Origin of the sequence: Kitasatospora sp. NPDC097691 (assembly GCF_040302665.1) — a bacterium.
In the GTDB taxonomy this organism is placed as follows: Bacteria; Actinomycetota; Actinomycetes; order Streptomycetales; family Streptomycetaceae; genus Kitasatospora.
In genome coordinates this window covers 1-230,686 of sequence record NZ_JBEORY010000004.1, presented here as the reverse complement: position 1 = coordinate 230,686, position 230,686 = coordinate 1, and the positions used below count along the sequence as shown (strand labels likewise).

General features: G+C 73.2%; 189 protein-coding genes, 1 tRNA gene, 1 rRNA gene, 3 pseudogenes and 3 riboswitches (1 of these 197 cut by a window edge). Of the genes and pseudogenes, 115 read left to right on the top strand and 79 right to left on the bottom strand.

The features are described from left to right. The 7 genes from ABTY56_RS04985 to ABTY56_RS04955 form a co-directional block, all read right to left on the bottom strand. Positions 1-1,154 carry the 5' portion of an 8-oxoguanine deaminase gene (locus tag ABTY56_RS04985; protein ID WP_350626637.1) on the bottom strand. Its footprint begins 232 nt before the window's first position, so the window shows 1,154 of its 1,386 coding nt (coding positions 1-1,154); it begins with the start codon at positions 1,152-1,154; its stop codon lies off the left edge, out of view. Positions 1,155-1,232: 78 nt separating this feature from the next. Further along, on the bottom strand, positions 1,233-2,696 hold the full coding sequence (locus ABTY56_RS04980; protein WP_350626635.1) for a nucleobase:cation symporter-2 family protein: 1,464 nt from the start codon (positions 2,694-2,696) through the stop codon (positions 1,233-1,235). Between the two features lie 263 nt (positions 2,697-2,959). Then, complete coding sequence (gene pucL / locus ABTY56_RS04975) at positions 2,960-3,880, bottom strand: factor-independent urate hydroxylase (protein WP_350626633.1); 921 nt, start codon at positions 3,878-3,880, stop codon at positions 2,960-2,962. 32 nt (positions 3,881-3,912) lie between these two features. Next, positions 3,913-4,248 (bottom strand): hydroxyisourate hydrolase, encoded by a 336-nt coding sequence (uraH, locus tag ABTY56_RS04970; RefSeq protein WP_350626631.1) that lies wholly within the window; start codon positions 4,246-4,248, stop codon positions 3,913-3,915. A gap of 170 nt (positions 4,249-4,418) precedes the next feature. Continuing rightward, on the bottom strand, positions 4,419-4,922 hold the full coding sequence (gene uraD / locus ABTY56_RS04965) for a 2-oxo-4-hydroxy-4-carboxy-5-ureidoimidazoline decarboxylase (RefSeq protein ID WP_350626629.1): 504 nt from the start codon (positions 4,920-4,922) through the stop codon (positions 4,419-4,421). A gap of 227 nt (positions 4,923-5,149) precedes the next feature. Beyond that, positions 5,150-5,530, bottom strand: a complete 381-nt coding sequence (locus ABTY56_RS04960; protein WP_350626627.1) for a helix-turn-helix domain-containing protein — start codon at positions 5,528-5,530, stop codon at positions 5,150-5,152. Continuing rightward, positions 5,527-5,772, bottom strand: a complete 246-nt coding sequence (locus ABTY56_RS04955; RefSeq protein WP_502893026.1) for a thiamine-binding protein — start codon at positions 5,770-5,772, stop codon at positions 5,527-5,529. Before ABTY56_RS04955 ends, ABTY56_RS04960 begins: the two co-directional genes overlap by 4 nt. 215 nt (positions 5,773-5,987) lie before the next feature. On the opposite strand from ABTY56_RS04955, the gene ABTY56_RS04950 reads away from it, so the two are divergent. The 14 genes and pseudogenes from ABTY56_RS04950 (at position 5,988) to ABTY56_RS04885 (ending at position 21,561) form a co-directional block, all read left to right on the top strand. Then, complete coding sequence (locus tag ABTY56_RS04950) at positions 5,988-6,851, top strand: TIM barrel protein (protein WP_350626623.1); 864 nt, start codon at positions 5,988-5,990, stop codon at positions 6,849-6,851. A 98-nt stretch (positions 6,852-6,949) separates the two neighbouring features. Next, positions 6,950-7,837: a 2-hydroxy-3-oxopropionate reductase gene (locus tag ABTY56_RS04945; RefSeq protein WP_350626621.1), complete on the top strand. Its 888-nt coding sequence runs from the start codon at positions 6,950-6,952 to the stop codon at positions 7,835-7,837. A 395-nt stretch (positions 7,838-8,232) separates the two neighbouring features. Continuing rightward, positions 8,233-9,375, top strand: a complete 1,143-nt coding sequence (locus tag ABTY56_RS04940; protein WP_350626619.1) for a glycerate kinase — start codon at positions 8,233-8,235, stop codon at positions 9,373-9,375. 184 nt (positions 9,376-9,559) lie between these two features. Next, positions 9,560-10,969, top strand: a complete 1,410-nt coding sequence (allB, locus tag ABTY56_RS04935) for an allantoinase AllB (protein WP_350626617.1) — start codon at positions 9,560-9,562, stop codon at positions 10,967-10,969. Beyond that, a pseudogene (alc, locus tag ABTY56_RS04930) lies at positions 10,959-12,026 on the top strand (allantoicase); the annotation flags it as partial. The gene allB and the pseudogene alc, both read left to right, overlap by 11 nt. A 288-nt stretch (positions 12,027-12,314) precedes the next feature. Continuing rightward, entirely contained in the window at positions 12,315-13,775 is a 1,461-nt protein-coding gene (locus ABTY56_RS04925) for a catalase (RefSeq protein ID WP_350626614.1), read from the top strand. Between the two features lie 430 nt (positions 13,776-14,205). Beyond that, on the top strand, positions 14,206-14,985 hold the full coding sequence (locus ABTY56_RS04920; protein ID WP_350626612.1) for an IclR family transcriptional regulator: 780 nt from the start codon (positions 14,206-14,208) through the stop codon (positions 14,983-14,985). Between the two features lie 276 nt (positions 14,986-15,261). After that, positions 15,262-16,179 carry a metal-dependent hydrolase gene (locus ABTY56_RS04915; RefSeq protein WP_350626610.1) on the top strand — a complete coding sequence of 306 codons (918 nt, stop codon included), beginning with the start codon at positions 15,262-15,264 and terminating at the stop codon, positions 16,177-16,179. A gap of 196 nt (positions 16,180-16,375) precedes the next feature. Continuing rightward, a complete protein-coding gene (locus ABTY56_RS04910) occupies positions 16,376-17,482 on the top strand; it encodes a PDR/VanB family oxidoreductase (protein ID WP_350626608.1) in 1,107 nt (368 codons plus the stop codon). A 16-nt stretch (positions 17,483-17,498) separates the two neighbouring features. Beyond that, positions 17,499-18,452, top strand: coding sequence for a M24 family metallopeptidase (locus tag ABTY56_RS04905; protein WP_350626606.1), 954 nt, complete (start codon positions 17,499-17,501; stop codon positions 18,450-18,452). Beyond that, entirely contained in the window at positions 18,449-20,191 is a 1,743-nt protein-coding gene (locus ABTY56_RS04900) for an SDR family oxidoreductase (RefSeq protein ID WP_350626604.1), read from the top strand. The genes ABTY56_RS04905 and ABTY56_RS04900 overlap by 4 nt, the downstream gene beginning before the upstream one ends. A 97-nt stretch (positions 20,192-20,288) precedes the next feature. Then, a complete protein-coding gene (locus ABTY56_RS04895) occupies positions 20,289-20,486 on the top strand; it encodes a type II toxin-antitoxin system VapB family antitoxin (protein WP_350626602.1) in 198 nt (65 codons plus the stop codon). Continuing rightward, complete coding sequence (locus ABTY56_RS04890) at positions 20,479-20,895, top strand: PIN domain nuclease (RefSeq protein ID WP_350626600.1); 417 nt, start codon at positions 20,479-20,481, stop codon at positions 20,893-20,895. The genes ABTY56_RS04895 and ABTY56_RS04890 overlap by 8 nt, the downstream gene beginning before the upstream one ends. Before the next feature lie 45 nt (positions 20,896-20,940). Beyond that, positions 20,941-21,561 carry a LysE family translocator gene (locus ABTY56_RS04885; RefSeq protein WP_350626598.1) on the top strand — a complete coding sequence of 207 codons (621 nt, stop codon included), beginning with the start codon at positions 20,941-20,943 and terminating at the stop codon, positions 21,559-21,561. Positions 21,562-21,629: 68 nt separating this feature from the next. On the opposite strand, the gene ABTY56_RS04880 is transcribed toward ABTY56_RS04885, so the two are convergent. The 6 genes from ABTY56_RS04880 to ABTY56_RS04855 form a co-directional block, all read right to left on the bottom strand. Next, entirely contained in the window at positions 21,630-21,923 is a 294-nt protein-coding gene (locus ABTY56_RS04880) for a hypothetical protein (RefSeq protein ID WP_350626596.1), read from the bottom strand. A gap of 80 nt (positions 21,924-22,003) precedes the next feature. Further along, entirely contained in the window at positions 22,004-23,215 is a 1,212-nt protein-coding gene (locus tag ABTY56_RS04875; RefSeq protein WP_350626594.1) for an XdhC family protein, read from the bottom strand. Between the two features lie 160 nt (positions 23,216-23,375). Then, on the bottom strand, positions 23,376-24,857 hold the full coding sequence (locus tag ABTY56_RS04870; protein WP_350626592.1) for an NCS2 family permease: 1,482 nt from the start codon (positions 24,855-24,857) through the stop codon (positions 23,376-23,378). Between the two features lie 245 nt (positions 24,858-25,102). Beyond that, entirely contained in the window at positions 25,103-27,469 is a 2,367-nt protein-coding gene (gene pucD / locus ABTY56_RS04865; protein WP_350626590.1) for a xanthine dehydrogenase subunit D, read from the bottom strand. Next, positions 27,466-27,951: a (2Fe-2S)-binding protein gene (locus tag ABTY56_RS04860; protein WP_350525513.1), complete on the bottom strand. Its 486-nt coding sequence runs from the start codon at positions 27,949-27,951 to the stop codon at positions 27,466-27,468. The genes pucD and ABTY56_RS04860 overlap by 4 nt, the downstream gene beginning before the upstream one ends. Next, on the bottom strand, positions 27,948-28,835 hold the full coding sequence (locus ABTY56_RS04855; protein WP_350626588.1) for an FAD binding domain-containing protein: 888 nt from the start codon (positions 28,833-28,835) through the stop codon (positions 27,948-27,950). Before ABTY56_RS04855 ends, ABTY56_RS04860 begins: the two co-directional genes overlap by 4 nt. 383 nt (positions 28,836-29,218) lie before the next feature. On the opposite strand from ABTY56_RS04855, the gene ABTY56_RS04850 reads away from it, so the two are divergent. Then, entirely contained in the window at positions 29,219-30,811 is a 1,593-nt protein-coding gene (locus ABTY56_RS04850; protein WP_350626586.1) for a PucR family transcriptional regulator, read from the top strand. Positions 30,812-30,933: 122 nt separating this feature from the next. Here ABTY56_RS04850 and ABTY56_RS04845 read toward each other — a convergent pair whose 3' ends face one another. Then, complete coding sequence (locus tag ABTY56_RS04845; protein ID WP_350626584.1) at positions 30,934-32,004, bottom strand: alpha/beta hydrolase; 1,071 nt, start codon at positions 32,002-32,004, stop codon at positions 30,934-30,936. A 368-nt stretch (positions 32,005-32,372) separates the two neighbouring features. On the opposite strand from ABTY56_RS04845, the gene ABTY56_RS04840 reads away from it, so the two are divergent. From ABTY56_RS04840 to ABTY56_RS04810, 7 genes are all read left to right on the top strand, one after another. After that, positions 32,373-33,386: a sugar ABC transporter substrate-binding protein gene (locus tag ABTY56_RS04840; protein ID WP_502893025.1), complete on the top strand. Its 1,014-nt coding sequence runs from the start codon at positions 32,373-32,375 to the stop codon at positions 33,384-33,386. Then, entirely contained in the window at positions 33,383-34,429 is a 1,047-nt protein-coding gene (locus tag ABTY56_RS04835) for an ABC transporter permease (protein WP_350626580.1), read from the top strand. The genes ABTY56_RS04840 and ABTY56_RS04835 overlap by 4 nt, the downstream gene beginning before the upstream one ends. Then, entirely contained in the window at positions 34,426-35,271 is an 846-nt protein-coding gene (locus ABTY56_RS04830) for an ATP-binding cassette domain-containing protein (protein ID WP_350626578.1), read from the top strand. The genes ABTY56_RS04835 and ABTY56_RS04830 overlap by 4 nt, the downstream gene beginning before the upstream one ends. Further along, complete coding sequence (locus tag ABTY56_RS04825) at positions 35,268-36,374, top strand: ROK family glucokinase (protein WP_350626576.1); 1,107 nt, start codon at positions 35,268-35,270, stop codon at positions 36,372-36,374. Before ABTY56_RS04830 ends, ABTY56_RS04825 begins: the two co-directional genes overlap by 4 nt. Positions 36,375-36,687: 313 nt before the next feature. After that, on the top strand, positions 36,688-38,481 hold the full coding sequence (gene ggt / locus ABTY56_RS04820) for a gamma-glutamyltransferase (protein ID WP_350626574.1): 1,794 nt from the start codon (positions 36,688-36,690) through the stop codon (positions 38,479-38,481). 267 nt (positions 38,482-38,748) lie between these two features. Continuing rightward, the gene (locus ABTY56_RS04815; protein WP_350626572.1) at positions 38,749-39,552 is read left to right on the top strand and encodes an exodeoxyribonuclease III; all 804 of its coding nucleotides are present in this window, start codon (positions 38,749-38,751) and stop codon (positions 39,550-39,552) included. A 192-nt stretch (positions 39,553-39,744) separates the two neighbouring features. Continuing rightward, complete coding sequence (locus ABTY56_RS04810) at positions 39,745-40,350, top strand: hypothetical protein (RefSeq protein ID WP_350626570.1); 606 nt, start codon at positions 39,745-39,747, stop codon at positions 40,348-40,350. Between the two features lie 187 nt (positions 40,351-40,537). Here the strand turns inward: ABTY56_RS04810 and ABTY56_RS04805 are convergent, their stop codons facing one another. Next, positions 40,538-41,305: a lysoplasmalogenase gene (locus ABTY56_RS04805; protein WP_350626568.1), complete on the bottom strand. Its 768-nt coding sequence runs from the start codon at positions 41,303-41,305 to the stop codon at positions 40,538-40,540. Positions 41,306-41,589: 284 nt separating this feature from the next. Here ABTY56_RS04805 and ABTY56_RS04800 point away from each other — a divergent pair, with 284 nt between their 5' ends. Beyond that, complete coding sequence (locus ABTY56_RS04800; RefSeq protein ID WP_350626567.1) at positions 41,590-43,491, top strand: DUF2398 family protein; 1,902 nt, start codon at positions 41,590-41,592, stop codon at positions 43,489-43,491. Between the two features lie 232 nt (positions 43,492-43,723). Here the strand turns inward: ABTY56_RS04800 and ABTY56_RS04795 are convergent, their stop codons facing one another. From ABTY56_RS04795 to ABTY56_RS04785, 3 genes are all read right to left on the bottom strand, one after another. Beyond that, a complete protein-coding gene (locus ABTY56_RS04795; RefSeq protein WP_350626565.1) occupies positions 43,724-43,909 on the bottom strand; it encodes a hypothetical protein in 186 nt (61 codons plus the stop codon). 187 nt (positions 43,910-44,096) lie between these two features. Next, positions 44,097-44,468 carry a MerR family transcriptional regulator gene (locus tag ABTY56_RS04790; RefSeq protein WP_350626563.1) on the bottom strand — a complete coding sequence of 124 codons (372 nt, stop codon included), beginning with the start codon at positions 44,466-44,468 and terminating at the stop codon, positions 44,097-44,099. An 83-nt stretch (positions 44,469-44,551) separates the two neighbouring features. Further along, positions 44,552-45,334: an alpha/beta fold hydrolase gene (locus ABTY56_RS04785; RefSeq protein WP_350626561.1), complete on the bottom strand. Its 783-nt coding sequence runs from the start codon at positions 45,332-45,334 to the stop codon at positions 44,552-44,554. A 313-nt stretch (positions 45,335-45,647) separates the two neighbouring features. Between ABTY56_RS04785 and ABTY56_RS04780 the strand changes: the two genes are divergently transcribed. Beyond that, positions 45,648-46,895, top strand: a complete 1,248-nt coding sequence (locus ABTY56_RS04780; protein ID WP_350626559.1) for a sulfite oxidase — start codon at positions 45,648-45,650, stop codon at positions 46,893-46,895. Between the two features lie 88 nt (positions 46,896-46,983). Here the strand turns inward: ABTY56_RS04780 and ABTY56_RS04775 are convergent, their stop codons facing one another. Further along, positions 46,984-47,634: a TetR/AcrR family transcriptional regulator gene (locus ABTY56_RS04775; protein ID WP_350626557.1), complete on the bottom strand. Its 651-nt coding sequence runs from the start codon at positions 47,632-47,634 to the stop codon at positions 46,984-46,986. A gap of 90 nt (positions 47,635-47,724) precedes the next feature. After that, positions 47,725-48,630 (bottom strand): acyl-CoA thioesterase, encoded by a 906-nt coding sequence (locus ABTY56_RS04770; protein WP_350626555.1) that lies wholly within the window; start codon positions 48,628-48,630, stop codon positions 47,725-47,727. Positions 48,631-48,766: 136 nt separating this feature from the next. Here ABTY56_RS04770 and ABTY56_RS04765 point away from each other — a divergent pair, with 136 nt between their 5' ends. Both ABTY56_RS04765 and ABTY56_RS04760 read left to right on the top strand, forming a co-directional pair. Then, complete coding sequence (locus tag ABTY56_RS04765) at positions 48,767-50,122, top strand: SWIM zinc finger family protein (protein ID WP_350626553.1); 1,356 nt, start codon at positions 48,767-48,769, stop codon at positions 50,120-50,122. Further along, positions 50,119-52,878, top strand: coding sequence for a DUF7824 domain-containing protein (locus ABTY56_RS04760; RefSeq protein WP_350626551.1), 2,760 nt, complete (start codon positions 50,119-50,121; stop codon positions 52,876-52,878). Before ABTY56_RS04765 ends, ABTY56_RS04760 begins: the two co-directional genes overlap by 4 nt. Positions 52,879-53,019: 141 nt before the next feature. Here the strand turns inward: ABTY56_RS04760 and ABTY56_RS04755 are convergent, their stop codons facing one another. The 3 genes from ABTY56_RS04755 to ABTY56_RS04745 form a co-directional block, all read right to left on the bottom strand. Beyond that, positions 53,020-54,231, bottom strand: coding sequence for an MBL fold metallo-hydrolase (locus ABTY56_RS04755; protein ID WP_350626657.1), 1,212 nt, complete (start codon positions 54,229-54,231; stop codon positions 53,020-53,022). 407 nt (positions 54,232-54,638) lie between these two features. Next, the gene (locus ABTY56_RS04750) at positions 54,639-55,091 is read right to left on the bottom strand and encodes a MaoC family dehydratase (protein WP_350626549.1); all 453 of its coding nucleotides are present in this window, start codon (positions 55,089-55,091) and stop codon (positions 54,639-54,641) included. A 148-nt stretch (positions 55,092-55,239) separates the two neighbouring features. Continuing rightward, a complete protein-coding gene (locus ABTY56_RS04745) occupies positions 55,240-55,683 on the bottom strand; it encodes a pyridoxamine 5'-phosphate oxidase family protein (protein WP_350626547.1) in 444 nt (147 codons plus the stop codon). 230 nt (positions 55,684-55,913) lie between these two features. On the opposite strand from ABTY56_RS04745, the gene ABTY56_RS04740 reads away from it, so the two are divergent. The 14 genes from ABTY56_RS04740 to kilB all read left to right on the top strand — a co-directional run bounded on the left by ABTY56_RS04740 (position 55,914) and on the right by kilB (position 70,657). Next, positions 55,914-56,765, top strand: a complete 852-nt coding sequence (locus ABTY56_RS04740; protein ID WP_350626545.1) for a hypothetical protein — start codon at positions 55,914-55,916, stop codon at positions 56,763-56,765. 137 nt (positions 56,766-56,902) lie between these two features. Further along, positions 56,903-57,526 (top strand): hypothetical protein, encoded by a 624-nt coding sequence (locus ABTY56_RS04735; RefSeq protein ID WP_350626543.1) that lies wholly within the window; start codon positions 56,903-56,905, stop codon positions 57,524-57,526. Further along, a complete protein-coding gene (locus tag ABTY56_RS04730; protein ID WP_350626541.1) occupies positions 57,520-58,476 on the top strand; it encodes a hypothetical protein in 957 nt (318 codons plus the stop codon). Before ABTY56_RS04735 ends, ABTY56_RS04730 begins: the two co-directional genes overlap by 7 nt. Before the next feature lie 64 nt (positions 58,477-58,540). Beyond that, entirely contained in the window at positions 58,541-59,434 is an 894-nt protein-coding gene (locus tag ABTY56_RS04725) for an SAF domain-containing protein (protein WP_350626539.1), read from the top strand. Continuing rightward, complete coding sequence (locus ABTY56_RS04720; protein WP_350626537.1) at positions 59,434-60,810, top strand: CpaE-like family protein; 1,377 nt, start codon at positions 59,434-59,436, stop codon at positions 60,808-60,810. The genes ABTY56_RS04725 and ABTY56_RS04720 overlap by 1 nt, the downstream gene beginning before the upstream one ends. Next, entirely contained in the window at positions 60,800-62,419 is a 1,620-nt protein-coding gene (locus ABTY56_RS04715) for a TadA family conjugal transfer-associated ATPase (protein WP_350626535.1), read from the top strand. Before ABTY56_RS04720 ends, ABTY56_RS04715 begins: the two co-directional genes overlap by 11 nt. Next, on the top strand, positions 62,419-63,381 hold the full coding sequence (locus ABTY56_RS04710; protein ID WP_350626533.1) for a type II secretion system F family protein: 963 nt from the start codon (positions 62,419-62,421) through the stop codon (positions 63,379-63,381). The genes ABTY56_RS04715 and ABTY56_RS04710 overlap by 1 nt, the downstream gene beginning before the upstream one ends. Continuing rightward, complete coding sequence (locus ABTY56_RS04705; RefSeq protein ID WP_350626531.1) at positions 63,378-64,256, top strand: hypothetical protein; 879 nt, start codon at positions 63,378-63,380, stop codon at positions 64,254-64,256. The genes ABTY56_RS04710 and ABTY56_RS04705 overlap by 4 nt, the downstream gene beginning before the upstream one ends. 47 nt (positions 64,257-64,303) lie before the next feature. Beyond that, a complete protein-coding gene (locus ABTY56_RS04700) occupies positions 64,304-64,600 on the top strand; it encodes a hypothetical protein (protein WP_350626529.1) in 297 nt (98 codons plus the stop codon). Positions 64,601-64,632: 32 nt separating this feature from the next. Beyond that, positions 64,633-65,007: a TadE/TadG family type IV pilus assembly protein gene (locus ABTY56_RS04695; RefSeq protein WP_350626527.1), complete on the top strand. Its 375-nt coding sequence runs from the start codon at positions 64,633-64,635 to the stop codon at positions 65,005-65,007. Beyond that, entirely contained in the window at positions 65,004-65,465 is a 462-nt protein-coding gene (locus tag ABTY56_RS04690; protein ID WP_350626525.1) for a TadE/TadG family type IV pilus assembly protein, read from the top strand. The genes ABTY56_RS04695 and ABTY56_RS04690 overlap by 4 nt, the downstream gene beginning before the upstream one ends. Positions 65,466-65,679: 214 nt before the next feature. Then, entirely contained in the window at positions 65,680-66,075 is a 396-nt protein-coding gene (locus tag ABTY56_RS04685; protein ID WP_350626523.1) for a hypothetical protein, read from the top strand. Next, positions 66,075-70,079, top strand: coding sequence for a LysM peptidoglycan-binding domain-containing protein (locus tag ABTY56_RS04680; protein ID WP_350626521.1), 4,005 nt, complete (start codon positions 66,075-66,077; stop codon positions 70,077-70,079). The genes ABTY56_RS04685 and ABTY56_RS04680 overlap by 1 nt, the downstream gene beginning before the upstream one ends. Before the next feature lie 92 nt (positions 70,080-70,171). Next, positions 70,172-70,657 (top strand): plasmid transfer protein KilB, encoded by a 486-nt coding sequence (gene kilB / locus ABTY56_RS04675; RefSeq protein ID WP_350626519.1) that lies wholly within the window; start codon positions 70,172-70,174, stop codon positions 70,655-70,657. Between the two features lie 48 nt (positions 70,658-70,705). Here the strand turns inward: kilB and ABTY56_RS04670 are convergent, their stop codons facing one another. Continuing rightward, positions 70,706-71,215: an HAD domain-containing protein gene (locus ABTY56_RS04670; protein WP_350626517.1), complete on the bottom strand. Its 510-nt coding sequence runs from the start codon at positions 71,213-71,215 to the stop codon at positions 70,706-70,708. A 374-nt stretch (positions 71,216-71,589) separates the two neighbouring features. On the opposite strand from ABTY56_RS04670, the gene ABTY56_RS04665 reads away from it, so the two are divergent. Next, a complete protein-coding gene (locus tag ABTY56_RS04665) occupies positions 71,590-73,842 on the top strand; it encodes a hypothetical protein (protein WP_350626515.1) in 2,253 nt (750 codons plus the stop codon). 183 nt (positions 73,843-74,025) lie between these two features. Here the strand turns inward: ABTY56_RS04665 and ABTY56_RS04660 are convergent, their stop codons facing one another. From ABTY56_RS04660 to ABTY56_RS04645, 4 genes are all read right to left on the bottom strand, one after another. Next, entirely contained in the window at positions 74,026-75,396 is a 1,371-nt protein-coding gene (locus ABTY56_RS04660; RefSeq protein ID WP_350626513.1) for a S53 family peptidase, read from the bottom strand. 285 nt (positions 75,397-75,681) lie between these two features. Beyond that, a complete protein-coding gene (locus ABTY56_RS04655) occupies positions 75,682-76,440 on the bottom strand; it encodes a beta-ketoacyl-ACP reductase (RefSeq protein WP_350626511.1) in 759 nt (252 codons plus the stop codon). Positions 76,441-76,630: 190 nt separating this feature from the next. Further along, positions 76,631-77,830, bottom strand: coding sequence for a thiolase family protein (locus tag ABTY56_RS04650; RefSeq protein ID WP_350626509.1), 1,200 nt, complete (start codon positions 77,828-77,830; stop codon positions 76,631-76,633). 44 nt (positions 77,831-77,874) lie between these two features. Next, positions 77,875-79,041, bottom strand: a complete 1,167-nt coding sequence (locus tag ABTY56_RS04645; RefSeq protein WP_350626507.1) for an acyl-CoA dehydrogenase family protein — start codon at positions 79,039-79,041, stop codon at positions 77,875-77,877. 171 nt (positions 79,042-79,212) lie between these two features. On the opposite strand from ABTY56_RS04645, the gene ABTY56_RS04640 reads away from it, so the two are divergent. Further along, positions 79,213-79,947, top strand: coding sequence for a TetR/AcrR family transcriptional regulator (locus ABTY56_RS04640; RefSeq protein WP_350626506.1), 735 nt, complete (start codon positions 79,213-79,215; stop codon positions 79,945-79,947). Positions 79,948-80,067: 120 nt separating this feature from the next. Here the strand turns inward: ABTY56_RS04640 and ABTY56_RS04635 are convergent, their stop codons facing one another. From ABTY56_RS04635 to ABTY56_RS04605, 7 genes are all read right to left on the bottom strand, one after another. Next, complete coding sequence (locus ABTY56_RS04635; RefSeq protein ID WP_350626655.1) at positions 80,068-81,180, bottom strand: nitric oxide synthase oxygenase; 1,113 nt, start codon at positions 81,178-81,180, stop codon at positions 80,068-80,070. Between the two features lie 402 nt (positions 81,181-81,582). Beyond that, positions 81,583-83,010 (bottom strand): sugar porter family MFS transporter, encoded by a 1,428-nt coding sequence (locus ABTY56_RS04630; RefSeq protein ID WP_502893024.1) that lies wholly within the window; start codon positions 83,008-83,010, stop codon positions 81,583-81,585. A gap of 258 nt (positions 83,011-83,268) precedes the next feature. Further along, positions 83,269-84,240: an L-histidine N(alpha)-methyltransferase gene (egtD, locus tag ABTY56_RS04625; protein ID WP_350626502.1), complete on the bottom strand. Its 972-nt coding sequence runs from the start codon at positions 84,238-84,240 to the stop codon at positions 83,269-83,271. A gap of 45 nt (positions 84,241-84,285) precedes the next feature. After that, positions 84,286-85,035, bottom strand: a complete 750-nt coding sequence (gene egtC, locus ABTY56_RS04620) for an ergothioneine biosynthesis protein EgtC (protein WP_350626500.1) — start codon at positions 85,033-85,035, stop codon at positions 84,286-84,288. Continuing rightward, positions 85,035-86,477, bottom strand: a complete 1,443-nt coding sequence (gene egtB / locus ABTY56_RS04615; protein WP_350626498.1) for an ergothioneine biosynthesis protein EgtB — start codon at positions 86,475-86,477, stop codon at positions 85,035-85,037. The genes egtC and egtB overlap by 1 nt, the downstream gene beginning before the upstream one ends. Continuing rightward, positions 86,474-87,706: an ergothioneine biosynthesis glutamate--cysteine ligase EgtA gene (egtA, locus tag ABTY56_RS04610; RefSeq protein WP_502893020.1), complete on the bottom strand. Its 1,233-nt coding sequence runs from the start codon at positions 87,704-87,706 to the stop codon at positions 86,474-86,476. The genes egtB and egtA overlap by 4 nt, the downstream gene beginning before the upstream one ends. A 402-nt stretch (positions 87,707-88,108) precedes the next feature. Further along, a complete protein-coding gene (locus ABTY56_RS04605) occupies positions 88,109-89,323 on the bottom strand; it encodes an aminotransferase class I/II-fold pyridoxal phosphate-dependent enzyme (RefSeq protein WP_350626496.1) in 1,215 nt (404 codons plus the stop codon). 180 nt (positions 89,324-89,503) lie between these two features. Here ABTY56_RS04605 and ABTY56_RS04600 point away from each other — a divergent pair, with 180 nt between their 5' ends. Beyond that, positions 89,504-90,094: an antibiotic biosynthesis monooxygenase gene (locus tag ABTY56_RS04600; RefSeq protein WP_350626494.1), complete on the top strand. Its 591-nt coding sequence runs from the start codon at positions 89,504-89,506 to the stop codon at positions 90,092-90,094. A 155-nt stretch (positions 90,095-90,249) separates the two neighbouring features. On the opposite strand, the gene ABTY56_RS04595 is transcribed toward ABTY56_RS04600, so the two are convergent. Beyond that, positions 90,250-90,771, bottom strand: coding sequence for an SRPBCC family protein (locus ABTY56_RS04595; RefSeq protein ID WP_350626492.1), 522 nt, complete (start codon positions 90,769-90,771; stop codon positions 90,250-90,252). Positions 90,772-90,896: 125 nt separating this feature from the next. Beyond that, positions 90,897-92,678, bottom strand: a complete 1,782-nt coding sequence (locus ABTY56_RS04590; RefSeq protein ID WP_350626490.1) for a glycoside hydrolase family 15 protein — start codon at positions 92,676-92,678, stop codon at positions 90,897-90,899. Between the two features lie 334 nt (positions 92,679-93,012). Here ABTY56_RS04590 and ABTY56_RS04585 point away from each other — a divergent pair, with 334 nt between their 5' ends. The 14 genes from ABTY56_RS04585 (at position 93,013) to ABTY56_RS04520 (ending at position 114,590) form a co-directional block, all read left to right on the top strand. Next, positions 93,013-93,819: an SAM-dependent methyltransferase gene (locus ABTY56_RS04585; protein ID WP_350626488.1), complete on the top strand. Its 807-nt coding sequence runs from the start codon at positions 93,013-93,015 to the stop codon at positions 93,817-93,819. A gap of 181 nt (positions 93,820-94,000) precedes the next feature. Next, the gene (locus ABTY56_RS04580; RefSeq protein WP_350626486.1) at positions 94,001-96,112 is read left to right on the top strand and encodes a putative bifunctional diguanylate cyclase/phosphodiesterase; all 2,112 of its coding nucleotides are present in this window, start codon (positions 94,001-94,003) and stop codon (positions 96,110-96,112) included. 436 nt (positions 96,113-96,548) lie between these two features. Next, a complete protein-coding gene (locus ABTY56_RS04575; RefSeq protein ID WP_350626484.1) occupies positions 96,549-97,403 on the top strand; it encodes a glycosyltransferase family 2 protein in 855 nt (284 codons plus the stop codon). After that, entirely contained in the window at positions 97,403-98,749 is a 1,347-nt protein-coding gene (locus ABTY56_RS04570; protein WP_350626482.1) for a glycosyltransferase family 2 protein, read from the top strand. Before ABTY56_RS04575 ends, ABTY56_RS04570 begins: the two co-directional genes overlap by 1 nt. Then, the gene (locus tag ABTY56_RS04565; protein WP_350626480.1) at positions 98,746-100,011 is read left to right on the top strand and encodes a glycosyltransferase family 2 protein; all 1,266 of its coding nucleotides are present in this window, start codon (positions 98,746-98,748) and stop codon (positions 100,009-100,011) included. Before ABTY56_RS04570 ends, ABTY56_RS04565 begins: the two co-directional genes overlap by 4 nt. After that, positions 100,011-101,414 carry a lipopolysaccharide biosynthesis protein gene (locus tag ABTY56_RS04560; protein ID WP_350626478.1) on the top strand — a complete coding sequence of 468 codons (1,404 nt, stop codon included), beginning with the start codon at positions 100,011-100,013 and terminating at the stop codon, positions 101,412-101,414. The genes ABTY56_RS04565 and ABTY56_RS04560 overlap by 1 nt, the downstream gene beginning before the upstream one ends. Next, positions 101,404-102,489: a glycosyltransferase family 2 protein gene (locus ABTY56_RS04555; protein WP_350626476.1), complete on the top strand. Its 1,086-nt coding sequence runs from the start codon at positions 101,404-101,406 to the stop codon at positions 102,487-102,489. Before ABTY56_RS04560 ends, ABTY56_RS04555 begins: the two co-directional genes overlap by 11 nt. Continuing rightward, positions 102,486-103,310 carry a polysaccharide deacetylase family protein gene (locus ABTY56_RS04550; RefSeq protein ID WP_350626474.1) on the top strand — a complete coding sequence of 275 codons (825 nt, stop codon included), beginning with the start codon at positions 102,486-102,488 and terminating at the stop codon, positions 103,308-103,310. The genes ABTY56_RS04555 and ABTY56_RS04550 overlap by 4 nt, the downstream gene beginning before the upstream one ends. Positions 103,311-103,315: 5 nt before the next feature. Next, complete coding sequence (locus ABTY56_RS04545; RefSeq protein ID WP_350626472.1) at positions 103,316-105,415, top strand: glycosyltransferase; 2,100 nt, start codon at positions 103,316-103,318, stop codon at positions 105,413-105,415. Further along, positions 105,412-106,938 carry a glycoside hydrolase family 16 protein gene (locus tag ABTY56_RS04540; RefSeq protein WP_350626470.1) on the top strand — a complete coding sequence of 509 codons (1,527 nt, stop codon included), beginning with the start codon at positions 105,412-105,414 and terminating at the stop codon, positions 106,936-106,938. Before ABTY56_RS04545 ends, ABTY56_RS04540 begins: the two co-directional genes overlap by 4 nt. 24 nt (positions 106,939-106,962) lie before the next feature. Further along, the gene (locus ABTY56_RS04535; protein ID WP_350626468.1) at positions 106,963-108,234 is read left to right on the top strand and encodes a carboxylate--amine ligase; all 1,272 of its coding nucleotides are present in this window, start codon (positions 106,963-106,965) and stop codon (positions 108,232-108,234) included. Beyond that, the gene (locus ABTY56_RS04530) at positions 108,231-109,445 is read left to right on the top strand and encodes an NAD(P)-binding domain-containing protein (RefSeq protein ID WP_350626466.1); all 1,215 of its coding nucleotides are present in this window, start codon (positions 108,231-108,233) and stop codon (positions 109,443-109,445) included. The genes ABTY56_RS04535 and ABTY56_RS04530 overlap by 4 nt, the downstream gene beginning before the upstream one ends. A gap of 232 nt (positions 109,446-109,677) precedes the next feature. Beyond that, the gene (locus ABTY56_RS04525; protein ID WP_350626464.1) at positions 109,678-111,000 is read left to right on the top strand and encodes a glycoside hydrolase family 16 protein; all 1,323 of its coding nucleotides are present in this window, start codon (positions 109,678-109,680) and stop codon (positions 110,998-111,000) included. 347 nt (positions 111,001-111,347) lie between these two features. Next, positions 111,348-114,590 carry a protein kinase domain-containing protein gene (locus ABTY56_RS04520; RefSeq protein ID WP_350626462.1) on the top strand — a complete coding sequence of 1,081 codons (3,243 nt, stop codon included), beginning with the start codon at positions 111,348-111,350 and terminating at the stop codon, positions 114,588-114,590. 148 nt (positions 114,591-114,738) lie between these two features. On the opposite strand, the gene ABTY56_RS04515 is transcribed toward ABTY56_RS04520, so the two are convergent. Beyond that, entirely contained in the window at positions 114,739-115,368 is a 630-nt protein-coding gene (locus ABTY56_RS04515) for a GTP cyclohydrolase II (protein WP_350626460.1), read from the bottom strand. Positions 115,369-115,709: 341 nt separating this feature from the next. Here ABTY56_RS04515 and gdhA point away from each other — a divergent pair, with 341 nt between their 5' ends. The 3 genes from gdhA to ABTY56_RS04500 all read left to right on the top strand — a co-directional run bounded on the left by gdhA (position 115,710) and on the right by ABTY56_RS04500 (position 119,129). Then, positions 115,710-117,116 (top strand): NADP-specific glutamate dehydrogenase, encoded by a 1,407-nt coding sequence (gene gdhA / locus ABTY56_RS04510; RefSeq protein WP_350626458.1) that lies wholly within the window; start codon positions 115,710-115,712, stop codon positions 117,114-117,116. Between the two features lie 118 nt (positions 117,117-117,234). Continuing rightward, positions 117,235-118,110 (top strand): AraC family transcriptional regulator, encoded by an 876-nt coding sequence (locus ABTY56_RS04505; protein ID WP_350626456.1) that lies wholly within the window; start codon positions 117,235-117,237, stop codon positions 118,108-118,110. Between the two features lie 254 nt (positions 118,111-118,364). Then, positions 118,365-119,129, top strand: coding sequence for a VOC family protein (locus ABTY56_RS04500; RefSeq protein ID WP_350626454.1), 765 nt, complete (start codon positions 118,365-118,367; stop codon positions 119,127-119,129). Here ABTY56_RS04500 and lnt read toward each other — a convergent pair. Together lnt and cobN are read right to left on the bottom strand one after the other, a co-directional pair. Further along, positions 119,105-120,721, bottom strand: a complete 1,617-nt coding sequence (gene lnt / locus ABTY56_RS04495; protein ID WP_350626452.1) for an apolipoprotein N-acyltransferase — start codon at positions 120,719-120,721, stop codon at positions 119,105-119,107. The genes ABTY56_RS04500 and lnt overlap by 25 nt on opposite strands. Positions 120,722-120,890: 169 nt before the next feature. After that, positions 120,891-124,517, bottom strand: coding sequence for a cobaltochelatase subunit CobN (cobN, locus tag ABTY56_RS04490; RefSeq protein WP_350626450.1), 3,627 nt, complete (start codon positions 124,515-124,517; stop codon positions 120,891-120,893). A gap of 241 nt (positions 124,518-124,758) precedes the next feature. Beyond that, positions 124,759-124,844, bottom strand: a riboswitch (cobalamin riboswitch). A gap of 228 nt (positions 124,845-125,072) precedes the next feature. Here cobN and ABTY56_RS04485 point away from each other — a divergent pair. Genes ABTY56_RS04485 through ABTY56_RS04475 form a run of 3 tightly spaced genes read left to right on the top strand, consistent with a single transcriptional unit; the run spans position 125,073 to position 128,604 of the window. Then, positions 125,073-126,464, top strand: a complete 1,392-nt coding sequence (locus tag ABTY56_RS04485) for a ferredoxin-like domain-containing protein (RefSeq protein ID WP_350626448.1) — start codon at positions 125,073-125,075, stop codon at positions 126,462-126,464. Further along, on the top strand, positions 126,461-127,087 hold the full coding sequence (locus ABTY56_RS04480; protein ID WP_350626446.1) for a precorrin-8X methylmutase: 627 nt from the start codon (positions 126,461-126,463) through the stop codon (positions 127,085-127,087). Before ABTY56_RS04485 ends, ABTY56_RS04480 begins: the two co-directional genes overlap by 4 nt. Next, positions 127,084-128,604 carry a precorrin-2 C(20)-methyltransferase gene (locus tag ABTY56_RS04475; protein WP_350626444.1) on the top strand — a complete coding sequence of 507 codons (1,521 nt, stop codon included), beginning with the start codon at positions 127,084-127,086 and terminating at the stop codon, positions 128,602-128,604. The genes ABTY56_RS04480 and ABTY56_RS04475 overlap by 4 nt, the downstream gene beginning before the upstream one ends. A gap of 170 nt (positions 128,605-128,774) precedes the next feature. Here ABTY56_RS04475 and ABTY56_RS04470 read toward each other — a convergent pair whose 3' ends face one another. Further along, positions 128,775-130,514: a TIGR03767 family metallophosphoesterase gene (locus tag ABTY56_RS04470; RefSeq protein ID WP_350626442.1), complete on the bottom strand. Its 1,740-nt coding sequence runs from the start codon at positions 130,512-130,514 to the stop codon at positions 128,775-128,777. A gap of 452 nt (positions 130,515-130,966) precedes the next feature. On the opposite strand from ABTY56_RS04470, the gene ABTY56_RS04465 reads away from it, so the two are divergent. Both ABTY56_RS04465 and ABTY56_RS04460 read left to right on the top strand, forming a co-directional pair. Then, entirely contained in the window at positions 130,967-132,130 is a 1,164-nt protein-coding gene (locus ABTY56_RS04465) for a cobalt-precorrin-5B (C(1))-methyltransferase (protein WP_350626440.1), read from the top strand. 146 nt (positions 132,131-132,276) lie between these two features. Further along, complete coding sequence (locus ABTY56_RS04460; RefSeq protein WP_350626438.1) at positions 132,277-133,806, top strand: UDP-N-acetylglucosamine 1-carboxyvinyltransferase; 1,530 nt, start codon at positions 132,277-132,279, stop codon at positions 133,804-133,806. A 25-nt stretch (positions 133,807-133,831) separates the two neighbouring features. Here the strand turns inward: ABTY56_RS04460 and ABTY56_RS04455 are convergent, their stop codons facing one another. The 6 genes and pseudogenes from ABTY56_RS04455 to ABTY56_RS04430 form a co-directional block, all read right to left on the bottom strand. Next, a complete protein-coding gene (locus ABTY56_RS04455) occupies positions 133,832-134,338 on the bottom strand; it encodes a protein-tyrosine phosphatase family protein (protein ID WP_350626436.1) in 507 nt (168 codons plus the stop codon). 31 nt (positions 134,339-134,369) lie between these two features. After that, a pseudogene (locus ABTY56_RS04450) lies at positions 134,370-134,873 on the bottom strand (DinB family protein). A gap of 55 nt (positions 134,874-134,928) precedes the next feature. Further along, on the bottom strand, positions 134,929-135,675 hold the full coding sequence (locus ABTY56_RS04445) for a cobalt-precorrin-6A reductase (RefSeq protein WP_502893023.1): 747 nt from the start codon (positions 135,673-135,675) through the stop codon (positions 134,929-134,931). Further along, a complete protein-coding gene (cobM, locus tag ABTY56_RS04440) occupies positions 135,675-136,436 on the bottom strand; it encodes a precorrin-4 C(11)-methyltransferase (RefSeq protein WP_350626432.1) in 762 nt (253 codons plus the stop codon). Before cobM ends, ABTY56_RS04445 begins: the two co-directional genes overlap by 1 nt. Then, complete coding sequence (cbiE, locus tag ABTY56_RS04435; protein WP_350626430.1) at positions 136,433-137,701, bottom strand: precorrin-6y C5,15-methyltransferase (decarboxylating) subunit CbiE; 1,269 nt, start codon at positions 137,699-137,701, stop codon at positions 136,433-136,435. The genes cobM and cbiE overlap by 4 nt, the downstream gene beginning before the upstream one ends. Before the next feature lie 272 nt (positions 137,702-137,973). Continuing rightward, the gene (locus tag ABTY56_RS04430) at positions 137,974-138,399 is read right to left on the bottom strand and encodes a gamma-glutamylcyclotransferase family protein (RefSeq protein WP_350626428.1); all 426 of its coding nucleotides are present in this window, start codon (positions 138,397-138,399) and stop codon (positions 137,974-137,976) included. 132 nt (positions 138,400-138,531) lie between these two features. On the opposite strand from ABTY56_RS04430, the gene ABTY56_RS04425 reads away from it, so the two are divergent. Then, positions 138,532-139,563, top strand: coding sequence for an EamA family transporter (locus ABTY56_RS04425; protein WP_350626426.1), 1,032 nt, complete (start codon positions 138,532-138,534; stop codon positions 139,561-139,563). 257 nt (positions 139,564-139,820) lie between these two features. Here ABTY56_RS04425 and ABTY56_RS04420 read toward each other — a convergent pair whose 3' ends face one another. Both ABTY56_RS04420 and ABTY56_RS04415 read right to left on the bottom strand, forming a co-directional pair. After that, entirely contained in the window at positions 139,821-140,384 is a 564-nt protein-coding gene (locus ABTY56_RS04420) for an EF-hand domain-containing protein (protein ID WP_350626424.1), read from the bottom strand. Positions 140,385-140,514: 130 nt separating this feature from the next. After that, positions 140,515-140,931 carry a cytidine deaminase family protein gene (locus tag ABTY56_RS04415; protein ID WP_502893019.1) on the bottom strand — a complete coding sequence of 139 codons (417 nt, stop codon included), beginning with the start codon at positions 140,929-140,931 and terminating at the stop codon, positions 140,515-140,517. A 35-nt stretch (positions 140,932-140,966) separates the two neighbouring features. Between ABTY56_RS04415 and ABTY56_RS04410 the strand changes: the two genes are divergently transcribed. Continuing rightward, positions 140,967-141,170: a hypothetical protein gene (locus tag ABTY56_RS04410; RefSeq protein ID WP_350626420.1), complete on the top strand. Its 204-nt coding sequence runs from the start codon at positions 140,967-140,969 to the stop codon at positions 141,168-141,170. An 81-nt stretch (positions 141,171-141,251) separates the two neighbouring features. Here the strand turns inward: ABTY56_RS04410 and ABTY56_RS04405 are convergent, their stop codons facing one another. From ABTY56_RS04405 to ABTY56_RS04390, 4 genes are all read right to left on the bottom strand, one after another. Beyond that, the gene (locus ABTY56_RS04405) at positions 141,252-143,063 is read right to left on the bottom strand and encodes a dipeptide ABC transporter ATP-binding protein (RefSeq protein WP_350626418.1); all 1,812 of its coding nucleotides are present in this window, start codon (positions 143,061-143,063) and stop codon (positions 141,252-141,254) included. Between the two features lie 13 nt (positions 143,064-143,076). Further along, complete coding sequence (locus ABTY56_RS04400) at positions 143,077-144,069, bottom strand: ABC transporter permease (RefSeq protein ID WP_350626416.1); 993 nt, start codon at positions 144,067-144,069, stop codon at positions 143,077-143,079. A 140-nt stretch (positions 144,070-144,209) separates the two neighbouring features. Then, entirely contained in the window at positions 144,210-145,964 is a 1,755-nt protein-coding gene (locus ABTY56_RS04395) for an ABC transporter substrate-binding protein (RefSeq protein ID WP_350626414.1), read from the bottom strand. Between the two features lie 147 nt (positions 145,965-146,111). Further along, positions 146,112-147,089, bottom strand: a complete 978-nt coding sequence (locus ABTY56_RS04390; RefSeq protein ID WP_350626412.1) for an ABC transporter permease — start codon at positions 147,087-147,089, stop codon at positions 146,112-146,114. Between the two features lie 304 nt (positions 147,090-147,393). Then, a riboswitch (ZMP/ZTP riboswitch) is annotated at positions 147,394-147,490 on the top strand. 21 nt (positions 147,491-147,511) lie between these two features. Here ABTY56_RS04390 and ABTY56_RS04385 point away from each other — a divergent pair. Then, positions 147,512-148,969, top strand: coding sequence for a glycine hydroxymethyltransferase (locus ABTY56_RS04385; protein WP_350626410.1), 1,458 nt, complete (start codon positions 147,512-147,514; stop codon positions 148,967-148,969). Between the two features lie 199 nt (positions 148,970-149,168). Here the strand turns inward: ABTY56_RS04385 and ABTY56_RS04380 are convergent, their stop codons facing one another. Continuing rightward, positions 149,169-150,596: an aldehyde dehydrogenase family protein gene (locus ABTY56_RS04380; RefSeq protein WP_350626408.1), complete on the bottom strand. Its 1,428-nt coding sequence runs from the start codon at positions 150,594-150,596 to the stop codon at positions 149,169-149,171. A 573-nt stretch (positions 150,597-151,169) separates the two neighbouring features. Here ABTY56_RS04380 and ABTY56_RS04375 point away from each other — a divergent pair. Continuing rightward, complete coding sequence (locus ABTY56_RS04375) at positions 151,170-152,171, top strand: class I SAM-dependent methyltransferase (RefSeq protein ID WP_350626406.1); 1,002 nt, start codon at positions 151,170-151,172, stop codon at positions 152,169-152,171. A 147-nt stretch (positions 152,172-152,318) separates the two neighbouring features. Here ABTY56_RS04375 and ABTY56_RS04370 read toward each other — a convergent pair whose 3' ends face one another. Together ABTY56_RS04370 and ABTY56_RS04365 are read right to left on the bottom strand one after the other, a co-directional pair. Further along, positions 152,319-153,968: an APC family permease gene (locus tag ABTY56_RS04370; RefSeq protein ID WP_350626404.1), complete on the bottom strand. Its 1,650-nt coding sequence runs from the start codon at positions 153,966-153,968 to the stop codon at positions 152,319-152,321. A 296-nt stretch (positions 153,969-154,264) separates the two neighbouring features. Beyond that, positions 154,265-154,349: transfer RNA gene (locus tag ABTY56_RS04365), tRNA-Leu, on the bottom strand. A 333-nt stretch (positions 154,350-154,682) separates the two neighbouring features. On the opposite strand from ABTY56_RS04365, the gene ABTY56_RS04360 reads away from it, so the two are divergent. Beyond that, complete coding sequence (locus ABTY56_RS04360) at positions 154,683-155,276, top strand: ATP-binding protein (protein ID WP_350626402.1); 594 nt, start codon at positions 154,683-154,685, stop codon at positions 155,274-155,276. 35 nt (positions 155,277-155,311) lie between these two features. Here the strand turns inward: ABTY56_RS04360 and idi are convergent, their stop codons facing one another. Then, positions 155,312-155,959, bottom strand: coding sequence for an isopentenyl-diphosphate Delta-isomerase (gene idi / locus ABTY56_RS04355; protein WP_350626400.1), 648 nt, complete (start codon positions 155,957-155,959; stop codon positions 155,312-155,314). A gap of 533 nt (positions 155,960-156,492) precedes the next feature. On the opposite strand from idi, the gene ABTY56_RS04350 reads away from it, so the two are divergent. The 15 genes from ABTY56_RS04350 to ABTY56_RS04280 all read left to right on the top strand — a co-directional run bounded on the left by ABTY56_RS04350 (position 156,493) and on the right by ABTY56_RS04280 (position 174,175). Then, positions 156,493-157,248: a phosphocholine cytidylyltransferase family protein gene (locus ABTY56_RS04350; RefSeq protein WP_350626398.1), complete on the top strand. Its 756-nt coding sequence runs from the start codon at positions 156,493-156,495 to the stop codon at positions 157,246-157,248. Continuing rightward, positions 157,236-158,297: an iron-containing alcohol dehydrogenase family protein gene (locus ABTY56_RS04345; protein ID WP_350626396.1), complete on the top strand. Its 1,062-nt coding sequence runs from the start codon at positions 157,236-157,238 to the stop codon at positions 158,295-158,297. The genes ABTY56_RS04350 and ABTY56_RS04345 overlap by 13 nt, the downstream gene beginning before the upstream one ends. 91 nt (positions 158,298-158,388) lie before the next feature. After that, positions 158,389-159,126 carry a CDP-alcohol phosphatidyltransferase family protein gene (locus ABTY56_RS04340; RefSeq protein ID WP_350626651.1) on the top strand — a complete coding sequence of 246 codons (738 nt, stop codon included), beginning with the start codon at positions 158,389-158,391 and terminating at the stop codon, positions 159,124-159,126. After that, positions 159,123-160,022 carry a glycosyltransferase family 2 protein gene (locus ABTY56_RS04335; protein WP_350626394.1) on the top strand — a complete coding sequence of 300 codons (900 nt, stop codon included), beginning with the start codon at positions 159,123-159,125 and terminating at the stop codon, positions 160,020-160,022. The genes ABTY56_RS04340 and ABTY56_RS04335 overlap by 4 nt, the downstream gene beginning before the upstream one ends. Before the next feature lie 140 nt (positions 160,023-160,162). After that, positions 160,163-161,104: an ABC transporter permease gene (locus tag ABTY56_RS04330; protein WP_350626392.1), complete on the top strand. Its 942-nt coding sequence runs from the start codon at positions 160,163-160,165 to the stop codon at positions 161,102-161,104. Continuing rightward, entirely contained in the window at positions 161,097-161,906 is an 810-nt protein-coding gene (locus ABTY56_RS04325) for an ABC transporter ATP-binding protein (protein ID WP_350626390.1), read from the top strand. The genes ABTY56_RS04330 and ABTY56_RS04325 overlap by 8 nt, the downstream gene beginning before the upstream one ends. 325 nt (positions 161,907-162,231) lie before the next feature. After that, positions 162,232-163,179 carry a squalene synthase HpnC gene (gene hpnC, locus ABTY56_RS04320; RefSeq protein ID WP_350626388.1) on the top strand — a complete coding sequence of 316 codons (948 nt, stop codon included), beginning with the start codon at positions 162,232-162,234 and terminating at the stop codon, positions 163,177-163,179. Between the two features lie 41 nt (positions 163,180-163,220). Next, positions 163,221-164,078, top strand: a complete 858-nt coding sequence (gene hpnD, locus ABTY56_RS04315; RefSeq protein WP_350626649.1) for a presqualene diphosphate synthase HpnD — start codon at positions 163,221-163,223, stop codon at positions 164,076-164,078. 127 nt (positions 164,079-164,205) lie between these two features. Then, on the top strand, positions 164,206-165,636 hold the full coding sequence (hpnE, locus tag ABTY56_RS04310) for a hydroxysqualene dehydroxylase HpnE (protein ID WP_350626386.1): 1,431 nt from the start codon (positions 164,206-164,208) through the stop codon (positions 165,634-165,636). Between the two features lie 221 nt (positions 165,637-165,857). After that, positions 165,858-166,946, top strand: a complete 1,089-nt coding sequence (locus ABTY56_RS04305; RefSeq protein WP_502893018.1) for a polyprenyl synthetase family protein — start codon at positions 165,858-165,860, stop codon at positions 166,944-166,946. Positions 166,947-166,953: 7 nt separating this feature from the next. After that, positions 166,954-169,035: a squalene--hopene cyclase gene (shc, locus tag ABTY56_RS04300; RefSeq protein ID WP_502893017.1), complete on the top strand. Its 2,082-nt coding sequence runs from the start codon at positions 166,954-166,956 to the stop codon at positions 169,033-169,035. Then, positions 169,032-169,730 carry a 5'-methylthioadenosine/S-adenosylhomocysteine nucleosidase family protein gene (locus tag ABTY56_RS04295; protein WP_350626384.1) on the top strand — a complete coding sequence of 233 codons (699 nt, stop codon included), beginning with the start codon at positions 169,032-169,034 and terminating at the stop codon, positions 169,728-169,730. The genes shc and ABTY56_RS04295 overlap by 4 nt, the downstream gene beginning before the upstream one ends. Before the next feature lie 2 nt (positions 169,731-169,732). Further along, positions 169,733-170,761, top strand: a complete 1,029-nt coding sequence (gene hpnH, locus ABTY56_RS04290) for an adenosyl-hopene transferase HpnH (RefSeq protein WP_350626382.1) — start codon at positions 169,733-169,735, stop codon at positions 170,759-170,761. Positions 170,762-170,874: 113 nt separating this feature from the next. Beyond that, positions 170,875-172,785 (top strand): 1-deoxy-D-xylulose-5-phosphate synthase, encoded by a 1,911-nt coding sequence (dxs, locus tag ABTY56_RS04285; protein ID WP_350626380.1) that lies wholly within the window; start codon positions 170,875-170,877, stop codon positions 172,783-172,785. Continuing rightward, on the top strand, positions 172,775-174,175 hold the full coding sequence (locus ABTY56_RS04280) for an aspartate aminotransferase family protein (RefSeq protein WP_350626378.1): 1,401 nt from the start codon (positions 172,775-172,777) through the stop codon (positions 174,173-174,175). The genes dxs and ABTY56_RS04280 overlap by 11 nt, the downstream gene beginning before the upstream one ends. Positions 174,176-174,338: 163 nt before the next feature. On the opposite strand, the gene ABTY56_RS04275 is transcribed toward ABTY56_RS04280, so the two are convergent. Continuing rightward, on the bottom strand, positions 174,339-174,611 hold the full coding sequence (locus tag ABTY56_RS04275) for a DUF6343 family protein (RefSeq protein ID WP_350626376.1): 273 nt from the start codon (positions 174,609-174,611) through the stop codon (positions 174,339-174,341). 77 nt (positions 174,612-174,688) lie between these two features. Here ABTY56_RS04275 and ABTY56_RS04270 point away from each other — a divergent pair, with 77 nt between their 5' ends. After that, a complete protein-coding gene (locus ABTY56_RS04270; protein ID WP_350524232.1) occupies positions 174,689-174,907 on the top strand; it encodes an I78 family peptidase inhibitor in 219 nt (72 codons plus the stop codon). A 47-nt stretch (positions 174,908-174,954) separates the two neighbouring features. On the opposite strand, the gene ABTY56_RS04265 is transcribed toward ABTY56_RS04270, so the two are convergent. Further along, a complete protein-coding gene (locus ABTY56_RS04265; RefSeq protein WP_350626374.1) occupies positions 174,955-175,839 on the bottom strand; it encodes a phosphatase PAP2 family protein in 885 nt (294 codons plus the stop codon). Positions 175,840-176,070: 231 nt separating this feature from the next. Then, positions 176,071-176,838 carry a 3-oxoacyl-ACP reductase FabG gene (fabG, locus tag ABTY56_RS04260; RefSeq protein WP_350626372.1) on the bottom strand — a complete coding sequence of 256 codons (768 nt, stop codon included), beginning with the start codon at positions 176,836-176,838 and terminating at the stop codon, positions 176,071-176,073. A 372-nt stretch (positions 176,839-177,210) separates the two neighbouring features. Here fabG and ABTY56_RS04255 point away from each other — a divergent pair, with 372 nt between their 5' ends. Further along, positions 177,211-178,107 (top strand): MarR family winged helix-turn-helix transcriptional regulator, encoded by an 897-nt coding sequence (locus tag ABTY56_RS04255; protein WP_350626370.1) that lies wholly within the window; start codon positions 177,211-177,213, stop codon positions 178,105-178,107. 195 nt (positions 178,108-178,302) lie between these two features. Here the strand turns inward: ABTY56_RS04255 and ABTY56_RS04250 are convergent, their stop codons facing one another. After that, positions 178,303-179,166, bottom strand: a complete 864-nt coding sequence (locus tag ABTY56_RS04250) for an aldo/keto reductase (RefSeq protein WP_350626368.1) — start codon at positions 179,164-179,166, stop codon at positions 178,303-178,305. Positions 179,167-179,772: 606 nt separating this feature from the next. Here ABTY56_RS04250 and ABTY56_RS04245 point away from each other — a divergent pair. The 13 genes and pseudogenes from ABTY56_RS04245 to ABTY56_RS38805 all read left to right on the top strand — a co-directional run bounded on the left by ABTY56_RS04245 (position 179,773) and on the right by ABTY56_RS38805 (position 191,969). Further along, on the top strand, positions 179,773-181,548 hold the full coding sequence (locus ABTY56_RS04245) for an ABC transporter transmembrane domain-containing protein (protein WP_350626366.1): 1,776 nt from the start codon (positions 179,773-179,775) through the stop codon (positions 181,546-181,548). A 55-nt stretch (positions 181,549-181,603) separates the two neighbouring features. Next, the gene (locus tag ABTY56_RS04240; RefSeq protein WP_350626364.1) at positions 181,604-183,376 is read left to right on the top strand and encodes an ABC transporter ATP-binding protein; all 1,773 of its coding nucleotides are present in this window, start codon (positions 181,604-181,606) and stop codon (positions 183,374-183,376) included. A gap of 135 nt (positions 183,377-183,511) precedes the next feature. Continuing rightward, positions 183,512-183,757, top strand: a complete 246-nt coding sequence (locus ABTY56_RS04235; protein ID WP_350626362.1) for a LapA family protein — start codon at positions 183,512-183,514, stop codon at positions 183,755-183,757. Further along, positions 183,754-184,533 (top strand): amino acid ABC transporter ATP-binding protein, encoded by a 780-nt coding sequence (locus ABTY56_RS04230; RefSeq protein WP_350626360.1) that lies wholly within the window; start codon positions 183,754-183,756, stop codon positions 184,531-184,533. The genes ABTY56_RS04235 and ABTY56_RS04230 overlap by 4 nt, the downstream gene beginning before the upstream one ends. Positions 184,534-184,605: 72 nt before the next feature. After that, a complete protein-coding gene (locus ABTY56_RS04225) occupies positions 184,606-185,487 on the top strand; it encodes a glutamate ABC transporter substrate-binding protein (RefSeq protein ID WP_350626358.1) in 882 nt (293 codons plus the stop codon). A gap of 13 nt (positions 185,488-185,500) precedes the next feature. Then, positions 185,501-186,145, top strand: a complete 645-nt coding sequence (locus ABTY56_RS04220; protein ID WP_350626356.1) for an amino acid ABC transporter permease — start codon at positions 185,501-185,503, stop codon at positions 186,143-186,145. Beyond that, on the top strand, positions 186,142-187,011 hold the full coding sequence (locus ABTY56_RS04215) for an amino acid ABC transporter permease (RefSeq protein WP_350626354.1): 870 nt from the start codon (positions 186,142-186,144) through the stop codon (positions 187,009-187,011). Before ABTY56_RS04220 ends, ABTY56_RS04215 begins: the two co-directional genes overlap by 4 nt. Positions 187,012-187,159: 148 nt before the next feature. Next, complete coding sequence (locus ABTY56_RS04210) at positions 187,160-188,065, top strand: LysR family transcriptional regulator (protein WP_350626643.1); 906 nt, start codon at positions 187,160-187,162, stop codon at positions 188,063-188,065. A 76-nt stretch (positions 188,066-188,141) separates the two neighbouring features. After that, the gene (locus ABTY56_RS04205; RefSeq protein WP_350626352.1) at positions 188,142-188,723 is read left to right on the top strand and encodes a cysteine dioxygenase family protein; all 582 of its coding nucleotides are present in this window, start codon (positions 188,142-188,144) and stop codon (positions 188,721-188,723) included. Positions 188,724-188,782: 59 nt separating this feature from the next. Beyond that, positions 188,783-189,874 (top strand): YeiH family protein, encoded by a 1,092-nt coding sequence (locus ABTY56_RS04200; protein WP_350626641.1) that lies wholly within the window; start codon positions 188,783-188,785, stop codon positions 189,872-189,874. Between the two features lie 147 nt (positions 189,875-190,021). Continuing rightward, positions 190,022-190,732: a spermidine synthase family protein gene (locus ABTY56_RS04195; RefSeq protein ID WP_350626350.1), complete on the top strand. Its 711-nt coding sequence runs from the start codon at positions 190,022-190,024 to the stop codon at positions 190,730-190,732. A 106-nt stretch (positions 190,733-190,838) separates the two neighbouring features. Then, positions 190,839-191,039 (top strand): annotated as a pseudogene (locus ABTY56_RS38810) (GntR family transcriptional regulator); the annotation flags it as partial. Between the two features lie 225 nt (positions 191,040-191,264). Beyond that, the gene (locus ABTY56_RS38805; RefSeq protein WP_502893022.1) at positions 191,265-191,969 is read left to right on the top strand and encodes a TetR/AcrR family transcriptional regulator; all 705 of its coding nucleotides are present in this window, start codon (positions 191,265-191,267) and stop codon (positions 191,967-191,969) included. A gap of 73 nt (positions 191,970-192,042) precedes the next feature. Here ABTY56_RS38805 and ABTY56_RS04185 read toward each other — a convergent pair whose 3' ends face one another. From ABTY56_RS04185 to ABTY56_RS04175, 3 genes are all read right to left on the bottom strand, one after another. Next, complete coding sequence (locus ABTY56_RS04185; RefSeq protein WP_350626346.1) at positions 192,043-193,932, bottom strand: hypothetical protein; 1,890 nt, start codon at positions 193,930-193,932, stop codon at positions 192,043-192,045. A 175-nt stretch (positions 193,933-194,107) separates the two neighbouring features. Continuing rightward, a complete protein-coding gene (locus tag ABTY56_RS04180; protein ID WP_350626344.1) occupies positions 194,108-195,034 on the bottom strand; it encodes a TetR/AcrR family transcriptional regulator in 927 nt (308 codons plus the stop codon). 110 nt (positions 195,035-195,144) lie between these two features. Beyond that, positions 195,145-195,663 (bottom strand): NUDIX hydrolase, encoded by a 519-nt coding sequence (locus tag ABTY56_RS04175; RefSeq protein ID WP_350626342.1) that lies wholly within the window; start codon positions 195,661-195,663, stop codon positions 195,145-195,147. A gap of 102 nt (positions 195,664-195,765) precedes the next feature. Here ABTY56_RS04175 and ABTY56_RS04170 point away from each other — a divergent pair, with 102 nt between their 5' ends. Further along, positions 195,766-196,986, top strand: a complete 1,221-nt coding sequence (locus tag ABTY56_RS04170; protein ID WP_350626340.1) for a serine hydrolase domain-containing protein — start codon at positions 195,766-195,768, stop codon at positions 196,984-196,986. Positions 196,987-197,033: 47 nt separating this feature from the next. Here ABTY56_RS04170 and ABTY56_RS04165 read toward each other — a convergent pair whose 3' ends face one another. From ABTY56_RS04165 to ABTY56_RS04155, 3 genes are all read right to left on the bottom strand, one after another. Continuing rightward, the gene (locus tag ABTY56_RS04165; RefSeq protein ID WP_350626338.1) at positions 197,034-197,357 is read right to left on the bottom strand and encodes a nuclear transport factor 2-like protein; all 324 of its coding nucleotides are present in this window, start codon (positions 197,355-197,357) and stop codon (positions 197,034-197,036) included. Positions 197,358-197,570: 213 nt separating this feature from the next. Further along, complete coding sequence (gene exaC / locus ABTY56_RS04160) at positions 197,571-199,094, bottom strand: acetaldehyde dehydrogenase ExaC (protein ID WP_350626336.1); 1,524 nt, start codon at positions 199,092-199,094, stop codon at positions 197,571-197,573. Positions 199,095-199,437: 343 nt separating this feature from the next. Then, positions 199,438-200,385, bottom strand: coding sequence for a terpene synthase family protein (locus ABTY56_RS04155; protein ID WP_350626334.1), 948 nt, complete (start codon positions 200,383-200,385; stop codon positions 199,438-199,440). 308 nt (positions 200,386-200,693) lie between these two features. On the opposite strand from ABTY56_RS04155, the gene ABTY56_RS04150 reads away from it, so the two are divergent. Together ABTY56_RS04150 and ABTY56_RS04145 are read left to right on the top strand one after the other, a co-directional pair. After that, complete coding sequence (locus tag ABTY56_RS04150) at positions 200,694-203,705, top strand: ATP-binding protein (protein WP_350626332.1); 3,012 nt, start codon at positions 200,694-200,696, stop codon at positions 203,703-203,705. Positions 203,706-203,994: 289 nt separating this feature from the next. Next, positions 203,995-205,059, top strand: a complete 1,065-nt coding sequence (locus tag ABTY56_RS04145; protein WP_350626330.1) for an aldose epimerase family protein — start codon at positions 203,995-203,997, stop codon at positions 205,057-205,059. Positions 205,060-205,111: 52 nt separating this feature from the next. Here ABTY56_RS04145 and ABTY56_RS04140 read toward each other — a convergent pair whose 3' ends face one another. Continuing rightward, the gene (locus ABTY56_RS04140; RefSeq protein WP_350626328.1) at positions 205,112-205,615 is read right to left on the bottom strand and encodes a GNAT family N-acetyltransferase; all 504 of its coding nucleotides are present in this window, start codon (positions 205,613-205,615) and stop codon (positions 205,112-205,114) included. Positions 205,616-205,925: 310 nt separating this feature from the next. Here ABTY56_RS04140 and ABTY56_RS04135 point away from each other — a divergent pair, with 310 nt between their 5' ends. From ABTY56_RS04135 to ABTY56_RS04115, 5 genes are all read left to right on the top strand, one after another. Continuing rightward, positions 205,926-207,203 (top strand): extracellular solute-binding protein, encoded by a 1,278-nt coding sequence (locus tag ABTY56_RS04135; RefSeq protein ID WP_350626326.1) that lies wholly within the window; start codon positions 205,926-205,928, stop codon positions 207,201-207,203. 158 nt (positions 207,204-207,361) lie between these two features. Continuing rightward, a complete protein-coding gene (locus ABTY56_RS04130) occupies positions 207,362-208,363 on the top strand; it encodes a carbohydrate ABC transporter permease (RefSeq protein ID WP_350626324.1) in 1,002 nt (333 codons plus the stop codon). A 40-nt stretch (positions 208,364-208,403) separates the two neighbouring features. After that, positions 208,404-209,309, top strand: coding sequence for a sugar ABC transporter permease (locus tag ABTY56_RS04125; RefSeq protein WP_350626322.1), 906 nt, complete (start codon positions 208,404-208,406; stop codon positions 209,307-209,309). A gap of 65 nt (positions 209,310-209,374) precedes the next feature. Next, entirely contained in the window at positions 209,375-211,090 is a 1,716-nt protein-coding gene (locus ABTY56_RS04120; protein WP_350626320.1) for a glycoside hydrolase family 13 protein, read from the top strand. 25 nt (positions 211,091-211,115) lie between these two features. Then, a complete protein-coding gene (locus ABTY56_RS04115; protein ID WP_350626318.1) occupies positions 211,116-212,135 on the top strand; it encodes a LacI family DNA-binding transcriptional regulator in 1,020 nt (339 codons plus the stop codon). 126 nt (positions 212,136-212,261) lie between these two features. Here ABTY56_RS04115 and ABTY56_RS04110 read toward each other — a convergent pair whose 3' ends face one another. From ABTY56_RS04110 to ABTY56_RS04100, 3 genes are all read right to left on the bottom strand, one after another. Next, complete coding sequence (locus ABTY56_RS04110; protein WP_350626316.1) at positions 212,262-212,465, bottom strand: hypothetical protein; 204 nt, start codon at positions 212,463-212,465, stop codon at positions 212,262-212,264. A 250-nt stretch (positions 212,466-212,715) separates the two neighbouring features. Next, positions 212,716-213,963 carry a transglycosylase family protein gene (locus tag ABTY56_RS04105; protein WP_502893021.1) on the bottom strand — a complete coding sequence of 416 codons (1,248 nt, stop codon included), beginning with the start codon at positions 213,961-213,963 and terminating at the stop codon, positions 212,716-212,718. Positions 213,964-213,970: 7 nt separating this feature from the next. Continuing rightward, positions 213,971-214,132, bottom strand: a riboswitch (cyclic di-AMP (ydaO/yuaA leader). Between the two features lie 469 nt (positions 214,133-214,601). Next, complete coding sequence (locus tag ABTY56_RS04100; RefSeq protein ID WP_350626312.1) at positions 214,602-215,561, bottom strand: sirohydrochlorin chelatase family protein; 960 nt, start codon at positions 215,559-215,561, stop codon at positions 214,602-214,604. Positions 215,562-216,120: 559 nt separating this feature from the next. On the opposite strand from ABTY56_RS04100, the gene ABTY56_RS04095 reads away from it, so the two are divergent. Further along, positions 216,121-216,384: a DUF397 domain-containing protein gene (locus ABTY56_RS04095; RefSeq protein ID WP_350626310.1), complete on the top strand. Its 264-nt coding sequence runs from the start codon at positions 216,121-216,123 to the stop codon at positions 216,382-216,384. A gap of 385 nt (positions 216,385-216,769) precedes the next feature. Here ABTY56_RS04095 and ABTY56_RS04090 read toward each other — a convergent pair whose 3' ends face one another. After that, on the bottom strand, positions 216,770-217,351 hold the full coding sequence (locus ABTY56_RS04090) for an ATP-binding protein (protein ID WP_350626308.1): 582 nt from the start codon (positions 217,349-217,351) through the stop codon (positions 216,770-216,772). 418 nt (positions 217,352-217,769) lie between these two features. Here ABTY56_RS04090 and ABTY56_RS04085 point away from each other — a divergent pair, with 418 nt between their 5' ends. Beyond that, complete coding sequence (locus ABTY56_RS04085; RefSeq protein WP_350626306.1) at positions 217,770-218,636, top strand: Sco1979 family transcriptional regulator; 867 nt, start codon at positions 217,770-217,772, stop codon at positions 218,634-218,636. 193 nt (positions 218,637-218,829) lie between these two features. On the opposite strand, the gene ABTY56_RS04080 is transcribed toward ABTY56_RS04085, so the two are convergent. Together ABTY56_RS04080 and ABTY56_RS04075 are read right to left on the bottom strand one after the other, a co-directional pair. After that, positions 218,830-219,435 (bottom strand): TetR/AcrR family transcriptional regulator, encoded by a 606-nt coding sequence (locus ABTY56_RS04080; protein WP_350626303.1) that lies wholly within the window; start codon positions 219,433-219,435, stop codon positions 218,830-218,832. A 229-nt stretch (positions 219,436-219,664) separates the two neighbouring features. Further along, a complete protein-coding gene (locus ABTY56_RS04075; protein ID WP_350626301.1) occupies positions 219,665-221,179 on the bottom strand; it encodes an MFS transporter in 1,515 nt (504 codons plus the stop codon). Between the two features lie 87 nt (positions 221,180-221,266). Between ABTY56_RS04075 and ABTY56_RS04070 the strand changes: the two genes are divergently transcribed. Beyond that, complete coding sequence (locus tag ABTY56_RS04070; protein ID WP_350626299.1) at positions 221,267-221,704, top strand: MarR family winged helix-turn-helix transcriptional regulator; 438 nt, start codon at positions 221,267-221,269, stop codon at positions 221,702-221,704. Between the two features lie 115 nt (positions 221,705-221,819). Here ABTY56_RS04070 and ABTY56_RS04065 read toward each other — a convergent pair whose 3' ends face one another. The 5 genes from ABTY56_RS04065 to ABTY56_RS04045 all read right to left on the bottom strand — a co-directional run bounded on the left by ABTY56_RS04065 (position 221,820) and on the right by ABTY56_RS04045 (position 226,338). Then, on the bottom strand, positions 221,820-222,767 hold the full coding sequence (locus ABTY56_RS04065) for a M56 family metallopeptidase (RefSeq protein WP_350626297.1): 948 nt from the start codon (positions 222,765-222,767) through the stop codon (positions 221,820-221,822). Positions 222,768-222,914: 147 nt separating this feature from the next. Then, positions 222,915-223,469, bottom strand: coding sequence for a DUF5134 domain-containing protein (locus ABTY56_RS04060; RefSeq protein ID WP_350626296.1), 555 nt, complete (start codon positions 223,467-223,469; stop codon positions 222,915-222,917). A 300-nt stretch (positions 223,470-223,769) separates the two neighbouring features. Continuing rightward, complete coding sequence (locus ABTY56_RS04055; RefSeq protein WP_350626294.1) at positions 223,770-224,525, bottom strand: amino acid ABC transporter ATP-binding protein; 756 nt, start codon at positions 224,523-224,525, stop codon at positions 223,770-223,772. Beyond that, complete coding sequence (locus ABTY56_RS04050; RefSeq protein ID WP_350626292.1) at positions 224,522-225,454, bottom strand: amino acid ABC transporter permease; 933 nt, start codon at positions 225,452-225,454, stop codon at positions 224,522-224,524. Before ABTY56_RS04050 ends, ABTY56_RS04055 begins: the two co-directional genes overlap by 4 nt. Next, positions 225,451-226,338 carry an ABC transporter substrate-binding protein gene (locus tag ABTY56_RS04045; RefSeq protein ID WP_350626290.1) on the bottom strand — a complete coding sequence of 296 codons (888 nt, stop codon included), beginning with the start codon at positions 226,336-226,338 and terminating at the stop codon, positions 225,451-225,453. The genes ABTY56_RS04050 and ABTY56_RS04045 overlap by 4 nt, the downstream gene beginning before the upstream one ends. A 586-nt stretch (positions 226,339-226,924) precedes the next feature. Here ABTY56_RS04045 and ABTY56_RS04040 point away from each other — a divergent pair. The 4 genes from ABTY56_RS04040 to ABTY56_RS04025 all read left to right on the top strand — a co-directional run. Continuing rightward, positions 226,925-228,325 carry a DUF6421 family protein gene (locus tag ABTY56_RS04040; RefSeq protein WP_350626288.1) on the top strand — a complete coding sequence of 467 codons (1,401 nt, stop codon included), beginning with the start codon at positions 226,925-226,927 and terminating at the stop codon, positions 228,323-228,325. Then, positions 228,322-229,080 (top strand): SDR family NAD(P)-dependent oxidoreductase, encoded by a 759-nt coding sequence (locus tag ABTY56_RS04035; protein WP_350626286.1) that lies wholly within the window; start codon positions 228,322-228,324, stop codon positions 229,078-229,080. The genes ABTY56_RS04040 and ABTY56_RS04035 overlap by 4 nt, the downstream gene beginning before the upstream one ends. Continuing rightward, positions 229,077-230,153, top strand: coding sequence for a threonine aldolase family protein (locus ABTY56_RS04030; protein ID WP_350626639.1), 1,077 nt, complete (start codon positions 229,077-229,079; stop codon positions 230,151-230,153). Before ABTY56_RS04035 ends, ABTY56_RS04030 begins: the two co-directional genes overlap by 4 nt. A 440-nt stretch (positions 230,154-230,593) precedes the next feature. Further along, a 16S ribosomal RNA gene (locus ABTY56_RS04025) occupies positions 230,594-230,686 on the top strand; the annotation flags it as partial.

Here is a 230,686-nt window from a genome sequence, read left to right as displayed (position 1 = left end):
ATCGAGCCGATCTCGTCCTGGCGGCCGAGCACCCGGGCGCCGCCCATGGTGCCGAGGCGCAGCGCCTGCCGGCCGGTGAGGGCGGTGGGGGAGCCGTGCAGCCGGTTGATGAGCAGGGCGTTGCGCAGCTCGGTGCCGAGTTCGCCGGACTCGTTGGAGGCGGTGCCGTCCACGCCGAGGCCGACCGGGACGCCGGCCCGGAGCATGTCGGGCACCCGGGCGATGCCGGCGGCGAGGCGGGCGTTGGAGGACGGGCAGTGGGCGACGCCGGTGCCGGTCTCGGCGAACTTGGCGATGTCGGAGTCGTTCATGTGGACGCAGTGCGCCATCCAGACGTCCTCGCCGAGCCAGCCGACCGACTCGAAGTAGTCGGTCGGGCCCATCCCGAACAGCTCCTTGCAGAACTGCTCCTCCTCGGCGGTCTCCGAGCCGTGGGTGTGCAGCCGGACGCCCTTGCGGCGGGCGAGTTCGGCGGACTGGCGGAGCAGGTCGGTGGAGACCGAGAAGGGCGAGCAGGGCGCGATGGCGACGTGCAGCATCGAGCCGAAGGAGGAGTCGTGGTAGCGGTCGACGGCGGCCTCGGAGGCGGCCAGGATGTCGTCCAGCGCCTCGACGGCGTGGTCCGGCGGCAGGCCGCCGTCCTTCTTGCTGCGGTCCATCGAGCCGCGCAGCGCGGTGAACCGCAGGCCGAGCTCCTGGACGGCCTCGATCGAGGCGCCGAGGATGTCGCCGCCGTCCTCGGGGAACACGTAGTGGTGGTCCGAGGCGGTGGTGCAGCCGGACTTGAGCAGTGCGGCGGCGGAGCCCTGGCTGGCGGCGTGGACGAGCTTGTCGTCGATCCGGGCCCAGGTCGGGTAGAGGGCGACCAGCCAGTCGAACAGGATGTGGTCCTGGGCGAGGCCGCGGGTGATCCACTGGTAGAAGTGGTGGTGGGTGTTGACCAGGCCCGGGGTGATCAGGTGGCCCTCGCCGTTGATCCGGCGCACGACGTTGTCCAGCCACGCCGGGGCGGGGCCGTCGCCGACCGCCTCGATCGTGTTGCCGAGGATGACCACGTGCCCGCGGGCGTACTCGGTGTCGTTCGCGTCCACGGTGGCGATCGCGACGTTCTCGATCACGATCCGCTGGTCGGCGGGTGGGGGCTGGACTGCCATGGTGTCACTCCTAGGGGGGAGGGCCGGGAGGGGCGCGTGTCGGGCGTGTGCGGGTGGCACGCGCCCCTCCCGGGCCGGTCAGGACGGTGTCGCCGTCGGCACCGTCGCGCCGGAGGCCTGGCCGGATCTGGACCGGCGGGCGGTTCCGACGTGGTGGAAGAGCAGGTTGAGCAGGACGGCCATCACGCAGCCGGCCGAGATCCCCGAGTGCATCAGGGTCCGGACGGCCTCCGGGAAGGAGTCGTAGAACGTCGGCACGGCGATCGGGATGATGCCGACACCGAGCGAGACCGACACCAGGATGGTGTGGGAGCTGGACTCCATGCCGGCCTCCGCGAGGGTGCGGATGCCGCTCGCCGCGACCGTGCCGAAGAGCACGATCCCGGCGCCGCCGAGGACGGGCTGCGGCACCAGGGAGACGACCGAGCCCAGCACGGGGAACAGCCCCAGCAGGACCAGGATCCCCCCGCCGGCCGCGACCACGAAGCGGCTGCGGATCCTCGTCAGCGCCACCAGCCCGATGTTCTGGGCGAAGGCGCTGGCGGCGAAGCCGTTGAAGACGGGGCTGAGCGCGGTGGCCAGGCCGTCGGCCCGCAGGCCGGCGGCGAGCGTGGGCTCGTCGGCCTCGCGCTCGACGATCTTGCCGAGCGCGAGCATGTCGGCGGTGGACTCGGTCATCGAGACCACCATGACGATGCAGAGCGAGACGATCGCGGCAGCGTCGAACATCGGCGCGCCGAAGTGGAACGGGGAGGGGAGCGCGAAGACCTTCGCGTCCCGGACCGCGCCGAAGTCGGCCAGTCCCAGCGGGAAGGCGATCAGGGTGCCGAACGCCAGGCCGACGAGCAGGGACAGCTGCTGCCAGAAGCCGCGCAGCAGTCGGTTGCAGAGCACCACCGCGGCGAGGGTGATCGCGGCGAGGCCGATGGCCCGCATGGAGCCGTACCCGGGGGCGCTCGGCGAGCCGCCGCGCGCCCAGTTGACCGCCACCGGGAGCAGGGACACCCCGATGAGGGTGATCACGGTGCCCTGGACGACCGGGGGGAAGAACCGGATGAGCTTGCAGAAGTACGGCGCCGCGAGGAAGCACAGGACCCCCGCGACGATCACCGCTCCGAAGATCACCGGGAGGGCGTCCTTCGGTCCGTGCTCCTTGGCTATGGCGATCATGGGCGCGACCCCCGCGAAGGAGACGCCGTTCACGAACGGCAGTCGCGCGCCGATCTTCCAGACGCCGAGGGTCTGGAGGAGGGTGGCCAGCCCGGCGGTGAACAGGCTGGCCGAGATGAGCAGGGCGAGTTCGGCGGGGGAGAGCCCGACGCCGGCGCCGACGATGAGCGGGGGTGCGACGACTCCCGCGTACATCGCGGCGACGTGCTGGAGTCCGGTGGAGATCAGCTTCACCGGGGGCAGCAACTCGTCCACGGGGTGGGGCCCGCGGCCGGACGGCTCACCGGGGAGGTGGGCCGGTGCGCCGTCCGGGCCGTGGGTTCTTGCAGGGGTGGAACCGCCGTCTGTACTGCTGGTGTTGCTGGGTGCCATGTCGAGCCCCTCTTGTGCCCGTGGCTCCCGGCGCGCCCGCGGCGCTGGAGACCCCCCGAGGACGGGACGGCGGAGCAAGGATTCCTCGGGGTGCTTCTCCAGTGCCCCGGGCCGGCCGCCGCGAGGCAGACACGAACTCCGGTGGGTGGGGGTGGAGAAACTGGTGGTGCGGGTGGTGCGGGTGGATCTGCCCGCCCGGACTCGACCGGCCTGCGAGGGCCGGAGGGTGCGGCGATTCCGGGCGGTGTTCACGGGTGGGGAGGTCAGACGACCGGGATGACCGGGATGACGCCCTCGCGGTGCACGGTGCCCTCGATCAGGCCGTACATGCGGTCCGCGGCGTAGTAGACCTCGTTCTCGTTCTTGAGGCCGAAGGGCTCCAGGTCGACGAGGAAGTGGTGCTTGTTGGGCAGTTCGAGGCGTACCTCGTCCACCTCGGCGCGGTTGTTGAGGACCCGGGTGCCCATCGCGTGCAGGGTCTGCTGCAGCGAGTAGGAGTAGGTCTCGGCGAACGCCTCCAGCATGTGGCGCCTCACGTGGGCGTAGGAGCGGTTCCAGTTGGGCTGGGCCTCGCCGTCCCGGCCGCTGTAGCCGTACTTCCAGCGGGCGGTGACCTGGGTGGCGAGGATGCGGTCGTACGCCTCCTGCAGGGTGGTGTACTTGTCCTTGATGTAGCCCCAGAACTCCGAGTTGGTGGAGTTCATCACCACGAGGTCCTTGAGGCCGGAGATGACCCGGACGGTCTCGCCGTCGTAGGAGATCTCGGTGGTGCGGACCTCCTGGCCGCTGCGGACGAAGGAGTGGCCGACCTCCTCCGAGCCGATGAAGCGGGCCGAGCTGTCCGGCGTCCGGATCCGGTCCCAGGAGTACTCCTCGATCCGGATCCGGGCGCCGTGGACGACGCCGCGCTCGGTGTTGTCGACGAAGTGGCGCGCCAGGACGATGCCGAAGGCCTCGGCCGACTCGATGCCGTACTCCTTGGCGAAGGCGTAGACGGTGTTCTTGGTGGTGTCGGTGGGGAGGCAGTTGGCGTTGGAGCCGGTGAGGTGGACGTCCTCGAACTCACCCTGGAGGGAGACCGAGACGTTCAGGTCCTTGATCTCGTGCCGGGTGGAGTCGCGGGAGATCCGGACGATGCGGTTCTCCGCCTTGCCGTACTGGTTCTGACCGAGCACGTGGGCCATGACGTGGCTCCTAGAGCTTCCAGGTCGGTCTACTAGCTTCCGCGGTAGACCGAGTATCCGAACGGGTTGAGCAGCAGCGGCACGTGGTAGTGGTGCTGTTCGGGCGCGACCGTGAAGACGATCGAGACCTCGGGGAAGAACGGCGGCTCCGTCGACTCGAGCGCGTAGTAGGCGCCGGTGTCGAAGAGCAGCCGGACGACCGAGCCCGCCTCCACGGCCGGCAGGTCCTTGACCCGGCCGTCGGAGTCCGTGGCGGAGGTGCCGAGCACCTGCCAGCCACCCTCGGTGTGCAGTGCGAGCTCGACCGGGACACCCTCGGCCGGGCGGCCGAGGCTGGTGTCGAGCACGTGGGTGGAGATGCCAGTCATGGGTGAAGTGACCTTACTGATGGCAGATGTGATGATGCGTCAGTTTCCTTGCGACATGTCGGCGTGTCGGCGTGTCGATGTTTCGACGTTCGACGTTCGACGCGCGAGAGCGACATGACCTGACGGTACGTCGGAAATCGTGTCGGGCGGTGCCTGTCGGGCGGTGTCCGTCAGGCGGCGTCGATCAGGCGGTTGAGCCGGATGTCGTTGATCTTGCGCAGCTCCCCGCGGACGATCTCCGCCTCGGTGGCGGCGTCGTTGGGGTGGCGCTCGCGCAGGGCGGCGAGCATGCCGGTCGCGGTGCGGCCGGTCGCGCAGATCAGGAAAACGTGGCCGAACTTCGCCTCGTAGGCGGCGTTGGCCTCGCGCAGTTCGTCGAGGACCGCTTGGTCCACGCCCTCGATCCCGGCCTGTTCGCGCTCGGAGGTGGCGTCGCCCGGCTTGGGCGTGCCGATCCGGGCGTGGCCGGCCATCGCGTCGCGCAGGTCCTCGACCGTCAGCGACGCCATGGCCGCCGCGTTGGCGGCGAGCAGGGCCTCGCGGTCGGACCAGGGTTCGGCCTCCGCTATCGCGGCGGCCCAGCGGGGGCTGGAGCATACCTCCAGCAGGATCGCTTCCAGCTCCGCGGCATCGGCCGCGGCCAGGGCGTCAAGGGCGTGGGGGTGGTTGGTCACGGGTGGACCTCCTGAAGAGTGGTGCCACCCGGAAAAGCTAGATCGACCCCACCCGGTCGTCAACACTTTGTTGAACGGTTGGTGGTTACGTTTTGAACCGGCCCGCCGTGCCGGGCCCTTTCGTGTGCGATTCGCCAAGTGTGCCCCGCCGCGGGCCGATCCAGACTGGCCGTGCCGACGGGGTCACCCGTTCGGAAGCCCCCGACGAGGGGGCTTCGGGAAGCTCGTCAGGAGGACTTCGAGCCGTCCTGGCGGTTCAGGTAGTTGTACACCGTGAAGCGGCTGACGCCCAGGGCCGAGGCGACCGTCTCGACGCCGTGGCGGACGGTGAAGGCGCCGCGCTCCTCCAGCAGGGCGACGACCCGCTGCTTCTCCAGCCGGTCCAGCTCGGCCAGCGGGCGGCCGTCGAACTGGCGGGTCATCTCGGCCAGCAGCCGGTCCAGCGCGCTGCTCAGGTGGGGCAGCCGGACGGCCAGCGCCGGCGTTCCCTCCCACTCCAGGACGACGTCCTCGGCCTTGGCCTCGTCCAGTGGGACGGGTGTCGCGCCGACCGCGTCCAGCAGTGGCTTTATCGCCGCGGCGAGCGGGTGTTCCACGTGCTCGGTCACGGTGCACCGCCCTCCTCGTTCAGGACGCTGACCTGGACCGAGATGCGGGTCGCCCCGGCGTCCAGGGTCTCCCGGAGCAGCTTGGTCACCGCGGTGAGGACCTGGTCGGCCTCGCCCTCGGCGCCGGTCCCGAAGGGGCCGACCGACACGGCCAGGCCCGCCTCGTCGACGACCTTGCGGGCCGCCGCGGCGTGCTCCGGGAACGTGTCCAGTTCGAACGGTTCTGTCGTGAACTCCACCATCAATCGCACGGGATCACTGTATCGAGCGGGGGTGCGGGCGGGCAGGGGCTGGGTGATCGAACAGCCGGGTCCGGGGTGGCGGAGTGCGCTCCGAGCGTCTTCAACAAAATGTTGCGACGCCCTTGACACTCGCTTCGCCGGCCGGAGATGCTTCCACCACACAGAATCCCTCTTCCGGATCGTGGAAGTTGCGGATGACGGAAGAGAGATGAGAGGTGATTGACGTGACGGCCGCTGCCAAGCACCACTACACGGTCAACCTGTCGATCCTGTTCGGCGAGCTGCCCCTCCTGGAGCGCCCCGCCGCGGCCGCCGCGGCCGGCTTCACCGCCGCCGAGCTCTGGTGGCCATTCGGTGAGGAGCACGACCCCTCGGAAGCCGGGATCGACGCGCTCCGCAAGGCGTTCACCGACGCCGGGGTGCGGCTCACCGGTCTCAACTTCCTGGACGACCTCAGCAAGGGCGCCCGCGGTACCGTCTCGGTGCCGTCCGAGCGGGACCGCTTCCGGGCCAACGTCCCGGTCGCCGCCGGGATCGCCGGCTCGCTCGGCACCAAGGCGCTCAACGCGCTGTACGGCAACCGGGTGGAGGGCGTCGAGGCGGCCGAGCAGGACGCGCTCGCGCTGGAGAACCTGGTGCTCGCCGCCGAAGCCGCGCACGAGATCGGCGCGATCCTGCTGATCGAGGCCCTGAACAAGGCCGAGTCCCCGGACTACCCGCTGGTCTCCGCCGCCGCGGCGGTCGAGGTCGTGGACAAGGTCAATGCCGCCACCGGCCTGGGCAACGCCCGGTTCCTGTGCGACCTCTACCACCTGGCCAAGAACGGCGAGGACCTGGCACAGGTCATCGACACGTACGCCGACCGCATCGGCCACGTGCAGATCGCCGACAACCCGGGCCGCAACGAGCCCGGCACCGGCGGGCTGGACTTCGAGGACCTGTTCGCCCGGCTCACCGCCGCCGGCTACACAGGCCCGATCGGCCTGGAGTACCGCCCCTCCACCGGCGTCAGCGCCGACAGCTTCGAGTGGCTGCCGCGCGAGCTGCGCGCCGCCGAGCAGCAGCACGCGGCCGGGTGACGCCGAGCCGCGCAGCGCCCAGCCGCGCAGCGTGGCCGCACGGCGCGCCGCCGACCCACCCGACCTCCCACCCCGCACACGTAAGGAAACTCGACGCGATGAGCCGCAAGATCGCCTTCATCGGCCTCGGCATCATGGGCAGCCCGATGGCCGCCAACCTCGTCAAGGCCGGCCACCACGTCACCGGCTTCAACCTCACCCAGCCGCAGATCGACGCCCTGGTCGCGGCCGGCGGCCACGGCGCCACCTCCATCGCGGACGCGGTGAAGGACGCCGAGGTCGTCATCACCATGGTCCCGGCCGACCCGCAGGTCGAGCAGGTCATCCTGGGCGAGGGCGGCGTGCTGGAGAACGCCGGGCCCGGCACCCTGCTGATCGACATGTCCTCGATCACCCCGCAGACCTCGATCAAGGTCGAGGCGGCCGCCAAGGAGAAGGGCGTCCGCACGCTGGACGCCCCGGTCTCCGGCGGCGAGGCCGGTGCCGTCGAGGCCGTCCTGTCGATCATGGTCGGCGGCGCCGCCGAGGACTTCGCCGAGGCCAAGCCGCTGTTCGACGCGCTGGGCACCACCGTGATCCACGTCGGCCCGGCCGGCGCCGGCCAGACCGTCAAGGCCGCCAACCAGCTGATCGTCGCCGTCAACATCCAGGTGCTGGCCGAGGCCGTGGTCTTCCTGGAGAACGCCGGCGTCGACCTGCAGGCCGCGCTGGACGTGCTCGGCGGCGGCCTGGCCGGCTCGACCGTGCTCAACCGCAAGAAGGCGAACATGCTGAACCGCGAGTTCGCCCCGGGCTTCCGGATCGACCTGCACCACAAGGACATGGGCATCGTCACCGACGCCGCCCGCGCCGTGGGCGCCGCGCTGCCGGTCGGCGCCGTGGTGGCCCAGCTGGTCGCCTCCGCCAGGGCCAACGGCGACGGCTCGCTCGACCACTCGGCGCTGCTGCGCGGCGTCGAGCGGCTCTCCGGCCGCGAGGTCAAGTAACACCCCCGGGGGCTCCCACGCGGAGCCCCCGGCCCAAGCTCCTCCTGGCGGCGTGTACCCATCCGGTCGTGCCCGCGCCGCCAGGAGGTCGAACCCGACCGGCGTGCGGGCAGGGGCTCATCCGCCCGCCCGCCGGTCGATCCAGCCGGTGATGCGCAACTCCCACCAGGGGGCACTTCGGTCGTGCCTGCGCGTCGCCCGGCCCCCTCCCCGCCGAGGGGAGCCCCCCGTACGTCGGAAGCGGGACGGGGGGAACGGCGGGGAGGGGGTCGCACCCCACCCAGGACCCGACCGCACCGGACCTGCCGGGGGCTCGCACCCCCGGACCTCCGGGCACATGCTTGACGCACGTCGCAGAACCACCGCCACATCCGTACGGAAGCGAGGACCACTCCATGCCCCCCACCCCCCGCCAGGGCCATGTGGTCGTCGCCCCCGACAAGTTCAAGGGCAGCCTGGAGGGCGCCGAGGTGGCCGCCCGGATCGCCGCCGGCATCCGCCGCGCCGCGCCCGGCACCGAGGTGCGCGAGCTGCCCGTCGCCGACGGCGGCGAGGGCACCCTGGCCGCCGCGCTCGCCGCCGGCTTCGACCGGGTCCCGGCCAAGGTGGCCGGTCCGACCGGTCTGCCGGTGGACGCCGCGCTCGCCGTCCGGGGCGACACCGCCGTCGTCGAGCTGGCGCAGGCCTCCGGCCTCGCCCGGCTGCCCGGCGGCCGGACCGCCCCGCTCGCGGCCGGGTCCTTCGGGGTCGGCCAGCTGATCGCCCGGGCCGTCTCGCTCGGCGTCAAGCGGATCGTGCTGGGCCTCGGCGGCAGCGCCTGTACGGACGGCGGCGCGGGCATGGCGCAGGCGCTCGGGGTGCGCCTGCGGGACTCCGACGGCGCCGAACTCCCGCCCGGCGGAGCCGCGTTGCGCAGGCTCGCGGAGATCGAGCTCGGCCCGCTGGCCGACGCGCTGGGCGGTGTCGAGATCGTGGTGGCCTGCGACGTGGACAACCCGCTGCTCGGGCCGCGCGGCGCCACCGCCGTCTACGGCCCGCAGAAGGGCGCGGACGGCGACGACCTGGTGGTCCTGGAGGAAGGACTGACCCGGTTCGCCGACCTCGTCGCCGAAGCCACCGGACGGGACGTCCGGGAGGCCCCCGGCGCCGGCGCCGCGGGCGGGGTGGGCTTCGCCGCCCTCGCCCTGCTCGGCGCCACCATGCGACCCGGCATCGAGCTGCTGCTCGACCTGCTGGGCTTCGACGAGGCCGTGCGTGGGGCACGCCTCGTCGTGACCGGCGAGGGTTGCCTGGACGCGCAGACGCTCCATGGCAAGGCCCCCGCCGGGGTTGCCGCGGCGGCCGCCCGGGCGGGGGTTCGGGTGGCTGCCGTGGCGGGCCGGCTGGAACTCGCCGAGCCCCAGTGGCGGGCGGCAGGGTTCGCCGCCGCGATCGCGCTGACCGACCTGGCCGAACAGCCGGGGGACAGCATGACCAAGGCCGCCGAGCTCGCCGAGGTCGCGGGGGAGCGGTTGGCCGGCGCGCTGCTGCCGCGCTGAACCCTCGTAGGTTCATCCATTGACGTTTTGTTGAAGGCGGGCCTAGGCTCCCCGCAATCCCTCGGCTCCTCCTTCGCCTCCCCTTCGCCTCCTTCCGCGGAAACCCCGCCGCGAACCCTGCCGCGAACCCTTGCGAAGCACCCCCCAACCACCACCCCCGACTCCCAGGTTCCGGAGGTCTCCCATGCCTTTCAGTCAGCCGACGGTGATCCGCTCCCGACGGGTGGTCCTGCCCGACGGCGAGCGCCCCGCGGACGTGCTGATCCGGGACGGGAAGATCGAGCAGGTCGTCGCACACGGCTCGCTCACGGCCGGCGACCGCGAACTCGCCGACCTCGGCGACACCGCCCTGCTGCCCGGACTGGTCGACACCCACGTGCACGTCAACGAGCCCGGCCGCACCGAGTGGGAGGGATTCGCCACCGCCACCCGGGCCGCCGCGGCCGGCGGCGTCACCACGATCATCGACATGCCGCTCAACTCGATCCCGCCCACCACCACGGTGGAGGGACTGCTGGTCAAGCGGAAGACCGCCGAGGGCCAGGCCTGGGTCGACCTGGGCTTCTGGGGCGGAGCCGTCCCCGGCAACGTCGCCGACCTCGAACCCCTGCACCGCGAGGGCGTGTTCGGCTTCAAGAGCTTCCTCGCCCCCTCAGGGGTGGACGAGTTCCCGCACGTCGAGGCCGCCGACCTGGAAGCCGCGCTGACCGAGCAGGCCCGGATCGGGGCACTGGCGATCATCCACGCCGAGGACCCGACCGTCCTCGCCGCCGCCCCGCAGCAACCCGGCGTCCACTACCGGGACTTCCTGGCCTCCCGCCCCGCCGACGCGGAGACCGCGGCCGTCGCCCACCTGCTCGACACCGCCCGGCGTACCGGCGCCCGGGTGCACATCCTGCACGTCTCCTCCGCCGCCGTGCTGCCGCTGCTGCGCCGCGCGCGGGAGGACGGCGTCCGGGTGACCGCCGAGACCTGCCCGCACTACCTGACCCTCGCGGCCGAGCAGGTGCCCGACGGTGACACCGCCTTCAAGTGCTGCCCGCCGATCCGCGACGAGTCCAACCGGGACGCCCTCTGGGAGGCCCTGGCGAACGGCGAGTTCATCGCCGTCGTCTCCGACCACTCGCCGTCCACCCCCGACCTCAAGCTGCTGCCCGAGTACGGCGGCAGCGGGGACTTCGCGGCCGCCTGGGGCGGCATCGCCTCGCTGCAGCTCGGCCTGCCGGCCGTCTGGACCGAGGCCCGCCGCCGCGGCCACACCCTGGCCGACGTCGTGCGCTGGATGTCCGCCGGCCCGGCCGAACTGGTCGGCCTCACCGGCGCCAAGGGCGCCATCGCGCCCGGCCACGACGCCGACCTGGTCGCCTTCGACCCCGACGGCGAGTTCGCCGTCCGGGCAACCGGGTTGCACCACCGCAACCCGGTGACCCCGTACGCGGGGCGGACCCTCACCGGCGCGGTGCGCACCACCTGGCTGCGCGGCCGCGAGGTGGACACCGCGGCCCGCCCCTTCGGCCGGCAGCTGGCCCGGCCAGCAGGCCCCACCGCCGACCGTACCGCCGCGCGTACCGCCACCCCGTCCGATCGCTCCTGAAGGAGAGTCAGTGACCACTGCCGACACCCCGAGCGCTCCGTTCACCGAGCTGGTCAACCTGGCCTCCCGACTGCTCGGCGCGGGCGTCGTCGCCACCAACGAGGACACCTTCGCGGACGCCGAGAACCTGCTGGTCGCCAAGCCGGCCGAGTTCCGCCCGCACACCTTCGGCCACAAGGGCCAGATCATGGACGGCTGGGAGTCCAAGCGCCGCCGCGGCGTCTCCGCCGAGCAGCCGCACCCCACCGACCAGGACCACGACTGGGCGATCGTCCGGCTCGGCGTCGGCGGTGTGATCCGCGGCGTGATCGTCGACACCGCCCACTTCACCGGCAACTACCCGGAATCCGGCTCGGTCGAGGCCGCGTCCGTGCCCGGCCACCCCTCGCCGGAGGAACTGCAGGCCGCCCGGTGGACCACGATCGTGCCGCGCACCCCGCTGCGGGGGAGCACCGCGCACGAGTTCGCCGTCGAGGACGCCACCCGCTACACCCACGTACGGCTGAACATCTTCCCGGACGGCGGTGTCGCCCGGCTGCGCGTGCACGGCGAGGTGCTGCCCGACCCGCGCGAGCTGGACGGCCTCACCTTCGACCTGGCCGCCCAGGAGTACGGCGGCGTGGCCGAGGCGGCGTCCGACCGCTACTTCTCCTCCCCGCACAACCTGAACGCTCCCGGCCGCGCCTCCGTCATGGGCGAGGGCTGGGAGACCCGGCGTCGGCGCGACAAGGCCAACGACTGGGTACAGATCGCCCTGGCCGGGGGCGGCGAGGTCCTGGCTGCCGAGGTGGACACGTCCCACTTCGTCGCCAACGCCCCCGGCTGGGCCGACCTGATCGGCTTCGACGCCTCGACCGGGGCCGACCCGGCCGACGGCGAGTGGTTCGAGCTGCTGCCGCGCACCCGGCTGCAGCCCGACACCCGGCACCGCTTCCGGCTCGACGCCGGCCGCCCGGTGACCCACGTGCGCATCAACGTCTACCCGGACGGCGGGCTCGCCCGCCTCCGGCTCACCGGCCGCCTCACCGAGGCCGGCCGCGCGGCCCTCGCGCTGCGCTGGTTCAACGCCGTCCCGGGCGCCGAGGCCGCCACCGCCCTCACCGAGGCCGGGCTGACCGCCGACGAGGCCGCCGAGCTGACCGCCGCCCGCCCGCTGGCGGACCCGGCCGCGGTCGCCGCCGCCGTCGCGGCACTCCAGCCGACCGACGGCCCCGACGGCGAGCACTCCTCCCGTCGCCGCGCGGCCGCCTGGCGACTGCTCGGGGCCTGACGCCTCCGCTCTCGCCTGACGGATCGTCAGCCCACCCTCCACGCACCGCCCTTATCGACACCTGAAGGACCCTCCATGTCCAAGATCCTGACCACGGAGTCCGGCGCCCCGATCGCCGACAACCAGAACTCGGCCTCGGCCGGCGAGTACGGCCCGCTGCTGATCCAGGACCAGCAACTGCTGGAGAAGCTGGCCCGGTTCAACCGCGAGCGCATCCCGGAGCGCGTCGTGCACGCCCGCGGCTCCGGCGCCTACGGCTACTTCGAGGTCACCGACGAGGTGTCGCGGTACACCCGGGCGGGTTTCCTCTCCGAGGTCGGCAAGCGCACCGAGGTCTTCCTGCGCTTCTCCACCGTGGCTGGCAACCTGGGTGCCAGCGACGCGGTGCGCGACCCGCGCGGCTTCGCGCTGAAGTTCTACACCGAGGAGGGCAACTACGACCTCGTCGGCAACAACACCCCGGTGTTCTTCATCAAGGACCCGGTCAAGTTCCCCGACTTCATCCACTCGCAGAAGCGCGACCCGTACACCGGCGTGCAGGAGGCGGACAACGTCTGGGACTTCTGGGCCCACTCGCCCGCCTCGACCCACCAGATCACCTGGCTGTTCGGCGACCGCGGCATCCCGGCCTCGTACCGCCACATGAACGGCTACGGCTCGCACACCTACCAGTGGGTCAACGCAGACGGCGACGCCTACTGGGTGAAGTACCACTTCAAGACCAACCAGGGCGTCCGCTCCCTGGACGGCGACCAGGCCGCCGAGGTGGTCGGCGCCGACGCCGACTCGCACCAGCGCGACCTCCACCAGGCCATCGAGCGCGGCGTGTTCCCGTCCTGGACCCTCTACGTCCAGCTGATGCCGGTCGCCGAGGCCGCGGACTACCGCTTCAACCCCTTCGACCTGACCAAGGTGTGGCCGCACGCCGACTACCCGCTGGTCAAGGTCGGCCGCCTGGTGCTCAACAAGAACCCGGAGAACGTCTTCGCCGAGGTCGAGCAGTCCGCGTTCTCGCCGAACAACTTCGTGCCCGGCATCGGCCCGTCCCCGGACAAGATGCTCCAGGGCCGGCTGTTCGCCTACGCCGACGCCCAGCGCTACCGCCTCGGCGTCAACCACACCCAGCTGCCGGTGAACGCCCCGCGCGCCACCGAGGCCGCCAACTACGGCCGGGACGGTCTCATGGCGGCCAACACCGCGGGCCGCGGCAAGAACTACGAGCCCAACTCGTACGACGGCCCGGCCCAGACCGACAACGCGCTCGCCGCGCCGGTCAAGGTCGACGGCCACACCGGCACCTACACCACGCCGACCCACAGCAAGGACGACGACTTCTTCCAGGCCGGTGAGCTCTACCGGCTGATGTCGGCCGGGGAGCAGACCCGCCTGATCGACAACATCGCCGGCTTCCTGGCGCAGGTGACCCGCGACGACATCGTCGAGAAGAACCTCGCCCACTTCCACGCCGCGGACGAGGAGTACGGCTCCCGTCTGGCCGCCGCCGTCGCCAAGCTGCGCGCGGGCGACGAGGGCTGACGGCCGCCGCGGCCGACCGACCCACCCTCCCCGGCCACCGGGCCCGCACCCGGCGGCCGCACGACGGGCCTCTCCCCCCTGGGCAGTGGGGGAGGGGCCCGTCGCGGCTTCCGGGCCGCCCGGGGCGTTGTCGCGGAGGCGTGACCGCCGGGCCGTCACGGCCGGCTCGGTGCTGCCGGGTCGTCACGGTCTGGTCTGTGCTGCCGGGTTGACACGGTCGGTCGGTGCTATCGGGTCGTCACTGCCGGTTGTTACTACCGATCCGTAACCGTCGATCCGTGACCTCCGGGGCGCGTTTCCCCAGGTCGACCGGAGGTTGCTCCACGGAATGTTCACGGATATTCACGGACGGCAGTCGTCGGGCCCGCCGGGTCGATAGGCTGGTGCGTGCCCGCGGTCGCTCCGTGGGGGGACATCGGAAGGGGACGACATGTCGACACCAGCCCCGGGTCGTCACGCCGCGCTGGACCAGGGCCTGACCGGCCCGTTCACCTCCCTGCAGCACGCCCTCAGACTGCTGGAGGCGGTCGACCGCCACCCCGACGGCGCCACCCTGGTGGGCCTCGCGCGGGAGACCTCGCTCGGGCTGCCCACCGTGCGGCGGCTCGCGGAGATCCTGGAGATCGAAGGCTATCTCCAGTGCCAGGACGGCGGTTGGGTGCTCGGCGGCACCTTCGCCCTGCTCGGGCAGAACAACCGAGAGCAGTTGATCAAGGCTCGACTGAACCGCAAACTGGCCGAACTCCGGGACGAGTTGGGCGCTGCGGTGTACTTCAGCCGTTACCACGACGGCGAGTTGTCGGTGGAGGCGGTCTCGGCGGCCGACTACGCGCCGGCCGTGCAGGAGTGGGTGGACTTCCGGGCCACCGCGCACGCCAGTGCGATCGGCAAGTGCCTGCTCAGCCAGCTGGACTCGGACGGCCGGCGCGACCACCTCTCCCGGCACCCGGTCGCCCGGCTCACCTCCCGTACGGTGACCGACGCCGACCAGCTGATGCACCGTCTGGAGCGGCAGCCGGCCACCGTGCCGGTGCTGGACATCCAGGAGTACGCGCTGGGCACGGTGTGCGCGGCCGTGCCGATCACGGCGGGCAGCACGGTCGGCTGCCTGGCCACCTCGATGCCGGCGGGCAACATCCACAAGCTGAAGGCCGCCGCCGAACTGCTGGCGGCCCGGGCGGCGCCGCTGATGCTGGCGATCGCGGTCTGAGCCGCCCGCCCGAAGGGCCCCGCCGGACGTGTCGCGTCCGGCGGGGCCCGCGCGTTTTCCGAGGTGCGTCCCGGCGTGCTTCCCGGGTGGTGTTCTGGGCTGTTTCCCGAGAGGTTTCCCGGGCTGATTCCCGGGAGGTTTTCCGGAGCGTCCCGCAGTGCACATCACTTATTAGACTCGATGTCGATAAGAGTCACCGAAACCCTTGTCCCGACCGCTACCCGCGAGTACGTTTCCCTGAGCCGAGCCGCCGCTCTCAGGTCAGGAGGGCCTGCCATGCCCCGATCCACCCCCGTCCCCGCCCTCGCCGCCCCCGCCGCACGCGTGCACGACAGCCTCGTCCTGGAGCCCCGGGACGTCCGCTTCGACTGGGCCCAGCTGCCGCTGCACTGGATCCCGGACGAGCCGATGGCCACCCACGTCATCAACGTGCTGCACCTGCTGCTGCCCGAGGGCGAGCGCTGGTTCGTCAAGGTGTTCAAGGAGGCGCTGCCGCTCATCCGGGACGAGCAACTGCGCGAGGAGGTCCTCGGGTTCATCGGACAGGAGGCCATCCACGCCGAGGCGCACCAGGAGGTCCTGGACCACCTGCTCGGCCAGGGGCTCGACCCCCGCCCGTACGTCCGGCAGGTCTCCTGGCTGTTCCGCCGGGTCCTGGGCGACAAGCCGGGGCTCACGGCGGCGCGGCGGCGGGAGAACATCATCGAGCGGGTCGCGTTCATCGCGGCCATCGAGCACTTCACCGCCTTCCTCGGCAACTGGGCCCTCAACTCCCCGGGCCTGGACCGGGCCAAGGCCGACCCGACGATGCTCGACCTGCTGCGCTGGCACGGTGCGGAGGAGGTCGAGCACCGGAGCGTCGCCTACGACCTGATGGTCCACCTGGATCCCGGCTACCTCCGGCGGATCCGCGGGATGGCGGTGTCCGGGCCGCTGCTGGTCCACCTCTGGGTGCGCGGCGCCCGCTTCCTGCTCGCCGCCGACCCGACCCTGGCCGGGCGGCTCAAGCCCAGCTGGCGCGAGGTCGGGCGGATCGCCAAGCGCGGCCTGCTGCCGGACCCGATCAAGTCGGTCCGCTCCGGACTGCGGTACCTGCGGCCGGGCTACCACCCGACCCAGGAGGGCTCCTCCAGTCAGGCGCTCGGCTACCTCGCCACCTCACCGGCGGCCCGCGCGGCCGCCGCGAGCGGCTGACGGCCGACAGGGTTCAGCGAACGGACGACAGGTGACAGCGAACAGATTTCAGAAAACGTCGGCTGTCATCTGTGATCTGTCGTCTGTCGTCTGTCGTCCCTCGCCGGTCAGCCGTCATCCGTCGGCTGTGACCCGCCACCCGCTCCTCTCCCGACGCCTCTCCCGACGCCTTCCCCGACGCCAAGGACCCCGCCGGATGGACCTGCTCAACCCGCCCCCCGACCTCTACGGCCGCCCGCGCGCCGACGCCTTCATGCGCCGGCTCACGGCCTTCGGCGACCGCTACTCCCCGGCCCTCGGCGGCCCCCTGCTGCGGCGCAATCCCCGCCGCCCGTTCAGCCGCCCCACCCCGCCGCTGCAGCTGGTCGTCACCGCCCGCCGCGAACCGGCCGCCGACGTCGTCGAGTTGCAGCTCGCCGACCCCTCCGGCGGCCCGTTGCCGGCCTGGCAGCCCGGCGCCCACCTACGCCTCGCCCTGCCCTCCGGCCGCGAGCGCCACTACTCCCTCAGCGGTGACCCGGCCGACCGCGCCGCCTACCGCATCGCCGTCCGGCGGCTGCCCGACGGCGGCGGCGGGTCCGTCGAGATCCACGACACCCTGCACCCCGGCGCCCGCCTCACCGCCCGCCGCCCGCGTAACGGCTTCGCCTTCTGTGCCGAGCCCGCCGTCCTCCTGCTGGCCGGCGGCATCGGCATCACCCCGCTGCTCCCGATGGCCCGCGAGGCGCAGCGCCACGGCCTGGACTGGCGCCTGGTGCACGTCGGCCGCAGCGCCGACTCCCTCCCGTACGCGGACGAGCTGCGGGCCCTCGACCCGCACCGGGTGGTGCTGCGCACCGACGACGAGCACGGTGGCGTGCCCACGGGTGCCGAACTGCTGGCCCACGCCCCGCGCGGCGCCGCCGTCTACTGCTGCGGCCCGGCCCCGATGCTCGCCGCCGTGCAGCGTGCCCTGGACGCCGGCCCGGAGGGGTCCGACGGGCCGACCGGCGCCCTGCACTTCGAGCGCTTCGGTGCCGCCCCGATCGCCGACGGCGCGCCCTTCGCCGTCCGTCTCGGCACCGACGGCCCGATCCTCGACGTGCCCGCCGACCGGTCCGCCCTGGACGTGCTGCGCGAGGCCCGCCCGGATCTCCCGTACTCGTGCCACCAGGGCTTCTGCGGCACCTGCGAGGTCCGCCTGCTGGCTGGCTCGCCCGACCACCGGGACCGCCGCCTGACCCCAGAGCAGCGCGCCGCCGGTGCCCTGTTGCCCTGCGTCTCCCGGGCCGCCGAGGGTGAGACCCTCGTGCTCGACCTCTAGAAGGAGCAGCCCCGCCATGGCGAAAGCGACCCCAGCCTTCCGCTACACCGAGCGCGATCTCGCCCGCTTCCGCGAGACCCAGCAGCTCGCCTACCACTGCGCCGAGCAGGTCGCCGGCTGGATCGAACCCGGCGTCACCGAGCGGCAGGCCACCGCCGAGCTGCGCCGCCGCCTGGTCGCCGCCGGGGTGCAGGACTTCTTCCACGTCCCGTTCGCCTGGTTCGGGGACCGCACGGCGTTCCGGCACTTCCACACCCCGCTGCAGTTCTTCGCCGGCAACCGCCGCCTGGAGGAGGGCATGCCGTACGTCCTGGACTGCGCGCCGGTCGTGGACGGCTACACCGCCGACATCGGCTACGGCGGCAAGGTCGGCGAGAACCGGGTCTGGGACCGGCTCGCCGCCGACCTGCGGGTCTACCGCGAGCTGATCCTCGACGAGGTGCGGGCCCGCAAGCCCCTCGACGAGGTGTACGCGGCGGTGGACGCGCAGCTCGCCGCGCACGGCTACGACAACCGCCACCAGGTCTACCCGGGCCGGGTGATCGGTCACCAGGTCACCCGCACCGTGGCCCGCGGCCCGGCCGGGGTGAACGTCTTCGGCTTCGGCGTGCGCACCCTGCAGACGCTCGGTCGCGAGCTCATCTCCGAGCGGCTGCACGGACGTTCACCGCTCTGGGCGGACGGGCGGTTGTCCCGGCACGCGCCCACCCCGGGCCTGTGGGCGGTCGAGCCGCACATCGGCTTCCGCGGCGTGGGCATCAAGTTCGAGGAACTGCTGGTGGTCACCGAGGACGACGCCTTCTGGCTGGACGACGACCTGCCCCACGTCCGCCGCTGGACCGCGAACGCGAACACGACGTCCGCGACCGCGACCGCCGCACCCGATGCGGCCGCCGCACCCGCCGCACCCGCCGCACCCGCAGCCGCCGCTACGACTGCCGAGCCGAGCACCCTGGAGGGCACCCGATGACGACCCCGACCCGCCGCCGGACCGTCCACTCCGGCGGTCTGCCGCTCGCCGTCTTCGAGCAGGGCGACCCGGCCGCCCCCACCGTCCTCCTCGTCCACGGCTACCCCGACACCCACGCCGTCTGGGACGACATCGCCGCCGACCTCGCCCGCGACCACCACGTGGTCCGCTACGACGTGCGCGGCGCCGGCGAGTCCGGCGTCCCCGCGGACCGCGACGGCTACCGGCTGGAGCGCCTGGCCGACGACCTGTTCGCCGTCGCCGACGCGGTCAGCCCGGACCGCCCGGTCCACCTGGTCGCCCACGACTGGGGCTCGATCCAGTCCTGGGAGGCCGTCACCGCGCCCGACGCCGAGCGCCGGATCGCCTCGTACACCACCATGTCCGGCCCCAGCCTGGACCACATGGGGTACTGGCTGCGCCACCGGCTGCGCCGCCCGACCCCGCGGCACCTGGGGCAACTGCTCCACCAGGGCCTGCACTCCTGGTACATCACCGCCTTCCACCTGCCCTACCTGGCCCCCGGCGTCTGGCGCCTCGGCCTCGCCCGGGCCTGGCCGCGGGTGCTGCGCGACCTGGAGCACGTCACGCCGCGCGCCGACCACCCGCAGCGCAGCCTGCGCCGCGACGCCGTGCGCGGCATCGAGCTGTACCGGGCCAACTTCCGCCCCACCATGGGCAGTCCGCGAGAGCGGCCGACCCTCGTGCCGGTCCAGCTGATCACCCTCACCCGGGACCGCTACGTCGGCACCTACCTCTCCGAGGGCCTGGAGCGCTGGGTGCCCGACCTCACCCGCAGGACGCTGCACGCCGGCCACTGGTCGGCGCTGCTGGAGAAGGGAGCAACCGTGGCCGGCATGGTCCGCGAGTTCACCGCCCGCACGGAGGCCGGCCGCGCCGGCGAAGCCGCAGGGGAGCGACCGGCCCTGGACGACGGCCGGCTGGTGGTCGTCACGGGCGGCGGCAGCGGCATCGGCCGGGCCACCGCGCTCGCCTTCGCCGAGGAGGGCGCCCGGGTGGTGGTCTGCGACCTGGACCTCGCGTCCGCCGAGCGCACCGCCGAACTCGCCTCGCTGATCGGCCCCGCGGCGCACGCCTACCGGGTGGACGTCTCCGACGGCGCGGCGGTGGACGCCTTCGCGCAGACCGTCGCCGCCGAGCACGGGGTGCCCGACGTGGTGGTCAACAACGCGGGCATCGGCCACTCCGGGACCTTCCTGCAGACCACCGAGAAGGAATGGCAGCGCGTCCTGGACGTCAACCTCTGGGGCGTGATCCACGGCTGCCGCGCGTTCGGCACGCTGATGGCCGACCGCGGCCAGGGCGGCCACATCGTCAACGTCTCCTCGGCCGCCGCCTACCTGCCCTCCAAGGCGCTCACCGCCTACGCCACCAGCAAGGCCGCGGTGTTCATGCTCTCCGACTGCCTGCGCGCCGAGTTCGTCGAGCACGGCATCGGCGTCTCCACCATCTGCCCCGGCATCGTCAACACCAACATCACCCGCACCTCCACGTTCTCCGCCACCACCGCCGCCGAGCAGGCCGCCAAGCAGGCCCGTGCCGCCAAGCTCTACGCCCGCCGCGGCTTCCCCCCGGAGAAGGTCGCCACCGCCGTCCTCGCCGCCGTCCGCACCGGCAAGCCCGTCGTCCCCGTCACCCCCGAGGCCAAGGCCGCCCGCTTCCTCTCCCGCCTCAGCCCCGGCCTGCTGCGCCTCGCCGCCCGCCTCAACGTCACCTGACCGGGTGAAGGTCACCGGAACGGGCCATCGGTGGCCTGCGGTATCAATACGCTCGAAATCGATATCGCAGGCTCGCTCCGCCCCCAGGAGGTCGACCATGGCCCGTACGGTGATAGACGTCAACGACGATTTGCTGGCCCAGGCGGCCGAGATTCTCGGTACGACGACCAAGGTCGCCACCGTCAACGGGGCCCTCGCGGACCTTGTGAAGCGCCGTAAGGGTCAGGACTTCCTCGACTGGCTCGCCGAGGGTGGTCTGCCCGATCTCACCGGGCCGGTGGAAAAGGGTGAGTGAGCGCTTCCTGATCGACAAGTCGGTCTTCGCCCGCCACACGGAGCCGGCGGTTCGGGTCCTGATCGACCGGCTGTTCCGCGCGGGGCGGCTCGCGATCTGTCGGGCTGTCGAGTTGGAGATCGTGCACAGCGCCCGCTCCAGGGCTGACGCCGACCGGATCCGGGAGGGCCTTCAGGGCTTCGACCGGCTGCCCACGCCCGACGAGGTCTGGGACCGCGCCATCGAGGTGCAGGCGCTCCTCAGCGCCGCCGGAAACCGGCGGGCCCTGTCGGTACCGGACCTCGTCGTCGCGGCCACCGCCGAGCGGCACGGTGCCACCGTGCTCCACTACGACGGCGACTACGACATGATCGCCGCCGTCACCGGCCAGCCGACCCGGTGGGTCGCCCCGCCCGGCTCCGTGGACTGACACCTCGCGAGGCGCTGTCCGGGTCCTGTGAGAGCATCCAGGGCCATGGAGATGACAACCGCGCTGTGGTCCTTCGCCCTCGTCGTGGGGTTGCTCACGCTGACGCCCGGGATCGACACCGCGCTGGTCCTGCGGACGTCCGCGCTGGGCAGGAAGGGCCAGGCGTGGGGCGTCGTGCTCGGGATCCAGACCGGGACGCTGATCTGGGGGACGCTGACCTCGGCGGGGGTGACGGCGCTGCTGACCGCCTCGCAGCTGGCGTACGACGTGCTGCGCTGGGCGGGCGCCGCGTACCTGGTGTGGATGGGCGTCGGGATGCTGCGCAACCGGGGTGCCCGGGCGGCGGCCGAGGACGAGCCGACGGAGGGCGGGTTCGGGCACGGCTGGCGGCGGGGCACGCTGACCAATCTGCTGAACCCCAAGGTCGGGGTCTTCTACGTGGCCGTGCTGCCGCAGTTCATCCCCGCCGGGGCTCCGCACTTCGCCGCCGGTGTGGCGCTGACCTGCGTCCACGTAGTGGAGGGCGTGCTCTGGTCGACGGTGCTGGTGGGCTTCGCCCGGGTGCTGCGGGGTTGGCTGCGCCGGCCGGCCACCCGCAGGCTGATGGACCGGGTGACCGGTGCGGTCGTGGTGGGCTTCGGCGTGAAGCTGGCGCTGGGCGACTGACCGGGGCGACTGACCGGGGCGACTGGCCGGGGCGACTGCCGGCGGGCCTGTCGGCGGGCCGGCGGGCGTCAGGAGCCGAGCCGCTTCAGGCCTTCCATGAGCTCGTCGGCGTTCATGCAGATGTGCAGGTCGACCTTGGCGTTCGTGCGAAGCCAGAACGGCTCGGCGATGGACGGGACCGCGGCCTCGTCCGGGACGTCGACCACGAGGATCATGGCGCGGTTCCCGTTGCGGGCGAAGAAGTAGGCCGCCTCCGGTTTGAGTTGGGCGAGTGCTTCCCGGATGCCGTCCGCCATCGCGCCGTCGGCGACCGCCTGGTTGGCGGTGGCGGTGTCGAGTTCGATCTCCAGCAGGGCGCGCATGACCCACGCTCCTTCCCCGGGCTCGGGGCGAGTCCGCAACTCCAGCGTCCCGCCACCCCGGTGGGCACGCAACGCGGTGCTCAGGCGGCGTGGGTCCGCGGCGGCCGCGCCGCTTCCGTACCGGTACGGGCGCCGTCGTCCGCCGCCGCCGCCGTGGTCACGTCGTGGTGGATCGGCCCGTCGCCGGCGCTCAGCGGCAGGCAGCTGCCGCCGCGCCGGTGGGCGATGATCTCGGCGGCGACCGAGACCGCCGTCTCCTCGGGGGTGCGCGAGCCCAGGTCGAGGCCGATGGGGGAGCGCAGTCGGGCCAGTTCGGCCTCGGTGAGTCCGGCCTCGCGCAGCTTCGCCTCGCGGTCCCGGTGGGTGCGGCGCGAGCCCATCGCGCCGACGTAGCCGACCGGCAGCCGCAGGGCGCGTTCGAGCAGCGGGACGTCGAACTTGGCGTCGTGGGTGAGCACGCAGAGCACGGTGCGTCCGTCGATCCGGCCGAGCTGGGAGTCCAGGTACCGGTGCGGCCAGTCGACCACGACCTCGTCGGCGTCCGGGAAGCGGCGGGCGGTGGCGAAGACGGGCCGGGCGTCGCAGACGGTGACGTGGTAGCCGAGGAACCTGCCGATGCGCACCACCGCGGCCGCGAAGTCGATCGCCCCGAACACCAGCATCCGCGGCGCGGGCACGTAGGACTCGACGAAGCAGGTGACGGTGCCCTGCTCGTGGTCGTCGCAGGGGCGTCCGTCGAGGCCGAGGACGAGCCGGCCGGTGCGCCCGGCCTCCAGCATCGCCCGGGCCTGCGCGACGATCGCCCGCTCCAGGCCGCCGACGGTGGAGGGCCCGACGGAGAGCGCCCCGCTGAGGCCGTCGGCGGTGACCGCGAGGGTGGCGCCGAGCAGCCCGGCCGGTCCGGCGATCACCCGCACCAGCGCCACCGGCGTCCCGGCGGCGATGTGGGCGATCCCCGCGTCCAGTCCGGCGTCGGCCCCCGGCACGACCGGCTGGACGAACACGTCCAGGACTCCGCCGCAGGTCAGCCCGACCGCGAAGGCGTCCTCGTCGCTGAACCCGAAGCGCTCCAGCACCGGCTCGCCGCTCTCGATCGCGGTCTGACACAGCTCGTACACCGCGCCCTCGACGCAGCCGCCGGAGACGCTGCCGACCGCCTCGCCGTCCGCGTCCACGGCCAGCGCCGCCCCGGGGTCGCGCGGTGCGCTGCCGGAGACGCCGACCACGGTGGCCACGGCGAACGTACGCCCGGCCGCGTGCCAGGCCTGCAGCTGCTCGGCGATGTCCTGCATGGCGGAGGCTCCTTACACGGTTCGACAGTAGCGGTGGACGCCGCCGTACGGGAAACGATCCCGTACGGCGGCGGTGTTGCGCGGGGCCGGCCGGGCGCCGGCCGTCAGGGCCGGCTGTGCCCCCGGGGCCGGCGGGTGCGCCCGGAGCAGGCGGGGCCGGCTAGTGCACGCCGAGCCAGGACTTGATCGGCGTGAGCGCGAAGTACAGCACGAACACCCCGGTGAGGATCCACATCAGCACCCCGGGCTCGCGCCAGCGTCCGACCCCGGCCTTGATGACCGTGTACGAGATGACGCCGGCCGCGACGCCCGCGGTGATGCTGTACGTGAACGGCATCAGCGCGCAGGTCAGGAAGGCCGGGATGGCCACCTCGCGGTCGGACCAGTCGATGTGCCTGGCCTGGCTCATCATCATCGAGCCGATCACGACCAGGGCGGCGGAGGCCACCTCGACCGGGACGATGCCGGCGATCGGCGAGAAGAACAGCATCAGCGCGAACAGCCCGCCGGTGACGGTGGACGCGAGACCGGTCCGGGCGCCGTCGCCGACGCCGGTCGCCGACTCGACGAAGACGGTCTGGCCGGAGGCGCCCGCCAGGCCGCCGACCGCGCCGCCGGCGCCGTCGATGAACAGTGCCTTGGACAGCCCGGGCATCCGGCCCTGCTTGTCGGCCAGTCCGGCCTCGGTGCCGACGCCGATGATGGTGGCCATCGCGTCGAAGAAGCCGGCCAGCACCAGGGTGAACACCGCGACCGAGGCGCTGATCGCGCCCATGCCCTTGCCGCCGAAGGCGCCGAACAGGTCGACGTGGCCGAACAGGCTGAAGTCGGGCGCGGAGACGGGGCTGCCGGGCCACACCGGCACGGAGTTCTTCCAGGCCGAGGCCGGTACGTCGGCGGCCTTGTTGACGATCACCGCGAGCACGGTGCCGCCGGCGATGCCGATCAGGATCGCGCCGCGGACGCCGCGCGCCATCAGCACGAAGACGGACAGCAGCGTGACGCAGAAGATCAGGACCGGCCAGCCGGCGAGTTCACCGGCCGGGCCGAGGGACAGCGGGGTGGGGCCGCCGGTGTGCATGAACCCGGCCTTGTAGAGGCCGATCACGGTGACGAACAGGCCGATGCCGATGGTGATGGCGTGCTTGAGCGGCAGTGGGATGCCGTTCATGATCTTCTCGCGCAGTCCGGAGACCACGAGCAGCACGATCAGCAGGCCGTAGATCACGCACAGGCCCATGGCCTGCGCCCAGGTGGTGTGCGGGACGACCAGGGCGGAGACCGCGCCGGAGACCGAGAGGCCGGCGGCGAGGGCGAGCGGCACGTTGCCGACCACGCCCATCAGGATGGTGGTGACGGCCGCCGCCAGCGCGGTGGCGGTGGTCAGCGCGGCGTGGTCGAGCTTGACGCCGGTGACGTCCGCGCCGCTCAGGATGAGCGGGTTGAGCAGGATGATGTACGCCATCGCCATGAAGGTGGTGAGACCACCGCGGAGTTCGTTGGCGAGTGTCGAGCCCCGGGCCGAGATCTTGAAGTAGGCGTCCAGTGCGCTCGACGGGCGGGGGGCCGGGGACGACGGGTGGGTGTCGTCCCCGGCGGGTCTGTCTTCGGTGGTGCCGGGCTCCGTGGGGATCCTGGTCATGTCCACTCCCAAGTGTCAAAGGGGGTTGGGGTGGGCGAGCCGACCTGACTGCCGGTCAACGAAGCGGCGTAGGGGGACGCATCGACTCACTGGGGGCACTCGAAAAGAGGGGGAGTGCCGGCGGTGCTTGGAGGGTGGTGCGCACCGCTGCTGACCCCGGCGTGGGCAGGGCAGCGGGTGGGGATGGTGCCCCCGGGGCGGCGGGGAAGACTGTCGCCGCCCCGGGGAAGCGTGAACTGCCGGGATCAGCCGGGCTGTTCGGTGGTCAGGTGCTCGGGGCGGACCGGGATCCGGTTGAGCGCGAGACCGGTGGCGTTGCGGATGGCGGCCACGATGGACGGCGTCGCCGAGACGGTCGGCGCCTCACCGACCCCGCGCAGCCCGTACGGCGCGTGGGGGTCGGGAAGTTCGAGGACCTCCACCGGAATCGGCGGGGTGTCCAGGATGGTGGGGATCAGGTAGTCGGTGAAGGAGGCGTTGCGGACCTTGCCGTCCCGCACGATGATCTCCTCCATCACCGCGAGGCCGAGCGCCTGGGTGCAGCCGCCCTGGATCTGACCGACCACGGAGAGCGGGTTGAGTGCCTTGCCGACGTCCTGGACGGCGGTGAGCTCGACCACCTTGACCAGGCCCAGCTCCACGTCCACGTCCACCACGGCGCGGTTGGCGCAGAAGGTGTACTGGACGTGGCCGAAGCCCTGGCCGGTCTCCTTGTCGAAGGGCTGGGTGGGTCGGTGGTGGTGTTCGCGGGTGAGGTCGATGGCCTCGTCGCCGAGCAGGTCCACCATGGAGACCAGGATGCCGGCGCTCTCCGAGACGACCTTGCCGCCGGCCAGCACGATGTCCTTGTGGGTCCAGCCGTAGCGCCGGCGGCCCTTGTCGATCAGCTCCCGCCGGACCGCCTCGGCGGCCAGCTTCACCGCGCCACCGGTCATGTACGTCTGGCGCGAGGCCGAGGTCGAACCGGCCGATCCCACCTCGGTGTTGGCCGGGTGGATGGTGACCTGCTCGACGCCCAGCTCGGTGCGGGCGATCTGGGCGTGCACGGTGACGCCGCCCTGGCCGACCTCGGCCATCGCGGTGTGCACCATCGCGACCGGCTCGCCGCCGATGACCTCCAGCCGCACCCGGGCCGTGGAGTAGTCGTCGAAGCCCTCGGAGAAGCCGACGTTCTTGATGCCGACCGAGTAGCCGACGCCGCGCACGATCCCCTCGCCGTGCGAGGTGTTGGACAGCGCGCCGGGCAGCGCCCGCACGTCCAGGTGATCGGTGTCCAGCGGCGGCGGCAGCGGCATCTCCTTCGCCCGGCGCAGCAGGTCGGCCACCGGCGCGGGCGAGTCGATCTGCTGGCCGGTGGGCATGAAGTCGCCCTCCGACATCGCGTTCAGCTGCCGCAACTCCACCGGATCCATGCCCAGTTCGACCGCCAGCTTGTCCATCTGCGACTCGTAGCCGAACGCCGCCTGGACGGCGCCGAAGCCGCGCATCGCCCCGCAGGACGGGTTGTTGCTGTAGAGCGCGATGGCGTGCATCCGGACGTTCGGGATGACGTACGGGCCGTGCCCGAGCGAGGCCGCGTTGCCGACCACGGCCGGCGAGGCGGAGGCGTAGGCGCCGCCGTCCAGCACGATCCGGCAGTCGGCGAAGACCAGCTTGCCGTCGCGGGTGGCGCCGTGCTCGTAGTGCATCTTCGCCGGGTGGCGGTGCACGTGGCCGTAGAAGGACTCGTCCCGGGAGTAGACGATCTTGACCGGCTTGCCGGTGTGCTGGGCCAGCAGACAGGCGTGGATCTGCATCGAGATGTCCTCGCGGCCGCCGAAGGCGCCGCCGACGCCGGCCAGGGTGAGCCGGACCTTCTCCTCGGGCAGGTCCAGCACCGGGGCCATCTGCTCGCGGTCCACGTGCAGCCACTGGGTGGCGATGTAGAGGTCGATGCCGCCGTCCTCGGCGGGCACCGCCAGGCCGGACTCGGGCCCGAGGAAGGCCTGGTCCTGCATGCCGACCTCGTAGTCGCCGCTGACGATGACGTCCGCCAGCGCCCGTACCTCGTCGGTCACGCCGCGGCCGGAGACCAGCTTCTGTTCGTGGCAGATGTTGCCGTACGCGTGCGACTTGTACTCGTGCGGCTCGTGGACGTAGCCGTGCGTCTCCGGGTCGAGGCACTGCTCCTCGGTGACGATCGGGGTGAGCACCTCGTACTCGACCTTGATCTTCTTCACCGCGCGGCGGGCCGTCTCCGGGTGGTCGGCGGCGACCAGCGCGATCGCCTCGCCGTGGTACCGGATCTTGTCGATGGCCAGGGCCGGCTGGTCCTGGATCTCCAGGCCGTAGTACTTCGCGCCGGGGATGTCCTCGTGGGTCAGCACCGCGTACACGCCGGGCACCTTGAGCGCCTCGGAGATGTCCACCGAGAGGATGTCGGCGCGGGGGTGCGGCGAGCGCAGCGCCATACCCCACAGCATGTCCTCGTGCCACATGTCCGAGGAGTAGGCGAACTCGCCCCTGACCTTCAGGTTGCCGTCCGGGCGCAGCGGCGAGCCGCCGATGCCGTCCTTGGACGCCTGGTTGATGTTCTGCAGGTTCTTCTGGCCCTGGATGGTCCTCGTGGTCATGCCGAACCCTTCCCGGCGCACTTGCGGGCCGAGGCGAGCCGCACCGCGTCCATGATCTTCTCGTAGCCGGTGCAGCGGCACAGGTTGCCGGACAGCGCCTCGCGGATGTCGTTGTCGCTCGGCTGGGCGTCGTGCTCCAGCAGGGCGTCGGTCTGCACCAGCAGCCCGGGGGTGCAGAAGCCGCACTGGACGGCGCCGGCGTCGATGAACGCCTGCTGGACCAGGCCCAGTTCGCCGTTCTCCTCGCTCAGCCCCTCGACCGTGCGGACCTCGCGGTCCTGCACCTGGCCGGCCGCGACCAGGCAGGAGCAGACCGGGACGCCGTCCAGGTAGACCGTGCAGGAGCCGCACTCGCCCTGCTCACAGGCGTTCTTCGAGCCCGGCAGGCCGACCCGCTCGCGCAGCACGTAGAGCAGGCTCTCGCCCTCCCACACGTCGTCGGCCTCGACCGGCTTGCCGTTGGCGGTGAAAGTGACCCTCATGCCGCACTCCTGATCTGCTTGCCGTAGTCGTTCCAACACCAGGTGAGGGTGCGGCGGGCCATCACGGCCAGGGAGTGGCGCCGGTAGTCGGCGGTGCCCCGGACGTCGTCGATCGGCGAGGCCGCGGCCTTCACCAGCTCGCCGAACCGCTGGATCACCTCGGCGCCCAGCAGCTCGCCGGACTCCCAGAGCCCGCGCTCGGCGAGCACGCCCTGCAGGTACTCCTCGGCCTCGACGGCGCGGCGCGGCGTGGGGGCAGCCGAACCGATACCGGTGCCGACGGTGCCGTTCTTCGGGTGGAGGGCGAAGCCGAAGGCGCAGACCGCGATCACCATCGCGTTGCGGGTGCCGATCTTCGAGAACTGCTGCGGGCCGTCCGCCACCGGGATGTGCACCGCCCGGATCAGCTCGTCGGCCTCCAGGCTGTTGCGCTTCACGCCGACGTAGAACTCGTCGATCGGGATCATCCGGGTGCCGCGCACCGAAGCCGCCTCGACGAACACGTCCCGCCCGGCCGCCAGCAGCGCGGGGTGCGCGTCACCCGCCGGCGAGGCGCCGCCGAGGTTGCCGCCGACGCCGCCGCGGTTGCGGATCTGCGGCGAGCCGACGGTGTGGGCCGCCAGGGCGAGACCGGGCAGCGGCCCGGACAGCTCGTCGATGATCCGGGTGTAGGGGACCGAGGCGCCGAGCTTGACGACGCTGCCGTCGTTGGACCATTCGGTGAGCTCGGTGATGCGGTTCAGATCGAGAATCGCGGATGGCCGGTGCACGTCGAAGTTCATCTCGACCATGACGTCCGTCCCGCCCGAGATGGGCAGTGCGGTCGGGTACTCAGCCTTCGCCGCGAGTGCCTCGTCCCAGGTGGCGGGCCGAAGGAACTCCATGCGGGTGTCTCCTCAAGTCGTCGCCCGCCGGGTGTCCGGCGGCGTGTCGCCCAGTGAACTCCTGTGACGCGGCCCACTGGCAGTCACCGATGGCATGAAGCCCCGGCTGTGGTCCCGCCCGGCATCCTGTACGTTCCTCTAAGGAGCAGAATCTCGCAGCCCAGGTGTTCGCCGGGTGCTACCTACGACCGTAATCCGGCCGTGACGGACGGGCTACGGGCCCGTGATCCGGGCACCCGCTGGTGCGTAACGCCGAGCACGGATGTTCGGGCACACTGTGACCCCCGGACCGAAGGCCCGGTGCCCCTTCCCCCCGATCCCCCGCCCGAACCCCCGCCCGAATCCCCCCGATCCCCTCGATCCAGCCCCAAAGGAGTCCGCGGATGCGTGTCCGTGACCTGCTCGCCCCCGGCGCCCCGCGCTTGCGCCTGCTCGCGGCCGAGGAAGAGCTGGACCGGCAGGTCAGCGGCGTGATGACGACGGACCTGCAGGACCCCGGCCGCTACCTGCACGGCGGCGAACTGGTGCTCACCGGCATGCTCTGGCGCACCGTCCCGGCCGACTCCGAGCGCTTCGTGCGGACCCTCGCGGCCGGCGGCGCGGTCGCCCTCGCGGCCGGCGAGGCCGAGGTCGGCCCGGTTCCCGAGGACCTGGTCGAGGCCTGCCGCCGCCACCGGATGCCGCTGCTGGCCGTCCCCGACGACATCGCCTTCGGCACCGTCACCGAGTTCATCGGCCGTCAGGTCTCCGCCGACCGCGCCGCCGATCTCGCCGCCCTGGTCGACCGGCACCGCCTGCTCGTCTCGGCGGCCGGCGGCGGCGGGCTGGACGCGGTGCTCGACCTGCTCGGCGGCGACCTCGACCTGGACTGCTGGGTGCTCGCCCCCACCGGCGCGGTGATCGCCGGCCCCGCCGACCGGCTCTCCGCCGAGGACCGCGACCAGCTGGTGCGCGCCCACCTCGCCGCCCAGCGCCAGCGCCGTCGCCCCCCGCACCGGGTCCGTCTGGCCGCCGGCTCCTACTCGCTGCTGCCCGCCGTGGCCTCCGCCGAGCACGAGGTGTCGCTGGCCGACTGGATGCTCGCGGTCGCCGGCGACATCACCGAGTGGACCACCAAGCGCCAGCAGCTCGCCGAGAACCTGGCCCGACTGGTCGCCGCCGAGCGCCACCGCCGCGACGAGGGCCGCCGACTGCGCCGCCGCCTCGCCGACGAGGTGCTCGCCCTGCTGCGCCGCGACGCCGACCCGGCCGAGATCAGCCGCACCCTGTACGCCTCCTCGGCGATGGCCGCCCGCTACGAGGGCACCGAGTCCAAGTCCCAGACGGAGGACGGCTCCTGGCTGGTACTCAGCGCCGAGGGCACCGGCCTGCCCGAGGGCACCGTCCGGGCCGTCCTGGAGGAGGCGCTCGGCGCCGCCTCCGACCGCGCCCTGGTCGCCGGGACGGGCGCCGGCGCCGTCGTGGTGCTGCCCGCCCCGGACAGCCCGGTGCCCGCCGACACCCTGCGCGACCTGCTCGCCCCGCTGGAGGCCGGGCTCGGCTCCGAGGGCCGGATCACCCTCGGGGTCTCCGCCCCCGCCTCCGAGGCCGGCGGCCTGCGCGGCGCCCTGGAGGAGGCCCGGCACGCCCGCCGGATCGCCGCCTCCCGGGTCGGCCGGGTCTGCGTCGCGGGCCCGGAGGAACTCGCCTCGCACGTCCTGCTGCTGGCCGCCGTCCCGGACGAGGTCCGCCGTGCCTTCCGCAGCCGCCTGCTGGACAAGGTGATCGCGTACGACATCGAGCACCAGGCGGACCTCGTCCGGACCCTGGAGGCGTTCCTGCGCTCGGACGGCTCCTGGACCCGCTGCGCCGCGCAGCTGCACGTCCACGTGAACACCCTGCGGTACCGGATAGGCCGGATCGAGGAGCTGACCGGGCGTGACCTCTCCCGGCTGGAGGACCGGGTGGACTTCTACCTGGCGCTCGAACTGGCCTGACGGGGCTTCGGCACGCGCGAGGGCCCGCCGCGATCGATCTCGCGGCGGGCCCTCGTCGTCAGGTTCGTGCAGTCGGCCGGTCGTCGGCCGGTCGGACCGTCAGACCGTCGTGCGGTCGGCCGCTACTGGGCCGGGATGATCGAGGTCAGCCACTGGAAGGCGCCCGGGACCATCTTCTTCCACATCTCGGTGGTGTGCGGGCCGGTGCCCTCCTCGACCTGGACGGTGGTCGGGGCCTTGGCGGCGGCGCGGATCGCCTCGCCGTCCTCGTAGCCGTCGCCCTTGGCGCCGCTGATCAGCATGGCGACCTTCGGCGGCTGCTGGGCGGCCTTCAGGATGGTGACCGGGTTGTTGGCCTCGCGCAGCTTGGGGTCCTTGCCGACCAGCGAGTCCTTCTCGGTCGCCGGGTCGTTGTAGCCGGACATCGCGATGGCGGCGCGGTACCGGTTGGGGTGGGCCAGCGAGAGCTTGGCCGCGCAGTGCGCACCGGCCGAGTAGCCGGCGATCGCCCAGCGGTCCGCGGACGGGTCGGCGCGGAAGTTGTCCAGCACCATCTGCGGGACGTCCCGGGTGATCCAGGCATCGGCGTTGATCTTGCCGGGGATGTCGGTGCAGCCGGCGTCCTGGTTGCTGCCGAGCAGCAGGGTGCGCGGCGAGACCAGGATGAACGGGGCGACCTTGCCCTGCTGCATCAGCGGCTTGAGCTGCTCGGAGACCTTGAGCGTGCCGTACCAGGTGGAGGAGGAGCCGGGGAAGCCCGGGATCAGCTCGACCACGGGGAACTTCTTGTCCTTGAACGCCGGGTCGTTGTACTGCGGCGGCAGCCAGACCAGCACCTCGCCGTCGACGCCGGAGACCTGGCCCTTGAGGCTGGTCTTCTGCACGTCGTTGGGTACCGCCGGGTCGTTCACGCCGCCGAAGCTCTGCTTCACCTTCGGGGGCTCCTTGGCGGCGTCACCGCTCCCGCCGGCCGCGTCCGCCGGCGGCACCGGGGGCACGGCGCGGACGTGGTTGCCGGTGCCGAGCAGGTCGTCCCAGCTCCCGTAGATCAGGTTGGCGTTGTTGACCATCACGAAGACCATCAGCACGGCCGTGACCTGGCAGAACATGATCATGACGATCCGGGTGAGGGCCTTCACCGGCTGAGGACCGCCGACCTTCCCCCAGAACAGCAACGCCACTGTGATGGACACCGGCACAAGAATGACGGTGAGGATGAGGAATGGCGTACCTGTCAGTTCCATCGCGTTCTCGTATCCGGGTCGCTCGCCGCCCGGGCCCCAGTCGCCCGAACGCACGTCAATGTCATCAGACGGATGAGAACCGAAGATCGGTTGCCGTCCGAATCTGTGCGGAACCTGAGAGGAACATCACGTTCTCGTGATGAACCCCCTTCGGATCGGCGCCTAGTCTGTCATCCGGACGAAGGTCGTCCGGACCAGATGTTCAGCGAACTTCCAGGAAAGGTCCCCCGGGGCACCTTACCTCCCAGGGCGTTCCGGCCGCCGGGCGAGGCGGTGCGATCGCGCGCGGGCGGGCCAGGGAGACTATGGGGATGAGCATCACCCGCTTTCGCCCGTCCCGACGCTTCTGGCCCGTGTGCGCCGTCCTGGCCCTCGCGATCACCGCGGCCGGCTGCAGCAGTACCGGAGGCAGACGCGCCGAGGAGGCCCGCGCCAAGGCCGCGGCCGCCGGCGGCAGCGCCGTCACCACCCCGCGCTGGAAGGTCGCCATGGTGACCCACTCCGGCGCCGGCGACGCCTTCTGGGACACCGTGCGCAAGGGGGCCGAGCAGGCCGCCGCCAAGGACAACATCACCTTCCTGTACTCCAACGACGCGCAGACCCAGAACCAGGTCCAGCTCGTCCAGGCGGCCATCGACCAGAAGGTCGACGGCCTGCTGGTCACCCTCGCCAAGGGCGACGCCATGGCCGACGTCCTCGCCAAGGCCAAGGCGGCCGGCATTCCCGTGATCACCATCAACTCCGGGCAGGAGTACTCCCAGAAGTTCGGCGCCCTCACCCACATCGGCCAGGACGAGTCCACGGCCGGCCAGGCGGCCGGCGCCGAGCTGGCCGCGCGCGGCCGCAAGAACGTGCTCTGCGTCATCCACGAGCAGGGCAACGTCGGCCAGGAGCAGCGCTGCTCCGGCGCCCAGTCCAAGGCCGGCGGATCCTTCCAGGTGCTCTACGTCAACGGCGTCGACATGCCCGACGCCCGCGCCGCGGTCTCCGCCAAGCTCCAGGCGGACCCGACCATCGACACCGTGCTCACCCTCTCCGGCCCGATGGCGGCCACCGGTCTGCAGGCCATCCAGGACGCCCGCCGCCCCGTCGAGCTGGACACCTTCGACCTGGGACAGCAGGTGGTGGCCGGGCTCAAGTCCGGCAGCGTCGGCTTCGCCGTCGACCAGCAGCCCTACCTCCAGGGCTACGAGGGCGTCGACCTGCTCTGGCTCTACAAGTCCAACCTGGACATGCTCGGCGGGGGCAAGCCGGTCGAGACCGGCCCGCAGATCCTCACCAAGGAGAACGCCGACGCGCTCGCCGAGTACGTCGCGAGGGGGACCCGGTGAGCAGCCCGGACCTCCTCGCCCAGGACGGCCTGACCCAGGACCGCCCGGCGGCCCTGCGGCGGCTCCTCGCCCGCCCGGAGCTGGGTTCGCTGATCGCCGCCGTCGCGGTCTTCCTGGTCTTCGCCGTCGTCGCCGAGCCCTTCCTGCGGCTCTCCTCGCTGGGCACCGTGCTCTATGCGGCGTCCACCATCGGGATCATGGCGGTGCCGGTCTCGCTGCTGATGATCGGCGGCGAGTTCGACCTCTCGGCCGGCGTACTGGTCACCACCGCCGCGCTGACCTCCTCGATGGTCTCGTACCAGCTCACCGCGGTGACCTGGGTCGGCGTGCTGGTCTCGCTCGCGACCACGCTGGCGATCGGCTGGTTCAACGGCTGGATGCTCGGCCGCACCAAGCTGCCCAGCTTCATCGTCACCCTCGGCACCTTCCTGATGCTGACCGGTGCCAACCTGGGCCTCACCAAGGCGATCTCGGGCACCGTCTCCACCAAGTCGATCGCCGACATGCAGGGCTTCGAGTCCTGCCGGTGGCTGTTCGCCTCCGAGGTCACCATCGGCGGACTGACCGTCAAGGCCACCGTGTGGTGGTGGCTGGGCCTGCTCGTGGTCGGCAGCTGGGTGCTGCTGCGCACCCGCTTCGGCAACTGGATCTTCGCCGTCGGCGGTGACGCGGACGCCGCCCGCGCGGTCGGCGTGCCGGTCGCCCGGACGAAGACCGTGCTCTACCTGGGCGTCGGCTTCGGCGCCTGGGTGCTGGGCCAGCACCTGCTGTTCTCCTTCGACACGGTGCAGTCCGGCGAGGGTGTCGGCAACGAGCTGATCTACATCGTCGCGGCCGTCATCGGCGGTTGCCTGATCACCGGCGGCTACGGCTCGGTGGTCGGCTCCGCGCTCGGCGCGCTGATCTTCGGCATGGCCAGCAAGGGGATCATCTACGCCGAGTGGAACCCGGACTGGTTCAAGTTCTTCCTCGGCGCGATGCTGCTGCTGGCCGCGCTGCTGAACGCCTACGTCAAGCGCCGGGCCGAGCGGGGGCCGCGATGAACACCGAACACACGACGAGTACCGGACAGGCGGGCACCGAACTGCTCTCCCTCGACGGCGTCGGCAAGAGCTACGGCACCGTCCGGGCGCTGCAGGACGTCTCGCTGACCCTGCGGGCCGGCGAGATCAGCTGCGTGCTCGGCGACAACGGGGCCGGCAAGTCCACCCTGATCAAGATCATCTCGGGACTGCACGGGCACGACGAGGGCAGCTACACCGTGGGCGGCGAGGAAGTCCGCTTCGACTCCCCGCGCCGGGCCCTGGACCGCGGCATCGCCACCGTCTACCAGGACCTCGCCGTCGTCCCGCTGATGCCGGTCTGGCGCAACTTCTTCCTCGGCTCCGAGCGGGGCACGCGCCGCTGGGGCGGCCTGCGCCTGGACGCCGACGGCATGCGCGCCACCACCCGCGAGGCCCTCGCGAAGATGGGCATCGACCTGCACGACGTCGACCGGCCGATCGGCACCCTGTCCGGCGGCCAGCGCCAGTGCGTGGCGATCGCCCGCGCCGTGCACTTCGGTGCCAAGGTGCTGATCCTGGACGAGCCCACCGCGGCGCTCGGCGTCAAGCAGTCCGGGGTGGTGCTCAAGTACGTCACCGCCGCGCGCGACGCCGGGCTCGGGGTCGTGCTGATCACCCACAACCCGCACCACGCGTACCTGGTCGGCGACCACTTCACCCTGCTCAAGCGCGGCCGGATGGCGGGCAGCCACCCGCGCGCCGAGATCAGCCTGGAACAGCTCACCACCGAGATGGCCGGCGGCTCCGACCTCGCCGAGCTGTCGCACGAGCTGGCCCGTCCCTCCGTCCCCGACTCCCGTGAGGAGCGTCCGCAGCCGTGACCAGCCCTCAAGGCAGCACCCGGCCGCCCGTCCTGCCCACCCTGCTCGGCCTCGGCCCGCGCGCCGAGCGCCGCCGCCGCGCCCTGCCCGCGGGGATACTGCGACTGCCCACCATCGGCATCGACATCGGCGGCACCAAGGTGGTCGCCGGGGTGGTGGACGGCGAGGGCAAGGTGCTGGAGAAGCTGCGCACCGACACGCCGGACAAGAGCAAGAGCCCCAAGGTGGTCGAGGACGTCATCGTCGAGCTGGTGCTGCAGCTCGCCGACCGCTACGACGTCCACGCCGTCGGCATCGGCGCGGCCGGCTGGGTCGACGCCGACCGCTCCCGGGTGCTGTTCGCCCCGCACCTCAACTGGCGCAACGAGCCGCTGCAGCAGGCGCTCAGCGAGCGGCTGCGGTTCCCGGTGATCGTGGAGAACGACGCCAACGCCGCCGCCTGGGCCGAGTGGCGCTTCGGCGCCGGGCGCGGCGAGGACCACATGGTGATGCTCACCCTGGGCACCGGTATCGGCGGCGCGGTGGTCCGGGACGGCTACGTCGACCGCGGCAAGTACGGGCTGGCGGGCGAGTTCGGGCACATGCAGGTGCTGCCCGGCGGCCACCGCTGCCCGTGCGGCAACCGCGGCTGCTGGGAGCAGTACTCCTCCGGCAACGCGCTGGTGCGCGACGCGCGCGAGCTGGTCGCCGAGGAGTCCCCGGTGGTGCAGCCGCTGCTGGCCCGGGCGGGCGGGACGGTCGAGGGCATCACCGGCCCGCTGGTCACCGAGGCCGCGCAGGACGGCGACCCGACCGCGATCGAGCTGCTGTACGAGGTCGGCACCTGGCTGGGCGTCGGCATCGCCAACCTGGCCGCCGGGCTGGACCCGGGCCGCTTCGTCATCGGCGGCGGCGTCTCGGAGGCCGGAGACCTGCTGCTCGGGCCGGCCCGCGACACCTTCCGCCGCACCCTCACCGGCCGCGGCTTCCGCCCCGAGGCCGCCATCGTGCACGCCGCCCTCGGTAACGACGCCGGCCTGGTCGGCGCCGCCGACCTCGCCCGCCAGGTGGCCCGGCGCTTCCGAACCATCAAGCGGCGGCGGGTGGAGCGCAGCGCGCTGTAGGCGGGTTGCGGGCGCGTGGTGGGGGCGCTGTAGGGGATGCCGCCGGGTGCTGCCCGGGGGAGTGGCGGACGACTTTCAGCGGACAGAGTTCAGCGAACAGATGATGAAATCTGTTCGCTGAACTCTGTCTGCTGTCTGCTGTCTGCTGTCCGGCGTCGGCTGTCTGATGCCGGCCGTCGATCGTCGGCTGTCCGCCCCGTCGGTGCCCGTTTGCTTCCGTCTCGTCAACTACCCACCGGTAGTGGCGCCGTGTGGTTGTCGGATCATCCCTCCTGTGGAACAACTGAGTTGACGTCGACTCAGGAGGACTCGGATGAGGGCTCTGGCCCGTCTGGCACCACCACTGCTGCTCACCACCGCGCTGATCTGGTCCACCGCGCTGCCGGCCGGAGCCGCGGCCCCGCCGCCGAAGGCGCCCGAGGCGGTGGGCCGGGGCGGAGCGGTGGCCACCGTCGACGCCGACGCCACCGCCGCCGGGATCGAGGTGCTGCGCAACGGCGGAAACGCCGTCGACGCGGCGGTCGCCGCCGCAGCCGCCCTCGGGGTCACCGAGCCGTACTCCTCCGGCATCGGCGGCGGCGGGTACTTCGTCTACTACGACCACGCCACCGGCCGGGTGCACACCATCGACGGCCGGGAGACCGCCGGCCGCACCGCCGACACCGGGCTGTTCCTGGAGGACGGCAAGCCGCTGGCCTTCGCCGACGCCGTCACCAGCGGCCTCTCCGTCGGTGTCCCCGGCACCCCGGCCACCTGGGACGCCGCACTCCGCCAGTGGGGCACCCGCTCGCTCGCCCAGGCCCTCGAACCCGCCGAGCGGATCGCCGACAACGGCTTCGTCGTGGACGAGACCTTCCGTGGCCAGACCGCCGACAACCAGGCCAGGTTCAAGGACTTCCCGGCCACCGCCGCGCTCTACCTGCCCGGCGGCAAGCCCCCCGAGGTCGGCAGCGTCCTGCGCAATCCGGACCTCGCCGCCACCTACCGGCTGCTCGCCAAGGACGGCGTGAAGGCCTTCTACCGGGGGAAGTTGGCCGAGGACATCGTCAACACCCTGCAGCACCCGCCGGTCGACCCGGCCTCCGGCCGCAACGCCCGCCCCGGCAAGGTGGACACCGCCGACCTCGCCGCCTACCGGGTCCGCGCCGACCAGGCCCCCACCCACGTCGCCCACGGTGCCTACGACGTCTACTCGATGGCCCCCTCCAGCTCCGGCGGCACCACCGTCGGCGAGGCGTTGAACATCCTGGAGGACGGCGGCGACGTCGCCACGTACAGCGGCGCGCAGTACTACCACCGCTTCCTGGAGGCCTCCCGGATCGCCTTCGCCGACCGCAACCGCTGGGTCGGCGACCCGGCCTCCGTCGACGTTCCCACCAGGCAGCTGCTGTCCGAGCGCTACGCCGCCTCCCGGGCCTGCCTGATCAGCCCCGACCACGCGCTCACCAGCCCGCTCGCCCCCGGCGACCCGCGCCACCCGGCCGACTGCGCCGACACCGGCCAGGCCGTGGCCGAACCGTACGAGGGCCCCAACACCACCCATCTGACGGTCGCCGACCGCTGGGGCAACATCGTCTCCTACACGCTCACCATCGAGCAGACCGGCGGCAGCGGCATCACCGTCCCCGGCCGGGGCTTCCTGCTCAACAACGAGCTGACCGACTTCGACTTCACCCCGCTCGCCCCCGGCGTCCCCGACCCCAACCTGCCGGGCCCGGGCAAGCGGCCGCGTTCCTCGATGTCCCCGACCGTCGTGCTGCGCGACGGCGAGCCCTTCCTCGCCACCGGCAGCCCCGGCGGTGCGACGATCATCACCACCACCCTGCAGGTGCTGCTCGGCCGGCTGGACCGCGGCCTGAGCCTGGAGCAGGCGATCGCCGCGCCGCGCGCCAGCCAGCGCAACACCGCCGCGACCCAGGCCGAGCCCGCCTTCCTGGCGCTGCCCGAGCGGGCCGGGCTGGAGGCGCTCGGGCACGCCTTCACCGCCGTGGCGGAGATCGGTGCCGCCACGGGCGTGGAGCGGCTGCCGGACGGGCGCTGGGTGGCCGCCGCCGAACCGGTGCGGCGCGGCGGCGGCTCGGCCGCGGTGGTCCGGCCCGCGCGCTGACCGAGCCCTTCGGACGCCGACCCCGGCGGTGGCGCGGTCGGTGCGCGGTGGGTACGCGGTCGGTGGACCGTGCGCTGACCGGTGCGCTGACCGGTGTGCCGACCGGTGCGCCTGCCCGTGACCCGGGCGGCGGCCGTGCGCCGGGGCCGTCCGGATTGTCAGTGCCGGGCGGTATGTTCGGGGTGGGCCTCCCCCGCGAGGGGGGCCCACCCCGTCAGCACCCGTCAGCACCCCGTCCGTACCGAACCACCGGGAAGGCCGCCCGCCGTGACCGTCCGCATCGCCACCTGGAACATCAACTCCGTCACCGCGCGGCTGCCCAAGCTCCTGGAGTGGCTGGCGAGCGCCAAGCCCGACGTGCTCTGCCTCCAGGAGCTCAAGTGCGCGGCCGACGCCTTCCCGTACGACGAGGTCCGCGAACTCGGCTACGAGACGGCCGCGCACGGCATCGGCCGGTGGAACGGCGTCGCCATCGTCTCCCGGCTCGGCCTGGAGGACGTCGTGCGCGACCTCCCCGGCCAGCCCGGCTACCTCGCCGACGGCGCCCTGCTGCCCGACGTCGAGCCGCGCGCCATCGCCGCCACCTGCGGCCCGGTCCGGGTCTGGTCGGTCTACGTGCCCAACGGCCGCGAGGTCGGCCACGCGCACTACCACTACAAGCTGGAGTGGCTGGAGGCGCTGCGCAAGGCCTCCGTCGAGGACGCCGCCGGCGCCCGCCCGTTCGCCGTCCTCGGGGACTTCAACATCGCCCCGTCCGACGAGGACGTCTTCGACGTCGCCGCCTTCGAGGGCCTCACCCACGTCACCCCGGTCGAGCGCGCCGCACTGGAGGCCCTGGGCGAGATCGGCCTGCACGACGTCGTGCCGCGCCCGCTGAAGTACGACCGTCCCTACACCTACTGGGACTACCGCCAGCTGGCCTTCCCCAAGAACCGGGGCATGCGGATCGACCTCACCTACGCCAACAAGGCCTTCGCCGACGCCGTCACCGACAGCTACGTCGACCGCGAGGCCCGCAAGGGCAAGGGCACCTCGGACCACGCACCGGTCGTGGTGGACCTCGACCTCTGAGCACCCCGGCCGTCGCGGCGCGCCGGGGTCACCACGCCGGTTACCCCGGGTGGCGGGCCGTAACCCGAACGGTCCTGAGCGCTGGCTGAGCGCGGGGCGCATGCCTACGGTCGGTGAATGACCGGGTGCAGTTGATCGACCACGTGGACATGGGTGTCCCCGGCTGTGCCCGAGAATCCCGGAGGTTCCGGCATGCGCCCCATGCGTACGGCCGCCGCCGCCCTGATCGGCGCGACGGCGCTGACCGGCCTGACGGCCCCCCTCGCTTCCGCCAGGGACGGCTCGGCCTCGGTCAGCCCGTCCCAGGCCGCACCGGGCCAGACCGTGACGGTCACGGTCTCCTGCGAGAAGTCGGACAAGCCCGACGCCAAGACCATCACCGCCCACTCCGCCGCCTTCGAAGGCGGCCCGGCGACCCTCACCCTCGGCCCCGACGGCAAGCACGCCGGTTCCGCCCGGTTGGCCTCCCAGCAGTCCGGGGACAGCAAGGTCGACGGCACCTGCCCGGACGGCGGCGCCTTCTCGACCACGGTGACCGTCGCCACCGTCACCTCCGCCGCCCCCGCCGGCCCCGCCACGCCGGACAAGAGCCTGGGTGACTGGGGCAAGGCGGCAGGGGAGTGGGCCGGATCGCTCGGGCAGTCCGGCGCCGGCAGCCAGCAGGTCGCCCCGCACGGCGCCGTGCAGACCGGCCTCGGCGGCTCGGTCGCGGAGAACCCGGCGGAGCTGGCCGGCGGCCTCGCCCTGGTCGCGGGAGGCGTCGGCGGTTTCTGGCTGCTCCGGAGGCGCGGTGCCTGATGGCCTCCCCGACAGCCCTGTGCCGCGCCGCCGGATCCTGACGGGTCCGGCGGCGCGGTGCGGTGTCGGATGGTCCGCCGGACCGGACCGGACCGGACCGGGCCGGGTGGTTCGCGGTGCTGTGTGGTTCGGGGTGTGGGGTGGTTCGGGGTGGCGGGCGGTCTGAGCCGTCAGAAGGTCCGCCGGGTCAGACGGTGCGGGGCTCCAGCGGCGCGAGCGCGGTCCGCTGGGCGAAGCCGGCCCGTTCGGCGGGGCCGCCCTCCTGTGCGCGTCCCTCCTCCTGCGCGAGCAGGCCGCTGGCCAGCAGGTACTGGGCCAGCACATAGGTGGCCATGATCCAGAACTGATGCCCCGGCAGCTCCCGCCACTTCGCCAGCTTGGTGGCGATCAGCGTGTCGGAGAGCAGGAACAGCGCCCCGCCCAGCCCGGTCCGCCAGCCCAGCCCGGCCGAGGTGACGGCCGTCGAGGTGAGCAGCAGGCTGTAGCCGGCCACCGGGACCCGCAGGTCCCCGAGGTCCGGCCAGAGCTGACCGACCAGGGCCACCCAGGCCGTCGCGTACGCGGCCGCGACCACGAGGGCCCGCCGGCGGTCGGTGAGTGCCCCGTGCCGGACGAACATCGTCACGTAGCAGACGTGCGCGGCCGCGAAGGAGCCCATGCCGGCCAGGAACGCGGGGTCGTTCTTCAGCTGGAGCAGCACGTCCCCGCCCGCGCTCAACATCAGCGCCGGCGCCAGCAGCTTCGGCGCCTCCCGCTCGGCGGTCCTGGCCGCCACCACGCTGTGCGCCGCCAGCAGCGGCATCAGCGCCGGCTTGGTGGCGTTCTGCAGCACCGACGCGCCGGACAGGATCGAGCCGAGGTGCGCCGCCGAGGTGGCCGCGAATCCCCCCAGCAGGCCGCCGGCCGACCGCAGGCGCGCACCGAGGACGGCACGGGTGGTCGTACGAATGCTCATGTGCACCTCTTGGTGAATCGCTCGCGGGGCTCGCTCATGCGCGCGTGGCCTCCGAGGGACGGGCGGGGGATCCGTACCGACCCTAAGGGAGCCGAACAGGGGCCGGAAGGGCAGGTTACCGGTGCGTAACCCGGGCGGCGTCGGGCGGGTGACGGGGAAGCCGGGGAACGGTCGGCCGAGGAGCGGAGCGAGGGCGGCCGATTCCAGGGCTCTTGCGGAGACTTCCTCAGGAGGGCGGTTGCTGCCACCGGGTGACCCGGGCACCGTCTACTCTGGACCCCGACATGGATCAGCAGGAGTACGCGGTCGGTGCCACCCGGGTGGCGGCCGGTCGGCCGAACGGACGTACGGGCGGGGCAGGTCGGGGAACCGCCGCCGCCGTCCTCGCCGTACGCGAAGCCGTGCGGACCGAGGCTGCCGGCGCCCTTGATGCCCTCGATGCCGTCGGCACCGCTGACGCCTCCGACACCACTGGCACCACTGGCACCACCGACGCCGCTGACGCCGCTGACGTGGAACCCGGGCTCGGCGCCGCGGACGGCGCCGACGACACGCGGGCTGCCGGTGCCGGCCACGGCGTCGCCCTCTCGCCCGACCCGGGGCTGCTGCGGTTGGCCCACTGGTTCGCGGCCGCCACCCCCGGCAGTGCCGACGACCTCTGCACCGCGTCCTTCGGGCTCTACCCCGCCCGCCACCTCGGCGCGCCCGCCGAGCCCGCCGACCCCGACGTCAGCTGGTGGCACGGCCCCACCGCCCACGGACTCGCGTCCGCGCGCTCCCGCGAGACCCGCGCCGACGGCGGACTGCGCCGCGCCCGGCGCGACTCCGCCGAGCTGCCCGTCGTCCGGTCAGGCGCCAAGTCGGGCAGGCCCGGCAGGCACCGCAAGCCCGAGCGCATCCCGCTGATGTCGGAGGAGGCCGCGAGCGTGGGTCCGCCTCCGCTCGTGGTCGCGCAGGATCGTTCCGGCGAGGAGCTTCCCGCCGCCGAACGCCGGATCGCCGCCCGGCTGTTGCTGGCGCACCCGCTGGTCACCGCCTCCGGCCCGCACGCCGACGGCTTCCCGTTGATCCGTCGTCACCGCGACTGGCTGGCCGAGCGCTTCGACACCCTGCTCGGCTACCGCCTGGACGTCGGCCCCTGGCACGCCCGGCTGTGCAAGGCCGGCCTCGGCCCCGGCGCCGCCCGCCGCCTCGAACACCCCGCCACCGGCGCACCGTTCACCCCGGGCGGCTACGCCCAACTCGCCCTTGCCCTGGCACTGTTGGTCGACGCCCCGGAGCAGCTGGAGTACCGGCGGCTGCTCGACGCGATGCGCGCCGCCGCACCCGGGCTGACCGCCGACCCGGCCGACCTCGACATGGCGCTGGCCGCGCTGGCCGGATGGCAGGTGCTCGGCGAACTACCGGCCGGCACCGCCGCCGACGCCTCTGCCGCCGCCCCGGCCGACGCCGACGCCGATGCCTCTTCCGACGCCTTCGTCCTGACCGTGGACCGCGACCTCGCCCGCGCCGTCCCGGTCGGCCCGCCCGCCCTGGCCGACGACGCCGCCGACCTCGTCCGCCGCGCCGCCGAGGCCGAACCCGCCACGGCCGTCCGCCGCCTCCTCGCCGAGACGCCCGCCGTCCTCGCCGCCGACCTCCCCGAGGACTGCCGCACCTGGCTGCACGAGCACCGGCTCAGCGGTCCCGCCGCGCTCGCCGACTTCCTCGGCCTGGAGACCGAACTACGCGCCGAGGGCGTCGCACTGCTCGACCCGGCCGCCGAACTCACCGACCTCGCCCTCCCCGGCGCCGGCACCCTCGCCCAGGCCACCCTGCTGCTGGTCGAGCGCCTGGTCGAGGAGGTCCGCCCGCTGCCCGCGGAGACCACCGAGGGCGACGTCCCGATCGCCGACGCGCTGATAGACGGCGTCCTCGGCGACATCACCGACGAGTACGGCCTCCCGGCCCGCTACCTCTCCGACCGCACCGCCCTGCGCCGCGACGCCCTGGACCTCCTCCACGGCCTCGGTCTGATCACCCCCACCCCCCAGCCCAAGCGCCCCCCGACCTGGCACCTGCGCCCCCACGCCGCCCGCTTCGCCCCCGCCCCGGACCTCCACCCCACCCCAGGCACCGGCCGCCACTCCCGCCCGGCCCCCTTCATCCCGCCGCCCCCGGGCCCCCGGACCGAGCAGCGGGCGTAGCGCCCGTCCTGCGGGCGGCGGGGTGGTGCTCCAGCCGCAGATCGCTGCTTCGTCGGTTGCGGCGGACCAGCAGTCACCAGTGCCCGGGCCGTTCGGCCGGATCGGTGCCGGTTCCGGGCCGTCACTTCCGTTCGGCTCCGGGGCCGCTGCCACGAGGTGGGTGATACGGGGCCGGGAAGGCAGAAGCACCGCGCCCGAACTGCGGGCGGCGGTGCCGGGAGATGGGCTGCGGTTACTTGCCGGTGGTGGCGGTGGCGCTGACGAGGGAGCCGTGTTCGACGGTTTCCACGGTGGCGCCGACGCCCAGGGTGCCGAGGGCGATGGAGGCGAGGACGGCGGTGCAGGCGAGCAGACGACGGTGCCGCTGCGGGAGCGGGAAGCGCGGTTCCTGGTAGGGCGCCTGAGGGCTGGCGTTCATGACCCGGAGGTTGCCACTGCGGTGTGAACGGTCGGTACGCGCGGGTGAAGTCCGGACGGGGGTTGGGCGTCGGTTGGCCGCGTACGCCCCACCCCTCCCGAGCGGGGCGTACGCCCTGGTCAGCGCGGTGTCGACCGATCACGGACGGAGACCCGGGCGGAGGCCCGGGCGGTGGAGGCGCGTCCCGTCAGGCGGCGTGCTCCGCGCCCGGGTCGTGCGCGGTGTCGAGGTAGCGGGAGAGGGCGAGGCGGCTGCTGGTGAGGTCGTCGATCCGGGCGTCGAGGTCGGCGAGTTCGCCGCGCAGCATGGCGAGCAGGTCCGGACAGGCCTCCAGGACGGGGACCGGGCCCGTGGCGCAGGGCAGCAGTTCGCCGATGACCCGGGTGGTCAGCCCGGCGGCGAGCAGGCTGCGGATCTGCCACACCCGTACGGTGTCCTCCTCGCCGTACTCGCGGTAGCCGGCCGTCGTGCGGGTGGGTTGGAGCAGGCCCTGCTCCTCGTAGTAGCGGAGCAGCCGGGTGGACACCCCGGTCAGGCGGGCGAGTTCTCCGATGCGCATGATCGGGCGAACACCGCCGCCGACCGGGGTGTTCCCGTCTGCTCGGCTCTCGTGGAGCGGCCCGCCCCGGCCGGGTCCCTCGGTCAGCCCTCGTCGAGGCCCTTGACGAACTCCAGCATCACGGCGCGCAGTTCGGGCAGCGCCTCGACCACCGGCAGGTGTCCACTGGCGAGTCGGACGAAGCGCGCGCCGGGGATGCCCTCGGCCAGCAGGCGGTGCTGGGACGGTGGGACGAGCATGTCCTCGGCGGTGCTGACGACCAGGGTCGGCACGGCGATCGCGGCCAGCTCGGCCCGCACGTCGGCTTCGCCCGCGAGCCGGAACTGCTGGCGGATGCCGTCCGGCAGCGGGGACTTGAGCGCCTCCTGCAGCCCCGCGAGCTGTTCGGCGGGCAGGGCGTCCACCCACGTCTCGCCGAGCACGACGGTGAGCACCAGTCGGGCGAGGTCGTCGGGCCGCTCGCCGAGGTCGACGATCAGCTCGGAGAGCAGCCGCATCCGGGCCGACCCGCCGGCCACACCGGCGAGCAGCAGCAGTGAGCGGACGCGTTCGGGGTGGCGGGTGGCGATCCGGACGGCGGCGGCGGCACCGAGCGAGTACCCGGCCAGGTCGAAGGTGTCCAGGCCCTCCGCGTCGGCGGTCGCGACCAGGCGCTCGGCCAGCTCGTCCAGGGTGGGGCGGCCGGGTTCGGACGGGCTGTCACCGGAGCCGGGGTAGTCGGGGGCGACGACGGTGCGGTGGACGGCCAGGTCGGGCAGCAGTGGGCCCCAGTTGTCCCGGGCGCTGCCGCCGGCGCCGTGTGCGAGCAGCAGGCCGGGGCCGGAGCCCTGGACGATCCGGGCGAGCGGGGCGGGTGTGGAAGGCATGACGGTGCTCCTTCGTGGACGGCGGTTTCCCCCGGCAACGAGGACGGTAGGCGTTCACACCGGTGGGAAGGTCAAGCGCGCGGGTACCGGACCGGACGCCCGGAGGCGCGCCGGAGACCCGGAGGCGCATCAAAAGACGAGCCGGCCGCTCCCGCCGTGGTTACGTACCGCGCAGGAACGCCTACGCTGGGAGCACGGAGTGCGGTTTGGACACCGTACGAACGCTCTCCGCCGCCGGGGCGCCCACCGTGCCCGCGTCGGCCGCACCGGTGTTGCCCCGGGCCGGGTGGTCGCCGAGGAGGTGCCAGGCCCCATGTCCGGAAACGCCGCGTCCGGCCACGTCGCGTCCGGCGGTGCCACGTCCGGCAGCGTTCCGTCCGGCAGCGTTCCGTCCGGTGATGCCGCGCCCGGTGACGCCATGCCTGGTGATGCCGCGCCCGGTGATCCCACGTCGGGGATCGTCAAGCCGCTGCCCGCCGAGTGGTTCGTCCCGCACGGCACCAATGCCGAGATGCGCTGGGAGGCCCTGCGTGACGCCGAGGGGAGGTCGACCGTCGGTCGGCACGTGCCGGTGGAGCGGTTCTTCGTCCGCAACCACACCGGCACTCCGCTGATCGACGCCGACGCCTGGCGGCTGCGGCTGTTCGGCAGCGGTCTGCGCGGCGCCCCGACGGCCGGACGGCCGGTGGAGTTCGACCTGGCGGCGCTGCGGGCGCTGCCCGCGACCCGGATCAGTGCGGTGATCGAGTGCGCCGGGAACGGCCGTGACTACTTCCGCCGCCAGCAGGGCCGGCGCGTCCCGGGCACGCCGTGGACGCTCGGCGCGATCGGCTCCGCGCTCTGGCGGGGCGTCCGGCTGGCCGAGGTGCTTCGGGCGGCCGGGCTGACGGCGGAGGCGGTCGACGTGCTGCCGACGGGCCTGGACGCGCACTACGTCGTCGACGGCGTCGACCACGGCCCGGTGCGCCGTCCGCTGCCGATCGCCAAGGCCCTGGAGGACGCGCTGCTCGCGTACGAGATGAACGACGAGCCGCTGACCCCCGACCACGGTGCGCCGCTGCGGCTGGTGGTGCCGGGCTGGGTGGGCGTCGCCTCGATCAAGTGGGTCGGCAGCATCGAGGTCGCCGACCACCCGCTCCACTCGCCGTGGAACACCGACTTCTACCGGATGTTCGGCCCCGACCACCCGCCCGGCGGCGGTGCGCCGCTCACCGCGCAGGTGGTCCGGAGCGCGTTCGAACTGGCCCCGGGTGCGGTGCTGGAGGCCGGTCGCCTCCACCGGTTGCACGGGCGGTCGTGGTCCGGCACGGCGGCGGTGCGCCGGGTCGAGGTGAGCACCGACGGGGGAAGGAGCTGGCGGCGCGCCCAGCTGCACGGCTGGTCGCACGCCGACGACTGGACGCGCTGGAGCTTCGATTGGCACCCCGGGCGGCCCGGCCGGTACGAGCTGCGCGCCCGCGCGACGGACCGCCGGGGCAACGGCCAGCCCGAGCGGGCGGTCTTCAACCGGGAGGGCTACCTGTTCGGCGCGGTGGTGGCCCACCCGGTGACGGTGGTCTGACCGCGCCGGACCGACCGGGGAGGACGGAGCCGCCGATCGTGACCCGCCTGAGGATCGACCGTCGGCCCGGCCCCGGGCCGGGACGGGCTCAGCCGGTGGACTGGACCTCGTACGGCGCCGGGTACGGCGTCTCGTACGGGGTCAGCACCAGTCGCACCACGTCCTCCAGCCGCCGCCTGGCGTCCCCGAGGGTGGTGCGGCCGGTGACCCAGGCGGTCAGCTCGCCCTGCCAGGCGTGGGCGACGATGTGCCGCACCAGGTCGCTGGACGCGGCGGGCACGTCGGCCGTCACCGCCTGCAGGGCGGTGCTGTCGGCCCGGGCCATGCCCTGCAGCGCCTCGCTGGCGAACGGATCGGTGGAGGCGGCCACGGCCACCCGTAGCCGGGCCAGTTCGGGCTGCCGCTGGTACGCCCGCATCCCGCCCCGGACGAACCGGACCGCCCGGTCGGTGTCCCCCAGCCCGGCCCGTGGCCCGCGCAGCTCGGCCACCAGGTCGGCCAGCAGCAGGCGGTGCCACTCGGCGATCGCCGCCGCCAGGAGGTGGTCCTTGGACGAGAAGTAGCGGTACGCCGTCCCCAGGGCGACTCCGGACCGCTCGCAGACCTGCTTCATCTGCAGCCGCTCGACGCCGATCTCGTTCACCAGGGCGAGCGCGGCCGCGATCAGGCTTTCGCGGCGTTCGAGCTGACGTGGAGACATCGCCTCCACCGGCCGTGGTGACAGGTCAACCTTGGTCACCCGCACCATGATACGGGCCGGGGCCGCTCAGGAGTATGACGCCGACCGGCCCCCTTCCGTTCGCCCGCGGGTCACCGGGCCGCGGCGGCCCTACGTCAGCCGGCGGATCAGCGCCTCCTGGGCGGCCGAGGCGACCAGTCGGCCGTCGCGGTCGTAGAACTCGCCGAGCGTCAGGCCGCGGCCGTCCGAGGAGGACGGGCTGCGCTGGGCGAACAGCAGCCAGTCGTCGGCCCGGAAGGGCCGGTGGAACCACATCGAGTGGTCCAGCGAGGCCATCAGCAGGGTGGGCGGCCCGCTGCGCTGGAAGAAGTTCGGCTGCTCGTCCAGCCCGGCTGTGGAGGCCAGGGTGAGGTCGGACAGGTAGGTGAGGGCGGCGGCGTGCAGCGGCGCGCCGTCCGGGAGCCGGGAGGCGGTGCGCATCCAGACGAACTGCTGGAGCGCGCCGGGCGCGGCCGGCGGCAGGCCGGGGGTGTCCGCCGGGACGAAGCGCAGTTCGAGGTCGCGGAAGCCTCCGGTCGCGGCGACCGCCGCACGCAGCTCTGCGGGCCAGTGCGCGGTGGCGTCGGGCAGGGACTCCGGGCCGGGCAGCGCCGGCATCGCGGGCTGGCGGTCGTTGGCCGGCTCCGGGCGCTTGAAGGAGACGGTGAGCGAGAAGATCTCGTTCCGCTTCTGGACCGCCGTCACCCGTCGGGTGGTGTAGGTGACGCCCTCGCGCAGGCGTTCCACCACGTAGTCGATCGGCCGGGTCGGGACGCCGGGCAGCAGGAAGTAGCCGTGCAGGGAGTGCGGTGTGAGCTGGTCCTCGCAGGTGCGTCCGGCGGCGACGAGTGCCTGCGCGGCGACGTGTCCGCCGAAGGCGCGCATCGGGGCGCCGGCGTGGCAGAAGCCCCGAAACGTGTTCTCGTCTGGCTGCTCCAGCTCCAGCAGCTCGGCGAACGGGGAGGTCGGGCGGGTGTCCAGGACGGCCGGGACGGGCGGTGCGGTCAGGTCGGTCACGAGGTCATAGTGGCAGAAGCCAACCGTGCCGTGGTGTGACGTGGATAACTCGTCGGCGGTCGAGGAGTCTGTAGAACCTGTTCCAGTCTCGCGCTGCTTCGGCGGACTGTCAGTCCCTTCACCTAGCGTGCTCGCCATGACGCAATCCGCACACGCGTACGCCTATCTGCGCCCGTCGGCCGTCCTGGACGGAGCCGACGGCCGGCACCTCGACCTGGCCACCTCGGGCGGCGCCACCCCGCTCGGCGCGGCCGCCAACCCGCGCTTCTTCGCGGGCTTCCTGGCCGATCCCGCGCCGGCCGCCGCCGCGCTGCTCGCGGTCGCGGACGTCGCCGCCGCGCGCTACCACCAGCCGCAGCTGCGGGCCTCGCTCGACCCGGTGGTGACGGCCAACGGGGACCGGCTGCGCTTCGAGTCCTTCTCCGGCTGCTGCGGTGTCTACGCCCGGCTCGACGTGCTGCAGGCCGGGCTGGACGGCGACGAGATCGGGCACGGCACCACCAACGTGGACGTCAACAACCCGCTGCGCGAGGCGCTGACCAGGATCGGCCCCGCCGACCCGCTGCACCTCGCCGTCGGGCCGGACGCGCTGGAGGTCACGAGCTTCGACGGCCCGCTGGTCGAGAAGAAGGTGCCGCTGCCGGAGCGGTGGCTGCGCGGCTTCGCCGAGACCCAGGTCGTCGCGGCCGGCTTCGAGCTGCGCGCCGAGCTGCCCGCGGCGGAGGCGGTGAGGTTCCTGCGCTCGCTGCCGCGCGGTGGGCGCGGCGGCGTCGGCTGGGTCGTCCCGGCCGGCCGGTCGCTGCGGCCGACCACCCGCCCGGTGCCCGGCGCGATCTGCCTGCCCGGGCCCGAGCGGCTGGTGGCGCTGCAGAGGGTGCTGCGACACGCGCTCGCCCTGCGGGTCTACGGGCCGGTGGCCGCCGGCGAGCCCACCGCCTCCGCCTGGGAGGCGGTGCTGCCCGGCATGCGGCTCACCCTGACGCTGTCGCCCGATGCCTCCCGGGGCTTCTCCGGCGAGGGCGGGGTCCTGGACGCGCTCGCCACCGGTACGGCCGAGCAGGACGCAGAGCTGGTGTCGGTGCTGCTCGCGTGGGAGCCGCGGATCGAGGTCGGGGACCTGGCCGAGCAGTCCGGTCTGAGCCCCGAGCGGGTGCGCGCCGCGCTCACCCGGCTCGGCACCGCCGGGCAGATCGGCTACGACACCGCCGAGGCCGCGTACTTCCACCGTCAGCTCCCCTACGAGGCCGGGCGCGCCGAGGCCGCCAACCCGCGGCTGCGGGCGGCCCGGGCGCTGGTCGAGGCGGGAGCGGTGCGGATGGAGGAGGGCGGCACGACGGCCGTGGTCACGGTGGACGACCACATCCAGCGGGTGCGGACGGACGAGGCGGGGCGGACCGGCTGCACCTGCCTGTGGTGGGGCAAGTACCGCGGCGGGCGCGGGCCGTGCAAGCACGTGCTGGCGGTCGCGATGGTGCGGGAGGCGGGAGCGTGAGCACGGTGCGGGGCATCGGGCGCGTGAGCGCGGTGGAGGACGCGGTGGCGGGTGTGGTGCCGGTGCCGGTGCCGGTCGTGGAACTGTGCGCGGCCGTCCGGAGCGGGTCCGTCGAGGTGATACCGGACCTGCTGGCCGGGCTGGACCGGGCGCAGCGGCGGGACTGCCTGATCGCGCTCAAGGAGCTGCGCAAGGAGCTCCGTGACGACTGGTCGCACACGGCGGTCGAGGCCAAGGGAGCACTGCTGGTGGCCGGGGCCGGCTGCCACACGGGCCCGGCGGCCGCCGCCGCCTGGCTCGCCGGCAGCGACTTCACGTCCCGGGAGTGGGCCCAGTATCCCGAACTGCACGCGGTCGTCGAGGCACGGCCGCAGGAGTGGCAGATCGAGGTGGCCACCCGGCTGGCCGCCCGGCCCGCGCGGGCCGTGGGCTGGTCGATGTACCGGCTCGTCGAGGCGGTGGTCCGGCGTACCGGCTGCGAGGTGCCGCGCAGCGAGGCCTTCGTCCGGGACTGGCTGGAGTGCGCCCTCGACCTTGGCGGCCCGCGTCCGACGCTGGCCGAGAAGCTCCGCACGGACACCTTCACTCCGGCGCTGCTCCCCGTGGTGTTCGAACTGGCCGACGTCGGCCACTCGTTGACGTCCCGGCTGAGCCCGCGCCCCGGCGACGTCTGGACGGAGGCGATCGGGGAGCTGGCCGCGGCCGGTGTGGTGGACCGCGGGACGGCGATCGACCGCTGCGTGGCCCGACTGCTGCGCGGCGGCAAGCCGGCCGACCAGCGGGCCTTCCTGGAGGTGCTGCGGGCACTCGCCCCCACGCCCGAGGAGTACGCGGCCCGGGTGCGGGACGTGGTGGCGCTGCTGGACGGGCTGTCGGTGATCGCCGGGCACGCGCAGGAGGTCCTCGCGGAGCTGGACGAGGCCGGGCTGATCGAGCCCGAGGTGCTCTACGAGGCCTCGGCGGTGCTGCTGTTCCGGACGGAGAAGAAGCTGGTGCGCGCCCAGCTGGGCCGGCTCGAGCGGGCCGCCCGGCACGCGCCCGAGCGCTCCGGGCCGGTGGTGCTCGCGGCGGCCCAGGCCTTCGGCCACGCTGACCCGGCCGTCCAGGAGCGCGCGCTGAACGTGGTGGCCCGTCACCTCGGGGCGGCGGGCGGGGCGGTGCTGCCGGAGCTGCGGTTCGCGGCCGAGGCGCTGAACCCGGTCCACCACCGCCGGGCGGGCGAGCTGTTCGGCGCACCTGTCGGAGGCGGTGAGGGCGCCGATCCGGCCACCGGGTGGAACGAAGCCCTCCCGCCCGTCCCGCGGCCGAGCCCGCTCGGCGCGCCGGTCGCCTCGGCTGCCGAGCTGGCGGAGGAGCTGTCCGCCCTGCTCGCGTCCCGCGAGCCCGGCGTCGTGGCCTTCGAACGGGTGCTGGACGGGCTCGTCCGGCAGGCGCACCTCGACCGGGCCGCGCTGATCGAGGCGCTGGAGCCGGTTCGCCGCGAGCACCCGTGGAGCGGCACCGGCCGGTGGGGGGACTGCGTGCCCCGGGACGTCCTGTTCGTGGTGGCCGCGGTGGCGGGCGAGACACCGCCGCGGCGGCTCTGGGACGCCCTGAGCGGACGGGGCGGCTCCCCGCTGCGCGGCGCGCACGTCACCGTCCACGGCGCCGTCCTCGCCGCCCGACTGGAGGAGGCGGCCTGGCAGGTGACCGCGACCAGGCCGCCGTACCTGCTGGCCACCCCGACGGACGCCACCGGCTCGCTGGACGCCGCCGTGCTGGTCGAGCGGCTCGCCGGGTACGAGGCGGTGGGCGTCACGCCGGGGCAGCTCGACCTGTCCGCCGCCCTGCTGCGGGTCGGTGTGCACACGGACGAGGCGGTGGCGAAGGCGGCGGACGCGCTCACCTCCCCGGCCGGACGCCGGCTGGCGCACTGGCTGCGCACCGGCGGACTGCCCGGACAGCCGTCCGAGCGGGTGGTGTTCGCTCCCGGCCGGGGTGTGCGGCGCACCGACGTCTACGGGGACCGCTGGTGGGAGGACGTCCAGCGGACCGCCGTCGCCCAGCCGGGCATCGGCGCCGGGCCGGGCGGGCCGGAGGGCGAGCGGCTCCCGGCCGAGCTGCGGGCCCTGCTGGACGGCACCGAGCCCAGCGTCGCCCGCGCCCGCAGGGTGTACGAGTGGAGCGGGCGGCCGATCGCCCACTGGTTCGCGATGCTCCCCTGGCACCGGGAGGAGCTGGCCGCGCGCTGGCTCGACCCCTTCGCTGCGGGCGCCGACCGGGACGAACGCGGCGCCGGCCGTCACCTGCCGCTGCTCGCCGAGTCCGGCGGCCCGGCCGGGCCGGCGCTGCACCTCGCGCTGGCGTACGGCCTGGGCGCCCGGCACGCCGAGGACCGGACGGCGGCGGTGGACGCCCTGCTGGTGCTCGCCGCGCGCGGGGACCTCGACGGCGACCTGCTCGGGCGCGAGCTGGGCGGGCTGGTGGCCTGCGGCACGGTCCTGGCCACCCGGCTGGGCGCGGCGCTCACCATGGCGGCGGAGACCGGTGCCCGTGCGACGGTGTGGTCGGTGCTCGGTCCGGCGCTGCCGGGCCTGTTGGACGAGGCCGATTCGTCCGTCCGGGGGCTCGGCGACCTGGTCGCGCTGGCCGCCGACTGCGCCCGGCGTACCGGGGCACGCGGGCCGCTGGCCGAGGTGACGGCGGTGGCGGGGCGCGCCGGGTCGAGCCGGGTGGTCAGGGAGGCCCGGGCACTGCGCGACGTCCTCGCGGGGTGAGGGCGGCGATGGCGGCTGGCGGCTGACAGGCGACAGACGACAGACGACAGACGACAGCGAACAGATTTCAGCGAACAGATGTTGAAATCTGTTCGCTGAAAGTTGTCGACTGAAATCCGTCTGCCGAACCCTGTCAGCCGGTCAGCTGAACTCCGTGACCTGTTCGCGCGTCGCGGCCGTCTTCGCAGCCGTTCCCGCGGCCGTCCCCGCTCCCGCCTCCGCCCCTGCCACAGCCGCCCGCTCGCCGGTCGGCGGTTCGCTGTCACGCGGGGCGGCGACGGCGCGCCACCAGAGGCGCAGGGCGGGCGGGTCGGCGGGCTCGAAAGGCTTGCCGGGCCGGGGCATCGCGAGGCGGGCGCCGAGCGCCTGGGCGGCGGTGACCACCCGCTCGGCGGGCTCCTCCCACGGGTGCAGCGCGAGGTTGAAGGTGCACCAGTGGATCGGCAGCAGCAGTTCGCCGCCGAGGTCCAGGTGCGCCCGGACGCCCTCCTCGGGCGTCATGTGCACCTCGGGCCAGAAGTCGCTGTACGCGCCGACCTGCACCATCGTCGCGTCGAACGGGCCGAGCCGGCGGCCGATCTCGGCGAAGCCCGGGAAGTAGCCGGTGTCCCCGCTGTGGAAGATCCGGTGCCTGCCGCCGGCCACCACCCAGGAGGCCCACAGGAACAGGGTGCTGGTGCGCGGGCCGCGGCTGCAGTAGTGCCGGGCGGGCGTGGCGGTCAGGGTGAGTCCGGCGACCTCGGCGGACTCCCACCAGTCCAGCTCGACGATCCGCCCGGCCGGCACGCCCCAGTGCTCCAGGTGTGCCCCGACCCCGAGCGGTACGGCGAACACGGCCTCCGTCCCGATCAGTGCCCGGATGGTGGCCATGTCCAGGTGGTCGTAGTGGTCGTGGGAGACCACGACCACGTCCACCGGCCCGAGTTCGGACAGTGGCAGCGGCACCGGGTGCAGCCGCTTGGGGCCGGTCCAGCCGAACGGGGAGCAGCGTTCGCCCCAGACGGGGTCGAGCAGCACGCGCCGTCCGTCGATCTCGGCGAGCACGGTGGCGTGGCCCAGCCAGGTCAGCCGCAGCCCGGTCTCCGGGGGCGTGGCCAGGTCGCCCGGGAGCAGCCGGTGCACGGGTACGGCGGCGGTCGGGGCCCGTCGGGTCTTGTCCCCGGTCAGCTGGGCGCGGGTGATCTCCAGCGGGCTGCGCTCGTACACCAGGCGGCGGGTCGGTACCGGGTTGCGGAAGGCGCCGTCGGCGAACTGCGGGGAGCGGCGGATCCGGGCCAGCCGCTCGCCCCGGGGCTCGGCGCCGAACGCGTCGGTCCGCACCCGGTGCCAGGCGGCCCGGGGCAGCCCGGCCAGTCCGGGGACGGCGCGGTCGGCGGCGGGGCCGGCGGAGGGCGGGGCGAACTGCGAGGACAGACCGGCGAGGCGGGAGAACCAGGGGACGGGGCGGGGCACGGCTCCTCCAAGGACGGTCACGGCGACCGGGCATGCCGGGGCGCGCACCGCGGTGCCGGCCGGGGCACGGCCGGGGTCACGGCCGGCGGCCTGGGCCACTGCGGTGCGACAACCATCTCGTCGGAGGTTACTCGCCGTGGGCCGTCCGGACCTGGTGGAGGGCCCGGCGCGGTCCAATCGGCGTACCCGGGCGGGCTCGGGTGGGCTCGGGCGTACCCGGGTGGGCTCGGGCGTACCCGGGCGGGCTCGGGTGGTGCCGACGGCCTGACCCGGGCCCGACCCGGTCGCCGGCGACCGATTCCGTGCGGTCAGGCGTAGAAGCGCGTGATCGTCTCCGCGACGCAGTGCGGCTTGGCACTGCGCTCACTCGTGATGGTGAAACGCACCACGGCCTGGACGCCGCCCGGCACCTCGGTCGCCGAGAGCAGCTCGGCGGTGGCCCGGATCGCCGTGCCCACCGGCACCGGGGCCGGGAAGCGGACCTTCTCCGAGCCGTAGTTCAGGGCCATCCGCACGCCCTCGACGGCGTAGCACTCCTTCGCCAGCACCGGGATCATCGACTGGGTCAGGTACCCGTGCGCGATGGTCGAGCCGAACTGGCTCTCCTTGGCCCGCTCCGGGTCCACGTGGATCCACTGGTGGTCGCCGGTCGCCTCGGCGAACAGGTCGATCTGCCGCTGCTCGATGGTGTGCCACTCGCTGGTGCCCAGCTCGGTGCCGACGGCGGCGGTGAGTTCGGCGAGGGAGGCGAAGGTCGTCACGGTGCGCTCCTGGAGGGGGACGGGCCCGCGGAGGGGCCAGGACGCCGGAAGCGTATGCCTACCCACCGGTATCTGTCAGGAGCCCGAGCCCGGAACCGGGCCTGCGGGCCACGGGCCCACGGGCCGCAGGCCACGGTCGCCCGGCCGCTCAGGGCCGCAGCGCGGCGCGCCCCACCGCGCCCAGCCCGGTCGGGAACAGCCGCCGACCGCTCACCAGTTCCGGCACCAGGGCGACGAACAGCGGCTCCGGGTCGCCCACCCACGGCCGCAGGCCGGACCGCAGCACCCGCCGCACCTGGTCGGGATCGCGCACCACGTCGGCCCGCCCGTGCACCAGCACGCTCCACCCGGTGCGGGTGACCGGGTCCAGCAGATCGGCCTGGAAGGCCACCACTGTGCCGTCGAGCCCGCGCGCGGTGGCACTTCCCCGGCGCACCGCGAGCACCAGCCGCCCGTCCAGGACCTCGAACGAGACCGGCAGGACGGCCGGCAGTGCGTGCTCGGTGTACACCACGCGCCCGACGGGCACGGTGCTGAGCAGCCGCAGGCACTCGGCCTCGCTCAGGGTCTCCACACGGTCCTCACGCTCCATGCGTCCGATCGTCCTCGGTCGGCGCGTGCGTCGATAGGGCCCATGGTCCCTGAGCGGGCGGGCCGGGAGCCCCGTCGGCGGCCGCCCGGGCGATAGCCTGCCCGGCGGCGGAACGGTCACGCGAACCGGAAGCGGTGACGCGAACGGTGGCCCGCCGCGCAGCGCGGCGGGCGGACCGCAGTGAGGGCGGCGGCCCCGGGTGCGCCGGGGCCGGCCAGGAGGGGGAACCGATGGCGGGCGGGGTCGATCTGGTGGTGATCGGGGCGGACGGCGGGCCCGACCGGGCCTTCGGGGGTGCGGCGCTCGCACCGGACGGCGCCCGGCTGCTCGCCGAGGTGCTGCCCGGGATGTGCTTCGACACCGGCGCGGCGGGCTGTCGGGTCGTCACGGCGCCGCCGGACGCGGACGCCAACGCGATGCTCACCGCTGTCCGGGACGCGGCCCAGCACCGCGGTCGCTGGTTGGTGGTCTGCCTGGTCGGCCAGCTGGTGGCCGATCCGCGCGGGCGCCGGCTCGCCCTGGTCACCGGCGGCAGCACCCCCGACAACGCCTACCGCAGGGGCCTCGCCTGGGACTGGGTGGTCAGCGCGATGGTGCACGGGGACCACGAGGAGGCGCTGCTGCTGATCGACGCGGTGGCCGACCGGGACACCTGGTCGGCCCTGGAGCGCGGCGGCGAGGACAGCGCGGGCGAACTGCTGGGCTACTCGCGCGTCCCGCTGTGGGGCCGGATCGGCCGCTACACCGCGGGCAGACGCGGCCGGGACGCCGTACTGCCGGGCGGTGAGGGCTCGTTCAGCCGGTCCCTGACCACCGTCCTGCGCCAAGGTGTCCCGGGGGCCCCCGCGGCCGTCGCCCCGCTCGATCTCCAGCCTGCCGTGGCGGCGCTGACGGACGGGGGAGAGTCGGCCGGTAGTTCGGGTGCGCCGGGCGCGCGCCTGCTCGTTCCGCCGCACGGCGGACGCCTGTTGATGCGCAATCGGGCCGCGGTTCGGGGCGCATTGGCCGGATTGTCGCTTTCCGAAGAACTGTTGGCCGTTCTGTGGCGGGAAAGTGCCCCGACGGAACCGCCTTCCGCGTAAGGTCAGGGGGCCTGAGGTGTTGCCGTGATGGGGTGGGTTGGCGAAGAATCGATCCCCAGCGGAAAGACCGGCGGGACAGCGGAATTGTTCTGGCGGCCGTGGATCACGGACCGGGTCGGTCGCGACGAGGTGGGGCAATGCGGCAGCGCGGAAATGTGTTGCGCCCTGGGGCGGTTGGGGTCGGTGGGGCGGTTCTGGCGTTGCTGCTCGGCGCTTGTGCGGGTGGTGGTTCCGGCGGTTCCGTCGATCACCTCGGGTCGGCGGCGCCCACCGTTGCGGGAGTGGTCCCGGTAACTCCTTCGAGTGGTTCCTCAAACGCCTCGATCGCGCCGACCGACGGCCCGGAAGGGGCGATGGGGCGGGCTGCGCTGAGGGCGTATCAGGATTGGTGGCAGGCCCAGGCCGAGCTCTTCGGGCGATCGGATTCGGACGGTTACGCGCTGGAGCAGTACTCCTCGGGGCGCGCCCTGTCCGACGCCCTCGACGGTCTCCGGCAACTCCACGACGCCAAAGTGGTGATGACCGGAACACCGCGCAATTCTCCGGTGGTCAAGTCCGTGGGACTGAAAGCCGATCCGCAAACCGCCGTGATCGAGGACTGCGTCGATCTGACGGGCTGGCATCGCGTCGACGCCGTCACCGGGGCCGCAAAGGATCCGGCCCAGCGCCTGAACAGGTATGTCGCGACCGCGTCGCTGCGACTGTTCCAAGCACATTGGCTGATCTACGAGTTCAAGCGGGAGGTGGACCGGACATGCTGAACGTGCGGAAACCGGCCCGGCGGTTCGCGGTCGTCGCGTCGCTGTCGGCCGGTGTGCTGCTGTCCTCGGCGGTGACGGCGACGGCGGACGAACCACCGAGCGGCGGCGCCGAGCAGTGTTTCCCGAACGTGATCTGCGCGGGCGCCAATTCCGGTGGAAAGACCCCCGCACCCGGCTCGACGAAGCCGAGCGGCGGCGGGGGAGGCGGCGGTTCGGACAGCGGTCCGCAGCTCTGCAGCTACCACGGGGTCCCGTGGGCCTGCTACGACCCGCAGTGGGGCTGGTTCGACAGCGGTGTGGGCTGCTACTTCCGCGAGTTGGACGATCCGCCGGCGGCGGGCGACCCGGCCTGGGAGAACCACGACCCGAAGGACGGCGCGCTCTACTCGAAGGTCTGTCCGCAGACGGGTGGGGGCCAGGACGGCGCCCAGATCGTCTTCCTGGCCAACGCGCCGGGCGGCGCGGCGACCGCGCTGGACGATTCCAGGGCCGTCGAGGAGGCGAAGCGGAACGTCGCCTTCGGGCAGCCGGTGGGCCGGGTGGCGCCCGGCGGCACGGCGGTGGTCAACTCGCCGGTGTGGCTCTGGGCGGACAACGCCGCGACGCCCCCGCCGGGGACGGCGGCGGTGCGCGGCATCTCGGTCACCGTCACCCCCAAGCTGGTCGAGTCGTACTGGGACTTCGACAACGGCCTCACGACCACCTGTGCGACGGCCGGAACGCCGTACGACCCCAAGTACGGCGCGGCCCCGTCCCCGGACTGCGGTTTCGTGTTCAAGACCGCGTCCGGCAAGCAGAAGGACGGCGTGTACACCGCGACGGTGACGATGAAGTGGGAAGCCACCGTCGTCGTCGTCGGGGGGCCGAACCCGCGGACCTTCAAGATCCCCATGAAGCAGACCAGTCCGCTCTTCACGCTCCGGGTCGCCGAGGTACAGGTCCTCAACTGACGCTGCCACCAGGGCGATTCGACTACTGACGAGCCAGAGACGAACGAGGGAAGGGCGGAACCCGGTGGAGAACCGTACATTCGCGACGCCGGGATCCGGCACACCCGCGGGCGCCGGGGCGTCCGTGGCGCTCCCGGAGCAGCAGGAGCAGGGCGGTGCTCCGGGCAAGGGCCGGGGGCGGGCGGCGCCGCACGCGCCCGCGCGGACCATGCGGGCCAGGCGGCGGCGCCCGGCGGTGCTGGCGATGGCGGTCGCGCTGATCGCGGCCGGCGGGCTGGGCGGGGCCGTCCTCTACAACAGCACCGGCCAGCGGGTCGCGGTGCTGGCCCTCGCCCGGGACGTGCCGTGGGGTCAGGTGATCACCGAGGACGACCTCGTGGTGGCCCGGATCGCGGGCGACCCGGCGCTGCACCCGGTGTCGGCCCAGGACCGGACGAAGGCGATCGGCATGCGTGCCGCCACCGACCTCAAGCGCGGCGCCATGCTCACCAGCGGGGACCTGGCCCAGGGCCTCACCGTGCAGCCCGGGCAGATCGTGGTCGGGGTGTCGGCCAGGCGCAGTCAGCTGCCCGCCGGCCGGCTCCAGCCGGGGGTGCAGCTGGTCGTGGTCTACACGCCCGACAACGGCCGGGCCGACTCGCTGCCCGCGACGGTGATCACCGTCGGCCGGGCGGACACCGACGGCAGCCAGGTGATCGACGTCGCGGTCGGTACGGCCGACGGGCCACGGCTGGCGCAGTGGGTGGCGAGTGGACGGATCCAGGTGCTGCTGGCTCCGCGCGGAACCGCGGCCGGTGGCGCCGCGGCCGGTGGTGGGGCGGCCGGTGGTGGGGCGCCGAGCCCGGCGCCGAGCGGCACCCCCGCCGCGGGTGCGCCTTCCGCCGGTGCGCCGGCCGGGGGTACGCCGGCCGCCGGGGCCGGTGCGCCCGGAGCCACGAGCGCGACCGGGGGCGCCTGATGGCGGTGATCGCCGTGGTCGGCGGCCCGGGCGCGCCCGGCGCGACCACGACCGCGCTGGCGCTGCTGCTGGCCTGGCCGCTCCAGGCCGGTCGGCGGATCCTGCTGGTCGAGGCCGACCCGGACGGCGGCGCCGTGCTCGCGGGCGCCCTGGAGGGCCGGGTCGAGGCGGTGTACGGGCTGCGCAACCTGGCCGTCGCCGACCGGCGCGGGCTGCTCGCGCAGACCATCTGGGAGCAGCTGATCGACCTCTCGCCCGACGGCGACGCCGAGCGCCTGTTGCTGCCCGGCCTGACCGACCCCACCCAGGCCCCCGGCCTCGCCTACACCTGGGAGCCGCTCGCCGAGCTGCTGCACGGCATCGAGCAGCAGGGCTACGACGTCATCGTGGACCTCGGCCGCTCCGGCGCCACCGGCGCGAGCGCGGTGCTGGCCCGCCGGGCGGACGTGGTGGCGGTGACGGTGCGGACCACGCTGCGCGGGCTGAGCGCGGTCCGGCCCCGGCTGTCCGCCCTGGTCGAGGACCTGGCCTCCGCCGGCACCGGGTCGGACGCGCTCGGGTTGATGCTGGTCGCCGAGGGGCCGTACACCCGGGCGGAGGTGTCGCGCGAACTCGGGCTGCCGGTGCTCGGCGTGCTGCCGCACGCCACCCGGACCGCGAAGGTGCTCTCCGACGGCGGCGACACCACCGACCGGCGGTTCATCCGCTCCGAGCTGATGCGGACGGCGCGGTCGGCGGCGGACGAGGTGCAGCTGCTGGTCCGGCGCAGACGGCAGCGGCTCGCGCCGAACTCCGCCCCCGGGTCGGTGTCCGCTCAGGCAGCACCGGCCCTCCCGACGGCGCCCGCTCCGGCAGCGGGCGCCCCGGCGGTCGGCGCTCCGCTGACGGCCGCGGTGCCGACCCCGGTGGTGCCGACCCCGGTGGTGCCCGCGCCGCCGGTGCCGACCCAGCCGATGCCGACACCCGCCCCGGGCACGTACGGCCAGGGCGCGTACGGACAGACCACCTACGGGCAGGCCGGGTACGGGCAGTCGGCCTACGCGCCGCCGACCCACGGCGCGGCTGCGTACGGCACGCCGGCATACGGTCAGGCCGGGTACGGGCAGTCGCCCTTCGGCCCGGAGGAGACCGAGCCGCCGTCGTACACGCCGCCGCAGCCCGTCCCGCCGGTGATCACCACCGGTCCGGTGGCGCCGCTGGCCGGGTTGGCGCCGCAGCCGGCCGCTCCGGCGCCGTTCCCGGCGCACGTGCAGTCGCCCCAGCGGGCCGATCCCGACGACCAGTACCCGCTTCAGCAACCGGTGGTGACGGATGGTCAGGTACAGGTGAACGGGCAGTACCCGCACAATCCCGGGGAGGTGCTCCGTGCGCGGTAGCCCCCTGCACCAGATCCCCGCGACCGACCCGGCCGCGCTGCCCTGGAACACACCGGCGCCCACACCGACGCCCGCGCCGGCGGCCGTGCAGGCGCCCGCCGCCGCGACCGGCCCGGTCGCGCCGCAGCCCGTCGTGCCCGGTCCGGTCGCCCCCGGCGCGGCCGCGCCCACCGCCGTCCCCGCCCAGCTGCCCTCGCTGGACGTGCGCGGCGCCGCCACCCGGCCGGCCGTCGACCCGCAGGTCGCCCGGGAGCTCAAGCGTCAGGTCGCGGCCGAACTGCACCAGCAGATCAGCAGGTTGACCACCGCCTCCGGCGCCGAGCCGGACCGCGCCACCCGCCGCCAGCGCGGCCGGGCGCTGATCGAGGAGTCCGTCGCCCGCTGGTCCGACGCCTACGCGCAGACCCACGGCATCCCGCCCACCCGGGAGCAGGACCGCGCCCTCGCCGAGGCCGTCTTCGACCTGCTCTTCCGGGCCGGGCGGCTCCAGCCCTACCTGGACGACCCGGAGATCGAGAACATCCTGATCAACGGCTGTGACGACGTCTGGGTCTCCAAGGTGCACCAACCCCTGCGCCAGGTCCCGCCGGTGGCCGACAGCGACGCCGAACTCATCGAGCTGCTGCAGGACCTGGCCCGCCAGCACGGCGGCGGCGAGCGCAGCCTGTCCACCGCCAGCCCGACCCTCGCGCTGCGGCTGGAGGGCGGCATGCGCCTGCAGGCGCTCACCGAGGTGACGCCCCGCCCGTACGTGGCGATCCGGCGCCACCGGGTGGCCTCCGCGACGCTGCCCGAGATGGTCGAACTCGGCACCCTGGACGACACCTTGGCCGCCTTCCTGGCCGCCGCGATCCGGGCCCGGAAGAACGTGATGATCACCGGCACCCAGGGCGTCGGCAAGACCAGCCTGCTGCGCGCCATGGCCGCCGAGATCCCGCCGGACGAGCGGATCGGCACCCTGGAGTCGGAGTTCGAGCTCTGGCTGCACACCCTCGGCCACCTGCGCCAGGTCGTCCCGATGGAGGCCCGCGAGGGCAACGGCGAACGCGTCGAGGGGCGAATGGCCGGGGAGTTGACGATCGGCGACCTCATCCCGGCCGCGCTGCGCATGACGCTCTCGCGCATCATCGTCGGCGAGGTCCGATCCGGCGAGGTCGTGCCGATGCTCCGCGTGATGACCAACGGCGAGGGCGGCTCGATGTGCACCCTGCACGCCCGCGGCCCGCACATGGTGGTCGACCGCATCGCCGAACTCTGCCTGGAGTACGGCTCGCACATGACCGACTCGCTCGCCTACCGGCTCACCGCCAACGCCCTGGACCTCATCGTGCACGTCACCATGGTCGACGAGACCGCCGTCGGCGGCCGCCGGCACCGCTTCGTCTCCCACGTCCTGGAGGTCACCGGCCTCGGCGAGAGCGGCCGGCCCGCGCTGAACACCGTCTTCGGGCCCCGGCCGGACCTCGGCGAGCCGCGGGCCGTTCCGCACACCCCGCCGCAGTGCCTGGACGACCTGCGCCGCGCCGGCTTCGACGCCGGCCTGCTCGGTTCCCGGTACGGGAGTTGGGCCACCCCGCTGCAGCTGCGGATCGGCGGTGGCGCGCGGTGATGCTGCTGTTCGCCCTGTGCGGGCTGGCGGTCGCGGGCGGCCTGGTCGCCCTGGTGGCCTGGGCCCGCGGCAGCGAGCCCGCCGACGAGGACACGGCCCCCCGGACCAACCCGCTCACCGGGCGCGCCCACGTGTTCTGGTACGGAGCCCCCGGGGCGGCCCCGGCCCGGATGGTGCGGCTGCGCCGGGTCCAGCTGCCGCTCGCGCTCGTCGGCGCGCCGCTGGCCTGGCTGTTCACCGGGATCCCGCTGGCCGCGCTGCTGGTGCCGCTGGCCGTCTTCGGCCTGCCCTGGCTGTTCGACACGACCCGCCCGGACACCCACCGGATCGAGCGGCTGGAGGCGCTGTCCGAGTGGACCCAGCGGATCGCCGACGTGCTGCTGCTCGGCGTCGGCCTCAACCAGGCCATCGTCACCAGCCGCCGCACCGCCCCCGCCGCCCTGGAGGACGAGGTCGGCGAGCTGGCCGCCCGGCTGCAGGCCCGCTGGCGGCCCGAGGAGGCGCTGCACGCCTTCGCCGACAGCCTGGCCGACGCCACCGCCGACAAGGTGCTCGCCGCGCTCGTGCTGCGCGCCGGGGACAGCGGCCCCGGCCTGGCCCGCACGCTGTCCGACATGGCCGACTCGGTCCGCGAGGAGGTCCGCCAGCGCCGCGCCATCGAGGCGGACCGGGCCAAGCACCGGACCACCATCCGCTGGCTGGTCGGCATCATCGTGCTGGTCGTCACCGTCGGCTCCTTCAACACCGAGTACACCCGGCCGTACGGCACCGTCCTCGGCCAGCTGGTCCTCGCCGTGGTCGCCGCCCTGTTCGTGGCGATCATCGCCTGGATGCGGGCGCTGGCCTCCCACCCGCCGGTGCCCCGGCTGCTCACGCCGGACCGGCGCAGCAGGAGCGGGCTGCGGCCGGGCGCGCAGGTGCGCGAGCAGGAGCCGACCGAGCAGCTCGGGGAGGTCCGGTGATCTCCCCCTGGTCCGTGCTGGCCGGTGCCGTCGCGGCCGGCGGCGTCGCCCTACTGGTCGCCGAACTGCGGCCGGCGCCCCCGGACCTGCGCCAGGCGCTGGACCGGCTGCACGCCGTCCCCGCCGACCGCGCGCAGGACCCGGACGAACGGCCGCGCTGGTACGACCGGATCGGCGAGCGGTCCGTCCGGCTGCGCGGGGTCTCCGTCCCGCGCCGCGAACTCGCCCTGATCGGCCGCACCCCGGCCCGGTTCATGGTGCACAAGCTGCTGTTCGCCGCGCTCGGCCTGGTGCTGCCCGCGTACCTGGGCGCGATGGCCGTGCTGATGGACATCGGCCTGCCCTTCGCGCTGCCGCTGGTCGCCGGGCCGCTGCTGGCCGGCCTGCTGTGGTTCGTCCCGGACGCCGTCGTGCGCGGCGAGGCCAAGGAGGCGCGCACCGAGTACCTGCACGGCATCGCCGCCTACCTGGAGCTCGTCGCGCTGGAGCGGGCCGCCGACTGCGGCCCCGCCGAGGCGCTGCGCCGGGCCGCCTCGGTCGGCCAGGGCGCGGTGTTCCGGCGGATCCGCGACGCACTGGAGCGCGCGGCCACCGACCGGCTCCCGCCGTGGGCCGGACTCGACGCGCTGGCCGAGGAGTTGGGCCTCACTCCACTGCAGGACGTGGCCGACATCATGCGGCTGTCCGGTACCGACGGTGCCGCCGTGTACGACACCCTGCGGGCCCGCGCCAAGGGCCTGCGCGGCGAACTGCTCGCCGAGGACCTCGCCAGGGCCAACGCCGACAGCGAGCGGATGGTCGCGCCGGGGGCCGCCCTGACGCTGCTGATGACCGTCCTGATCGTTTTCCCCGCGCTCCACCAGATGCTCAACTGATCGACCGGCCCGAGCGGCTGACACCACACCACATCACGGAGAACCCGATGAACGTTCGACTCGCCGACCTGGCAGGCCGGGTACTGCGCCCCGTGCTGCTGCCCGTGCAGTTCGCCCTGCTGCTGTTCACACTGCGGCTGGGCCGGCTGAGGGCCGCCCGCGCGCGCGGCGACCGCGGCGCCATCAGCATCGAACTAGCCCTCGCCATCATCGCGTTGGTCTTCGTCGCGGGCGCCGTCGCGACCGCGCTCTACCTGCTGAAGGACAAGGTCGTCCAGAAGGTCCAGCAGGACCCGAACATGCCGGGCGGTGCCGGCGGTGCGGGCGGAGCCACCAAGGGATGAAGCGCCCCATCCGTCGTGGCGACCGGGGGTCGATGAGCGTCAGTCTCGCCATCGTCTTCCCGGTCGTCCTGCTGCTCCTGCTGCTCACCGTCCAGGCCGGGCTGATCTGGTTCGACCGGCAGGTCGCGCTGACCGCGGCCCGCGAGGGCGTGGACGCCGGGCGGGTGCAGGGGAACGCGACGGACGAGCAGAAGAACGCCGCGGCGGTGCGGCAGGCCCGGGACTTCCTGGAGCGGCAGGGGGCGCACGGGTACGAGGTGAGGACCGACGGCAGCTCGGCCACCACCATCCGCGTCACCGTCGAGCTGACGCCGCCGCTGCTGATACCCGGGCTCTCGGCGCCCGTCATCCGGCAGTTCGCCGAGGCGCCGCGGGAGCGCTTCGTGCCGCCGGTGGTGAAGCCGTGAGCCGGCGGCTCCCGGTACTGCGCCGGTGGCGACGGCTGCGGCGGGACGGGGGCGGGGTCGCGATCGAGGCGGCGATCGTCGCCCCGGCGGTGGTAGGGCTGGTCCTGGTGGCCATCGCCGCCGGGCGGGTGCAGACCGCGGCCGGCACCGTCGAGGCCGCCGCCCGCGCCGGAGCCCGGACCGCCTCGCTGCAGCGCGATCCGGACGTGGTGGAGGCGCAGGCCAAGGAGTCCGCCCTGGCGACGCTGGGCCAGCAGGGCGTGGTCTGCCGGAACAGGGACGTCCGCGTCGAGGCCGGGCAGTTGAAGGTGCCGGACGGCACCGTCCGGACCGTCAAGGTCACGGTGGTCTGCGACGTCGAACTGGCCGACCTGGTCGGCGGACCGTCCGGGGTGCCCGTGACGAAGCACCTCGTCGGAGAGTTCACCTCGGTGGTGGACCGTTACCGGGGCGCATGAGGGCGCGCGCCGCCACCACCGGCAGAACGGGGGATTGGAGGCGGCCCGTGCGGGGGAGACGCAAGCGGAGAGCGCTCGGGGGATGACACAACGGTACCGAGTGGCACCCGGTGGGGGCCGGTGGGGAGAGCGACGTGCGGATCGGGGGGAGGGGATGCGGGTGTTGAGCCGTCTGCGGCGAGCTGCCTGGGCGCGACGGTCCGACCGGGGCGCGGTGGCCCTCTTCGTGGCGATCTGCGCGGCCTACGTCGTGCTCGTCATCGCCCTGGTGATCGACGCGGGCGGCCGACTGCGGGTCGCCGAACGCACCGACGCCTACGCCCAGGAGGCCGCGCGGGTCGGCGGACAACAGCTCGACCAGGCCGCCGTGCTGCAGGGGAAGGGCTTCAAGGTCCAGGAGCAGTACGTGCGGGACGCCGCCGACGCCTACCTCGGCCTGTACGGCCTGAAGGCCGGCGGCATCGAGTTCTCCGGTGACGGCAAGGTCGTCACCGTCACCGTGCAGGCCGACTACCGGCCGGTCCTGCTGGGCGCCCTCGGGGAGCGGAAGGTAACGGGCAAGGGCAGTGCGACCCTCGTCCACGGAGTCGAGAAAGCGGAGACCGACTGATGGCCGCGCCACGTGCCAAGGACCAGGCCCGAACCGCCCAGGACCGGGCCCGGACCGCCCGGGCCCGCAACGGCCGGGCCGGGGCCGCGCATCGAGGCGGCGGGGGCGCGCGACGGCCCGGCGCCCAGGCGCCCCGACCGCCGCGCGGACGCGGCCGCGGGGGCGCCCTGATCACGGCGGTCGCCGCGCTGGTCACCCTGCTCGTCCTGCTGGTCGGCGTCCCCGCGCTGCTGCTGTACGGCACCCACGCGGTCGCCGGGATGGGCGAGGTGGCGCCGGGCGGCGTGGGCGAGGCGCTCACCAGTCCGGACGACGGACGGCTGTTCCTGTGGGCGTTGGTGGTGGTCGGCTGGCTCGCCTGGGCGTGCTTCGCCTTCTCCGTCCTGCTGGAGATCCCCGCCCAGCTGCGCGGCCGGATCGCCCGCCGGATCCCGGCGTTCGGCTGGAGCCAGCGCCTCGCGGCCGGACTGGTGGGCTCGGTGCTCGCCCTGCTGCCGGTGGCCGGCTCGGCCTTCGCAGCCGTTCCCGAACTGGCCCACACCCCCGCCGTCCAGGCCCAGTTGACCCCCGGCGTGCAGCGCGCCGCGCTCCCCGCCGTGCAGTCCGCACCCGCGCTCGCGCCCGCCGCCGAGCAGCAGCCCACCTACACGGTGCGGGACAGCCGGCCGGCCGACAGCCTGTGGTCCATCGCCGAACGCCAACTTGGTTCGGGAGAAAGGTGGGTGGAGATCGCCAGGCTCAACGACGGCCGGGCGATGGACGATTCGGGTACCCGCTTCGACGCCGACCGGCCGATTCAGCCGGGCTGGGAACTGCTGATGCCGGCGGATGCCAAGCCGGACGAGGCGAAGAGCCCGACCCCGGCACCCGTCCCCGCTCCCTCGGGCGGCGCGGCACAGGGGACTCCCCAGGCGACTCCGCAGGGGACGACACCGCAGGCCGGCACGGAGCCGGGGGCGGGCGCGAACGGGCAGCGGACCGTCACCGTGCAGTCCGGGGACAGCCTGTCGGCCATCGCCCAGCGGGAGTTGGGGGACGGCGAGGAGTGGCCGAAGCTCTTCGAGGCGAACAAGGGGGTGCAGGCCCCGGACGGGGAGCAGCTGACCGACCCGGACGTGGTGGTGCCGGGGATGGTGCTCACGGTGCCGGGGGCGGCCGCCACACCGGCGCCGGCTCCCGCTCCGGCGCCCGCTCCTGCGCCTGCGCCCGCTCCTGCTCCGACGCCCGCCCCGGCCCCCGCACCTTCGCAGGGCGCCCCGCAGTCGGCCCCGGCGCCGACGCACGCGCCCACCCACGCGCCCGCCCCCGCCGCACACGCCGACCCGGCCCCCAGCGACGACTACACCATCGCCCTCACGGCCTCCACCGTCGGCGTCCTGCTCGCCGCCATCATGATCGGAACCGTCGCCCACAAGCGCGGCACCCAGCAGCGCGCCCGCCGCCCCCGGCACCGCATCGCGATGCCCGCCGTCGAGGCCGCCGCCTTCGAGAACGAGCTGATGGCCCGGCAGGACCAGGCCGGCCTGGAACTGCTGGACCGCGCCCTGCGCACCCTGGCCCGCAACACCGTGCGCGGCGGCAAGCGCCTGCCCGCCATCGTCGCCGCCCGGATCACCCCCGGCCACACCGTCGAGCTGCACCTGTCCGGCCCGGCCACCCCGATCGCGCCGTTCCGCGCCGCGCACGCCGCCAACGTCTGGTGGTGCAGCGCCGACTCCGGCGACATGCTCAGCGCCGCGCAGGCCCGCAAGACCGCCGCTCCGTATCCCGCGCTGGTCACCCTCGGCACCTCGCCCGACGGTTCGGTGGTCCTCGCCGACCTGGAGGCCGTCCGGCTGCTCCACCTCTCCGGCCACCCGGACGACGCCCGCGACGTGCTGCGCACCCTCGCCATCGAGCTCGCCCACAGTCCGCTCGCCGACCGGCTCCACCTGCACCTGGTCGACCTCGCCGAGGAGGTGCCGATCAGCGGCCCGGCCGCCGAACGCGTGCACCGCCACCCCACCCTGGAGGCGGCGCTCGCCGCCCTCGGCCCGCGCACCGCCAAGGCCCGTGCCACCCTGGTCGCCGCCGAGGCCGCCAGCCCGCGCGACGCCCGCAGCCGGGGCCAGGCCGACGAGGCGTGGACCCCCGAGATCGTGCTCTGCGCGCAGCAGCCCGGCGGCGAGATCCCCGCCGAACTCGGCCGGCTGCTCGACGGCCGCCCGCGCACCTGCGTCGCCGTCATCACCCGCGCCCCGGAGCGCGGCACCGGGCCGGTGGCCCGCTGGACGCTCCCCACCTCCGGCCAGGCCGCCATCCCCGGACTGCACCTCACCGTCGAGCTGCAGCGGCTCAGCGGACGGCAGTACGACCAGGTCGCCGAGCTGCTCCGGGCCGCCGACGACACCACCCAGCACCCCGCCCCGTCCTGGACCCTGGACGGTCCGGAGGACACCGACACCACCGAACTGCCCGCCGCCGTACCGGTGCTGGCCGCCGTCGGGGCCTCGGGCGGTGCGGACGAGAGCGGTACGGACGCGGCCGCCGGACCGCGGCTGCTCGCCCGGGTCATCGGTACCGGCGCCAGCCCGTTCGCGGGCACGGACCCGGTGACGCCCGCTCCGGCGCCGGTCCCGGCCGGTGCGTCGGGTGGTGCGTCGGGTGGTGCGGCCGGCGGTGCGACGTCGGGCGGTCCGGCGTCAGGCGGTGCGGTTCCCGGCGGTTCGAGTGCGGTTCCGGCCGGTCCGGCCCGGTTCGCGGTCAACGGGCAGGGGCGGCAGGCCGCGGGCGACGAGGCGACCCGGGATCTGCGGCGGCCGAGCGCGTCCGAGGTCGAGGAGGCCGAGCAGGCCGCCGCGGGGGGCGCCGACGGTGCCGTGGAAGCGGTGGACACCCCGACGGCCGTGCTCGCCGTCGTGCCGGTGGTTCCGGTCGTGCCGGTGGTTCCGACCGGTACGGGGGCCGGCGCGCCGGAGCCGGGGCCGGACGAGGAAGCGGTGCGGTCCGCGGAGCCGACCCCCGAGGCCGAGGCCGAGGGCGATGACCAAGCCGAGGCCGGGGCCGGAGTTCGGTCCGGGGCCGTGGAGACAGAGGAAGCCCAAGCCGGCGCCACCGAGCCCGCCGTGGCCCCCGTCGTCGCGCCCGGTCCGGCCGCGGAGCCCGGACCCGCCGCGGTCGCCCCCGTCGCCCGGACCACGCCCGGCCGCAGCGACAGCGACGACCTGCTCGCCATCCTCCGCTCCCCGGAGGCGCACGCCCAGCGCAACGCACCGCGGATCCGGCTGCTCGGCCCGGTGGACGTCGCGGGCGTGCTCGGCACCGCCGAACCCGGCGCACTGCCCCGGCTCACCGAGCTCGCCGTCTATCTCGCGCTGCGCCCCGGTTCCGACCACCACGCCCTCGACCACGACCTGCACCCCGGCGCCGCGCACCTCGATCCGCACCCCACCACGGCCGACGCGAGGAGTCCGCTGCCGGGCAAACTCGTCGACCTGGCCGCCTGGTTCGGCACTTCGCCCGAGGGTCGCGCCTTCCTGCCCACCGACACCGCCGACGGCTACTCCTTCGCCCCGGCGGTCACCTGCGACTGGGACGAGTTCCGCAGCCTCTACCGGCGGGGCATGCGCAGCACCAGTGCCACCGCCGATGCCGCCCTGGCCCACGCGCTCGCCCTGGTCCGCGGCGCCCCGTTCGCCGAGGCCCCGCCCGCCTCGTACGGCTGGGCCGAGGCCGAGCGCCAGGACATGATCGCGGCGATCGTCGACACCGCCCACGAACTGGCCGCCCGCCGCCTGCAGTACGGCGACCACCGCAGCGCCGAGGCGGCGGTCTTCCGCGGCCTCGCGGTGGCCCCGGACGTCGAGCTCCTGCACCGGGACCTGTTCTACGCCTACGCCTCGGCCGGTGCCCGCGACCAGCTCCTGCGCGCCGTCAACCGGCTGGACGCCCTCAGTCGCCGCACCGGCCGCGATCTCGACTCCGACACCGTCGCCCTGCTGCGGGACCTGCTCGCCGGGTCCTGAGGGCTTGTGTCGCGGGTGGGAACCGTCCCCGGCCGCGCGGCATCCGACGTTGCCGCGCGGCCGAGACGCACCGTCGTCGGTCGTGGAGTGGGGTGCTGAGCACGATGAGCGCGGTGCTGACGAGTCTGATCGCGGTCCTCGGCACCCTGCTGGGCGCGCTCGGCACCCACCTGCTCCAGCAGCGGGCCGCCGTGCGGACCGAGGCGAGGGAACGCGAGGAACTGCTACGCCGGGAACTCCTGGTCGCGTACAGCGGGTTCGCCGCGGCCGTCACCGAGCTCAAGCGGGCGGTCGTCACCGTGTGGCTGCGCCGGTCGGACCCGGTCGGGCTCGACGCGGCGCTCGCCGAGGCCGACCGGCTGGGCGCCCTGGCGGAGACGGCGCGCTTCCGGCTGCAGCTCGTCTCCGGCCGTCCCGAGCCGCTCGCCGATGCCGCCTTCGCGTCTGCGGGGGCGGTGCGCGACGCGGCCGGTGCGGCCGAACTCAAGGACCGGGAAGTCGAGTTCGAGGCAGCGGTCTCGGCGTTCATCGCGTCCGCTGCCGAACGTCTCGCGACCGGGTCCCACGCGCTGCCGTAGGCGGCCCGGTGGTGGTTCGTGCTCGGACTTCGTGTGCGGAACCCGTGCTCAGGTGGTGCGCAGCCAGATGTCCAGGGCGGTGAAGTCCGCGTCGGTGAGGCCGCGTTGGGGGTCCACCCGGTGGAGCAGCGCGCGGGCGGGGGAGTGGGCCGCGACCCAGCGGCGGTCCGCCTCGGTGATCTCGTCGTCCACCCAGGCGAACGGGCGGCCGTCGGCCCAGGCCACCAGCGCGCGGGTCTTCCAGTGCACCCCGCCCGGCTCGTCCTCCTCCTCCACCGGCCAGTCCACGAAGGGCAGTTGCGGCAGCCCCAGCCAGGGTGCCAGGCACTCGTCGGCGTCCGCCAGCCAGGTCGTCGCCCACACCGGTTCGCACGGCAGGCTCAGCAGGCGCGGCCCCAGCGCCGGGTTGACGCGGGCCGCCAACGGGTTCCCGCCCGGCGTCGTGCCGGAGTCGTACGGGCTGCGGTAGGTGGGGTAGCCGCCCGCGGGCGGGGCGCCGAAGGGGATCAGCGGTCCGTCCACGTCGAGGAAGAGCAAAGGGCGGTCGGTACCGGTCATGACGGCACGATAGCGGCCGCCGCGGGGGCCGTGGCGCGCCGATCGGCCACCCGGCCTGGATCGGGTGCGGCGGGATCTCGTAGGGTGGCGGCGCACGGAGTGTGGTGGCTGGCACCATGCGGGCAAGGGCATCAGACGCCGCGGGAGCGGCGGGGCGGGGCGGTGACCAGGAGATGGCGGAGACGACAGCGGTTTCCGGAGGTCCCGACCCGACAGCGGACTCGGGCCCCTGGGACGCCGTACCGCCACCGGGCCCGCGCCTGCCGTCCGAGGAGCACCCGCCCGGGCCCGCGGCGCTCTACGAGCCGCCGCCCGCGCCCCCGGCCGCACCGGCTCAGCTGCCTGCTCCGGTCCCCGCTGCAGTGCCCGCCGCCGTGCCCGATTCGGCGCCCGCCGCGGCGCCTGCTCCGGTCGCGCAGCAGCCCGCGCAGCAGCCCGCGCAGGTGCCGGCGCCGCCGGCTGCGCCGCCCGCCGCGCCACCCGCCGCACCGTTCGTCCCGCCGACCGGCTGGACGCTCACCGGGCTGCCCGCCGCAGGCGCTGCGTCCTCCGCGACACCGCCTCCGTTCCAGGCCGCGGGCGGCGTGCCGAATGGTGTGCCGGGCGCGGCCGCCGCTGCTACCGGGGGGCTCGGTGCCGCGCCGCGCGGACGGATCCTGGTGATCGAGGGCGGGTACGGCAACTCCGGCCGCCGTACCTGGGGCCGGGGCGGACCGACCCAGGCGCCGGTGCTCTCCGCGATGCTCGCCGCCGTCTCCCCGCAGGTGCTGCTCGCCGCCGACGCGGTGGATGCCGTCCACCTCCCGGGCGCCAGCGACCCGCACACCGTCCTCGCCCACCTGCGCGCCGCCTCCCGGCACCCCGGGCCGCTGCTGGTGCACGTGGGTGGTCACGTGGTCGCCGACAAGCGCGGCGGCCAGCTGCAGCTGACGCTGCGCGACGCCAAGCAGGACGGCCTGCCCTGGCAGGCCATCGCCGCCGAACTGAGTCACCGTCCGACCGAGTGGCAGACCCTGGTCATCGGCGACCTGAGCGCCGACCAGAACGCCTGGCCGTACCTCCAGGGCACCGTCTCGCCGCTCAGCGAGGGCATTCCGCTGTGGGCCGTGGTCAGCCCGGACCCGGAGCAGATCGGCACCTTCACCCGCGCGCTGATCGAGGCGCTGCACGGCGGCCGGCCCGGTGCGGGCGAGGTGCTCGCGCCCGAGCAACTGCGGCAGCAGGTGTACTCGGTGCTGCGGCCGGACGTGGTCATCCTGGCCACGCACACCCCGGACCGCCCGGTCTTCCGCAACACCGCGCGGCGCGGCGACGCCCCGTCGGCCGACCTGCCGCCGGTGACGGACGCGGTGCGGATCCCGGTCCAGACTGCGGACCGGGTCACGGACCGGGTCACGGACCGGGGCGCGGTGCCCGCGGAGCTTCCGCCGCCGTCGGCACCGTTGCTGCCGAGCCCCGTGCAGCCGCAGGACGGCTTCGTCGCGCGGCCGACGCCGACGCCTCCCGCCGCCCCGGTGGGCGTCGGCGGCCCGGTGAGCCTGGTCAAGCCGGGCGTGCCGCCCACCCCGCCCCGGCCGGCCCGTCCGGTCAGCCTGCTGAAGGCGGGCGAATCCGTCGAGTCCTTGGAATCGTCTGAGTCCGTCGGGTTCGCCGAATCCGCCGAGCCCGCCGGGTCCGCCGAGACTGACGTGGTGGCACCGGGCGTGACCCTGCGCAAGCCCGCCGCTGCCGACGCCGCGCCTGCGGACACCACGCCGGGTGGCAGCGCGACCCGGGCGGGCGTCACGCTCCTCAAGGGCCGGCCGGACGCTGCCGACGCCGCCGTCGAGCCCGAACTCCCGTCGGTGGAGGACGCGGTGGCGACCGCGGAGGCAGCGCAGGCCGTGGCGACGGCCGGGGAGGCCGACGTTGCCGTCGTCGAAGCAGCGGGCACGGAGTCGGAGGAGACGACCGAGGCCGAACCGACGGCCGACGTTCCCGCAGACGAGGTGCCGACGGAGCCGACGGACGAGGCGTCCGCTGACGCCGTGTCTGCCGACTCAGTGCCCCACGACGCAATGCCCCACGACGAGGTGCCCCACGGCGAGGTGCCCCAGGACGAGGCCCCGCAGGACGAGGTGCCGACCGACGCTGCGCCCGCTCCGGTGGAGGCTCCCGGCGCCGCGCCGGGCGAAGCCCCGGCCGTGGGCCGGCCGCGCGCGGACTACCGCGAGGTCATCGGACGGATCGTCCGCAGCGCCGACGCGGGGGACCACGCCGCCGCGACGGACCTGGCCTTCGCCCTCGAACTGGAGGCCATCTCCGAGCACGGCGCCGTCTCCGAGCCGGTGCTCCAGGTGCGTCAGGTCCGGGCGCACGTGTGCCGGCTCGCGGGCCGCCCGGCCGAGGCCGCGGAGATCTACCGCGAGGTGGCCCTGACGCTGCTCCGCTCGCAGGGCCCGGACCATCCGGAGACCCAGCAGGCGGCCACCAACGCGGAGGCCTGCTGGCGATCGATCACCGACCGCGCGGAGGCCATCCGCATCGCCCCGGAGATCATCGAGCTGCGCGCCTACCTCCCGGGCCCGGAGGGCCGCAAGCTCCGTGCCGCCGAGCGCTACCTCGCCCAGCTGGCCGCCACCGGCTGACGGGCAGCTGGGGGCAGAAAGCGCGTACAGAGAGCGGCGTACGGGGAGCGGCGCACAGAAGACAGCGCACAGAAAACAGCGGACAGCTGACAGATTTCGAAATCTGTCAGCTGTCCGCTGTCATTTGTCAGCTATCGGCCGTCAGCCGCGACCGGCCGACCGGCCGACCGAGCCGACACCCGATCAGCGACCGGCGATCGCGTGGACGAACTTGGCGGCGTCGATGGTGCCCAGGCCGCTGGAGAGGTCGTAGCCGGCGGTGGCGTTGTAGCCGGTGACGCCGTTCCAGCCGTTGTCGCCCTCCTTCACGTCCTTGATGCCGCTCCACTGGCTCGGGAGCAGGCTGAGGCCGTACAGGCGCCAGTTGATCTGGCCCAGGCGGTAGCCGGCGAGTTGGTCGGCGAGCGCGACGACACCCGAGAAGATCGGGGTGGCCTCGCTGGTGCCGCCGGTGAGGTGCCAGCCGACCGCGGTCGGGTCGTAGGACTCGTAGGTCCAGGCCCCGCCGTCGACGGCCGCGCTCATGCTGATGTCCGGCGTGCCGCGGTGGTTGCCGGTGACGTTGGCGACACCGGCCTGGTACCACGGGCGCTCGAAGACGCCGGAGACGCCACCGCCGCCGGCGCCGTACTTGTCGTGCCACACCTTGTCGTCCGCGGTGCGCTTGCCGCTGTCGTCCAGGGTCAGCTGGGTGCCGCCGATGGAGGTGACCAGCGGGTCCGAGGACGGCCAGGAGTTGACCTTGTACGGGTACAGGTCGGTGCCGTTCTCCTTGGCGTCGGTGGCGCCGTTGTCGCCGGAGGCGGCGAGCACGGTGACGTTGCGGTCGGCGGCGGCCTGGAAGGCGTAGCGCAGGTCGGTGATCGACTTGAAGTCGCCCTTGTCGAAGCCCGGGAAGGTGTTCTCGGTGGCGCCGAAGCTCTGCGAGATGACGTCGCCGCGGCCCTGCTTGATCAGGCTCTTCTCGGCGTCCATCATCTCGGGCAGGCCGGTGGTGCCCTCGGTCTCGGCGACGCCGGTCTCGACCAGGATGATGTGCGCGTCGGGGGCGACCGCGTGGGCGTACTCGACGTCCAGCGTGGTCTCGCCGGCCCAGCCGGTGTGGTCGGGGTTGGTCGGGTCGAAGACGGGGACGTTGCCCCACTTGACCACCTCGACGTTGGTGTCCGGGATGCCCCACTGCTTGTCGAAGACCTCCAGGTCGTGCTGGATGGTCGGCGAGCCGAAGGAGTCGACGATGACGATCGTGCGGCCCTTGCCCGTGACTCCCTGCTGGTACAGCGGGTTGAGGTTGTAGGCCTCGCGGTACTGCAGCGGCGAGTAGCAGTGGATGCCGATCTGGCTGACGCACTGGCTGGTGGTCAGCGGCGCCGGGCGCGCCTGGATGTTGTGGTGGCCGAAGGAGGCCGGGCGGACGTGGACGCCCGCGAGGTCGTGCGAGGGGGCGGCGGTCGCGGTGCCGACGGCCGGTACTGCGACGGTGCCGGCCGTGAGGGCGGTGGCCCCGACGGCGAGCAGAGCCAGGGCGCGGCGGAGGGAAGCGGGGCTGCCCATGGGACTCCTTGAGGGGGACGCGGGCCCGACCTGGTCCGGTCGGGTCGGTCCGGCCATCCCATCGACTGCAACATGATCATGCCATAGTCATTTGGTGGGGTAGTCCGATCAAGGGCATGGTCACGCTCGGCCACGCGAAAAGGTAAAGGCCGTCCCAGGGGAAGGTAACCCCGCATCTGGAACGGCCGACTGACTATCCGTCAGCAAACGTGCATCGTCTTCACAGTTTTCACCGTGTTGGCCAAGTTTACCAAGTTCACCGGCGTCGGGTAAGCCGCCGTCAGGTCAGCGGGCGCCGCCGTTGACGTACAGGGTCTGTCCGCTGACGTACGAGGCGTCCTCGCTGGCGAGGAAGGCCACCACCGACGCGATCTCCTCCGGCTGTCCGACCCGGCGCAGCGGCGTGCGGGCGGCGACCTCGGCCTGGTGGTCCCCGGCGCTGCTGCCGACCCGCTCGGCGGTGGCCGCGGTCATCGGGGTGGCGATGTAGCCCGGGGCGACGGCGTTGACGTTGATGTTGAACGGACCGAGCTCGATCGCCAGGGTGGCGGTGAGGCCCTGGATGCCGGCCTTGGCGGCCGCGTAGTTGGCCTGGCCCCGGTTACCGAGGGCGGAGCGCGAGCTGAGCGAGACGATCTTCCCGTACTTCTGCGCCACCATGTACCTCTGCGCGACGTGGCTGCAGTTGTACGCGCTGGTCAGGTTGACCGTCAGCACCGCGTCCCAGTCGGACTTGGGCATCTTGAAGAACAGGTTGTCCCGGGTGATCCCGGCGTTGTTGACCAGGATGTGCACCCCGCCCAGGTCGGCCGCGATCTGCGCGAACACCGCCTCGACCGCGTCGTAGTCGGCCACGTCGCAGCCGTACGCCCGGGCGGTGCCGCCCTTGGCGGTGATCTCGGCGACCGTCCCGGCCGCCCGCTCGGCGCTGAGGTCGACCACGGCGACCGTCGCGCCCTCCTCCGCCAGCAGGCGGGCGGTGGCCGCACCGATGCCCTGCGCCGCGCCGGTCACCACGGCGATCTTCCCCGCGAAACGGGTCATGTGAACTCCTTGGAAGGAAGAGTGTGTGGCGACAGCCGACGGAGGACGGCGAACAGCTGACAGATTTCATCATCTGTCATCCGTCATCTGTTCTCCGTCAGCTGTCGGTTGTCAGCTGTCTTCTGTACTTCTCGTATTTCTGGTACTTCTCGTACTTCTGGTACTTCCGGACTGTGGTCCCTGTCCGCTGTCAGACGTTCTCGACCAGCACGGCCGTACCCTGCCCCACGCCCACGCACATGGTGGCCAGGCCGCGCCGGGCGCCGGTCCGGCGCATGCGGTGCAGCAGGGTGGTGAGGATCCGGGCGCCGGAGCCGCCCAGCGGGTGGCCGAGGGCGATCGCCCCGCCGCTGGGGTTGACCAGTTCGTCGGCCTGCTCCGGGTCGAACCCGATGCCGTCGGCGGAGGCCAGCGCCTGGGCGGCGAAGGCCTCGTTGAGCTCGGCCGTCTCCAGGTCGGCGAGCGTCCAGCCGGCCCGTCCGAGCACCTTCGCCGTCGCCGGCACCGGGCCGATGCCCATGACGTCCGGGTGCACCCCGGCCGAGGCGCCGGCCACGTACCGGCCGAGCGGCTGCAGCCCGAGGTCGCGCAGCGCCTCCTCGCTGACCAGGACCAGCCCGGCCGCGCCGTCGTTCATCGGCGAGGCGTTCCCGGCCGTGACGGTGCCCCCGGGCCGGAAGACCGGCTTGAGCCCGGAGAGCTTCGCCAGGCTGGTGTCCTCCCGGATGCTCTCGTCCCGGCCGACCGTCACCCCGTCCGGCCGCTGGACCGGGATCAGCTCGGCGTCGAAGTGGCCGTCCTTGCGGGCGGCCGCCGCCTGCTGGTGGCTGCGCAGCGCGAAGGCGTCCTGGCGCTCGCGGGTGATGCCGTACCGGGTGGCGACCTCCTCGGCGGTCTCGCCCATGCTGAGCACCCCGTGCAGCTCGGCCATCCGGGGGTTGGTGAGCCGCCAGCCGAGCCGGGTGTCGAAGGTCTCCATCCGGTGCGGCAGCGCCTCGTCGGGGCGGGGCAGCACGAACGGGGCGCGGGTCATCGACTCGCAGCCGCCGGCGAGCACCACGTCGGCCTCGCCGGAGCCGATCGCCCGGGCGCCGAGGGTGACGGCCTCCAGGCCGGAGGCGCAGAGCCGGTTGACGGTGGCTCCGGGGACGGTCTCCGGCAGGCCGGCCAGCAGGACGGCCATCCGGGCGGCGTTGCGGTTGTCCTCGCCGGCCTGGTTGGCGGCGCCCCAGTAGACGTCGTCGATCCGGGCCGGGTCGAGGGTGGGTACGTCGGCGAGCAGGGCGCGCAGCACGGTGGCCGAGAGGTCGTCCGGGCGGACCGTGGCGAGCGCTCCGCGCAGCCGGCCGATGGGTGTGCGGCGGGCTGCGGCGAAGTAGACGGGACGCACGTCGTCGGGCTCCTTAACGAAAGGGGTGGGGGCTCTCACGGGTGTCAGAAGGCGTTGACGCCGGTGAGGGCGCGGCCGATGAGCAGTTGGTGGATCTGGCTGGTGCCCTCGTAGAGGGTCATCACCCGCGCGTCGCGCAGGTACTTGCCGACCGGGTACTCGTCGATGAACCCGTACCCGCCGAACACCTGGAGCGCGTTGTTGGCGGCCCGGACGGCGGCCTCGCTCGCGTAGAGCTTGGCGACGGAGGACTCGGTGGCGAACGGCAGGCCGCGTTCGATGTGGTCGGCGACCTTCCAGGTGAGCAGCCGGGCCGCCTCGACGTCCACGGCGATGCCGGCCAGCAGCTGCTGGACGAGCTGGTGCGAGGCGATCGGCCGCCCGAACTGCTCGCGCTCGCCCGCGTAGCGGACCGCGGCCTCCAGGCAGGCGCGGGCGATGCCGACGCAGCCGGCCGCGACCGACATCCGGCCCTTGGCCAGCGCGGCCATCGCGACCGTGAACCCCTTGCCGACCTCGCCGAGCCGGGCTTCGCCGTCCGGCACCCGGACGTCCTCGAAGGAGAGTTCGGCGGTGGCCTGGCCGCGCAGGCCGAGCTTGCCGTGGATCTCGGTGCGGGTGAAGCCGGGCAGGTCGGTGGGGACCAGGAAGGCGGTGATGCCCCGGTGGCCCCCTTGCTCGGGATCGTCGCCGCCGGTGCGGGCGAAGACCAGGGCGACGTCGGCCCAGGTGCCGTTGGTGATGAACGTCTTGGTGCCGTTGAGCACCCAGTCCGAGCCGTCCCGCACCGCGCGGGTGGTGAGGTTGGCGGCGTCCGAGCCGGTGCCGGGTTCGGTGAGCGCGAAGCAGGCGAGGGCCTCGCCCGAGGTGAGCCGGGGAAGCCAGGCCTGCTTCTGCTCCTCGGTGCCGAAGCTGTTGACGGACTTGCCGACCAGGCCGAGCGAGACCGAGACGATGCCGCGCACGGCCGAGTCGCCGCGCCCGAGCTCCTCCAGGACCAGGCAGTACGCGAGGTGGTCGCCGCCGCTGCCGCCGTACTCCTCGGGGATGGTCAGGCCGAGGAAGCCGACCTTCGCCAGCTTGCCCACGATCGCGCGGTCGACGGACTCGGCGCGGTCCCACTCGGTGGCGTACGGCACGATCTCGCGGTCGGTGAAGGCGGCGGCGAGGTCCCGGACGGCGCTCTGCTCCTCGGACAACTCCAGGTTCACGGCGGCTCCCGAATCCCGTGTCCAGGCCCGGGGGGAGGTCCGGGCCGATTAAACTAGCGCTGCAAGTTTTATGGGGGGACTGTAGCCCCGCCCGGCCCGCGCTGGGAAGGGGCACCTGCCAGAATCGGTCCCCACCACACCCGACCGGACGAACCGGAGGACGCCGCCGAGATGGCCCGCCCACGCACCCCGCTGCTCAGCCGCGAGCGCATCGTCGTCGCTGCTCTGCGGCTGATCGACGACGAGGGGCTGGACGCCCTCTCCACCCGCCGCCTCGCCACCGAGCTGTCGGTCAGCGGACCCTCGCTCTACAACCACTTCGCCACCAAGGACGAGCTGTTGGACGCGGTGGTGGACAGCGTCATCGGCGAAGTCGACCTGTCGATGTTCGGGCCCTCCGGGGCGTCCGGCACAGCCGGGGGCGCCGGAACCGCCGGGGTGCCCGGAACCGCCGGCGCGGCGGGGGAACGCGACACCGTAGGGCCTCTCGGGACCCCCTGGCCGGAGGCACTGCGCGACTGGGCCCGGTCCTACCGCGCCGCGCTGGCCGCCCACCCCAACATCGTCCCGGTCCTCGCCCAGGGCCCGCGGCGGCGGCCGAACGCGCTGCGCCTGGCCGACGCGGTCTTCGGGCACCTGGTCGAGGCCGGGTGGCCGCGCGGCCAGGCGACCAGGATCGGCGCACTGATGCGGTACTTCGTCACCGGCTCCGCACTGGCCTCCTTCGCGGCCGGCTTCCCGGCTGACGCCGAGGTCTACGACGCGGCCGACTACCCGCACCTCGGCGAGGCCCACCGGCTGGCCGGGCACCGGGGGACGGTCGACGAGGGCGCCTTCGAGACCGGCCTGGAGGCCCTGCTCGACGGGCTCGCCCTGCGCTTCGAGCGTCTCGCCCCGCGGCCGTAGCCCGCGCACCCGTAGGCCTCGTGGTTGCAGCACCTGCGTCCACGGCCCCCGCGTCCACGACCCCTGCGTCCACGGCCCCTGCGTCCACGGCCCAGCGCCCGCAGCCCTCGGACCCGGGCGCTACCAGGGCTCGCGCGGGACGAAGGCCGGCCGCAGGGACGGGTCCACCGGGTCGTAGTACCGGTGGTAGACCGGTGTCAGCCCACCCGAGACCGGGGGCACGATCCAGCTCCAGTCCGCCGGGGTCGCCCGGCCGAGTCGCTTCTCCTGGGCGACGTGCCTGAGGAAACGTTCCGACTCGGTGTGGTGGTCGGCGATCGTCACCCCGGCCTCCTGATAGGAGTGCAGCACGGCGATGTTGAGCTCGATCAGCGCGCGGTCGCGCCACAGCGTGCGGTCGCTGGAGGTGTCCAGGCCCAGCCGCTCGGCGACGGTGCCGAGCATGTCGTAGCGGTCGGCGTCGGCGAGGTTGCGGGCGCCGATCTCGGTGCCCATGTACCAGCCGTTGAACGGTGCGGCCGGATAGCGGATGCCGCCGATCTCCAGCGTCATGTCGCTGATCGCCGGCACCGCGTACCAGCGCAGACCGAGGTCGGCGAACCAGGCGTGCTCGGGGTGGCTGAGCGGTACCTCCAGCGTGGTGTCGTCCGGCAGTTCGTACCAGGCGGGGCGCTCGTCGGGCCGTTCCTGGATCAGCAGCGGCAGCGCCTCGAAGCGGTCCTCGGCGCACTTCCAGCCCAGTTCGCGGGCCCGGGCGGTGAGCGCGGCGCCGGCCGGGTCTCCGACGACCTCCCCGACGGCCTGCCCGTCGGCCCGGTGGCCGGCGTAGCGGACCAGCTGCTGGTTGAGGATGCGGGCGGCCGGGCGGTCCGGACGGTCGGGGGCGAACACCGACACCACCGGGCGGATCCGCCCGCCGTTGCCCGCCAGCCGCAGGTGCTCGAAGCACTCGGCGGCGATGTCGTCGGCCGAGGTGAGGTGGCGCAGGTCGCGGACGACCAGGCTGCGCCAGTAGAGCCGGCCGATGCAGCGGGCGGCGTTGCGCCAGGCGAGCTTGGCGCCGTAGGTGAGTTCGGCGGGGGTGTGCCGGTAGCTCCCGGTGCGGTCGATCTCGTCGAGGACGGCGCGCAGCCGCGGCTCCGGCGCCCCGGCGGCGGGTTGCTCGTGGTGGAACTGCCGGATGAAGTCGGCGGCCTGCTCCGGGTCGGTGAACGGCGGTGGTGCGGGCGGCAGTTGCTGCGCATCCTGTGAGAGCGAAGGCGAAGGCGAAGGCGAAGGCGGAAGCGGAAGCGGAAGCGGGAGCGAGAGCGTCGGCGCGTCCGGTTGGTGCGACAGGGGCGTCGGAACGCTCTGCGGGAACGCGTCCGGGTCCGAGAAGCCGCCGTGGGCCTGCGGGTGCGGGTGCGGGTGCGCGTGGGTGTGGGCGTACGGGCAGCCGCCGGTCGGTGCGGCGGCTGCGGTCCTGCGGGCGCGAAGCCGGTTGAAGATCAAGGACACATCCCTCCTGCCGCACAGGAGTACCGGAGGTGCTCGGTCCACCGCAGAGAGTGAACGATTCGGCCCCCGCACCCGCGCGGATCGCGCTAGGGTGCGGGGGCCGAAGGTCCGACTGTCGGATCAGCCGATGTCCGGCTGTCAGCCCATGTCCTCCAGGCGGACGCCCTTGGTCTCCTTCAGGTACTTCGCCACGAAGAGGACGGACAGCGCCGCGAAGGCGGCGTAGATCAGGTAGGTCGCCGACAGGTTCCACCGCGACATCGACGGGAACGAGACGGTGATCACCCAGTTGGCGATCCACTGCGCGGAGGCGGCGACGGAGAGCGCCGCGGCGCGGATCCGGTTCGGGAACATCTCGCCGAGCATCACCCAGACGACCACGCCCCAGGACATCGCGAAGAACAGCACGAAGGCGTTGGCGGCGACCAGGGCGACGGTGCCCTGCAGGTCGGGCAGGGTGAGGTTGTCGCCGCTGCCGGTGGCCGAGGAGAACGCCCAGCCGGCCGTGCCGAGCGCGACCGCCATGCCGACCGAGCCGATCAGGGCGAGCGGCTTGCGGCCGATCCGGTCGACCAGCACGATCGCGATCACGGTGCCGAGGATGTTGATGACCGAGCCGACGAAGCTGATCAGCAGCGAGTTGCTCTGGTCGATGCCGACCGACTGCCACAGGATCGACGAGTAGTAGAAGATCACGTTGATGCCGACCAGCTGCTGGAAGACCGACAGGCCGATGCCGACCCAGACGATCGGCAGCAGGCCGAAGCGGCCGCCGAGCAGGTCGCGGAAGCGCGGACGGTGGTCGGAGGCGATCAGCCCCTGGACCTCGGCGATCCGGGCGTCGGCGTCCACGCCCTCGCCCTCGACCTCGGCGAGCACCTTGCGGGCGTCCGCCAGGCGGTCGGCCTGGATCAGGTAGCGCGGGGACTCGGGGATGACCGAGGCGAGCACGAAGTAGACCGCGGCCGGGACGACGCAGATCCCCAGCATCCACTGCCAGGCCTCGAGGCCGAGCAGTTGACCGCGGGTGTCGCCGCCGGCGGACCGCGCCAGCAGCCAGTTGACCAGCTGGGATATCGCGATGCCGAGCACGATCGCGGCCTGCTGGAAGGAGGCCAGCCGGCCCCGGTACTTGGTCGGCGCGACCTCGGCGATGTAGGTCGGGGCGATCACCGAGGCGATGCCGATGGCCGCGCCGCCGAGGACGCGCCACAGGGCGAGGTCCCAGGCGGAGAAGGGCAGCATCGAGCCGACGGCGCTGACCGCGAACAGCAGCGCGCCCGCCTTCATGACCTTGATGCGGCCGTAGCGGTCGGCGAACCGGCCGGCCACTGCCGCACCCACGGCCGAGCCCAGCAGGGCCGAGGAGACGATCAGGCCGGTCACACCGTCGCCGACGCCGAACTTCTCCTGGATGCCCGAGACGGCGCCGTTGATCACGGAGCTGTCGTAGCCGAACAGGAACCCGCCGAGGGCCGCGGCGGCGGTGATGAAGACGACGAAGCCGAGGCGGCCGGGCGCGGGGGCCTCGACCGCCCCGGAGGGCTTCTGGGTGACGCTCACGATCTGACTCCTGGTACTCAACACTGAGCTCGGTAGCGAGATCGTAACCCTTATTCGTTTAAGTCTTGTACACCAGGAGGCTCACTCGCTGCTCCCAGAATTCGTAAGGTGAACAAGCAAATTGAGCTGCCCGGCCCCACGGCCGCCGGTGCCGCCGGGGCACGCTCCCTCGACGGCTCCCGACGGCTCCCGACGGCTCCCGACGGCTCCCCATGGCTCCCGACGGCTCCCCGGCTTCCCGGTGGTGCCCGGCGGTGCCGCCTACGCCGGGGCGGAGAGCGAGAGCCCGAAGCGGCCCTGCGGGTCCGTCCACCAGTGGCTCAGCCGCAGCCCGGCCGTCGCCAGCTCCTCGGCCACCCGCTCGCGGCGGAACTTGGCCGACACCTCGGTGCGCAGCTCCTCCCCGCGGGCGAAGTGCACCGGCAGGTTCAGGGCCGGGATCTTCACGGTCTGCGAGCGCAGCGAGCGCAGCCGCATCTCGATCCACTCCCGCTCGGCGTCCCAGAGCGCGACGTGCTCGAAGGCGTCCGGGTCGAAGTCGGCGCCCAGCTCGCGGTTGAGCACGTTGAGCACGTTCCGGTTGAACTCGGCGGTCACCCCCGAGGCGTCGTCGTACGCGGCGACCAGCGCCGCCGGGTCCTTGACCAGGTCGGTGCCGAGCAGCAGGAAGTCGCCCGGGTCGAGGGCGGCGCGCAGGCCGCGCAGGAAGACCGCGCGCTCCTCGGGCAGCAGGTTGCCGAGGGTGCCGCCGAGGAAGGCGACCAGGCGGGGGCCGCCCTCCGGGGGCAGGCCGAGCCGGGCGGTGAAGTCGGCCAGCACGCCGTGCACGGCCAGCCCGGGGTACTCGGCGGCGAGCGCGGAGCCGGCGGCGGTCAGCGCGCTCTCGCTGACGTCCACCGGGACGTAGGTCTCCAGGGTGTCGAGCGCGCGCAGGGCGTCCAGCAGCAGCCGGGTCTTCTCGGAGGAGCCGGAGCCCAGCTCGACCAGGGTGCGGGCCCGGGTGGCGGCCGCGATCTCGCCGGCCCGGGCGGTCAGGATGGCCCGCTCGGCGCGGGTCGGGTAGTACTCGGGCAGCCGGGTGATCTCCTCGAACAGCTCGCTGCCCCGCGCGTCGTAGAACCACTTCGGCGGCAGCCGCTTGGGTTCGGAGGTCAGGCCGTCCTGCACGTCGTGGCGCAGCGCGGTGCTGAAGTGGTCGGCGGGCAGCAGTCGGGTGAGTTCGAAGGTGTCCATGACAGGGTGGTTCCTCTGTTCAGAAGATGAAGGGAGAGTGGGGAGTCAGTAGTGGCTCGGGAGCCGGCGGACCGTGGCGCCGTGCCCGTCGACCAGCAGCAGCGAGCCGTCCGGCACGGGTGTCCAGCCGGGTTCGTCGTCGTACGGCTCGGAGGCCACCACCGTCCCGAGGCCCGGCAGGGTCCGGTGGAGCAGGGTGTCGCCCCAGGTGGTCGCGGCGATCGCGGTCCCGTCGGTGAGCAGCAGGTTGAGCCGCCCGGTGGTGTGCGCGGCGACGTCCGCGACGGTGCCCGCCAGGGCCTCGCCGAGCCCGGCGCCGGCCCGCAGCCGGTGCAGGGTGAGGGCCCACAGCAGGGCCGAGTCGGTGCGCGCCTCCAGCTCCAGCAGTTCGGCCGGCGGGAGCAACGAGGCCAGGGCGTCCAGCTTGCCCGGCCAGCCCGCCACCGCGCCGTTGTGGCTGAACAGCCAGCGCTCGGCGGCGAACGGCGCGGCCGCGCTCTCGCCCGCCGCGCAGCCCTCGGTCGCGGAGCGCACGGCGGCCAGCAGCACGCGGGTGCGGACCACCCGGGCGAGGTCGGCGAAGGTCTCGTCGGCCCAGATCGGCCCGGTCCGGCGGTAGCGGGCGGGCACCTCGTCGCCGTCCGCGTACCAGCCGAGGCCGAAGCCGTCCACGTTGACCGTGCCGTGCCGCTGCGTCCGGGGCGCCCAGGACTGCCGGTACAGCCCGAACGGCGGGTGCACCAGCAGGTCCTGCGGCGCCACGGGCTCGCCCAGATAGGCGATGTGACGGCACATCAGGCACGCTCCGCGTCGCGGGCGGTACGGAACCCGGCGAAGATCTGCCGCCGGATCGGGTAGTCCCAGTTGCGGAACGTGCCCCGGCAGGCCACCGGCGCCACCGCGAAGCAGCCGCCGCGCAGCACCTTGTACTCGGGGCCGAAGAAGACCTCCGAGTACTCCTGGTACGGCCAGGCCCGGAAGCCCGGGTACGAGCGGAAGTCGCTGGCCGTCCACTCCCACACGTCGCCGATCAACTGCCGGACACCGTACGGGGACTGGCCCTCCGGATAGCTGCCGGCCCCGGCCGGGCGCAGGTGACGCTGGCCGAGGTTGGCGTGCCGGGGGCCGGGTGCCCCGTCGCCCCAGGGGTAGCGGCGGGAGCGGCCGGTGGCCGGGTCGTGCCGGGCCGCCTTCTCCCACTCCGCCTCGGTCGGCAGCCGCCGCCCGGCCCACCGGGCGTACGCGTCGGCCTCGTACCAACTGACGTGCAGCACCGGCTCGTCGGGTGTGACCGGCTCGACCACGCCGAAGCGGCGGCGCAGCCACTCGCCGTCCCGGTGCTGCCAGAACAGCGGGGCGGTCAGGCCCGCCTGCTGCCGGTGCGCCCAGCCCTCCGGCGTCCACCAGCGCGGGTCGTCGTAGCCGCCGTCGGCGATGAAGCGCTGGTAGGCGGCGTTGGTGACCGGCGTGGTGTCCAGCAGGAAGGCGGGCAGGTCGACGGTGTGGGCCGGACGCTCGTTGTCCAGCGCCCACGGCTCGGTGTCCGTGCCCATGGTGAACGGACCGGCGGGGACGAGGACCTCGGCGGGCAGCGCGGCCGCGTCGGCGGGCGCGGGCGGCGGTGCGGGAGCGGCCAGGGCCGGCTCGCCCTTGCGGAGCTGATGGGTGATCAGCATCGTCTCGTCGTGCTGCTGTTCGTGCTGCACGATCATTCCGAAGGCGAACCCGGCCTCCAGCAGCGGTGCGCCCTCCAGCGGACTGGCGGCGAGCATGTCCAGCACCCGGCCGCGCACCTCGTGGGAGTACGCCCGGGCCTCGGCCGGCGGCAGCAGCGGCAGGCCGGGGCGTTCGGCGCGGGGGTGCTGGAAGGCGTCGTACAGCCCGTCGATCTCCGGGTGCATCGGGTCGCGTCCGCCGACGTTGCGCAGCAGCCAGAGCTCCTCCTGGTTGCCGATGTGCGCGAGGTCCCAGACCAGCGGGGACATCAGCGGGGAGTGCTGGGCGGTGAGGTCGCCGTCCTCGACGCAGTCGGTCAGCGCGGCGGTCCGGGCCCGGGCGGCCAGCAGCTCGGCGGCGATGGTCTCGCGCAGGTCCTCGATGCCGCGGGCCGCCCCGACGTCGGGGGTAGCCCGAGTGTCGCGCGGTGCCCCGGCGTCGCGTGCCGCCCGGGTGGCGCGGGCCGTCCCGGCTTCCTCGGTGGGGGCTGCGGTCGGGCCGTTCGGTCGGACGTCGGTCATGGTGCGGCCTCCTCCGTGGGAGTGCGTCGGGTGCCGGAGCGCAGGGCGTCCAGCTGGTCGTCGGCCGGACAGCGGCCACGCGCGGGGTAGCGCTCGGCGAACTCGGCGACGGCGGTGCGCAACCGCCCGGCACCGGGCAGGCGGCCCAGTGCGGCGTCGGCGGCGGCGAAGCAGGTGAGGGCGGCGCGGCGCAGTTCGGGATCGGCGACCGCCAGCGTGGCGGCGCGGCGCCAGACCTCGCTGCGCGGCGGTCGCGGACCGTCGGCCCCCTGTCGCCGGTCCGCGGAGTCCAGCGACTCCAACGCGGCCAGCGCGGCGTCGGCCGCCAGCGGGTCGTCGAGCAGCGAGGTCACCAACGCGGCGACCACCATCCAGCCGTCCCCGGGCTGGGCGTCGATCATCCGCAGCTCCAGGTGGCCGCGCGGGCGCACCGGCGGGAAGAGGGTGGTGCGGTGGTAGTCCAAGTCGGCCAGCGTGGGCGGGCGTTCGCCCGCGCCGCGGATCCAGTCACGGAAGGTCAGCCCCGGGGGCGCGGTCCACGGAAGGCCCTCCGGCCTTTGCACGCACAGCACTTCGGCGTCCAGCACGTACTGCGCCCAGGCCTCGCGCGGGTCGCCGTGATCCGGCTCCGGGGCCAGCGTGCGGGTCGGGTCCATCCGGGACCAGACGGTCTGCCGGGTCGACCGGTGGCCGGTCGGCCTGCCGTCCAGCAGCGGGGAGTTGGCGAAGGCGGCGATCAGCACCGGGCCCAGCCGGTGGACCAGCTGCCAGCGGCGGTCCACGGCGTGCGGGCCGTCCGCGTCGCCGGCGTCCAGGCACACCTGCACCGACGCGGTGCCCGTCATCATGATCCGGCCCCAGGGCCCGGCGGAGTCGAAGAAGCGCTCCATCGCGAGGTAGCGGGGGTGGTCCAGCACCATCCGTCGGGGCCGGGCCAGTGGGTCCGTCCCGGTGCCGGTGAGTCGCAGGCCCTGCGCCGCGAAGGCGGCGCGCAGGGCGGTCAGATCGCGTCGGGTGTCGTCGACGCAGGCCACGAGGCCGGTGGCGGGTGGGGAGCTGAGCTCTACCTGACCGCCGGGTTCGAGCGTGAGGCGCGAACCGGAGGGGAGCGAGGTGCCGTCGGCGCCGCCGAGGGGCAGCGACTCCAGCGCGGCATGGAGCAGTTCCGGCCGGACGGGCCGGGTCGGACATCGGTCGTCATAGACGAACCACTCGACCTCGACGCCCACCAGTCGAGGCGGTCCGATCTTGAAACAGACGCCCGACACGTGGCTGCGCGCCCCCGATTCGGTCAACGGGGTCACCCCCGTCGGGGGCGGTGCTGCGCTCTGCCGGTCGGGCGGAGTGGTGTGGGATATCGGTATCACCGGACTCACCATCCTCGGGATCACGATTGCGGCCCGGTCTACCCTGCCCAGTCTGCTACGGAGCATGCGGTGGCGCTCCGCAAATATCGTGTGAACGTTCGTTTCTGCAGGTCAGGGGTGTGGCGAACGGGTGAGGCGGGGGTTTGGGGAGGACATGTGCGAGGCGTGCACCCGCCGTGCGTGACCCGGGCACATGCCGTGGTCACCGGCGGTCCGCGGCGGCGATCCTCGGGTGCCCGCGCCGACCGTCCGCGGCGGCCGTTTCTACCGGAGGTCGAGCCGCTCCAGCCGCGCCAGGACGGTGTCCAGCACCGAGCCCGGCAGGGCGTAGTTCAACCGCAGCGAACCGTGACCGCCGGGGCCGAAGTCGGCGCCGTCGGAGGACTCCAGGCCGCAGCGCTCCAGCAGCGCCTGCCGGGCGGAGTCGAGCGGCAGGCCGAGGGCGGCGGCATCCAGCCAGAGCAGGTAGGAGGCCCGCGGGGCCGAACGGACGGCGGACCCGAGCCGGTCGGTGAGCCGGGTGCGGGCGGTGACGAGGTGGGCGAGCAGCGCGTCCAGCCACGGGCCGCCCTCGCGCAGCGCGGCCCGCTGCACGGTCTGCTCCAGCAGACCGCCCTCCCAGAGGCCGAAACCGGCCATGGTGTCGGTGAACCGGGTGCGCAGGGCGGGGTCCGGGACGAGGGCGAAACTGCTGGGCAGGCCGGAGCAGTTGAAGGTCTTGCCGACGGAGTTGAGCGTCACGACGTGGTGCCGGTCCTCCGGACGGGCGGTCGTGACGGCCACCGGGTGCCTGGCACCCGGGTGGGTGAGGTCGCCGTGCACCTCGTCCGAGATCAGCAGGGCGCCGCTGTCCGCCGCCCAGCCGGCGAGGCCGCGCACGGAGCCGCTCGGCCACACCGTGCCGGACGGGTTGTGCGGGCTGCTCAGCAGCACGGCGCCGGCCGGGCTGGGGAACGGGCCGCGCGGCATGCGGTACCCGCCCGGGCCGAGGTGCAGCGGCAGCTCCAGGTGCGGGAGGCCCGCGGCGCGGCAGATCTGGGCGAAGCCGCTCCACTCCGGGGTGGGGAACAGCACGGGCGCCTGCGGCCGCACGGTCTCCAGCAGGAGGCGCAGCGCGGTGCGCGGACCGCAGGGCAGCAGCAGCACCCAGTCCGGATCCACCTCGACGGCGTGCCGGGCGCGGTACCAGTCGGCCACCAGCGAGCGGCCGGCCGGGTCGCACACCGTGTACCCGTACGCCCGGTGCCGGGCGCGGCGCTCCAGCGCCTCGGCGACAGCGGGCGGGCCGGGGAGGTCCATGTCGGCGAGGCCCATCGGGATCACCCCGGGGGTGCCGCCCGTGCGGGCCCACTTGCTGCTGCCGGTGCCGGTGCGGCTGAACGGGGACATGAAGTCGAAACCGTCGTCGCCGGTGGCGGTCGGAGACGTGGCGGTCGGAGGCGCGGTGGGGCCGGGAGGTGTGGCGGGGGTGGCGGTCATGGGAGGGCCTCCGGTGCGGCGGGACGCTCCGGCCACGCTAGCCCCGGTGCGGCCGCCGCGTCCCACGGTTCGGGCACCGGTGGGCGGAACACCGGACGGCCCGTAGGCTGCCCCGCGGCTCGCGGCCGGTCGGACGTGCGGCCGCACACACGGGGACGTACGGGGGAGAGGGTGGCGCGGATGGCGGCGACGGCGCAGGGGGCGGTCGGGGAGCAGGACGGGCAGGCCGAGGAGTTCACCCTGTTCGTGGCGCGGCGGGTGGAGCCGGGCTACGAGGAGGCCTTCGAGCTGTGGGCGAAGAGCATCCTCGCCGCAGCCACGGAACACGCCGGCAACCTCGGCACCGGGTTGCTGCGCCCCTCCGGCCCGGGTGAGCCCTGGCACCTGCTGCTGCACTTCCGGGACGCCGAGGCGTTCCGTTCCTGGCAGACCTCCCCGGTGCGGGCGGCCTGCTTCGCCAAGGCGGACGGCCACCACCACGAGGTGCACCGGCACGAGATCCACGGGATGGAGGGCTGGTTCGCCACCACCCCGGGCGCCGCGCAGCGCCGACCGCCGGTGCGCTGGAAGATGGCGGTCGCCTCCACGGTCGCCATCTCGCCCCTGGTCGTGGTCTCCACGATCGTGATCGGGCCGCACCTGACGGGCTTGCCGGTGGCCGTCCGGCCGCTGGTCACCGCGCCGCTGATCAGCCTGCTGATGACGTACGCGGCACTGCCGGTGGTGACGCGGGCGCTGCGGCGGTGGCTGTTCCCGGAGACGAAGGGATGAGGGCGAGGGGTGACGGCGGACGGATGGCAGCGGACAACTGACCGATGACAGCGAACAGCAGACAGCTGACAGCAGACAGATGACAACAAACAGCTGACAGATTTCGAAATCTGTCAGCTGTCATCTGTCTGCTGAAAGTTGTCAGCTGTCGCCCGTCAGCTGTCGCCCGTCAGCGGTGAACCGCCGCCCGGCCCGCTCGCCAGGTACGCCGCCAGGCCGCGCCGCCCCCGACGCATCATCACGGCGTGGTTGGCCCGGAACACCGGGTGCAGCGGCAGGGCGAGTCGGCGCAGCAGCGCCTTCCCGGGTCGACTGTCCTCCTCGAACAGCACCCGACTGCCGCCCCCACCTGCGCTGTCGCCCCCGCCCGCGCCGTCGGGGCCCGCGCCGACCGCCCGCACCGTGAAGCGCGACCATCCGACGAGGTCGCCCCGCATGACCGCCTCCAGGACGCCGGCGGCCGGGTCGCGCCGTCGCGTCTCCAGGCCGATCACCAGCCGGTACGGCAGCAGGGCGCGCACCACCACCTCGCCGGAGTCCTCCCCGGCCGGCCTGACCTCGCGGACCTCGGGCCACCACAGCGGATAGCTCCGTACGTCCTCCAGCGCGGCGAAGACCGCGGGCGCCGGTGCCGCGAGCCGCCATTCGCCCCGGAACCGGTAGTGGTTGGGATCCACGAGCCCACCCTAGCCCGGCACCCCGTCACCCCGACCCGACCGTCACCCCGACCCGACCGTCGCCCCACCTCGTCCGCCCCCGTTCCGCCCGCCCCCGTTCCGGCCGGCCGCGTTCCGGCCCGCCGCTACCGCGGCTCGGCCAGCGTGAAGGCGGTGTTGACCAGCGCCACGTGGCTGAACGCCTGTGGTGTGTTGCCGAGTTGACGCCCGGCGTACGGATCCCACTCCTCGGAGAGCAGTCCGAGGTCGTTGGCGAGCCCGACCACCCGCGCGAACAGCGCCCGTGCCTCGTCCGTGCGCCCCGTCGCGGCGAGCGCGTCGGCGAGCCAGAACGAGCAGGCCAGGAAGGCGCCTTCGCCGCCCGGCAGCCCGTCGCCGTGGGGCCCGGCCCGGTAGCGGCGCACCAGCCCGCCGTGGTCGAGCTCGTCCCGGACGGCGTCCACGGTGCGTACCACCCGGGGGTCGTCGGGCGGCAGGAAGCCGCTCTTGACCACGAACAGCGTGGCCGCGTCCAGCCCCCGTCCGCCGTAGTGCTGGACGAACACGCCGCTCCGCCGGTCGTAACCGTTCGCGCAGACGTCGGCGTGGACGGAGTCGCGCAGCGCCCGCCAACGGTCGACCGGCGCGGGCAGCCCGGTGGCCTCGGCGAGCCGGACGGCGCGGTCGGCGGCCACCCAGCACATCACCTTGGAGTGGACGAAGTGCCGCCGCCCGCCGCGGACCTCCCACAGCCCTTCGTCCGGCTCGCGCCAGTGCTGTTCGAGGTGGTTCATCAGTGAGCGCAGCAGTGTCCAGACGTGCCGCTCCATCGGCAGTCCGGCCAGCAGCGCGAGGTGGAGGGTGTCCACCACCTCGCCGTAGACGTCGAGTTGGAGCTGGTCGACGGCGGCGTTGCCGAAGCGGACCGGCCGTGAACCCTCGTATCCGGGCAGCCAGTCGGCGGTGGTCTCGCCGAGCACCCGCTCCCCGGCGACCCCGTACACGGCCTGGACGTGCCGGGGGCCGCCGGCGATGGCGCGCAGCAGCCAGCGGCGCCAGGCGGCGGCCTCCTCCCGGAATCCGCCGCGCAGCAGGGCGGAGAGCGTCATCGACGAGTCGCGCAGCCAGCAGAACCGGTAGTCCCAGTTGCGCAGGCCGCCGATCCGCTCCGGCAGGGAGGAGGTGGCGGCCGCCACGATCCCGCCGGTGGGGGCGTAGGCGAGGGCTTTGAGGGTGAGCAGTGAGCGCAGTACGGCCGGCCGCCACTCGCCCTGGTACTGGCAGCCGGATGCCCAGTTCTGCCACCGCTCGAGGGTGGCGAGCAGTGCCCGCTCGGGGTCGGTGCGCGGCGCGGAGGCCAGGTGGGAGGGCTGCCAGGTGAGGACGAAGGGGACGCGCAGCCCGGCGGTGACGGTGAACTCCGAGGTGGTGACGCCGTCCAGCCCGTAGGTGTGGACGCCGGCGGGCACCCGCAGCCAGGCGGAGTCGGGCCCGGCGACGGCGACCCGGTGGTGCTCGGTGCGCCGCACCCAGGGGTCGATCCGCCCGTAGTTGAAGCGCAGCCGCAGGGTGCCGCGCATCGGGACGGTGCCGTCGAGGCCCTCGACGATCCGGATCAGCTGGGGGTCGCGCTGTCCGCCCTGGCCGCGCTGCGGCATGAAGTCCGTGATCCGCACCCGCCCGTCGGGGGCCTGCCACTCGCTCTCCAGCACCAGGCTGTCGCCCCGGTAGCGGCGGGCGTGGCACTCGGCGGCGCCGGCCGGGGCGAGCCGCCAGGCGCCGTGGCGCTGGTCGCCGAGCAGTCCGGCGAAGCAGCTGGGGGAGTCGAAGCGGGGCAGGCAGAGCCAGTCGACCGATCCGTCCCGGCCCACCAGGGCGGCGGTCTGCAGGTCGCCGATGAGGGCGTAGTCCTCGATGGCTCCGGTCATCATGCTCATTGTGGGACGCGCCGGCGCCCCCGCGCACCGCAGGAGTGTCCGGCCCGCCCGCGACCCGGTCGGCGCGCCGACGCGACATGCCGACGCGACATGCCGACGGCGCCCAGCCGACGCGCCCCGCCGACTCGACTCGCCCACGGCCCGCCGGCACCGGCCCCACGGCCCGCCCCCACCGGCCGTACGGCCTGTCGGCGGCCAGGAGCCCGGCACTCCGCTTGCACCCGTTCGGGGTGCGGAGGAGGATCTTCTGTGCTTGTAGTCTCAGTTGTCACAGGAGTGTCCGTGCGGCACTGCCTCCCCTGACCGGAGTGAAGGAGTCACAGGCATGCGGCGACCGAGCTGGGTACCGGAGGGTACGGACCTGGACAAACCGAACGCCGCGCGGGTCTACGACTACTACCTGGGGGGCTCGCACAACTTCGAGGTCGACCGGGAGATGGCCCGCAAGGCGCTGGCCCTGTGGCCGGAGCTGCCGCAGATCATGCGCTCCAACCGCGCCTTCCTGCGCCGCGCGGTGACGTTCCTCGCGGAGCAGGGCATCACCCGGTTCCTGGACATCGGCTCCGGCATCCCGACCTTCGGCGCGGTGCACGAGATCGCCCGCGCGATCCGCCCCGAGGCGGAGGTCGTCTACGTGGACCGCGACCCGGTCGCCGTCGCGCACAGCCGCCTGCTGCTGGAGGGGGACCAGGCCTGCGCCGTCGTCCAGGCCGACCTGCGCGACGTCGACGACCTGCTGGCCCGCCCCGAGGTGGCAGGGCTGCTGGCCGAGGGCGAGCCGGTCGGCGTGCTGCTGGTGGCCGTGGCGCACTTCGTCAGCGACGCCGAGGACCCGTGGAAGCTGATCGGCGCGATCCGCGACGTGCTGCCGCCCGGCAGCGCCCTGGTCCTCTCCCACGCCTCGTTGGAGGGCCGCCCCGACCAGGCGGAGGACCACCAGAAGCTCTACCGGATGACGCCGACCCCGCTGACCATGCGCACGCGCGAGCAGATCACCACGATGTTCGACGGCTTCGAGCTGGTCGAGCCGGGCGTGGTCTATCTGCCGCAGTGGCGCCCGGACCAGCCGGAGTCGGTCGGTGAGCACCCCGAGCGGATGACCGGGGTGGCTGGCGTGGGGTTCCGCCCTTGAGTGGAGGCAGCGGGCGGGAGACCGACGGCCGGGCACCGCACCGGGCGGCGGCCGGACGGTCCTGCGCGGCCACCGGCACCGGAACCGGAACCGGCACCGGACTCTGCATCGCCACCCGCGCCGAAACCGGCACCGGCACCCGCCCCGGCCCGTCGCGCGCCCGGGCAGCGGGGGTGCGGACATGACCGCGATCCCCGCCGGCAGTGCCGAGCGGTTCCACGAGGACTGGTCCCGGCTGCTCTCCGCCGATCACGGCATCGTCGTCCACCCCGGCCTGCTCAACCGCCTGGTCGCCCGCACCGCCGCCCTGCTGCACCGCGCCCAGGAGGAGGCGCCGTTCGAGCCGCAGCTGGCCGCGCAGGCCGGCGCCGAGCTGGTCGACGCGCACTTCACCGACCCGGTGCTGCTGGCCAGGGCGGTCGAGCTGCTCCAGGCGCAGTCGCTCACCGACGACCGCGGTCCCGCCCTGACCGGCGCGTTCGCCTCCGGTTGGGCCGCCGCCCTGCGGGAGCGCACGCTGCGCGAGCAGGAGGCGATCCGTACCGCCGCGGACGCCGCCCGCAGGGAGGCCGAGCGGGCGTTGCGCGCCTCCGAGGCGCGGTTCCGCGCGCTGTTCGAGAGCGCCGCGATCGGCATCGGCATCGGCGACACCGACGGCAACATCCTGGCCGTCAACAAGGCCCTGCAGGAGCTGTTCGGCGCGGGGCCCGCGGACATGATCGGCCGCCGGGTCGGCGACCTGGTGCACCCGGAGGACACCCCGGGCGTCTGGGAGGCGTACGAGGAGCTGATCAGCGGCAAGCGCGAGTACTTCCAGTTCGACAAGCCGTACTACCGCCAGGACGGCGAGGTGGTCTGGACCCACCTGACCGTCTCGCTTATCCGCGACGACGACGGCACCCCGCAGTACCAGGTGGCGATGCTGGAGGACGTCACCGACCGCTACCGGCTCCAGGAGCGGCTGCGCCACCAGGCCACCCACGACCCGTTGACCGGCCTGCCGAACCGGGCGGCCTTCTTCGAGCGGCTGGAGAAGCTGTTCGAGGACCCGGAGCCGGGCGCCCGCTTCGGGCTCTGCTACGTCGACCTCGACGGCTTCAAGGTGGTCAACGACAGCCTCGGCCACGACATGGGGGACCAGCTGCTGTCCGCCGTCGCCGCCCGGCTGAAGGCCGCCCTCACGCCGCTCGGGCACCTGGTGGCCCGGCTCGGCGGCGACGAGTTCGTCGTCCTGCTGGAGAAGTGCCGGGGCGAGAAGGAGGCGGTGGCCGCCGCGAAGACCGTCCTCGCGGCGCTGGCCGGGCCGGTGCTGATCGGCGACCACAAGCTCGCCGTGGGCGCCAGCGTCGGCGTGCTGGAGCGGCGGGTGTCCACCACCACGCCGGGCGCCGCCGTCCGCGCCGCCGACCTGACGCTGTACCGCGCCAAGGAGGCGGGCCGCGGCCGCTGGACGCTGTTCGACCCCAAGGAGAACGCCCGCGCGGTCAGCCGCTACGCGGTGTCGGTGCGGATGCCCGCCGCCCTCGACCGCGGCGAGTTCTTCATCGACTACCAGCCGCTCTACCGGCTGGCGGACGGCCGGCTGGCCGCCGTCGAGGCGCTGGTGCGCTGGCGTCACCCGCAGCTGGGCGTGCTCGGCCCGGACGAGTTCGTCACCACCGCCGAGGAGACCGGGCTGATCATGCCGCTCGGCCGCTGGGTGCTGGAGCAGGCGTGCGGTCAGGCCGCGGACTGGATCAAGCGGTTCGGCGACGACGCGCCGCAGCTCAACGTCAACCTGGCGGTCCGTCAGGCCCGCAACGCCGGGCTGGTCGCCGACCTCGCCCGGATCCTGGACGGCACCGGACTGGACCCGGCCCGGCTGCAGCTGGAGATCACCGAGTCGACCGTGGTCGGACCCGAGGACGAGGCGCTGCGCAGTCTGCACGGTCTGGTCGACCTCGGGGTGTCGCTGGCCGTGGACGACTTCGGCACCGGCTGGTCCAACCTCGCCTACCTGCGCGACCTCCCGGTCTCCGGGCTGAAGATCGCCGGGTCCTTCGTCGGTGACCTGCACGAACCGGGGAAGGACGAGTCCACCGGGTGGCGGATCGTCAGCGGCCTGGTGTCGATGGCGCACGCGCTCGGGCTGAACGTCACCGCCGAGGGCGTGGAGACCGCCAAGGACGCCGAGCGGCTGCGGACCATGGGCTGCGACTGGGCGCAGGGCTGGCACTTCGGCCGCCCGGTGCGGCCGGCCGAGATCGCCCGCCGGATCGTGGAGGAGCCGAAGGGTCGTCCCGTCGAGGGCTGAGCCGCGCCGTCGAGGGCCTGGTGACCTACTGTCACCAAAAGTCATCCGAAGTTACGGTAAAACCCGACTAAAACCCCCTTGACGTGACTGTCCGTACTGGCAGACGATGAAGCCCTGGCGCACCCCGCACCCGAGGGTGTGGTGGTACTTCGCCAGTCCGTACGAGCGGCGCCCAGGCGCCGTGAGAGCCCGGCGGTGCGCACCCCCGAATCGGCCGCCACAGCGCTCTCCGTTCGTATTCGGCAGCCCTTCCACGGGCTCGCCCCGGGCTTCCTGCGTGAATCCGTCCGCGCCCGTCGCCCGTCGGCAGCCCTTCCACGGGCTTCCCCCGGGCTTCCTGCGTGAATCCGTCCGCGCCCGTCGCCCGTTCACCCAGGCCAGGGGCCGCGCCGCGTCCGGCGCCCGCCCGCCGCCTCCCTCCGAGAGGCCGCCCTCGATGAGTACCACCATGCCGCCCGACGCCGTCCGGTACCCGTACGCCGGACAGGTTCCCGACCACACCGAAAACGGCCACCCGCACCGGCGGGCCGGAGACCGGGGCGCCCAGCGCCGGCCGATGCGCCGCTCCGGCGACCGCGTCACCACGACCCACACGGTCAGCCTGGTCGTCCCCGCCCACAACGAGGCCCGCAACATCCCCTGGGTCTTCGAGCAGATCCCGCCCTGCGTCGACGAGGTCATCCTGGTCGACGGCGAGTCCGACGACGCCACCGTCCCGATGGCCAAGCACTGCCTGCCGACCGTTCGCAGCGTCGTGCAGAGCGGCCCCGGCAAGGGCAACGCCCTGCGCACCGGCTTCGCCGCCGCCACCTGCGAGTACGTCGTCATGATGGACGCCGACGGGTCGATGTGGCCCGGCGAGATCCCGCACTACCTGCACTTCCTCGACCACGGCTACGACTTCGTCAAGGGCTCGCGCTGCATCGCCGGCGGCGGATCGCTCGACTTCACGCGGGTCCGCTCGCTCGGCAACCGCGCCCTCATCGCCGTCGTCAACCGGCTCTACGACGCGAGTCTCACCGACCTGTGCTACGGCTACTGTGCCTTCCGCCGCTCCTTCCTGGATGCCCTGGACCTGCGCTCCACCGGTTTCGAGATCGAGGCCGAGATGATCGCGCACGCGCTGCGTTCCGGGTTGCGGATCGCCGAGGTGCCGAGCCTGGAACTCCCCCGCCGCAGTGGTCGCTCCCACCTGCACGCCGTCTCCGACGGCCGCCGGGTGCTGAGGACCCTGATCTCCGAGCGTCCCGGCGCCCGGTCCTCGACGGCCGCCCCCGTGGGGGAGCGCTGATGAATGGCACCGACCGGCGCACCGCAGCTGCCTGCCCGCGCACTGCCGTCCGCGAGTCGCTCTACACCCCCGTCCGTGTCGTCGAGCTGGACCTGGACGAGTCGAGCGGGCTGCGCCTGCCCGGCGGGACCGGTGTCGTCGACCCGATCGGCCGCGTGTTGGCGTTGGTGCGGCTGCACGGACACCCGCTCGGCTTGGTCACGGCCACCGGAACCGCCGGCGACACCGCCGCGCTGCGCCGGGCGCTGGTCGACGCCGCCTACCGGGAACTCCCCGTTCCCGCCCTGTCCACCGCGACACCCGCGGCGCGCCCTGGTCGGGTCGGACGCGCCCGGGTGCCTGCGGGCAACCCGACGGTCAGCGTGATCGTCTGCACCCGGGACCGGGACGAGATGCTCCCGAGCTGCCTGGATTCGCTGGTGCGGCTCGGGCACCCGGTGACCGAGGTGATCCTGGTGGACAACGCCCCCAGGGACGACAGCACCGAGAACCTGGTCCGGTCCCGTTACGGGGACCGCGTCCGGTACGTGCGGGAGCCGCTGCCCGGCCTGTCCCGGGCCCGCAACCGGGGCCTGGCGACCGCACGCGGCGAGATCTGCGCCTTCACGGACGACGACGCCATCGCCGACCACCGCTGGGTGAGCGCCCTGGTGGACGCCTTCACGTCGGACGACCGGATCGGCTGCGTGACCGGGCTGGTGCTGCCCGCCGAGCTCGACACCAGGGCGCAGTTCGTCCTGGAGCAGTACAACGGTCCCACCCGCGGCTTCTCCGCCCGGAGCTGGTCGCTCCGGGAACCGCCGGACGACCCGCTGGTCCGCTTCTCCGCCGGCCGCTTCGGCATGGGGGCCAACATGTCCTTCCGCACCGACGTCATCCGCGCCGTCGGGGGCTTCGACCCGGCCACCGGCACCGGAACGCCCTCCCGGGGCGGCGAGGACCTGCTCTCCTTCCAGCAGGTGCTGACCGCCGGGCACACCGTGGCCTACCAGCCCGATGCGATCATCTGGCACCGGCACCGACGGACCATGGAGGCGCTCGCCACTCAGGTGAGCGGCTTCGGGGTCGGGTTCGGCGCCTACCTGGCGGCAGCGATCTCCCACCGGCCGAGCCTGCTCGCCGAGCTCCTGCGCCGGCTGCCCTACGGCATGTGGCGCTGGCACGTCACCCATCGGGTCGGCCCTCGGACCGGCCCGGTCGACGGCGACACCCTGCGCCGGCTCCGGAAGCTGGAGCGCCGGGGACTCCTGTACGGCCCGTTCTGCTACCTCTTCACCGTCTGGCAACAGCGCCGCCCCAGGGCCGGGGGTCGGGTCGGACACCAGGCTGGAGGCCGGCTGTCATGACTGTTCCGATCGCCCTGCCGCCCGCGCCCGTCGCGGTCGCCGAACTGTCCCTCGAACGCCCGGACGAGCTGCACCGCCCCGGTCGGGGCGAGGTGTTCTCCCCGCACGGCCGGGTCCTGGCACTGATCCGTCATCACGGGCAGCCATTGGGCCTGCTGACCGCCGAAGCCGACGCCGCAGACCCGGGCGCCCTGTGCCGGGCCCTGTCCGCCGCGGCGGCCCGCGACCTGGACCCGCCGGCGCCGCTCCCCGGCACGTCGACCGGGAGCCCGTCGACGGCGCCGGCCGAGGCGGCCGGCACCCCGCTGGTGAGCGTCGTCGTCTGCACGCACGACCGTGCCGACCTGCTGCCGCGCTCCCTGGACGCCCTCCTGACCGGCACCTACCGGCACATCGAGGTGATCGTGGTCGACAACGCGCCCTCGGACCGGGCCACCGAACTGCTCGTCCGGCACCGCTACTCCGACCGGGTCCGCTACCTGCACGAGCCGGTGCCCGGCCTGGCCCGGGCGCGCAACCGCGGACTGGCCGTGGCCCGCGGCGAGATCTGTGCCTTCGCCGACGACGACCTCCTGATCGACGCCGGATGGGCGGCGGCGCTGGTCGAGGGCTTCCGTTCGGTCCCGGGGGTGGGCTGCGTGACCGGCCTGGTGCTGCCCGCCGAACTGGACACCCGGGCGCAGATCGCGCTGGAGCAGTACTGCGGCTACGCCAAGGGCTTCACCGTCCGCAGCTGGTCCCTGCACGACCCCGGTGACGACCCGCTCTTCCCCTTCGCCACCGGCCGGCTCGGCACCGGGGCCAACATGGCCTTCCACACCGGCCTGCTCCGCTCGATCGGCGGCTTCGACCCCGCGACCAGCACCGGTACGCCGGCGCGCGGCGGCGAGGACCTGCTCTCCTTCCTCCAGGTCCTCACCACCGGCCACACCGTCGTGTACCGGCCGGACGCCCTGGTCTGGCACCCCCACCGCCGCTCCATGGAGGCGCTGACCACCCAGGTCTTCGGCTTCGGCATCGGCTTCGGCGCCTACCTGGCCGCCGCCACCCGGCACCAGCCGAGACTGCTGGCCGCCCTGCTCGCCCGGGTGCCGCGCGGGGTCCGGCAGACCCTCCGCCGGGGCACCCCGACCGGACAGCGCCGCGACCCGCTGATGGCCCACCTCGGGCGGATGGAGCTCCTCGGCCTGCTCTACGGGCCGCTCTGCTACCTGCGCAGCATGCGGGTGCAGCACCGGGCCGACACCTCGGCGAGGCCGTGATGTCCATCCTCGACCACAACCGGTCCAAGCAGCGGGCGACCTCCGTACGGTCCTGCTCCTGCCCGGTGGCGCTGCCCTGTGAGTGCTCCTACCCCGCCCTGCTCCGCGCCCGGGTCCGGGCGGCGGCCGAGCGGCTGCGTGCGGACTCCCTGATGCACAACGGGCACGTGCTGGCCGCGAGTTCGATCGTCGCAGCCGGGCTCGGCGCGTTCTTCTGGATCCTCGCCACCCGCTACTACAGCGTCGAGGCCGTCGGACGGAGCTACGCGGCCCTGTCCGCCGCGATGTTCCTGGCCACCCTCGGCAGCCTCAACCTCGGGGACGCCCTGGTGCGGTTCGTCCCCGCCGCCGGGCGGCACACCCGGCACCTGGTGCTGCGGTGCTACGCGATCAGCGCCGGCTGCAGCGCCCTCGTCGCGGTCGGCTTCCTGCTGCTGATCCCGGTGGTCGCCCCGAACCTGCGCTACCTGCACTCCCCGGTGCTCGCGGTCTCCTTCGTCGCCGCCACGGCCGGCTACGCGATCTTCGTCCTCCAGGACGGAGCGCTCACCGGCACCCGTTGCACCGGCTGGGTGCTCGGCGAGAACGCCGTCTTCGCGGTCGCCAAGGCCGTGCTGCTCGCGACCTGCGCGGCACTCGCCGTCGGTACCGGCATATTGGTGGCCTGGTCGGTCGCCATGGTCATCTCGATCGCCCTGGCCAACGTCGTGCTGTTCCGCCGGGCCGTTCCGGTCCACGAGGCGGCCGCCGACGTCGACGCCGAACCGCCCCAGCGCGTCCTGCGCTGGGCCGGCGCCGACTACCTCGGCAACCTCTTCAGCTTCGCGAGCTACAGCGCCGTTCCGCTGATCGTGCTGGCTCAGCTCGGCCCGAGGGGCAGCGCCTACTACTCGCTGGCCTTCGTCATCGCCTCCACGCTCTTCGTCGCGACGTTCAGCATGGGCCACTCCCTGGTGGTCGAGGGTGCCCGAAACCCGCAGCGGCTCGCCGAGTACGCCCGGCGCATGCTGCGCCACACCGGGCTGCTGCTGGTCGGCGCCGTGGTGGTCATCGTGGTCGGCGCGCCGTGGATCCTGGGCGTGTTCGGCGCCCAGTACGCCGAGCACGGCACCGCGGTGCTGCGCCTGCTCACCCTGTGCGCGCTGCCGATCGCGGTCACCAACGTGGTCATCCAGGTGGCCCGGGTCCGCCGGTCCCTGCCCTGGATGGTCGGGGTGCGGATGGCCTCCGCCGTGATGATCATCACCCTGGTCGTCCTTCTGCTGCCGCGCCACGGACTGGTCGGAGTCGGTCTGGCCTGGGTGATCTCCGAGTACGTGCTGGCCTCCTTCCTGCTCGTCGTCCTGCGCCACTGGTTCCGGACCATGGAGGCCGTGGAGGGAGGTGGGGACGATGACCACTGACCAGTCCTCCGACCGCTCCTCCGGCCGGGTGGAGAACCCGACCCCCGCACCGAGCCTGACCGTGGTGATCTGTGCCTACACCGTCGAGCGCTGGGACGACCTGTGCGCCGCCGTCGCCTCGGTACGCGCCCAGCAACGCCCGCCCGCCGAGACCGTACTGGTGGTCGACCACTGCCCCGAACTGCTCCGCCTCGCCCGCGAACAGCTGCCCGCCGACCTGCGGATCCTGCCCAACCGCCACCGGCGCGGCCTCTCCGGCGCCCGGAACACCGCCCTGACCGCGGCCCGCGGCGAGCTGATCGCCTTCCTGGACGACGACGCCACCGCCGACCCCGCCTGGACCGAGAGCCTGCTGGCCGGCTTCCGCACGCCCGAGGTGCTCGGCGTCGGCGGCCACGTCCGGCCCTGGTGGCAGACCGGCCGCCCCGACTGGTTCCCGCCCGAGTTCGACTGGGTCGTCGGCTGCTCCTACCGCGGGCTGCCGGACGGGCCGGCCCCGGTGCGCAACTTCATCGGCGCCAACATGTCCTTCCGACGCGCCGAGGCCCTGGCCGCCGGCGGCTTCCGGACCGACCTCGGCCGGGTCGGCCGACGTCCGCTCGGCTGCGAGGAGACGGAGCTGTGCATCCGCCTGGCAGCCGGCCACCCGGGCGCCGTGCTGCGCTACGAGCCCGCCGCCGCAGTCCGCCACCGGGTGCCGCCGGCCCGCACCACCTTCTCCTACTTCGCCGCACGCTGCTTCGCCGAGGGCCGCTCCAAGGCCGCGGTGGTGCGGCACGGCGGCGCCGCCGCAGGCCTGGCCAGCGAACGCGCCTACCTGCGGCACACCGTGCCCGCCGCGCTGCTGCGCACCCTGCGGCGGCGTCGGCCCGCAACGGCGGCGGCGCTCTGCGCCGGTGTCGCCCTGACCGCCGCCGGCTACCTGACCGGGGCGGTCGCCGGCCGCGCCGAACGGACCGCGTCCCGTCGGACCGACGGCGAGCCCACCCCGGGGCCCGCCCACGACGGGACCCGGGGGATCCGGCCCGCGCCGGCCCGGGCCCCCGGGGGCACAGCGACCGGGAACGGGCCATGACCGAGATACCCGTCTTCCTCTACCACTCGGTCTCGGACGACCCGCCGTCCTGGCTCGCGCCGTACACCGTCACGCCGGCCCTGTTCCGCGAGCAGCTGCACCGGATCAGTGACAGCGGCCTGTCCCTGGTGCCGCTGCGGCGGCTGGTCAGTGCCCTGCGCGGCGGCCCGCCGCTGTCGCCCGGCTCCGCCGTCCTCACCTTCGACGACGGCTACGCGGACTTCTACTGGACGGTCGCCCCGGTTCTCTCCGACGAGGGCCTGCCGGCCACCCTGTACGTCACCACCGGCGCCGTCCACCCGCCCGGCGGGCGCGCCACCGGCAGCCTGTTGCCGCCGGCCCCGATGCTGAACTGGCGTCAGATCGCCACCCTCGACGCGCTGGGCGTCGAGATCGGCGCCCACTCCCGGACCCACGTCCCGATGGACACCGTCTACGGACGCCGGCTCGCCGACGAGGTCACCGGCTGCAAGACGATCCTGGAGGACTTCCTCGGCCACGAGGTCGTCTCCTTCGCCTACCCGCACGGGTACTCGGGAACCGAGGTCCGCCGCCGGGTGGGCCAGGCCGGCTACACCTCCGCCGCCGCGGTCGGGAACGCCTTCAGCTCCCCGGCCGACGACCCGCTGCGGATCTCCCGCCTGATGGTCCGCGCCGACACCCCGGCAAGGGTGTTCGACGACTGGACGAAACGCCGGGGCGCCCCGACCGCGCCCATCCACGAGAGCGCCGCCACCCGGGCGTGGCGCGCCTACCGCCGCCTGCGTGCGGCCCTCGGCAGCCCCGTCGGCGGGCCGCCCCGGAGCCGCGGTCAGGAGTGATCACAGTGACCGACGCCCTGGAACGTGAAGACGTCCGACCCGACCCCCGGACACCGGCCCACGCCTCACCCCACCACCACAGCTCGGCCCACCGGACCGGCGGGTTCCGCGCGGCGGTGGCCGCGTCCAGCCCGTCCGACTGGGTGGTCCGGTGCGCGCTGCCCGCGGCACTGGCGCTCTGGATGCTGGCCCTCTCCCGCACGGATCTCTCCAGGATGGGCGACCTCGGCCTGCTCCAGGCCCTGCCGCAGGCCTACTTCGCCGCCCTGGTCCTGCTGACCGTCGGCTTCGTCACCGCCCTGCGAGCCCCGCGGGTCCGCCACCGGTGGCCCGCCGCCTACGTCCTGGCACTGATCGCGGTCGTCCACGCGACGCCCAGCCTCCTCTACCCGACCCTGCGGTACGCGTGGGCGTGGAAGCACGTCGCGATCGTCGACGCCATGCTGCGCCACGGCGGCACGGTGCCGGGAGCGGGCAAACTCGACGTCTACAACCAGTGGCCGGGCTTCTTCGAGCTCCACGCGGTGATCCTGCGCGCCACCGGCCTGGACTCCGTCCTGGGCTACGCCGCCTGGTACCCGGTGATCACCAACGTCCTGCTGCTCGGCCCGCTGCTGCTCCTCTACCGGAGCATCACCACCGATCGCCGACTGGTCTGGGGCGGGATCTGGCTCTACTACGCGACCGCCTGGGTCGGCCAGGACTACTTCTCCCCGCAGGCCTTCGCCTACCTGCTCTCCCTCACCGTGGTCGCGCTGGTCGTGCGCCGGCTGGCGGTGGAGCGCTCGCCCGCCGCCACGGGGCGCCGACCCGCGCCGCAGCCGCCGGGCCCGAGCGGGTCCAGGGCCATGTCGGCGGTCGCCGAGGCCCCGCGCCACGGTGGCTGGCGGGCGGCGCCCTTCGCCCTCGTGCTGGTGCTGATCGCCGCGATCGTCTCCTCGCACCAACTGACCCCGATCATGCTGGCCGTGGCCATGGCCCTGCTGGCCCTCGGCCGGCGCAACCGCCGCACCGTCCTGCCGGTCCTGGCCGCGGTGGTCGGGCTGACCGTGCTCTGGGACGCCACCGTGGCCCGGCCGTTCGTGTCGTCGCACCTGACCAGCCTGGTCACCGCCCTCGGCTCGCCGGACCACAACGCGGTGGCCGGCCTCGCCCAGCTGGGACAGGCCGCCCCGGGGCAGGTCCTCACCTCCTGGGCCGACCGGTGCCTGACCGCCACCGTCTTCCTGCTCGCCGTCGCCGCCCTGATCCGCCACCGCTGGGTGCGCCGGGTCGGCCTGGTGCCGCTGCTGGTCGCCCCGCTCGTGCTGCTGCTGGCCAACGCGTACGACGGGGAGATGCTGTTCCGGGCGTACCTGTTCGCCCTTCCCGCCGCGGCGTTCCTCGTCGCCACGCTGCTGTGGGGTCGCGCGCAGGCCGACTCCACCGGGACGCGGACCGCTCCGCCGGCCGCTCCGGCGGCTGCTCCGGCGGCACTGTCCCGGTCGACCGACCCGCCGTGCCTGGCACCGTCCGTCACACCGGGAGACCGGCCCCTCGGCGCGGTGCGGACCGGCGTCACCGGCGTCGTCCTGCTCGGACTGCTCACGGGGCTGCTCTTCGGCTACTTCGGCAAGGAGAGCATGAACTACTTCACCCCGCAGGAGGCCGCCGCGCTCCGCTACGTCGCCGCGACCCCGCCCGGCTCCCGGGTCATCTCGCTGACCGCCAACGAGCCGGGGGGCGAGCTGCACTACGACGACCACGAGCGGATCGTCCTCGGCGACGCCTCCGGCGAGGACCTGAAACACCTGGTGGCCGACCCCGGCGTCGTCCTGCAGACCGCGCTCGAACGTCCGAACTTCTTCGGCCCGACCTACCTGATCCTGACCAGGGCCCAGCTCGCCGAGTGCGAGCTGACCGGGCTGCTGCCGGTCTCCGCCACCCAGGGCCTCGCGGCCGCCGCAGCGACCGCGTCCGACCTGCGGCTGGTCCTCTCCAACAAGGACGCCGTCGTCTACCAGTACGTCCCGCCCCCGTACGTCCCCGGCCCGCAGGCACCGGACGCGCACGTGCCGTCCGGGGGAGTGTCCGCCGCCGACCGTTCCGAAGGGGGCACGTCATGACCGCCCGACCGCGGAACCTGCCGCGCGTGCTGCCGGCGCTGTTCGGCTGGGCCGCCCTCGCCGCCGTGGCGCTCCCGGCCGGGAACCCGCTGCGGGCGGTCGTGGTCGGCGCCTTCCTGCTGACCGGTCCGGGCGCGGCCGCCGTGGCCTGGGCCCGGCCCGACCCGTCCTGGCGCGACCGCGGCCCGGGCCTGGTGAGCGCGGCCTCGCTCGCCGTGGTGGTGAGCCTGGCGTTGACCGCGCTGACGGCGCAGGCGCTGTTCTTCACGCACTCCTTCACGGCCGGCCGGGCCGTGCTGGCGCTCGCCGGGCTCACCACCCTGCTGACACTGCTCCCGCGCCGCCTCCGCGCAGTGCCCGCCCTCGCGTCCGGCCGGCCCGTCCGACCCGCACGCGAGGAGACCGACCGGCCCGTCTCCTCTGCGGGTGACTCGCCGGCCGGTGGGTCGCCGGCCGGCGGGTCCGCCGCTGAAGGACCGGCCGCAGAAGGATCCGGCGGGGACGGACCGGCCGCTGAAGGACCCGGGGGCGACGCACCGACCGGCCCCGTACCCGGGTCCGGCGAGGCCGACCGCCACCACCGCCATCAGCGGCACCCCCGGCGCTCCGTCAGGCGTCCGGCCCGGTGGCGGCTGCCGGCGTCGGTCGGTGCGCTGCTCCTGGTCGCCGCCTGCGGCACCGCCAACGGCATCGCCAACGGCGCGGCCGCGCTCCACCCCACGACGGCGGCCACGAACCCGAACCCGGGCCTGAACCCGTCCGACCCGCTGCCGCCGGTCGGCGCGGACCAGCCGCCCCCGACCGGCCCGTGGCACGAGGTCTTCCGGGACGACTTCAACCGCGCCACCCTGGACGGCTCCAAGTGGACCACCTGCTACGACTGGAACGTCGGGGGTTGCACCAACTCCGGCCACCAGGAGGACCAGTGGTACCTCCCCGGCCAGGTCTCGCAGGCGAACGGCGCGCTCACCCTCACCGCCCAGCGCGAGCCCACGGTCGGCAGCGACGGCAGGGTCTACCCCTGGACCTCCGGGATGATCTCCACCGGCCGCGACAACTGGGACGGCACCCCGCGGCACACCTTCACCTACGGGTACTTCGCCGCAGCCATCAGGACGACCGACCAACCGCTCGGCATGTTCCCCGCGTTCTGGCTGCTCCCCGCCAACACCCGGGGCGGGCTCCCCGAGCTGGACACCGCCGAGTTCATCAACAGCAACCAGTACGTCGACCTCAACCTGCACGCCGAGGCGCCCGACGGCACCGACATCAACGCCCACTACTCCCACGGCCCGGTCGACTTCGCCGTCGGCTACCACGTCTTCGGGCTCGACTGGGAGCCGGACGCGGTCACCTGGTACGTCGACGGCGTGAAGGTCTTCCAGGTCACCGATCCGGCCGCGATCCCGTCCACGCCGATGGAACTGATCCTCAACCTCGCCGTCGGCTACCAGCAGCCGCCCCCGCGCAGCGTCGACACGACGCAGGTGAAGGTCGACTGGGTTGCCGTCTGGCAGCACTGAAAGACCCGAAGAAGGTAGGACGACATGAAGCGGACCGACCACACCCACCCGACCGGGCCGGAGCTGGACCGGCGGACCGCAGTCCTGCTCGTCAAGGTGGGGAGGTATCCGCTGGCGCACGGGCCCGTCGGGGTCGTGCGGTCGCTGGGCCGCGCCGGGGTGCCGGTCCACGCGATGGTCGAGGACCGACTCACGCCGACCGCGGTCTCCCGCTACCTGACGCGCGCCTTCGTCCGGCCCACGACCGGGCGCGAACGGCCCGAACGGCTGGTCTCGCTCGTCCGGGACGTCGGCCGGGCGATCGACCGCCCGTGCATCGCCCTGCCCACCGACGACGAGGCCGCCGTCCTGCTGGCCGAGCACGCGGACGAGCTGGCCCCGTACTTCACCCTGCCGCCGGTGGCCGCCGGGCTCCCCCGGAGGCTCGCCGACAAGGGCGCCCTGCACGCGATCTGTCTGGAGCACGGCATCCCGGCGCCCGCCACCGTCGCCCCGCGCGACCACGACGAGCTGCTCGCGGCCGTCCGCACCTGCGGCTATCCGATGGTGCTGAAGAACCTGCAGCCGTTCACCCGGCTCAGCCGCCCCGTCGTCTCGCACTCCACGATCGTGCGCGACGAGCAGGAGCTGCTGGCCGCCTGTCCGCCGAACGGACGGCTCTCCGTGCTGGCCCAGGAGTACCTGGCCCAGGAACGCTCCGAGGACTGGATCACCCACCTGTGCTGCGGCCCCGGCGGGGAACCGCTGGCCGTCTTCACCGGGCGCAAGCTGCGCTCCTACCCGCCCACCGGAGGGTTCACCACGCGGGCGGTCTCGCTGCCCAACCCCGAGCTGGCCGACCTCGCCGCCGGACTCTGCCGGGCGCTGGGCTACAGCGGCATCGCCGATCTGGACTGGCGGCTGGACCTGCGCGACGGCAAGTACAAGCTGCTCGACTTCAATCCCCGCACCGGCGCCCAGTTCCGGCTGTTCGAGACCGCCGACGGCGTGGACGTGGTCCGCGCCCTGCACCTGTCCCTCACCGGGCGTCCGGTGCCGTCCGGTCCGCAGCTTCCCCGCTTCTTCGGGGTGGGGCAACTGGACGTGCTCTCCGCCGCGTTCACGTTCTGGCGGGAGCGGCGTCCGCTGCCCGACCTGAGGCCGCGGCGCTCCACCGAACGCGCCTGGCTCTGTCGTGACGACCCGGCACCCGCCGCCGTCATGGCGCTGCGCTTCGGCGGCGAGGGGACACAGCGGGTGGCCGGCTACGCCGGCAACCGGATCGCCAAGGGTCTCGTAGCAGGAGGCTTGAGATGAAATCGGTCAGTGAAGTACCTGTCGCCGTCGTCGGCGCCGGGCCGTACGGGCTGTCCGTCGCGGCCCACCTGGGGGCGCGCGGCGTCCCGGTCCGCATCCTGGGTGTGCCGATGGGCAGTTGGCGGGCGCGCATGCCGGTCGGGATGTTCCTGAAGTCCACGCCCAGGGCCTCCTCCATCGCGCATCCCGAAGGCCGCTACGGCCTGAACGAATTCAGGGCCGACCGGCACCTGGCCTGGGTGGGGGACCGGTACGCGGTGCCGCTGGACGAGTTCGTCTGCTACGGCGAATGGTTCCAGCAGCGGTGCGTGCCCGGGGTGGAGCGCGCGGCGGTGGTCCGGATCGCGGGGGCGCCGCCCGGCTTCCGGGTCTCCCTGGACACCGGCGAGGAGTTCACGGCCCGGACGGTGGTGCTGGCCAACGGCTTCCCGTCGTACGCGCGGGTCCCCGCCGACCTCCAACCGCTGGTCGAGGCGGGTCTCGCCTCGCACACCTCGGACCACGCGGACCTCGCGAAGTTCGCCGGACAGCGGGTGGCGGTGATCGGGGCCGGGCAGTCGGCGCTGGAGAGCGCCACGCTGATGTACGAGGCGGGGGCCGAACCGGTCCTGGTCGCGCGGACGGACCGGCTGCTGTTCGGCGAGCCGCCCTCCGCCGACCGTCCGGGTGACCGGGCGTGGCCGACGCGGATCGCCCACCCGGCGTCGACGCTCGGTCCGGGCTGGTCCTTCGTCGGGTTCACCCGGGCCCCGGCCGCGTTCCGGTACCTGCCCGACGACCGCCGGGCGGCGCTGGTGCGGACAGTGCTCGGACCGGCCGGGGCGTGGTGGTTGCGAGACCGGCTGGTCGGCCGGTTCCCCCTGCTCACCGGCCACCGGGTGGCGTCGACCGAGGTCGTCGGCGGCCGGGTCCGGCTACGGCTGCGGGGCTCCACCGACACCCTGGAGGTCGAGCAGGTGCTGGCCGCCACGGGGTACCAGGTCGACGTCGACCGGCTCCAGCTGCTGGACCCCGGACTCCGCGGGGCGCTCGCCCGGCGCAACGGAGGCGCTCCCCGGCTGACCCCCGGCTTCGAGTCCTCGGTGCCCGGGCTCTACTTCACCGGCCTCGCCGCGGCCGACACCTTCGGGCCGATGATGCGCTTCGTCTGCGGGACCGGATTCGCGGCCCGTCGGATCAGTCGGGCGGTCGCCCGGGCGGTGGACCGCTGAGCCGGCCGAGTGCCGCGGCCGATCCGTCCGGACCGCCGGCCGAGGGGGCCTGTGCCCCATCTCACAAACGGTCCGTTCGGACCCCCCTGAACACCCGCCCCACCAGGACTTTCAGGAACGTACACGATCGATGCCGCGGCTTCGGCCGCGGCATCGGGCTTGCGTCCGAACCGCTTCCTCCTTCAGGCTGCTGCGCGTCCACAGCTGGGGGGAAGGAAAGGTTCTCCCACGCATGGCCAAACACTCGAAGCCTCGCCCCGGCACGCTCACCGGCACCCGTCGGCTCGCCGTCCTCGCCCTCGCCATCGCCGCGACCGGAACCGGGGCGGCCACCGCCTGGGCCCTGCCGACCGCGTCGGCCGCGCCGGCCGAGCCGGTGGTGGTCGACTCCCTCACGGTCACGCCGGCCGCGCCCGGCCCCGGCGCCCCGGTCACCGCCACCGCCAAGCTGCACGCCACCAAGCGGACCGCGGTCCAGGCGCTGACCATCGCGGCCCGCTCGGCCGACGGTGCCAACTACGACTTCCCCGGAGCGGTTTCGGCGACCCTCACCTCGACGACGCGCACGTTCACCCCGTCGAGCCGCACCTTCCCGGCGGGGAAGTACACGTACTTCGTGGCGTACGAGATCGACAACCGCTGGCACAACCTGGCTCCGATCGGCAGTTTCACCGCCGGTTCGCCCACGACCCCGACGCCGAGCGCGACCCCGACCCCGAGCGCCTCGCCGACGGCCACCGCGTCCCCGACGCCGAGTGCGACGCCGACGCCGAGTGCCTCGCCGACGGCCACCGCGTCCCCGACGCCGACTGCGACGCCGACGCCGAGCGCCTCGCCGTCCGCCACCACCGCGCCGACCCAGCCGTCCGGCTCCGCCACCCCGCTCGGCATCCCCGGCAGCTGGCGCCCGGCCTTCTCCGACGAGTTCAACGCCACCTCGCTCGACGCCGCGAAGTGGAACCCCAACTGGTTCGGCTGCGCCACCTGCACCACGCCGCCGGTCAACGGCGACGAGTCCGCCGCCTACGCTCCGTCCCAGATCAGCGAGAGCGGTGGCAGCCTGCACCTGAAGGCCGAGCAGAAGCCGGCCACGGTGAACGGAAAGTCCTACGCGTACACCTCGGGCCTGGTCAACACCAACGGCAAGGCCCAGTTCACCTACGGCGCGTTCGAGGCCCGGATCTACCTGCCGGCGTCGGGTTCGCAGGTCGCCAACTGGCCGGCCTTCTGGGCCGACGGCCAGAACTGGCCGACCGACGGTGAGCTGGACGTGATGGAGGGCCTGAGCGGTCAGGCCTGCTACCACTTCCACTCGCCGTCCGGGGGCCCCGGCGGCTGCGCCTCGGGCAACTACAGTGGCTGGCACACCTACGGCGCCGACTGGGAGCCGGGCTCGGTGACCTACTACTACGACGGCGTGAAGGTCGGTCAGATCACCAGCGGCATCACCTCCGCGCCGATGTACCTGATCCTCAACAACGGGGTCTACGCCTCCGGTCCGACCGCGACCCCGGCCGACATGCAGGTCGACTACGTGCGGGTCTGGCAGCACTGATCCGACCGGCCCCGTCCGGCCCGGCACCGCGGAGCGACTCCGTGGTGCCGGGCCCTCGCGTGCCGGGGGCCGACCGCCGCGACCTGCGGTCGCGCAGCAGCGCCGTCCGCGCGCCTGCGTGCCCGCCGCCCGCCGCCGGGCGCCCCGCGGCGTACGCGTGTGTGCCGTGCGGGACCCCCGTGCACCGGGTGGGTAACGTCTTGGCCACAGGCCGGTCCGAAAGCCGACGAAGTCGGCAACCCACCCTGGGTGATTGCGACATGATGGCGCGTCAAGGTCGTGTCGGCTGGAAGGGGAACGGCAGGATGGCCGACGGTGCGCCGACGGGATCGGGACCGCGCACGAGGGTGGACCGGAGGCCCTGGGGGCGCCCCGAGGACGCCCCGGCGGCCGGCCCGCCCTCGCGGCTCAAGCGGTTCCGCGCCCACCCCGAGGCGCCGACCAGGGTCGTGCCGCCCCCCGGCACCCACCCCGAGGCGCCGACCAAGGTCGTGCCGCCCCCCGGCACCCACCCCGAGGCGCCGACCAAGGTCGTGCCGCCCCGCGACGCCGACCCGAGGACCGTCCTCCGGCGGCCGGCGCCCGCCCGCGGCGGCCACTTCGGCGGCGCCTTCCCGGCGGCCCTGCTGAACCGCTACGAGCCGTACGAGGTCGCCGGCTCGGGCACCGAGGGCACCGTCTGGCACGTCCGGCGCACGGACGGCGGCGGGGACGCCGCGGTCAAGGTGGCCAGGGCGGGCCAGGCCATGGACGTCGAACTGCTGCGGCACCTGCGCACCCCGGCCTACCGGCGGCACGTTCCCGGGATCATCGACTTCGGGCAGGTCGAGCACGCCGGGGTGGAGTGTGCCTGGGTGGCGATGGAGTACCTGCCGGTCACCCTCGCCGACCACATCGCCGCCCTGCACGAGAAGGGCCGGCACACCGACCCTCGGGAGACCGACCGCATCATCCGCGAGCTCGTCGCCCTGCTCGACTTCTGGCAGCGGCGGATCGAGCGCAACCCGGTGGACTTCAAGCCCTCCAACATCCTGGTGCGCCCCGGCGGCGGCCCCGGGGAGTTCGTGATCGCGGACTTCGGCGGCGTCGCCCGCCTCACCGCCAGCCGCAGCTTCTCGCCCGAGATGCAGGTCACCGTCGCCTACATGGCCCCCGAGCAGCTCGCCGGGGCCAACCACCCGGCCGGGCCGTGGTGGGGCCTGGGCAACGTGCTGTACGAGCTGTTCTCCGGCCGCCCGCACTACCTGGACGCGGACGGCCTCCTGGTCAGCGACGAGGTGCTGCAGTACGACCTGGTCTTCGGGGAGGAGGCGGACCTCCCGGGCGTGACCGACCCGCGCCGGCTGATGCTGCTCCAGGGCCTGCTGACCAGGAACCCGGCCCACCGCTGGAAGGCCCAGCAGGTCACCGGCTGGCTGGAGGGCGCCAGCCCCGCGGTCGTGCGCCCTCAGGGCGCGTCCGCGGGCGGTGCGGGCGGCCACGCCCACCGGCCGGTCACCTTCCTCGGCGAGCCGTACCACGCCCCGTCCGTGCTGGCCTGGACCATGCTGAACCGCTCCGCGGAGGCGGCGGAGTGGCTCGTCGACGGCGGGGCGCAGCGACTGCTGGACTGGCTGCGGGACGAGGTCAAGGACACCCTGTTCGACCTGCACTACCTGCGGGCGGTCGACAGCGCCAGGGGCGCCCGGCGGGCCGACGCGGCCGCGCTCGCCGTCCTCGCCTTCGGCGCCGCGTTCGCGCCCTCCGCCACCCCGGTCTACCGCGAGCGCCCGGTCGACGCGGCCGGCCTCACCCGGATCGCCGCCGCGCCGGACACCGTCGCCTTCGTCGACGACCTGCTCGCCTCCTCGGTGCCGACCGTCGCCGCCCGCTACGACTGCGACCACCCGGAGTGCCACGGCGAGCACTGCGGGCGGCTGATCGCGCTCGCCCGGGTGCCGCAGGTCGTGGTGGACACCGACCGGGCCGCCCGGGAGCTCGGCGGCGGCCGGCGCACCGGGGACGGGCTGAGCGCCGAGGAACGGGCCGAGGCCTACCGCCTGGCGGTCTGGCTGACCGTCCAGCCCGAGGAGCACGCCCGGCTGCTGGGCCGGCTCTCCCCGCTGCCCACCGCGCTGCACCGGCTGCCGCTGCCCGCGCGGGTGTCGGCCGTCCTGGCCGTGGTGGCCGCGGTCGTGGTGGACGTCGTGCTCGCCGCCTGGGCCAGGACCCCGACGGGCCGGGGGACGGCGGACGGGGTGCGACGCCGCTGGTCCGCGCTGCGCCGCCGCGCGGTGCGTGCCGACCCCGGGACGGTGAACGGCTGCGCGGTCCTGGTCGCCGCCGAGGCGCTGCGGGCCAGGGCGGCCGGCGGCACGCAGGAGGCGCCCGGGCGGGCGCCGGACGGCCGGGACCCGGTCGCGCGGCGGCTGTGGGCCCACCTCGCCCCCCGGGCCCGCGTCTGGTGGGGCAACGCCCGGACCGCCCTGCCGCGCCAGGCGGCCGCGGCCCTGCTGGTGTGCACGGCCCTGGCGCTGCTGCTCTGGGCCGGCGCGCTCGCCCGGACCAGCGTCGACGCCGGCAACGGCCTCGCGATCCTGCCGAACGGCCCGTTCGGCGACCGGTTGCGCACGGCCGGCGACCTGGCGGCCCGGTCGGTGGCGCCGCAGCTGGGCGCGGCCGTCGCGGCGGCCGTCATCCTGGTGGCGTTCCCCGCCCGGGTCGGCCGGGGGACGCTGGCACTGGCCGCGGCGGGGGCCGGCGCGATCGGCTACCTGCGGCTGGGGCCGCCGATGACGGTGCTCGAACCGCCGCCCGCCGTGGTCGACCGGGTGGTCGTCTTCGAGGGCGGCATGGGCAGTTGGGCCGGGGTGGCGGCGGCCGTCGGGGTCGTCCTGGCGGTGGTGCTGACCGAGCGCGCCGCCAGGCTGTCGATCGCGGCGTACGAGGCCCGACGGCGGACCGCCGAGCAGTGGCGGCGCCTGACGCGGGCCTCGTCGGCCGGTGCCGGGGCCCGTACGAGGGACAGTGCCGGAGCCCGTATGCGGCCCGGTGGCGGAGCCGGTACGAGGGCCGGGTCCGGGTCGGGTACGAGGGCCGGGTCCGGGTCGGGGGCCGGTACGAGGGGTGGTGGCGGGGCCGCGCCCGCGGCGCGGGACTGGAGCCCGGGCAGGGCCGGTGCGCGGGAGCGCGCCCGCTTCGTGCTGGGCAGCACCATCGTGCTGGTCGTCCTGCTCTGGGCCGCCGTCGAGGTGCGGCTGGCCGTCACCGGGCACCACCCGACCCCGGAGTCCTGGGGGACCGGTCAGGTCGGCGCCGACTACCAGTCCGGCTTCACCCTGCTGCTGGCCGCCGTGTCGGTCGCCGGCGCGCTGGCCGGGCCGCGCACCGCGCGCCGGCTGTTCGCCCTCTGGCTGCTCGGCACCCTGCTGCTCGGCGCCCTGCCGCCGCCGCTCGGCCCGATGGAGGCGCTGCGCATCCCGGTGGCCGGGCCGGTCTACCGCGGCATCGCCGGGCTCTGGGGCCACAGCGCCTTCTGGGCGGCCGTCCTGATCGCCCTCCCCCTGGCGTGCCTCGGCATCCAGCGCACCGTGCTGCGCGCCCGCCGCTGAGCGGCGGGTCGGGGAGCCGACGGGCCGGGGGAGTTGTCGGCCCGGGGAGCTGCGGGCCGCTCCCCGGGTCCGGCCTGTCGGCCAGGCCGCACCCGCGCGACGGGTGGGACCCGTCGGGCGGACCCGACCGCGGGACGGCCGGGACCGCTCAGCCGACCAGCCGGGAGAGCTCGATCGAGTGTCCCGTCCGCTCCACCTTCGCCGTCAGGTACCGCACGTTGCTCTCCGAGAGGTGCACGCCCGTCGGGACCCGGTGCCGCACGGAGATCCCGAGGCCGGCCAACTGCGCGGCCTTGTCCGGGTTGTTGCTCAGCAGGTCGATGCCCGTGGTGCCGAGCGCGGCGAGCATCTGGGCGGCGGCGGTGTAGTCCCGGCCGTCCTCGGGCAGGCCGAGCGCGGTGTTGGCGTCGTACGTGTCCAGCCCGGAGTCCTGCAGGGCGTACGCGTCGAGCTTGTTGTACAGACCGATGCCCCGGCCCTCCTGGCGCAGGTAGAGCAGGTACCCGCCGGCCTCGGTGATCCGCTCCACCGACTCGCGCAGCTGCGGCCCGCAGTCGCACCGCTCGGAGCCGAAGACGTCGCCGGTCAGGCACTCGGAGTGCAGCCGGACCAGCGGTGTCCCGCCTTCGGGGGCCGTACCGAGGGCGAGCGCCAGGTGCTCGGCGCCGTCGGCGAGGCCGTGGAAGGTGAAGACCTCCGCCTCGGCGCGGTAGCCGTCGGGGAAGGTCAGCGGGATGCGCACGCGCGAGCGCACCGTGGCGGAGCCGGGCTGAGGCATGGGCGGGCCTTCGTCGATCGGGGGTGGACCGGGTTCGGATCGGATCCGGATGGATCGGATGTCGACCGTACTCGGTTGTTCCAATTTGAACAACTGGACCGCCGAGGTCCGACCCGACCGCGGAGGCGCGACCACGGAGGCGCGACCACGGAGGCGCACAACACCCCGCCGGCCTCGCGTGTTCCCGGCCGGTTGCCGCTCGGCTGCGGTCCGGCGTTCCAACATGTGGAAGGGAGGTGGTCCGAGGTGTCGACACTGCGAGACTTCCTCCCGTTTCCTGGGCACGGGAACGCCCCCGCGCACGACCACCGACGACGACGGAAGGTCTTGATCAGATGCCCATGAGCCGCCCCGACTCCACTCCCGACTCCACCTCCGACACCGCCACCCGGCCCCGCTTCGAGGCCGAACAGCGCGCGGTCGAGGCCCTCTACGCGGACGTGGTCCGCCGCAACAAGGGCGAGACGGAGTTCCACCAGGCCGTCCACGAGGTGCTGGAGACGCTGGCCCCGGTGCTCGCCCACCGCCCCGAACTCCTCGACGCCCGGATCATCGAGCGGATCTGCGAGCCCGAGCGGCAGTTGATGTTCCGGGTGCCGTGGACGGACGACTCCGGCGACATCCACGTCAACCGCGGCTTCCGGGTGGAGTTCAGCAGCGCCCTCGGCCCGTACAAGGGCGGGCTGCGCTTCCACCCCTCGGTGAACCTCGGCATCGTCAAGTTCCTCGGCTTCGAGCAGATCTTCAAGAACGCGCTCACCGGGCTGTCGATCGGCGGCGGCAAGGGCGGCTCCGACTTCGACCCCAAGGGCCGTTCGGACGCCGAGATCATGAGGTTCTGTCAGTCCTTCATGACCGAGCTCCACCGCCACCTCGGCGAGCACACCGACGTGCCCGCCGGGGACATCGGCGTCGGCGGCCGCGAGATCGGCTACCTCTTCGGCCAGTACAAGCGGATCACCAACCGCTACGAGGCCGGTGTGCTCACCGGCAAGGGGCTCGGCTGGGGCGGTGCGCAGGTCAGGACCGAGGCCACCGGCTACGGCTGCGTGCTGTTCACCGCCGAGATGCTGCACAGCCGCGGCGAGAGCCTGGACGGGCGCCGGGTGGTCGTCTCCGGCTCCGGCAACGTCGCGCTCTACGCGATCGAGAAGGCGCAGCAGCTCGGCGCGACGGTGCTGACCGCGTCCGACTCCTCCGGCTACGTGGTGGACGACAAGGGCATCGACCTCGGCCTGCTCAAGGAGGTCAAGGAGGTCCGGCGCGGCCGGGTCTCCGAGTACGCCGAACTGCGCGGCAGTCACGTGCGGTTCGTCGAGGGGCCGGGCGTGTGGAGCGTGCCCTGCGAGGTCGCGCTGCCCTGCGCCACCCAGAACGAACTGACCGAGGCCGACGCGCTCGCCCTGGTCCGCAACGGCGTGCTCGCGGTCGCCGAGGGCGCCAACATGCCCACCACGCCGGAGGCGGTCCGGGTGTTCCAGGAGGCCGGGGTGGCCTTCGGCCCGGGCAAGGCGGCGAACGCGGGCGGCGTCGCGACCAGCGCGCTGGAGATGCAGCAGAACGCCTCGCGCGACTCCTGGACCTTCCGGCACACCGAGGAGCGGCTGGCCGGGATCATGAAGCACATCCACGAATCCTGCTTCACCACCGCCGAGCGCTACGGCCGGCCCGGGGACTACGTGGTGGGCGCCAACATCGCCGGCTTCGAACTGGTCGCGGACGCGATGCTGGCCCAGGGCCTGGTCTGACCGGCGGTTCCCGCCGGTGACCCGGCGATCGGTACCCGACCGGAGCGGGCACCGATCGTCGGGTGCGGCAGGGTGGTTCCTTCCTACGGTGGTGATCACAAGGAAGGACGGGGTCGGAGTGCTGGAGCACCTGAACCGGGCGATGGACCACATCGAACGGCACCTGGACGGCGAGGTCGACGCGGCCGAGCTGGCGAGGATCGCGATGACGTCGGAGTACCACTTCCGGCGGCTGTTCTCGATGCTCGCCGGGATGCCGCTGTCGGAGTACGTACGGCGTCGGCGACTGACCGTCGCCGGGGCCGAAGTCCTCGACGGCGAGCGGACGTTGCTCGACATCGCGATTCGGTACGGGTACACCTCGGGGGAGGCGTTCGCCCGGGCGTTCCGGGCGATGCACGGGGTCGGGCCGGGCGAGGCCCGGCGCGACGGTGCGGTGCTCACCTCCCAACCCCGGATGTCCTTCCGACTCGTCGTGGAAGGAAGCAGCAGTATGGAATACCGGATCGTCGAGAAGCCGGACTTCCGGATCGTCGGCAGGAAGGCGCGGGTGCCCCTGGTCTACATGGGGGTCAACCCGCACATCGCGGAGTTCATCAAGGGGCTCGGCCAGGAGACCGTCGAGCGGATCACGGCGCTCACGGGCCCGGAGCCGCTCGGAATCGTCTCGGTGAGCGACGACATCCCGTCCGTCCGGGAGGAGGGGCTCGAACTCGACTACTGGCACGCGGTGGTGGCGCGCGAGGACGTTGTCGTCCCCGACGACCTGGACGTCCTGCACGTCCCGGCGGGGACGTGGGCGCTGTTCACCAACACCGGGGAGTTCCCGCAGGCCCTGCAGCAGATGTGGTCGGACGTGTACACCCAGTGGTTCCCGTCCAACCCGTACGAGTCCCGGCCGGGCCCCGAGATCCTGCAGACCCGCTTCGTCCCGGGGACGGGCGACGCCGAGGCGGAGCTCTGGATCCCGGTGACACGGGCTCTGCGGAGCTGACACCGGCGGACGGGGGCAGCCGGTCGGTCGGCAGCCCGCAGCCTGCAGCCGGCAGTCGGCCGACCGGCGACAGATGACAGGCGACAGCTGACAGATGACAGATGACAGATTTCGAAAGCTGTCAGCTGTCATCTGTCAGTCGTCATTCCGCCGCCCGCCCCCGTTCGGCCCACCAGCGCCCGCCCCCCGCCCTCCTGCCCCGCATCCTGGGCGGGGAGGGCCGGGGGCCGAGAACGAGCTGGAGAACCGACGCCATGAAGCAGACCTCCGTGACCACCGACGCCCCCTGCTGGGTCGAGCTGGGCACCTCCGACCCCACCGCCGCCAGGGCCTTCTACCGCGAGCTGTTCGGCTGGCGGGACGACGACGGCGTCCGGCCCGAGGACGGCGACTACGTCCAGATGCTCCTCGAGGACACCCCGGTCGCCGCGATCACCCCGCGCTACGCGCCGCAGCAGCCGACGGCCTGGGCGGTCTGCTTCGCGGTGGCCGACGCCGACGCCACGGCCGCGAAGATCGAGAGCGCCGGCGGCACCCTCCTCAAATCACCCGCCGACGTCCTCGACCACGGCCGGTTCGCGGTGGCCGCCGACCGTTCCCACGCGGTCTTCCTCCTCTGGCAGGCCCGCTCCTTCAAGGGCGCCGGGGTGTTCAACGAGCCCGGCTCGCTCGGCTGGGTGGAGCTCCTCACCCGTGACCCGGACGGCGCGGTCGCCTTCTACCCGGCGGTCTTCGGCTGGTCCGCCGCCCGCTCCGAGCACTACACCCAGTGGGGTCTGGCCGGTCAGGACTTCGGCGGCATGCTGGTGATGGGCGACGGCTTCCCGCCGGAGGTGCCGCCGCACTGGCTGCCGTACTTCGCGGTCGGCGACGTGGACAACACCGTCGACCGGGCGGTGGCCCTCGGCGGGGACGTGCTGATGCCCGCCTACTCCATGCCGAACGGCCGGCGGATCGCCGTGCTGCGCGACCCGCAGGGCGCCGCCTTCGGCGTCTACCGCCCCCCGGCAGAGGGCTGAGTCGAGCCCGGCACCGTGCGCGAGCGCCGTCGCGCCACCACCGCCGCCACCGCCGACCCCGCCGTGATCAGCAGCGCCCCGGCCGGCACCACGTCGCCGACGCGGTCGTACCAGGTCATCGTGGTGGGCTCGGTGAGCGGCAGTCGGACGGTCAGCGCGCCGGTGCCGTCGGTGCCGAGCCGGGCCAGCTCCCGGCCCTGCGCGTCGAAGGCCGCCGAGACCCCGGTGAGCGAGGCCTGGACGACCGGCCGCCCGGTCTCCGCGGCCCGGATCGCCGCCAGCGAGACGTGCTGCTCGGGCGCCCAGGTCTGCTGGAAGGTCGAGGTCGAGGACTGGTAGACGAGCACCCGGGCGCCGTCCCGCGCGGCGGTGCGGGCCATGTCGGGGAAGGCCGACTCGAAGCAGATCAGCGCCCCGACCGGCAGCGGAGCGCCCGTCCGGTCGGTGGCCGGCAGCAGGTGGAAGGCGGTGCCGGGCGCCCGGTTCTCGCCCGCCGCCCGGCTGACCCCGGCGATCCAGCCGAGCACCGGCCGCAGCGGGATGTACTCGCCGAACGGCACCAGCCGGATCTTGCGGTAGCGGTCCACCACGCCGGCCGGGGAGACCAGCACCGCGTCCTTGGAGATCCGCCCGTCCGCCTTGCGCGCGTCCTCCCCGGCGATGACCCGGGCGCCGGTGGTGGCGGCGAGGCCGCGCAGCACGTCCAGCGCGGCCGGGTCGTGGTCCAGGTCGGCCGTGGTGCTGCTCTCGCCCCACACCACCAGGTCCACCGGCTGTCCGACCAGTGCGGCGGTGGCCCGCGCGCTCGCGTCGAAGCGGGCCTGAGGGTCCTCCACGATGCCGGGCTGGACCAGCGCGACCGTCACGGCCCCGGCCCCGACGGGCGCCTCGCGCAGCGCGAACAGCAGCGGACCGGAGGCCACCACCAGCACCGCCGCCGAGGCCGCGACGGCCCGCGGCCGCCAGTGCACCGCGGTGAGCGCGATCAGCACCCCGGTGTTCACCGCCGCCACCGCCGCGCTGACCAGCCAGATCCCGCCCGCCGAGGCCAGGCCGAGGATCGCCGGGTGCTGCCACTGGGTGGCGCCGAGCAGTGCCCACGGCCCGCCGAGCGCCGGCCAGGACCTCGCGTACTCGGCGGACACCCAGACCGCCGGGACGACCACCAGCGCGAGCAGGGCCCGACGGGCGGTCAGCGGCGGGTGCAGCAGCCGGTGCACGGCGTACCCGACGGCGCCCTGCAGCGCCCCGAAGAGCACCGCGAGCACCGGGAGTCCGGGCCCGATGGACGGCACCAGCCAGTACATCGCGGTCAGGATGAACCCCGCTCCGAACCACCAGCCGCGCACCGCCGCCTCCCGGCCCCCGGGTGCCCGCTGCATCAGCAGCAGCCCGGGGACGAGCGCGATCCACGCCAGCCAGGCCTGTCCCGGCGCCGGGAACGCGAGCACCGGTACCGCCCCGGCCGCGAGCGCCCCGAGCCGCGCCCGGTAGCGGTGTGGCGCGGGCGGCTCGCGTTCCTCCGCTTCCTCGACGTCGTCGGCGGGGGTCGTGCTCAGGCCTGGGCTGGTGGGACCGGTGCGGCGCGGCATGCCCCGTATTGTCCGCTCGGACGGCCTGCGCCACCAGTGTTCCCGTCACCCGGATGGACGACGGGAACACCGACAGCGAGGTGGAGCCCCACTTCCCGAACAGCCGCCCGAACGGCCGCCCGAACGTCTGCTCGAACGGCTGCTCGGGCGGGCTGCCCGACGGCCGGCCTCAGCCCTCGCCGCCCTCCAGGTCCCCTTCGGTCTCCAGGAACGCGGCCTGCAGCTGCGCGATCAGGTCCGGGTCCGGCTGCTCCCACAGCCCGCGGCTCGCGGCCTCCAGCAGGCGCTCGCTGATCCCGTGCAGCGCCCACGGGTTGGCGCCCGCGAGGAACTCCCGGTTGACCGGGTCGAGCACGTACTCCTGGGTCAGCTTCTCGTACATCCAGTCCGCGACCACGCCGGTGGTGGCGTCGTAGCCGAACAGGTAGTCGACCGTCGCGGCCATCTCGAAGGCGCCCTTGTAGCCGTGCCGGCGCATCGCCTCGATCCAGCGCGGGTTGACCACGCGGGCGCGGAAGACGCGGGCGGCCTCCTCCGTCAGCGTCCGGGTGCGGACCGTCTCCGGGCGGGTGGAGTCACCGATGTACGCGGTCGGCGCCTTGCCGGTGAGGGCGCGGACGGTGGCCACCATGCCGCCGTGGTATTGGAAGTAGTCGTCCGAGTCCGCGATGTCGTGCTCGCGGGTGTCGGTGTTCTTCGCGGCGACGGTGATCCGCTTGTACGCGGTCTCCATCTCCTCGCGGGCCGGTCGCCCGTCCAGCCCGCGCCCGTAGGCGTAGCCGCCCCACACCGTGTACACCTCGGCGAGGTCGGCGTCGGTGCGCCAGTCACGGCTGTCGATCAGCTGCAGCAGGCCGGCCCCGTACGTGCCCGGGCGGGAGCCGAAGACGCGGACGGTGGCCTTGCGCTCGTCGCCGTGGACCGCCACGTCGGCCCGGACGTGCGCCCGGACGAAGTTCTGCTCGTCGGTCTCCTCCTGGGCGGCGGCCAGGCGCACCGCGTCGTCCAGCAGGGCGACCACGTGCGGGAAGGCGTCGCGGAAGAACCCGGAGATGCGCAGCGTCACGTCGATGCGCGGGCGGCCCAGCTCCTCCAGCGGGATCGGCTCCAGGCCGGTGACCCGGCGCGAGGCCTCGTCCCAGACCGGGCGGACGCCGAGCAGGGCGAAGGCCTCGGCGATGTCGTCGCCGGCGGTGCGCATCGCGCTGGTGCCCCAGAGGGAGAGCCCGACCGAGGGCGGGTAGGCGCCGTCGTTGTCGGCGGTGTACCGCTCGATCAGCGAGGTGGCGAGCGCCTGGCCGGTCTCCCAGGCGAGCTTGCTGGGGACGGCCTTGGGGTCGACCGAGTAGAAGTTGCGGCCGGTCGGCAGGACGTTGACCAGACCGCGCAGCGGCGAGCCGGAGGGGCCCGCCGGGACGAAGCCGCCCTGCAGCGCGTGCAGCACGGCGTCCAGCTCGTCGGTGGTGGCGGCCAGGCGGGGGACGACCTGGGTGGCGGCGAAGGCCAGCACCTCGTGGACGGCCTCCCGGACGGTCTCCGGCAGTTCGGCGGCGACCTTCTCGACCGCCTCGGGCGCCCAGTCCTCGGCCTCCATGGCCTCGACCAGGGCGCGGGCCTTGGCCTCGGCCGCGTCGGTGGCGCCGAGGGTCAGCGCCGCCTCGTCCAGGCCGAGCGCCTCGCGCAGGCCGGGCAGCGCGCTGACGCCGCCCCAGATCTGCCGGGCGCGCAGGATGGCGAGCACGATGTTGACCCGGTCGGTGCCGGCCGGCGCCTGGCCGAGGACGTGCAGGCCGTCGCGGATCTGGGCGTCCTTGACCTCGCAGAGCCAGCCGTCGACGTGCAGCAGGAAGTCGTCGAAGCCGTCGTCCTCGGGACGCTCGTCCAGGCCGAGGTCGTGGTCGAGCTTGGCCGCCTGGATCAGGGTCCAGATCTGGGCGCGGATGGCGGGCAGCTTGGCCGGGTCCATCGCGGCGATGTTGGAGTGCTCGTCCAGCAGCTGCTCCAGGCGCGCGATGTCGCCGTAGGAGTCGGCGCGGGCCATCGGCGGGACGAGGTGGTCGACCAGGGTGGCGTGGGCGCGGCGCTTGGCCTGGGTGCCCTCGCCCGGGTCGTTGACCAGGAAGGGGTAGACCAGCGGGAGGTTGCCGAGGACGGCGTCCGGGCCGCACTCGGCGGACAGCGCGGCGGTCTTGCCGGGCAGCCACTCCAGGTTGCCGTGCTTGCCGAGGTGGATGACGGCGTGGGCGCCGAAGCCGCCGTCCTCCTGCGCGGCCTCGATCCAGCGGTAGGCGGCCAGGTAGTGGTGGCTCGGCGGCAGGTCGGGGTCGTGGTAGATGGCGACGGGGTTCTCGCCGAAGCCGCGCGGCGGCTGGATCAGGACCAGCAGGTTCCCGGAGCGGATCGCGGCCAGCACGATGTCGCCGTCCGGGTTCTGCGAGCGGTCGACGTACAGCTCGCCGGGGGCCGGGCCCCAGTGCTCCTCGACCTGCTCGCGCAGGGCCTGCGGGAGGGTGGCGTACCAGCGGCGGTAGTCGGCGGCGGGGATGCGCACCGGGTTGCGGGCCAGCTGGTCCTCGGTGAGCCAGTCCTGGTCGTAGCCGCCGGCCGCGATCAGGGCGTGGATGATCGCGTCGCCCTCGTGCCCCTCGTCCTCGGTGCCGTCGAAGCCGGGCAGGTCGTGCCCGAGGTCCATGCCCTCCTCGCGCAGTCGCTCCAGCAGGCGCACGGCGCTGGCCGGGGTGTCCAGGCCGACCGCGTTGCCGACCCGCGCGTGCTTGGTCGGGTACGCCGACAGCACCAGCGCGAGGCGGCGCTCGGCGGCCGGGACGTACCGCAGCCGGGCGTGGCTGACGGCGGTGCCGGCGACGCGGGCGGCGCGCTCCGGGTCGGCGGCGTAGACCGTCAGGCCGTCCTCGTCCAGCTCCTTGAAGGAGAACGGGACGGTGATCAGGCGGCCGTCGAACTCCGGCACGGCGACCTGGGTGGCGGTGTCCAGCGGGGACAGGCCGTCGTCGCTGGCCTCCCACTGGGCGCGCGACCAGGTGAGGCAGAGCGCCTGCAGGATCGGGCGGTCCAGGGCGGCGAGCGCGCCCGCGTCCCAGGCCTCCTCGTCGCCGCCGGCCTGCGCGTCGGCCGGGCGGGTGCCGCCGGCGGCGAGCACGGTGGTGACGATCGCGTCGGCCTCGCCGAGCGCGGCCAGCAGCTCGGGCTCGGCGCCGCGCAGCGAGGCGCAGTAGTAGGCCTTCGCCTGGGCACCCTGGTCCTCGATCGCCCGGCAGAGCGTCTCCACGAAGGCGGTGTTGCCGCTCATGTGGTGGGCGCGGTAGTAGAGCACCGCGACCGTCGGACCGTCGTTCGTCCGGGCTTCGCGCTCCAGCGGGCCCCAGGCCGGGGCGGAGGCGGGCGGGGCGAAACCGTGACCGGTCAGCAGCACGGTGTCGGAGAGGAAGGCGCCCAGCTCGGCCAGGTTGGCCGCGCCGCCGTGGGCGAGGTAGGCGTGCGCCTCGGCGGCGATGCCGGCCGGGACGGTGGACAGCTCCATCAGCTGGGCGTCGGGGGCTTGCTCACCGGTCAGCACCACCACCGGGCGGGGGCCGGCCAGCAGTGCGTCCAGGCCCTCCTGCCAGGCGCGGCGCCCGCCGAGCAGGCGGACCACGACGAGGTCGGTGCCCTCCAGCAGCGCGGGCAGGTCCTCGGCGGTGAGCCGGGCCGGGTTGCCGAGCCGGTAGCGGACCGGACCCTCCGAGGCACGGGCGCTGAGCAGGTCGGTGTCGGACGTCGACAGCAGCAGGATCATGTGAAGGCCCTCCCGGCCTCGTCGGTGGCCGGGACGGCCGTGAAGTGGGCCGGGGTGGCCGGGATACGGGCTGGGACGGTCGTGAAGTGGGCCGGGGTGGCCGGAATACGGACCGGGGCGGCCGTGACTCCGGCCGGGGCCGTCGCGCAGACGGCCGTGGACGCGTGCGCGGGCATGCGACAGCGCTGGTGCATTTCTGCCTTCCTCGGGGTCCGCGCCCCGGGCCGGTGGAGGACGGCAGGAGTTCCTGGCTCCCGCGGCCGACCGGCTTCCCGGTGAACCGCGGTCACAGTGGCGGGACCGCACCGGGCTTGCACCGGTTTCCTCCCCTGCGCCGTCGCTGGCGTGTGCGGACGGTCCGCCGGGACCGTCCGCCCAGCATCGTACGGGGTACGACTGACCTGGGGGAGAGTGAGCTTTCGGTCGGGGGCTCCGGACCGACCGGCGCACGGGCCCCGGCCGCGTGGACCGGCCGCCCGGCGTACGCGTCGGGTGCGCCGGAGTGTGATGCAGCGGACGGAGGCAAGCGATCGGATCATCTGTATGCTCGCCGCCATGCCACCGACACCTGACGCCACCGCGCCGGGCGCCGCCGTGCCCGACCGGGAGGTGCCCGACCGGGGGCGCGGGGACGCCTGCCCCGGGGCACTGCGTCTGCACCAGGCCGACGACGGCGCCCTGGCCCGGATCCGCCTGCCCGGCGGCCTGCTGACGGACCGTCAGGCACTCGCCCTGGCCGAGGCCGCCGAGGCCCTGGGCGACGGGGAGTTGGAGACCACCTCGCGCGGCAACGTCCAACTGCGCGGCCTGGCACCGCAGTGCGCGACGGACCTCGCCGAGCGGCTGCGCGCCGTCGGGCTGCTGCCCTCGGACACCCACGAGCGGGTCCGCAACATCGTCGCCTCGCCGCTGGCGGGACTGGACGCCGTGCCGGGCGCCGACGTCCAGGCCTGGGTGCGGGAGCTGGACGCGCGGCTGTGCGCGAGCGACTGGGCGGCCGGGCTCTCCGGCAAGTTCCTGTTCGCGCTGGACGACGGGCGGGGCGACGTCGCCGCGCTCGACGCAGATGTGACATTGATCGCAGGCTCTGGGGCCCCTGGCTCGGGGGCAGCCGGCTCGGGGGAAGCCGCCGCGGGGACCGCAGGCGCCGGGGCCGCTGCCGCGGGCCGGCCCGCCGTGCTGCGCCTCGGGCGGTCGAGCCACGGACACCCGGTCGAGGCCGGGCAGGAGGTGACGGCCGTGCTGGACGCGGCCCGTTCCTTCCTGACGTCGCTGCGGGCGGGCGGACGCAAGGCCTGGCACCTGCGCGAGGTGCCCGACCTGCTGCCGGCCGGCTCGGTGCCGCTGCCCGACTTCGCCGGTGCGGCGCCCGCCGTGGGCGCGCATCCCGGCGGGCTCTCGGTGGGCCTGCGATTCGGCCGCGCGAGCGCCGCGCAGTGGCGGGCGCTGGTCGCCGCCGCGACCGCCGCGGCCGGTGAGCTGCGGCTGACGCCCTGGCGCGGTGCGGTTGTGCCCGGCGCCTCCGTCGACCTGCTGCCGGGACTGGCCGAGGCCGGGTTCCGTACCGGGCCGGGCTCGCCCTGGGAGCGGGCCACCGCCTGCACCGGGCTGCCGGGGTGCGCCAAGTCGCTCGCCGACGTCCGCTCGGACGCGGCCCGGGCGCTGGACTCCGACCCCCGGTCCGCGAGTGGTGACGCGGTCCGGTCCGCGGATGCCGGCGGGATCCGGTCCGCGGATGCCGACGCGGTCCGCGACGCGCTGCCCGTCCACTGGTCGGGCTGTGAACGGCGCTGCGGCCACCCGGCCGGGCGATGGGTGGACGTGCTCGCCACGGGGCACGGCTACCGGGTGACGGTGAACGGACCGGCGGCTGCCCCCATGGCCGCCGAGGTGACGAACGAGCAGATGGCCGAGGCGGTCGCCGAGGCCAGGAGGACCACGAAGTGATCGAGTACGAGAAGGACGGCGCGTCCATCTACCGCCAGTCCTTTGCCACCATCCGCGCGGAGGCCGATCTGGCCGCCCTCCCGGCGGACGTCTCCCAGGTCGCGGTGCGGATGATCCACGCCTGCGGGATGGTCGACCTGGTCGAGGACCTGGTGTACTCGCCGGGCGTGGTCGCCTCCGCGCGCGCCGCGCTGCACGCCGGTGCGCCGATCCTCTGCGACGTCAACATGGTCGCGAGCGGGGTGACCCGCAAGCGGCTGCCCGCCGACAACGAGGTGATCTGCACCCTCACCGACCCGTCGGTGCCCGAGCTCGCCCGGAAGATGGGCAACACCCGCAGCGCCGCGGCCATGGAGCTGTGGCTGCCCCGACTGGAGGGCGCGGTGGTCGCCGTCGGCAACGCGCCGACCTCGCTGTTCCGGCTGCTGGAGATGATCGAGGCGGGCGCGCCGCGCCCGGCCGCGGTGATCGGCGTCCCGGTCGGCTTCATCGGCGCGGCCGAGTCCAAGCAGGCCCTGGCCGAGCACCCGTCCGACCTGGAGCACCTGGTGGTGCGCGGCCGGCGCGGTGGCAGCGCGATCGCCGCCGCCGCCGTCAACGCGATTGCGAGCGAAGAAGAGTGACGGAGCATCAGAACGCCTCGGTCGGGCGGCTGTACGGCGTCGGGCTCGGCCCGGGCGACCCGTCGCTGGTGACCGTCCGCGCCGCCGAACTCATCGGCAAGGCCGACGTGGTGGCGTACCACAGCGCCCGGCACGGCCGGTCCATCGCGCGCTCGATCGCCGAGCGCTACCTGACGGGTGGTCAGATCGAGGAGAAGCTGGTCTACCCGCTCACCGTCGAGACCACCGACCACCCCGGCGGCTACCGGGGCGCGCTCGACGACTTCTACGAGGAGGCCGCCGCCCGGCTGGCCGCCCACCTGGACGCCGGCCGCGACGTCGCCGTCCTCGCCGAGGGCGACCCGCTCTTCTACGGCTCCTACCAGCACATGCACAAGCGGCTCGCGCACCGCTACCCGACCGAGGTCGTGCCCGGCGTGACCTCGGTCAGCGCCGCGGCGGCCCGGCTCGGACAGCCGCTGACCGAGGCCGAGGAGACGCTCACCGTCATCCCGGGCACGCTGCCCGAGGAGGAGCTGACGGCGCGGATCGCGTCGGCCGACTCCGCCGTGATCATGAAGCTGGGGCGCACCTTCCCGACCGTCCGCCGGGCCCTGGAACGGGCGGGGCGGCTGGCGGACGCCCAGTACGTCGAGCGGGCCTTCATGGCGGGGGAGCGCATCGCGCCGCTCGCGGAGGTCGACGACGAGACGGTGCCGTACTTCTCGGTCGCGGTGCTGCCGAGCAAGGTCGCGCCGCTGGAGCCCGAGGTCCGGCTGACGGAGGGCACGGGCAGCGTCACCGTCGTCGGCACCGGGCCGGCCGGACCGCTCTGGCTCACCCCCGAGGCGCGCGGCGCGCTGGCCGAGGCCACCGACCTGGTCGGTTACACGACCTACCTGGCCCGGGTGCCGGAGCGCCCGGGACAGCGGCGGCACGGCTCGGACAACAAGGTGGAGTCGGAGCGCGCCGAGTACGCCCTCGAGCTGGCGCGTCGCGGGCACCGCGTCGCGGTGGTCTCCTCGGGCGACCCGGGAGTGTTCGCGATGGCCACCGCCGTCCTGGAGGTCGCCTGCGAGGAGGCCTACCGGGACGTCCCGGTGCGGGTCCTGCCGGGGATGACCGCCGCCCACGCGGCCGCCTCCCGGGCCGGCGCCCCGCTCGGGCACGACTACGCGACGGTGTCGCTGTCGGACCGGCTCAAGCCCTGGGACGTGGTGGCCAAGCGGCTGCGCGCCGCCGCCGAGGCGGACCTGGTGCTCGCGTTGTACAACCCGGGCTCGCAGTCCCGCACCACCCAGGTCGGCCTCGCCCGGGACCTCCTGCTGGAGTACCGGGCCCCGGAGACGCCGGTGGTGATGGCCCGCGACGTCGGCGGGCCGACCGAGCGGGTGCGGATCGTCCGGCTCGGCGAGCTGGACCCGGCGCTGGTCGACATGCGGACGATCCTGCTGATCGGCTCCTCGCAGACCCGGGCGGTCGAGCGGGGCGGCGGCGTGGAGGTCGTCTGGACGCCCCGGCGGTACCCGGAGGAGTGACGGCGGGCGGCCGGCGAAACCCGGCTGACAGCTGACAGCTGACAGGCAACAGATAGCAGACGACAGCTGACAGATTTCGTCATCTGTCAGCTGTCGTCCGTCTTGTGCGTCCTGTCCGCCTCGTCAGGCTCGTCAGGCTCGTCAGGCTCGTCTCACTCGGCCGTCCGTCGTCAGCGGGTCGGCTTGGCGAGCAGCAGCTCCGTGTTGTGGTCCTCGCCCGAGCCCAGCAGCGACGTCACCCGCCCGTTCGGGTCGTTGTACGACAGCTCGCGGTAGAGCGCCGCGAGGTTGGCGTCCGAGGTGCTGCCGAAGTCCGTCCCGTACGGCGCGGAGGACTCGATCAGCGTGGTGAACAGCGAGATCGTGCCGTCCCCGTTGTCCGTGACCTCGATGATCCGGCCGTGCTGCGGGTAGTCGATGTGCGAGGCGGTGTTGATCTCCCAGAACGCCCGCTCCGGCACCGCGTGGCCGTGCGGCGTGATCTTGTTCATGTGGGTGTGCCCGTTCACCCAGCCGACCACGTTCGGGTAGCGCTGCAGCAGCGCCACCAGCTCGTTGCCGTCGTGCCGCTTCTCGAAGATGTTCCGCGGGTCCGGCAGCAGGTTGCCCATGCTGGTGCTGGTGTGGTGGCTGAAGACCAGGATCAGGTCGTCCGTGTTGCCGCCCGTCACCCGGTTCCCGTTGGTGTCGTACCAGTGCCCGCTGTGCGCCTTCAACTGCTGCTCCAGCCAGCGCAGTTGCGCGGTGCCCAGCGAACCGTCGGCGAACCCGGCCTGGTTGGTGGTGTCCAGGCTGATGCCGACCACCTTCTCCGAGATGCGGAAGGTGTAGTAGAGCTTGCCGCTGCTCGCCATGTCCGAGGTGAAGCCGTGCCCGTACGGGCCCGCGCCGGTGGCGGCCGGGTCCAGGTGGGCCTTGGCGAACTCCTTGAGCGTGAACGGCTTCCGGCGCTCGTCCGGGGTGATCCGGCGCACGGCCTCGCCGCTGGCGATCAGCTTGGCGAGCAGCAGCACGGCGCCCGCCGGGTCGCGGCGCAGCGAGTCCATCAGCTGGGCGGCCGTGGCGTCGTCGCAGCCCTCCAGCTTGTAGTGGCCGGTGTAGAGGTCGTTGAGCAGCCCGAGGTCCGGAAGGGTGCCCTCGATGCTGTCGTCGTGGTTGCCGACGGTCGTGTACCAGGGCGTGCGCAGGCCCGGCGCGTCGAAGGGGCGGCCGGCGGCGGAGAGGAAGCCGGGCACCTGCGGGAAGCCCTTGGCCTTGTAGCCGTCGTTGTAGGAGAGCTCGGGGTTCCAGTAGGCCGAGTTGCCGGAGTTCTGGACGCCCTCGTAGCTGTTCGGGTCACCGGTGTTCTGAGCCAGTCGGCCGCCGCCCATGACCTTGAGGTACCAGTCGAGCTCGGCGAGCTCGTGGTTGTCGGTGTTGTCGCCGGTGGCCATCACCATGCTGAACGGCATCCCGGTGTAGGGGCCGCCGGCGAGCGAGTTGACCCGCTCGACGAGGGCCGACACACCGCGGGCGTTCAGGGCCTCCTGCGGCCGGTAGGCGCTGCCGGTGAACCGGGCCAGGTACTCGAAGCGCACCGGGGACTCGGTGTCCACCAGGTGCAGGTCGCTGAACTGGACGAAGCTGGCGAGGCCGGTACGGCGGTCGTCCCGGCCGGAGCCCGCCGCCGCCAGGTCGCCGCGCACCATGAGCGGCCAGCCCGGACCGGCCGTCAGCCGCTTGTAGCCGCCGGTGCCGACCGGCGTGGCCACCTGCTCCAGCGTGGTTCCGGTGACTCTGACCGCCCGCGCGGCCGTGGCGGCCAGCGCCTGGTCGCGCGCCGCGGCCGAGGCGAACTGCGCGCCGCCCAGCGACAAGGCCGACCACACGGCGGCCACCGACGTACCCGTGAGGAACGTACGCCGACTCATCCCTGCCACAAAAAACCCCCACATACTGATGGCCCGGCAGGGCGGACAACCCGTTCACCGGACCGACGTGTCATGAACCCGCATCTGGCGGACGGCCACATTACTCACTGGTAGGCCGTGGGGCGAGACCCGTGCAGCGAACACTTCGGGAACGGATCGGAAGAACTCCTCCGCGACTCGCGCACCGCTCCCCGGCAGCCCGTGCCGCCACTCGCGCTCCGCCCGCCATCGCCCGCCACTGCCCGGCTCCGCCCGCCACTGCCCGGCTCCGCCCGCCACTGCCCGGCTCCGCCCGCCACTGCCCGGCTCCGCCCGCTACCGCTCGGTTCCGCCCGCCCCCGGGTAACCCCGGTAGGGCCCGGCCCGGGCGCGTGGGGGAAAATCGGCGGCGGCGGCCGAGGTGGCCGCAGGGAAGACGGGACGGCGCGGGCGCCGTCGGAAGCGAGGCGCAGGTGGCCGCAGCGGGAGCCGAAGGCGGAGCCCAGGCGGAAGCCGGGGCGGGCGGCCGGGCCGGCCAGCTGAAGAGCAGCGGCCTGCGGCACGGCTGGACGACGGGTGCCTGTGCCACCGCCGCCACCAAGGCCGCGTACACCGCGCTGCTCACCGGCGAGTTCCCCGACCCCGTGGTCGTCACCCTGCCCAAGGGCCAGCAGCCCTCCTTCGCCCTCGCCGCCGAGGGGCTGGGGACGGACGGGCAGCCCCACGCCATGGCCGGGGTGGTCAAGGACGCCGGCGACGACCCCGACGTCACGCACGGCGCACTGATCCGGTCGACCGTCCGGGCCGGGGAGCCCGGCACCGGGGTGGTGTTCCGGGCCGGCCCCGGGGTGGGGACGGTCACCAAGGCCGGCCTGCCGCTGCCCGTGGGCGAGCCGGCGATCAACCCGGTGCCCCGGCAGATGATCCGGGACGCCGTCGCCGAGGTGGCCGCCGGGTTCGGCGGCACCGGGGACGTGGTGGTCGAGATCTCCGTCGACCACGGCGAGGAGATCGCCCGTTCGACCTGGAACCCGCGGCTCGGCATCCTCGGAGGCCTGTCGATCCTCGGGACCACCGGGATCGTCGTCCCCTACTCCTGCTCGGCCTGGATCGACTCCATCCGCCGCGGCGTGGACGTGGCCCGGGCGGCGGGGCGCACGCACGTGGCCGGTTGCACCGGTTCGACGTCGGAGAAGGTCGCGGTCGCGGTGCACGGGCTGCCCGAGGACGCGCTGCTGGACATGGGCGACTTCGCCGGCGCCGTGCTCAAGTACCTGAAGCGCCACCCGGTGCCCCGGCTGACCATCGCGGGCGGTTTCGCCAAGCTGTCCAAGCTCGCGGCCGGCCACCTCGACCTGCACTCGGCGCGCTCCCAGGTGGACAAGGGGTACCTGGCCGAACTGGCCCGGGCGGGCGGGGCGGACGAGGCGCTGACCGCGGCGGTGGCGGCCGCCAACACCGGACTGGAAGCGGTGCAACTGTGCCGTGCCGCCGGGGTTCCGCTCGGGGATCTGGTCGCCGAGGCGGCGCGGGCGACGGCGCTCGGTGTACTGCTGGGCTCGCCGGTCGCGGTGGACGTCGTCTGCATCGACCGGGCCGGCACCATCGTCGGCCGGGCGGAGCCGCTGGGGCCGTGACACCGTCACGACTGTCACGGGAGCGTGACAACGTCGCTTGGTGATGTGAAGATCTGACGTCCATACAGGGGGAGAAGCGGACAAAAGGAACGCCACGCCGCCGTTCGGTTCCATCGCCATCTCAACCATGAGATATGGTCTGGCGAGTGACAGGCGACTACCTCACCCGTATCGGCACCCTCATCCGCACCGCGCGTCAGCACCGTGGCTGGTCCCAGGCGCAGCTCGGAGAGGCACTCGGAACCAGCCAGAGCGCGGTCAACCGCATCGAACAGGGCAAGCAGAACGTCAGCCTTGAGATGATCGCCCGCATCGGCGAAGCCCTCGACAGCGAGATCGTCTCCCTCGGCTACTCCGGCCCGATGCACCTGCGGGTCGCCGGCGGCACCCGCCTCTCCGGCGCCATCGACGTCCGCAGCAGCAAGAACGCGTGCGTCGCGATCCTCTGCGCCTCGCTGCTGACCACCGGCCGCACCACGATCCGCAGCGTCGCCCGGATCGAGGAGGTCTACCGCATCCTCGAGGTGCTCACCAGCATCGGCGTCAAGAGCCGCTGGATCAACGACGGCCGCGACCTCGAACTCACCCCGCCCGCCGAGCTGGACCTCGCCGCGATGGACGTCGAGGCCGCCCGCCGCACCCGCAGCGTGCTGATGTTCCTCGGCCCGCTGATGCACCGCGCCGAGCACTTCGCCATCCCGTACGCGGGCGGCTGCGACCTCGGCACCCGCACCGTCCAGCCGCACCTGACGGCGCTGCGCCGCTTCGGCCTGGAGGTCGCCACCACCGGCGGCGCCTACCACGCCTCGGTCGAGCCGGGCGCGCCGCTGGACCGCCCGATCGTGTTGACCGAGCGCGGGGACACCGTCACCGAGAACGCCCTGCTGGCCGCCGCGCGCCACGACGGCGTGAGCGTCATCCGCAACGCCTCGCCCAACTACATGGTCCAGGACCTCTGCTTCTTCCTGGAGGAGCTGGGCGTCAGGATCGAGGGCATCGGCACCACCACCCTCACCGTGCACGGCGTCCCGCAGATCACCTGCGACGTCGACTACACCCCGGCCGAGGACCCGGTGGAGGCGATGAGCCTGCTCGCCGCCGCCGTCGTCACCTCCTCCGAACTGACGATCCGACGGGTGCCGATCGAGTTCCTGGAGATCGAGCTCGCGGTGCTCGAAGGCATGGGTCTCGACTACGACCGCACCCCCGAGTACCGGGCCCACAACGGCCACACCCGCCTGGTCGACCTCACGGTGCGCCCCTCCAAGCTGACCGCGCCGATCGACACCATCCACCCGATGCCCTTCCCCGGCATCAACATCGACAACGTGCCGTTCTTCGCCGCCATCGCCGCGGCCGCCCACGGCACCACGATGATCCACGACTGGGTCTACGACAACCGCGCGATCTACCTCACCGAGCTGACCCGCCTGGGCGCGGACGTCAAGCTCCTCGACCCGCACCGGGTGCTGGTCCAGGGCCCCACCCGCTGGCGCGCCGCCGAGATGATGTGCCCGCCCGCGCTGCGCCCGGCGGTCGTCATCCTCCTCGCGATGCTCGCCGCCCAGGGCACCTCCGTCCTGCGCAACGTGTACGTCATCAACCGCGGCTACGAGGACCTGGCCGAGCGCCTCAACTCGATCGGCGCCCAGATCGAGACCTTCCGCGACATCTGACGGTCCGTCATTCCGGTGACCGGCCTCACCCGTCGAGGCCGGTCAGCAGGATCGCCACGTCCAACCCGGTGTTCAGGTACTCCGTGAACACCGGGTTGTTCAGTGCCCAGGGCGACCGCCGCTCCCGGACCAGCCGGACCGCCTCGCCGTTGTCCCGGCCGAGACCGACCAGTGCCTGCCCCACCACCAGGCCCGAGCGGTTGTAGCCCGAGTGGCAACGCACCAGCGTCCGGCGGCCCCGGCGGACGGCCGCCGCCGTGAGCTCCGCCGCCTCCTGGACGGCCAGCAGTTGGCCGGGGGAGAGCGGATCGTCCGGCACCTCCCGGACGACGTGCTCCACCCCGGGTGCCGGACCGTGCCCGGGCAGCGTGAACAGGCTGACCACCAGGTCGAACTCGCGCCGTACGACGGCGGGTTCCAGCTCGCCGCCGGGCGGGGTGAAGTAGTGCCCGCCCATCCAGAGCCCGGGGACGATCTCGTTCCACGGGTCCGACGGTCCGGGGGTGCCGCGTTCCTTCCGGCGGGTCCGCACCGGTGCTCCCTCTCGGCCGACCCGTCCGGCGCTACTCGCCCGTGGCGCCGTCGAGGTGTTCGCGCAGGAGGTCGGCGTGGCCGTTGTGGCGGGCGTACTCCTCGATCATGTGGGTGAGGATCCAGCGCAGCGAGAAGGCCTCCTCGCCGTAGTGGCCCAGGACGTCCAACGACTATGCGGCGGCGACGAGTTCCCGGGCGTGGTCGCATTCGCGGCGCCAGGTCGCGAACGCCTCGTCCGGGTCGGCGGTGTCGACGTCGAACTCGGCGAAGGAACCGTCGGGGTTCTTCCAGAAGCCGGGCACGCCCTCGTCGGCGAGGACGTTGCGGAACCAGCTGCGCTCCACCTCGGCGAGGTGCCGGACCAGGCCGAGCAGGGAGAGGCCGGAGGGAGCCAGCACCCGGGCGCGGAGCTGTTCGGTCGTCAGGCCGGCGCACTTCATCACGAGGGTGTCGCGCTGGTGGTCCAGGAAGCCTGCCAGGGTGGTGCGTTCGTCGGCGGTCTTCGGGGTCAGGGTGCGCTGATCGTCGGCCATCGGGCCATCCTGCCGGGCGGACGGCGCCGCCGCCCGGCATTTCCGCGGACCGGACTCAGCACCAGCCCAGTTGCTCCAGCCAGTGCACCGCGCCCGCCACGTCCGGCACGACCGGCACGCCGTCCGGCACCGGGGGGCGCTCCACGATGATGACGGGCAGCCGGAGGCCGCGGGCGGCGGCCAGCTTGGGCGCGGTCGCGGCGCCGCCGCTGTCCTTGGTGACCAGGACGTCGATGTCGCGCGCGCGCAACAGTGCCTCCTCGCCCTGGATCGTGAACGGGCCGCGGTCCAGCAGGACTTCGAAGGAGGGCGGCAGCGGCGGCTCGGGCGGGTCGACCGAGCGGGCGATGAAGTGCACCCCGTCGACATGGGCGAAGGCGGCGATGCCCTGGCGTCCGGTGGTGAGGAGGACCCGCTCCCCGCGCCGCGGCAGCAGGTCGGCCGCTGCGGCGAGTGAGGGGACGGGGAGCCAGCGGTCCCCCTCGACGGGGGTGAAGCCGGGTCGGCGGAGCACCAACAGTGGTACGCCGGTGGCGGCGGCCGCGAGGGCCGCGTTCTGCGACATGCCGGCGGCGAACGGGTGGGTGGCGTCGACGACGGCGTCCACCCGCTCGGCGTGCAGCCAGTCGGCCAGACCCTCCGGGCCGCCGAACCCGCCGATCCGCACCTCCCCGGCGGGCAGCCGGGGTCGGGCGACCCGGCCGGCCAGCGAGCTGGTGACCCGCAGGGACGGGCGGCCGTCGAGGGCGGCGGCCAGCTCCCGACCCTCCGTCGTCCCGCCGAGGACGAGCAGGTGGCGCATCACGACCCGCAGGGCTCGTGCGGGCGCTCGCGGTCCGCCGAGTAGAGGTGGCTGTCGCGGAAGTGCTCGGCGGCCAGCGTCCGGCCGACGATGATGACGGCGGTGCGGACCACGCCCGCCGCCTTGACCTGCTCGGCGATGTCGCCGACGGTGCCGCGCAGCACCAGCTCGTCCGGGCGGCTGGCCATCGCGACGACGGCGGCCGGGCAGTCGGCGCCGTAGTGCGGGAGCAGCTGCTCGACCACGTCGTCCACGTACCCGGCGGCCAGGTGCAGCACCAGCAGGGCGCCGCTGCGGCCGAGCGTGGCGAGGTTCTCGCCCTCGGGCATGGGCGTGGCACGCTTGGCGATCCGGGTGAGGATGACGGTCTGGCCGACGGTCGGCACGGTCAACTCCCGCTTCAGCGCTGCCGCGGCGGCGGCGAAGGCGGGCACGCCGGGGACGACCTCGTACGGGATGCCCGCCGCGTCCAGGCGGCGCATCTGCTCGGCGACCGCCGAGAAGACGGACGGGTCGCCGGAGTGCAGCCGGGCCACGTCCTTGCCCTCGTCGTGGGCGCGCGTCATCTCGGCGATGATCCGGTCCAGGGTCAGCTGGGCGGTGTCGATGAGCCGGGCGTCGGGCGGGCACTCGTCCAGCAGCTCGCGCGGGACCAGGCTGCCGGCGAACAGGCAGACCTCGGCGCGGGCCAGGATGCGCTGGCCGCGCAGGGTGATCAGGTCGGCGGCACCCGGGCCGGCTCCGATGAAGTAGACGGTCACGAGGCGTCCTCCTGGAGGGTGTCGGGTCGGCCGGTGTCGGGTCGGCCGGTGTCGGGCTTGACGGCGGACCACTGGGTGACCGGCATGGCCTGGCGCCACCCGGTGAAGCCGCCCACCGGGACGGCGTGGGCGACGGCCAGCTTGACGAGCTCGCCGCCGTGCCGCCGGTACCACTCGGTGAGCAGCGCCTCGGACTCCAGGGTCACGGTGTTGGCGACCACTCGGCCGCCCGGGCGCAGTGCGGCCCAGCAACTGTCCAGCAGGCCGGGCGCGGTGAGGCCGCCACCGATGAACACGGCGTCGGGGGTGGGGAGTTCGGTGAGCGCGGCGGGGGCGCGGCCGGTCACCACGCGCAGCCGGGGCACCCCGAGCGTGGCGGCGTTGCGGGCGATCCGCCCGGCGCGCACCGCGTCGCGCTCGACACTGACGGCCTGGCAGTCGCGGTGGGCGCGCAGCCACTCGATGGCGATCGAGCCCGAGCCGCCGCCGACGTCCCAGAGCAGCTCGCCGGGCGAGGGGGCGAGCGCGGCGAGGGTGGCGGCGCGGACGTGCCGCTTGGTGAGCTGGCCGTCGCTCTCGTACGCGGCGTCGGGCAGACCGGGGACGAGGGAGCTGCGGGGGCCGTCGCCGAGTTCGACGGCGACCAGGTTCAGCGCGTCGCCGGGCGGGTGCGGCCACCCGTCGGCGGGGCCGTGGAGCTGTCGTTCGCGCGCGTGGCCGAGCTTTTCGAGCACGCGCAACCGGGCGGTGCCGTAGCCGCGCTCGGTGAGCAGGGCGGCGACGGCGGCCGGGGTGGCGGCGTCGGCGCTGAGCACCAGCAGGCGGCGGCCGGGGTGGAGGGCGAGCGCGAGCGTGTCCAGCGGACGGCCGACCAGGCTGACCACCTCGGTCGCCTCCAGTGGCCAGCCGAGCCGGGCACAGGCGTAGGAGACGGAGGAAGGGTGCGGCAGGACGCGCAGCCGGTCGGCCCCGACGGTCTCGGCCAGGGTGCGGCCGATGCCGAAGAACATCGGGTCGCCGCTGGCCAGGACGGCGACGCGGCGGCCGGCGTGGGCGGCGAACAGCGCGGGGACGGCAGGGCGCAGCGGGGACGGCCAGGGGACGCGCTCGGCGGTGACCTCGTCCGTGGGGAGCAGGTCCAGCTGGCGGGGGCCGCCGACGATCACCTCGGCGTCCCGCAGTGCTGCGCGGGAGGTGGCGGCGAGGCCGGGCCAGCCGTCGGCCCCGATCCCGACGACGGTGATCGGGGGTGGCAGCTCGGGCACCGGGTGGCTCCTCGTCGTTCGGTCCTGGGGTCCAGCGATCCTGCTGGTCGGGGCAGCCTACCTGGCGGTATCCGGGCGGGTACGGGCGGTCGGCCGACTGACTGCGGCGCCTGGCGGCGGCCGACTGGCAGCGGGCGACTGACTGCGGCGACTGGCAGCGGGCGACGGATGACACGCGACGGGTGGCAGACGGCGGAACACGGCTGACAGATGTCAGCGGACAGATGACAGCTGACAGATTTCAAACTCTGTTCGCTGAAATCTGAAAGCTGTCACCTGTCCGCCCAGTCCCCCGACTCGATCAGCGCCGGCCGCTCGCGCAGCCGCGCCGCCACGGTTGACCCGGCGAGGTAGACCCACGCGTCCCGCGATCCGCCCGCCGCCGTCCGCACCACCATCCGCCGCCGCACGTACAGCCCGGTGCCGTCCGCCCGGCACTCCTCCAGCACGTCCAGGTCGGCGAGCGCTCCGGCGTACGCGCCCGGGCGTACGGTGATCAGCTCGCCCAGGATCCGGCGCCCGGGCGTCGCATCGGGCACCGCGTACGGGAAGCCGGGGCCCTCGTGCAGCGCGGCGCCCTCCAGCACCGCCGGGCGGATGTCCGCACAGCGTCCGGCCAGGTGCACCGCGTGGTTGCGGCCGCCGCTCCGCAGCGTGCCGTAGACGAAGAAGGGCAGGTCCTCCTCGGACGCGGACACGGGTTCGACCTCCTGGCTGGGGAGCGCCCACGGTACGTCCTCCGGTCCGATTCGTGATACCGACTGGCGCACCGGGCCGCCGATGCGCTGTCATGTCGGATGTTCGGCCAGCACCGTCCAAGGGGGACACACATGACATCGCCCGCTTCCTCACAACCGGCCAGCGCCACCCCCGACACACCCACCGACACCATCCCCTCCCCGCCCGAGGACGCCCGCCCCGCCGGCCGGCTGGGCGGCGCGGTCTGGCTCGCACTCGCCGTGGTCTACGTCGTCTGGGGCTCGACCTACCTGGCGATCCGGATCGCGGTGGAGACGATGCCCTCCTTCCTCTCCGCCGCCACCCGCTTCCTCGTCGCAGGACTCCTGCTGGCCGGCTACCTGCTGGTGCGCCAGGGCCCGGCCGGGCTGAAGGTGAGCGGGCGCCAGCTGGCCTCCTCCGTCCTGGTCGGCGTGCTGCTGCTGACCGGCGGCAACGGACTGGTGGTCCTGGGCGAGACCTCCGTCCCCTCCGGCCTGGCAGCCCTGCTGGTGGCCGCCGTCCCGCTCTGGATGGTGGTGCTGACGGCCTTCGGTGGCGAGCGCCCGAAGCCGGCCGAACTCGTCGGTGTGCTGCTCGGACTGGCCGGCCTCGGCGTGCTCTCGGCCCCGGCGATCGGCGGGTCCGTCGAGCCGCTCGGCGTGATCGCGATCATCTGCGCCACGCTGCTCTGGGCGACCGGCTCCTTCGTGAGCAAGAAGATCCCGATGCCGGGCAACGTGCTCGCCGCGAGTGCCTACCAGATGCTGGCCGGCGGCTTCTGCGATCTGCTGATCGGACTGGTTCGCGGTGAGCAGCACGGGCTGGACCTGGCGGCCGTCTCCGGCCGCTCCTGGCTGGCCCTCGCCTACCTGGTGCTGTTCGGCTCGCTGCTCGCCTTCACCGCGTACGCCTGGCTGCTGCGCTCCGCGCCACTGACGCTGGTCGCCACCTACGCGTACGTGAACCCGGTGGTCGCGGTGCTGCTGGGCTGGCTGATCCTGGCCGAGCCGCTGACCGGCCCCACCCTGGCGGGCGGGGCGATCGTGGTCGCGGGCGTCTGCCTGGTGGTGAGCGTCAGCCGGCGGCCGCGGCACCGTCCGACGCCGGCCCGTCCGGAGAAGGGCGCGTCCGCTCGTAGCTGAGGACGGCGTTCCCGCGCCCGAACATCCGGCTCCGTCGTCGACCGCATCGTCCCGCCCCCGGCCTGCCCGCCTCTGGCCGCCCGCCCGTGGGCCTGGCCTGCCTGCCCGTGCTCCTGGCCTGCCCGCGCTCTGACGTGCCCGCCCGTCCCGCCGCCGTCCGCCGCCCGGGTGACAGCCCGCGGGGCCGCCCCCGAGCTTCCGGCTCGCGGGGGCGGCCCCGGTTCGTACAGGTCGGAGGTCCGGGTTGCGGGTCCCGCTCAGAAGGCGTGCGGGGGCTTGCCCGTCCACCAGTTGCCGGGTGCGTCGGGGTCGCGGCTGGTCCAGTACTCGATGATCGCGTTGGTGAACTCGGCCGCGGACAGCACGCCGTCGCCGTCGGTGTCGAGGTGGCGGAAGGCCTCGTCGGCGTCGTCGCGGCACAGGCCGGCGAAGTGGCCGCGCTGGAAGACGAAGAACTCGCCGGCGTCCACCGTCCCGCTGTGGTCGGCGTCGGCGACGGCGAGGAAGGCCTCGGCGAGCGCGCCGAGGATCTCCCGTGCGGCCTCGGGGTCGTCGACGAGCGAGCCGGTGGAGACGACGAACTGCTGCCGGGTGATCGCCTCGGTGCCGGCGGGCAGCCGGGCGAGGTGCAGGTCGTGCCAGATCGTCAGGTAGGCGCGGACGATGACGGCTTCCGCCTCCGAGCCCTCCTGGTGGCCGAGCGAGCGGGCCACCGAGTGGCCCATCAGGACGTGGTCCCGTTCGGTGATGAGGCCGTCGCCGTCGGCGTCGAGGTGATCGAAGCCGTGGTTGATCTTTGCGATGAGAAGGTCGTCCGACAATGTGTCCCCTCGGCTGGCGGTTCCCTGGGTCTCCTACGTCACATCGCCTGCACGCTAACGCCTTGAGCCGCGCTCGCGCAGCCGAACGAAGGGCGAACGCCGGTGCCGGTCCGCCCCGACTGCGCAGCCCTCAGTCCACCTGGTGATCGGCCCAGACGTACGTCTCCGGCAGCAGGTCCGCCACCGGTACGGTGCGCAGGTCGGCCCCCTGCCCGACGATGATCCGCACCTCCGGGAAGTAGTCCAGCAGCACCTGGCGGCAGCGCCCGCACGGCGGGATCACCCCGCGCTCCCGGTCGCCGACCGCCACGACGGTGGTGAGCTCGTACGCCCCCTGCCCGGCCGCCGCGCCGATGAGCACCAGCTCGGCGCACGGCCCGCCGGTGAAGTGGTAGGCGTTCAGAGCGGTGACGATCCGCCCGTCGGCATTGCGCCCGGCCGCCGCCACGGTGTGGTTGTCGCCCCGCGCGTACCGCCGCGCCACCTCCAGCGCCGCCGCGACGAGCTTCTCGTCCACGGGCGTCCGGTTGCTGGTCGACATGTTCATCACACCTCTCCGGTCGGACCTGACAGGCTTCGATCATGATCCGTCCGCCGTCGATCGCGCCAACGCATTTCGTCGGCCCCGTCACCCTGCGTCCCCGGTGCCTCACCGACCTGCCCGTCATCCGGGAGGCCGCGGCCGACCCGTACATCCCGCTGGTGACCACCGTCCCGGCCGAGCGCGTCGGCGCGCAGCGGCGCGACATGTACCTCTACGCGCTCCTCCCCGGCCACCCGCGCTGACCACCTCGGCGCGCCCACCGTGCACAGCCTCGGTGCGCCACCTCGGCGTACCTGCTCAGTGCACCGCCTCGGCGTACCTTCTCAGTGCACTGCCGCCAGCAGCTCCCGGGTGTAGTCGGTGTGCGGCGCGGCGAACAGTCGGTCCCGGTCGGTGGACTCCACCAGCCGGCCCCGGTGCATCACCGCCACCCGGTCGCAGAAGTGCCGGACCACGGCCAGGTCGTGGGAGACGAACAGGAAGGCCATGCCGAGGCGTTCGCGCAGCTCCATCAGCAGGTTGAGCACCTGCGCCTGCACCGAAACGTCGAGGGCCGAGACCGGTTCGTCCGCGATGATCAGCCGCGGCTGGGGCGCCAGGGCCCGGGCGATGCCGATCCGTTGGCGCTGCCCGCCGGAGAACTCGTGCGGGTGGCGGTCCAGGTGCCCGGCGTCCAGTCCGACCTGCTCCAGCAACTCGACGGAGCGGTCCCGCCGTTCGGCCGCGGTCAGCGGGGTGTGCAGGCGCAGCGGGGTGTCGAGGGTCTGGGCGACGGTGCGGCGCGGATTGAGCGAGGCGTACGGGTCCTGGAAGACCAGCTGGATCTCGCGGCCGAGCCGGCGCCGCAGCTCCCGGTCCGGGCGGGTGATGTCCTGGCCGTCGTACGACACCCGGCCGCCGGTGGGCCGCTGCAGGCCGGCCAGGACCCGCGAGGTGGTGGACTTGCCGGAGCCCGACTCGCCGACCAGGCCGACCGTCTCGCCGGGCGCGATCCGCAGGCCCACGCCGTCGACCGCCCGGACCGGCTCGGCCCGCAGCCCGGGGCAGCGTTGCAGGCCGGGGAAGCGCTGCTGCCCGGGGAGGCGTTGCAGGCCGGAGAGGCGCCGCCGCCCGGGGAAGTGCACGGTGAGGTCGTCCACCTCGACCAGCCACCGCGCGGGCCGCTCGACGACCCTCGGCCGGAACGAGCGGTGAGGTGATGGATCGTCAACTGTCGGAAGTGCCGTGCCGGGTACGGAGTCGAGCCGGAGCGCCGCTCCCACCAGCGCCCGGGTGTACGGCTCGCGCGGCGCGGCCAGCAGGTCGGCGGTCGGCGCGGACTCGACCCGGACGCCGCCGCGCAGCACCAGCGTGCGGTCCGTCGTACCGGCCACCACGCCCAGGTCGTGGCTGACCAGCAGTACCGCCGTGCCGTGCTCGCGCTGCAACTCACCCAGCAGGTCGAGGACCTGCCGCTGGACGCGGGCGTCCAGGGCGGTGGTCGGCTCGTCGGCGATCAGCAGCTGTGGGTCGTTCATCAGCGCCATCGCGATCATCGCGCGTTGCCGCATCCCGCCCGAGAACCGGTGCGGGTGGTCGCCCGTCCGGGCCGCCGGGATGCCGACCCGGCCGAGCATCTCGACCGCCCGCCGACGGGCTTCGGCGCGGCCCGCCCCGGGGTGGTGCAGGCGGTACATCTCGGCGAGTTGGGCGCCGACGCCGTGGAAGGGGCTGAGCGAGGTGAGCGCGTCCTGGAAGACCAGGGCGGCCCGGCCGCCCCGTACCGCGCGCAGCGTGTCCTCCCCGGCGCCCACCAACTCCTGCCCGCCCAGCCGGATCGAGCCGGTGACGGTGGTGGTGCGCGGGTCGTGCAGGCCAAGGACGGCGAGGCCGACCGTCGACTTGCCCGAGCCCGATTCGCCGACCAGGCCGAGGACTTCACCCGGGGCGAGGTCGAAGGAGAGCCCCCGGACGGCGGTGACCGGCGGGCCGCCGCGCGGGTCGGCGAAGGTGACGGTCAGGTCGCGGACGCTCAGCACCGGTTCGGCCGTGCTCCCGTCGAAACCCGGCGTGGCACCCAACGTCGCACCCGGCGCGGCACCGCCGGCGCCGACACCCGCGGCAGTGGCAGTGGACCCCGTGACAGTGGACTTCATCGAACCGTTCCCCTCAGCTCAGCCGGACACGTGGGTCGAGCCAGGCCACCGCGAGGTCGGCCAGCACGACGAACAGCACCACGAAGCAGGCGGCCAACAACACCGCGCCGACGACGGCGGGCAGGTCCTGCCCGGCGACGGCCTGTGCGGCGAACCGCCCGACCCCGTTCAGCCCGAACACCGTCTCGGTGATCACTGCCCCGCCGAGCAGCGCCCCGGCTTCCAGCCCGAGCAGCTGCACCAGCGGCCCGGCGGCGCCGCGCGCGGTGTACTTGAGGTGGGTGCGCAGCCGCCCGAGCCCCTTGCCGCGGGCCGTGCGGACGTACTCCTCGTTCATCGTCTCCAGTAGCTGTGAGCGCGAAAGCCGGGCGAAGACGGCCGAGTTGACGAAGCCGAGGACGAGCCAGGGGAGCAGCATCCCGCCCGCCCAGGCCGCCGGGTCCTCGGCCGGCGGGGTGTAGGAGGGCAGCGGCAGCAGGCCGGTGGAGTAGACCAGGAGCCACTGGGCGATGTAGCCGAGGAAGTAGATCTGGACGCTGGCGCCGACCAGGGTGAAACCGGAGAGCAGCCGGTCGGTCCGCCGTCCGTGCCGCAGCGCGGAGACGAATCCGGTGCCGAGGCCGAGCACCAGCAGGACGGCCAGCGCCCCGGCGGTCAGTGAGAAAGTGACCGGCAGGTGGTCGGCCAGGGCCTCGCCGACGGGCTGGTGCAGCCGGTAGGAGTAGCCGAGGCAGGGTGCGGCGCAGTGGATGGTCGAGCCGTCCACGTCGTCGATGTCCCGCCCGGCGACGATCCCGGCCAGGTAGTCGGTGTACTGGGCGACGAGCGGCTGGTCCAGGCCCATGCTCCGGCGCACCGCTGTGACCTGTCCGCTGTCGCAGCGCGGGCCGCAGGCGGCGCGGGCCGGGTCGGCGGGCGCGGCGTAGAAGAGGGCGAAGGCGGCGGCGGAGACCGCGACCAGGACGGCGAGGGCCTGGGCGGTCCGCCGCAGGACGAAGGAGAACATGGCCGATCCGGGGGTCGACGTGGCGGGGGGCGGGGGAAAGGGGGCAGAGGAAAGGCGGGAGAGGGAGCGGGGAGAGTCGGGCCCGCCCCCGCCCAACGGCGGGAGACGGGAGCGGGCCGGCCGCTCGGGGCGCTGGGCCTTCAGGACTTCAGGTACAGCCAGGCCAGCGACACCGTCCCGTAGATCGGGTGGATGAACGCCCCGCCGACGTTGCTGCCGTGCAGCTGGCTGACGGTCGGGTAGGCGAGCGGCAGTACCGGCAGGTCCTTCATCACCGTCTGCTCCAGCGCGTACAGCTCCTTGGCCTTGGCGCGCGGCTCGCCGATCCGGTTGATCCGGTCGATCTCCGCGTCCACCACCGGGTTGCGGTAGCGCGCGGAGTTGATGTCGCTCCCGGCACGCCCGTCGAAGGAGAACGGGACCAGCGTGGACGGGGTGGGCCAGTCGACCGAGGAGGTCTCCTCGAACAGGTCGTACGGGGAGTCGGCGCGGTGCACCTCGTCCAGGAAGGCCTTGGGGTCGATCGGCTTGGGCACGACGGTGATCCCCGCCTTGGCGAAGCCGTCCACCAGCACCTGCGCGACGCGCTGCCCGTTCGGTGTGTTCCTGTACGCGTAGGTCAGGCTGCCCGGGGCCTGCCCGGCCTTGGCGAGTTCGGCCCTGGCCGCCTCCGGGTCGCCCTCGGGCTTGGCCGGGTACAGGTCGTACTTCTCCCAGTCGATCAGCGCGGGCGAGCTGAGCGTGGTGGCCAGTTCGCCGGTGCGGGCGCCGCCCTGGACCTGGCGGGCCTGCCGGCGAGGGTAGGCCAGGTGCAGCGCCTTGCGGACCTCGACGTCCGGCACCCGCTCGTTGTTGATCACCAGCTGGGTGACGAAGGCGCCCTGCCGGCCGGAGACGACCAGTTCCTGGGCCTTCGGGTCGGTGTCGGTGGTCTGGTACAGCTCGGGGGAGAGGGGGTCGGCGGCCGTGGTGGCGTCGGCGCCGCCGTCCCGTCCGGAGAGGATCTCCTGGTTGAGGTTGAGCGCCTCCTTGCCGTACGTGAAGACGAACCTCTCCGGGTACTGGCTGCGGATCGGGTCGGTCTCGGGCTTCCAGGCCGGATTGCGCTCCAGCACCATCCGGGTGTTCTGGACGTGCTCGACGATCCGGTAGGGCCCGGTGGCGAACGGCTGCCGGTCGTAGTCCATTCCGGTGTCCTTGTCCCGGCGCACCGGTGAGGAGGAGGACTGCGCGGCCATGTACGGAACGTCGGCCTGCGGCTGCGGGAAGTGGAAGACGACGGTGCGCTCGTCCGGCGTCTCGATCGCGGCCAGGTCACCGTCCTGCGGGCCCGCGTACTCGGCGCGCGCCGCCTCGTAGTCGGCCGCGCCGGTGAGCCACTGCGGCCAGTACGGCGGACCGACCTCGTAGCCCTTGCCGAAGGTGCGTTCGATGCCGTACTTGACGTCCTGGGCGGTGATCGGCTTGCCGTCCTCCCAGGCCACGCCCGGCTTGAGCCGGTACGTCCAGGTGTGGCCGCCGTCGGTCGGGGTGCCGGTGTCGGTGGCCAGGTCGCCGACCAACTTGGCCTTGCCGTCGACGATCTGATACTGCGTCAGCTGCCGCCCCCAGAGCAGCGAGGCGTTGTAGGTGGCGCCCGCGTAGACCTTCTGCGGGTCGAGGTGGCGGAACTCGACGCTGTTGTACACGTTGACCGTGCCGCCCGCGCGGGCGCCCGGGACGGCGGGGGCGGGCCCGGTGCTCTCCTGCTCGGTGCCGAGCGCGGCGGTCAGCGGGGAGGTCTCCTTGGCGGAGGCCCCGGGGCCGGCGGAGCCGGTGCTGCCCGCGCCGGCCGAGCAGGAGGTCACCAGCAGGGCGGTGGCGATGACGGCGAGGGACGGTCGGGTCCAGCGCATGGCGAATCTCTCCTCACCCCGGCGGATCGCGCCGGGAGGGCTCGGGTGACGAATGAGGACGAACGGGAGGGCGTGATGAACGGGAGGGGGTGATGAACGGGAGGGGGCGATGAACCGACCGGGGCGAACCAGGAGGGGCCGGGCGGCTCAGCGGGCGCCGGCCCGCGGGTCCAACGCGTCCCGGACGGCGTCGCCGAGCAGGTTGAAGGCGATCACGAACAGCAGCAGCGCCACCCCGGGGAAGACCAGGTACGTCGGGTCGGCCCGGAAGACCTCGGAGCCGCGCGAGATCATCCGTCCCCAGTCCGGGACGGGCTCGGCGATGCCGACGCCCAGGAAGGACAGCGCGGCCTCGGAGGCGACGTAGGTCGGCACCGCCATGGTGGCGTGCACCAGGAGTTGCGACCGCACGTTCGGCAGCAGTTCGTGGACGACGACGTGCCGGCGGCCCGCACCCTGGGCCCGGGCGGACTGCACGAAATCCCTTTCCCGGAGCGAGCGCACGGCGGCCCGCAGGGAAAGCGCGAGCGGAATCCAGCCGAACGCGGAGAAAACCAGGACCAGCACCAGGAACTGCATCCACTCCGGTTCCGCGGTGCCCGGATCGACCAGTCGGGACTCGATGACCGGGCCGAGCGCGAGCAGCAGGAGCAGCGTCGGAAAGGCCAGCAGCACATTGGCGAGGAATCCGAACAGCCGGTCCGCGATTCCGCCGAGATAGCCGACCGCGACACCGACCAGGACGCCCAGGGCGGTGGTCGCGGCGGCGGCGGCGAAGGCGATGAGCAGCGAGGTGCGGATGCCGTACAGCAGCTGGGTGAACACGTCCCGGCCGAGGCCCGGTTCCAGGCCGAACCAGAAGTCGCCGGAGATCCCGCCGTTCGGCAGCATCGGCAGGCCGCCGTCGCTGAGCAGGCCCGGAGCGTTCTGGCCGTAGTGCTCGACCGGGTTCCTCCCGTACAGCGCGGCGATCAGCGGGGCCGCCGCGGCGAGCAGCAGGAACAGCAGCACGACGGCCAGCGCGGCGGCGCCGACCCGGTCCCGCAGGAGTCGGCGGAGCAGGCTCGGGGCCGCGGTGGTCGCGGGCCCGGCCGCGCGGACTGGGACTGTGTCGACCACTGCCATGAGGCGTGACTCCCGAATTCTCCGCCGCCCCGTGGGTGGGGGTGCGCTGGTGTGCATTTCCGGTACGGCCTCCGAGGGTTTCCCGGGGGCCGTTCGAGCGCCATTTGATCGGATGCGTCCGACGTTCCGCAAATCACTTCCGCCGACTCTTCGGGGAATTCCTGCGGGACTGTTTCGGGGAATGTGGCGGCTTCATTTCACCGAAACAACGGCGTTGCAGAGGAACGGACATATCCCACCGAACCGGACCGACCGTTCCGCATTCTGAGACCTCCGCCACAGTCCCTCCGATGTTGGTACGATCCCGGTGGGCTGCGACTGGCGCGTAGGGATGGAATCAACCATCGGGAAGCGGCCTCGTGAAACCTCATGTGAAGTTGCCGAGCGCCTGGGCCATCCGCAATCCCCACCAGGAGACCGCCTTGGCCCAGCAGCCCCACACCGCCGCGACCCCCGCCGCCGACACCGCCTTCCGCAGCGCCCTCGACGTGGTCGCCGGCGTCGAACCGCGGATCGCCGCCGCCATCGGCCGGGAGCTCGCCGACCAGCGCGCCTCGCTCAAGCTGATCGCCAGCGAGAACTACGCCTCCCCGGCCGTCCTCCTCGCGATGGGCAACTGGCTCAGCGACAAGTACGCCGAGGGCACCGTCGGCCGCCGCTTCTACGCGGGCTGCCGCAACGTCGACACCGTCGAGGCCATCGCCGCCGAGCACGCCCGCGAGCTGTTCGGCGCCGACCACGCCTACGTCCAGCCGCACTCCGGCATCGACGCCAACCTCACCGCCTTCTGGGCCGTCCTCTCCCAGCGGGTCGAGAGCCCGGCCCTGGCGCGGGCCGAGGTCCGCAACGTCAACGACCTCACCGAGGAGGACTGGGCGCAGCTGCGCCACGAGCTCGGCAACCAGCGCATGCTCGGCATGTCCCTGGACACCGGCGGCCACCTCACCCACGGGTTCCGCCCCAACATCTCGGGCAAGATGTTCGAGCAGCGCAGCTACGGCACCGACCCGGTCACCGGCCTGATCGACTACGACGCGCTGCGCGAGACCGCCCGCGAGTTCCGCCCGCTGATCATCGTGGCGGGCTACTCCGCGTACCCGCGGCTGGTGGACTTCCGCACCATGCGCGAGATCGCGGACGAGGTCGGTGCCACCCTCATGGTCGACATGGCGCACTTCGCCGGCCTGGTCGCGGGCAAGGTGCTGACCGGCGACCACGACCCCGTCCGGCACGCCCACATCGTCACCACGACCACCCACAAGTCCCTGCGCGGCCCGCGCGGCGGCATGGTGCTCTGCACCGCCGAGCTGGCCGAACACGTCGACCGCGGCTGCCCGTTGGTGCTCGGCGGCCCGCTCTCGCACGTGATGGCCGCCAAGGCCGTCGCCCTCGCCGAGGCCCGCCGCCCGGAGTTCCAGGCCTACGCCCACGCCGTCGTCGACAACGCCCGGGCGCTCGCCGAGGGCCTGCTGCGCCGCGGCGGCACGCTGGTCACCGGCGGCACCGACAACCACCTCGTCCTCGCCGACGTCTCCGGCTACGGCCTGACCGGCCGTCAGGCCGAGGCGGCGCTGCTCGACTCGGGCATCGTCACCAACCGCAACTCCGTCCCGCAGGACCCGAACGGCGCCTGGTACACCTCCGGGATCCGGATCGGCACCCCGGCCCTCACCACCCGCGGCCTCGGCGTCGCCGAGATGGACGAGATCGCGGAGCTGATCGACACCGTCCTGCGCGCCACCACCCCCACCACGGCCGCCAACGGCACCCCGTCCAAGGCCGGCTACGTCCTCGACCCGGCCCTGCGCGACGCCACCGCCAAGCGCGCCGCCGACCTGCTCACCCCGTACCCGCTCTACCCGGGCGTCGACCTCGCCTGACACCCGCCGGGACGGCCGGGACGGCCGGGACACCGGGACGCCGGCCGCACCGGCAGCACCGGGAACGCCGGGAACGCCGACAGCACCGGGAACGCCGGGGACTCCCTGGTCACCCGGAACGCCCCGAGAACCCCGAACGCCCGGGGCCGCCGGCACCTCCGCCGTCGGCCCCGGGCGACACCCGGCCCCAGCGCCGCGGCTAGTACTGCAGCGACTTGTACTGCAGGAACTCCTCCAGCCCGTGCCGCCCCAGTTCGCGCCCGAGGCCGGAGTTCTTGTAGCCGCCGAAGGGGGCGAGGGGGTTGAAGCGGCCGCCGTTGAGGTCGACCTGGCCGGTGTCGAGGCGGCGGGCGAAGGCGGCGGCGGTGTCGGTGTCGCGGGCCCAGACGCCGCCGGCCAGGCCGTACGGGGTGCCGTTGGCGAGCTCGACGGCGTGGTCCTCGTCGCGGTAGGCGAGGATCACCAGGACGGGGCCGAAGACCTCCTCCCGGGCGACCGCCATCTCGGGCGTCACGTCGGCGAGCACGGTCGGGTGGACGTAGAAGCCGGTGGGCAGTTCGGCGACCGGCTCCGAGCCGCCGACGACCAGCCGGGCGCCCTCGGCCAGCGCGCCGTCGATGTAGCCGCGCACCCGGGCCAGCTGCTCGGCGTTGACCACCGGGCCGATCCGGGTCTGCGGGTCGGTCGGGTCGCCGGGCACGTACTGGGCGGCGGCCTTGGCGGCCCGCGCGACGGCCTCCTCGTACTGGTCCTCGTGGACCAGCAGGCGGGTCCAGGCGCTGCAGGTCTGACCCGAGTTGGCGAAGACCCCGGCGACGTTGGCCTTGACCGCGCGGGTGATGTTGGCGCCCGGCAGCACCACGTTGGCCGACTTGCCGCCCAGTTCCAGGGTGACCCGCTTGAGGTCCCGGCCGGCCGTCCCGGCGACCTGCCGGCCGACGGCGGTGGAGCCGGTGAACGAGACCACGTCCACCTCCGGGTGGGCGACGAGCGCCGCGCCCGCCGTCTCCCCGGTGCCGGTGACCAGGTTGAACACACCGGCCGGGAAGCCGGCCTCGTGCACCAGCCGGGCGAACAGCCGGGCCACCAGCGGGGTGTCCTCGGCCGGCTTGAGGACCACCGGGCAGCCGGCCGCCAGGGCGGGGACGACCTTGGCGACGATCTGGTGCAGCGGGTAGTTCCACGGCGTGATCGCCGCGACCACCCCGGCCGGCTCGGCGTGCACCACCGAGTTGCCGATCCGCTCCTCGAAGGGGTACTCGGCGAGCAGGGTCAGATAGGTGGTCGCCACGGTCAGTGGCAGTCCGGCGTGCACGGCGGCGGTGAAGCCGACCGGGGCGCCCAGCTCGGCGACCACCGTCTCGGTGATCTCGTGCTGCGCGGCGGCGAGCCCGTCCCGCAGCCGGGTCAGCAGGTCCAGCCGCTCCTCGCGGGTGGTCGCGGCCCAGCTCCGGGCGGCCCGGCGGGCCGCCGCCACCGCCGCGTCGACGTCGGCCGTCCCACCGGCCGGCACGGTGGCGAGCACCTGCTCGGTCGCGGGGTTCAGCACGGCGATCGAACCGGGGTCCCCGGAGGGCCGCCAAGAGCCGTCGATGTACTGGTCGCCGTACTCCGCGTACTCCTGCACCGAGTTGTCCTCTCATAGGCTCAGCCGCTTGACCGACAGCGCTAGTCGGAGGCCAGTCAAAACGGCCGGGCGGCGGCGCGCAAGAGCCAATCCGGACCGGCAGAATTGCCGGTCACCGCGGGGCGAACCCGCGCGGTGCACCCGTCGAACGGCTCCATGCCCACCTCGGCGCGCCGTTCGTCCAGCCGCCCCGGCACCTCGCCGTACGGGCCCTCCTGCCGAGGGCCGCCCCGCCCCCACGCCGGGCGCGGACGTCGACACGAAGATCATCCGGCGGGCGGTGGCGCGCCGGCCCCGAGCGGGTCATAGTGGATTCACGCTCGGGATCCGCGGCGTTCACCCTCCGGCGGTTCCGTGACGGTTCCGGAAACTCCCCACACCAAGACCTCCACACGGTGGTCGGTGCGCAGGTACATTGCAGTGAACTCAGCGGCGGGGGTTTAAAGCTGACGACGCTTCGACGTGCGCGCGCACGGTCGGGTCGGCGCGTTCTGCGACCGGTCCGGAACTCCTGCTTCCCCTGAGGTCCGGTGAGAGATCCACAGGCCCACCCGTGCCCCGAAGGAGCTTCCCATGACCGACACCGCGTCCCCGCGCGAGTCGCAGCACGCCGCCGCCCCGGCGAGCCTGGACGACGTCCCGGGGTGGTTCTGGGACCACGACCGGCATTCCTTCGAATGGTTCCTGGGGCGCCAGGAGAAGGCCGGTGTCACCGGCGACCTGCTGGAGATGGGTGCCTACCTCGGCCGCAGCGCGATCGTGATCGGCGAGCACCTCCGGCCCGGCGAGACGTTCACCGTCTGCGACCTCTTCGACTCGGACGCGCCCGACGAGGAGAACGCGGCCGAGATGGACATGTCCTACCGGAAGACGCTGACCCGCGAGGCCTTCGAGAGCAACTACCTCTCCTTCCACGACAAGCTGCCGGAGATCATCCAGGCGCCGACCTCCGTCCTGTCCCGCGGGCACATACCCGTCGGCGCGTTCCGTTTCATCCACATCGACGCCTCCCACCTGTACGAGCACGTCGTGGGGGACCTCCAGGTGGCCCGGGTCGCCTTGCAGGAACAGGGCGTCGTCGTGCTGGACGACTACCGTTCCCAGCACACCCCGGGCGTGGCGGCCGCGACCTGGGAGGCCGTGTTCAACCACGGGCTGAAGCCGATCCTGCTCACCGAGTGCAAGTTCTACGGCACCTGGGGGGACGTGGAGCCGTTCCAGCGCGAGCTGCTGGACCGGATCGACCTCGCGGCCGGCTGTCAGCTGAGCAGCGAGACCGTCAACGGACGCCAGGTGCTGCGCATGACCGGTGACTCGGAGGGCATCGCCCGCTTCCGCGGCTCCCGCCACCAGGGGCGACTGGCCGCCGAGGCGGCCCGACGCGAGGCCGAGCAGTCCGCGACCGAGGCCCGCAGGGCGCTCCGGTCGGCCCACGACGAGGCCGCCGTCGACCTGGCCGCCCGACGGACCCGGGCCGCCGAGGCGCGCCGCCCCGTCAACGTCGCCAAGCGCGCCGCCCGGGACCTCCTGCCGCCGGTCGTCACCTCCGCCATCCGCCGCGCCCGCCGCGGCTGACCGGGACGCGAGCCCGCCCCCGGACGACCCGGACGGCCGTGCGGGCCCGGTAGGCGCACCGCCCCCTCGTCGCACGACCCCGGAGACGCCGAAGGGCCGGTCGGAAACATCCGACCGGCCCTTCGGCACGTCACGCGTTGCGGCGGCTCAGACCCGCGAGGGCTCGCCCGCCTCGACCGGGGCCGGGGCGTCCTGCTCGTCCGCCATCTCCCGGCGGACGGCGGCCAGCGAGGGGTTGGCCCAGGCGCTGGCGACGCCCCAGTAGTAGAACGCGAGCCCGATCGCGGCCACGATCAGCAGGTCCCAGCCCTCCGGCAGGTAGCCGTGCCCGCCGAAGTCGCTGCTGCCGGCCCAGGAGACACCGGCCATCACGAACAGGTAGGCGACCATCCAGGCGCCGGCCGCGAGGTGCGGCTTCAGCTCGGCGAACGGCTTGCGCAGCTCGTACCAGGCCCAGATCGGCAGTCCGGCGGCCATCAGCAGGATGACCTTGCCGGTGAGCGGCCAGCGGGCCCAGTACAGCACCAGCGAGCCGAAGACCATCGCGACCGGGGCGATGACCGGCATGGCGCGCAGCCGGACCGGGCGCGGCAGGTCCGGGGCGAGGCGGCGCAGGGCCATCACGGCGACCGGGCCGGTGATGTACGAGATCACGGTGGCCACCGAGACGATCTCGGCCAGCGAGCCCCAGCCGCGGAAGACCGCGAGGAACAGGAAGGCGACGACCAGGTTGAGCACCAGCGCCGGGCGCGGGATGCCGGTCTTGGCGTCGACCTTGCCGAACAGCTTCGGCAGGTGGCCGTTCTCCTGCACGCCGTGGATCATGCGCGAGGTGGTGGCGGCGTAGATCATGCCGGTGCCGGAGGGGGAGACGAAGGCGTCCGCGTAGAGCAGGATCGCCAGCCAGTTGATGCCCCAGGCGATGGCCAGGTCGGCCAGCGGCGAGGTGTAGGAGAGGCTGCTCCAGCCGCCCGAGAGGTCGGCGGCCGGGATGGCGCCGAGGAAGGCGATCTGCAGCGCGACGTAGATCACCAGGGCGATCAGGATCGAGCCGATGACGGCCTTCGGCAGCGACTTGCCGGGGTTCTTGGCCTCGCCGGCCAGGTTGAGCGGCGACTGGAAGCCGTTGAAGGCCCAGACGATGCCGGAGACCGCGACGGCGGTGAACACCGCGCTCCAGCCGTTCGGCGCGAAGCCGCCGGGCTCGGTGAAGTGCGCGGTGTCGAAGTGCGCGAGGAGCAGCGCGCCGGCGGTCAGCGTCGGCACGACGACCTTGAAGACGGTGATCGCCGTGTTGGTCTTGGCGAACAGCGTGATCGCGAACCAGTTGAGGGCGAAGTAGACCAGCAGCAGCACGCTGGCCAGTGCCACACCGCTGAGGGTCAGTTCCTGGCCGTTGTAGAGCCCCTTGGCCCAGCCGAAGTGCCAGGAGCTCATGTACTGGACGGACGCGGTGGCCTCGCCGGGGATGACCGAGACGATGGCGATCCAGTTGGCCCAGGCCGCCAAGTAGCCGGCCAGCGAGCCGTGCGAGTACTGGCCGTACCGGACCATGCCGCCGGCCTTGGGGAACATCGAGCCCAGCTCGCTGTAGGTGAGGGCGATGGTCAGCGCCACCGCGGCACCGATCACCCAGGCGAGGATCGAGGCCGGCCCGGCGAGCTTGGCGGCCCGCTCGGCACCGAACAACCACCCGGATCCGATGATCGACCCCAGCCCGACCGCGGTCAGGCTGATGGTGCCGAGCGATCGGCGGTAGTTCTGGTGAGACGCCGTCGAGGATTCGGGCTCACTCAACGTATCGGTCCTTTCGCTCGGGGCTCATCGGGTGGTGTCGGTGTTTTTGCTGTTTTGAGTCGGTATTCCGGACAAACGCACAGCAGCTTATGGTCCGAAAACGGGCGAATACCTCAGAGGAAGCTCAAACTGTTCGATCGTTGCCATCTCGTGTCCGGTTTCCGGACCGGCGGGCCCCCGCGAAGAGACCGGCGCCACACCGCCACGGGGTGGCGATCGGTGGTCGGCCGGAGGTGCGGCGGGGAAAAAGGAAATTCCCCGTGGGTTCCTTTCGGATCCCACGGGGAATTCGGCTGTGTCCGAGGGGGGACTTGAACCCCCACGCCCGATAAAGGGCACTAGCACCTCAAGCTAGCGCGTCTGCCATTCCGCCACCCGGACAGGGTGTGTGCTCCGGGGGTTTTTCTCTCGCCCCCTCGGCGACAGAGAGAACATTACCAGGGTTCTGGAGTGCTTCTCACCTGGGCTTCCTCCGGTCCGCGCCCCCGTGGCCGCCGGACCCGCCGCGAGCCCCCCGGCGGCCCGCCGCACAGGTTGGTACGGCTGGCGAACACGCTCGAACCGGGCTCGAAGCGATGGCGACCGCGAAGGAACCGGTCGACTTCGATGTCGCCCGCGATCGGTTCCGGCCGGAAGTGGTCCGACACGGGCAAGTTGTCGACGGTGCCGCAGCCGCCGCGACCGCTCTCCTAGCCTCTGTGGACCGAGGGCGCCATGAGCGGATCGCCTGATTCCCGGGTCGCGGACGAAGGGCGGCTGGACGTGGAGCAGATCAGCGGGACGGCGGAGGCCGAACCGAGACGCGGCAGGCCGGGGGACGGGCAGGGTGACGCCGTCGCTGCGCCCGACGGCCCGCCCGGCGGCCCGGCGCGCGGCCCGGTCGAGGGGGTGTGGCGATTCCCGGTGCCCGCCGCCGAGGCCTCGGTGCCGCGCACCAGGCACGCGGTGCGCGACCGCCTGCTGGCCCAGGGCATGGCCGGGGTGCGCTACCAGGAGCTGGTGGACGACCTGCTGCTGATCGTCTCGGAGCTGGTGAGCAACGCGGTGACCCACGCGGCCGAGCTCTCGCCCGAGGTGGTCACCGAGCTGTCGGTACGCGGCGGCTGGGTGCGGGTGTCGGTCGAGGACGGTGACCCGTACCGGCCGAAGGCGCTGGAGAACGACACCGGACGTACCGGTGGGCGCGGCCTGCTGCTGGTGAAGAGCGTCACGCTGCAGGCGGGCGGGGTGTGCGACGTCGAGCGGACCGGGGAGGGCGGCAAGGTCATCTGGGCCTCGCTGCCCGTCCCCCCGGAGTCCGACCGCTGACCGGCCCGCCGGGGCGGGCAGCGCGACCGGAGCGCCTACCAGTCCCGTCCGGCGATCTCCCGGATCCCGGGCAGCGCAGCCTCGAAGACGGTCTCGAACCAGACCGAGAAGGGCCGCTCGGCCCGCAGCTCCCGCAGCTCCTGCGCGGTCACGAAGGCGAAGTCGTCCACCTCGTCCGGGTTCGGCCGGACCGGAGCGGTGACCAGTCCCACGAAGAGGTGGTTCCACTCCCGCTCGATCAGCCCGGAGGCCTCGTCCGGGAGGTCGTAGCGGACGGTGCCGGCCTCGCAGAGCAGGGCCGGGGCGACGCCCAGCTCCTCCGCGGTGCGCCGAGCGGCGGCGACGAAGGGCGGTTCGTCCGGGTACGGGTGGCCGCAGCAGGTGTTCGACCAGACGCCGGGGGAGTGGTACTTGCCCAGGGCCCGGCGCTGGAGCAGCAGGCGGCCCTGGCGGTCGAAGAGGAAGACCGAGAAGGCGCGGTGCAGACGGCCCGGCTGCTGGTGGGCCCAGAGCTTCTCGGCGGTGCCGATCGTGGCGCCCTCGTCGTCGACCAGTTCCAGCAGGATCTCGGTACCGGTGGCCGAGGCGGTCCGGGGGTCGGCCGACACATCGGTCTCCACGTCGAGACCGGTGTCGACCTCGGCGTCGAAGTGTGTCGGCTCGGTCGGCAGACTCTGGGGCATGGGGCCTCTTTCCGGGAGCGGGAGCAACGGGAGCATCGGGTGCGTCCGGCGCACCGGGTGGCGCGCGGCGGACGCAGCGGGGGCACCGGCGCCGGCGTCGGGCTCCAGTCTGCCGTATGGGTGGCACCGGGTAGGGGTCCCACGCACAACCGGGCGGATCATGACCCGGAGGAGAAGGAATTCGGGCAGGGAAGGATCCGGGAAGCCCTCGTAAGGGTCACGAATGTCGCAGAATCGTTCGACGCACGTTCGGGGGGCGTTCGAGCGCCCGGGCCCGGCCGGGCCCCGACGTCGGCCCGCTCCCCGGCGCCGACCGCCGGCCACACCCCCCGGTCACCCCTCCGTCACCGCCCCGTCTCCGGGCGCGTTCGGGCCGGTCGTCCACGTCGCCTACCATCACATACGACACGGTGCCCGGATCTGTGCCGGTACCGGCGCGCCGCTGCCCGGCCGGGTCGCACACCGGTCCGGCGGAGCAGCGCCGCCCCTCGGCACGGTCCGCGCGCACAGCACGACGGATCAGGAGACCCCGCATGATCGGCCTCGTTCTGGCAGCCGGCGCCGGCCGCCGGCTGCGCCCGTACACCGACACCCTGCCCAAGGCGCTGGTGCCGGTCGACGGGGAGCGGACCGTCCTGGACCTCACCCTCGGCAACTTCGCCGAGGTCGGACTGCGCGAGGCCGCGATCGTCGTCGGCTACCGCAAGGAAGCGGTGTACGACCGCAAGGACGCCCTGGAGAGCAAGTACGGCGTCAAGCTCCACCTGGTCGAGAACGACAAGGCCGAGGAGTGGAACAACGCGTACTCGCTCTGGTGCGCCCGCGAGCTGTTCGGCGAGGGCCTGCTGCTGGCCAACGGCGACACCGTCCACCCCGCCTCCGTCCAGCGCACCATGCTGGAGGGCAACCAGCGCCTCCTCGACGGTGGTGCCGCCCCCGGCATCCTGCTCGCCCTCGACACGGTGAAGAAGCTCGCCGACGAGGAGATGAAGGTCGTCGTCGACCCGGCCGCCGGCATGCGCCGCATCACCAAGCTGATGGACCCGTCCGACGCCAGCGGCGAGTACATCGGCGTCACCGTGATCAACCCGTCCGCCGCCGCCGACCTCACCGACGCGCTGCGCGCCACCTACGAGCGCGACCCGCAGCTGTACTACGAGGACGGCTACCAGGAGATGGTCGACCGGGGCCTGCGGATCGACGTGCAGCCGATCGGCGAGGTCTCCTGGGTCGAGGTCGACAACCACGACGACCTGGCGAAGGCGCGGGAGATCGCGTGCCAGTACTGACCCGACTGGTCCCGTCGCCGCTGTTCGTGGAGATCCGCTCGGGCGCGCTGGACGCGCTCGGCGGGATCCTCGCGGACCAGCGGCTGTCGGCCTCGGGCCGGATCGCGGTGGCGATCAGCAACGGCTCCGGCGCGGCCATGCGCCGACGCCTGGAGCCGGCCCTGCCGGGCGCCGACTGGTACAACGTGGACGACGGCAGCCTGGACAGCGCGGTGCGCCTGGCCGAGGCGATGCGCGGCGGGCACTACGACGCGATCGTCGGCCTCGGCGGCGGCAAGATCATCGACGCCGCCAAGTACGCCGCCGCCCGGGTCGGCCTGCCGCTGGTCGCGGTCGCCACCAACCTGGCCCACGACGGCATCTGCTCGCCGGTCTCCACCCTGGACAACGACGCCGGCCGCGGCTCCTACGGGGTGCCCAGTCCGATCGGCATCATCGTCGACCTGGACGTGATCCGGCAGGCCCCGCCGCGCTTCGTCGCGGCCGGCATCGGCGACGTCGTCTCCAACATCTCGGCCTGCGCGGACTGGGAGTTGTCGCAGGCCGTCACCGGCGAGCGGGTGGACGGACTGGCGGTCGCGATGGCCCGCTCGGCGGGCGAGAACCTGCTGCGACACCCAGGAAACACTCAGGATCAGGACCTCCTGACGGCGCTCGCCGAGGCCCTGGTACTGTCCGGCATCGCGATGAACATCGCGGGCAGCACCCGGCCTTCGTCGGGCGCCTGCCACGAGATCTCGCATGCCCTGGACGTGCTGTATCCCAAGCGGTCCGCCCAGCACGGCGAACAGGTCGGCCTCGGCGCCGCCTTCGCCAGCTTCCTGCGGGGCGAACGCGAGCTGACCGGTCTGATCGTGGAGCGCCTGGCGAGCCACGGGCTGCCGGTGACCGCAGCTCAGATCGGTTTCACCGAGGCGGAGTTCACCGAAGCGGTGCACTACGCTCCGAACACCCGCCCGGGACGCTTCACCATCCTTGAGCACCTCGACCTCTCCCCTTCCGCAATCAGGGACGCGTACGCCGACTATGTCCAAGCCGTCAACAGCTGACCCCTCCACCGCGGGTGCCGAACGGCCCCCGGTGGACCTGTCCCGCCGGCCCTCGATCGAGGAGCTGCGCGCGGTGATCCACCCGGAGGGCATGCTCCAGCGCCGCAGCGCCGAGCACTGGGCCGGGCGCCTGTACATGCGGAAGATCTCGCTGCGGATCACCCGCGTGCTCTCCACCGTGACGGCGATCACGCCCAACGGCCTGACCTACCTGATGATGTTCACCGGCATCCTGGCCGGTCTCGCGCTGGTCGTGCCGGGCATCGCGGGCGCGGTCCTGGGCGCCCTGCTGATCCAGGTCTACCTGCTGCTGGACTGCGTCGACGGCGAGGTGGCCCGCTGGCGCCGGCAGACCTCGCTGACCGGTGTCTACCTGGACCGGGTCGGCCACTACATGTCCGAGGCGGCCCTGCTGACCGGTCTCGGCCTGCGCGCCACCGACCTGCTGCACCGCGAGGGCAGCGGCTCCCACTGGGAGTGGGCCTTCCTCGGCACGCTGGCCGCGCTCGGCGCGATCCTCATCAAGTCCGAGACGGACCTGGTGGACGTGGCCCGGGCCCGCAGCGGCCTGACGGCCGTCGAGGACAGCGCCTCGGTGCCCCGCTCGGCCACCGTCGCCAAGGCCCGCCGGGCGGCCTCCCTCCTGAAGTTCCACCGCCTGGTCGGCGCGGTCGAGGCCTCGCTGTTCATCCTCGCCGCCGGGATCGCCGACGCCGTGCACGGCGGGCTCTTCTTCACCCGGCTCGCGGTGGTCGTCCTGGCGGCGATCGCCATGCTGCAGACCGTGCTGCACCTGCTGAGCATCGTCCTGTCGAGCAGGCTGCGATGAGCGACGCGAACACCGCGGAGCGCTTCCGCCTCGGCGCCGTGATCATCACGATGGGCAACCGGCCCGCCGAGCTCAACGCCCTGATCGAGTCCGTCCGCGCCCAGGAGGGCCCCGCGGTCGAGCTGGCCGTGGTCGCCAACGGCGCTCCGCTGCCCCCGCTGCCGGAGGGCGTGCGCACCGTCGAGCTGCCGGAGAACCTCGGCATCCCGGGCGGCCGCAACGTCGGCATCGAGCTGTTCGGCCGGGACGGCCAGGACGTGGACGCCGTCCTCTTCCTGGACGACGACGGCCACCTGCCGCGCACCGACTCCGCCCGGCTGCTGCGCGAAGCCTTCGCCGCCGACCCGGAGTTGGGCATCGTGTCGTTCCGGATCGCCGATCCGGACACCGGGGTCACCCAGCGGCGGCACGTCCCCCGGCTGCGCGCCAGCGACCCGCTGCGCTCCTCCCGGGTGACCACCTTCCTGGGCGGCGCGAGCGCCGTGCGCTGCAAGGTGTTCGAGAAGGCCGGCCAGCTGCCCGCCGAGTTCTTCTACGCCCACGAGGAGACCGACCTCGCGTGGCGTGCGGCGGACGCCGGCTGGGCCATCGACTACCGGGCGGACGTGGTGCTGCACCACCCCACGACGTCCCCGGCCCGGCACGCCACCTACTTCCACAACGTGGCCCGAAACCGGGTGTGGCTCGCGCGGCGGAACCTTCCGGCGTTGTTGGTGCCTCTCTATCTGGGAACCTGGCTTCTGCTCACCCTGGCTCGCCGCCCCTCCCCCGAGGCGCTGAAGGCCTGGTGGAGCGGATTCCGGGCGGGCTGGCGCGAACCCTGCGGTCCGCGACGGCCCATGCGATGGCGTACCGTTTGGCAACTGACCAGGCTGGGCCGACCACCGATCATCTGATCTGATCGAATGATCGATCGCTGCGGCCGGTGACCACACACCGGCCGGCTCCCCCGAGATCCCAGTGGATCCCCATCGGCGCACGGCCGGCGGACCCCCGTCGACCGGCCGCCCCGACCGATCCCGCGTGAAGGACGAATGTGTCGACAGTGAGTGAACCCGTCAGCCTCTCAACCCCCAGGGGGGTGGACGCGGGCCTGACCGCCAAGCAGCTCGCGGACAAGTACGGTCTGTCGGTGAGCGGCGCCCGTCCGGGTCTGTTCGCCTACACCAAGCAGCTCTGGGCCCGGCGCCACTTCATCTGGGCCTTCGCCACCGCCCGCCTGGTGGCCCAGTACACCGACGCCAAGCTCGGCCAGCTGTGGCAGGTCGTGACCCCGCTGCTCAACTGCGCGGTCTTCTACCTGGTCTTCGGCGTGATCCTGTCGAGCAAGGACGGCTTCCCGCCGGACACCTACATCGCCTGGCTCTGCATCGGCGTCTTCGTGTTCCAGTTCACCCAGAACGCGGTGCAGTCCGGTACCCGGGCGATCTCCGACAACCTCGGCCTGATCCGGGCGCTGCACTTCCCCCGTGCCAGCCTGCCGATCGCCTTCACCGTGATCCAGCTCCAGCAGCTGCTGATCTCGATGGTCGTGCTGGTCGTGACCGTCCTGGCCAGCGGCATCGCCCCGGGCAAGACCTGGCTGCTGATCGTCCCGGCGCTGATCCTGCAGACCCTGTTCAACACCGGCATCTCCCTGATCATGGCCCGGATCGGCGCCAAGACCAGCGACATCTCCCAGCTGATCCCGTTCGTGATGCGCGCGTGGATGTTCCTCTCCGGCGTGATGTTCAGCATCCAGGACCGCGTCCACAAGTGGCCGCACTACATCCAGGTGATCTGCAACATCAACCCGGCCTCGGTCTACATGGACCTGCTGCGGCACGCCTTCGCGCCGATCATCTACAACCCGCACCAGAACCCCCACCAGTCCCTGCCGCCGCACCAGTGGGTGTACGGCCTCGCCTGGGGCATCGGGATGTTCGTCATCGGATACGTCTTCTTCTGGAAGGCCGAGGAGGAGTACGGCCGTGGCTGACGTCGACCTGAGCAAGAACGACAACGTCCGGGACACGGACGTGGCCCGCGAGCCCACCGTCGTCGTCGACGACGTGCACATCGTCTACCGGGTGCACGGCGCCGGCTCCGGCAAGGGCAGCGCCACCTCGGCGCTGAGCCGCATCCTCAGCCGCAGGCGCGCCGCCGGCGTGCGCGAGGTGCACGCGGTCAAGGGCATCAGCTTCACCGCGTACAAGGGTGAGGCGATCGGCCTGATCGGCTCCAACGGCTCCGGCAAGTCGACCATGCTGGCCGCCATCGCGGGCCTGCTGCCGACCGAGAAGGGCGGCATCTACACCAACGGCCAGCCCTCGCTGCTGGGCGTCAACGCCGCGCTGATGAACGAGCTCACCGGCGAGCGCAACGTCGTCCTGGGCTGCCTGGCGATGGGGATGTCCCCGGCCGACGTGCGGGCGCGCTACCAGGACATCGTCGAGTTCTCCGGCATCAACGACAAGGGCGACTTCATCTCCCTGCCGATGCGCACCTACTCCTCCGGCATGGGCGCCCGCCTGCGCTTCTCGATCGCCGCGGCGAAGACCCACGACGTGCTGCTGATCGACGAGGCCCTGGCCACCGGTGACCAGGCCTTCCAGCAGCGCAGCAAGCGGCGCATCGACGAACTGCGCGGCTCCGCCGGTACGGTCTTCCTGGTCAGCCACGACAACAACTCGATCCGCGAGGTCTGCGAGCGGACCATCTGGATCGAGGCCGGCGAGCTGGTCATGGACGGCCCGACCGACGAGGTCGTCGGCCGCTACGAGCGCGGCGAGCGCCCGTAGCACCGGCGACCCGCGGTGCTCGCACGAGCCACTCCCGCCACCAGGGCCGGTTCCGGAACCTCCGGAGCCGGCCCTGCGGCTTGCCCCGCCGGTTCCCCGTTGTTGCCCCGGGTGGCCGCCGCCGCGGGGGTGAGCGCCCCGGTCCGGCGGGCGGGGCGCTCTTCTCCGGCGCGCCCCGGGGTGTCAGGCTGGTAGTCGCGGGGGCGGTGTGCCGTGCGTGACGCCCGCGCTCGGACGCGTGTCCGAGTCGGGCCGGTGGTACCCAGCGGTGTAGAACGGGGGAGTGACAGCAGTGTCGGCTTCGGCCCAGCCCAGTGATACGCCGGTGAACCGTTCCGCGGGTCAGACCCTCAAGAAGGCGGGGGCCGAGAACTTCCCGGTCGCCCCGTTCTTCCTGCCCGCGGCCTGGCGCGACGACCTGATGGCGGTGTACGGCTTCGCCCGCCTCGTCGACGACGCCGGCGACGGCGACCTGGCCGACCCGGCCGCCACCGCCCGCCTGCTCGGGGTCGAACGGATGCCCCCGGCCACCCCTTCGGAGCAGTCCGGCCCGCCGACCGCGCACGAGGTCGCCTTCCGCCTCGCCCTGCTCGACGGCCTGGAGCACGACCTCGACCGGGTCTTCGAGAGCGCGCTGCACCCCTCCGGCGCCGAGGCCCCCCGCCACCCGCTGATGCGGGCCCTTGTCCCGCTGGTCGACCGGCACGGCCTGACCCCCGAGCCGTTCCGCCGTCTGATCGAGGCCAACCGGGTGGACCAGACCACCACCAGCTACGCCACGTACGACGACCTGCTCGACTACTGCACCCTCTCCGCCGACCCCGTCGGCCGCCTCGTCCTGGCCATCGCGGGCGTCTCCACCCCCGAGCGGATCGAACTCTCCGACGCCGTCTGCAGCGCCCTTCAGGTGGTCGAACACCTGCAGGACGTCGCCGAGGACCTGCGCCGCGGCCGGATCTACCTCCCCGCCGAGGACCTGGAGCGCTTCGGCGTGACCGAGGCGGACCTCGCCGCCCCCTCCGCCGACGGCGCGGTACGGGAGCTGATCGCCTTCGAGGTGGAGCGGGCCCGCACCCTGCTCGATCACGGCGCACCATTGGTAGGTACGGTTCGGGGGAGGCTTCGACTGCTCCTGGCGGGATTCACCGCCGGCGGGTACGCGGCCCTGGCGGCCGTCGAGGCCGCCGGGTACGACGTGCTCGCCCGACAGGCGAAGCCGGACAAGCGCCGCCTCGCAGCGAAGGCGGCGGCCATCTTCGCGAAGGGAAGGTGAACGCCCGAGTGGCGGCATCACCACTGGCGTCGGCCCAGGTCATGGCGGCGTACCGGTACTGCGAGGCAGTCACCGGTCTGCAGGCGCGCAACTTCAGCTACGGCATCCGGCTGCTGCCCGAACCCAAGCGGCTGGCCATGTCGGCCCTGTACGCCCTGGCCCGCCGGGTGGACGACATCGGCGACGGCGACCTCCCGTCCGACCGGAAGGCCGAGGCGCTGCTGCGCACCCGGGAACTGGTGGACGAGGTCCGTTCCGGGGTGGTCGCCGAGGACGACACCGACCCGATCAAGGTCGCCCTGGCCGACACGGCCCGGCGCTTCCCGATCCCGCTCGGCGGCTTCGACGAGCTGATCGACGGCGTCGAGATGGACCTCAAGGGCGCCGAGTACCAGACGTACGAGGAGCTGAAGGTCTACTGCCGCTGCGTCGCCGGGGCGATCGGCCGGCTCTCGCTGGGCGTCTACGGCTGCGACGACCCCGAGCTCGGGGCGCGCCACGCGGACACCCTGGGCCTGGCGCTGCAGCTCACCAACATCCTGCGCGACCTGCGCGAGGACGCCCTGAACGGCCGCACCTACCTGCCCACCGAGGACCTGGTCCGGTTCGGCTGCGAGCAGGGCTTCGCGCTGGCCAAGCCGCCCGCCGGAGCGGACTTCACCGGCCTGGTGGCCTTCGAGGCCGCCCGCGCCCAGGCCGCCTTCGAGGAGGGCCTGCGGCTGCTGCCGATGCTCGACCGCCGCAGCCGCGCCTGCACCGCCGCGATGGCCGGGATCTACCACCGGCTGCTCGGCCGGATCGCCGCCGATCCCGAGTCGGTGCTGCGCGGCCGGGTCTCGCTGCCGGGCTGGGAGAAGGCGTACGTGGCGCTTTCCGGGCTCGCCGGGGGGCGTTCTTGATTCTCGCCACAGTTCTGTCACGCTGTGTCAGCGGGGAATCACGTGCGGGTAGTTCCGTGTTGACCGAACGAGTACCGGCTTCAGCGACCGCCCCCCGGCGGTCCAGCGACTGCGAGGGGGAGGGCCGATGACCGGGCGAGCCGATGCCGCGCGCCCGGCCGCCATCGTGGTCGGCGGCGGTCTGGCCGGGATCACCGCAGCGCTGCGCCTGGCCGAGGCCGGTCACCGGGTCACCCTCGCCGAGGGCCGCCCCCGGCTCGGCGGTCTGGCGTTCTCCTTCCGCCGCGGCGAGCTCACCGTCGACAACGGCCAGCACGTCTACCTGCGCTGCTGCACCGCCTACCGCGGCCTGCTGGAGCGGCTCGGCGCCACCCGCCTGGTCCACCTCCAGGACCGCCTCGACGTCCCGGTGCTCTCCGTCACCGGCCCCGACGACGCCCCGGTGCGGACCCTGGGCCGGCTGCGGCGGGTCGGCCTGCCCGTCCCCCTGCACCTGGCCGCCAGCCTCGCGCGCTACCCGCACCTGTCCCCGGCCGACCGCGCCCGGGTGGTGCGCGGCGCGCTCGCCCTGAAGGGCCTGGACCTCGCCGACCCGGCGCTGGACCGGATCTCCTTCGGCGAGTGGCTGCGCCGCAACGGGCAGAACGCCGCCACCCAGGCGGCCCTGTGGGACCTGGTCGGCGTCGCCACCCTGAACGGGCGGGCCGACCAGGTGTCGATGGCGCTCGCGGCGAAGGTGTTCCAGACCGGCCTGCTCTCCGACCCCGGCGCCGCCGACATCGGCATCGCCGCCGCTCCGCTGGGCGCGATCCACCACGACCGGGCGCTCGCCGAGCTGGAGCGGGCCGGCGTGACGGTGCTGCTGCGCGCCCGGGTGGCCGAGCTCAAGCCGGCCGCGCCGCAGCACGCCGTCCGCCTGGAGGGCGGGGAGCTGCTCACCGCCGACACCGTCGTCCTGGCCGGCGCCCAGGACAGCGCGGCCGCCCTGCTGCCGCCGAACGCCTTCCCGGGCCAGGAACGGCTCGCCGGGTTCGGCACCACGCCGATCCTCAACGTGCACGTGATCTACGACCGCAAGCTGCTGCGCCGGCCGTTCTTCGCAGCCCTCGGCTCCCCGGTCCAGTGGGTCTTCGACCGCACGGCGCACTCCGGCCTGGCCGCCACCGAGCTCGGTCGGGCCCACCCGGGCGCCCAGTACCTGGCCCTCTCGCAGTCGGCCGTGCAGGACGAGATCGACCTGCCCGTCGCCGAGCTGCGCAGCCGCTACCTGCCCGAGCTGGAACGGCTGCTGCCGGCCGCGGCGGGGGCCCGGGTGCTCGACTTCTTCGTCACCCGCGAGCGCACCGCGACCTTCGACCCGGCCCCGGGCAGCGGAGCGCTGCGTCCGTCGGCCCGCACCGAGGTGCCCGGTCTGCTGCTGGCCGGCTCGTGGACGGCCACCGGCTGGCCCGCGACCATGGAGGGCGCCGTGCGCAGCGGCCACGCCGCCGCCGACGCCGCGCTCGCCGCCGGCACCCGGGTGCCGGTGGACCGCGGCGACGGGAGGTGGCCCAGGTGACGGCGGGCCGCGCCGCCGGAGAGCCCGCCAGAGCCGACGGGCGTACCGTCGTGCGCATCGGCGGAATCCACGGAACCGGCGACGCCGGCCGGAACGGCCGGACCGACACCTCCGGCACGTCCGGCACGTCCGGCACCGGCACCACACGAATCGACACCAGCCGCACCGGCAGCACCCGGCCGCCCCGTGCGGTCCGGCACCACGAGGGAGAGGGAACGCACGTGGAGTCACGCACCGGCTTCGCCGTCGGAGGCACGGCGCACGCCGAACCGGTCTCGGTGCCGGAGCTGCTCGCCCGCAGCCGTACGCTCTGCACGCCGCCGCTACGGGCCGCCGTCGCCCGTTTGGCCGCACCGATGGACACCGTCGCGGCCTATCACTTCGGCTGGATCGACCGGGACGGCACACCGGTCGCGGGTGACGGCGGCAAGGCCGTGCGCCCTGCGCTGGCCCTGCTGTCGGCCCAGGCCACCGGTGCGGCGGCCGAGGCGGGGGTGCCCGGCGGGGTCGCTGTTGAACTGGTGCACAACTTCTCCCTGCTCCATGATGATCTGATGGACGGTGACGAGACCCGGCGGCACCGGGCCACCGCGTGGACGGTCTTCGGGCCGGCCCAGGCGATCCTGGTCGGCGACGCCCTGGCGACGCTCGGCACGGAGGTGCTGCTCGACGCCGCGGTGACGGGCGGCGCCAGCCCCACCGACGCCGCGCGCGCCGTCCGGCTGCTCACCACGGCGACCCGCCGGCTGATCGACGGCCAGGCCAGGGACGTCGCCTTCGAACAGCGCGACACTGTGACCGTCGCGGAGTGCCTGGAGATGGAGGGCGGAAAGACGGCGGCCCTGCTGGCCGCCGCGTCGGCGATCGGCGCCGTCCTGGCCGGGGCCGACGACAAGGTCTCCGACTCCCTCCAGCGCTACGGCCACCACCTGGGGCTGGCCTTCCAGGCGGTGGACGACCTGCTCGGCATCTGGGGCGCCACCGAGGTCACCGGCAAGCCGCACTGGGGAGACCTGCGCCAGCGCAAGAAGTCCCTGCCGGTCGCCGCCGCCCTGGCCGAGGGCGGTCAGGCCTCGCGCCGGCTCGCCGAGCAACTGGCCGACCCGAAGGGGCGCGGGGAGGAGAGCGAGCCCGAGCTCGCCGCCCGGGCCGCGCTGATCGAGGAAGCCGGCGGCCGCGCATGGACCCAGGAGGAGGCCCGCCGCCAGCACACGACTGCCCTCGCCGCCCTGGACGAGGTGCCCATGTCCGACGAGGTGCGCGAGCACTTCGTCGCACTCGCCGAATTCGTGGTGGTACGAGAGAGGTGACGTTACGTTGACAGCAACCGCGGACGGCCGGCTCGACCCTGAGTACGATCCCGAGCCGGTCGCGGTGGGCGACCGCCCCCCGGCCCTGCTGGGCACGGGGCGGTGGCAGCCCGAGGACGCCGACCAGCTCCGGCCGGCCGGTGAGGCGGACCTCCGACCGGCCGACGCGCGGGAGGCCCTGGCCCGCGCCACCACCCACCTGCTCTCCCTGCAGTCCTCCGAGGGCTGGTGGAAGGGTGACCTGGAGACCAACGTCACCATGGACGCCGAGGATTTACTGCTCCGCCAGTTCCTCGGAATCCGGACCGAAGAACAGACGAACGCCACCGCCGAGTGGATCCGCTCCCAGCAGCGTGAGGACGGCACCTGGTCCACGTTCCACGGTGGGCCGCCCGAACTGTCCACCACCGTCGAGGCGTACGTCGCGCTCAGACTGGCCGGCGACGACCCGACCGCCCCGCACATGGCCGCCGCCGCCCGCTACGTCCGCTCCGCGGGGGGCATCGCGGCCGCCCGGGTGTTCACCCGGATCTGGCTCGCACTGTTCGGCTGGTGGCCCTGGGACCGGCTGCCCGAGATGCCGCCCGAGATCATCTTCCTGCCCAAGTGGCTGCCGCTGAACATCTACGCCTTCGGCTGCTGGGCCCGCCAGACCATCGTCCCGCTGACCGTCGTCTCGGCCCACCGGCCCGTCCGTCCGGCGCCCTTCCCGCTCACCGAGCTGCACACCGACCCGGACAACCCCTACCCCGAACGGCCGCTCGCCCCCGCCACCACCTGGGACGGCCTGTTCGAGCGCCTCGACAAGGCACTGCACGCCTACCACCGCCGGGCCGTCCGCCCGCTGCGCCGCCTGGCCGTCTCCCAGGCCTGCCGCTGGATCGTCGAACGGCAGGAGGCCGACGGCTGCTGGGGCGGCATCCAGCCCCCCGCCGTCTACTCGCTGATCGCCCTGCACCTGGAGGGCTACGAGCTGGAGCACCCGGTGGTGCAGGCCGGGCTCCGCTCCTTCGACCGCTTCACCGTGCACACCGAGGACGGCAAGCGCTGGCTGGAGGCCTGCCAGTCCCCGGTCTGGGACACCTGCCTGGCCACCATCGCGCTGGTCGACGCCGGGGTGCCCGCCGACCACCCGGCGCTGGTCTCCGCCGTCGACTGGATGCTCGGCGAGGAGATCCGCAAGCGCGGCGACTGGGCCGTCCAGCGGCCCGGGCTCCCGGCCGGCGGCTGGGCCTTCGAGTTCGAGAACGACACCTACCCCGACATCGACGACACCGCCGAGGTGGTCCTGGCGCTGCGCCGGGTGGACCACCCCGACCCGGCCAAGGTCGACGCGGCGGTGGACCGCGGCGTCCTGTGGAACCTCGGCATGCAGTCCAAGAACGGCGCCTGGGGCGCCTTCGACGTCGACAACACCAGCACGCTGCCCAACAAGCTGCCGTTCTGCGACTTCGGCGAGGTGGTCGACCCGCCGTCCGCCGACGTCACCGCCCACGTGGTGGAGATGCTCGCCGAGACCGGCCGCGCCCGTGACCCCCGGACCCGGCGCGGCATCGAGTGGCTGCTGCGCAACCAGGAGGCGGACGGCTCCTGGTTCGGCCGCTGGGGCACCAACTACATCTACGGCACCGGCTCGGTGCTGCCCGCGCTGGTCGCGGCCGGCGTCCCGGACGAGCACCCGGCGATCCGCCGGGCGGTGCGCTGGCTGGAGGACCGGCAGAACACCGACGGCGGCTGGGGCGAGGACATGCGCTCCTACGACGACCCGGCGCGCTGGGCCGGCCGCGGCGACTCCACCGCCTCGCAGACCGCGTGGGCCCTGATGGCGCTGCTGGCGGCCGGCGAGGGCCCGGACGGCCGCGCCAACCCGGCGGTGGAGCGCGGCGTGGACTGGCTGGTGCGCACCCAGCTGCCCGAGGGCACCTGGGACGAGCCACAGTTCACCGGCACCGGCTTCCCCTGGGACTTCTCCATCAACTACCACCTGTACCGACTGGTCTTCCCGGTCACCGCGCTCGGCCGCTACCTCCACGGCAGCCCGGGTACGGGACGGGCGACCGGCACACCGACGATCGGGGCGGCGCGGTGACCACCGCCCCCCTGCTGGTGCTCTGCGCACTGGGCCCCGAGGTCTGGGCCCTGCGCGGCGGTGACTGGCGCGGCTCGACCGGCGGACCCCCGGTGCTGGTGCGCACCGGGGTCGGCCGGCGGCGCGCCGGGCTGACCGTGCGACGGCTGCTCGGCTCCGCCCCCGGCGGCTACGGCGCGGTCGTCGTGGCCGGCTTCGGCGCCGCGCTCGGCCCCGGCGTGCAGCCCGGCGACGTCGTCGCGGCCGACGGCGTGCGCGACGCGGAGGGGCACCTCTACCCGGTCGACTCCGGGCCGGAGCTCACCCGGGTGCTGAAGGACCGCGGCCTGACCGTGCACACCGGGGTGCACCACACCGCCGACCACGTGGTGCGCGGCATCGAGCGCCGGGCACTGCACCTGCAGGGCGCGCTCGCCGTCGACATGGAGGCCGCCGCCGTCCTGGCCGCGCTTCGCGAGGTGCGGCCCGCGCTGCCCGCGGCCGTCCTGCGGGTGGTGGTCGACACCCCCGAGCACGAGCTGCTGCGGCCCGGCACCCTCCCGGCCGGGGTGCGGGCCTGGCGGACCCTGCGGGCGACCGTCCCCGCCCTGGTCGACTGGTACCGGCAGGAGCTCGCGCCCCGGCAGGAGCTCGCACTCCGCCCCGCAGACCTGAACCACCCCACATCCTCGACGCTCCCCCAGGAGGCGAGCTAGCCATGGCCATGCCGTTGCGCCAGACCGTGCGGGTCGGCACCTACCTCATGCAGCAGAAGCTGCTCAAGCGACGGGACAAGTTCCCGCTGATCGTGGAGCTGGAACCGCTGTTCGCCTGCAACCTCGCCTGCGAGGGCTGCGGCAAGATCCAGCACCCGGCGGGCGTCCTGAAGCAGCGGATGCCCGTCGCCCAGGCGGTGGGCGCGGTCCTGGAGTCGGGTGCCCCGATGGTCTCGATCGCCGGCGGCGAGCCACTGATGCACCCGCAGATCGACGAGATCGTCCGCCAGCTGGTCGAGCGGCGCAAGTACGTGTTCCTGTGCACCAACGCGCTGCTGATGCGCAAGAAGATGGACAAGTTCACGCCCTCGCCGTACTTCACCTTCGCCGTGCACATCGACGGCCTGCGCGAGCGGCACGACGAGTCGGTGGCCAAGGAGGGCACCTTCGACGAGGCGGTGGCGGCGATCAAGGAGGCCAAGCGGCGCGGCTTCCGGGTCACCACCAACAGCACCTTCTTCAACACCGACACCCCGCAGACCGTCATCGACGTCCTGGACTACCTCAACGACGAGCTGAAGGTGGACGAGATGATGATCTCGCCCGCCTACGCCTACGAGAAGGCCCCCGACCAGGAGCACTTCCTCGGCGTCGAGCAGACCCGGGAGCTGTTCCGCAAGGCCTTCGCCGGCGGCAACCGCAGGCGCTGGCGGCTCAATCACAGCCCGCTCTTCCTGGACTTCCTGGAGGGCAAGGCCGACTTCGAGTGCACCCCCTGGGGCATCCCCAACTACTCGCTGTTCGGCTGGCAGCGGCCCTGCTACCTGATGGCCGACGGCTACGTGCAGACCTACCGCGAGCTGGTCGAGACGACCGACTGGAGCAAGTACGGCCGCGGCAAGGACCCGCGCTGCGCCAACTGCATGGCCCACTGCGGCTACGAGCCGACGGCCGTCCTCGCGACCATGGGCTCGCTGCAGCAGTCGCTGCGCGCCATCACCGAGACCGTCAGCGGCAACAAGGGCCGCTGAGACGGGAGTTGACCGCCAGGTCGGCACCCCGGCCCGGGCCTCCGCGCCCGGGCCGGCTCCGCCCCCGTCGGGCGGAGGCATCACCGCACCACTCCGAGTCGTGAGGTGTACCCATGTCACTGCTCTCCCGCGTCACGTCGCCGGCCGAGCTGCGCAAGCTCCCGGCGGCCGAACTCCCGCTGCTCGCCGACGAGATCCGCGACTTCCTGATCGACGCCGTCACCCGCACCGGCGGACACCTCGGGCCCAACCTCGGCGTGGTGGAGCTCACCATCGCGCTGCACCGGGTCTTCGACTCGCCGTACGACCGGATCGTGTTCGACACCGGCCACCAGAGCTACGTCCACAAACTCCTCACCGGCCGCCAGGACTTCACCCGGCTGCGGATGCGAGGAGGACTCTCCGGGTATCCCTCGCGCGGCGAGTCCGAGCACGACCTGGTCGAGAACTCGCACGCCTCCACCGCGCTCTCCTACGCCGACGGCCTCGCCAAGGCCGCCCAACTGCTCGGCCAGCACGACCGGCACACCGTCGCGGTGATCGGCGACGGCGCGCTCACCGGCGGGCTCGCCTGGGAGGCGCTCAACAACATCGCCGAAGCCCGCGAGCGGCCGCTGGTCATCGTCGTCAACGACAACGAGCGCTCCTACGCCAGGACCATCGGCGGCCTCGCCAACCACCTCGCCACCCTGCGCACCACCCAGGGCTACGAGCGCTTCCTCGCCCTCGGCAAGGGGGCGCTGCAACGCACCCCGCTGGTCGGCCAGCCGATCTTCGACGCGCTGCACGGCGCCAAGAAGGGCTTCAAGGACGCCTTCGCCCCGCAGGGCATGTTCGAGGACCTCGGCCTCAAGTACCTCGGCCCGATCGACGGCCACGACCTGGGCGCCGTCGAACAGGCGCTGCGCCAGGCCCGCAACTTCGGCGGTCCGGTCATCGTGCACTGCCTGACCGTCAAGGGACGCGGCTACCGGCCCGCCGAGCAGGACGAGGCCGACCGCTTCCACGCCGTCAACCCGATCGACCCGTACACCTGCCTGCCGATCTCGCCCAGCGGCGGCGTCTCCTGGACCTCGGTGTTCGGCGAGGAACTGCTCGCGCTCGGCGCCGAGCGGCCGGACCTGGTGGCGATCACCGCGGCCATGCTGCAGCCGGTGGGCCTGGCACCGTTCGCCAAGGCGTACCCGACGCGGACCTTCGACGTCGGGATCGCCGAGCAGCACGCCGTCACCAGCGCCGCGGGGCTGGCGACCGGCGGGCTGCACCCGGTGGTCGCGGTGTACGCGACGTTCCTGAACCGGGCCTTCGACCAGGTGCTGATGGACGTCGCCCTGCACCGCCTGGGCGTCACCTTCGTCCTCGACCGCTCCGGGGTGACCGGCCCGGACGGCGCCTCGCACAACGGCATGTGGGACATGTCGATCCTGCAGGTCGTGCCGGGCCTGCGGCTCGCCGCGCCGCGCGACGCCGAACAGCTGCGGGCCCAGCTGCGCGAGGCCGTCGAGGTCGGGGACGCCCCGACGGTCGTGCGCTTCCCGAAGGGGAACGTCGGCCCTGCCGTACCGGCCGTCGAGCGGATCGGCGGGGTGGACGTCCTGCTGCGCACCGGCCGCCCGGCCGAGATCCTGCTGGTCGCCGTCGGCACCACCGCCCCGGCCTGCCTGGACGCCGCCCGGCTGCTGCTCGCCGAGGGCTTCACGGCGACCGTGGTCGACCCCCGCTGGGTCAAGCCGGTCGACCCGGCGCTGCCCGGACTCGCCGCCGCCCACCGGCTGGTGGTCACCGTCGAGGACAACGGCCGGACCGGCGGGGTCGGTACGGCGATCGCCCAGGCGCTGCGCGACGCCGACGTCGACGTACCGGTGCGGGTGCTCGGTCTGCCGCAGGAGTTCCTCGGGCACGCCTCGCGCGGAGAGATCCTGGAGGAGGCCGGGCTGACCGGGACCGGGGTCGCCGCCCAGACCGCCGTCTTCGCCAAGAACCTGCTACCGACCAGAGGAGCGAACCCGCGCCATGCCGGCTGACCCAGACCGCCCCGCCTTCGACCTCGCTGCGCTCCTCGCCGAACGCGGCGGTGAGCGATACGAGTTGAACAGCCGCTACCTCAACCCGCAGCTGTCCCGGATGCTCCACACCATCGGCTTCGACAAGTACTACGAGCGCGCCGAGGGCCCGTACTTCTACGACGCCGAGGGCAACGAGTACCTCGACATGCTGGCCGGCTTCGGCATCTTCGCCCTCGGCCGCCACCACCCGGTGGTGCGCTCGGCGATCCAGCAGGTGATGGACCTCGACCTGCCCGACCTGGTCCGCTTCGACTGCTCGCCCCTGCCCGGACTGCTGGCCGAGCGGCTGCTGTCGTACGCGCCCGGGCTGGACCGGGTGTTCTTCGGCAACAGCGGCACCGAGGCGGTGGAGACCGCGCTCAAGTTCGCCCGGTACGCCACCGGCCGCAAGCGCATCCTCTACGCCGACCACGCCTTCCACGGGCTGACCACCGGCTCGCTCTCGGTCAACGGGGAGAGCGGCTTCCGCAAGGGCTTCGACCCGCTGCTCCCGGACACCGCGATCCCGCTCGGCGACATCGGGGCGCTGGCCAAGGAGCTGAAGCGCGGCGACGTCGCGGGGCTGATCGTCGAACCGATCCAGGGCAAGGGCGTCCAGGCACCGCCACCCGGCTGGCTGCGCGCCGCCCAGGCGCTGCTGCACGAGCACAAGGCGCTGCTGATCTGCGACGAGGTGCAGACCGGGATCGGCCGCACCGGCGAGTTCTTCGCCTACCAGCACGAGGACGGCGTGCTGCCCGACCTGGTCTGCGTGGCCAAGGCGCTCTCCGGCGGGTACATCCCGGTCGGGGCGACCCTCGGCAAGGGCTGGATCTTCGAGAAGGTGTACTCCTCGATGGACCGGGTGCTGGTGCACTCGGCCAGCTTCGGGTCGAACGCCCAGGCCATGGCGGCCGGCCTGGCGACCCTGGAGGTGATGCGGGACGAGAAGGTGGTGGAGAACGCCCGCACGGTCGGCGACCTGTTCCGGGAACGGCTGACCGCGCTGGTCGACCGGTACGAGCTGCTCGCCGAGGTGCGCGGGCGCGGGCTGATGATCGGCATCGAGTTCGGGCGGCCCAAGTCGCTCAAGCTGCGCACCGGGTGGACGGCCCTGCAGGCGGCGCGCAAGGGGCTGTTCGCGCAGATGGTCGTGGTCCCGCTGCTGCAGCGGCACCGGATCCTGACCCAGGTGTCCGGGGACCACCTGGAAGTGATCAAGCTGATTCCGCCGCTGATCATCACCGAGCGGGATGTCGACCGGTTCATGGACGCCTTCACCGACATCATGGACGAGGCGCACCGGGGGAGCGGCCTCATGTGGGACTTCGGGCGGACTCTGGTGAAGCAGGCGGTCGGCAGCCGCTGAGGCTCGGGGCCGCGGCCGCGGCCGCGGCCGCGGCGGCGGCGGCCGGGGGCCGGGGCCGGGGAACGGATGCGGGGAGCCCGAGAGGGAGGCGAGAAGCCCGGGAGCGGACGCGAGGAGTGGGAAGTCGGCCGGGCCGACTTCCCACTCCATGGGAGACACCGCGTCAGAGCTCGGTCCGGCGGCGCCGGACGACCACCACGAGATCGACGACGGCGATCAGGGAGAGCAGGCCGCAGGCGATGGCGAAGCCGGTGAGCGTGCCCCGGCTCGGGACGCCGTTGACCGGGGAAGCGGCCGCCCAGACGGCGAAGCCCACCGTGCTCAGCACGAACAGCGGCGTGAAGACGAGCGAGAGCAGGTAGCGCAGCTTGAGGTCGCTGCGGGCGGTGGCCGGCTCGGTGCCGCTGCGCCACCGTCGCGGGGTGGTGGTGCGCATCGCCGTTCACCTCCGGACCGCTCGGGTCGGGCTACGATTCCAGCGTACGTCCGAGGGAGCTGGCCGGGGGAGGCGCGATGTCGGGATCGGACGCGGTGGGATCGGGAGCGGCCGGGGCGGATGCCGAGGGGTACGCGGGGCTGCGGGTCGAACGGGCCAAGGAGCTGGCCCGCCGGCACGGCTGGGCCTCGGTCCGGGTGCTGGAGCCGGGGGAGCTGATGACCATGGAGTACCGGCAGGGGCGCCTCAACCTGGCGGTGCGGGACGGTGTGGTCGAGCGGAGCTGGGAGGGGTAGCGCCCGTCTCCACCGACGGCTCGGTGCGTCCAGAGGGCTTGGTGCGCTCAGTGGGCCCGGTGGGCTCGGTAGCGGAGGGCGCGGCGGCCGAAGCGGCGGTGCAGTCGCTGCTCGGCGACGGCGACCAGGGGTTCCAGCAGCGGCAGCGAGAGCAGGACGAGCAGCCCGGCGGCCCAGCCGGCCAGCACGTCGGTGACCCAGTGGGTGCCGAGGTAGACCGTGGTCAGGCCGATCGAGCAGGCGGTCGCGGCGGCGATCAGCGCGCCGGTGCGGCGCCAGCGGACCGCCAGGTAGGCGAGCACGCCCCAGGTGACCACGGCGTTGGCGGTGTGCCCGGACGGGAAGATGGTGCCGCCGGAGAAGAGCTCGGGCGAGCCGACGTACTGGGCGTAGTGCGGGCCGAGCCGGCCGGTGACGATCTTCACCGCGCCGACCGTGACATTGAGCAGCAGCAGCGCGACGGCCATGACCAGCAGCGGACGCAGTCGGCCGAGGCGGCGGGCGCGCCAGGCGAGCCAGGCGAAGGCGGCGATCGCCGAGGGACCGCGCTGCCCGGCGACCACCCAGGTGTCGAGCAGCGGCTCCAGCCTGGGCCACCGCTCGTACGGGCGCAGCAGGCGGACCGACCAGTCGAGGTCGACCAGGGCGGTGTTCAGCAGCACGCCGGCCAGGACCAGCAGGTAGACGACGAGGGTGGCGGCGAGCAGGGCGGCCTGCCGCCGGCTCATCGGCGGCCAACCGGGGTCGCGGCGGTCGGGGCCGGCCGGGCCACGGAGGGCGGGTGAGCGGCGGTCGGGGCCGGCCGGGCAGTGGACGCTGCCGGTCGGGCCGTGGGCACCGCCGGTGCTGGCGGGTCGTTCCCGGCCCGGGGTGGCGACGTGGTGTTCGGGCCGCTGTCGCGGGATGGGAGCGTGGGTACTTCTGGATTGCACGGGGTGACTTTACCCATCCGGACAGGGCCATTTCGGAGGGAATTGTCATTTTCCCGCGAAATCGACAATTGGCTCCGTCCCGGGTGGTCCGGGGAGTGGCCCACGCTATTCGGGGATCGAATGCCAGTGTGGTCCTCGAATGATTCTGCAAAAGCCCCGGTAAAGGAAACGGAGCGGGAGGCCGGTCGGTCCGGCTTCCCACTCCGTGGTAACCCTGTGTAGGTTCCGTGCTCAGTCGAGGGGGCCGCCCGCGACGTAGATCACCTGTCCGGAGACGAAGCCGGCGCCCTCGCTCGCCAGGAATGAGATGGTGTGGGCGACGTCCTCAGGCAGACCGACCCGCTGGACCGGGATCTGAGAGGCGGCAGCCCGCTTGAAGTCTTCGAAGTCCATGCCGACGCGGGCGGCGGTGGCCGCCGTCATGTCCGTGGCGATGAAGCCGGGGGCGACGGCGTTGGCGGTGATGCCGAACTTGCCGAGCTCGATGGCCAAAGTCTTGGTGAAGCCCTGCAGGCCCGCCTTGGCGGCCGAGTAGTTGGCCTGGCCGCGGTTGCCCTGGGCCGAGGAGGAGGACAGGTTGACGATGCGGCCGAAACCGGCGTCGACCATGTGCTTCTGCACCGCGCGGGTCATCAGGAAGGCGCCGCGGAGGTGAACGTTCATGACCGTGTCCCAGTCGGACTCGGACATCTTGAAGAGCAGGTTGTCGCGGAGTACGCCCGCGTTGTTGACCAGCACGACGGGGGTGCCGAGCTCGGCGACCACGCGGTCGACGGCGGCCTGGACCTGCTCGGCGTCCGAGACGTCGGCGCCGACGGCCAGCGCCTTGCCGCCGGCGGCGGTGATCCGGTCGACGGTGTCCTTGCCGGCCGCCTCGTCGAGGTCCAGGACGGCGACCGCGTAGCCGTCGGCGGCCAGCCGCTCGGCGGTGGCGGCACCCAGGCCGCGGGCGGCGCCGGTGACGACGGCGACCCGGGGGGCGGTGCTCTGCTCGGTCATGCTCGCTCTCGTCTCTCTCAGGGGTTCCTCCGGGGAGAGCCCCCGGAGAGGGTGGCCACACCCTACCGGCGAGTAGGGAGGGCGGCCAGAGCGGAGAGGCGCAGGTGACGGTCGGTAAGGACCGACCGGTCGGCTTTCTGCTGAGAACGGGTTACTGCAAGGGCGTGGCAGCGCGTAAATATGCCAATGTTGCCGAACCTGCGTCTACTATCCGCCCCTGCCTGCCAGCAAGGGCCCGCCGTTTGTATAGTGTCCGCCAGCAGCCACCGGCTGCACGGCTGGAGCGCCCTCCCTCATAGCTGGACGCCCACTCGCCGTTACTGCCCCACCCGGGTGTCCCACACACACCGGGTGTGACATCGGGACGGATACATGGTGCTGGGGGAGATCCCGACAACCCGCGTGTCCGCGCGACTGCAGCAGTCGCCCGGACACCTCATTCGTGTTGCACAGCAGGTTCACACCCGTCTGTGGTCCGAGCACGTCGGAGCCGATCTCACGGCTCCACAGTTCGCCGTGCTGCTGGTCCTGGCCCTCGAACCGGGTGCGGACCAGCGGACGGTCGGCGAGCGAGCCTCGCTGGACAAGGCCACGATGGCGGAGATGGTCGCGCGGCTGGTCCGCCGCGGCCTGGTGCTGCGCAGGCGTGACCCGGCCGACGGCCGGCGCAAGCTGCTCGCTCTCTCGCAGAGCGGCGCCCAGGCGGTGCGCGAGGCCACCGGTGGTGTGGTCCGCGTGCAGCGCGTCCTGTTCGAGCCGCTGACGGCGGACGAGCAGGTCGAGATCGTCCGGGTGATGGCCAAGATAGCCAGGCTGGAGCCCGCGGCGGTCGCCGTCATTACGGACGCGCGGCCGATACTGGACGCCCAGCGGGCGATCGGCTACCTGATCAGGGTGAGCCAGCAGGTGCACACCAAGCTCTGGTCCGAGCACGTCGGCGCCGAGCTGACGGCCCCGCAGTACGCGGTGCTGGACGCGCTGGAGCAGGAGCCGGGCGCCGACCAGCGCACGGTCGGCGAGCTGGCCTCGCTGGACAAGGCCACCATGGCCGAGATGGTGAGCCGGCTGGTGCGCCGCGGTCTGGTGCAGCGTCGTCGCGACCCCTCGGACGGTCGGCGCAACCTGCTCTCGCTCTCACCGGCGGGACAGGACCTGCTGCACCGCTCGGCCGCCGGCGTGGCCGAGGTCCAGCGGCTGTTGCTGGCTCCGCTGGAGGAGGATGAGCACGAGGCTGCACTCGCGCTCATCGGCAAGGCGGCCAGGTTCTAGGCCAAGCTTTGGTAACAGCAGCCAAAACGATTCGCCAACGTACTGAGGGTTCCTGCCCGTCGGTCCCGTGAATCGCGCACACCGACGACCGCCCACCCTGCTCGGGGTGGGCGGTCGTCGTCATGGTCGGTCGTCAGGCTCCCTCGGGGCCCGGCGCGGTGGCTCGGGGCACCGATCCGGAGCCCCGGGCCCACGTCAGTTCCAGTCGAAGCCCTGCGGGTCCGGCCCGATGCGCTTGCCGGTGGCGACGGCAGCGATCGCCGAGAGGTCCTCGGCGTCCAGCTCGAAGCCGGCGACGTCCAGGTTCTCCCGGATCCGGGACGGGGTGACCGACTTCGGGATGGCGATCACACCGCTCTGCAGGTGCCAGCGGAGGACCACCTGGGCGACCGTGCGGCCGTGCTTCTCGGCGATCTCGACCAGCGTCGGCTCGGCGAGCAGGTCCCCGCCCTGGCCCAGCGGGCTCCACGCCTCGGTGGCGATGCCGTGCCGGGCGTGGAAGGCGCGCAGCTCCTCCTGCGGGAAGTACGGGTGCAGCTCGACCTGGTTCAGGACCGGGACGACCGAGGCCTCGTCGAGCAGGCGGGTCAGCTGCTCGGTGCCGAAGTTGGAGACGCCGATCGACTTGACCCGGCCGTCCGCCTTCAGCTGCTCCAAGGCCTTCCAGACGTTGAGGTAGCTGCCGTGCATCGGGCGCGGCCAGTGGATCAGGTACAGGTCGAGGTAGTCGAGGCCGAGCTTGGCCAGCGAGGCGTCGAACTCGCGCAGCACCGCGTCGCGGCCCTGCTCGCCGGACCAGTCGCGGGTGCCCGAGTTCCACAGCTTGGTGGTGATGTAGAGGTCCTCGCGGGCGACGCCGCCCGCAAGCGCCTCGGCGATCGCCGCGCCGGTACCGGCCTCGTTCTCGTAGATCGCCGCGGTGTCGATCGAGCGGTAGCCCGCCTCGATCGCGGTGCGGACGGCGGGGGTGGCCTCGTCGTCCGGGACCTGCCACACGCCGAAGCCGAGCTGCGGGATCTGCGCGCCGTCGTTCAGGGTGACGCTGGGGATGTTGCTCACGGGACGGGGTGCCCTCCTGGTCGTAGGTCTTTCCAGTGGGGGGCAACTGGCGCCGGAACGTGATTGTTCCCGCCAAACGGGTGAATCTTGGGTGTTGTTTTGCAGGGCCTCGCGAGGGCCGGAGGGGGTCGGAGGAGGGGCCGGAGGGGGCGGAGGACGGCGCGGAGGACGGCGCGGAGGCGCCCCGGCCGGGCCGTACGGGCGGATGCGGGTGGTCGGCCGGGGGTCGGTGGACGGTCGGGCGCTCGGCGGGGTGGCCGGCGGGCGGTCGCGGGTGGCCGCGGTGACGGAAAACCTGTTGCGCGGGTCACACCGGGGTTGGCAGGCTCGCGGACATGGCCTCCTGAAATCAGGGCCCTTCGTGCCCTTCCCAGTCCGTCCGGCCCTCCCGCCGGACGTATCGACGCCGCCGTGCCGATGCGCCGCGGGTCCGCCGCCTGTTGCCCGTCGTTCCTCGTCTGTCGCTCGGTGTCCTTCGCCTGCCGTCCGTCGCCCGTGGGTTCGGGCCGTTCGCGTGAGCCGGGTTCCCGGGCCGCTCGGCGAGTGCCCGTTCGCGCGTCCGTCGCCTCCGCCCCCGTACCTCCGCACCGTTCGTATCGGAGTGTCATGCCGCTCACCCCTCTGCCGCTGGCCGACCCCGGCAGCCCCGATCTCTCCTCGCCCCGGGCCTTCCTGTGCCGGCTGCAGCGCAGTCAGCGGCGCGGGCAACTGCTCGCCACCTGCTGGACACTGCTCGAAATGGGGTGCCAGGCCGCGCTGCCGATACCGCTCGGAGCGGGCGTGCAGTCCGCTGTCGACGGTGACGCCGGCGGGATCTGGCGGGCCGGCGGGCTCGCCCTGCTGCTCGCCGCGGGGGCCGCCCTCGGCACCGTCCTGTCGCACCGGCAGGCGGTCTGGAACTGGATCCACGCCGCTTGTCAGGTACGGCAGTTGGTGGCGCGGCAGGCCTCGCAGCTCGGGTCCGGGCTGTCCCGCCGGATCGCCACCGGAGAGGTCGTCGCGGTCGGCAGCGGGGACGTCGAGCGGATCGGCTGGTACGTCGAGCTGATCGCCCGGGTCCGGTCCGCGGTGATCGTCTGGCTGGCCGTCAGTTCGGTGGTGCTGGTGGTCGAACCGGTGTTGGGCGTCGGCGTGTTGCTCGGCGTGCCGGTGCTGGCGGCCTCCGTCTGGCCGCTGATCGGGCCGTTCGAGCGGCGCTACGAGCAGCAGCGCGCGCTCGGCGGCAAGGCCACCGAGCTGGCCGCCGACACGGTGGCGGGGCTGCGGGTGCTGCGCGGCATCGGCGGCGAGGAGCTGTTCCTGGAGCGGTACCGGGCCGCCTCCCAGGAGGTCCGGGCGGCCGCCGTCCGTTCGGCCCGGATCTGGTCGCTGATGCAGGCCCAACAGGTACTGCTCCCGGGCCTGTTCGTGGTCGGTGTCACTTGGTACGGCGCCCGGCTGGCGGCCTCCGGCGAGCTCGCCGTAGGCACCTTGATCGCGGTGTACGGTGCGACCGCCTTCCTGGCCTCGCCGCTGCGCATCCTGGGCGAGGCGGCGCACGCCTGGAGCGTCGCCCGGGTCTCCGCCGGGCGGGCCGTCCGGGTGCTGTCCCTCGGTCGGACCGGTGGAGCGGCGGACGCCACGCTGACCAAGCCGGCCAAGGCCGACCTCCACGACCCGGTCACCGGGCTGACCGTGCGGGCCGGCGAGCTGACCGCCGTGGTCTGCGGGGACCCGGACTTCGCCGGGGCGCTCGCCGAGCGGCTCGGCGGCCACGTCCCGCCGGCCGACGGCGAGCCGGAGCAGCCCTCAGTACGGCTCGGCGGGACGGCGCTGGACACGGTGCCGCCGGCCGAGGCGCGGGCGGCCGTGCTGGTCCATGACAAGGAGCCGGTGCTGCTCTCCGGCACGCTGGCCGAGCTGTTCGACATCCCGTCCTCGGGCCGGGTCTCGGCGGCGGAGGCGCTGGCGGCCACCCGGTCGGACGACGTGCTGGAGGCGTTGGTGGACGGATCGCCCGAGTGCGCGGGCGATCCGATGCGTGCCCGGATCACCGAGCGCGGGCGCTCGCTGTCCGGCGGGCAGCGCCAGCGGCTCGCCCTGGCACGCGCACTGCTGGCGGACCCTCCGGTCCTGGTGCTGGACGAGCCCACCAGTGCGGTGGACGCCCACACCGAGTCCAGGATCGCCACCGGGCTGCGGGACACCCGGGCCGGCCGCACCACCGTGGTGTTCGCGACCAGTCCGCTGCTGCTCGACCAGGCGGACCGGGTGGTGCTGCTGCGCGACGGCCGGGTGGTCGCGGCGGGGCGGCACCGCGAGCTGATGCGGACCGAGCCGGCCTACCGCGCCGTGGTCACCCGCGACGAGGAGGAGGCCCAGCGGGTGGGTGAGGCCGTGTGAACGGCTTCCCGGACGGATTCGTCAACTGCCCTGCCACGCAAGCGAGGAGTACGCCATGAAGCCACCCGTCCATGAGGAGCAGGGGCCCGCCGCCACCCTGCCGGTCGGCTCCCCGGCCGCCGTGCGCGGGTACCTGCTGCTGTTGGCGCGGCGGCACCGCGCCGGGTTCTCGGGGGTGGTGGCGCTGCACTCGGTGGCCACGCTCGCCGGGCTGGTCGGCCCCTGGGTGCTCGGCCGGCTGGTCGAGTCGCTGGCCACCGGCACCGCCGGGTCCACCATCACGGTGGCGGTCGCCTGGTACCTGCTGGCGCTGGTGGCGCAGTCCGCGTTCACCGGCTGGTCGCGGATGCGCGGCGCGGTGCTCGGCGAGCGCGTGCTCGCCGACCTGCGCGAGGACTTCCTGGTCCGCTCGGTCGCGCTGCCGCCCGGCGTGCTGGAGCGGGCCGGCACCGGGGACCTGGTCTCCCGGGGCACCACCGACGTCGACCGGCTGGACAAGTCGGTGCGCGAGGCGGTGCCCGAACTCGCCGTCGCCGTCGTGTCGTTGCTGCTGGTGCTCGGCGCCCTGCTGGTCACCTCGCCACTGCTCGCGCTGACCTCGCTGATCGGGCTGCCGCTGCTGCTGGCCACCTCCCGCTGGTACTTCCGGCGCGCGCCGCAGTCGTACCGCAACGAGTCGGCCGGGTACGCCGCGGTGAACACCGTGCTGGCCGAGACGGTGGACGCCGGTCGGACGGTCGAGGCGCTGCGCCTGGGCGAGCAGCGGATCCGGCTGACCGACCGCAAGCTGCGGGAGTGGCTGGCCTGGGAGCGCTACACGTTGTGGCTGCGCTCGGTCTGGTTCCCGACCATCGACGCGGTCTACACCGCTGCCGTGCTGGCCACCCTGGTGCTCGGCGGGCTGTTCACGCTCAAGGGCTGGATCACCGTCGGCCAGTTGACCACCGGTGTGCTGTACGCGCAGATGCTGACCGGCCCGGTGGACCTGATCCTGCGCTGGTACGACGAGCTGCAGATCGGACAGGCCTCGCTGGCCCGGTTGGTCGGCGTGCGCGAGGTGCCGGAGCACGAGGGCGACGAGTCCGCCCGCCCGGACGGCCGTCGGGTGGAGGCCACGGACGTCCGGTTCGGCTACCGCGAGGGCGCGGACGTCCTGCACGGGATCAGCCTGGACGTCGCCCCGGGCAGCCGGGTCGCGCTGGTCGGGCCGTCCGGGGCGGGGAAGTCCACGCTCGGACGGCTGCTGGCGGGGATCTACGCCCCCGGCCGCGGCAGCGTGACCCTGGGCGGGGCGGCGCTGTCGCGGATGCCCGCCGAACGGGTGCGTGCGGAGGTGGCCCTGGTGAACCAGGAGCACCACGTCTTCGTCGGCACCCTGCGGGACAACCTGCGGCTCGCCGCGCCCGACGCGGACGACACCGAGCTGCGGGCCTCGCTGGACGCGGTGGACGCCGGGGGCTGGGTGGACGCCCTGCCGGAGGGCCTGGACACCGAGGTCGGCTCCGGCGGCACCTCGCTGACCCCGCCGCAGGCCCAGCAACTGGCCCTGGCCCGGCTGGTGCTGGCCGATCCGCACACCCTGGTGCTGGACGAGGCCACCTCCCTGCTGGACCCGCGCGCCGCCCGGCACCTGGAGCGCTCGCTCTCCCGGGTGCTGGAAGGGCGGACGGTCATCGCCATCGCCCACCGGCTGCACACCGCGCACGACGCGGACGTGATCGCGGTGGTCGAGGGCGGACGGATCAGCGAGTACGGCAGCCACCCGCAGCTGGTCGCGGCCGGCGGTCCGTACGCGGCGCTGTGGCGCTCCTGGCGGGACGAGCGGTAGCAGTCGCGGGAGCCCGGACACGGGGCGTAGATCGGTAAACCCGCACGGGGCCGGATTGCCCCGTGCGGGTTACTCCCCGGCCCGGAAGGGGCGCGTAACCGGGCAAATCGGCGGTTCGGCCCGCAGACTGCTCCGGTGACCAAGATTTCAGACGGCCCGTCCCGTTCCCCGCGCGGTGAGATCGGCGGGATCCCCACGCGCTACATCGGGATCGGCGTCATCGTCATCCTCGCCGTGTGGTTCCTGTTCGCCAACCTCGAAAAGGTGAAGATCCAGTTCTGGGTGTTCACCGTCACCGCGCCGCTCTGGATCGCCCTGCTGGCCACGCTGATCGCGGGCGGTGTGCTGGGCTGGCTGCTGAAGGGGCGGCGCAGCCGGTGACCACCGATCCCGAGTCGGCCCGCAGCGGCGTCTCGGCCTTCACCCCGCTTATCGAGCTGCGCGGGGTCAACAAACACTTCGGTGACCTGCACGTGCTGCAGGACATCGAACTGACGGTGGGCCGCGGCGAGGTCGTCGTGGTCATCGGCCCGTCCGGCTCCGGCAAGTCCACGCTGTGCCGGGCGATCAACCGGCTGGAACCGATCGAGGACGGCAGCATCCTGATCGACGGCGAGCCGCTGCCCGAGGAGGGCAAGGGGCTCGCCCGGCTGCGCGCCGAGGTCGGCATGGTGTTCCAGTCCTTCAACCTGTTCGCGCACAAGACCGTGCTGCAGAACGTCTCGCTCGCACAGATCAGGGTGCGCGGCCGGCCCAGGGCGGAGGCCGACGCCAAGTCGCGCGCGCTGCTGGAGCGGGTCGGCCTCGCGACGCAGGCCGACAAGTACCCGGCCCAGCTCTCGGGCGGTCAGCAGCAGCGGGTCGCGATCGCCCGCGCGCTCGCGATGGACCCCAAGGCGCTGCTCTTCGACGAGCCCACCTCGGCGCTCGACCCCGAGATGATCAACGAGGTGTTGGACGTCATGCGCCAGCTCGCGCACGAGGGCATGACGATGGTCGTTGTCACCCACGAGATGGGTTTCGCCCGGGCCTCGGCGAACCGGGTGGTGTTCATGGCGGACGGCCGGATCGTCGAGGACCGTGCCCCGGAGGACTTCTTCAGCACCCCCGAGAGCGAGCGCGCCAAGGACTTCCTGTCCAAGATCCTGAAGCACTGAGGCGGCGGCGTGAACCGTGAGACGACGCCCCGCGCGCGGACGGCGAGGTCCGGTGCACCCGCGCGGACACGCGTGCTCGCCGTCGCCCTGCTGCTCACCGCACTGGCTGCCGGCTGCGGCAAGCCCGGCACCCCGCCGCCCAAGGGCCCGCAGCCCAGCGCGCTGCCCGCCTACCAGGTGCAGGACGCCTCCTCGATCACCGGCTCGCCGACCCTGGACGCCGCCCGCAACCGGGGCCACCTGGTGGTCGGCGCCAAGGAGGACCAGCCGTACCTGGGCCAGAAGAACCCGGCGACCGGCGAGTACTCCGGCTTCGACATCGAGATCGCCAAGATGGTCGGCGCCTCCCTCGGCTTCCCGCCGGACAAGATCCGGTTCAAGACCATCGCGTCGGCCAACCGCGAGACCGCGCTGCAGAACGGTCAGGTCGACTACTACGTCGGCACGTACACCATCAACGACAACCGGAAGAAGCTGGTCGGCTTCGCCGGGCCGTACTTCGTCGCCGGGCAGTCGCTGCTGGTGCGCAAGAACGACAACACCATCCACGGCCCGGAGGACCTGGACGGCAAGAAGGTCTGCTCGGCGGCCGGCTCGACCCCGTACCAGCGAATCCAGTCGCAGTACCCGAAGGCCAAGCTGATCGGCTACGACACCTACTCGGCCTGCGTGGACAACCTGATCACCAACCAGGTCGACGCCGTGACCACCGACAACGCGATCCTGCTCGGCTACGCGGCCAAGGTGCCGGACGAGCTCAAGGTGGTCGGCCCGCTGTTCTCGACCGAGCCGTACGGGATCGGGGTGCCGAAGAACGACACCGTGCTGCGCGCGGCGCTGAACGACGCGCTGGAGCACCACGAGCAGAACGGCGACTGGAACAAGGCCTTCGAGGCGACCCTCGGCCTCTCCGGGGAGCCGGCGCCGACCCCGCCGCAGATCAACCGGTACTGAGAGGGCCCGCGCCGTGAAAACGCTGATCGACAACTGGTCGACCTACTGGGAGGGCTTCCTCGGCACGCTCTCGCTCTTCGCGGTGAGCGCCGTGCTGTCGCTGGTGCTGGGGGTGCTGATCGCCGGCTTCCGGGTCTCGCCGGTCAGGCCGCTTCGGGTGTTCGGGGCGGTGTGGGTGACGATCCTGCGCAACACGCCGCTGACCCTGCTGTTCTTCATCGTGGTGCTCGGCCTGCCCCGCTTCGACATCACCCTGCCCTTCTACACCTTCGCGGTGCTCGCGCTCGGCTGCTACACCTCGGCGTTCGTCTGCGAGGCGATGCGCGCGGGCGTCAACACCGTGCCGCCGGGGCAGGGCGAGGCGGCCCGGAGCCTGGGCATGAGCTTCGGGCAGACGATGGGCCTGGTGGTGCTGCCGCAGGCGTACCGCTCGGTGGTGGCACCGATCGGCAGTGTGATGATCGCGCTGGCGAAGAACACGGCGATCGCCGGCTCGTTCAGCGTCACCGAACTGCTGGGCACCTACCGGACCATCAACGAGCTGGGCTACGGCATCGTCTGGACCTTCTTCTGGATCGCCGTCGGCTACCTGATCATCACCCTGGGCGTCAGCGTGGTCTTCTACCTGCTGGAACGACGAGTGGCGGTGTCCCGATGACCGTTGAATCCTCGGCGCTGTACGACATCCCCGGTCCGAAGGCGCTCGCCCGCCACCGGCTGTACGGCGGGATCGCGCTGGTGCTGATCGCGGCGGCGATCGGCTGGGTCGTCTACATGCTGTTCCACACCGACCAGTTCACGTACGAGAAGTGGATGGCCTTCGAGTACCGGGGCGTGCAGGAGCTGCTGCTGCGCGGGCTCGGGAACACCCTGAAGGCGTTCGGCTGGACGGTCCTGTTCGCGCTGCCCTTCGGCGCGCTGTTCGCGGCCGGGCGGCTGTCCGATCACCGGGTGGTGCGCTGGTTCTCCACCCTGGTGGTGGAGTTCTTCCGGGCCATGCCGGTGCTGGTGATGATCTTCTTCGTGTTCGTGGCCCTGAAGGTGCAGCCGCTGTGGGCGCTGGTCACCGGGCTGGTGCTCTACAACGGCTCGGTGCTGGCCGAGGTGTTCCGGGCCGGCGTGCTCGCGGTGCCCAAGGGGCAGCGGGAGGCCGCGTACGCGCTGGGCATGCGCAAGACCCAGGTGATGACGTACGTGCTGGTGCCGCAGGCCAACCGGGCGATGCTGCCGGCCATCATCAGCCAGCTGGTGGTCGCGCTCAAGGACACCTCGCTGGGCTTCCTGATCACCTACGAGGAGTTCCTGCACGCGGGCAAGCTGATCGCCACCAACCTGGACTACGACCTGCCGTTCATCCCGGTGGTGATCGTGATCGCGCCGATCTACATCGGCATGTGTCTGCTGCTCTCCTGGCTCGCCCGCTTCGTCGAGAAGCGCAGTCGGCGCAGCCCGAGCGTGCGGGGCGGGGCGCCGGTGGCCAAGGCCGAGGTCGCGATGGGGCTGCCGCCGTCGGCGCAGCAGTGAGACGCTTGGTTCGACACTGAACCATAGGTACGGATGGGGTCGGGGTCGGTACCTCCAAATTCCTCTTATGATTGCGGGGCTGGACTGACCTGGACGGGACCGCCTGAGCGGTCCGGACGACGACCCGGTGGGAGGGGCCATGGAGCCGGTGTTCGACTCGCGGCACATCAGGACGTTCCACGAGGTCGTCCGGGCGGGCTCCTACTCGGCCGCCGCCCGTGAACTTGGCTACACCCAGCCCGCCATCACCCAGCAGATGAAGGCGCTCGAACGCACCGTCGGCGTCCCCCTGTTCACCCGCGCCGGGCGCGGACTGCGGCTGACCGAGGCGGGCGAGGCGCTCTCCCGGCACGCCGAGCTGATCCTCGGCAGCATGTCCGCCGCCCAGCAGCAGCTCGCCGCGCTGGCCCGGCTGCGCGCCGGGCGGGTGCGGGTCTGCGCCTTCCCCAGCGCCAACGCCACCCTGATACCCGAGGCGATGGCCCGGCTGCTGGCCGAGCACCCCGGCGTGCGGGTCGAGCTGCTGGAGGCCGAGCCGCCCGACTCCGTCCAACGGCTGCTGCGCGGGGAGTGCGACATCGCGCTGGCCTTCCGCTACCCCGGCGCGGCCACCGAGGTGCCGGACGGGGTGGACGAGATCCCGCTGATGGAGGACCTGCTCACGGTGCTGCTGCCGGTCGGGCACCCGCTCGGGCGCCGGCACGCCGTCCGGCTCGTCGACCTCGACGGCGAGCGCTGGATCGCCGGCTGCCCGCGATGTCGGGCCAACCTGCTGCACGTCTGCGCGGAGGAGGGCTTCGCACCGGACATCGTCTTCTCCACCGACGACAACCTCGCGGTGCAGTCGCTCGTCGCCGCCGGGGTCGGGATCGCACTGATGCCCGCCCTGGTGCTCTCCTTCATGTGCCACCGGAAGGTCACCGGTCGGGCCGTCGAACCGCACCTGCGGCGGCAGGTGAGCGCGTACGTGCTGCGCGAACACCGCCGGATCCCGGCCACCGGGCTGGTGCTGGACCACCTGCGGCAGGCCGCGGCGAGCCGGGTCGGCTGCTGACCCATAAGCCTTGATGGGGATGTCGCTTAGGAACCCTCCTTGGACGTGATAGGTCCATAGGTCCCAATCTGCTGGCATGACCTCCCCAGCCACGGTCGGCAGCGACCGGCTCACCGAGCGGATGACCGCGCTGATCAGTGAGATCCGCGCCGTCGTGGACCGCGGACTGCCCCCGGAGCTCACTGCCTACCTGGTCGGCGAGCGCCTCGCCCCGCACCTGCACGCCGACCCGGACGGACCCGACGCGCTGCTCACCCCCGCCCAGTGCGAGGGCGACCCGCAGCGCTACCGCCAGCACGTCCTGCACGCCGAGGAGGACGGCAGCTTCTCCGTCGTCGCCCTGGTCTGGCTGCCCGGACAGCACACCCCGATCCACGACCACGTCTCGTGGTGCGTGGCCGGCGTCCACCGGGGCCAGGAGAGCGAGACCCGCTACCGACTGGTCTCCGACGGCCGCACCGCCCGGCTGGTCGAGACCGAGCACGTGGCCGGCCCGGCCGGCACCGTCGCCGCGTTCGCCCCGCCCGGTGACATCCACCTGGTGCGCAACTCCTGCAACACCACGGCCATCTCCATCCACGTGTACGGCGCGGACGTCTCGCGGCTCGGCACCAGCATCCGGCGGGTCTACCGGCTGCCCGCCGACCAGGAGCAGTGAGCGGCGGCGTGGCACTGACCCTCCGGCAGCGCGCCGCACGTACCCGCTCGCTGCCCCCGATGCGCGGGGACGCCCCCGGGATCCTGCTCGCAGTCCTCGGGGTGGCTGCCGCCCTGGCCGTCCACGCCGTGGTCCCGGCCGTGCCCAAGCTCACCGCCGCCGTCGTGCTCGGCATGGCGGCGGCCCACCTGCCCGGGCTGCGCCCGGTGGTCCGCGGGGTCGCCCGGCCGGGACTGTCCATGGCCGGGAAGCGGCTGATGCGGGTCGGGATCGTCCTGCTCGGGCTCAAGCTGAGCCTGGGCGACGTGCTCGGCCTCGGCTGGGCCACCGTCGCCATGGTGCTCACGGTGGTCGCGGCCACCTTCGCCGGCACGCTGTGGCTGGGCCGGCGGCTCGGCCTGCCGGGGGACCAGCCGCTGCTGGTCGCCACCGGGTACTCGATCTGCGGGGCCTCGGCGATCGGCGCGGTCAGCCAGGCGGCGGGCAGCGAGGAGGAGGACGTCGCGGCCTCGGTCGCCCTGGTCACCCTGTGCGGGACCCTCGCCATCGCCGTCCTGCCGCTGCTCCAGCACCCGCTGGGGCTCGGCGAGGTCGAGTTCGGGCGCTGGGTCGGCGCGAGCGTGCACGACGTCGGGCAGGTCGTCGCCACCGCGCAGACCGGCGGGGCGGGGGCGCTGCGGGAGGCGGTGCTGGTCAAGCTGATGCGGGTGGTGCTGCTGGCGCCGCTGGTCGCGGGGGTGGCCGTGGTGGTGCGGCGGAACCTGCGGGCGGCGGAGGCTGCGGGTGCGGGTGCGGGTGCGGGTGCGGGTGCGGGTGCGGGTGCGGGTGCGGGTGCCGCGGGCTCGGGTTCGGCGGAGGGCGCGGCTGAGACGTCGGTGAAGACCGGGAGCCGTCCGCCGATCCTGCCGCTGTTCGTGGCCGGGTTCCTCGCGATGATCGTCCTGCGGACCACCGGGGTGCTGCCCGAGCGGGCGCTCGACCTGGCCGGGGACACCCAGGAGCTGCTGCTCGCCGCCGCGTTGTTCGGCCTCGGCAGCGCCGTACACCTGCCGACCATGGTCCGTACCGGCGGGCGGATCGCCCTGCTCGGGCTCGGGTCCTGGGTGGTCGTGGCCGGCGTCTCCTACGCGGGGGTGCTGATCACGACCTGACGGGACCGGGTGCGGACTCGGCTATTGTCGGGCGGGTGCTCGTCCGCACCGGGACGGTCCCGTGCTCGCACGGGACGGCCCGGCGGTCGAGTGCGCCCGAGCACGCCTGACTACGCCCGAGTTCGCTGGGTTCGTCGAGGAGGACGGATGACCACCGCACTGCCCGAACGGGACGGCCCCGGGGCCGTCGTCACGCTCGACCGGCGGGAGGGCCCGTTCGGCGAGGTGGTGCTGCGGCAGCGCGGACGGCACTTCGAGATCATCGCCAACGGCTGCTTCCTGATGGACACCGCCGACGGGCGCTCGGAGCGGCTGCTGATCCAGGCGGCACTGGACGAGCTGGACCGTACGGGCAGCCGCACCGAGCGGCCGGCGGTCCTGATCGGCGGCCTCGGGGTCGGTTTCTCGCTCGCCTACGCCGCGGCCGAGCCCCGCTGGGGGCGGATCGCCATCGTCGAGCGGGAGACCGCGATCATCGACTGGCACCGGAACGGGCCGCTCGGCACCTTCTCGGACGGTGCGCTCGACGACGAGCGGGTCGCGGTGCTCCACACCGACCTGCTGGAGTACCTCGCGGCCGCGGACGGCGAGCGCTACGACGCGCTGTGCCTGGACATCGACAACGGGCCGGACTGGACCGTCACCGACTCCAACAACGGGCTGTACGGCGCGGACGGGCTCGCGGTGCTGTGGCACCGGCTGCAGCCGGGCGGGGTCCTGGCGGTGTGGAGCGCGCAGCCGTCGGCGGCCTTCGAGGAGGCGCTGCGGGCCGCCGGTTTCTCGGACGTGGTGACGCACGAGATCCCGGTGTCCCGGGGGGTGCCGGACGTGGTGCACCTGGCGCGGCGCGCCGACTGAGAGCCGACTCGGCCTGCGGGTAGGGCTGTTGGCAGTGATCGTGCGGGTGGGGTGCTCCGATCGGGCTCTCCCCCGGTGTGGTTGATGGTCTGGCGGGCGGTGGTGGGTGGTGGCTGAGAGCGGGACTCCCTCGGAGCGGATCGCGGCCGAACTTCGACGGCGCATCGTGGCAGGGGAGTTGGCGCCGGGGGCGCGGGTGCCGTCGACCCGGCGGATCACCCAGGAGTGGGGCGTGGCGATGGCCACGGCGACCAAGGTGCTGAACCGCCTCCGGGAGGAGGGGCTGGTCCGAGCCGTTCCCGGGGTGGGGACGGTGGTGGTCGGGGCGAAGGCTCCGGGCGCGGGGACCGCCTTGGCGAAGGCTGCCGGGGTTCGGTCTGCCGGGCCGCAAGCGAGCGGGCCGCAGGGGAGCGAGGCGCCGGGGCCCGTGGCGCCACGGACTGGGACACCGGGCACGTCGGGGGCGTCGGCGGCGCCCGGGGTCAGGCGGGCGCGGGCCGGCGGTGACCGCGAGCTCACCCGGGAGCGGATCGTGGCGACGGCCGTCCGGGTGGCGGACGCGGAGGGGCTGGCGGCGCTGTCCATGCGCCGGGTCGCGACGGACCTCGGGGTCGCGACGATGTCGCTCTACCGGCATGTGCCGGGCAAGGACGAGTTGCTGCGGCTCATGATCGACGTGGCCTTCGGCGAGCAGCCGCTGCCCCAACCGCCCGTGTCGCACTGGCGGGAGGGCCTGGAGGCGATCGCACGACTGCAGTGGCGGATCTACCGGCGGCACCCGTGGCTGGCGTCCACGATGTCCTTCACCCGGCCGGTGCTGGCGCCGGACGCGGCCCTGCACACCGAGCGGTCGATGGCCGCGTTGTCCGGGCTGGGACTGAGCTGGGAGGAGGTCGCCCAGGCCTCCGTCGCGCTGGCGGCGTTCGTGTGCGGGTTGGCGGTCCACTTCGAGCGGGAGGCGCAGGCCGAGCAGGACAGCGGGCTGTCCGCCGACGAGTGGATGGAGCGCCTGGGCGACGAGGACCACGATCGGCTGATGTCGGACCCGGAGCGGTTCCCGATGTTCGACGCGATGAACCGGGGGCCGGAGCTCGACCTGAGCCTGGAGGCGCTGTTCGAGTTCGGGATGGCGCGGATGCTGGACGGGATCGAGGCGGTGATCGAGCGGCGTCGCGCGTGCGGCGGCGTGCGTGCGGAGGGGGCGGCTGACGGTCGGCGGGTGACGGGCGACAGGTAACAGCTGACAGCCGACAGCTGACAGATTTCAGCGAACGAAATCTGAAATCTGTCAGCTGTTACCGGCTACCTGCTCAGCCGAACGGCCGGTGCTCCGGCACCGCGTTCTCCTCCGCCGCGGGCTTCGCCGCCTCCACCGGCGCGGGAGCCGGGAGGGTCTCCGGGGCGAAGGGGTCGAAGTCCGGCGGCGGGATCATGACCGGCGTGCCCTTGCGGGGCGCTTCCTCCTCGCCCCCGGTCGCGGCCGGGGCGGTCGCGGCGGCCACGACGGGTGCCGGGACGACCGGCGGGGTCGACGGCGGCGGCGGGACGGCCGGGCCCTGCGAAGCGAGGGTGGTGCCGAACGGATCGCTCTTCTGCTCGGCCGCGACCGTCGTACCGAACGGGTCGGCGGCCGCGGGCGCGCCCGCGGGCTGGGCGGTCGGCGCGTTGCCCGACGGACCCGGAAGGGCCTCCGGGGCGAAGGGATCGAAGTCCGGCGGCGGGATCATGACCGGGGTGCCCTTCGGACGGTCGTCCGCGGTCTGCTCGGCCTCGGCGGTGGCCGACTCGGCGACCGGCGCGAAGGGATTGAAGTCCGCGGGCGGGACGCGCACCGGCGTGCCGCGCAGGTGCACCGGCACCTCCGTCGGCTCGTCCGCCGGCCGCTGTTCCACCCGTTCCACCCGTTCCACCTCGACGGGAACGGCGGCCGGCGCCTGGACCGGCGCCTGGGCAGGCACCTGGGCGGGAGCGGTCGTCGGAACGACAGCAGGCGCGACAGCAGGCGCCCCACCAGCCGCGGCTGCGGTCGGGGCGGGCTCGCCGTCCCACCCGAACTGGATGCTCTTCAACAGCTCCGCGAACGCCTCGGTGTACAGCTCCCAGTCCTCCGGCCGTGCCGTGGACAGCTGGGCGCACAGCACGGTCGCGCCGTCCGGCAGCGGGACGAAGGCCTCGACCGCCGAGGTGACCACCCAGCGCCGCTGCCCGTCGGCCGCCAGCGATCCGGGCACCGGGACGGTCCGTCCCTCGACCAGGACGGCGGCCGGTCCGGCCGGCAGCAGCACCGTCCACACCTCGGCGTGCCGCCGGACGGTGGCCAGCTCGGTGGCGAGCGCGGTGATCGGCAGCGGGTGCCGGGTGAGGGAGATGACGAGGGCGGCGTCCGAGGTGCGGTCGTCGAGCCGCAGGGCGCAGACGCCCGCGTACGCGACGCCCGCGTCGTGGATCAGGTCGGCCAGGGTGGCGGAGACCACCGCGAAGTCGCGGCGCGCTTCGGTGCCCGTGGCGCTGAACAGTTCCTCGGCGACCTCCGCCAGGTGTCCGGACAGCTCCGCGGCCGCCGCCACGGTGGCCGGGTCGGCCCGGTCGGCCGGGTCCGAGTCGGCGGGCAGCAGCGGCACCGCACGGGCGGAGACGCCGGGGGGACCGCCGGGGGAGGTCAGCGGGTGGAAGCCGGGCGGGACGACCAGCCGGACCTCGGCCCCCGCGCCGGTGGGCAGCTCGACCGGCTGCCGGGTCTGCTGCCCGGCCGCCAGCGCGGCCAGCGCCGGGGCGAACGGCGGGCGCAGCTTGGCGTCGGCGAACTCGCCGGTGACCGGCAGTTGGAACAGCGCGGCCGAGGTGGTGCCCCGGTCGGCGATGGCGCCGCGCACCGGTCCGCGGCCGTAGCGGGACTGCAGGGCGTCGATGACCCGGTCGGCGATCCGCGCACCGGTGCCGGGACGGGCGGAGCCGGCGGTGATCACCGTGCCGAGCCGGTCGAGGGCGGTGTGCACCGGGCCGTTGGGGGCGAGCGGCAGGCCGAACAGCGCCTCGGCGGCGGGGTGCGCGCTCGTGCGCAGCGCGCTCAGCGAGGCTGCCGGGTGGCGCGAGGTGTGCTCGTCGAAGAGGGCGTCGGTGAGCGTGCCGAGGGTTGCACAGACCTGCTCGGCTGCCGCGAAGGGGTTGGCCTCCGCACTGAACTGGACGTCCTGGGTCAACTGGTGAGCCCCCCGCTCTGCTCCGTCTGCCGTCGGTGGTTCGGGTGGGACCGGGACCGCCGCGGCGGCGCTCCGTCAGATCCCTGCCCATTCCTATCAGAGCCCGCCGTCCTGACCGAACCGCAGGATGACCCGATGATCACTCGGACCAGCGCGGTGACCACCGCTTCGGCGGTCAATCGGTGGCGGTCCCGTCCTCCGGCCCGTCCTCCGGCCCGTCCTCGGGGACGGGGGCCGTCGACGGCGGCTCGGGTGCCTCGGCGGGTGCTTCGGCGGGCGCGTCGGCCGGGGCCTCGGCCGGCGCTCCGGTGGCGAGCGCGGTGACCGCGTTGAGGATCCCCGGGACGGCGAACAGCCCGGCGAGGTCCTGCACCAGGCGCCCGGTCGGGCCGTCCGGACGCTCGGCGGCGAAGAAGGAGGCCAGTTCGGCGGCGAGCGCCGGCTCCCGGGCGGCGGTGAGGGTGAGCGCCGCGACGAACTCCTGCACCAGGTGCAGCTGGAGCTCCTCCAGCGGCACCGAGCGCTCGCCCAGCCACTCCAGTGAGGTGATCTCGGCGTTGGCGATCCAGGCGCGCACGGTCAGCCGAAGTCCGGGGCTGGGCGAGGGGAGCGCGAGGTGGGCAAGGATCTGTTCCTGGGCGGCCCGACGCACGTCGTCGATCACCGCCGAGGTGCCCGCGCTGGCCGCCACCGAGCCGCCCCGCAGCAGCGCCGCGAAGCCGGGCCCGTGGCTCTGGACGAAGTCCAGGTAGCGGCCCATCACCCGGTGGAGCCGCTCGGACAGCGGACCCTCCATGGGCTCCTCGAAGCGGGCGGCCAGCTCCCGGCCGGCCCGCCGCAGCGACTCCTCGTACAGCGCCTGCTTGCCGGGGAAGTAGTGGTACACCAGCGGCCGGGAGGCGCCCGCGGCGGCGGCGATGTCGTCGATCGACACCTCCTCCGGCGCCCGCCGGCTGAACAGCTCCAGTGCCACGGCGATCAGCTGCTCCCGCCGCTCGTCCACGCTCAGCCGTCGGCGGGGCCGTTCACCTGTCGCCGCCCGGCCGGGTGCGGAGGTCCGTGCTGCGCGGTCGGCCGTCGGGGACGGCGTACGGGAGGCCATGCGCGTCACCCTATCCGGCGGTGGTCCGGCGGCCCATGCGGTCCGGTGGCCCGTTCGGTGCTGCGGCCCGTGCGGTGCTGCGGCCCGTGCGGCCCGTGCGGTCCGGCGGCCTAGGCGGTCCGGAGGTCCAGGTAGCGGCGGTAGGCCTCGCGGCCGTCGGGGACGAAGGTGTCGCGGGTGAGCCGTTCGGCGAGCTCGTCGGGGGTGAGCCAGGCGTGCCAGGCGACCTCGGACTCCTGCGGGCTGACCGGGCCGTCCCACTCGGCCTCGTACATGTCGCACCACCAGTTGAGCTTGCCGCCGTCGGGCTCCCGGTAGTGGAACTTGAACATCGGGCGCGGGGCGATGCCGTGGACGCCGAGCTCCTCCTCGGCTTCGCGGACGGCGGCGTCGGCGTAGGTCTCGCCGGAGCCGACGACGCCACCGACGAACATGTCGTACGCGCCGGGGGCGAACAGCTTGGTGTCGGTGCGGCGGTGGACGAAGATCCGGCCGGCCGGGTCGCGGACCAGGATGAAGACGCAGCGGTGCGTCAGGCCGCGCCGGTAGACCTCGCCGCGCAGGGCGGTTCCGATCACCAGGTCGTGCTCGTCGACGATGTCCAGCAGTTCTTCGGCAGGGTTGGTCATGACGAACAGGTTAGGGTTTCGGGGCCCGGTTCGAACGGACTCTCACGAACTTTCGAACGCGGGCGCACGGTGGCGATCGGAACGGGCTGAAGGCGGCGCGCGGTGGTGGAGATCTGGGGCGAGACGGCCGAGGGGTTCGAGCCCGTGCGGGCGGCGTTCGCGCGGAACTTCGTCGACTACGGCGAACTGGGCGCGGCCTTCGCGCTGTACGTGCACGGCCGCAAGGTGGTCGACCTGTGGGGCGGCGACGCACGGCCCGAGGTCGGTGGGCGGCCCGCGCCGGCGGTGCCGTGGACGGCGGACACCGCGCAGGTGCTGCGCTCGGTCACCAAGGGCCTGACCGCGACCACCGCGCTGCTGGCCGCCGAACGCGGGCTGTTGGACCTGGACGCGCCGGTGGCCTCGTACTGGCCGGAGTTCGCGGCGGGCGGCAAGGGCGGGGTGCCGGTGCGCTGGCTGCTCTCGCACCAGGTGGGGGTGCCCGCGCTGGACGTGCCGCTGCGGCTGGAGGACGTGCTCACCTGGGAGCGCGCGGCGGCCGCCGTCGCCGCGCAGGCGCCCGCGTGGGAGCCCGGTACGGCGCACGGCTACCACCCGTACACCTTCGGCTGGCTGGTCGGCGAGGTGGTGCGGCGGGTGAGCGACCGGACGATCGGGCAGTACTTCGCCGAGGAGATCGCCCGGCCGCTCGGGCTGGACCTGTGGATCGGGCTGCCCGCCGGGGCGGCGCCGCGGGTCGGCAAGCTCGTCGACCTGCCCGCCCCGGAGGCGGCCCGGACCGGCCCGAGCGGGCTGCGGCTGCGGCCCAAGCAGTCCGTCCGGGACGCCTACCAGGACCCGGACTCGCTGACCGCGCGGGCCTTCGCCTCGGTGCGTCCCGGGGTGGACCTCAACGACCCGGCGGTGCAGGCCGCCGAGATCCCCGGAGCCGGGGGCATCGGCACCGCCCGTTCGCTGGCCCGGTTCTACGCGGCGCTGATCGGCGCGGCGGACCGCCCTGACGGCTCCGGCGAGCTGCTGCCGCCGCTGCTCGGACCGGAGGTGCTGGCCCGCGCGGTCGGGCCGGCGGTGAGCGGGCCGGACCGGGTGCTGATCGTCAACTCCACCTTCGGCCTGGGCTTCTGGCGGCACGGCCCGACCGCGCCGATGGCCTCCCCGGCGAGCTTCGGGCACCCGGGGCGGGGCGGTTCGCTGGGCTTCGCCGACCCGGAGCTGGGGCTGGGCTTCGGTTACGTCACCAACGGCATGCAGCCGGGCGTCACCGGGGACGTCCGCTCGCGGAACCTGATCCGCGCGGTGCGGGGGTGCCTGGGGCTGTCCTGACCCCGGCGGTCCGGCTCAGGGGCCCGTCCGCCCAGGGGCCCGTCCGGCTAGGCCTGGCCGGTCTCGAAGCGGCTGATCCTGCCGCCGTCGATGGTGAAGCGCCATGCGGTGCGCATCTCGCCCCAGGTGTCGTTGGTGAAGTTGGCGACCAGTGCGTGGCCGCCGTCCGACTCGGTCTGGACGGCCATCCGGCCGCCGGCACCGAAGATCTCGCGCTCCGTCCAGTCCGCCAGGTCGCGGTCGGAGCCGTCGTCGGACATGGTCGCGTCGGGGGCGAGGACGGCCTGGAAGGCCGCGCGGTCGCCCGCGTTGATCGCGGTGACGAAGCCGCGGACGGCCGGGTCGGAGAGCTTGGAGACGGCGATGGTCATGCGGGACTCCCGGAGGTGAGGGGTGTCGGGGAGTCCTGTTCTAAGGCGTTCGCGGGGTCCGTCCGGGCATGTCGGCGGCGCGTCGGGAAAATGGCAGGATTCATGTGCTTAGATCCCGAACCAGGCGATTTGCCCAGATTGCCCGGAAAGCCCGCCGCGGGGAGTGGCGGTGGAGCGGGAGACCGGGACCGGTCTCCCGCTCCGCCTTTCGGCCTAGAAGAACCCGACCGCGTCGGGGGAGTAGCTGACCAGCAGGTTCTTGGTCTGCTGGTAGTGCTCCAGCAGCGCCTTGTGGTTCTCCCGTCCGATGCCGGAGTTCTTGTAGCCGCCGAAGGCCGCGTGGGCGGGGTAGGCGTGGTAGCAGTTGGTCCAGACCCGGCCCGCCTGGATGGCGCGTCCGGCCCGGTGGGCGGTGCTGAGGCTGCGGGTCCACACGCCCGCGCCGAGCCCGTACTGCGTGTCGTTGGCGAGCGCGACCGCCTGGTCGAAGCCGTCGAAGCGGGTCACCGAGACGACCGGGCCGAAGATCTCCTCCTGGAAGACCCGCATCGAGTTGTCGCCCTCGAACACGGTGGGCGTCACGTAGTACCCGCCGGCCAGGGCGCCGCCGAGGTCGGCGCGCTCTCCGCCGGTGAGGACCTTGGCGCCCTCGGCCTGGCCGATCTCGAAGTAGGACAGGATCTTCTTCAGCTGTTCGGCGCTGGCCTGGGCGCCGACCTGCGTCTCGGTGTCCAGCGGGTCGCCCTGGCGCATCGCGCGCACCCGCTGCAGGCCGTCGGCGAGCAGACGCTCGTAGATCGAGGAGTCGATCAGCGCCCGGCTCGGGCAGGTGCAGACCTCGCCCTGGTTGAGGGCGAACATCGCGAAGCCCTCGATGGCCTTGTCGTAGAAGGCGTCCGAGGCGTCGGCGACGTCCGCGAAGAACACGTTGGGGCTCTTGCCGCCGAGCTCCAGGCTGACCGGGATCAGGTTGTCGGCCGCCGCGCGGGAGATCAGCCGACCGGTGGAGGTCTCGCCGGTGAAGGCGAGCTTGCGGATCCGCGGGCTGGCGGAGAGCGGGGCGCCGGCCTCCTCGCCGAAGCCGGTGACGATGTTGAGCACGCCGGGCGGCAGCAGGTCGGCGGTGAGCTCGGCGAGCAGCAGCACGGAGGCCGGGGTCTGCTCGGCGGGCTTGAGCACCACCGCGTTGCCGGCCGCGAGCGCCGGGGCCAGCTTCCAGATCGCCATCAGGATCGGGAAGTTCCACGGGATGATCTGTCCGACCACACCCAGCGGCTCGTGGAAGTGGTACGCCACAGTGTCCTCGTCCAGCTGGGAGAGGCTGCCCTCCTGGGCCCGCAGCGCACCGGCGAAGTAGCGCAGGTGGTCGATGGCGAGCGGGAGGTCGGCGGCCAGCGTCTCGCGCACCGGCTTGCCGTTCTCCCAGCTCTCCGCGACGGCCAGCCGCTCCAGGTTGGCTTCCATCCGGTCGGCGACCCGCAGCAGCACCTGGGCCCGCTCGGCGGCCGGGGTGCGGCCCCAGGCGGGTGCGGCGGCGTGGGCCGCGTCCAGGGCGGCCTCGATGTCCTCGGCGGTGCCGCGGGCGACCTCGGTGAACACCTCGCCGGTGACCGGGGTCGGATCGCCGAAGTACTCGCCGCGCACCGGGGGCGTCCATCCGCCACCGATCCAGTGCTCGTACCGGGACCGGTAGGCGACGATGCTGCCGGGCGCGCCGGGGGGCTGGTAGACCGTCATGCTCTGGTGTCTCCTCGCGACGTCGGGCGCCGCCCGGACCGTACGGCCTGGGGCGGCGCGCCGGACCGCCCGGTCGGGGCGGCCCGGCGGGAGGGTAAGGACACGCACACGGGCCGGGCGCCCTGGGGCGCCCGCCGTCGAGCACGATAACCGCCGGGCGCGCGGTGCGGCTACGGTCCGTACGCCCGGTTCGTACGGAGGGTGGGCGTTCCGGCCGTTCTGGCGGGCGCGGTCGGCGCGACCGCGGGCGTCGGCGCGGTCGTTCGCCTCGGCGTGCTCGGTAGGGGCGGGTGTGGTGGCCGTCCTCCGGCGGGCGTGCGGCCGGGAGCCCGGCGGGCGGGTGTCAGACCGCGTGGTACCGGCCGGTGCGGGCCTCCCAGCTGAGGTAGCCCGCCAGCCAGGTGAGCAGCCCGTCCGCGTACCGCTGGGCGATCGCGCGCTCTATCCGGGACAGGCCCAACTCGCGGTAGACGTCGGGGAGTCGTTCGTGCAGCTCGGCGCAGCGCTCGACCATCAGCTGGGCCTCCGCGATGACCGCCGCGCACGCTTCCTCGGCCGAGCAGCGGCGCTCGCGCTGGACGATCATGACCAGGTTGTTGACGTCCCCGCGCGGCGCCTCCAGCGGGTAGGACCGGACGTCGTTGCTGAGCGACGGTATGTCGGCTGCCAGCTGGCGGAGTTGACGGAGCACCGGGTGGTGCAGGACGGCGGCCGGGACCTCGAACAGGCCGATGCGTTCGACCATGTCGAAGATGGTCTCCATCGCCGCGGTGCCCCGTCTGAGCTCCAGGTAGCCGTCCCGGTCCGGGGGCCGGGTGGAGATCCGGCCGGCCGCCTCGGCCGGGTGACTGGCCAGGTAGTACTCCCAGTTGTACGCGGCGCGCGCCTGCCAGCGCGCGGGCATGCCCTGCATGCTGCGGCTCCACAGGTCGGCGAAGGCGGCCTCGACCGCGGAGCCCTGGTCGGGGCGGGCACCGTGCAGGACGGCGATCAGGCGTTCGCAGATCGGAGCGACTTCCGAGGGGCGGCGGCCGAGCGGGCCGTCGAACTGGTCGTCGAAGAGGAAGTAGAAGCCCATCAGGTCGGCAGCCAGGGCGAGTTCGTCCGGTCCGGCGTCGGGGTAGCCCAGCGCGGCGAGGTCCACCACCTCCCAGTGCGCGTAGCCCGGGTGGTCGGCGTCGGGCAGCAGGGGGTGGCGGATGAGCCAGTCGCGGTGCAGCGCGGTGGCGTGCGGGCCGTGCGGACTGCGGCGGTGCGGGAACGGGATCTGAAGTGAGGTGTCGTCAGACATCGGACTCCCGGTGCAGCGGAGGGTGGGGGCGCTTGTGTTCGAGCACTGTCTGTGGGGGGAGTTGACACGGAGAGGCCGAGATGGTGAGGGTGGGGTTCGCAAGATCATCTTTGCCTGAGGGCCGTAGGGTATCTGATGCAATGATCGGACGTTAGGGATATAGGGCAATTGCCCTTGGCAAGCTCGCCGAACCCTCACCGTCCGTCCCAGCCTGCACGAATGGCGCACAGTGAGGCCCACGCAGCGCTAACCTCGGCTCCACGCAGTGATGGAGCTGTGACGCGATCGGGCGAGGCGGAGGCGCGACGGTGACCGAGCAGGAGAACGAACTTCGGGCGGGAGCCGGTTCCGGGCGCGACGGCGACGGTACCGCGCCCCGCATCCGACTGCGCGACCGGGACGCCGAACTGCGCTCGGTGGAGAACGCCGTCGACCGGCTCTGCCGCGAATTCGCCGCCGGTGGCACCGAGATCGGTGACCTGCTCGCCTTCTCCGGCCGCCCCGGCATCGGCAAGACCAGCCTGCTGCACGAGGTCCGACGGATCGCCAAGCTGCGCGACGGCGCCACCGTGCTGTTCGCCCGAGGCGGCGAACGGCAGTTCAAGGAGCCGTACCACGTGCTGCGCCAGCTGCTCCAGCCGGTGCTCAGCGACCTGTCGGCGGACGTGTTCCGCCAGGTCATGGGCACCTGGGAGGAGGTCGTCGGACCGGCCATGGGCCTCAAGCAGCCCAAGGCCGGCGCCCGCCGCCTCGACCCGCAGGGCGTGCGCGACGGCCTCGACTACGTCCTCACCCAGCTCGCACCGCGCCGAGCGCCGATGGTGATGATCGTCGACGACCTGCACTGGGCCGACGCGGAATCCCTCTCCTGGCTCGCCAAGTTCGCCGTCCGCTCCAGCGAACTGCCCGTCCTGCTGGTCTTCGCCTTCCGCGAGGACGAGAACGACTGGCCCACCGTGACCCAGGAGTTCCGCCGGGACATCATCGGCCTCAAGGGCCGCAAGCACGAGCTCAACCGGCTCAACCTCAGCTCCGTCACCGACATGATCCGCGCCGAACTCGGCGACAGGGCCGAGGACGCCTTCTGCTACGAGTTCTGGAACGTCGTCAACGGCAACCCCTTCGAGGTCGTCGCCCTCCTCGACCAGGTCCGCGACCAGGAGCTCGAACCGGTCGAGGAGAACTCCCGACAGCTGCGCGAACTCGCCGTCGACGCCACCGGGATGACCCTCAAGACGTGGCTGGACCGGCTCGGCGCCAGCACCCTGCGCTTCGCCTGGGCCTGCGCCATGCTGGGCACCGACATCAGGGTCGACCTCGCCACCCGGATCTCCACCCAGAGCACCGAGGGCGCCCGCGACTCCATCAAGCAGCTGCGCAAGCAACGCGTGCTCACCCAGGCCCCCAACGGGAACCTCGAATTCGTCCACCCGCTGATCGCCAGTTCGATCTACAACACCATGCCGGACGCCACCCGCCTCGGCATGCACGGCATCGCCGCCGTCGAGATCGAGAACGCCGGGCTCGGTCTGCTCGCCGCCTCCCGCCACCTGGTGGAGACCCACTCCGGCGAGGGCGACGACCGGATCGTCAAGAAACTGCGCCGCGCCGCCGTCGAACACCAGCTGATCGGCGCCCCCGAGGCCGCCCAACGCTGTCTGCACCGCGCGCTCAACGAGCCGCCCGCCGACGAGATCAAGGCCGAGGTGCTGTACGAACTCGGCTGCTCCGCCCTGCTCACCGACCCCGTCGCCACCGTCAACCAGCTCAGGCTCGCCCTCGACCCGGACGAGGTGCCGCTGCGCCCCGAACTGCGGGTGGACGCCACCTTCCGGCTCTCCGAGGTGCTCGCGCACAGCGGCGAGCTGCGCCAGGCCGCCCTGGTCTGCCAGGACGAGGCGCAGCAGACCGACGACCCGGCCGGGCGACAGCGGCTGCAGGCCGCCTCGTTCATGTGGCACGCCTTCCGCAAGTCCGAGGAGGACGGCCCCGGCCGCTCCGCCCGGCTCGGCGCGATGTGCGGAAGCCTGACCGGCCAGGAAGCCGCCGACCGGGCCGTGCTCGCCATGCGGGCCTGGGACCTCACCCTGCGCGGCGCCCCCTCCGCCGACGCGCTCGCCCTCGCCGACCGGGTGCTCGACGGCGGCCGGCTGCCCAAGGGCCTCGGCTGGACCGACACCACCTGGGGCTTCGAACTGCCCTCGATGCTCGGTCTCACGTACATTTACAACGACCGCGTCGCCCAGGCCGAGCGGCTGGCCGCCGACGCCATCATCCAGTTCGAGGTGGCCGGTTGGAGCGGAGCCCACCGGGGCTTCGCGTACTTCCTGATGGGGCTGGCCCGGTTCCGCCGCGGCCTGCTCGCCGAGGCCGAGGACTTTCTGCGCCGCGCGTACCGCATCTCCGAGCGGATCGGACAGAAGCTGCCGCTGGCCTGGGACGCGGTCGGCGTCCTGGTGGACACCCTGATCGCCCGCGGCCGGGTCGACGAGGCCTGGGAGCTGGCCAACGACTTCGGCTTCCACCCGCCGTACCACGCGACCGCCATGGTGCTGCCGGACGCGGCCTCGCTGTACGGGAAGCTGCTGATCGCCAAGGGCCGGCACGCGGGCGCGGCCGCCGCGCTCACCGAGGCCGGCACCCAGCTGGAGGTCCGCGGCTGGCGCAACACCGTCTGGGCGCCCTGGGCCGGCCACCTCGCCGTCGCGATCGCGGACGACGAGCCCGAGCGCGCCCGCGAGTACGCCCAGACGGCCGTCCGGCACGCCCACACCTTCGGCACCGCCTCGGCGATCGGCAGCGCGCTACGGCTGCAGGCGCACGTCGAGGACGGCCAGCAGGCGGTCGAGCTGCTGGAGCAGGCCGTGATGCACCTCGGGCAGTCCCCGGCCGGCTACGAACACGCCGTCGCGCTGGTCGACCTCGGGGCCGCGCTGCGCCGGGTCGGGCGGCTGGAGGACGCCCAGGAGTACCTGTACCAGGGCATCGAACTGGCCCAGCACTGCTCGGCGGAGGGGCTGGTCGAACAGGCGCGGCGGGAGCTGGCCAACTACGGCCTGCGGCCCAACCGGCTCGGGCTGCGCGACTTCCGGGACACCCTGGACACGCTCAGCGGCCCCGAACTTGAGGTCGCCCGGCAGGCGGTGCAGGGCCTTCCGCCGCAGCGCATCGCCGAGGAGCTCGGCCTGCACATCAGCCTGGTGAACAGGCGGCTGGCGGCCGTCTACCGCAAGGCGGGGAGCGGGCCGGACGGGCTGGCCTCGGCGCTCGGGCTGCCGCAGCAGCAGCGGGAGGCGAGCCGGCCGGAGGACGAGGAGTAGGGGTCGGTGTCGCGCGGGGCCCGGCCTCTCGAGCGGCGGGGTCACTCGTGCGGCGGGGCCGGTGGCGGCGGCCGTGGCCGTGGTGGTGGCGGCAGCGGTGGATGGTGGTGGCAGCGGTGGCGCCCCGTCAGGGCGGCTGCAGCGCAAGGGCGGCGCGCGTCGCCCGCCGGTGCGCCCGGGTGGCCGCCGCCGTCGATAGGCTGACGGGGACGGGGCTGCCGAGGCACCCCTCGACGGACCAGGAAGCGGGCGGGCGCGGAGCGCTCCGGCCGACAGTGAGGAGCAGGCCATGGCGAGCGAGGCCACCAGTGTGCGACACGCACCCCTCGAACCCTCGGGAGCGGGCGCCGCGATCGAGCGCTGGACGCTCACGGCCGGTCCGTACGAGGCGACCGTGCTGACCCTCGGTGCCACCCTGCACACCCTGAGCGCACCGGACCGCTCCGGTCGCGTCGCGCAACTGCTGCTCTCCAGCGACGAGTTGGCGCAAATCCTGGGTCCGGCCCGGCACTACGGCACGGTGGTGGGCCGGTACGCCAACCGGATCGACCGCTCGTCGGTCCCCGTCGACGGCGAGGAGCACCCGCTCGCTCCCACCGGCGGCGGCATGACCCTCCACGGCGGGCCGGACGGCTTCGCGCACCGGATGTGGGAGGCCGAGCCGGTCGAGGGCGGGGTGCGGCTGCGACTGCACAGCCCGGACGGGGACCAGGGCTTCCCCGGCGCCCTGGACGTCACCGTCGACTACACGCTGGACGCCTCCGGCGAGCTGGTGATCGCCTACCGCGCGGTGACCACCAAGCCGACCGTCGTCAACCTGACCAACCACGCGTACTTCAACCTCGCGGGTGAAGGCAGCGGCGACGTCCTCGGCCACCTGCTGACCCTGGACGCCGACGAGTACACCCCGGCCGACGAGCGGCAGATCCCGACCGGGCGGACGGAGCCGGTGGCCGGCACGCCGTTCGACTTCACGGCGGCCACGCCGATCGGCAAGTCGGTGCACGACCGGCACCCGCAGCTGGTCGGGCCCGGCGGGTACGACCACAACTGGGTGCTGCGGGCCCGGCCCGCGGACGGCAGCCCGGCGCGGGCGGCGCTGCTGGAGGACCCGGTCAGCGGCCGCACGCTGGAGGTACTGACCACCGAGCCGGGTATCCAGGTCTACACGGCGAACAAGTTCCAGGGCGCGGTCACCGGCGCGAGCGGCGTCCCGTACGGGCCGTTCGCCGGGGTCGCGCTGGAGACCCAGCACTTCCCGGACTCCCCGCACCACCCGGCGTTCCCGAGCACGGTGCTGCGGCCGGGGGAGGAGTTCCGCTCCACGACCGTGCTGCGGCTGGGGACGAACTAACCCGTCAGGGTCACAGCCACGGCCACAGCCACAGCCACAGCCACGGCTGCGGTCACGGCCGCAGGTCCCGGCGCATGCAGAGCCGGGGCCAGCGGTCCAGGCCGTGCTCGGCCTCCCGGCGCCGGATCTCGCGCAGGCCCGGGGTGACCTCGGCGTCGCTCAGCGGGCGGAAGCCGCAGCGCGCGTAGTAGGGGGCGTTCCAGGGCACCTCGGCGAACGTGGTCAGGGTGAGTGCCGGGGCGTCGGTGGTCCCGGCGAGGTGCTCGATCAGCGCCCGGCCGATGCCGCGGCGGGCGTGGTCGGGGTGGACGGAGACCTGCTCGATGTGCAGCGCGCCGTCCACCGGCTCGGCCAGCAGGTAGGCGGCGATCGCGCCGTCGGGGGTCTCGGCGGCCAGGGCGACGCCCCGTTCCAGGAAGTGCGCCAGCTCCTCCGGAGTCGGGGGCTCGTCCTCGGCGATCTCCGCCATGCCGATCGCGGCGAAGGGGGCGCCGGCGGCCCGTTCCAGCTCGGCGAGCAGCGGAAGTTCGTCCCCGGTGACGGTCCTGATGCGCATGCCTCCAGTCTGCGGCAGACGGCTTTCAGCCACGCACGGTGGTTCCGTCGGCCACCCCGGGGCGGTCCGAAACGGACGAACCGGGGCAATCGACGTGGGCGTCAACTACCGTGTGGCAACGTCCAGGACACGCGGTTGTAACGATCCTCGTTTCTTGCAGAAACTTGCTGCAAGGACTTTCCGTTGATCTTTCACCGCTGTTAACTTCCTTCCCGAGCCCGACGGCAGCAACGGTGCGGTCGGCACGAGGCAGCCATTATGCGCCTGTCTCCGAACATCTCGGGCACCCCCACCCTCCCAAGGAGTTCTCATGCGGCGTGGCATCGCGGCCTCTGCCCTCGTTGTGGCCCTCGCGGTCTCGATGGCTGCCTGTGGCAGCAGCGGCTCCAGCTCGGACGGCAAGGCCGACGGGCCGGTCACCCTCACGTACTGGGACACGTCGAACGCCACCAACGAGGCGCCGAACTACCAGGAGCTCGTCAAGAAGTTCGAGGCCGCCAACCCGAACATCAAGGTCGACTTCGTCAACGTCCCGTTCGACCAGGCGCAGAACAAGCTCCAGACCGCCATGGGGGCCAAGGGCGCTCCGGACGTGTTCCGCTCCGAGGTCGGCTGGACCGCCGCCTTCGCCAAGGCCGGCTACCTGGAGCCGCTGGACGGCACCCCGGCCGCCGCCGACACCTCCGCCTTCCAGCCCAGCCTGATCCAGCAGGCCAAGTACGAGGGCAAGCTGTACGGCGTCCCGCTGGTCACCGACACCCTGGGCCTGCTCTACAACAAGGAGCTGTTCGCCAAGGCCGGTATCACCGAGGCTCCGAAGACCTGGGACGAGCTGAAGACCGACGCCGCCGCCGTCAAGGACAAGGCGGGCGTGGACGGCTTCTGGCTGAAGGCCGCCGACGGCTACTACGCCATGCCGTTCCTGTTCGGCGAGGGCACCGACACCGTCGACGCCGCCGGCAAGAAGATCACCGTCACCTCGCCGGAGGCCGTCAAGGCCGTCGAGACCTACAAGTCGATGTTCACCTCGCCCGGCACCGCCAAGGCCGACGTCACGACCGACGCCTACGCGCACATGATGGACGCCTTCAACAGCGGCAAGGTCGCGGCGATCATCCAGGGCCCCTGGGAGATCACCAACATCTACAAGGGCTCGGCCTTCGCCGACAAGACCAACCTCGGCATCGCGGCCGTCCCCGGCGGCTCCGCGGGCAAGGCCGGCGCCCCCACCGGCGGTCACAACATCGCCGTCTACGCCGGTGCCGACAAGGCCCACAAGGCCGCCGCCGAGAAGTTCGCCGCCTTCATGACCTCGGCCGAGAGCCAGGCGTTCATCGCGCAGAAGAACTCCACGCTGCCGACCCGCTCCGACGCCTTCACCGCCGACGTCAAGGCCGACCCGGGCATCGCCGGCTTCCAGGGCATTCTGAGCAGCGCCAAGCCGCGCCCGGAACTGCCCGAGTACAGCTCGCTGTTCGCCTCGCTCGGCACCAACCTGGGCAAGGCCGTCCAGGGCACCGGTACCCAGGACGCGCTGAACACCGTCGCCACCGACTACGCCAAGCTCCTCCCGGGCTTCGCCAAGTAGTCCCCGTGCCCGGTCTGCCGGATGGCGGCTGACGGATGACGGCGAACGGATAACAGAGAACAGATTTCATCATCTGTCAGTTGTCCGCCGTCATCCGTCACCGCCCGGCAGGCCGGGCCGTCGGCCTCCCCCGAGATCCCCCCGAGAAGGTGCAAACGATGTCAGTCGCCGTGCAGGGCGCCACCGGCAAGGGCAGCCGGGAGCGCGAGCAGCGTCCGGGCCTGCTGGAACGCGTCAAGCGCTCCTACGCCAAGCACTGGTACGCCTATGCGATGATCGCCCCGGTCGTGCTGGTGCTCGGCGTGCTGGTGCTCTACCCGCTCGCCGAGGGCATCTGGCTCACCCTCACCGACGCCAACAGCCTCAACGTCGCCCGCACGATCGGCGTCAACGAGATCCCGGCCAGCTACAACTTCGTCGGCTTCCACAACTACGCCGACATCCTGTGGGGCGCCGGCTCGTACGACCGCTTCTGGTCGCACTTCGTCTGGACCATCGCCTGGACGGCGATCTGCGTCTTCCTGCACTACACCCTCGGCCTGGGCCTCGCCCTGCTGCTCAACAAGAAGCTGCGCGGGCGCGCCTTCTACCGGATGATGCTCATCCTGCCCTGGGCCGTGCCCACCTTCGTCACGGTCTTCTCCTGGCGCCTGATGCTCTCCGACGGCGGTGTCGTCAACGGGATCCTCTCCTCCCTGCACCTGCCCGAGCCCGGCTGGCTCACCGACCCGTGGGCGCAGAAGGCGGCCGCGATCCTGGTCAACACCTGGGCCGGCGTGCCGTTCATGATGATCTCGCTGCTCGGCGGCCTGCAGTCGATCCCGGCCGAGCTCTACGAGGCCGCCGAGATGGACGGCGCCACCCCCTGGCAGCGCTTCCGCCACGTCACCATGCCCGGCCTGCGCTCCGTCTCCTCCACCGTCGTCCTGCTCGGCGTGATCTGGACGTTCAACCAGTTCAACGTCATCTTCCTGCTGTTCGGCACCGGTGCGCCCGACGCCCAGCTGCTGGTCACCTGGGCCTACCGCCTCGGCTTCGGCCAGATCCCCCGGGACTACGCGCAGTCCGCCGCGTACGGCGTGATCCTGCTGTCCATCCTGATCGTCTTCACCGCCTTCTACCGGCGCTGGCTCGCCCGCAACGAGCAGGCCAACGGCTGAGGCCCCGGACCCAGTTGACCCACGAAGGCAGGTAACCCCGATGAGCACCACCACCGAACGCCCGGCCCCCGCGGCGACCGCCGCCCCGGCCGCCCGGCCGGCCAAGGTCCGCCGCCGCGGCGAGAGCAGCCCGCTGGCCCGGGCGCTGTCCCACGGCACCCTGATCGTGGCCAGCCTGATCGCGCTGTTCCCGGTCGCGTGGATCCTCTTCGTCTCGCTCGGCCCGGACAAGACCGACTACCTCCACCCCGGCCAGATCTTCGACAAGCTCACCCTGTCGAACTACCAGCACGTGCTGTCCGACACCGACTTCTTCACCTGGTTCGGCAACGCACTGCTGGTCTCCGGCATCACCACCGTGTTCGGCGTCCTGCTCGCCGCCACCACCGGCTACGCCGTGTCCCGGATGAAGTTCCCCGGGCACAAGCCGCTGATGTGGTCGCTGCTGGTGACCCAGATGTTCCCGATCGCGGTGCTCATCGTGCCGATGTACACGATGCTCTCCGAACTCGGCCTGCTGGACAGCTACAGCGGCCTGATCCTGGTCTACTCGACCACCACCGTGCCGTACTGCGCGTGGCTGCTGAAGGGCTACTTCGACACCATCCCGGTGGAGATCGACGAGGCCGGCCGGGTCGACGGGCTCACCCCGTTCGGCACCTTCTGGCGGCTGGTGCTGCCGCTCGCCCGCCCGGGCCTGGCGGTCGCCGCCTTCTACTCCTTCCTCACCTACTGGGCCGAGGTGCCGTTCGCCTCGACGTTCATGCTCAGCTCCGACAAGTACACGCTGGCCGTCGGCCTGCAGACCTTCGTCAGCGAGCACGACGCCCAGTGGAACCTGATGGCCGCGACCGCCGTGCTGATCGCGATCCCGTCCGCGGCCTTCTTCTACCTGGTGCAGCGCCACCTGGTCACCGGCCTGACCGCCGGTGCCTCCAAGTCGTGACGCCTGCCGCGACACACCTCGCGCGCAAGGCTCCCCGCTCCTCCGATCCCCAAGGGATACCGTCCATGACCCAGAACCTGGCCGACACCTCCCGGCCTGTCGCCGACACCGCTCACGAGGCGGCCACCCCGGCTCCTGCGGTGGGCGGCACGCACAGAGACTGGTGGCGGGACGCGGTCATCTACCAGGTGTACCCGCGCAGCTTCGCCGACTCCAACGGCGACGGCATGGGCGACCTTCCCGGCATCCGCAGCCGGCTGCCGTACCTGCGTGACCTCGGCGTGGACGCCGTCTGGCTCTCCCCGTTCTACGCCTCGCCGCAGGCGGACGCCGGCTACGACGTCGCCGACTACCGCGCGGTGGACCCGATGTTCGGCACCCTGCTGGACGCCGACGCCCTCATCCGGGACGCCCACGGGCTGGGGCTGCGGATCATCGTCGACCTGGTCCCCAACCACTCCTCGGACCAGCACGAGTGGTTCCAGCGCGCCCTGCGCGAGGGCCCCGGCTCCCCGCTGCGCGACCGCTACCACTTCCTCCCCGGCAAGGGCGAGAAGGGCGAACTGCCGCCCAACGACTGGGAGTCCATCTTCGGCGGCCCGGCCTGGACCCGCACCGAGAACCCGGACGGCACCCCCGGCGACTGGTACCTGCACCTGTTCGCCCCCGAGCAGCCCGACTTCAACTGGGAGAACCCGGCCGTCGCCGACGAGTTCCGCTCGATCCTGCGGTTCTGGCTCGACATGGGCGTGGACGGCTTCCGCATCGACGTCGCCCACGGCCTGGTCAAGGCCCCCGGCCTGCCCGACCTCGGCGGCTCCGACCAGCTCAAGCTGCTCGGCAACGACGTCATGCCGTTCTTCGACCAGGACGGCGTGCACGAGATCTACCGCAGCTGGCGCAAGATCCTCGACGAGTACCCGGGCCAGCGGATCGGTGTCGCCGAGGCCTGGACCCCGACCGTCCAGCGCACCGCCAACTACGTCCGCCCCGACGAGCTGCACCAGGCCTTCAACTTCCAGTACCTGGGCACCGACTGGGAGGCCGCCGCGCTGCGCGAGGTGATCGACCTCTCGCTCGACTCGATGCGCCCGGTCGACGCCCCCACCACCTGGGTGCTGTCCAACCACGACGTCACCCGGCACGCCACCCGCTTCGGCAACGAGCCCGGCCTCGGCACCCAGATCCGCACCGCCGGCGACCGCGAGCTCGGCCTGCGCCGCGCCCGCGCCGCCACCCTGCTGATGCTCGCGCTGCCCGGCTCCGCGTACATCTACCAGGGCGAGGAGCTCGGTCTGCCCGACGTCACCGACCTGCCCGACGAGGTGCGCCAGGACCCGTCGTTCTTCCGCCAGGCCGGACAGGACGGCTACCGCGACGGCTGCCGCGTCCCGATCCCGTGGTCCGGCACCGAGGCCCCGTACGGCTTCGGCCCGGTGGCCGGCGGGCCGTCCTGGCTGCCGCAGCCGGCCACCTGGGCCGAGCTGAGCGTCGAGGCGCAGACCGGCGACCCGTCCTCCGCCCTGGAGCTCTACCGCAGCGCGCTGGCCGTCCGCCGGGCAACGGCCGACCTCGGCGCCGGCACGGAGGTCGAGTGGCTGGACGGCCCCGAGGGCACCCTCGCCTTCCGCCGCGGGTCCTTCGTGTGCACCGTGAACACCACCGGCGAGCCGGTGCGGATCGCGGCCCCGGGCGCCCTGCTGCTCGCCTCGGCCGACCTCGTGGTGGACGGCGGCGAGACGGTGCTCGCTCCGGACAGCACCGGCTGGTGGGCGGTCTGACGTGGTTGCAATAGGCTCTGGGACCGTGACTACGGCGCGACTCTCAGACATCGCGGCACAGGCGGGGGTCAGCGAAGCCACCGTCTCCCGCGTGCTCAACGGCAAGGCGAACGTCTCCGCCGCCACCCGGCAGACGGTGCTGGCGGCGCTCGACGTGCTCGGATACGAGCGGCCGACCCGGCTGCGCCAGCGCAGCGCCGGGCTGATCGGGCTGATCACACCGGAGTTGAGCAACCCGATCTTCCCCGCGCTGGCGCAGGTGATCGAGCAGGCGCTCAGTCGGCACGGCTACACGCCGGTCCTGTGCACCCAGACGCCGGGCGGATCCACCGAGGACGAACTGGTGGAGATGCTGGTGGACCGGGGTGTGGCGGGCATCGTCTTCGTCTCCGGGCTGCACGCCGACACCACGGCCGACCACGACCGCTACGCGCGACTGGCCGGGCGCGGGGTGCCGTTCGTGCTGATCAACGGCTTCAGCGAGAAGATCGACGCGCCGTTCATCTCGCCGGACGACCGGGCCGCGATGTGGATGGCCGTCCAGCACCTGGCCGAACTCGGGCACGAGCGGATCGGGCTGGCCGTCGGGCAGCGCCGGTACGTGCCGGTGCTGCGCAAGATAGAAGGCTTCACGGCGGCGATGCGGGAGGTGCTCGGGCGCACCCAGGAGGAGGCCGAGCTCCTCGTCCACCACACGTTGTTCAGCGTGGAGGGCGGACACGCGGCGGCCGGCGCGCTGCTCGACAAGGGCTGCACGGCGATCGTCTGCGGGAGCGACATGATGGCGCTCGGGGCGATCCGGGCGGTGCGGCAGCGCGGGCTGTCGGTGCCGCAGGACGTGTCGGTGGTCGGGTTCGACGACTCGCCGCTGATCGCCTTCACCGAGCCGCCGTTGACCACGATCCGCCAGCCGGTCGAGGCGATGGCCACGGCGGCGGTGGACGCGCTGCTGGAGGAGGTCGGCGGGAACGCCGTCCAGCGCGGCGAGTTCATGTTCCAGCCGGAGCTGGTGATGCGCGGGTCCACCGGGGCCTGCGCGCGCTGAGCGCCGGCCGCAGGGCCAAGGGAAGGGCCCCGGAGGGCGGTTGCTCTCCGGGGCCCTTCGGCGTGCCTGCCCGTGCTCGGCAGCGCTCGGCGGTGCCTGGCAGCGCTCAGCCGTGTTCAGCCGTGCTCAGCCGCGCTCGGCGTCGGTGGGGCGCTCCTGGGCGAGGCGGTTGCCGTCGGCCGGGTCGCCGGTGCGGGCCTCGGTGCGGCGGCCGCGGGCCAGGTAGTCGCGCAGGACCAGTTCGACGGCGTCCTGCGGGTTCTTGGTTCCGGAGAGCATCATCGCGTCGATCGCGAGGTTCGCGTCGAGTGTGACGGTGACCTGGGCCATGTGACTCCTCCTCGGGTGCAGAGCAGCAGCATGCCTGTTCGGGGTGGGTTCCACCACGGGGATACGCCGCCACCCCCGGGGAGGAGCGACCAGGCTCTCCCCGGGGGTGGCGGGCGATCAGCGTTCGGGCGACGGATGACAGATGACAGATGTTGAAATCTGTCATCTGTCATCCGTCAGCGGTCAGCCGGAATCCGTCAGCTGGTATCCGTCGGCTGTCGGCTGTCGTCCGTCAGCCGTCTCGCCGTGCTCAGACCCGGCCGGCGAAGTCCGGGGCCCAGTTGGCGATGGTCTGCTCGCGCACGCCCGAGCTCGGGTTGGCGGCCTCGACGTACTTGCCGTTGCCGACGTAGATCGCGACGTGGTAAACGCCCGAGTCCTTGCCGTTGTTGGACCAGAACAGCAGGTCGCCCGGCTGCAGGCTGTCCAGCGAGACGTGGGTGCTGGCGGCGGCCTGGTCGGCGGCGACGCGCGGGACGGAGATGCCCGCGGCGCGCAGTGCGGCCTGGGTCAGACCGGAGCAGTCCCAGCCGCCGTTTCCGGTGCCACCGTAGACGTACGCCTGGCCGACCTTGGACTCGGCGAAGGCGACCGCGGCGGCCATGCTGCCGGTGGCGGCCTGGGCCGGGGCCTGAGCGGCCGGGGTCTGGGTCTGGGCGACCGGCTTGGCGTTCACGGCACCGCCGTTCGCGGACTGACCGGACTTCTGCGAGCGGTTGAACCAGGTGAAGTCCGAGCCGGACTTGTCCGACGAGGCGGACTCCTGGGTCTGGCCGTGGTCACCGAAGGTCAGGTGCTGGCCCGGGTAGATGGTGTTCGGGCCGTCGGTCAGGGTGCTGCGGTTGAGCTCGTACAGCCGCTGCCAGCCGCCCTGGACGTTGTGCTTGTCGGCGATCGAGGACAGCCAGTCGCCCTCGGCCACGGTGTAGTCGTCGCTCTGGGCGGCCTGCTGGTGCTTCTGGGCCCAGTTGCCGGCGCCGGAGTCGGCGGCGTCCTGGGCGGGCGTGGCCGGCTTGGCGGGCTTGGCCGCCGGGGCCGGGGCCGGGGTCTGGGCCGGCTTGGCGGCGGGGGCGGCGGGGGCGGCGGGCTTGGCGGCGGCCGAGGTGTCGACGGCGGCGGGGGCGCCGCCCTTGGTCAGGCCGGCCTGGACCGAGCACACCGGCCAGGCGCCGGGGCCCTGCGAGGCGAGGACCTTCTCGGCGACGGCGATCTGCTGGTCCTTGGTGGCCAGGTCGGCGCGCGAGGCGTAGGCGGTGCCGCCGAAGGCGGACCAGGTGCTCTGGGTGAACTGGAGGCCGCCGTAGAAGCCGTTGCCGGTGTTGATGCTCCAGTTGCCGCTGCTCTCGCACTGGGCGACCTTGTCCCAGGTCGCGACGGAGGCGGCGGAGGCGGTGCCGGAGACGAGGCACGGGACGGTGAGGCCGACGCCCGCGACGCCGATGGCGGCGATCACGCGGCGGGTGCGGCTGGACAGACGGGTGCCGTTGGTGGGCAGCATGAAGACGCGGTCCTCTCCCACGCCTGCGAGGTGAGCTGTCGGATTCGGGCCGGAGTTGCCCGGCCGCGCGTGAGCGCGGCTTCACCCCTAGCCCTGAACCGTTCCTGGGAGCGGTCCGGGGCGACTTACCTGTGGGTCCCCCGCTCCTGCCGTGGTGCGTTTTCGCGCTGCCAGGACATCCGACGGCAGGACTCGGCGTCGCGGATGAACTGGGTCCGTGTGGTCACGAACGGGGAGCACGTTAAGCAGACTTAAGTTCAAACTGCAAATAGCTGTGACGCGCATCACGGTTTAGTGGGAACTGCCAAAATGGCACGCAATCATGATCGCAAATGATCGTTTTTCGGCAATGCGGTTGCGGATGTCCACAACTGTCTTTGCCTCAGGAATGGCATGACGGTGTGTCGAAGTGCGAAACGGAGCACTGGTCGAACCGGGGGGGGCGGCCGTGATTCGAGCGCCCGGGAGTGCGCCCGCTATTCCCTTGCAAACAGCACCAGAACGGACATTCCATTCATTGTTCGCTTAACTCCGGTAACTCCCGTACGGCGCAGGAGCAGGAAAGCGGGCAAAGCGAAGGGCCCGGAACGCAAACCGTTCCGGGCCCCGTGTGCGCGCCGACGGGCGCGCGGTGTCAGCTACTGTCCGGCAGGTCCCTCGGCGGCCGCGTGGGCGCCACGGGTGCCCTCCACGGCCCCCTCGGCCTCGGCGGCGGCCGCCGCCTCCGCCTCGGCCCGTGCCAGGTCCTCCGGGGACGGCGTGGGCAACGCGGCCAGGTAGGTAGAGGCGATCAGCTGGCCGACGGTCGGGTACGCGCCCAGCGGCGCCGCCGACGGGCAGCCGGTCTCCTCGGCGGCCGTGGCGAGCAGCTCGGAGTCGGCCTCCGGTCCGATCACCAGCGGGGCCAGCGCCGGGCGCTGGGAGCCGGTCTCCTTGAGGTGGTTGACGGCCGCGGCGACCGAGCCGGGCACGTCGAGCGCGGCCGCCACGACCGGGACGGCCAGGCGGGCGGCCAGCAGCACGCCGGTGATGCCGGCCGCGGCGGCGGCGTCCTCGCCGCCGACGGTGGTCAGGACCACGCCGTCCGCGGCGGTCGCGATGGCGAAGAGCCGGGCGCGGTCGGCGCGGGCCAGCCCGGCCTCGGAGAGCCGTACGTGCACGGCCTCGGCGAGCAGCGGGTGCGGGCCCAGCGCGTCGGTGACGGGCGCGCCGTACTCGGCGGCGAGCGCGTGGAGTTCGGGCAGGAAGCCGTGCGGACCGGGCACCAGCGGCACCAGGACGGGCGTCGGCAGGCCGGCTTCGGCGGCCGTGGCCAGGAGCTCGGCGACGGTGCGGTCCTCGCCGCCCTCGCCCTCGGCGGACTCGCCGGGGAGGTAGCCGACCGCGGCGTGGACGCCGTTCTGCTCGCTGCGGACGATGGAGAGCAGCTCCTCGACGACCGAGCGGGACTCGGGCCCGGCGGCCGCGGGCACGGCCAGCACCAGTGCCGGTGCGCCGGTCGGAATTTCGGGGCGCTCGGGACGACGGTGGCGCCCCCGCGCACGGGAGCCTGGAGTGCGGACGGGCAGTGGCGCGCCCGGGATGGCTGCGGTGCTCATGCCGGAGATCGTAGGACATCTGCCCGTCCGGCCTGCAGTCGGCTGCCGTACGGGTTTCGCGCGGCCGCCGTGCGAACCCGGTGTGTCCGCCGCATCGGGTTCGGGCGGTTTGCCTACAATCCGGACATTCCACACCCAACCCCCGTGCGAGCACGGGCCATTGCCTCGACGTGCCCGGTGGGGTGCGGCGTTGCATTCGCGGCGCGTGAGATGTCTCACAGCCCGGAGGTCGCCTGACGGAGTGTCACGGCGGTGCGACTCCCGGCATTCGAAGATCAACATTCAGCGGGGAGCCGCTCACGGCCGGTTATCGCGACCCCGGTGATTCAGTCGGCTATGTCCGTTTACGTACCGTCAGGAGAAGGCCCCGTGAAGAGTTCGGGGCTGCGGGTAAAAGGCCTCGTGCACCTGCAATGTCCCGTGCTGATGCACGTGCACTGCAGCTATCATCGCGTCAAGTGAGGCGTTGTGCCGGGCCGGTACGGGGCCGGTCCGTTCGTTCGGCGGTGCCGGGGGCGCCGCGCTGGACGACAACTCCGGAGCTCTTCGGGAGACTTCTATGCACGACTCGCAGAACACGCACGGCTCGCACGGCACCTACAACGGGATGGCTGCGGCCGATCTCACGGGGGTGGTCTGGCAGAAGAGCCGGCACAGCAACTCCCAGGGCAACTGCGTCGAGTTCGCGGCCCTGCCGGGCGGCGACGTGGCGATGCGCAACTCGCGCTTCCCGGACGGTCCGGCCCTCATCTACACCCGGGCCGAGATCGCCGCCCTGCTGCTGGGGGCCAAGGACGGGGAGTTCGACCACCTGGCGGTCTGACCGACCGCCGTGCTCCACCATCGGGGGGCCGTCGTGGGTGCCGACACCACGACGGCCTTTGTCTTTTCCACTGTCTCGGGTGCCGTCGCCTCCCGGACCGGTCGCCGCCCGGGGGAACCGGTGACGGGGCCTGGCGCAGGGGCCCGGGGTGTGGTCCTCCCGGGGCTTCCCTCGACCGGCCGCTCCGCCTGCCGTTCGGCCCGCTGAAGGGCCTGGCACGGGACTGCGTACCGGGCCGACCACTCGACCGGTGTGCCGATCGACCACTCGACCGCTCTCCCGGCCGATCACCGGGCAGGTCATCGCACCGGTCTCCCGACCGATCATCGGGCCGGTCCTTCGGCCGACCGCGCGCCGGGCGCTGCTCGCCACGTGCCGCGAGGCGCTAGGCCGAGCGCCGGTGCCGTCCACCGATGTCGACCGGGCCGCCGAGCGCGTCGATCGCCGCGCGCCCACCGATCTCCGGGCGTCCGTCGAGCGGGCCGCCCGCCGGCTCCGCCTCGAACAGGGCCCAGACCACCTTGCCGCTGCCCAGCGGGTGCCAGCCCCAGGAGCGGCTGAAGGACTCCACCAGGTGCAGCCCGCGGCCGGATTCGGCGACGAAGTCCGCCTCCCGGGCCACCGGGCCCACGCTGCTCGGATCGCTCACCGCGCAGACCACCTGGGGCGCGCGGTGCACGAGGCTTATTCGGATCGGCAGCCGCCCGTCCGGGGTCACCTGTGTGGGAAAGTCGAACTCGCCCGGGGCACCGCCCGTCGGGTCGGGCCGTGCGCCGATCGCATGCCGGAGCGCGTTGGTCACGAGTTCCGACGCCACCAGCGCCACGTCGTCGAACAGCTCCGTCAGTCCCCAACGCTGGAGCGTGGTCCGGGCGAAGTCGCGCGCGGTTCTGACGGCTTCGAAGCGAGGAGCGAGCGTACAGGTGACCACATGGGGGTCAACCGCCAAAGCCGTACCGGTGCTCATGAAGAGCTCCTCCCATAAGGGGGCGGACACGGCTGGACCCGCCGGGGTCATGCCGGTCACCTCCGACTCGCTCGGCCGCTCGGCCGCCCCTTCGACCAGACGCGCGCGCACTCGAACGCCCGATGACGCGGGGGACGCCGTCGGGCCGGTGCACGGAGTCGCGCGTGGGGTCGACGCGGAGCCCGCGGGATTGCCAGGGATGTGCAGGTGCACGTGCACCATGGTGGTGTGCGCTCACTGCAGATGCAAGAGTCGATTCACGTGCAGTCGCACTATTGGCATATGCAAGCGCCGGATGCACGTGCATCCTGGTGTGCGGAGTGCAGAACTGATAGGAACATCCGTCAGTATCGGCACCGTGAGCGCTCAACTGATGGCAGACTGTGCGCTGTTTGCCCTAGGTGGAGGTTTCGACCGCATGACCACAGTTCAGCCGGGCGGCGGCTCGATGGTCCGCCGGATCCTCCTCGGCTCGCAGCTACGTCGCCTGCGAGAGGCGCGCGGCATCACCCGCGAGGACGCGGGCTACGCGATCCGGGCCTCCGAGTCCAAGATCAGCCGCATGGAACTCGGCCGCGTCAGCTTCAAGGAGCGCGACGTCGCCGACCTGCTCAGCCTGTACGGCGTCGACGACGGCATGGAGCGGGAAGCCCTGCTCGGCCTGGTCCGCGAGGCCAACAAGTCCGGCTGGTGGCACAGCTTCAACGACGTGCTGCCGGGCTGGTTCCAGACCTACGTCGGGCTGGAGGAGGCCGCCCAGCTGATCCGCACCTACGAGGTGCAGTTCATCCCCGGGCTGCTGCAGTCCGAGGAGTACGCACGGGCGGTTTTCGGCCAGAGTCGGCCGGTCATCAGCGAGGAAGAGGTCGAACGGCGGGTCAGCCTCCGTCTGCGCCGCCAGAAGCTGCTGACCGAGGGCGCCAGCCCGCGTCTGTGGGCGGTCATCGACGAGGCCGCGCTGCGCCGGCCGGTCGGCGGGCCCAAGGTGATGCGCGGTCAGGTGCAGTACCTGATCGACGTCGCCGAGCAGGCCAACGTGGTGATCCAGGTGATGCCGTTCCGCTTTGGGGCGCACGCCGGGGAGTCCGGCGCGTTCACGATCCTGCGCTTCCCGGAGCAGGACCTCGCGGACGTGGTCTACCTGGAGCAGCTCACCAGTGCGCTCTACCTGGACAAGCGGGACGACGTCGACGCGTACATCCAGGTCATGGAGCGGCTCTGCGTGGACAGCCTCACACCGGAGCGCACCATAGACCTGCTCGCCTCGATCCTGAAGGAGCGCTGAGCCCCAGGGGAACGCCGAACCCTGAGGGAGTACCGAGTCCCGCAGGAGCGCCGAACCCTGAGGGAGCGCTGAGCCCCGGAACGCCGCCGAGCCGCTGCGGTCCGGGCCCCGGGAGTCTCCTCCCTCACGGAGCCCCCGGCAGCGGATCGAAGTGAGTGAGTGAGTGAGTGAGTGGCAGGCCGCCCACCCGCCGTCAACCGCGGGCCGGCGGCCTTTCGCGTTCCGGCGGGTCGGGCTGCGGCGGGTTGCCGAGGTGCCAGGACAGGTCGTAGCGGCGGAAGAGGTCGGCCCGGATCGGGGCGAGCGGGAGCTCGGCGCCCGGCAGCAGCACCCCGATGCAGCCTCCCATCAGCGCACTGCGCAGCACCGCGTGCTCGGCAACCGGGTCCGGCGCGCCCCAGTCGAGCAGCAGTCCCTGGAGGATGGCGCCGAGCTGCTGCTGCTCCGGGTCCTGGACGAAGGCGCCGGTGTCCGGGTCGAGGATCAGCGCCAGGTGGGAGCGCATCACCCGCGGGTGGTCCATCGCCAGCGCGAGGACGGCGTCTATGGCGCGGGCCAGCCGGGCTTCGGGGGAGGAGCCGGGCGCGAGTTCCGCCAGGGCGCTGGACAGCGACTTGTGCATCATCCGGTGCGTCGCGGACTGCATCAGCAGTCGTTTGCCGTCGAAGTAGTAGGAGAGCAGTCCACGGGCGAGCCCGGCGCGCTCGGCGATGTCGGTGAGTGTCGTGCCCGCGTAACCGCGCTGGTCAACCAGCTCGACGGTGGCCCGCATGATGCGCCGGCGGGAGCGTTGCCGCATCTCCTCGTTGACCGAATCCCCGCGAGGTGCCATCGTGTCTGCTCCGAACGTTCGTTGGCTCCGGGCCAATATACTTGCGAAGCCGACTGCCGCCCCGCGGAACCGCGCCCCGACGGGCGCCGCCCGGGCGGCCGGTACGAAGACGGCCGGCTCCACCAACACGGGGGTTTGGTGGAGCCGGCGCCACTGCCCGACGGCCGGGGGTCGGCCGCGGGCGGGGCTCACGGGATCAGCGCTCGGTCAGGACTTCGGCCCGGGCCGCCGTCGACCCGACTGACGGATAATCATAGTCAGGCACCGTCACGGGGACCGCATTGCGACGTCGGTCCACCAGTGCTCCGACCGTCGCGACCAGCAGTCCGACCAGCGCGACAGCCGTGACGAACACCAGCGCCGGCCGGTACCCGTCCAGTTGGGCCTGCGGGCTGTCGCCGCCCGCGCTGCCGGCCGTGATCATCGCGGTCGCCCCGGCCAGCACCACCGCCGTGCCGACCTGGATCGCGGTGTTCACCAGGCCCGAGGCCAGGCCCTGCTCCTCGTCGGCCACGCCGTCGGTGGCGGCGATGTTCACCGAGGGGAAGGCGAGCGCGAAACCGACGCCGAGCAGCAGCATCGAGGGCAGCACCAGGGCGACGTAGGAGCTGTGCTCGTCCAGCCGCAGGAAGAGGGCGAACGCGCCGACCAGGGCGAGCACGCCGATCGGCAGCAGCCGCCCGGTGCCGAAGCGGTCCACGATCGGGCCCATGAAGGGCGCGGAGAGGGCGATGAACGCGCCGGCCGGCAGCAGTCCCAGGGCCATCTGCAGGGCCGACCAGCCGAGCAGGTGCTGCAGGTAGAGGGTCACCACGAACTGGAAGCCGCCGTACGCGCCGGTCATCGCGAAGGCGACCAGGTTGGCCCGGGCGACCGAGCCGTTGCGGAAGATGCCGAGCCGTACGAGCGGGTGGGCGGTACGGCTCTCGACCAGCAGGAAGGCGGCGGCCAGCGCGGCGACCGCGACCAACGAGCCGATCGTGCGCAGGCTCAGCCAGCCGGCGCCCTGCGCCTCGGTGACGGTGAACACCAGCAGCAGCACGGTCGAGGTGCCGGTGATCGCGCCCAGCACGTCGTAGCCGCCCTTGGCGGGCTCCTCGACCGGGCGGGGGAGCAGGCGGATCGCGAAGACCAGGGCGAGCAGCGCGACCGGGACGGGCATCAGGAAGGTCCAGCGCCAGCCGACCGAGGTGAGCAGGCCGCTCAGCACCAGGCCGAGCGAGAAGCCGCTGGCGCCGCAGGTGGTGTAGATCGACAGCGCGCGGTTGCGGGCCGGGCCCTCGGCGAAGGTGGTGGTGATGATCGACAGGCCGGCCGGGGCGGTGAAGGCGGCGCTGACGCCCTTGAGGAAGCGGGCCGCGATCAGCAGGCCGCCGTCGTCGACCAGGCCGCCGACCAGCGAGGCGGCGGCGAAGGCGGCCAGGGCGACCAGGAAGACCCGACGGCGGCCGAGCAGGTCGGCGGCGCGGCCGCCGAGCAGCAGCAGGCCGCCGTAACCGAGCACGTAGCCGGAGACCACCCATTGCAGGGTGGAGGTGGACAGATGCAGCTCGGAACCGATGGACGGGAGGGCGACGCCCACCATCGAGACGTCCAGGGCGTCCAGGAACATGGCGGCGCAGAGCACGATCAGGGTGCCCCAGAGGCGGGGAGTCCAGTGCGGCCCGCTGGTTGACGGGGCGTCGGGTGGCGTGACGGTCGCGGTGGTCATGGGGAGGACAGTACATGCGTGTGCATTCAATGCAAATGAATTAGATGTGAACGCAATAATTTACGGCGCGGGTGCTAGGGTGGCGGCGTGGCAGAACTCGACTCCCAGGCGGAGGCCGGCCTCGTCGCGCAGTGGCGCGAGCTGCTGGCCCGGCATGCTGCGGCCGCCTGCATGCTCGACCGCGAGCTGGGTGACCGGTTCGGGCTGGGCATGAGCGAGTTCGAGGTGCTGGAGCGCCTGGTCGAGGGGTGCGACGCCGGCGGCGGCCACGCGCTGCGGGTGAGTGAGCTGGCGCCCACCGTCCACCTGAGCCAGAGTGCGCTCTCCCGGCTGATCGCCCGCCTGGAGAAGGCCGGTCTGGTGACCCGGGCGATGTGTGAGGCCGACCGGCGGGGCATCGTGCTCACCCTCACCGAGGCCGGTCGGGATCGCTACGAGCAGGCCCGGCCGCTCCACCGCGAGGTGCTGGGGCTGACCCTCGGCGGCGGCGGGCTCGACAAGTCCTGCGAAGCCCCGCCGGACTGATCCGGCGTCACGTTCCGTCCGGCTGAGCGGGTCTGCTCGGGTCTGCTCGGGTCTGCTTGGGTCTGCTTGGCTCGGACCGGCCCGGAACGGCGATCCGCCCGGGTCGCTGAGCGGCTCAGAGGAGCGAGTGCAGCCCCGGGGCGACGGCCAGCAGGACGGCCGCGGCGGGTGCGGCGAGGGCCACCACGGTGAGCCGGAGCCGGTGTGACACCGGGAGCCGCGGGCGGCCCGCGAGGAGGCGGTCCACCCGCTTCGGGGACTGCGCCAGGCCGGGCGGACAGGAGCCGAACACCCCGCGGTCCAGGTTGAGTTCGGCCAGCGCGAGGGCGGTGGTGTGCCGACCGTGCCGACGTGCGGCCCGGTCGTCGGCCGCCAGCTCGACCAGCTCCGCCACCTGGTCGCGGAACGCGCTGAACACGCCCACGCCGGGGAAGCCGGAGGCGAGCGCCTGCGCGAACTGCTGCAGCCAGTGGTGCCGGGCCCGCACGTGGCCGCGCTCGTGGCTCAACACGGCCGCCAGTTCCCGATCGGTCAGCTGCTGGAGCGCGCCGGTGGTGACCACCAGGCGGGAGTTCGGGCCCGGCAGCGACCAGGCCTCCGGGCGGACGTTCTCCAGCACCACCAGCCGCTCCCGGCTGCTTCGGGTGGTCTCGATCGAATCGGGCAACTCCGGCGCGCGGGTGGCGAGTTGCGCATGCCGACGGTCGCGCAGCGCCTTGGCCGTACGGACCTCGCGGGTGAGCGCCAGCACCGTCTGGACCCCACCGGCCGCCAGCACCGCGGCGCACAGCCGGCCCCAGCCCTCGGCGTCCTGCAGCCCGTACGCGGCCTCCACGCCGAGCGGCGCACCCGAGAACACCAGCGCGCGCAGCTCCGGCAGGGCGGCGGAGGCGGCCAGCAGCAGACCCAGTGCGCAGCACAGCAGCACCGCCACCACGAGGCACTGCCACACCAGCAGCGCCAGCACCGGTTCGCGCTCCACCCAGCGGGCCCGGGCCAGCAGCCGGGGCGCGACGGTCGAGAGCAGCAGTCCGAGCAGCAGCAGGCCGATCAGGGCAGTCATCGCATGGGCTCCCCGAGTACGCACGGAACGCGACATGGCGCTCCCTGCCAACCTATGCGCTGGCGACGTCCGGTGGAACGGCTTTCGACGGGCCAGTGACCAACGCCACGCGCGCGGCGGGGGATTGGCGTACGAGGGCGGGCGGCATTACATGGTCAGGAGCATGGCGAACATGCCGATGCCCACGGTGAGCCGGCAGGCCTGCGGGAGTCCGGCGGTGCCGACGGCGAGGGTGCCGGCCGGGGTGCGCAGCAGCCGGCTGCCGGCCCAGACGGCGTACCCGCCGAAGTAGAGGAGGAGGGCGCCGGTCAGCAGCGGCACGCCCAGGCCGCCTTGGTGGTGCTGATGGCCGGGGGGCCCGGCCATCGTGAGGGCCGTGTACGTCATGGCGAGCGCGCCGACGGCGTGGTGCAACCGGTGGGCCCGGCCGGCCGGGGCGTGGGCGGCGGCGAGCAGGAAGGCCGCGGCGGGGAGGCCGAACAGCGAGGCCCAGACGGCAGCCGGGACGGTGGCGCCGGTGACGGCCATCGCGGCCATGCCGAGCCCCATCAGGGCCTCGGCGGCGTCGGACTCCCGGGCGCGCGGGCGGTGCGTGCCCGACGCGCAGGGTGTGGGGGAGTGGCGCAGCCGGATCAGGCAGGTGGCGCCGGCCGTGGCGGTGAGGAGGGCGAGGAGCCAGTTGACCAGGGTGGGTCCGTGCAACGGCGGCCTCCCGGGGCGGCGGGCGACGGAGGGCGGCGAACGACGAACAGCGGTCGGCGAACAGATGACAGCTGACAGATTTCAACATCTGTCAGCTGTCGGCTGTCAGCTGTCAGTCGTCATCTGTTCGTCGTGTCGTCGCCGCCGTTCGCCGCCGTTCGCCGCCCCCGTCCGCGGTGACGGTCGTCCCGTCCACGATCACCGCTGCCACCTCGGCGTGGCCAGGGCGCGTACGGGGGCGCACGGTTGTGACCGTCGTTGCGAAGCTCCCGGCCGCACACCCCCACCGGCCGCCCGGCCTCAGCCCTGGAGCCGTCCCGAGGCGACCACCCGGCTGAGGAACTGCCGCGTCCGCTCCTCCCGCGGATCGCCGAACACCTGCTCCGGCGGCCCCTGTTCGAGCACCACCCCGTCGTCCAGGAAGCAGACCTGGTCGGCGACCTCCCGCGCGAACCCCATCTCGTGCGTGGAGAGGACCATCGTCATCCCCTGCTCCTTGAGGTCCCGCACCACCGAGAGCACCTCCCCGACCAGCACCGGGTCGAGCGCCGCCGTGATCTCGTCCAGGAGCAGCAGCCGCGGCCCGGTGGCCAGTGCGCGCACGATGGCGACGCGCTGCTGCTGCCCGCCGGAGAGCCGGTCCGGATACTCCTCGGCCTTCGCCGCCAGTCCGAGCCGGTCGAGCAGTTCCAGCGCCCGCGCCTCCGCCTCGGCCCGCGCGACCCCGTGCACCCGGCGCGGCGCGAGCGTGATGTTCTCCAGCACGGTCATGTGCGGGAACAGGTTGTACGACTGGAACACCACTCCGATCCGGCGCCGCACGGCGTCCTCGTCCGCGCGTGGATCGGTGATCTCCTCACCGTCCAGGAAGATCGCTCCGTCGTCGATGCCCTCCAGCAGGTTGACGCACCGCATGAGCGTGGACTTCCCGGAGCCGGAGGCCCCGATCAGCGCCGTCACCGAGTGCTCGGGCACGGCGAGGTCCACGTCGCGCAGCACCACCTGGGCGCCGAAGGTCTTGCGCACCGAGTCCAGCCGCAGCACCTGCGTCGTCACACCGCACCTCCCTGGAGCTGCCGACGGTTCATCCGCGCGGTCAGCCAGTCGGCGAACCGGGTCAGCGGAACGGTCAGCACGATGAACACCAGACCCGCCAGCAGGTACGGCGTGAAGTTGAAGGACCGGGACGCGATGATCTTCGCCGCGTACACCGCGTCGATCGCACCGCCGATGGACACCAGCCCGGTGTCCTTCTGCAAGCTCACCAGGTTGTTGAGCAGTGGCGGAACCACCCGGCGGACCGCCTGCGGCAGCACCACGTACCGCATCGCCTGCGCGTTGGTCAGCCCCAGCGACCGCGCGGCGGCCCGCTGGCTCGGGTGCACCGATTCGATGCCGGAGCGGAACACCTCCGACACGTACGCCGAGTACGTCAGCACCAGCGCGGCCCCGCCCAGCAGCAGGGGATCGGTGGTGACCCCGGTCAGCCGCAGCGCCGGCACCCCGGTGATCATCACCAGCAGACAGATGATCATCGGCAGCCCGAGGAAGAAGTCCACGTACGCGGTGGCCAGCAGCCGCACCGGCAGGAAGACCGGCCCGCGCAGCGTCCGCAGTACTGCGAGCAGCAGGCCGAACACCAGGATCAGCACCCCGCAGCCGAGCATCAGCTCCAGGTTCACCCGCAGCCCCTTCAGCACCTCGGGCAGCGCCTGACGGGCGTAGCCGAGGTTGAAGAAGGTCCGTCGAGTCACCTGCCAGCCGGGGGAGTTGACGATCAGCAGGTAGAGCGCGACCGCTGTCGCGAGGGTCGAGGCGGCGGCGATCAGCGCCGATCGGCGGGCCCGGGCGCGCCGGTACGCCTCGTGCGCGAGTCGCCGCTCGGACGGGCGGTACCCGTCGTCCCCGTCCGCGCGCTTCGCGAGCTCCGGGGCTCCGGTCGCCGTCGCGTCCCCGGCCGTGCCGGGGCTGGTGTCAGCGCTCACTTCAGCACCGGCGCCGAGACGGCGTCGGAGAGCCACTGCTTCTCCAGCTTCGCCAGCGTGCCGTCCGAGCGCAGCGCGTCCACGGCCTGCGACACGCAGCCGGTCAGCTTGGAGCCCTTGTCCAGCACCAGGCCGAACTGCTCGCCCTGCGAGGCCGTCTCGAACTGGCCCACCACCTGGGCCTCCGGCACCTCGGCGCCGGTGATGTAGAAGGCGGTCGGCAGGTCCACCACCAGGGCCTCGACCTGGCCGTTCTTCAGCGCGGCCTTGGCCAGGTCGTTGGAGTCGAAGACGGCCGGCTGGCTGCTCGGCTTGATGGTGCCGGTGATGGTGTCCAGGCTGGTGGTGCCGACCTGCGCGCCGAGCTTGGCGGCCTTGAGGTCGGCGATGCTCTTGGCGCCCGCCGCCTTGGAGTTCTTCAGCGCGATGACGGCCTGGCGCACGTCGTAGTAGCCGGAGGAGAAGTCCACCGCCTGCTTGCGCTCGTCGCTGATCGACACCTGGTTGATGTCGAAGTCGAAGTCCTTGGCGCCCGGCGCGGTCGCCTTGCCGAACGGCGCGACCACCCAGCTGACCTTGGACGTCGGGTACCCGAGCTTCTCCGCCACCGCGTAGGCCACGGCCGACTCGAAGCCCTTGCCGTTCTCCGGCTTGTCCTCGGAGAACCAGGGGTCGTAGGCGGGCTTGTCGGTGCCGATGGTCAGCGTCCCGGCCGTCCGCGTCGCCAGTGCCCCCGGCGCGCAGCCCGCCGCCGTGCCGGCCGCGCCCTGGGCGCCGGAGGCGGCGTCGGACTTCGAGTCCTGCGGTGCGCACGCGCTCAGCGTGGCCGCGGCGGCCACCAGCGCGGCGAGGGACAGTACGGCGGACGGCTTGCGGAGGGTCATGGCGGGACTCCAAGAGGAAGGACCGGGCAGGACGGGCGGGGAGAACGGGTACGGCGAGCAGGACGGTCGGGGCGAACGGGCGGGACGGCAGGCCGCGGAGGGGCGGGCCGTTTCCCGGCGGATCACTTCCCCCGGTGGCGGCGCCGGAACACACACGGCATGGTCGGCGTACGGGCCCATGTCCGCGGTGCCCCGAGCCGGATCCGCAGCAGCCGGGTCGACGACAGCCGGACAGCGGCCGGTGGCCGGGTCAACAGCAGCGGCGACAGTGGCAGCGGAGACCGCGCGCGCGACACCGACAGCAACAGCCGCCGTGTCGACGGGAGGGCACCCGGAACGGGCTGTCGTGGCGTACGGCCACCGTGATCACCGCCGGGAACATGCCGGGAGGTTCGCATCAGAACAGCGCATCTGTCCAGAACATCCAGATCAGTGTCCACATGCCGGACAACGGCCTGCCCGCACAGGATTTCGGGCCGCAGCGGCGGCGCACCGGAGCTTTGCCGGTCCGGACCCCCTTGAACGGGAGAACCTTTCGTACTTATGGTGTCCCCGTTGAAATAACTCCTGTCGAAGTGAGTCCACGATGCAGAATCTTTCGCCAAGGCTCGCTGTGGCGGCCGACGCCCCGGTCTCGACCCTCGCCGGCCACCCGGCCTGGCTGCGCCTGAAGGAGGCCGTCGAGTCGCTGCGCCCGCTGCAGTCCAAGGACGGCTCGATCGACCTGGCCGCCGTCCAGCGGCACGCCGTCGACCCGCTGGTCGCCACCGTCCGCGCCGCCGTCGAGGAGCTCGCCCCGAACTTCCCGCACGACGCCGCGTACCTCACCGCCGTCGACGCGGACCTCGCCAAGTGGGCCGACACCGGCTACCGGGAGCCCGACTTCCTCGACTCGCTGCTCGCCTTCCAGCCCGCCGACCAGCGCGAGGACGGCCTGGAGCACCTGGTCGTCTTCCCGATGTACACCCAGAACGGCAACCCGAACCGCAACCTGGAAGCCGTCCTGCTGCGCGTCGTGTGGCCCGACTGGCTGGCCGAGCTGGAGCGCACCCGCTTCGACAACCCGATGTTCGTGCCGATCACCTTCACGGACTTCACGGCCGGCTACGACACCAACTCCGCCGTCCTCTTCCCCGAGACGGTGTCCGTGCGCAAGGCGCCGGAACGTTTCACCTGGGGCGGCATCTTCTGCGACCGCGAGGCCGCGCGCTTCCGCGCCGTCTCCACCAGCGCCGTCCGGCAGCTGGGCCTGGAGATCCCGGCCGACGCCGAGGGCCTGCTCCAGGACCAGCAGCGCGCGCAGGAGACCTTCGTCCTGTGGGACCTGGTCCACGACCGCACCCACAGCCACGGCGACCTGCCGTTCGACCCCTTCATGATCAAGCAGCGCAGCCCGTTCTGGATGTACGGCCTGGAGGAGCTCCGCTGCGACCTCACCACCTTCAAGGAGGCGGTGCAGCTGGAGAGCGAGGGCAACCCGCACGCCCGCGACGTCCAGTACGCCGTCCTCTTCGACCGCATGTTCCGCTTCCCGGTCAGCGGCGACCGCGTGCGCAACTACGACGGCCTCGGCGGCCAGCTGCTCTTCGCGTACCTGCACAAGCACGACGCGCTGCGCTGGCGCGACAACCGCCTCAGCATCGACTGGGAGCGCGCCCCGCAGGTCACCAACGCGCTCTGCGCCGACATCGAGAAGCTGTACCGCGACGGCATCGACCGGCCCAAGCCGGCCCACTGGATCGCCGCCTACGAGCTGGTCTCCCAGTACCTCACCCCGCACCCCGCCTCCACCTGGGCGAAGGGCCCCGAGGCCCTGCCGCTCGACATCACCGACGGCAAGGCCCTCAACAAGGCCCTGTGCGACGCCGTGCTCCCGGACGAGTTCCCGCTGAGCATGTTCTACGAGGCCCTCAACAAGAAGCTGAGCGGCGTCATCGCCTCCACCACCGGCATCACCGGCAACAGCACCCAGGGAGCCGCAGCGTGACCACCTCCACCAACGCGCCGCTGGCCGGCAAGGTCATCGCCGTCGCCGGAGCCAGCGGCCCGGCCGGCCGCGCCGTGCTGCGCCGCCTCGCCGCCGACGGCGCCACCGTGATCGGTGCCGACATCGACGCCCAGCGCCTGGAGTCCGCCCTCGACGCCACCCGGGTGGCGGTGCGCGGAGCCAAGGTCAGCGGCCAGGTCATCGACCTGCTCGACCCGCAGGAGGTCCACGACTGGGCCGACCACCTGGAGTCGGAGCACGGCCACGTCGACGGCCTCTTCCACCTGGTCGGCGGCTGGCGCGGCAGCAAGACCTTCTTCGACAGCCGACTGGACGACTGGGACTTCCTGCACGACACCGTCGTGCGCACCCTCCAGCACACCTCGCTGGCCTTCCAGCCCGCGCTGGTCCGCAGCGAGTCCGGCCGCTACGCGATGATCTCCGCCGCGGCCGCGCACAAGCCCACCGCCGGCGGGGCCGCCTACGCCGCCGCCAAGGCCGCCACCGAGGCGTGGACCCTCGCCATGGCCGACTCGTTCAAGAAGGAGACCACCGCCCCGGACGGCGAGCCCACCGCGGCGGCTGCGATCCTGGTGATCAAGGCGTTGGTCAGCCCCGAAATGCGGGCCGAGAAGCCGGAGGCGAAGTTCGCCGGCTTCACCGACACCGCGGACCTCGCCGATCACCTGGCGGGCCTCTGGGACCGCCCCGCAGCAGAACTGAACGGACAGCACCTGTGGCTGACAGCCCGATGACCGACCTCACCCGTACGGACGCGGTACGGCGGCACGACCCCGCCGTCCGCGGCTTCGCCAGCGACAACTACGCCGGCGTGCACCCGGAGGTCCTGGCCGCGATCGCCCTCGCCAACGGCGGCCACCAGGTCGCCTACGGCGAGGACGACTACACGGCCCACCTCCAGGACGTCTTCCGCCGCCACTTCGGCGAGAAGGCCGAGGCGTACCCCGTCTTCAACGGCACCGGCGCCAACGTGGTCGCCCTCCAGTCGCTGCTCCCGCGCTGGGGCGCGGTGGTCTGCGCCGAGACCGCCCACATCCACGTGGACGAGGGCGGCGCCCCGGAGAAGATGGGCGGCATCAAGCTGCTCACCATCCCCACCCCGGACGGCAAGCTCACCCCCGAGCTGCTCGACCAGCAGGCCTGGGGCTACGGCGACGAGCATCGCGCGCAGCCGCTCGCGGTCTCCATCACCCAGAGCACCGAGCTCGGCACCCTCTACACCGCCGAGGAGATCCGCGCGATCACCGAGCACGCCCACGAGCTGGGCATGCTCGTCCACGTCGACGGCTCCCGCCTGGCCAACGCCGCCGCCTCGCTCGGCCAGCCGCTGCGTGCTTTCACGACCGACGTGGGCGTCGACGTGCTGTCCTTCGGCGGGACGAAGAACGGCCTGCTGTTCGGCGAGGTCGTGGTGGTGCTCAACCCCGAGCGGGTCCGCAACATCAAGTACCTGCGTAAGACCTCGATGCAGCTGGCCTCGAAGATGCGCTTCGTGTCGGTCCAGTTCGAGGCCCTGCTCTCCGGCGACCTCTACCTGCGCAACGCCGGCCACGCCAACGCGATGGCCAGCCGCCTGGAGGCCGCGGTCCGGGACATCGACGGCGTCGAGATCGTCCGCCCGGTCCAGGCGAACGCGGTGTTCGCGATCCTCCCGCGCGAGGTGAGCGAGCGGCTGCAGAAGCGTTACCGCTTCTACTTCTGGAACGAGCACACCGGCGAGGTGCGCTGGATGTGCTCCTTCGACACCACGGAGGCCGACATCGATGCCTTCGCGGCGGCCATCGTCGAGGAGATGGGCCGCGCCTGACGGTGATCGAACCACGAATCGCCCCCGTCCGGACTCCCGGGCGGGGGCGATTTGCATGTGGCGGGCCGGTCCCCGTACAGTTCCGGAGTCGCCGCGGGAGACCGGGGCGGCAAAGCGGAAAGCGAATCGGGTGAATGAAGCTCCGGTAAACGGAGCGGAAAACATTTGATAAGCTGGAAACACGAAAGAACGAAGCCCGGAGGGTCCGCTGGAAGGCGGTCCGAAGGAAGCGTCCGTTCCTTGAGAACTCAACAGCGTGCCAAAAGTCAACGCCAGATATGTTGACATCCCCGGCCTCGGTCGTTTGATCGGGGTTGGAGATTCCTTTTGAAATAACACTAGCGAGGACGCAGTGCGCGGGGCCGCCCTATTCCGGTGGTTGCCGTGCCGCTCAACGCGGGTGTGGACCGGCCCTGCTTAATGTTGGGGCCGAGTAAGCATTCACGGAGAGTTTGATCCTGGCTCAGGACGAACGCTGGCGGCGTGCTTAACACATGCAAGTCGAACGGTGAAGCCCTTCGGGGTGGATCAGT

Bases quoted from the DNA above. Each gene is read 5' to 3' on its own strand.
- ABTY56_RS04195 (WP_350626350.1), top strand. From the start codon at position 190,022: ATGACCACCGCACTGCCCGAACGGGACGGCCCCGGGGCCGTCGTCACG.
- ABTY56_RS04065 (WP_350626297.1), bottom strand. From the start codon at position 222,767: ATGACTGCCCTGATCGGCCTGCTGCTGCTCGGACTGCTGCTCTCGACC.
- ABTY56_RS04745 (WP_350626547.1), bottom strand. From the start codon at position 55,683: ATGGAGCGTGAGGACCGTGTGGAGACCCTGAGCGAGGCCGAGTGCCTG.
- ABTY56_RS04090 (WP_350626308.1), bottom strand. From the start codon at position 217,351: ATGAGCACCGGTACGGCTTTGGCGGTTGACCCCCATGTGGTCACCTGT.
- ABTY56_RS04670 (WP_350626517.1), bottom strand. From the start codon at position 71,215: ATGACCGGTACCGACCGCCCTTTGCTCTTCCTCGACGTGGACGGACCG.
- ABTY56_RS04655 (WP_350626511.1), bottom strand. From the start codon at position 76,440: ATGACCCGTTTCGCGGGGAAGATCGCCGTGGTGACCGGCGCGGCGCAG.
- ABTY56_RS04255 (WP_350626370.1), top strand. From the start codon at position 177,211: ATGGTGCTGGGGGAGATCCCGACAACCCGCGTGTCCGCGCGACTGCAG.
- ABTY56_RS04110 (WP_350626316.1), bottom strand. From the start codon at position 212,465: ATGGCCCAGGTCACCGTCACACTCGACGCGAACCTCGCGATCGACGCG.
- egtD (WP_350626502.1), bottom strand. From the start codon at position 84,240: ATGGACACCTTCGAACTCACCCGACTGCTGCCCGCCGACCACTTCAGC.
- ABTY56_RS04680 (WP_350626521.1), top strand. From the start codon at position 66,075: ATGGCCGCGCCACGTGCCAAGGACCAGGCCCGAACCGCCCAGGACCGG.
- ABTY56_RS04525 (WP_350626464.1), top strand. From the start codon at position 109,678: ATGGCCAAACACTCGAAGCCTCGCCCCGGCACGCTCACCGGCACCCGT.
- ABTY56_RS04445 (WP_502893023.1), bottom strand. From the start codon at position 135,675: ATGCGCCACCTGCTCGTCCTCGGCGGGACGACGGAGGGTCGGGAGCTG.
- ABTY56_RS04640 (WP_350626506.1), top strand. From the start codon at position 79,213: ATGGCCCGCCCACGCACCCCGCTGCTCAGCCGCGAGCGCATCGTCGTC.
- ABTY56_RS04580 (WP_350626486.1), top strand. From the start codon at position 94,001: ATGACCGCGATCCCCGCCGGCAGTGCCGAGCGGTTCCACGAGGACTGG.
- ABTY56_RS04120 (WP_350626320.1), top strand. From the start codon at position 209,375: ATGACCCAGAACCTGGCCGACACCTCCCGGCCTGTCGCCGACACCGCT.
- ABTY56_RS04275 (WP_350626376.1), bottom strand. From the start codon at position 174,611: ATGCGCACCACCACCCCGCGACGGTGGCGCAGCGGCACCGAGCCGGCC.
- ABTY56_RS04700 (WP_350626529.1), top strand. From the start codon at position 64,304: ATGAACGTTCGACTCGCCGACCTGGCAGGCCGGGTACTGCGCCCCGTG.
- ABTY56_RS04905 (WP_350626606.1), top strand. From the start codon at position 17,499: ATGGCGAAAGCGACCCCAGCCTTCCGCTACACCGAGCGCGATCTCGCC.
- ABTY56_RS04280 (WP_350626378.1), top strand. From the start codon at position 172,775: ATGCCGGCTGACCCAGACCGCCCCGCCTTCGACCTCGCTGCGCTCCTC.
- ABTY56_RS04605 (WP_350626496.1), bottom strand. From the start codon at position 89,323: ATGACCGCCACCCCCGCCACACCTCCCGGCCCCACCGCGCCTCCGACC.
- ABTY56_RS04045 (WP_350626290.1), bottom strand. From the start codon at position 226,338: ATGACCCTCCGCAAGCCGTCCGCCGTACTGTCCCTCGCCGCGCTGGTG.
- ABTY56_RS04855 (WP_350626588.1), bottom strand. From the start codon at position 28,835: ATGGAGTTCCTTCGGCCCGCCACCTGGGACGAGGCACTCGCGGCGAAG.
- egtC (WP_350626500.1), bottom strand. From the start codon at position 85,035: ATGTGCCGTCACATCGCCTATCTGGGCGAGCCCGTGGCGCCGCAGGAC.
- ABTY56_RS04795 (WP_350626565.1), bottom strand. From the start codon at position 43,909: ATGAACGCCAGCCCTCAGGCGCCCTACCAGGAACCGCGCTTCCCGCTC.
- ABTY56_RS04155 (WP_350626334.1), bottom strand. From the start codon at position 200,385: ATGTCTGACGACACCTCACTTCAGATCCCGTTCCCGCACCGCCGCAGT.
- uraH (WP_350626631.1), bottom strand. From the start codon at position 4,248: ATGACTGGCATCTCCACCCACGTGCTCGACACCAGCCTCGGCCGCCCG.
- ABTY56_RS04780 (WP_350626559.1), top strand. From the start codon at position 45,648: ATGTCCGGAAACGCCGCGTCCGGCCACGTCGCGTCCGGCGGTGCCACG.
- ABTY56_RS04175 (WP_350626342.1), bottom strand. From the start codon at position 195,663: ATGACCAACCCTGCCGAAGAACTGCTGGACATCGTCGACGAGCACGAC.
- ABTY56_RS04940 (WP_350626619.1), top strand. From the start codon at position 8,233: ATGCCCCCCACCCCCCGCCAGGGCCATGTGGTCGTCGCCCCCGACAAG.
- pucD (WP_350626590.1), bottom strand. From the start codon at position 27,469: ATGACCACGAGGACCATCCAGGGCCAGAAGAACCTGCAGAACATCAAC.
- ABTY56_RS04945 (WP_350626621.1), top strand. From the start codon at position 6,950: ATGAGCCGCAAGATCGCCTTCATCGGCCTCGGCATCATGGGCAGCCCG.
- allB (WP_350626617.1), top strand. From the start codon at position 9,560: ATGCCTTTCAGTCAGCCGACGGTGATCCGCTCCCGACGGGTGGTCCTG.
- ABTY56_RS04925 (WP_350626614.1), top strand. From the start codon at position 12,315: ATGTCCAAGATCCTGACCACGGAGTCCGGCGCCCCGATCGCCGACAAC.
- dxs (WP_350626380.1), top strand. From the start codon at position 170,875: ATGTCACTGCTCTCCCGCGTCACGTCGCCGGCCGAGCTGCGCAAGCTC.
- ABTY56_RS04205 (WP_350626352.1), top strand. From the start codon at position 188,142: ATGACCTCCCCAGCCACGGTCGGCAGCGACCGGCTCACCGAGCGGATG.
- ABTY56_RS04790 (WP_350626563.1), bottom strand. From the start codon at position 44,468: ATGCGCATCGGAGAACTCGCCCGCCTGACCGGGGTGTCCACCCGGCTG.
- ABTY56_RS04875 (WP_350626594.1), bottom strand. From the start codon at position 23,215: ATGCAGGACATCGCCGAGCAGCTGCAGGCCTGGCACGCGGCCGGGCGT.
- ABTY56_RS04740 (WP_350626545.1), top strand. From the start codon at position 55,914: ATGGCGGGCGGGGTCGATCTGGTGGTGATCGGGGCGGACGGCGGGCCC.
- ABTY56_RS04730 (WP_350626541.1), top strand. From the start codon at position 57,520: ATGCTGAACGTGCGGAAACCGGCCCGGCGGTTCGCGGTCGTCGCGTCG.
- ABTY56_RS04215 (WP_350626354.1), top strand. From the start codon at position 186,142: ATGACCGTTGAATCCTCGGCGCTGTACGACATCCCCGGTCCGAAGGCG.
- lnt (WP_350626452.1), bottom strand. From the start codon at position 120,721: ATGCCGCGCCGCACCGGTCCCACCAGCCCAGGCCTGAGCACGACCCCC.
- cobN (WP_350626450.1), bottom strand. From the start codon at position 124,517: ATGATCCTGCTGCTGTCGACGTCCGACACCGACCTGCTCAGCGCCCGT.
- ABTY56_RS04660 (WP_350626513.1), bottom strand. From the start codon at position 75,396: ATGGGCAGCCCCGCTTCCCTCCGCCGCGCCCTGGCTCTGCTCGCCGTC.
- ABTY56_RS04570 (WP_350626482.1), top strand. From the start codon at position 97,403: ATGAATGGCACCGACCGGCGCACCGCAGCTGCCTGCCCGCGCACTGCC.
- ABTY56_RS04180 (WP_350626344.1), bottom strand. From the start codon at position 195,034: ATGGCCTCCCGTACGCCGTCCCCGACGGCCGACCGCGCAGCACGGACC.
- ABTY56_RS04375 (WP_350626406.1), top strand. From the start codon at position 151,170: ATGACCGACACCGCGTCCCCGCGCGAGTCGCAGCACGCCGCCGCCCCG.
- ABTY56_RS04040 (WP_350626288.1), top strand. From the start codon at position 226,925: ATGCAGAATCTTTCGCCAAGGCTCGCTGTGGCGGCCGACGCCCCGGTC.
- ABTY56_RS04735 (WP_350626543.1), top strand. From the start codon at position 56,903: ATGCGGCAGCGCGGAAATGTGTTGCGCCCTGGGGCGGTTGGGGTCGGT.
- ABTY56_RS04585 (WP_350626488.1), top strand. From the start codon at position 93,013: ATGCGGCGACCGAGCTGGGTACCGGAGGGTACGGACCTGGACAAACCG.
- ABTY56_RS04130 (WP_350626324.1), top strand. From the start codon at position 207,362: ATGTCAGTCGCCGTGCAGGGCGCCACCGGCAAGGGCAGCCGGGAGCGC.
- ABTY56_RS04405 (WP_350626418.1), bottom strand. From the start codon at position 143,063: ATGAAGTCCACTGTCACGGGGTCCACTGCCACTGCCGCGGGTGTCGGC.
- ABTY56_RS04910 (WP_350626608.1), top strand. From the start codon at position 16,376: ATGGACCTGCTCAACCCGCCCCCCGACCTCTACGGCCGCCCGCGCGCC.
- ABTY56_RS04135 (WP_350626326.1), top strand. From the start codon at position 205,926: ATGCGGCGTGGCATCGCGGCCTCTGCCCTCGTTGTGGCCCTCGCGGTC.
- ggt (WP_350626574.1), top strand. From the start codon at position 36,688: ATGAGGGCTCTGGCCCGTCTGGCACCACCACTGCTGCTCACCACCGCG.
- ABTY56_RS04530 (WP_350626466.1), top strand. From the start codon at position 108,231: ATGAAATCGGTCAGTGAAGTACCTGTCGCCGTCGTCGGCGCCGGGCCG.
- ABTY56_RS04270 (WP_350524232.1), top strand. From the start codon at position 174,689: ATGTCGGGATCGGACGCGGTGGGATCGGGAGCGGCCGGGGCGGATGCC.
- exaC (WP_350626336.1), bottom strand. From the start codon at position 199,094: ATGACGGTCTACCAGCCCCCCGGCGCGCCCGGCAGCATCGTCGCCTAC.
- ABTY56_RS04500 (WP_350626454.1), top strand. From the start codon at position 118,365: ATGAAGCAGACCTCCGTGACCACCGACGCCCCCTGCTGGGTCGAGCTG.
- ABTY56_RS04920 (WP_350626612.1), top strand. From the start codon at position 14,206: ATGTCGACACCAGCCCCGGGTCGTCACGCCGCGCTGGACCAGGGCCTG.
- ABTY56_RS04810 (WP_350626570.1), top strand. From the start codon at position 39,745: ATGCGCCCCATGCGTACGGCCGCCGCCGCCCTGATCGGCGCGACGGCG.
- ABTY56_RS04145 (WP_350626330.1), top strand. From the start codon at position 203,995: ATGGCGAGCGAGGCCACCAGTGTGCGACACGCACCCCTCGAACCCTCG.
- ABTY56_RS04720 (WP_350626537.1), top strand. From the start codon at position 59,434: ATGGCGGTGATCGCCGTGGTCGGCGGCCCGGGCGCGCCCGGCGCGACC.
- ABTY56_RS04575 (WP_350626484.1), top strand. From the start codon at position 96,549: ATGAGTACCACCATGCCGCCCGACGCCGTCCGGTACCCGTACGCCGGA.
- ABTY56_RS04165 (WP_350626338.1), bottom strand. From the start codon at position 197,357: ATGACCATCGCCGTCTCCAAGCTCTCCGACCCGGCCGTCCGCGGCTTC.
- ABTY56_RS04350 (WP_350626398.1), top strand. From the start codon at position 156,493: ATGATCGGCCTCGTTCTGGCAGCCGGCGCCGGCCGCCGGCTGCGCCCG.
- ABTY56_RS04850 (WP_350626586.1), top strand. From the start codon at position 29,219: ATGCGTGTCCGTGACCTGCTCGCCCCCGGCGCCCCGCGCTTGCGCCTG.
- ABTY56_RS04880 (WP_350626596.1), bottom strand. From the start codon at position 21,923: ATGCGCGCCCTGCTGGAGATCGAACTCGACACCGCCACCGCCAACCAG.
- ABTY56_RS04600 (WP_350626494.1), top strand. From the start codon at position 89,504: ATGGCGGCGACGGCGCAGGGGGCGGTCGGGGAGCAGGACGGGCAGGCC.
- egtB (WP_350626498.1), bottom strand. From the start codon at position 86,477: ATGACCGACGTCCGACCGAACGGCCCGACCGCAGCCCCCACCGAGGAA.
- ABTY56_RS04200 (WP_350626641.1), top strand. From the start codon at position 188,783: ATGCGCGGGGACGCCCCCGGGATCCTGCTCGCAGTCCTCGGGGTGGCT.
- ABTY56_RS04085 (WP_350626306.1), top strand. From the start codon at position 217,770: ATGACCACAGTTCAGCCGGGCGGCGGCTCGATGGTCCGCCGGATCCTC.
- ABTY56_RS04425 (WP_350626426.1), top strand. From the start codon at position 138,532: ATGACATCGCCCGCTTCCTCACAACCGGCCAGCGCCACCCCCGACACA.
- ABTY56_RS04540 (WP_350626470.1), top strand. From the start codon at position 105,412: ATGACCGCCCGACCGCGGAACCTGCCGCGCGTGCTGCCGGCGCTGTTC.
- ABTY56_RS04550 (WP_350626474.1), top strand. From the start codon at position 102,486: ATGACCGAGATACCCGTCTTCCTCTACCACTCGGTCTCGGACGACCCG.
- ABTY56_RS04955 (WP_502893026.1), bottom strand. From the start codon at position 5,772: ATGGTGGAGTTCACGACAGAACCGTTCGAACTGGACACGTTCCCGGAG.
- ABTY56_RS04095 (WP_350626310.1), top strand. From the start codon at position 216,121: ATGCACGACTCGCAGAACACGCACGGCTCGCACGGCACCTACAACGGG.
- ABTY56_RS04240 (WP_350626364.1), top strand. From the start codon at position 181,604: ATGAAGCCACCCGTCCATGAGGAGCAGGGGCCCGCCGCCACCCTGCCG.
- hpnD (WP_350626649.1), top strand. From the start codon at position 163,221: ATGGCGGCGTACCGGTACTGCGAGGCAGTCACCGGTCTGCAGGCGCGC.
- ABTY56_RS04765 (WP_350626553.1), top strand. From the start codon at position 48,767: ATGACGCAATCCGCACACGCGTACGCCTATCTGCGCCCGTCGGCCGTC.
- ABTY56_RS04390 (WP_350626412.1), bottom strand. From the start codon at position 147,089: ATGGCAGTGGTCGACACAGTCCCAGTCCGCGCGGCCGGGCCCGCGACC.
- ABTY56_RS04125 (WP_350626322.1), top strand. From the start codon at position 208,404: ATGAGCACCACCACCGAACGCCCGGCCCCCGCGGCGACCGCCGCCCCG.
- ABTY56_RS04710 (WP_350626533.1), top strand. From the start codon at position 62,419: ATGCTGCTGTTCGCCCTGTGCGGGCTGGCGGTCGCGGGCGGCCTGGTC.
- gdhA (WP_350626458.1), top strand. From the start codon at position 115,710: ATGAGCCGCCCCGACTCCACTCCCGACTCCACCTCCGACACCGCCACC.
- ABTY56_RS04140 (WP_350626328.1), bottom strand. From the start codon at position 205,615: ATGCGCATCAGGACCGTCACCGGGGACGAACTTCCGCTGCTCGCCGAG.
- hpnH (WP_350626382.1), top strand. From the start codon at position 169,733: ATGGCCATGCCGTTGCGCCAGACCGTGCGGGTCGGCACCTACCTCATG.
- ABTY56_RS04915 (WP_350626610.1), top strand. From the start codon at position 15,262: ATGCCCCGATCCACCCCCGTCCCCGCCCTCGCCGCCCCCGCCGCACGC.
- ABTY56_RS04415 (WP_502893019.1), bottom strand. From the start codon at position 140,931: ATGAACATGTCGACCAGCAACCGGACGCCCGTGGACGAGAAGCTCGTC.
- ABTY56_RS04335 (WP_350626394.1), top strand. From the start codon at position 159,123: ATGAGCGACGCGAACACCGCGGAGCGCTTCCGCCTCGGCGCCGTGATC.
- ABTY56_RS04485 (WP_350626448.1), top strand. From the start codon at position 125,073: ATGCCACCGACACCTGACGCCACCGCGCCGGGCGCCGCCGTGCCCGAC.
- ABTY56_RS04560 (WP_350626478.1), top strand. From the start codon at position 100,011: ATGTCCATCCTCGACCACAACCGGTCCAAGCAGCGGGCGACCTCCGTA.
- fabG (WP_350626372.1), bottom strand. From the start codon at position 176,838: ATGACCGAGCAGAGCACCGCCCCCCGGGTCGCCGTCGTCACCGGCGCC.
- ABTY56_RS04900 (WP_350626604.1), top strand. From the start codon at position 18,449: ATGACGACCCCGACCCGCCGCCGGACCGTCCACTCCGGCGGTCTGCCG.
- hpnE (WP_350626386.1), top strand. From the start codon at position 164,206: ATGACCGGGCGAGCCGATGCCGCGCGCCCGGCCGCCATCGTGGTCGGC.
- ABTY56_RS04245 (WP_350626366.1), top strand. From the start codon at position 179,773: ATGCCGCTCACCCCTCTGCCGCTGGCCGACCCCGGCAGCCCCGATCTC.
- ABTY56_RS04535 (WP_350626468.1), top strand. From the start codon at position 106,963: ATGAAGCGGACCGACCACACCCACCCGACCGGGCCGGAGCTGGACCGG.
- ABTY56_RS04470 (WP_350626442.1), bottom strand. From the start codon at position 130,514: ATGAGTCGGCGTACGTTCCTCACGGGTACGTCGGTGGCCGCCGTGTGG.
- ABTY56_RS04805 (WP_350626568.1), bottom strand. From the start codon at position 41,305: ATGAGCATTCGTACGACCACCCGTGCCGTCCTCGGTGCGCGCCTGCGG.
- ABTY56_RS04590 (WP_350626490.1), bottom strand. From the start codon at position 92,678: ATGACCGGAGCCATCGAGGACTACGCCCTCATCGGCGACCTGCAGACC.
- ABTY56_RS04870 (WP_350626592.1), bottom strand. From the start codon at position 24,857: ATGACCAGGATCCCCACGGAGCCCGGCACCACCGAAGACAGACCCGCC.
- ABTY56_RS04695 (WP_350626527.1), top strand. From the start codon at position 64,633: ATGAGCGTCAGTCTCGCCATCGTCTTCCCGGTCGTCCTGCTGCTCCTG.
- ABTY56_RS04395 (WP_350626414.1), bottom strand. From the start codon at position 145,964: ATGCGCTGGACCCGACCGTCCCTCGCCGTCATCGCCACCGCCCTGCTG.
- ABTY56_RS04785 (WP_350626561.1), bottom strand. From the start codon at position 45,334: ATGCCTTCCACACCCGCCCCGCTCGCCCGGATCGTCCAGGGCTCCGGC.
- ABTY56_RS04980 (WP_350626635.1), bottom strand. From the start codon at position 2,696: ATGGCACCCAGCAACACCAGCAGTACAGACGGCGGTTCCACCCCTGCA.
- ABTY56_RS04400 (WP_350626416.1), bottom strand. From the start codon at position 144,069: ATGTTCTCCTTCGTCCTGCGGCGGACCGCCCAGGCCCTCGCCGTCCTG.
- ABTY56_RS04360 (WP_350626402.1), top strand. From the start codon at position 154,683: ATGAGCGGATCGCCTGATTCCCGGGTCGCGGACGAAGGGCGGCTGGAC.
- ABTY56_RS04860 (WP_350525513.1), bottom strand. From the start codon at position 27,951: ATGAGGGTCACTTTCACCGCCAACGGCAAGCCGGTCGAGGCCGACGAC.
- ABTY56_RS04515 (WP_350626460.1), bottom strand. From the start codon at position 115,368: ATGCCTCAGCCCGGCTCCGCCACGGTGCGCTCGCGCGTGCGCATCCCG.
- pucL (WP_350626633.1), bottom strand. From the start codon at position 3,880: ATGGCCCACGTGCTCGGTCAGAACCAGTACGGCAAGGCGGAGAACCGC.
- ABTY56_RS04410 (WP_350626420.1), top strand. From the start codon at position 140,967: ATGATCCGTCCGCCGTCGATCGCGCCAACGCATTTCGTCGGCCCCGTC.
- ABTY56_RS04030 (WP_350626639.1), top strand. From the start codon at position 229,077: ATGACCGACCTCACCCGTACGGACGCGGTACGGCGGCACGACCCCGCC.
- ABTY56_RS04340 (WP_350626651.1), top strand. From the start codon at position 158,389: ATGCTCCAGCGCCGCAGCGCCGAGCACTGGGCCGGGCGCCTGTACATG.
- idi (WP_350626400.1), bottom strand. From the start codon at position 155,959: ATGCCCCAGAGTCTGCCGACCGAGCCGACACACTTCGACGCCGAGGTC.
- ABTY56_RS04800 (WP_350626567.1), top strand. From the start codon at position 41,590: ATGGATCAGCAGGAGTACGCGGTCGGTGCCACCCGGGTGGCGGCCGGT.
- ABTY56_RS04565 (WP_350626480.1), top strand. From the start codon at position 98,746: ATGACTGTTCCGATCGCCCTGCCGCCCGCGCCCGTCGCGGTCGCCGAA.
- ABTY56_RS04830 (WP_350626578.1), top strand. From the start codon at position 34,426: ATGAACACCGAACACACGACGAGTACCGGACAGGCGGGCACCGAACTG.
- ABTY56_RS04885 (WP_350626598.1), top strand. From the start codon at position 20,941: ATGGAGATGACAACCGCGCTGTGGTCCTTCGCCCTCGTCGTGGGGTTG.
- ABTY56_RS04555 (WP_350626476.1), top strand. From the start codon at position 101,404: ATGACCACTGACCAGTCCTCCGACCGCTCCTCCGGCCGGGTGGAGAAC.
- ABTY56_RS04100 (WP_350626312.1), bottom strand. From the start codon at position 215,561: ATGAGCACCGCAGCCATCCCGGGCGCGCCACTGCCCGTCCGCACTCCA.
- ABTY56_RS04075 (WP_350626301.1), bottom strand. From the start codon at position 221,179: ATGACCACCGCGACCGTCACGCCACCCGACGCCCCGTCAACCAGCGGG.
- ABTY56_RS04895 (WP_350626602.1), top strand. From the start codon at position 20,289: ATGGCCCGTACGGTGATAGACGTCAACGACGATTTGCTGGCCCAGGCG.
- ABTY56_RS04105 (WP_502893021.1), bottom strand. From the start codon at position 213,963: ATGCTGCCCACCAACGGCACCCGTCTGTCCAGCCGCACCCGCCGCGTG.
- ABTY56_RS04080 (WP_350626303.1), bottom strand. From the start codon at position 219,435: ATGCGGCAACGCTCCCGCCGGCGCATCATGCGGGCCACCGTCGAGCTG.